This window comes from Nannocystis punicea (genome assembly GCF_026965555.1).
Taxonomy (GTDB): Bacteria; Myxococcota_A; Polyangia; order Nannocystales; family Nannocystaceae; genus Nannocystis; species Nannocystis punicea.
The window spans coordinates 6,614,877-6,845,562 of sequence record NZ_CP114040.1; the positions used below are offsets into that span (position 1 = coordinate 6,614,877).

Annotated in this window: 181 protein-coding genes, 2 tRNA genes and 1 pseudogene (2 of these 184 only partly in view); 106 read left to right on the plus strand and 78 right to left on the minus strand. The window is 72.0% G+C overall.

Annotated features, from left to right (window positions below; genetic code table 11):
• From O0S08_RS25455 to efp, 3 genes are all read right to left on the minus strand, one after another.
• Positions 1–274, minus strand: partial view of a tetratricopeptide repeat protein gene (locus O0S08_RS25455; protein ID WP_269041846.1) — the 5' portion only. It extends 800 nt beyond the left edge of the window; the window shows 274 of its 1,074 coding nt (coding positions 1–274); its start codon is at positions 272–274; the stop codon falls past the left edge of the window.
• Positions 275–616: 342 nt separating this feature from the next.
• Positions 617–1,558 (minus strand): amino acid--tRNA ligase-related protein, encoded by a 942-nt coding sequence (locus O0S08_RS25460; RefSeq protein WP_269031870.1) that lies wholly within the window; start codon positions 1,556–1,558, stop codon positions 617–619.
• A 63-nt stretch (positions 1,559–1,621) separates the two neighbouring features.
• Positions 1,622–2,182, minus strand: coding sequence for an elongation factor P (gene efp, locus O0S08_RS25465; protein ID WP_269031871.1), 561 nt, complete (start codon positions 2,180–2,182; stop codon positions 1,622–1,624).
• Positions 2,183–2,550: 368 nt separating this feature from the next.
• On the opposite strand from efp, the gene O0S08_RS25470 reads away from it, so the two are divergent.
• The 11 genes from O0S08_RS25470 (at position 2,551) to O0S08_RS25520 (ending at position 12,587) form a co-directional block, all read left to right on the plus strand.
• Complete coding sequence (locus tag O0S08_RS25470) at positions 2,551–2,967, plus strand: RrF2 family transcriptional regulator (protein ID WP_263429492.1); 417 nt, start codon at positions 2,551–2,553, stop codon at positions 2,965–2,967.
• Between the two features lie 31 nt (positions 2,968–2,998).
• Positions 2,999–3,946: a cysteine synthase A gene (gene cysK, locus O0S08_RS25475; protein ID WP_269031872.1), complete on the plus strand. Its 948-nt coding sequence runs from the start codon at positions 2,999–3,001 to the stop codon at positions 3,944–3,946.
• Positions 3,947–3,952: 6 nt separating this feature from the next.
• The gene (locus tag O0S08_RS25480) at positions 3,953–4,696 is read left to right on the plus strand and encodes a HesA/MoeB/ThiF family protein (protein ID WP_269031873.1); all 744 of its coding nucleotides are present in this window, start codon (positions 3,953–3,955) and stop codon (positions 4,694–4,696) included.
• A 31-nt stretch (positions 4,697–4,727) separates the two neighbouring features.
• Positions 4,728–5,000: a MoaD/ThiS family protein gene (locus O0S08_RS25485; RefSeq protein ID WP_269031874.1), complete on the plus strand. Its 273-nt coding sequence runs from the start codon at positions 4,728–4,730 to the stop codon at positions 4,998–5,000.
• A gap of 13 nt (positions 5,001–5,013) precedes the next feature.
• Positions 5,014–5,994, plus strand: a complete 981-nt coding sequence (locus O0S08_RS25490; protein WP_269031875.1) for a PLP-dependent cysteine synthase family protein — start codon at positions 5,014–5,016, stop codon at positions 5,992–5,994.
• A gap of 5 nt (positions 5,995–5,999) precedes the next feature.
• A complete protein-coding gene (locus O0S08_RS25495) occupies positions 6,000–6,479 on the plus strand; it encodes a M67 family metallopeptidase (RefSeq protein ID WP_269031876.1) in 480 nt (159 codons plus the stop codon).
• A gap of 121 nt (positions 6,480–6,600) precedes the next feature.
• On the plus strand, positions 6,601–7,239 hold the full coding sequence (locus O0S08_RS25500) for a YcbK family protein (protein ID WP_269031877.1): 639 nt from the start codon (positions 6,601–6,603) through the stop codon (positions 7,237–7,239).
• Entirely contained in the window at positions 7,239–8,396 is a 1,158-nt protein-coding gene (locus tag O0S08_RS25505; RefSeq protein WP_269031878.1) for a hypothetical protein, read from the plus strand. The genes O0S08_RS25500 and O0S08_RS25505 overlap by 1 nt, the downstream gene beginning before the upstream one ends.
• A gap of 52 nt (positions 8,397–8,448) precedes the next feature.
• Positions 8,449–9,663 (plus strand): vWA domain-containing protein, encoded by a 1,215-nt coding sequence (locus tag O0S08_RS25510; protein ID WP_269031879.1) that lies wholly within the window; start codon positions 8,449–8,451, stop codon positions 9,661–9,663.
• Between the two features lie 136 nt (positions 9,664–9,799).
• Positions 9,800–11,035, plus strand: a complete 1,236-nt coding sequence (locus O0S08_RS25515; RefSeq protein ID WP_269031880.1) for a vWA domain-containing protein — start codon at positions 9,800–9,802, stop codon at positions 11,033–11,035.
• Between the two features lie 190 nt (positions 11,036–11,225).
• Positions 11,226–12,587, plus strand: coding sequence for a glycoside hydrolase family 18 protein (locus O0S08_RS25520; RefSeq protein WP_269031881.1), 1,362 nt, complete (start codon positions 11,226–11,228; stop codon positions 12,585–12,587).
• A gap of 68 nt (positions 12,588–12,655) precedes the next feature.
• Here the strand turns inward: O0S08_RS25520 and O0S08_RS25525 are convergent, their stop codons facing one another.
• Genes O0S08_RS25525 through O0S08_RS25535 form a run of 3 tightly spaced genes read right to left on the minus strand, consistent with a single transcriptional unit; the run spans position 12,656 to position 15,556 of the window.
• Entirely contained in the window at positions 12,656–14,392 is a 1,737-nt protein-coding gene (locus O0S08_RS25525) for a sensor histidine kinase (protein WP_269031882.1), read from the minus strand.
• Positions 14,389–15,102 carry a response regulator gene (locus O0S08_RS25530; protein ID WP_269031883.1) on the minus strand — a complete coding sequence of 238 codons (714 nt, stop codon included), beginning with the start codon at positions 15,100–15,102 and terminating at the stop codon, positions 14,389–14,391. The genes O0S08_RS25525 and O0S08_RS25530 overlap by 4 nt, the downstream gene beginning before the upstream one ends.
• Before the next feature lie 28 nt (positions 15,103–15,130).
• Positions 15,131–15,556, minus strand: coding sequence for a CBS domain-containing protein (locus tag O0S08_RS25535; RefSeq protein WP_269031884.1), 426 nt, complete (start codon positions 15,554–15,556; stop codon positions 15,131–15,133).
• Between the two features lie 75 nt (positions 15,557–15,631).
• Between O0S08_RS25535 and O0S08_RS25540 the strand changes: the two genes are divergently transcribed.
• Positions 15,632–16,075, plus strand: coding sequence for a universal stress protein (locus O0S08_RS25540; protein ID WP_269031885.1), 444 nt, complete (start codon positions 15,632–15,634; stop codon positions 16,073–16,075).
• Between the two features lie 45 nt (positions 16,076–16,120).
• Here O0S08_RS25540 and O0S08_RS25545 read toward each other — a convergent pair whose 3' ends face one another.
• Positions 16,121–18,100 (minus strand): hypothetical protein, encoded by a 1,980-nt coding sequence (locus O0S08_RS25545; protein WP_269031886.1) that lies wholly within the window; start codon positions 18,098–18,100, stop codon positions 16,121–16,123.
• Between the two features lie 250 nt (positions 18,101–18,350).
• On the opposite strand from O0S08_RS25545, the gene O0S08_RS25550 reads away from it, so the two are divergent.
• From O0S08_RS25550 to O0S08_RS25560, 3 genes are read left to right on the plus strand one after another with little or no spacing between them, the layout of a single operon-like run.
• Positions 18,351–19,556 (plus strand): NAD(P)-dependent oxidoreductase, encoded by a 1,206-nt coding sequence (locus O0S08_RS25550; protein WP_269031887.1) that lies wholly within the window; start codon positions 18,351–18,353, stop codon positions 19,554–19,556.
• Positions 19,553–19,954 carry a sirohydrochlorin chelatase gene (locus tag O0S08_RS25555; protein WP_269031888.1) on the plus strand — a complete coding sequence of 134 codons (402 nt, stop codon included), beginning with the start codon at positions 19,553–19,555 and terminating at the stop codon, positions 19,952–19,954. The genes O0S08_RS25550 and O0S08_RS25555 overlap by 4 nt, the downstream gene beginning before the upstream one ends.
• On the plus strand, positions 19,951–20,301 hold the full coding sequence (locus O0S08_RS25560; RefSeq protein ID WP_269031889.1) for a hypothetical protein: 351 nt from the start codon (positions 19,951–19,953) through the stop codon (positions 20,299–20,301). Before O0S08_RS25555 ends, O0S08_RS25560 begins: the two co-directional genes overlap by 4 nt.
• Before the next feature lie 334 nt (positions 20,302–20,635).
• Here O0S08_RS25560 and O0S08_RS25565 read toward each other — a convergent pair whose 3' ends face one another.
• Positions 20,636–21,520 (minus strand): M90 family metallopeptidase, encoded by an 885-nt coding sequence (locus O0S08_RS25565; protein WP_269031890.1) that lies wholly within the window; start codon positions 21,518–21,520, stop codon positions 20,636–20,638.
• A gap of 133 nt (positions 21,521–21,653) precedes the next feature.
• Here O0S08_RS25565 and O0S08_RS25570 point away from each other — a divergent pair, with 133 nt between their 5' ends.
• On the plus strand, positions 21,654–23,267 hold the full coding sequence (locus O0S08_RS25570) for a rhomboid family intramembrane serine protease (RefSeq protein ID WP_269031891.1): 1,614 nt from the start codon (positions 21,654–21,656) through the stop codon (positions 23,265–23,267).
• 183 nt (positions 23,268–23,450) lie between these two features.
• On the plus strand, positions 23,451–25,910 hold the full coding sequence (locus tag O0S08_RS25575) for a serine/threonine-protein kinase (RefSeq protein ID WP_269031892.1): 2,460 nt from the start codon (positions 23,451–23,453) through the stop codon (positions 25,908–25,910).
• A 100-nt stretch (positions 25,911–26,010) separates the two neighbouring features.
• Here the strand turns inward: O0S08_RS25575 and O0S08_RS25580 are convergent, their stop codons facing one another.
• Together O0S08_RS25580 and O0S08_RS25585 are read right to left on the minus strand one after the other, a co-directional pair.
• Complete coding sequence (locus O0S08_RS25580; RefSeq protein ID WP_269031893.1) at positions 26,011–27,801, minus strand: hypothetical protein; 1,791 nt, start codon at positions 27,799–27,801, stop codon at positions 26,011–26,013.
• Positions 27,801–28,421: a PilZ domain-containing protein gene (locus O0S08_RS25585; protein WP_269031894.1), complete on the minus strand. Its 621-nt coding sequence runs from the start codon at positions 28,419–28,421 to the stop codon at positions 27,801–27,803. Before O0S08_RS25585 ends, O0S08_RS25580 begins: the two co-directional genes overlap by 1 nt.
• A 96-nt stretch (positions 28,422–28,517) precedes the next feature.
• On the opposite strand from O0S08_RS25585, the gene O0S08_RS25590 reads away from it, so the two are divergent.
• Positions 28,518–29,252: a polyprenol monophosphomannose synthase gene (locus O0S08_RS25590; RefSeq protein ID WP_269031895.1), complete on the plus strand. Its 735-nt coding sequence runs from the start codon at positions 28,518–28,520 to the stop codon at positions 29,250–29,252.
• Positions 29,253–29,313: 61 nt separating this feature from the next.
• On the plus strand, positions 29,314–30,183 hold the full coding sequence (locus O0S08_RS25595) for an aminotransferase class IV (RefSeq protein ID WP_269031896.1): 870 nt from the start codon (positions 29,314–29,316) through the stop codon (positions 30,181–30,183).
• 127 nt (positions 30,184–30,310) lie between these two features.
• Here O0S08_RS25595 and O0S08_RS25600 read toward each other — a convergent pair whose 3' ends face one another.
• Positions 30,311–30,697 carry a hypothetical protein gene (locus tag O0S08_RS25600; RefSeq protein WP_269031897.1) on the minus strand — a complete coding sequence of 129 codons (387 nt, stop codon included), beginning with the start codon at positions 30,695–30,697 and terminating at the stop codon, positions 30,311–30,313.
• 9 nt (positions 30,698–30,706) lie between these two features.
• On the opposite strand from O0S08_RS25600, the gene O0S08_RS25605 reads away from it, so the two are divergent.
• The 9 genes from O0S08_RS25605 to trpS all read left to right on the plus strand — a co-directional run bounded on the left by O0S08_RS25605 (position 30,707) and on the right by trpS (position 42,229).
• Complete coding sequence (locus O0S08_RS25605; protein WP_269031898.1) at positions 30,707–31,192, plus strand: DciA family protein; 486 nt, start codon at positions 30,707–30,709, stop codon at positions 31,190–31,192.
• A gap of 249 nt (positions 31,193–31,441) precedes the next feature.
• Complete coding sequence (locus O0S08_RS25610; protein WP_269031899.1) at positions 31,442–32,446, plus strand: hypothetical protein; 1,005 nt, start codon at positions 31,442–31,444, stop codon at positions 32,444–32,446.
• Positions 32,447–32,579: 133 nt separating this feature from the next.
• A complete protein-coding gene (locus O0S08_RS25615) occupies positions 32,580–34,301 on the plus strand; it encodes an alanine/glycine:cation symporter family protein (protein WP_269031900.1) in 1,722 nt (573 codons plus the stop codon).
• A gap of 342 nt (positions 34,302–34,643) precedes the next feature.
• Entirely contained in the window at positions 34,644–36,014 is a 1,371-nt protein-coding gene (locus O0S08_RS25620; RefSeq protein WP_269031901.1) for a TrpB-like pyridoxal phosphate-dependent enzyme, read from the plus strand.
• Between the two features lie 148 nt (positions 36,015–36,162).
• Positions 36,163–38,256 carry a GAF domain-containing sensor histidine kinase gene (locus tag O0S08_RS25625; protein ID WP_269031902.1) on the plus strand — a complete coding sequence of 698 codons (2,094 nt, stop codon included), beginning with the start codon at positions 36,163–36,165 and terminating at the stop codon, positions 38,254–38,256.
• Entirely contained in the window at positions 38,253–39,668 is a 1,416-nt protein-coding gene (locus O0S08_RS25630) for a tryptophanase (RefSeq protein WP_269031903.1), read from the plus strand. Before O0S08_RS25625 ends, O0S08_RS25630 begins: the two co-directional genes overlap by 4 nt.
• A 232-nt stretch (positions 39,669–39,900) precedes the next feature.
• A complete protein-coding gene (locus tag O0S08_RS25635; RefSeq protein WP_096332777.1) occupies positions 39,901–40,368 on the plus strand; it encodes a response regulator in 468 nt (155 codons plus the stop codon).
• Positions 40,369–40,517: 149 nt separating this feature from the next.
• The gene (locus O0S08_RS25640) at positions 40,518–40,901 is read left to right on the plus strand and encodes a hypothetical protein (RefSeq protein WP_224192050.1); all 384 of its coding nucleotides are present in this window, start codon (positions 40,518–40,520) and stop codon (positions 40,899–40,901) included.
• Between the two features lie 248 nt (positions 40,902–41,149).
• Positions 41,150–42,229, plus strand: coding sequence for a tryptophan--tRNA ligase (gene trpS / locus O0S08_RS25645; protein ID WP_269031904.1), 1,080 nt, complete (start codon positions 41,150–41,152; stop codon positions 42,227–42,229).
• A gap of 116 nt (positions 42,230–42,345) precedes the next feature.
• Here trpS and O0S08_RS25650 read toward each other — a convergent pair whose 3' ends face one another.
• A complete protein-coding gene (locus O0S08_RS25650; protein WP_269031905.1) occupies positions 42,346–42,972 on the minus strand; it encodes a hypothetical protein in 627 nt (208 codons plus the stop codon).
• A 250-nt stretch (positions 42,973–43,222) separates the two neighbouring features.
• On the opposite strand from O0S08_RS25650, the gene O0S08_RS25655 reads away from it, so the two are divergent.
• The 4 genes from O0S08_RS25655 (at position 43,223) to O0S08_RS25670 (ending at position 49,888) form a co-directional block, all read left to right on the plus strand.
• A complete protein-coding gene (locus O0S08_RS25655; protein WP_269031906.1) occupies positions 43,223–43,840 on the plus strand; it encodes a sigma-70 RNA polymerase sigma factor region 4 domain-containing protein in 618 nt (205 codons plus the stop codon).
• Between the two features lie 52 nt (positions 43,841–43,892).
• Positions 43,893–44,855: a hypothetical protein gene (locus tag O0S08_RS25660; RefSeq protein ID WP_269031907.1), complete on the plus strand. Its 963-nt coding sequence runs from the start codon at positions 43,893–43,895 to the stop codon at positions 44,853–44,855.
• A gap of 75 nt (positions 44,856–44,930) precedes the next feature.
• On the plus strand, positions 44,931–47,582 hold the full coding sequence (locus O0S08_RS25665) for a CHAT domain-containing protein (RefSeq protein WP_269031908.1): 2,652 nt from the start codon (positions 44,931–44,933) through the stop codon (positions 47,580–47,582).
• A gap of 293 nt (positions 47,583–47,875) precedes the next feature.
• Positions 47,876–49,888 carry a S8 family serine peptidase gene (locus tag O0S08_RS25670; RefSeq protein ID WP_269031909.1) on the plus strand — a complete coding sequence of 671 codons (2,013 nt, stop codon included), beginning with the start codon at positions 47,876–47,878 and terminating at the stop codon, positions 49,886–49,888.
• 252 nt (positions 49,889–50,140) lie between these two features.
• Here O0S08_RS25670 and O0S08_RS25675 read toward each other — a convergent pair whose 3' ends face one another.
• Positions 50,141–50,980, minus strand: a complete 840-nt coding sequence (locus tag O0S08_RS25675; protein WP_269031910.1) for a 4'-phosphopantetheinyl transferase family protein — start codon at positions 50,978–50,980, stop codon at positions 50,141–50,143.
• Between O0S08_RS25675 and hemH the strand changes: the two genes are divergently transcribed.
• Positions 50,979–52,064: a ferrochelatase gene (hemH, locus tag O0S08_RS25680; RefSeq protein WP_269031911.1), complete on the plus strand. Its 1,086-nt coding sequence runs from the start codon at positions 50,979–50,981 to the stop codon at positions 52,062–52,064. The genes O0S08_RS25675 and hemH overlap by 2 nt on opposite strands.
• A 79-nt stretch (positions 52,065–52,143) precedes the next feature.
• Here hemH and O0S08_RS25685 read toward each other — a convergent pair whose 3' ends face one another.
• Both O0S08_RS25685 and O0S08_RS25690 read right to left on the minus strand, forming a co-directional pair.
• Complete coding sequence (locus O0S08_RS25685; RefSeq protein WP_269031912.1) at positions 52,144–52,686, minus strand: class IV adenylate cyclase; 543 nt, start codon at positions 52,684–52,686, stop codon at positions 52,144–52,146.
• Positions 52,683–53,186: an EVE domain-containing protein gene (locus O0S08_RS25690; RefSeq protein ID WP_269031913.1), complete on the minus strand. Its 504-nt coding sequence runs from the start codon at positions 53,184–53,186 to the stop codon at positions 52,683–52,685. Before O0S08_RS25690 ends, O0S08_RS25685 begins: the two co-directional genes overlap by 4 nt.
• 165 nt (positions 53,187–53,351) lie before the next feature.
• On the opposite strand from O0S08_RS25690, the gene O0S08_RS25695 reads away from it, so the two are divergent.
• The 4 genes from O0S08_RS25695 to O0S08_RS25710 all read left to right on the plus strand — a co-directional run bounded on the left by O0S08_RS25695 (position 53,352) and on the right by O0S08_RS25710 (position 56,865).
• Positions 53,352–54,449 carry an HD domain-containing protein gene (locus tag O0S08_RS25695; RefSeq protein WP_269031914.1) on the plus strand — a complete coding sequence of 366 codons (1,098 nt, stop codon included), beginning with the start codon at positions 53,352–53,354 and terminating at the stop codon, positions 54,447–54,449.
• A 356-nt stretch (positions 54,450–54,805) separates the two neighbouring features.
• Positions 54,806–55,813 carry a DUF294 nucleotidyltransferase-like domain-containing protein gene (locus O0S08_RS25700; protein ID WP_269031915.1) on the plus strand — a complete coding sequence of 336 codons (1,008 nt, stop codon included), beginning with the start codon at positions 54,806–54,808 and terminating at the stop codon, positions 55,811–55,813.
• Between the two features lie 116 nt (positions 55,814–55,929).
• On the plus strand, positions 55,930–56,475 hold the full coding sequence (locus O0S08_RS25705) for an HAD family hydrolase (protein WP_269031916.1): 546 nt from the start codon (positions 55,930–55,932) through the stop codon (positions 56,473–56,475).
• A 39-nt stretch (positions 56,476–56,514) separates the two neighbouring features.
• On the plus strand, positions 56,515–56,865 hold the full coding sequence (locus O0S08_RS25710; RefSeq protein ID WP_269031917.1) for a hypothetical protein: 351 nt from the start codon (positions 56,515–56,517) through the stop codon (positions 56,863–56,865).
• 280 nt (positions 56,866–57,145) lie between these two features.
• Here O0S08_RS25710 and O0S08_RS25715 read toward each other — a convergent pair whose 3' ends face one another.
• Entirely contained in the window at positions 57,146–60,556 is a 3,411-nt protein-coding gene (locus O0S08_RS25715) for an amidohydrolase family protein (protein WP_443094079.1), read from the minus strand.
• A 1,047-nt stretch (positions 60,557–61,603) separates the two neighbouring features.
• Positions 61,604–62,284: pseudogene (aat, locus tag O0S08_RS51315) on the minus strand (leucyl/phenylalanyl-tRNA--protein transferase); the annotation flags it as partial.
• Between the two features lie 48 nt (positions 62,285–62,332).
• Between aat and O0S08_RS25725 the strand changes: the two are divergent.
• Positions 62,333–62,824, plus strand: a complete 492-nt coding sequence (locus tag O0S08_RS25725) for an alpha/beta fold hydrolase (protein ID WP_269031919.1) — start codon at positions 62,333–62,335, stop codon at positions 62,822–62,824.
• A 73-nt stretch (positions 62,825–62,897) separates the two neighbouring features.
• Here the strand turns inward: O0S08_RS25725 and O0S08_RS25730 are convergent, their stop codons facing one another.
• The 4 genes from O0S08_RS25730 to smc all read right to left on the minus strand — a co-directional run bounded on the left by O0S08_RS25730 (position 62,898) and on the right by smc (position 71,532).
• Entirely contained in the window at positions 62,898–64,316 is a 1,419-nt protein-coding gene (locus tag O0S08_RS25730; RefSeq protein ID WP_269031920.1) for a hypothetical protein, read from the minus strand.
• A gap of 473 nt (positions 64,317–64,789) precedes the next feature.
• Complete coding sequence (locus O0S08_RS25735; protein WP_269031921.1) at positions 64,790–66,883, minus strand: monovalent cation:proton antiporter family protein; 2,094 nt, start codon at positions 66,881–66,883, stop codon at positions 64,790–64,792.
• Positions 66,884–66,950: 67 nt separating this feature from the next.
• On the minus strand, positions 66,951–67,742 hold the full coding sequence (locus O0S08_RS25740) for an SDR family oxidoreductase (protein ID WP_269031922.1): 792 nt from the start codon (positions 67,740–67,742) through the stop codon (positions 66,951–66,953).
• Between the two features lie 157 nt (positions 67,743–67,899).
• Positions 67,900–71,532 (minus strand): chromosome segregation protein SMC, encoded by a 3,633-nt coding sequence (gene smc, locus O0S08_RS25745; protein WP_269031923.1) that lies wholly within the window; start codon positions 71,530–71,532, stop codon positions 67,900–67,902.
• A gap of 234 nt (positions 71,533–71,766) precedes the next feature.
• Between smc and ftsY the strand changes: the two genes are divergently transcribed.
• From ftsY to O0S08_RS25760, 3 genes are all read left to right on the plus strand, one after another.
• Positions 71,767–72,942, plus strand: coding sequence for a signal recognition particle-docking protein FtsY (gene ftsY, locus O0S08_RS25750; RefSeq protein WP_269031924.1), 1,176 nt, complete (start codon positions 71,767–71,769; stop codon positions 72,940–72,942).
• Positions 72,943–73,470: 528 nt separating this feature from the next.
• Complete coding sequence (locus O0S08_RS25755) at positions 73,471–74,475, plus strand: outer membrane beta-barrel domain-containing protein (protein WP_269031925.1); 1,005 nt, start codon at positions 73,471–73,473, stop codon at positions 74,473–74,475.
• 12 nt (positions 74,476–74,487) lie between these two features.
• Positions 74,488–75,468: an outer membrane beta-barrel domain-containing protein gene (locus O0S08_RS25760; RefSeq protein ID WP_269031926.1), complete on the plus strand. Its 981-nt coding sequence runs from the start codon at positions 74,488–74,490 to the stop codon at positions 75,466–75,468.
• Positions 75,469–75,773: 305 nt separating this feature from the next.
• On the opposite strand, the gene O0S08_RS25765 is transcribed toward O0S08_RS25760, so the two are convergent.
• From O0S08_RS25765 to O0S08_RS25785, 5 genes are all read right to left on the minus strand, one after another.
• The gene (locus O0S08_RS25765) at positions 75,774–76,205 is read right to left on the minus strand and encodes a hypothetical protein (protein WP_269031927.1); all 432 of its coding nucleotides are present in this window, start codon (positions 76,203–76,205) and stop codon (positions 75,774–75,776) included.
• Positions 76,206–76,383: 178 nt separating this feature from the next.
• On the minus strand, positions 76,384–81,732 hold the full coding sequence (locus O0S08_RS25770) for a sigma 54-interacting transcriptional regulator (RefSeq protein WP_269031928.1): 5,349 nt from the start codon (positions 81,730–81,732) through the stop codon (positions 76,384–76,386).
• Entirely contained in the window at positions 81,729–83,123 is a 1,395-nt protein-coding gene (locus O0S08_RS25775) for an AI-2E family transporter (RefSeq protein WP_269031929.1), read from the minus strand. Before O0S08_RS25775 ends, O0S08_RS25770 begins: the two co-directional genes overlap by 4 nt.
• Entirely contained in the window at positions 83,120–84,310 is a 1,191-nt protein-coding gene (locus tag O0S08_RS25780) for a tetratricopeptide repeat protein (protein WP_269031930.1), read from the minus strand. The genes O0S08_RS25775 and O0S08_RS25780 overlap by 4 nt, the downstream gene beginning before the upstream one ends.
• On the minus strand, positions 84,307–84,780 hold the full coding sequence (locus tag O0S08_RS25785; protein WP_269031931.1) for a hypothetical protein: 474 nt from the start codon (positions 84,778–84,780) through the stop codon (positions 84,307–84,309). The genes O0S08_RS25780 and O0S08_RS25785 overlap by 4 nt, the downstream gene beginning before the upstream one ends.
• 42 nt (positions 84,781–84,822) lie before the next feature.
• On the opposite strand from O0S08_RS25785, the gene O0S08_RS25790 reads away from it, so the two are divergent.
• Entirely contained in the window at positions 84,823–85,566 is a 744-nt protein-coding gene (locus O0S08_RS25790) for a MopE-related protein (RefSeq protein WP_269031932.1), read from the plus strand.
• A 402-nt stretch (positions 85,567–85,968) separates the two neighbouring features.
• On the opposite strand, the gene O0S08_RS25795 is transcribed toward O0S08_RS25790, so the two are convergent.
• The gene (locus O0S08_RS25795) at positions 85,969–86,682 is read right to left on the minus strand and encodes a redoxin domain-containing protein (protein WP_269031933.1); all 714 of its coding nucleotides are present in this window, start codon (positions 86,680–86,682) and stop codon (positions 85,969–85,971) included.
• 38 nt (positions 86,683–86,720) lie between these two features.
• Here O0S08_RS25795 and O0S08_RS25800 point away from each other — a divergent pair, with 38 nt between their 5' ends.
• Together O0S08_RS25800 and O0S08_RS25805 are read left to right on the plus strand one after the other, a co-directional pair.
• Positions 86,721–87,308: a prolyl hydroxylase family protein gene (locus tag O0S08_RS25800; protein WP_269031934.1), complete on the plus strand. Its 588-nt coding sequence runs from the start codon at positions 86,721–86,723 to the stop codon at positions 87,306–87,308.
• 97 nt (positions 87,309–87,405) lie between these two features.
• Entirely contained in the window at positions 87,406–87,744 is a 339-nt protein-coding gene (locus O0S08_RS25805; RefSeq protein ID WP_269031935.1) for a hypothetical protein, read from the plus strand.
• A gap of 126 nt (positions 87,745–87,870) precedes the next feature.
• On the opposite strand, the gene O0S08_RS25810 is transcribed toward O0S08_RS25805, so the two are convergent.
• From O0S08_RS25810 to accD, 3 genes are all read right to left on the minus strand, one after another.
• Entirely contained in the window at positions 87,871–88,587 is a 717-nt protein-coding gene (locus O0S08_RS25810; RefSeq protein ID WP_269031936.1) for a DNA-3-methyladenine glycosylase family protein, read from the minus strand.
• A gap of 247 nt (positions 88,588–88,834) precedes the next feature.
• Positions 88,835–90,061: a bifunctional folylpolyglutamate synthase/dihydrofolate synthase gene (locus O0S08_RS25815; RefSeq protein WP_269031937.1), complete on the minus strand. Its 1,227-nt coding sequence runs from the start codon at positions 90,059–90,061 to the stop codon at positions 88,835–88,837.
• Positions 90,062–90,067: 6 nt separating this feature from the next.
• Positions 90,068–90,961 (minus strand): acetyl-CoA carboxylase, carboxyltransferase subunit beta, encoded by an 894-nt coding sequence (accD, locus tag O0S08_RS25820; protein ID WP_269031938.1) that lies wholly within the window; start codon positions 90,959–90,961, stop codon positions 90,068–90,070.
• Between the two features lie 93 nt (positions 90,962–91,054).
• Between accD and purM the strand changes: the two genes are divergently transcribed.
• Positions 91,055–92,164, plus strand: a complete 1,110-nt coding sequence (gene purM / locus O0S08_RS25825) for a phosphoribosylformylglycinamidine cyclo-ligase (RefSeq protein WP_371879497.1) — start codon at positions 91,055–91,057, stop codon at positions 92,162–92,164.
• A 312-nt stretch (positions 92,165–92,476) separates the two neighbouring features.
• Here the strand turns inward: purM and O0S08_RS25830 are convergent, their stop codons facing one another.
• Complete coding sequence (locus O0S08_RS25830) at positions 92,477–92,815, minus strand: BolA family protein (RefSeq protein WP_269031940.1); 339 nt, start codon at positions 92,813–92,815, stop codon at positions 92,477–92,479.
• A complete protein-coding gene (locus O0S08_RS25835) occupies positions 92,812–94,917 on the minus strand; it encodes a (Fe-S)-binding protein (RefSeq protein WP_269031941.1) in 2,106 nt (701 codons plus the stop codon). Before O0S08_RS25835 ends, O0S08_RS25830 begins: the two co-directional genes overlap by 4 nt.
• A gap of 104 nt (positions 94,918–95,021) precedes the next feature.
• Here O0S08_RS25835 and O0S08_RS25840 point away from each other — a divergent pair, with 104 nt between their 5' ends.
• On the plus strand, positions 95,022–96,497 hold the full coding sequence (locus O0S08_RS25840) for a metallophosphoesterase (protein ID WP_269031942.1): 1,476 nt from the start codon (positions 95,022–95,024) through the stop codon (positions 96,495–96,497).
• A gap of 287 nt (positions 96,498–96,784) precedes the next feature.
• Here O0S08_RS25840 and ggt (O0S08_RS25845) read toward each other — a convergent pair whose 3' ends face one another.
• Positions 96,785–98,398 carry a gamma-glutamyltransferase gene (ggt, locus tag O0S08_RS25845; RefSeq protein ID WP_269031943.1) on the minus strand — a complete coding sequence of 538 codons (1,614 nt, stop codon included), beginning with the start codon at positions 98,396–98,398 and terminating at the stop codon, positions 96,785–96,787.
• Positions 98,399–98,784: 386 nt separating this feature from the next.
• Between ggt (O0S08_RS25845) and O0S08_RS25850 the strand changes: the two genes are divergently transcribed.
• The 9 genes from O0S08_RS25850 to O0S08_RS25890 all read left to right on the plus strand — a co-directional run bounded on the left by O0S08_RS25850 (position 98,785) and on the right by O0S08_RS25890 (position 108,088).
• Positions 98,785–98,855 (plus strand) — tRNA-Gln (locus O0S08_RS25850).
• Between the two features lie 21 nt (positions 98,856–98,876).
• A tRNA-Glu gene (locus O0S08_RS25855) sits at positions 98,877–98,948 on the plus strand.
• 316 nt (positions 98,949–99,264) lie between these two features.
• On the plus strand, positions 99,265–101,106 hold the full coding sequence (locus O0S08_RS25860) for a M61 family metallopeptidase (protein WP_269031944.1): 1,842 nt from the start codon (positions 99,265–99,267) through the stop codon (positions 101,104–101,106).
• The gene (locus O0S08_RS25865; protein ID WP_269031945.1) at positions 101,103–102,071 is read left to right on the plus strand and encodes an N-formylglutamate amidohydrolase; all 969 of its coding nucleotides are present in this window, start codon (positions 101,103–101,105) and stop codon (positions 102,069–102,071) included. The genes O0S08_RS25860 and O0S08_RS25865 overlap by 4 nt, the downstream gene beginning before the upstream one ends.
• Before the next feature lie 98 nt (positions 102,072–102,169).
• A complete protein-coding gene (locus tag O0S08_RS25870; protein ID WP_269031946.1) occupies positions 102,170–102,832 on the plus strand; it encodes a hypothetical protein in 663 nt (220 codons plus the stop codon).
• Positions 102,833–102,857: 25 nt separating this feature from the next.
• The gene (locus tag O0S08_RS25875) at positions 102,858–103,856 is read left to right on the plus strand and encodes a hypothetical protein (RefSeq protein ID WP_269031947.1); all 999 of its coding nucleotides are present in this window, start codon (positions 102,858–102,860) and stop codon (positions 103,854–103,856) included.
• A gap of 22 nt (positions 103,857–103,878) precedes the next feature.
• Entirely contained in the window at positions 103,879–105,462 is a 1,584-nt protein-coding gene (locus tag O0S08_RS25880; protein ID WP_269031948.1) for a B12-binding domain-containing radical SAM protein, read from the plus strand.
• An 82-nt stretch (positions 105,463–105,544) separates the two neighbouring features.
• The gene (locus tag O0S08_RS25885; RefSeq protein ID WP_269031949.1) at positions 105,545–106,987 is read left to right on the plus strand and encodes a L,D-transpeptidase; all 1,443 of its coding nucleotides are present in this window, start codon (positions 105,545–105,547) and stop codon (positions 106,985–106,987) included.
• A gap of 57 nt (positions 106,988–107,044) precedes the next feature.
• A complete protein-coding gene (locus tag O0S08_RS25890; RefSeq protein ID WP_269031950.1) occupies positions 107,045–108,088 on the plus strand; it encodes a hypothetical protein in 1,044 nt (347 codons plus the stop codon).
• Between the two features lie 90 nt (positions 108,089–108,178).
• On the opposite strand, the gene alr is transcribed toward O0S08_RS25890, so the two are convergent.
• Together alr and O0S08_RS25900 are read right to left on the minus strand one after the other, a co-directional pair.
• Positions 108,179–109,390 carry an alanine racemase gene (alr, locus tag O0S08_RS25895; RefSeq protein ID WP_269031951.1) on the minus strand — a complete coding sequence of 404 codons (1,212 nt, stop codon included), beginning with the start codon at positions 109,388–109,390 and terminating at the stop codon, positions 108,179–108,181.
• A 47-nt stretch (positions 109,391–109,437) separates the two neighbouring features.
• A complete protein-coding gene (locus tag O0S08_RS25900) occupies positions 109,438–110,118 on the minus strand; it encodes a Crp/Fnr family transcriptional regulator (protein ID WP_263429637.1) in 681 nt (226 codons plus the stop codon).
• A 274-nt stretch (positions 110,119–110,392) separates the two neighbouring features.
• On the opposite strand from O0S08_RS25900, the gene thiS reads away from it, so the two are divergent.
• The 4 genes from thiS to O0S08_RS25920 all read left to right on the plus strand — a co-directional run bounded on the left by thiS (position 110,393) and on the right by O0S08_RS25920 (position 113,344).
• Positions 110,393–110,596, plus strand: a complete 204-nt coding sequence (thiS, locus tag O0S08_RS25905) for a sulfur carrier protein ThiS (RefSeq protein WP_269031952.1) — start codon at positions 110,393–110,395, stop codon at positions 110,594–110,596.
• A gap of 1 nt (position 110,597) precedes the next feature.
• On the plus strand, positions 110,598–111,374 hold the full coding sequence (locus tag O0S08_RS25910) for a thiazole synthase (protein ID WP_269031953.1): 777 nt from the start codon (positions 110,598–110,600) through the stop codon (positions 111,372–111,374).
• Positions 111,375–111,828: 454 nt separating this feature from the next.
• The gene (locus O0S08_RS25915) at positions 111,829–112,512 is read left to right on the plus strand and encodes a thiamine phosphate synthase (protein ID WP_269031954.1); all 684 of its coding nucleotides are present in this window, start codon (positions 111,829–111,831) and stop codon (positions 112,510–112,512) included.
• Positions 112,484–113,344, plus strand: coding sequence for a S26 family signal peptidase (locus O0S08_RS25920; RefSeq protein WP_269031955.1), 861 nt, complete (start codon positions 112,484–112,486; stop codon positions 113,342–113,344). Before O0S08_RS25915 ends, O0S08_RS25920 begins: the two co-directional genes overlap by 29 nt.
• A 54-nt stretch (positions 113,345–113,398) precedes the next feature.
• Here the strand turns inward: O0S08_RS25920 and O0S08_RS25925 are convergent, their stop codons facing one another.
• A complete protein-coding gene (locus O0S08_RS25925; RefSeq protein WP_308477856.1) occupies positions 113,399–113,887 on the minus strand; it encodes a putative quinol monooxygenase in 489 nt (162 codons plus the stop codon).
• A gap of 178 nt (positions 113,888–114,065) precedes the next feature.
• Here O0S08_RS25925 and hemC point away from each other — a divergent pair, with 178 nt between their 5' ends.
• A complete protein-coding gene (gene hemC / locus O0S08_RS25930) occupies positions 114,066–115,064 on the plus strand; it encodes a hydroxymethylbilane synthase (protein WP_269031957.1) in 999 nt (332 codons plus the stop codon).
• A 257-nt stretch (positions 115,065–115,321) separates the two neighbouring features.
• On the opposite strand, the gene hemA is transcribed toward hemC, so the two are convergent.
• Genes hemA through O0S08_RS25945 form a run of 3 tightly spaced genes read right to left on the minus strand, consistent with a single transcriptional unit; the run spans position 115,322 to position 117,855 of the window.
• Positions 115,322–116,656 carry a glutamyl-tRNA reductase gene (gene hemA, locus O0S08_RS25935; protein ID WP_269031958.1) on the minus strand — a complete coding sequence of 445 codons (1,335 nt, stop codon included), beginning with the start codon at positions 116,654–116,656 and terminating at the stop codon, positions 115,322–115,324.
• Positions 116,653–117,462: a cytochrome c biogenesis protein CcsA gene (gene ccsA, locus O0S08_RS25940; protein ID WP_269031959.1), complete on the minus strand. Its 810-nt coding sequence runs from the start codon at positions 117,460–117,462 to the stop codon at positions 116,653–116,655. Before ccsA ends, hemA begins: the two co-directional genes overlap by 4 nt.
• Positions 117,463–117,468: 6 nt before the next feature.
• Positions 117,469–117,855 carry a hypothetical protein gene (locus O0S08_RS25945; protein ID WP_269031960.1) on the minus strand — a complete coding sequence of 129 codons (387 nt, stop codon included), beginning with the start codon at positions 117,853–117,855 and terminating at the stop codon, positions 117,469–117,471.
• A gap of 193 nt (positions 117,856–118,048) precedes the next feature.
• On the opposite strand from O0S08_RS25945, the gene trxA reads away from it, so the two are divergent.
• Complete coding sequence (gene trxA, locus O0S08_RS25950; protein ID WP_269031961.1) at positions 118,049–118,378, plus strand: thioredoxin; 330 nt, start codon at positions 118,049–118,051, stop codon at positions 118,376–118,378.
• A 76-nt stretch (positions 118,379–118,454) separates the two neighbouring features.
• On the opposite strand, the gene O0S08_RS25955 is transcribed toward trxA, so the two are convergent.
• Positions 118,455–119,369 (minus strand): class I SAM-dependent methyltransferase, encoded by a 915-nt coding sequence (locus O0S08_RS25955; protein WP_269031962.1) that lies wholly within the window; start codon positions 119,367–119,369, stop codon positions 118,455–118,457.
• 135 nt (positions 119,370–119,504) lie between these two features.
• Between O0S08_RS25955 and O0S08_RS25960 the strand changes: the two genes are divergently transcribed.
• The 5 genes from O0S08_RS25960 to O0S08_RS25980 all read left to right on the plus strand — a co-directional run bounded on the left by O0S08_RS25960 (position 119,505) and on the right by O0S08_RS25980 (position 124,770).
• Entirely contained in the window at positions 119,505–121,445 is a 1,941-nt protein-coding gene (locus tag O0S08_RS25960) for an aconitase family protein (RefSeq protein WP_269031963.1), read from the plus strand.
• A 191-nt stretch (positions 121,446–121,636) separates the two neighbouring features.
• Positions 121,637–123,205, plus strand: coding sequence for a 3,4-dehydroadipyl-CoA semialdehyde dehydrogenase (locus tag O0S08_RS25965; RefSeq protein WP_269031964.1), 1,569 nt, complete (start codon positions 121,637–121,639; stop codon positions 123,203–123,205).
• A 34-nt stretch (positions 123,206–123,239) separates the two neighbouring features.
• Positions 123,240–123,473: a hypothetical protein gene (locus tag O0S08_RS25970; protein WP_269031965.1), complete on the plus strand. Its 234-nt coding sequence runs from the start codon at positions 123,240–123,242 to the stop codon at positions 123,471–123,473.
• 116 nt (positions 123,474–123,589) lie between these two features.
• Positions 123,590–124,288 carry a hypothetical protein gene (locus O0S08_RS25975; RefSeq protein WP_269031966.1) on the plus strand — a complete coding sequence of 233 codons (699 nt, stop codon included), beginning with the start codon at positions 123,590–123,592 and terminating at the stop codon, positions 124,286–124,288.
• 50 nt (positions 124,289–124,338) lie between these two features.
• On the plus strand, positions 124,339–124,770 hold the full coding sequence (locus O0S08_RS25980; RefSeq protein ID WP_269031967.1) for a hypothetical protein: 432 nt from the start codon (positions 124,339–124,341) through the stop codon (positions 124,768–124,770).
• 123 nt (positions 124,771–124,893) lie between these two features.
• On the opposite strand, the gene O0S08_RS25985 is transcribed toward O0S08_RS25980, so the two are convergent.
• The 3 genes from O0S08_RS25985 to glgX all read right to left on the minus strand — a co-directional run bounded on the left by O0S08_RS25985 (position 124,894) and on the right by glgX (position 132,117).
• Positions 124,894–126,273, minus strand: a complete 1,380-nt coding sequence (locus O0S08_RS25985) for an alpha/beta hydrolase (protein WP_269031968.1) — start codon at positions 126,271–126,273, stop codon at positions 124,894–124,896.
• Positions 126,274–126,731: 458 nt separating this feature from the next.
• Positions 126,732–129,218: a 1,4-alpha-glucan branching protein GlgB gene (gene glgB, locus O0S08_RS25990; RefSeq protein WP_269031969.1), complete on the minus strand. Its 2,487-nt coding sequence runs from the start codon at positions 129,216–129,218 to the stop codon at positions 126,732–126,734.
• Positions 129,219–129,969: 751 nt separating this feature from the next.
• The gene (glgX, locus tag O0S08_RS25995) at positions 129,970–132,117 is read right to left on the minus strand and encodes a glycogen debranching protein GlgX (RefSeq protein WP_269031970.1); all 2,148 of its coding nucleotides are present in this window, start codon (positions 132,115–132,117) and stop codon (positions 129,970–129,972) included.
• A 190-nt stretch (positions 132,118–132,307) separates the two neighbouring features.
• Between glgX and malQ the strand changes: the two genes are divergently transcribed.
• From malQ to O0S08_RS26010, 3 genes are all read left to right on the plus strand, one after another.
• Positions 132,308–133,942, plus strand: coding sequence for a 4-alpha-glucanotransferase (malQ, locus tag O0S08_RS26000; RefSeq protein ID WP_269031971.1), 1,635 nt, complete (start codon positions 132,308–132,310; stop codon positions 133,940–133,942).
• 54 nt (positions 133,943–133,996) lie between these two features.
• Entirely contained in the window at positions 133,997–135,049 is a 1,053-nt protein-coding gene (locus tag O0S08_RS26005) for a DUF6263 family protein (RefSeq protein ID WP_269031972.1), read from the plus strand.
• Between the two features lie 379 nt (positions 135,050–135,428).
• Positions 135,429–136,376: a ribulose phosphate epimerase gene (locus O0S08_RS26010; RefSeq protein WP_269031973.1), complete on the plus strand. Its 948-nt coding sequence runs from the start codon at positions 135,429–135,431 to the stop codon at positions 136,374–136,376.
• Between the two features lie 73 nt (positions 136,377–136,449).
• On the opposite strand, the gene O0S08_RS26015 is transcribed toward O0S08_RS26010, so the two are convergent.
• Positions 136,450–136,884, minus strand: coding sequence for an MAPEG family protein (locus tag O0S08_RS26015; protein ID WP_269031974.1), 435 nt, complete (start codon positions 136,882–136,884; stop codon positions 136,450–136,452).
• 201 nt (positions 136,885–137,085) lie between these two features.
• On the opposite strand from O0S08_RS26015, the gene O0S08_RS26020 reads away from it, so the two are divergent.
• From O0S08_RS26020 to O0S08_RS26035, 4 genes are all read left to right on the plus strand, one after another.
• Positions 137,086–138,885 carry a bifunctional metallophosphatase/5'-nucleotidase gene (locus O0S08_RS26020; RefSeq protein ID WP_269031975.1) on the plus strand — a complete coding sequence of 600 codons (1,800 nt, stop codon included), beginning with the start codon at positions 137,086–137,088 and terminating at the stop codon, positions 138,883–138,885.
• 17 nt (positions 138,886–138,902) lie between these two features.
• Positions 138,903–139,997 (plus strand): hypothetical protein, encoded by a 1,095-nt coding sequence (locus O0S08_RS26025; RefSeq protein ID WP_269031976.1) that lies wholly within the window; start codon positions 138,903–138,905, stop codon positions 139,995–139,997.
• 301 nt (positions 139,998–140,298) lie between these two features.
• Positions 140,299–141,747 carry a single stranded DNA-binding domain-containing protein gene (locus O0S08_RS26030; protein ID WP_269031977.1) on the plus strand — a complete coding sequence of 483 codons (1,449 nt, stop codon included), beginning with the start codon at positions 140,299–140,301 and terminating at the stop codon, positions 141,745–141,747.
• A gap of 65 nt (positions 141,748–141,812) precedes the next feature.
• Complete coding sequence (locus O0S08_RS26035) at positions 141,813–143,630, plus strand: hypothetical protein (RefSeq protein WP_269031978.1); 1,818 nt, start codon at positions 141,813–141,815, stop codon at positions 143,628–143,630.
• A 65-nt stretch (positions 143,631–143,695) separates the two neighbouring features.
• On the opposite strand, the gene O0S08_RS26040 is transcribed toward O0S08_RS26035, so the two are convergent.
• From O0S08_RS26040 to O0S08_RS26065, 6 genes are all read right to left on the minus strand, one after another.
• The gene (locus tag O0S08_RS26040) at positions 143,696–145,084 is read right to left on the minus strand and encodes a serpin family protein (RefSeq protein ID WP_269031979.1); all 1,389 of its coding nucleotides are present in this window, start codon (positions 145,082–145,084) and stop codon (positions 143,696–143,698) included.
• A 425-nt stretch (positions 145,085–145,509) separates the two neighbouring features.
• Positions 145,510–146,430: an alpha/beta fold hydrolase gene (locus O0S08_RS26045; RefSeq protein ID WP_269031980.1), complete on the minus strand. Its 921-nt coding sequence runs from the start codon at positions 146,428–146,430 to the stop codon at positions 145,510–145,512.
• Positions 146,427–146,828 carry a MerR family transcriptional regulator gene (locus O0S08_RS26050; RefSeq protein WP_269031981.1) on the minus strand — a complete coding sequence of 134 codons (402 nt, stop codon included), beginning with the start codon at positions 146,826–146,828 and terminating at the stop codon, positions 146,427–146,429. Before O0S08_RS26050 ends, O0S08_RS26045 begins: the two co-directional genes overlap by 4 nt.
• Before the next feature lie 158 nt (positions 146,829–146,986).
• A complete protein-coding gene (gene ggt / locus O0S08_RS26055; RefSeq protein ID WP_269031982.1) occupies positions 146,987–148,900 on the minus strand; it encodes a gamma-glutamyltransferase in 1,914 nt (637 codons plus the stop codon).
• A gap of 461 nt (positions 148,901–149,361) precedes the next feature.
• On the minus strand, positions 149,362–150,027 hold the full coding sequence (locus O0S08_RS26060; protein ID WP_269031983.1) for a histidine phosphatase family protein: 666 nt from the start codon (positions 150,025–150,027) through the stop codon (positions 149,362–149,364).
• A gap of 87 nt (positions 150,028–150,114) precedes the next feature.
• Entirely contained in the window at positions 150,115–150,732 is a 618-nt protein-coding gene (locus O0S08_RS26065) for a hypothetical protein (RefSeq protein ID WP_269031984.1), read from the minus strand.
• Between the two features lie 273 nt (positions 150,733–151,005).
• Here O0S08_RS26065 and O0S08_RS26070 point away from each other — a divergent pair, with 273 nt between their 5' ends.
• From O0S08_RS26070 to O0S08_RS26080, 3 genes are read left to right on the plus strand one after another with little or no spacing between them, the layout of a single operon-like run.
• Positions 151,006–152,319, plus strand: a complete 1,314-nt coding sequence (locus tag O0S08_RS26070; protein ID WP_269031985.1) for a cytochrome P450 — start codon at positions 151,006–151,008, stop codon at positions 152,317–152,319.
• A 55-nt stretch (positions 152,320–152,374) separates the two neighbouring features.
• Entirely contained in the window at positions 152,375–152,938 is a 564-nt protein-coding gene (locus O0S08_RS26075) for a YbbN family protein (RefSeq protein ID WP_269031986.1), read from the plus strand.
• A gap of 54 nt (positions 152,939–152,992) precedes the next feature.
• The gene (locus O0S08_RS26080) at positions 152,993–154,294 is read left to right on the plus strand and encodes a TIGR02996 domain-containing protein (protein WP_269031987.1); all 1,302 of its coding nucleotides are present in this window, start codon (positions 152,993–152,995) and stop codon (positions 154,292–154,294) included.
• An 85-nt stretch (positions 154,295–154,379) separates the two neighbouring features.
• Here O0S08_RS26080 and O0S08_RS26085 read toward each other — a convergent pair whose 3' ends face one another.
• Positions 154,380–154,766 (minus strand): hypothetical protein, encoded by a 387-nt coding sequence (locus O0S08_RS26085; RefSeq protein WP_269031988.1) that lies wholly within the window; start codon positions 154,764–154,766, stop codon positions 154,380–154,382.
• Between the two features lie 248 nt (positions 154,767–155,014).
• Here O0S08_RS26085 and O0S08_RS26090 point away from each other — a divergent pair, with 248 nt between their 5' ends.
• The 5 genes from O0S08_RS26090 (at position 155,015) to O0S08_RS26110 (ending at position 160,974) form a co-directional block, all read left to right on the plus strand.
• On the plus strand, positions 155,015–155,740 hold the full coding sequence (locus O0S08_RS26090) for an SPOR domain-containing protein (protein WP_269031989.1): 726 nt from the start codon (positions 155,015–155,017) through the stop codon (positions 155,738–155,740).
• 539 nt (positions 155,741–156,279) lie between these two features.
• Positions 156,280–156,618, plus strand: coding sequence for a carboxypeptidase-like regulatory domain-containing protein (locus tag O0S08_RS26095; RefSeq protein WP_269031990.1), 339 nt, complete (start codon positions 156,280–156,282; stop codon positions 156,616–156,618).
• A 1,303-nt stretch (positions 156,619–157,921) separates the two neighbouring features.
• Positions 157,922–158,428: a hypothetical protein gene (locus O0S08_RS26100; RefSeq protein WP_269031991.1), complete on the plus strand. Its 507-nt coding sequence runs from the start codon at positions 157,922–157,924 to the stop codon at positions 158,426–158,428.
• Positions 158,429–158,945: 517 nt separating this feature from the next.
• A complete protein-coding gene (locus O0S08_RS26105) occupies positions 158,946–160,184 on the plus strand; it encodes an RNA polymerase sigma factor (RefSeq protein ID WP_269031992.1) in 1,239 nt (412 codons plus the stop codon).
• A gap of 46 nt (positions 160,185–160,230) precedes the next feature.
• Complete coding sequence (locus O0S08_RS26110; protein WP_269031993.1) at positions 160,231–160,974, plus strand: hypothetical protein; 744 nt, start codon at positions 160,231–160,233, stop codon at positions 160,972–160,974.
• A gap of 649 nt (positions 160,975–161,623) precedes the next feature.
• Here the strand turns inward: O0S08_RS26110 and O0S08_RS26115 are convergent.
• Entirely contained in the window at positions 161,624–162,568 is a 945-nt protein-coding gene (locus O0S08_RS26115) for a GlxA family transcriptional regulator (RefSeq protein ID WP_269031994.1), read from the minus strand.
• A 104-nt stretch (positions 162,569–162,672) separates the two neighbouring features.
• Here O0S08_RS26115 and O0S08_RS26120 point away from each other — a divergent pair, with 104 nt between their 5' ends.
• Complete coding sequence (locus O0S08_RS26120; RefSeq protein ID WP_269031995.1) at positions 162,673–162,975, plus strand: putative quinol monooxygenase; 303 nt, start codon at positions 162,673–162,675, stop codon at positions 162,973–162,975.
• A gap of 142 nt (positions 162,976–163,117) precedes the next feature.
• Here the strand turns inward: O0S08_RS26120 and O0S08_RS26125 are convergent, their stop codons facing one another.
• On the minus strand, positions 163,118–163,708 hold the full coding sequence (locus O0S08_RS26125; protein ID WP_269031996.1) for a TetR/AcrR family transcriptional regulator: 591 nt from the start codon (positions 163,706–163,708) through the stop codon (positions 163,118–163,120).
• Between the two features lie 101 nt (positions 163,709–163,809).
• Here O0S08_RS26125 and O0S08_RS26130 point away from each other — a divergent pair, with 101 nt between their 5' ends.
• Positions 163,810–164,328, plus strand: coding sequence for a hypothetical protein (locus O0S08_RS26130; RefSeq protein WP_269031997.1), 519 nt, complete (start codon positions 163,810–163,812; stop codon positions 164,326–164,328).
• A gap of 115 nt (positions 164,329–164,443) precedes the next feature.
• Here the strand turns inward: O0S08_RS26130 and O0S08_RS26135 are convergent, their stop codons facing one another.
• The 3 genes from O0S08_RS26135 to O0S08_RS26145 all read right to left on the minus strand — a co-directional run bounded on the left by O0S08_RS26135 (position 164,444) and on the right by O0S08_RS26145 (position 167,753).
• Positions 164,444–164,863, minus strand: coding sequence for a hypothetical protein (locus O0S08_RS26135; RefSeq protein ID WP_269031998.1), 420 nt, complete (start codon positions 164,861–164,863; stop codon positions 164,444–164,446).
• Positions 164,864–165,328: 465 nt separating this feature from the next.
• Entirely contained in the window at positions 165,329–166,192 is an 864-nt protein-coding gene (locus O0S08_RS26140) for a sulfurtransferase (protein ID WP_269031999.1), read from the minus strand.
• Between the two features lie 643 nt (positions 166,193–166,835).
• Positions 166,836–167,753: a PAS domain-containing protein gene (locus tag O0S08_RS26145; protein WP_269032000.1), complete on the minus strand. Its 918-nt coding sequence runs from the start codon at positions 167,751–167,753 to the stop codon at positions 166,836–166,838.
• Between the two features lie 771 nt (positions 167,754–168,524).
• Here O0S08_RS26145 and O0S08_RS26150 point away from each other — a divergent pair.
• Together O0S08_RS26150 and O0S08_RS26155 are read left to right on the plus strand one after the other, a co-directional pair.
• A complete protein-coding gene (locus O0S08_RS26150) occupies positions 168,525–168,656 on the plus strand; it encodes a hypothetical protein (RefSeq protein ID WP_269032001.1) in 132 nt (43 codons plus the stop codon).
• A 137-nt stretch (positions 168,657–168,793) separates the two neighbouring features.
• On the plus strand, positions 168,794–169,282 hold the full coding sequence (locus O0S08_RS26155) for a hypothetical protein (protein WP_269032002.1): 489 nt from the start codon (positions 168,794–168,796) through the stop codon (positions 169,280–169,282).
• A 130-nt stretch (positions 169,283–169,412) separates the two neighbouring features.
• Here O0S08_RS26155 and O0S08_RS26160 read toward each other — a convergent pair whose 3' ends face one another.
• From O0S08_RS26160 to O0S08_RS26170, 3 genes are all read right to left on the minus strand, one after another.
• Positions 169,413–170,774, minus strand: a complete 1,362-nt coding sequence (locus O0S08_RS26160) for a sigma-54-dependent transcriptional regulator (protein WP_269032003.1) — start codon at positions 170,772–170,774, stop codon at positions 169,413–169,415.
• A complete protein-coding gene (locus O0S08_RS26165; RefSeq protein WP_371879553.1) occupies positions 170,774–172,456 on the minus strand; it encodes a protoglobin domain-containing protein in 1,683 nt (560 codons plus the stop codon). Before O0S08_RS26165 ends, O0S08_RS26160 begins: the two co-directional genes overlap by 1 nt.
• A gap of 82 nt (positions 172,457–172,538) precedes the next feature.
• Positions 172,539–172,946: a response regulator gene (locus O0S08_RS26170; RefSeq protein ID WP_269032004.1), complete on the minus strand. Its 408-nt coding sequence runs from the start codon at positions 172,944–172,946 to the stop codon at positions 172,539–172,541.
• A 682-nt stretch (positions 172,947–173,628) separates the two neighbouring features.
• On the opposite strand from O0S08_RS26170, the gene O0S08_RS26175 reads away from it, so the two are divergent.
• The gene (locus O0S08_RS26175; protein ID WP_269032005.1) at positions 173,629–175,053 is read left to right on the plus strand and encodes a sigma-54-dependent transcriptional regulator; all 1,425 of its coding nucleotides are present in this window, start codon (positions 173,629–173,631) and stop codon (positions 175,051–175,053) included.
• Positions 175,054–175,259: 206 nt separating this feature from the next.
• Here the strand turns inward: O0S08_RS26175 and O0S08_RS26180 are convergent, their stop codons facing one another.
• On the minus strand, positions 175,260–175,697 hold the full coding sequence (locus tag O0S08_RS26180) for a universal stress protein (protein WP_269032006.1): 438 nt from the start codon (positions 175,695–175,697) through the stop codon (positions 175,260–175,262).
• Positions 175,698–176,735: 1,038 nt separating this feature from the next.
• On the opposite strand from O0S08_RS26180, the gene O0S08_RS26185 reads away from it, so the two are divergent.
• Positions 176,736–178,220 carry a cytochrome-c peroxidase gene (locus tag O0S08_RS26185; protein ID WP_269032007.1) on the plus strand — a complete coding sequence of 495 codons (1,485 nt, stop codon included), beginning with the start codon at positions 176,736–176,738 and terminating at the stop codon, positions 178,218–178,220.
• 389 nt (positions 178,221–178,609) lie between these two features.
• Positions 178,610–179,440: a universal stress protein gene (locus tag O0S08_RS26190; RefSeq protein WP_269032008.1), complete on the plus strand. Its 831-nt coding sequence runs from the start codon at positions 178,610–178,612 to the stop codon at positions 179,438–179,440.
• Between the two features lie 265 nt (positions 179,441–179,705).
• Here the strand turns inward: O0S08_RS26190 and O0S08_RS26195 are convergent, their stop codons facing one another.
• The 4 genes from O0S08_RS26195 to O0S08_RS26210 form a co-directional block, all read right to left on the minus strand.
• The gene (locus O0S08_RS26195; protein ID WP_269032009.1) at positions 179,706–180,611 is read right to left on the minus strand and encodes a hypothetical protein; all 906 of its coding nucleotides are present in this window, start codon (positions 180,609–180,611) and stop codon (positions 179,706–179,708) included.
• Complete coding sequence (locus tag O0S08_RS26200; RefSeq protein WP_269032010.1) at positions 180,608–182,272, minus strand: hypothetical protein; 1,665 nt, start codon at positions 182,270–182,272, stop codon at positions 180,608–180,610. Before O0S08_RS26200 ends, O0S08_RS26195 begins: the two co-directional genes overlap by 4 nt.
• A 354-nt stretch (positions 182,273–182,626) precedes the next feature.
• Positions 182,627–183,256: a hypothetical protein gene (locus tag O0S08_RS26205; RefSeq protein ID WP_269032011.1), complete on the minus strand. Its 630-nt coding sequence runs from the start codon at positions 183,254–183,256 to the stop codon at positions 182,627–182,629.
• A 158-nt stretch (positions 183,257–183,414) separates the two neighbouring features.
• Entirely contained in the window at positions 183,415–184,479 is a 1,065-nt protein-coding gene (locus O0S08_RS26210; RefSeq protein ID WP_371879554.1) for an SMP-30/gluconolactonase/LRE family protein, read from the minus strand.
• 162 nt (positions 184,480–184,641) lie between these two features.
• On the opposite strand from O0S08_RS26210, the gene O0S08_RS26215 reads away from it, so the two are divergent.
• From O0S08_RS26215 to O0S08_RS26225, 3 genes are all read left to right on the plus strand, one after another.
• A complete protein-coding gene (locus tag O0S08_RS26215; protein ID WP_269032013.1) occupies positions 184,642–185,073 on the plus strand; it encodes a YeeE/YedE family protein in 432 nt (143 codons plus the stop codon).
• Between the two features lie 97 nt (positions 185,074–185,170).
• Positions 185,171–185,587 carry a DUF6691 family protein gene (locus tag O0S08_RS26220; RefSeq protein ID WP_269032014.1) on the plus strand — a complete coding sequence of 139 codons (417 nt, stop codon included), beginning with the start codon at positions 185,171–185,173 and terminating at the stop codon, positions 185,585–185,587.
• A complete protein-coding gene (locus O0S08_RS26225) occupies positions 185,584–186,450 on the plus strand; it encodes an MBL fold metallo-hydrolase (RefSeq protein ID WP_269032015.1) in 867 nt (288 codons plus the stop codon). Before O0S08_RS26220 ends, O0S08_RS26225 begins: the two co-directional genes overlap by 4 nt.
• A gap of 142 nt (positions 186,451–186,592) precedes the next feature.
• On the opposite strand, the gene O0S08_RS26230 is transcribed toward O0S08_RS26225, so the two are convergent.
• On the minus strand, positions 186,593–187,045 hold the full coding sequence (locus tag O0S08_RS26230; protein ID WP_269032016.1) for a protein-tyrosine phosphatase family protein: 453 nt from the start codon (positions 187,043–187,045) through the stop codon (positions 186,593–186,595).
• A 98-nt stretch (positions 187,046–187,143) separates the two neighbouring features.
• Here O0S08_RS26230 and O0S08_RS26235 point away from each other — a divergent pair, with 98 nt between their 5' ends.
• Positions 187,144–187,563 carry a hypothetical protein gene (locus tag O0S08_RS26235; RefSeq protein ID WP_269032017.1) on the plus strand — a complete coding sequence of 140 codons (420 nt, stop codon included), beginning with the start codon at positions 187,144–187,146 and terminating at the stop codon, positions 187,561–187,563.
• A gap of 24 nt (positions 187,564–187,587) precedes the next feature.
• Here the strand turns inward: O0S08_RS26235 and O0S08_RS26240 are convergent, their stop codons facing one another.
• The 3 genes from O0S08_RS26240 to O0S08_RS26250 are packed head-to-tail and all read right to left on the minus strand — an operon-like array spanning position 187,588 to position 192,771.
• Positions 187,588–188,460 (minus strand): TIGR02996 domain-containing protein, encoded by an 873-nt coding sequence (locus tag O0S08_RS26240; protein WP_269032018.1) that lies wholly within the window; start codon positions 188,458–188,460, stop codon positions 187,588–187,590.
• Positions 188,461–188,497: 37 nt separating this feature from the next.
• On the minus strand, positions 188,498–189,232 hold the full coding sequence (locus O0S08_RS26245) for a metallophosphoesterase family protein (RefSeq protein WP_269032019.1): 735 nt from the start codon (positions 189,230–189,232) through the stop codon (positions 188,498–188,500).
• Positions 189,232–192,771, minus strand: coding sequence for a hypothetical protein (locus O0S08_RS26250; protein ID WP_269032020.1), 3,540 nt, complete (start codon positions 192,769–192,771; stop codon positions 189,232–189,234). Before O0S08_RS26250 ends, O0S08_RS26245 begins: the two co-directional genes overlap by 1 nt.
• A 49-nt stretch (positions 192,772–192,820) precedes the next feature.
• Here O0S08_RS26250 and O0S08_RS26255 point away from each other — a divergent pair, with 49 nt between their 5' ends.
• The 5 genes from O0S08_RS26255 to O0S08_RS26275 all read left to right on the plus strand — a co-directional run bounded on the left by O0S08_RS26255 (position 192,821) and on the right by O0S08_RS26275 (position 207,529).
• Complete coding sequence (locus O0S08_RS26255; RefSeq protein WP_269032021.1) at positions 192,821–193,468, plus strand: hypothetical protein; 648 nt, start codon at positions 192,821–192,823, stop codon at positions 193,466–193,468.
• A gap of 41 nt (positions 193,469–193,509) precedes the next feature.
• Positions 193,510–198,345 carry a tetratricopeptide repeat protein gene (locus O0S08_RS26260; protein WP_269032022.1) on the plus strand — a complete coding sequence of 1,612 codons (4,836 nt, stop codon included), beginning with the start codon at positions 193,510–193,512 and terminating at the stop codon, positions 198,343–198,345.
• On the plus strand, positions 198,342–203,342 hold the full coding sequence (locus O0S08_RS26265) for a tetratricopeptide repeat protein (RefSeq protein ID WP_269032023.1): 5,001 nt from the start codon (positions 198,342–198,344) through the stop codon (positions 203,340–203,342). Before O0S08_RS26260 ends, O0S08_RS26265 begins: the two co-directional genes overlap by 4 nt.
• 1,719 nt (positions 203,343–205,061) lie before the next feature.
• Positions 205,062–205,307, plus strand: a complete 246-nt coding sequence (locus O0S08_RS26270) for a hypothetical protein (RefSeq protein ID WP_269032024.1) — start codon at positions 205,062–205,064, stop codon at positions 205,305–205,307.
• A 326-nt stretch (positions 205,308–205,633) separates the two neighbouring features.
• The gene (locus O0S08_RS26275; protein WP_269032025.1) at positions 205,634–207,529 is read left to right on the plus strand and encodes a DUF4215 domain-containing protein; all 1,896 of its coding nucleotides are present in this window, start codon (positions 205,634–205,636) and stop codon (positions 207,527–207,529) included.
• A gap of 221 nt (positions 207,530–207,750) precedes the next feature.
• Here the strand turns inward: O0S08_RS26275 and O0S08_RS26280 are convergent, their stop codons facing one another.
• A complete protein-coding gene (locus tag O0S08_RS26280) occupies positions 207,751–207,906 on the minus strand; it encodes a hypothetical protein (RefSeq protein WP_269032026.1) in 156 nt (51 codons plus the stop codon).
• Between the two features lie 570 nt (positions 207,907–208,476).
• Here O0S08_RS26280 and O0S08_RS26285 point away from each other — a divergent pair.
• Complete coding sequence (locus O0S08_RS26285) at positions 208,477–210,057, plus strand: hypothetical protein (protein ID WP_269032027.1); 1,581 nt, start codon at positions 208,477–208,479, stop codon at positions 210,055–210,057.
• 258 nt (positions 210,058–210,315) lie between these two features.
• Here the strand turns inward: O0S08_RS26285 and O0S08_RS26290 are convergent, their stop codons facing one another.
• The 4 genes from O0S08_RS26290 to O0S08_RS26305 form a co-directional block, all read right to left on the minus strand.
• Entirely contained in the window at positions 210,316–211,161 is an 846-nt protein-coding gene (locus O0S08_RS26290) for a hypothetical protein (protein WP_269032028.1), read from the minus strand.
• Between the two features lie 115 nt (positions 211,162–211,276).
• The gene (locus O0S08_RS26295) at positions 211,277–212,644 is read right to left on the minus strand and encodes an RCC1 domain-containing protein (RefSeq protein ID WP_269041873.1); all 1,368 of its coding nucleotides are present in this window, start codon (positions 212,642–212,644) and stop codon (positions 211,277–211,279) included.
• Complete coding sequence (locus O0S08_RS26300) at positions 212,644–214,218, minus strand: thrombospondin type 3 repeat-containing protein (protein WP_269032029.1); 1,575 nt, start codon at positions 214,216–214,218, stop codon at positions 212,644–212,646. Before O0S08_RS26300 ends, O0S08_RS26295 begins: the two co-directional genes overlap by 1 nt.
• Before the next feature lie 136 nt (positions 214,219–214,354).
• Entirely contained in the window at positions 214,355–215,293 is a 939-nt protein-coding gene (locus O0S08_RS26305) for a hypothetical protein (RefSeq protein WP_269032030.1), read from the minus strand.
• Between the two features lie 21 nt (positions 215,294–215,314).
• Between O0S08_RS26305 and O0S08_RS26310 the strand changes: the two genes are divergently transcribed.
• The 7 genes from O0S08_RS26310 (at position 215,315) to O0S08_RS26340 (ending at position 223,206) form a co-directional block, all read left to right on the plus strand.
• The gene (locus O0S08_RS26310; protein ID WP_269032031.1) at positions 215,315–217,573 is read left to right on the plus strand and encodes a serine/threonine-protein kinase; all 2,259 of its coding nucleotides are present in this window, start codon (positions 215,315–215,317) and stop codon (positions 217,571–217,573) included.
• Between the two features lie 33 nt (positions 217,574–217,606).
• Complete coding sequence (locus O0S08_RS26315) at positions 217,607–218,524, plus strand: FHA domain-containing protein (protein WP_269032032.1); 918 nt, start codon at positions 217,607–217,609, stop codon at positions 218,522–218,524.
• Positions 218,525–219,331: 807 nt separating this feature from the next.
• Positions 219,332–220,129, plus strand: a complete 798-nt coding sequence (locus O0S08_RS26320; RefSeq protein WP_269032033.1) for a hypothetical protein — start codon at positions 219,332–219,334, stop codon at positions 220,127–220,129.
• A gap of 3 nt (positions 220,130–220,132) precedes the next feature.
• Positions 220,133–220,624 (plus strand): hypothetical protein, encoded by a 492-nt coding sequence (locus O0S08_RS26325; protein ID WP_269032034.1) that lies wholly within the window; start codon positions 220,133–220,135, stop codon positions 220,622–220,624.
• A gap of 161 nt (positions 220,625–220,785) precedes the next feature.
• Positions 220,786–221,055 (plus strand): hypothetical protein, encoded by a 270-nt coding sequence (locus O0S08_RS26330; RefSeq protein ID WP_269032035.1) that lies wholly within the window; start codon positions 220,786–220,788, stop codon positions 221,053–221,055.
• Positions 221,056–221,241: 186 nt separating this feature from the next.
• Positions 221,242–221,526 carry a hypothetical protein gene (locus O0S08_RS26335; RefSeq protein ID WP_269032036.1) on the plus strand — a complete coding sequence of 95 codons (285 nt, stop codon included), beginning with the start codon at positions 221,242–221,244 and terminating at the stop codon, positions 221,524–221,526.
• A gap of 162 nt (positions 221,527–221,688) precedes the next feature.
• Positions 221,689–223,206 carry a c-type cytochrome gene (locus tag O0S08_RS26340; RefSeq protein WP_269032037.1) on the plus strand — a complete coding sequence of 506 codons (1,518 nt, stop codon included), beginning with the start codon at positions 221,689–221,691 and terminating at the stop codon, positions 223,204–223,206.
• Positions 223,207–223,245: 39 nt separating this feature from the next.
• Here the strand turns inward: O0S08_RS26340 and O0S08_RS26345 are convergent, their stop codons facing one another.
• From O0S08_RS26345 to O0S08_RS26360, 4 genes are all read right to left on the minus strand, one after another.
• Complete coding sequence (locus tag O0S08_RS26345) at positions 223,246–224,742, minus strand: hypothetical protein (RefSeq protein WP_269032038.1); 1,497 nt, start codon at positions 224,740–224,742, stop codon at positions 223,246–223,248.
• Between the two features lie 98 nt (positions 224,743–224,840).
• A complete protein-coding gene (locus O0S08_RS26350) occupies positions 224,841–226,253 on the minus strand; it encodes an NHL repeat-containing protein (protein ID WP_269032039.1) in 1,413 nt (470 codons plus the stop codon).
• A 690-nt stretch (positions 226,254–226,943) separates the two neighbouring features.
• Entirely contained in the window at positions 226,944–228,362 is a 1,419-nt protein-coding gene (locus tag O0S08_RS26355; RefSeq protein WP_269032040.1) for an SBBP repeat-containing protein, read from the minus strand.
• A 385-nt stretch (positions 228,363–228,747) separates the two neighbouring features.
• On the minus strand, positions 228,748–229,341 hold the full coding sequence (locus tag O0S08_RS26360) for a hypothetical protein (RefSeq protein ID WP_269032041.1): 594 nt from the start codon (positions 229,339–229,341) through the stop codon (positions 228,748–228,750).
• An 87-nt stretch (positions 229,342–229,428) separates the two neighbouring features.
• On the opposite strand from O0S08_RS26360, the gene O0S08_RS26365 reads away from it, so the two are divergent.
• Entirely contained in the window at positions 229,429–229,800 is a 372-nt protein-coding gene (locus tag O0S08_RS26365; protein ID WP_269032042.1) for a hypothetical protein, read from the plus strand.
• Between the two features lie 102 nt (positions 229,801–229,902).
• Here the strand turns inward: O0S08_RS26365 and O0S08_RS26370 are convergent, their stop codons facing one another.
• Positions 229,903–230,686: the end of a hybrid sensor histidine kinase/response regulator gene (locus O0S08_RS26370; protein WP_269032043.1), read on the minus strand. 1,874 nt of this gene lie beyond the right edge of the window; only the last 784 of its 2,658 coding nucleotides appear in the window; its start codon lies beyond the right edge, outside the window; the stop codon is at positions 229,903–229,905.

Here is a 230,686-nt window from a genome sequence, read left to right on the forward strand (position 1 = left end):
GCGCGAGGTCGGTGTAGACCTTGCGATCGGCGAGCTGGTTCGGATCCTTGATCTTGAGGACGATGCTCTCGGCCGCGCACGCGCGGTTCCAGAACAGCGTGACCAGATCGGGCTCCAGCTTCTCGGCCTCGTTGTACTTCTCGATCGCCTCGCGATACTGACCGTTGGCGTAGAGGTTGTTTCCTTCGCGGATGAAGTCGCGCGCGGCGATCTTGGTGCAGCCGGGCGCCAGGAACAGGGCACACGCGGCAACTGCGGCGAGAATCGGACGCATGGAGAGCGCCAGTGTACAGAGATGTGAGGGGAGTTCAAGACGCCCTGCGGATCCGAGCGCGACCGCGGCGCGACCTCCGACCCTGGCGGCGGGGCCGCAAGCCCACGGCCGCCGTGCGAGACGGTTTGCACGGTCCGGCGTCCGAACCCGGTCCGATCGGGCGGGCCTCGTTCGCCCTAGTCATCCGTCCAGCGCGAGCCGCACCACTCGCCCCGCCGCGGGCCCGCGACGACGTTTTCGGCGCCGTCTCCGATCACCGGCGACGCCCTCCCCTGCCCCGACCCTCCGCGGCTCGGCCCGCGTCCCCCTGGATCGCCCGAGCCCCTTCTGCATCGGGTCTGCTCACGCACCGCCGAGGCTGAGAGAGACGTCGGCGAGGCGCGTGCGGCCGACTGCGAGGGCGATCAAGCGGTCGAGGCCGAGAGCGATCCCGGCGCACGGCGGCAGGCCGGGCAGCTCGGCCAGGAAGTCGTCGTCGATCGGCAGCGCCGGCGCCCCGTACACCCGCCGCAGCTCGTTGACCGCGGCGAACCGGCGCCGCTGCTCGTCAGCGTCGCGCAGCTCGACGTAGCCGTTGGCGATCTCCAGCCCCCCGACGTGGCACTCGGCCCGCCGCGCCAGCCACGGCTGCGCCGGGTCGGTCACCGCCAGCGCGGCGAGCGGCGCCGGGAAGTCGACCAGGTGGGTCCCTTCATGTTCTTTCAGCCATGTCTCGAAGAACATGTCCGACCAGGCAGTGAAGAACCCGGTCCACGCCAGCAGCGTCCGCGCCCACGGCTCGAGCTCGCCGGCCGGCGCCAGAGTGCGCGCGACCTCGGCGGCCAGCGCCGGCGGCAGCGCGGCGGCCAGCGAGCCGGCGTCCTCGTCGCCGCGCAGCAGGGCGCCGCAGGTCGCGGTCACCACCTCGAGGAAGCGGGCGCGCTGCCAGGTCTTCGGGACATGTCCGTTCGAACCTGTCGCAGCGAACACACGGGCGACGAGCGCCTCGACGTCGGCGAGCAGCGGCTCGAGGTCGGCGCCGAGGCGGTACCACTCGACGAGGTGAAACTCCTCGCTGTGACGCTCGCCGATCTCGGCGCGGCGGAACACGTGGGCGATCTGGAAGATCGGCCCGCTGCCGCGGACGAGCAGCCGCTTCATCGCCAGCTCGGGGCTGGTCGCGAGCAGCCCGGGCGGCGCGGCGATCGGCTCGATGAACGGCTCGACCGCGACCGCCCGCACGCGTACGGGGGTGCTGACCTCGCGCAGGCCCTGGTCGCGAAAATAGCCGCGCACGGCGGCCATCGCTGCGTCCCAGATGTGGACCCGAGTCGACCAGGGGAGTGCGCCGAGCTCGGCCGCCATCGCCTAGGTGTTGATGCGCTCGACGTAGGCGCCGGTGCGGGTGTCGATCTTGACCTTGTCGCCCTCGCGGATGAAGAGCGGCACCTGGATCTTGTGGCCGGTCTCGACGGTCGCGTTCTTGGTCGCGTTGGTCGCGGTGTCGCCCTTCACGCCCGGCTCGCACTCGGTGATCGTCATGACGATGTGGCTGGGCAGCGTCACGCCGACCGGGCGGTCGTTGTAGAAGAGGACGTCGACCGAGATCTGGTCGAGCAGGAAGGCGGAGTCGTCACTGACGATCTCCTCGGCGAGCGCGACCTGCTCGTAGCTCTCGTTGTCCATGAAGGTGTACCCGTTCTGATCCTTGAACAGGTACTGCATCTTGCGCGACTCGACGTTGGCCGGGTCGAACTTCTCGCCAGAGCGCCAGGTCCGGTCGAGGACGGCGCCGGTGATCATGTTCTTGAGCTTACACTTGTAGAGCCCTTGCCCCTTGCCCGGCTTGACGAACAAGAATTCGACGACGACGTAGGGGTGGCCGTCGAGCTGCACCTTTGCGTTCTTGCGGAGTTCGGAGACGTCCATGGGCGTGCGGGTGGGTAGTACCTCCGCGGCCTCTCTGTCAACGGCCATCGCGGCGGGGCCCGCTCGAGAGAAGTCTCGCCCGCGACCGTCGCGCGCCGCGCGCAGAATTGCGGAGGTCGCGCAGGGCGGATCCCGGTCGGGCCCCGCGGATCTCCCCGACCGGCCTGGGCGCTTTCGCTCATTTGCCCATGGGGCCAGCGCAGACCCATTCTGCGCGCGGACGCCCGCAAATTCCCCGAATTTTAAACGGTGAAAGGGTGTGCGACCGGGGTCCCTGCACCACTGTTTTCCCGCGAGAATTCGGTGACGAACGCGAGGAAGTTGTGGCAAAGTCCGGGGCCAGATTTTTCATCGAGGCTCACCGGAAAATGCAGCTTACGACCAAAGCCCGATACGGCCTGCGCGCCCTTTGCCATGTCGCTCACCGGGGATACGCCTCGGCCCACGTCATCGCGGAGCAACAGGCGATTCCCTCGCGGTATTTGGAGGAAATCATCGGCGAGCTACGCAAGGCGGGCTTCGTGGTGGGTAAGCGCGGCCCGCGCGGTGGCTACAAATTGGCCCGTCCGGCCGCCGACATCTCGATCGCCGAGGTGCTGCAGGCGCTGTCGACCCCGACCAGCAGCGGCCCCGTCACCGGCGATCCGCAGGACGAGATCACGCGGATCGTCGAGCGCTCGGTCGACGCCCGCTTCGAGGCCGCCGTCGGGCAGCTCAGCCTCGAGCAGCTGCTCGGTGAGGCGCGCGACAGCTTCCGCCGCCGCTCGACGGACTTCATCATTTGATCGCGGCGGCTTTGATCGCATCCTGACCCGCATGCCGCCGGTCTGCGTCGACGACATCCTGAGCCTCATCGGCAACACGCCGCTGGTCCGGATCCGCAAGCTCCACGCCAGTGACGCCCACGCCACCGTGTGGGGCAAGTGCGAGATGCTGAACCCGGGCGGCTCGGTCAAGGACCGCATCGCCCTGGCGATGATCGAGGCCGCCGAGGCGCGCGGACAGATCCGCCCCGGCGAGAGCGTCCTCGTCGAGCCGACCAGCGGCAACACCGGCATCGGCCTCGCGCTGGTCGCCGCGGTCAAGGGCTATCGCCTCATCCTCACCATGCCCGAGAGCATGAGCCTCGAGCGCCGCAACCTCCTCAAGGCCTACGGCGCCGAGATCGTGCTGACCCCCGAGGTCGAGTGGATGGAGGGCGCCGTGGCCCGTGCGCGTGAGCTGTGCCAAAGGCCAGGTCACGTCATGCTCCACCAGTTCGAGAACCCGGCCAACCCGGAGATGCACCGCCGGACCACCGCGCTCGAGCTCATGGCGCAGCTCGGCGATCGCCGCGTCGACGGCTTCGTCGCCGCCGTCGGCACCGGCGGCACGCTCACCGGCGTCGGCGAGGTCCTGCGCGCGCGCTGGCCCGACGTGATCGTCGTCGCCGTCGAGCCCGATCGCAGCCCGGTGCTCAGCGGCGGCACCCCGGGTCCGCACAAGATCCAGGGCATCGGCGCCGGCTTCGTCCCGCCGGTGCTCAACACCCGTGTGTTCGACCGCGTGGCGCGGATCGGCGACGAGGAGGCGTTCCGCATGAAGCAGCGGCTCGCCCGCGAGGAGGGCCTGCTCGTCGGCATCTCGGCCGGCGCGGCCATGGTCGCCGCGCTCGCGCTCGCGGCCGAGCTCGGGCCGGGCAAGGACGTCGTCACCGTCCTGTGCGACACCGGCGAGCGCTACTTCTCGCTCGACGAGCAATTCGCCGCGCCTGCGGGCGCCTGAGGCGAGATGGCCGGCAGTCGCTTCCTCGTGCTCGGCGCCGGCGGCCTCGGCTGCCCGGCCCTGCTCGGCCTCCTCGCTGGCGGGGCGCGGCGGATCGGCGTCGTCGACTGCGACGTCGTCGACGCCACCAACCTCCACCGCCAGGTCCTCTACGACCTCGGCGACGTCGGAGCGCCCAAGGTCGAGGCCGCGACCCGTCGCCTGCGCGAACGATCGCCGGGCCTCGAGATCGAGCCGATCCCCCTCCGCCTCGACGAGCGCACGCTCTCATCGCTGCTCGCGGCCCAGTCGGCCGACACAGTCGTGCTCGAGTGCAGCGATCAGCCCGACCTCAAGTTCCTCGTGCACGACCTGTGCGGCGAGCATCACCTCCCGCTCGTCGTCGGCGGCGTCCAGCGCTGGGGCGGCCAGGCGATGGCCGTGCGTCACGGCGCCGGCGCGTGCTTCCGCTGCGTCTTCGAGGGCGCGCCGCCGGCCGAACTCGCGCCGTCGTGCGCCGCCGTCGGCGTCCTCGGCGCAGCCGCCGGAGCGCTCGGGTTCTTGATGGCCCACCTCGCGGTCGCCCTCGACGCCGGGGACGACGTCGCCGGCACCTTGATCGCCCTCGACCTCCGCGAGCTCCGCCCGCAGCAGATCCGTCCGGGCAGACGCGCCGGCTGCCCGGGGTGCGATCCCCACGCACCTCGGCCGGCTCAGGGCCCGCTGGGGCCGGCGTGCTCGACCTCCGCGGCCGCGGCTTGCAGTCGCTGACACCTCTGTTCACTATACTGAACACACCGTCATGCCGAACGTCCGGATCCCCACTCCCCTGCGCAAGTACACCCAAGGCCGCGAAGAGGTCACCGTCGCGGGCGACACCGTCGGCGTCGTGCTCGACGGCCTCGAGCAGAGCTACCCGGGCATCAAGGAGCGCATCTGCGACGAGGCCGGCAAGGTGCGGCGGTTCGTCAACGTGTTCGTCGGCGAGGACGACATCCGCTTCCTCGACAACCTCGCCACCGCGGTCAAGGCCAGCGACGAGATCAGCATCGTCCCCGCGATCGCCGGCGGCTGAGCGTCCACGCCACATGCTGCCCACCGGCCGCGAACAACTCCTGACCGACCTGCGTCCGGCGCGAGCTGTCCGAACGGACAGCATCGTCGACCTCGTCGGCAACACCCCGTTGGTGCGCCTGCACCACATCGAGCGTGACGCGCCGGGCGTCGAGATCTGGGCCAAGTGCGAGTTCTGCAACCCCGCCGGCTCGGTCAAGGATCGCGCCGCCCTGCGGATCGTCCGCGACGCGCAGGCACGCGGCCTGCTGCGCCCCGGCGTGCGGCTCATCGACAGCACCAGCGGCAACACCGGCATCGCCTACGCCATGGTCGGCGCCGCGCTCGGCGTGCCGGTCACCCTGGTGATGCCGGAGAACGTCAGCGCCCCGCGCAAGCAGGTCACCACCGCGTACGGGGTCGAGATCGTCTACAGCAGCCCGATGGAGGGCAGCGACGGCGCAATCCGGCTGGCGCACGAGCTCGTCGAGCGCCACCCCGAGCGCTGGCACTACGCCGACCAGTACGGCAACCCCAACAACCCGCTGGCGCACTACCACACCACCGCGCCCGAGATCTGGCAGCAGACGGGCGGCCGCGTCACTCACTTCGTCACCGGCATCGGCACCAGCGGCACGGTCGTCGGCACCTCGCGGCGGCTGCACGAGCTCGACCCCGAGATCCGCTGCGTCGCCATCCAGCCCGACGACGCCATGCACGGCCTCGAGGGCATGAAGCACCTGCCCTCGAGCATCGTGCCGGCGATCTACGACGCCGGCGTGCTCGACGACACGATCTGGATGCCGACCGACGAGGGCTGGGACATGGCCGAGCGGCTCGCCAAGGAGGAGGGCCTGTTCGTCGGCCATTCCTCGGGCGGCAACGTCGCCGGCGCCCTGCGCGTCGCCAGGCAGCTGTCCGCCGAGGGCCGCCGCGGCGTGGTCGTCACCATCCTGTGCGACCGCGGCGACCGCTACTTCGTCCCGCTGCGCTGGGAGAAGCGCTACCTGTGGTGAAGGACATGTCCGAAACGCCAGCCTCCGAATTCGCCATCCCCGAGGCCCTGCTGGCCCGGATCTACGCCCAGTCACGGGCCGAGTTCCCGAGCGAGTGCTGCGGCTACCTCAAGGGTCGCGGCGCCGACATGCGGCTCCATCCGTGCAAGAACTTCATGGACAAGCTGCACGCGGTGGACCCCGAGACCTACCCGCGCACCTCGGCCAACGGCTACAACTTCGGCGGCCGCGAGCTGATGGAGTTCACGCGCGCGTTCGACGGCGACGATCCGCCGACGGTCATCTACCACTCGCACCCGCGGGTCGGCGCCTACTTCTCGGCCGAGGACGAGGCCGCGGCGCTGGCCGCCGGCTACCCGGTCGACTACCTGGTCGTCGACGCGCAGGAGCACGAGATCGCCGGCGCAGTGCTGTTCCGCCGCGTGCGCGACGCCGGCCCCGGGGCTTACGTCGAGGTCGCGCGCTTCCCCGGCGAGACGCGCTAGAGCCTGTCGACGGCCTGGCCAGTCGGGCGCCTTCGCGTCCCCGACGGCCGACGCGGCCGGCGTGACCCTGAACCGCCCAGGAAGGCTCGAAATGCCGCGGCCCCGGCACTAGACTGTCTGCGTGCTGGTCGCCCTCCTCGTCGCCGCCCTCGTCGGCCCTGGCCCGGCCGAGGGTCCCGTCGGCGAGCACGAGGACGACAAGAAGGCCGCCTACCTCGCGGCCAAGCGGGCCCCGCCGCCGGTTCGGCGCCAATGTTGCCCGAAGGACATGTCCGATGGCACATGTCTCATCGACCCTGCGTGCCGCGACTCGCCGCGCGCCGGCGCCCAGGCCGAGGCGCTGCTGTTCGCCCGCCACCTGCACACGCTCGAGGTCATGCCGCTGCGGGGCCCGCACCCCGAGGGCGCGCTGGCGCGGTTCTTCCGCTGCCGCTTCACCGACGAGCTGGCCAGCCACCCCGCCGAGCTGATCGCCGGCGTGATCGCGGCGGCCGACCACTTCGGCGCCGGCGAGGTCCACATCATCAGCGGCTTCCGCCACCCCAAGTTCAACCTCATGCTGACCAAGAAGGGCCGCGAGGTCGCGCGCGACAGCCAGCACGCGCGCAGCCAGGCGATCGACTTCGCCCTGGTCGGGGTCAAGGCCGACAAGCTGTACAAGTACGCGCTCAAGCGGTGGAAGGGCGGCGTCGGCTACTACCCGGTCAGCCAGTTCGTCCACCTCGACACCGGCAAGCGCCGGACCTGGAAGGGCCACTGATGACGCCCGCGCGGCGCGCCGGCGGCTTCGCGGCGGCCCTGGTCCTCGGGTCATGTTTCGAGGGACAGGCGCTGTGGGGCGAGCGCTGCGAGCTCGACGCCGACTGCGGCCCCGACCTGCCGTGCCAGGACGACGGCGTGTGCGCCCGCGAGCGCCGCTGCAGCGGCATGACGATCGACCTCGCCTCGCTGCGGCCGCAGGTGGCCTGGTTGCTCGACCACTCGAAGTCGATGCGCCGCTGCCTCGACGACCCGGAGGAGCGCGAGCGCTGCGCCCAGGCCGAGGCCCCGCCGGGGCCCTCGCGCTGGGACGGCGTGCACCAGCTCGTCCACGCCGTCGTACCCCAGCTCGCCGACCGCGTCGACTTCGCCGCCGTCGTGTTCCCGACCCCGACGCTGATCTCCGAGCAGGGCATCTGCAACCTCAACGACAACTCGCGCGTCCCGTTCGGCACCGAGGACGCCGCCGGGGTCATCCTCGCGGCTGTCCCCGAGGACACCTCGTCGCCGCCGATCGGCGAGAACCCGCTGCGCGAGGCCTGGTCGAACCTGTTCGAGCCGGACGAGGGCGGCCCCGTGCGCGCCCGCGCGATCGTCCTCGTCAGCGACAACCCGCCCAACTGCACCGCCAAGCCGCAGATCAGCTCCGACTTCGCCGAGAAGCTCGACCCCGAGGTCCTCCCGCTGGTCGAGCAGAGCTTCGCCGCCGGGACCTCCACCATCGTCGTCGGCATCAGCGTCATGGACGTGATGGCCGCGCCCGTCGCCGGCGACAGCATGATCGACGACGTCAACCCGCACGAGTACTTCAACCAGCTCGCGCTGGCCGGCGGCCTCGCGCAGGAGGGGCCCGAGCACTACCTGCACCTGCGCGACAGCAGCGCCGTGCCGCAGGTGATCGCCCGCCTGCAGGAGCTCCTGGCCCCGCTGGTCGACGAGGTCGAGGCGTGCCGGATCCGCATCGACGCCGCGCCCGACTACCCCGACCTCGTCGCGCTCGACGTCGACGGTCGCATGCACCGCGCCGACTCCGACTGCGCCGACCCGCAGGCCTGGCGCTGGCGGGACGCCACCCACCTCGCGCTCGAGCTGTGCCCTGACGCGTGTGCGCGCCTACACGCGGGCGCGATCGCCCGGCTGCGCTTCGGCTGCCCGTAGCGATCGACGCGCGCCCCGCAATTGAATGCGGCGCGGCGGGTACTGCCCGGTCATGCAGCGCTCACTCCGATCGATGGCTTGGCTTGCGCTCCTTCTTACTGCGTGTCCGGACGGCAAGGCCGACAGCGACAGCGACGCGACCTCGGAGGTCGTGACCAGCATCCTCCCGCCGACGACCGCCGACGACAGCACCAGCACCGGCGAGCCGGGCACCACGGTGGAGCCCGATCCGACCGGCACCGGCAGCTCGACCACCACCGACGACGGTCCGATCAGCTGCGACGACTTCACCCCGGCCAAGCTCGAGCCGGTGGTCCCGCGGATCGTGCTGGTGCTCGACAAGTCCGGCTCGATGCTGCTCGAGTGGGACCACGACGGCGATCCTGCCACCGAGGCGGTGTCGCGCTGGTCGAGCCTGCGCGCGGTCGTCGAGTCGATGGTCGGCGGCCTCGACAGCGTGGTCCAGTTCGGCGCGGTGCTGTTCCCGTCGCTCGAGGCGACCTCGAAGCCGACCATCGCCGCCTGCGTCGTCGATGCCGGGCCGCTGGTGCCGGTCGGGCCGCAGAGCGGCGCCGCGATCCTCGCCGCCATCCCGCCGGGGGACACCACCACGATCGCCGGCGGCACCCCGTCGACCCAGGGCATCCTGGCGGCCGTCAGCGAGCTCGACGGCCTCGAGGGCGACGACGAGCCGAAGTTCATCATCTTCATCACCGACGGCGCCGCCAACTGCGACCCGGACAACGAGGAGCTGTTCGACGACTACGACGATCGCCTGGCCCAGACCGTCGCCGACGCGCGCACCGCCGGTTACCAGACCCACGTGGTCGGCATCGACATCTCCAACGCGCTCACGCCGGTGCTGCAGGACGGCAACCCCGACGGCATCAACCCGTGGGAGAAGCTCAACGAGCTGGCGGAGATCGCCGGCACCGCGCGGGATGGCGACGAGAAGTTCTACAACGCCACCAACGAGCAGGAGCTGCAGGCCGCGCTGATGGCGATCACCGGCGACGTCGTGTCGTGCGAGATCAACCTCGGCAAGCCGGTGCCGGACAGCTTCTACATCCAGTTGGTCGAGATCGGCGAGGAGTCCGACGAGCAGGAGTACCCGGGGATGGACACCCAGGTCGGCGATTGCGACAGCGAGAGCGGCTGGCAGTACACGAGCCCGGCGCGCGACGCGATCCGCCTGTGCGGCGCGGCGTGCGAGCACTACAAGGCCACCGGGCTCATCGAGATCGAGTACGGCTGCTTCATCCCCTAGAGGTTCGGCGCCGCGCGGGTCCGGGGGCGAGCGAGGGCGCGCGGCCTCCGGACCCGCCGCGGTCGCCGTTTTGGCTTGGCTTATCGACTTTTTGCGCGGCCCCAATTGAAACCACGGCCGCGGGTACTGCCCCCGCATGCAGCGCCCTCTGTTCGTAACCGTAGCTTCCGTCGCGCTCCTGAGCGCGTGCCCCGGCGAAGACAACGACACCGCCGGAGCCAACTCGACCCTTGGCAGCACCGGCGTCGAGCTGCCTCCGGGGACCACCACGACTACCACCGGACCGGACGACCCGACCACCACGTCGCCCGCCACCAGCCTCGACGTCACCGGGACCACGACCGAGGACGGTCCGCTGGTGTGTGACGAGTTCGTGCCGATGGAGATCGAGCCGGTCATCCCGCGGGTCGTGCTCGTGCTCGACAAGTCGGGCTCGATGATCTCGGAGGAGTCGGGCTTCTGGGATCACGACGGCGATCCCAACACCCCGGACATCACCCGCTGGATGAGCCTCCACTCGGTCGTCGAGTCGATCTTCGCCAACCTCGACAACGTCATCAACTTCGGCGCAGTCCTGTTCCCGGCGCTCACCGCCACCAGCGCGTACGGCCCGGCCGCCTGCCCGGTCGACTCGCAGCCGCTGGTGCCGATCGGCCCGCAGAGCGGCGCCGCGATCCTCTCCGCCTTGCCGCCCGCCGACACCATGACGATCGCCGGCGGCACCCCGGCCGCGGCCGGCATCCAGGTCGCGCTCGACGAGCTCGCCGGCCTCCAGGACGACGAGCCCAAGTTCATCATCCTCGTCACCGACGGCGCCGCCAACTGCAAGAAGGGCACGGTGACGCCGGAGCTGTTCAACGAGTACGACGACAACCTGCCGATGGTGGTCGCGCAGGCGGCGGAGATGGGCTTCCCGACCTACGTCATCGGCATCGACATCGAGGACGTGTTCTCTCCGGTGGTGATCGACGGCAACCCCGACAACACCAACACCTACCAGAAGCTCAACGAGCTGGCCGAGCTCGGCGGCACCGCCCGACCCGGCGACGAGAAGTTCTACAACGCCCTCAACCAGACCGAGCTGCAGGACGCGCTCAACTCCATCACCCAGCAGGTCGTCTCGTGCGAGATCAAGCTCGGCGAGCCGGTCCCCAACCTGTTCTTCATCCAGAGCGTCGAGGTCGGCGCCGACGACGACCCGAACCAGCAGGTCTACGAGGGCCAGGACACTCAGGTCGCCAACTGCGACGAAGAGTCCGGCTGGAAGTACACCTCGCCCGACCGCGACGCGATCATCCTGTGCGGGGACGCCTGCGACTACTACAAGGAGACCGGCAAGGTGCAGATCGAGTACGGCTGCGAGGTCGCCTGAAGTCCGCGTGGGGGCCGGCGCCCTCGCGCGCCCCCGCGCCCGCATTAGTCCTCGATCTCCGGCCGCGGGTGCCGCCAAGATGGCAGCACCCGCCATGACGTCGCAGTCGCCCGTCCCCTGCCCCGCCCCGACGCTCCTGCTGTCCGCCGCGCTCCTCGTCGCATGTCCAGGAGGACAGGACGTTTCGACCATGTCCGAAGCGACAGGCACCACCGCGACCGCCGACGCTTCGACCGCGGCCACCGACCCCGCCACCGGGACCGAGGCGACGACCGCTCCGACCGGCGGCGCCACCGACAGCGAGACCGGCGCGCCGACGGCGAGCACGCCGACCGAGCCCGGCACCAGCGACCCGACCACCGGGACCTTCACGACCACCACCGGCCCCGATCCCGACACCACCACGAGCGACGACACCACCAGCACCACCGGCGACCCGGTCCGCGGCTCCGGGCGGATCGTCGGCTACTTCACCGCCTGGGCCGTCTACGACCGCGACTACCACGTCTCCGAGATCCCGGCCGACAAGCTCACCCACGTCAACTACGCCTTCGCCAACCTCTCGCCCGCCGGCGAGTGCGTGCTCGGCGACAGCTACGCCGACATCGAGAAGGCCTACGACGGCGACGACCCCGGCGCCCCGCTCAAGGGCAGCTTCAACCAGCTGCAGAAGCTCAAGCAGCAGCACGACCACCTGCGCACCCTCATCTCGGTCGGCGGCTACACCTGGTCGACCAACTTCGCCCCCAACTCGGCCACCGAGCAGGGCCGGGCCAAGCTCGCCGCCTCGTGCGTGAAGTTCATGCGCGACTACGGGTTCGACGGCGTCGACATCGACTGGGAGTTCCCCGCCTCGCCGCAGGAGGGCCAGAACTACAGCGCCTTGCTGGCCGCGCTGCGGGCCGAGCTCGACGCCGCCGAGGCCGAGGACGGCGCCGAGTACCTGCTGACGATCGCCGCGCCGGCGGGCCCCGGCAACCTCGCCAACCTCGACCTCCCCGGCATCGCCGCCAGCGTCGACTGGATCAACCTCATGGCCTACGACTTCGCCGGCCCGTGGATGGGGACCACCACCTTCAACGCCGCGCTCTACAGCCCGGCCGACGACCCCGATCCGAACAACGCCGGCCTCAGCGACGACGCCGCGGTCACCGCCATCCTCGCCGCCGGCGTCCCGCCCGACCAGCTGGTGCTCGGCGTGCCGTTCTACGGCCGCAGCTTCGCCGGCGCCGGCGGCGGCCAGGACGGCCTCTACTCGAACTTCAGCGGCCCCGGCCCCGGCACCTGGGAGCCCGGCATCGTCGACTACCACGACATCGCCGCCAACTACGAGCCCGAGATCGAGCGCTTCTGGCACGACGAGGCCCAGGTCCCGTGGCTGTACGACGCCGCCGACGACCTCTTCATCACCTACGACGACCCCCAGTCGATGCAGGCCAAGGCCGAGTACATCGCCGACAAGGGCCTCGGCGGCGCGATGTTCTGGGAGCTCGCCGGCGACACCCAGGACAGCGCCCTGCTCACCGTCCTGGCCGACGCCCTGCTGCCCTGAGCCACAGGTGGCCCTTCCACCATGTTCGTTCGGACAGGCCCCATGAGACCTGTCCGAACAGCCAGCCGTCAATCCGTCGCGGCCGGCAGCGTGATCCAGAACAGCGAGCCCTGCGGCTCGGCCGGCTCGACGCCGACCTGGCCCTCCATCGCCTCGGCCAGGTGCTTGACGATCGCCAGGCCCAGGCCGGTGCCGCCGACCTCGCGCGAGCGGCCCTTGTCGACCCGGTAGAACCGCTCGAACACGCGGGCGCGGTGGCGGGCCTCGATGCCGGGCCCGTTGTCCTGGACCTCGATGCGGACCATGTCGTCGCGCTTCTTCGCCCGCACCACGATCTTCCCGCCGGCCGGGGTGTACTTGACCGCGTTGTCGATCAGGTTGAGCAGCACCTGCTCGAGCGCCTGCTCGTCGGCCCAGACGGTCATGTCCTCGGGGACATCCGACGTGATCACGATGTGCTTCTCCTGGGCCAGCCGCTCGACCTCGTCGATCGTGTGGGCGACGATCGGCTCGAGCTCGATCTCGTCGGGGCTGATCTCGTAGGTCCCGGCCTCGATGCGGGAGATCTCGAGCAGGTCGGCGACCAGCGCGGCCAGGCGGTCGGCGCTGCGCAGCTGGGCGTCGAGGAAGCGGCGCGCGATCTCTGGCTTCTCGATCGCCCCGTCGAGCAGCGTCTCGGCGTTGGCGCGGATGATGCTGACCGGCGTGCGCAGCTCGTGCGACACGTTGGCGACGAAGTCGCGGCGGACCCGCTCGAGCCGGCGGATCTCGGTCACGTCGTGCATCACCACCACCGCGCCCTGCTGGTTGCGCAGCGGGCTGGCGTAGGCGAGCACCTGCCGGGGCGGCGTCGTCCGGGTCTCGAACTCGCGGCGCTCCGGCTGACCGGCGAGGGCGCGCTGCACCAATTCGTGCAAGGCGGGGATCGGGATCCGCTCGGCCAGGGTCGACCCGCCGTGCTCGATCGACAGGCTGAGCAGGCCGAGCGCCGCGCGGTTGATCAGCGTCAGCTGCTGGCCCTGGTCGACCGCGACCACGCCCTCGTCCATGCTCTCGAGCACCGCCTCGAAGCGGCTGCGCTCGGACGCCAGGATCCCGACCGTCGACTCGAGCTCGGCCGCCATGCGGTTGAGCGAGCCGATCATCCCCGGCTCGTCGGCGGTCTCGCTCGGCGTGCGCGGCTCCTCGCCGTCGACCGCCCGGCGCGCGTCCTCGACCAGAGTACGCAGCGTGCGGGCCAGGAAGTGCGACGCCAGGCCGCTCAGCACCACCGCGCCGGCGAGGCTGAGCAGGCCCGCGATCCCCAGCGCGATCCGCAGGCGACGCACCGCCGCGTCCATCTCCTCGAGCGGTCGGGCCACGCGGACCGTGCCCGTCACCGCGCCGGCCGTGAACGGCACCGCGACGTACATCATGTCGGTCCCGAGCGTCGAGCTGTAGCGGACCGCCCGGCCCTCGCCCTCCTCGACCGCGGCCACGACCTCGGGGCGGTCGCTGTGCGAGTCGACGGAGCCCAGCTCGCTCGCCGCGATCTCGGAGTCGCCGAGCACCCTGCCCGACGCGTCGATGATCGTCACCCGCGTGCCGCTGGCCACGCCGAGCTGATCGGCGACCGCGTCGGCGGGAGCGTTGTCGTACGCCAGGGCGACCCGGGCGACCCGCGCCTGGGCCAGCAGCTCGGCCTCCGCGCGGCCGTGGGCCCAATCGCGGATCTGTCCCTCGAGGTAGCCCCCGGCCACCAGCACGACCGAGAGCACCAGGAGGACCGAGACGAGGAACAGCTTGCCGCGGACGTCGAGCCTCAAGGTTCGTCGTCCTCGGTCGCGCGCAGGTCGGTCGTGAAGCGGTAGCCCACGCCGCGCAGCGTCTGCACGTAGTCGGCGATCTCGCCGAGCTTCTTGCGCAGGCGACGGACGTGCGTGTCGACGGTCCGCGTCGTCAGCCCGGGCTGCACGCCCCACACGTCGGACAGCAACGCGTCGCGGGTCTGGACCCGACCGCGGCGGGCGATCAGCGTCGTCAGCAGGCGGAACTCGAGCGCCGTCAGCGTGACCTCGCCGTCGTCGACCCACACGCGGTGGCCGTCCATGTCGACGCGCAGGCGGCCGTACGGCGTCGGCGCCAGCGGCGTCTCGGTCGGCGCCTTGCGCCGCAGCACCGCGCGGATCCGCAGCATCAGCTCGCGCAGGCTGAACGGCTTGACCACGTAGTCGTCGGCGCCGACCTCGAAGCCGACCACGCGATCGACCTCCTCGGCCTTGGCCGTCATCATGATCACGGGCATCACCCGCGTGCGCTCGCCGGCGCGGAGCTGCTGGCAGACCTGCGTCCCGGACATGTCGGGCAGCATCAAGTCGAGCAGCACGAGGTCGGGCGCCGGCTCGGTGACCGCGATCTCGAGCCCCTGGCGGCCGGTGTAAGCCGACCTGGTGCGGAAGCCCTCGCGCTCGAGCGCGTACTCGAGGGTCGCCACCAGGTCGCGTTCGTCTTCGACGATGAGAATCAGCCCGCTCATGTTCGCCCCGAACCCCGGCGCGAGCGCATCATACACTCTTGGCCTGCGGCGCGGCGGCGGGCGCCAGGACCGCGGCCAGCAGGTTCAGGGCGTCGCTGGTGGTGAAGATCCCGGCCACGCGCCCCTCGTGCATCACCACCGCCGACCCGTACTTGTGCGCGGCCATCTCTCGCACCACCTCCCCCACCGTCACGTCGGGGCCGACGCGGTAGGGGTCCTGCGTCATCGCCTCCTCGACCTTGACCGCGTCGGGGTCGACGTCCGGCAGGCTCTCGACGAGGTCGATGTCCCGCTCGCTGAGGATCCCGAACAGGTACCCGCCCTCGAGCACGGGCAGGTGGCGGATGTGGTGCTCGTGCATCCGCCGGGCCGCGTCGGACAGCGTCTGGGCGCGGCCGATGGTGATCGGGGCCGGCGTCATCACGTCGCGAACCGGGGTGGAATGGTCGACCATGGGCGGGAGGCTACGCTCTCCCGCGCGCATCGAAAAGGTGAACAACCTCGCGCGACGATCTAAAATTCGCCGCGCATGTACACCCGCATCCTCGCCGCCCTCGACGGGTCCCCGCGAACCGACCTCGTCCTCCGCCAGGCCGCGGCGCTCGCCGCAGCCCACGGCGCCGCGCTCGACCTGTGCCGCGCCGTCAACGTGCCGCTCGGCATGCCCGTCGAAGCCTGGTCGCTGACCGGTGAGGAGCTCGGCGTGCGCCTGGTGGAGCTCGCGCACCAGGACCTGCGGAGCTTGCGAGGCTCCCTCACGACCCAGCTCCCTGGCGAGATCCACGTCCGCCTCGGCCGACCCGCCCAGGTGATCTGCGACATCGCCGACGCCGTCGCCGCCGACCTCATCGTCATCGGCAGTCACGGCTTCGACACCCTCGATCGTCTGCTCGGCACCACCGCCGCGCGGGTCGTCAATCACGCCGTCTGCAGCGTCCTGGTCGTCCGTCCGCCGCGCGACGCCGCCGCCTGATCCGGTCGTCTGTCCGCCGTGACGACCAACCTCTTCGAGGATCTCTCAGGTCCCGCGCGCCGGCCGCTTGCGGGCCGAGAACCACTCCCGATAGCGCTCCATCTTCGCCTGCTGCTCGCCCGGCGCCCGGCGCGTGCAGGTCTTCGCCTCGTCGCTGCCGGCGCTCGCGCCCCAGCGGTGCTCGGGGCAGTCGTTGGGGTTGTACGCCACCTCGAGCGAGCGCGCGCGCGCCACCAGCTCGCCGAGCGCGAGCGGCCACTTCGACCCGTCGCTGCGCACGTACTCGAAGCGGAACTTCGGATCTGCGAGCAGCTTGTCGCGCGCCTCCTCGAGCCGGCGGACCACGCCCTCGAGGTCCTTCTCCGCCGCGAACACCGCCGGCTGACGGCGCACCTTGTCGGCGAAGCCGCGGACCACGTCGATCGCGATCAACAGCCGCAGGTCGCGCGCCGGCGTCGAGTACGACTCCCACGAGCCCGTCGTCTCGAACACCGCGAAGCCCTCCGGCATCGCGATCGTCGCGCCCGGGCTCTGCTTGAAGAACGCGTCGCCGTTGCCGACCGACGTCACGCGCACGCGGGCCTGCTCGAACAGCGCCGCCACCGCCTCTTCCTGGGCGAGGAACGGGTCGCGCGTGCCCGGCGACACGATGGCCTCCATGCGGTCGTAGAACGCCGGGGCCGTCAGTGAACCTTGCTCTTGGGACAGGTCGCCGTAGTCGGCGTGGGCTGCGATCTCGGCGTCGCCGAGCGGCGTCGCCCCGCCGTCGCGCACAGTGATCGGGCGGAAGTTCTTGAAGCCCGAGCCGCCGAGCAGCGGGTCCGGGTTCCACAGGAAGTTGCCCTCCCAGAACCGCTTGCGGGTGATGCTCCCGTCGGGCTGACCGTCGACCGCGTACAGCACCCCCGGCCGCCCGCCCTCGCCGGCGAACAGCTCGACCAGCACCAGGATGTGTCCGTACGGATCGGCGTAGACCGTGCCCGGTCGCAGCGACCGGCGATCGAGGCGCACCGGGTAAAGATCGCTGCGCTCGTCGCTCAACGCCACCCGCCCGTTGCCCGTGTGCACCCCCCACGCGAGAGTGCGGCGCATGAAGTGCTGCACCGCCCCGAGCTGCCCCGGCTGCGGGCCCGAGCCGCCCGGCGCCGCCAGGTTCGACGTCGCCTCGGCGCAGCGCGGCGGCTTGCCCGGGCCGCCGCGCGAGCAGCCGCGGAACGCGAACGGCAGCGCCCGCTTCCAGCTGTAGTACGCGCGCAGGAAGTACGGCGTGTCGGCGCAGTCGGGCCGCATGTGCAGCCCGCCCTGCTGCGGCGCCGCGTCCTCGCCCCACGCGTACGCGTCGTGGAGGATGTTGCGCTCCGGGTCGCGCGTCACCTGATCGAGCGCCGTGTACGCCAGGTCGACGCCCGGCTCGGCGTGGAACAGCGCCCGCACCCACGCCGAGTACAGCGCCTCCTCGCCGCTGTCCCACGCGCGCTGGCTCGGCCACACCGCCGTGCTCGCCGGTGGCGGCGCGTCACGCCCGGCCCGCTCGCGCACCTTCACCTTGAGACAGGCCTTGCCGACCCCGCCGCGGCCCGCGACGATCACCAGCTCGCCCGCCCTGTCGGGGGTCACCGTCGCCAGCGCCGCCGCCGGGGCGCCTGTCCAGAAGCGCATGTCCGAAGGAGCAGGCCCGCCCTCGACCCGCAGCGCCAGCGCCTCCTCGCCCGCCAGCGTCGCCGCCAGCACGCGCATCGGCTGCCCGACCGCCGGCCGGTGCGGCGACACCAGGATCCCGTAAGCCCGATCGTCGGCCGCCGGGCAGTCGCCCGCGTCGGCCGCGGTCGGCAACGACGGCGGCGCGGCCACGACGGCCGCCGCGACCGGCGGCGCAGGCGGCTCGGCCGGCGTCGGCGGATCCTCGGCCGCCGGCTCTGCCGGGCTCGCCGGCTCTCGCCGACCTGCGGCCGTCTCGGCCGTCGGCGTCGCTCCGCACGCCGTCAGAGAGGCGAACGCGATCCACTCGAGGCGCACGCGAAGCACCGGCGACCCATAGCGAGATCTCGCAGACACCGCCAGTGTCTTGCGCCGGCGCGGTCGTCCCGCCGCCCGCGAGACCTCGCGGACGACCCCGCCCCCGGCCGCGCCGTGCATTCGTCCTTTACTTCATGTTTTATCGATCAAATATGCATAAACACTTAAAATTGCGCGCCAACATTCGCCGCCTCGCGCGACCCGATCGAGCGCGCGAGTTCGCGACGGAGCGCGCGGCGGCGTGGTATGGATCGCCGCCATGCTGGTGCTGATCGCGGACAAGTTTCCCTCGGGTGGTCGTGAGGTCCTGGCTCGCCTCGGTGAGGTCGTCTACCGGCCGGAGCTGAGCGCCGAGCAGCTGCCTGGCGCGCTCGCCGAGACGAAGGCCGACATCCTGGTCGTCCGCTCGACGGTGGTCAGCGAGACGTCCCTCGCCGCCTCGCCGCCGCTGTCGCTGGTCGTGCGTGCCGGAGCCGGCACCAACACCATCGACACCGCGGCCGCCAGCCGGCGCGGGATCTTCGTCGCCAACTGCCCCGGCAAGAACGCGATCGCAGTGGCCGAGCTGACCATGGGTCTGATCCTCGCGCTCGACCGGCGGATCGTCGACGCCACCCTCGAGCTGCGCCACGGCAACTGGAACAAGAGCAAGTACGGCAAGGCGCGCGGCCTCAAGGGCCAGACGCTGGGCCTCATCGGCTTCGGCACGATCGCCCGTGAGGTCGCCGTCCGCGCTCGCGCCTTCGGCCTCAAGATCCTCACCTGCGCGCACCACCCGATCGCCCCCGAGGTGCTCGAGGCCCACGGCGCGGTCCAGGTCGCCGACCTCGGCGCCCTCCTCGACGCCAGCGACATCGTCAGCGTCCACGTCCCCTACTCCAAGGCCAACCATCACCTCATCGGCGCCGAGCAGCTCGCGCGCATGCGACCGGGCTCGACCCTGATCCACACATCGCGCGGCGGCGTCGTCGACGACAAGGCCGTCGCCGAGGCCGTGCGGTCCGGGCGGCTGCGGGCCGGCCTCGACGTCTTCGAGGGCGAGCCGGCCGGCGGCCAGGCCGACTTCAAGAACATCACCAGCGAAGTCGGCGACATCTACGCCACCCCGCACATCGGCGCCTCGACCGAGCAGGCCGAGGCCGCGATCAGCGACGAGGTCGTGCGGATCATCGAGAGCTTCGTCGCCCGCGGCATCGTCCACCACGCCGTCAACCTCAACGAGCGCGTCGCTCGCTACAGCCTGGTCGTCCGCCACCTCGACCGCGTCGGCGTGCTCGCCGGCATCCTCATGGCCTTGCGCGAGGAGCGGGTCAACGTCCAGGGCATGAGCAACACCATCTTCGCCGGCGGCGAGGCGGCCTGCGCCACCATCACCTTCGAGGTCGCGCCGAGCGAGGAGTGCCTGCAGCGGCTCCGCGATCACGAGGCCATCCTCGCGGTCGAGCTGCGCGCCGCCCGGTCATGAGCGCGTCCCGCCCCGCGCTGGCGCTCGCGCTCCTCGCCCACGGCAGCCCCGACCCCGACTGGCTGAGGCCGGTCGAGCAGATCGCCGAGCGCCTGCGCAACCTCGCCCCGGCGCTGGCGATCGCGATCGCCACGCTCGAGCACGGCCCCGCGCTGACCGACGTGATCGCGCGCCTCGGCGAGTCCGGCGTGCGCCGCGTCGTCGTCGTACCGGTGTTCCTGTCCGGCGGCGGGCGCCACTTGAAGCGCGACGTCCCGGAGTTGGTCGCCCGGATCCAGCGCGACCACGCGAGCCTCGAGATCGCGCTCTCGGGTGACGCGCTCGGCACCGACCCCGACGTCCTCGACGCGCTCGCGGCGGCAGCTCTGCGGCGAGTGGAGCTATCCTCCCCGGCATGAGCGCGTACGACGTCGTGTTCTCCAACCCCTCGCTCGACCCCAACCACCCGGCGCAGGGCCCCGTGTTCGTCAATGCCTCGCCGCGGGACTTCGTGGTCGTCCTGTCCGTCGAGCTGACCCGAGACCCGCAGCAGCCCGACGCCCGCGCGATCCTCCACGGCATCGACAGCAGCGAGAAGGGCCAGCAGCACGTGATCGGCTTCGCCGCCCCGGCCACCGCCTACCGCACCACCGTGGCCGTGCGCCTCGCCGCCATGGAAGACGGCAAGCCGCGCCCCCTCGCCGTCGAGGTCGCCACCCCCGGCGCCGTCTGCACCGTGCGCGTCCTGTCGGCCACGCCGCTCTGAGAATGTCCATCTGGACATGTTCTCATGAACATGTCCCGTGAGACACTATAATCCGCGCCTCGCTCCGCAGACGAGCCTCCACCGGCGCGGGCCGGCGAGCGACCCACCTCTCCCGAAGGACATCCTCCGTCCGCGCCCGCTCCTCCGCGCGACGAGCCCGACCTGTCCCGGGAGGCAGGTTGTCTCCTCCGCGCGACGAGCCGACATGTCCCGGGAGACAGCTCGTGCACCTTCGCGCGACGAGACAGACCTGTCCCGAGAGTCAGATCGTCTCTCGCCGGGAGAACGCCCGCTTCTCGCTGGCCGTGTCTCTCACTGTCCCGAAGGACAGCCTTCACCCCGACAGCGGCCGGCGCAGCGCCCCGGTGTCGGGGTCGAGGTTGAACAGCGTCGCCAGCGCCTCGTACAGGTCGGGGTCCTGCTTGCGCAGCCGCCCCGGCTGCTCGAAGAACACCTCGACCGCCACCGCGAACAGCTCCGCCGAGTTGGTGCCCGCGTAGGCGCGCAGCGGGCCGCCTTGCTTCCGGCGCACCGCCTTGAGCCGGCTGCGCACCATCGCTTCCCAGCCGGGCACGGCCGTCCAGGCGAAGCGGTCGGGCGAGCCGTCGGCCGCGCCGTCGGCCATGTCGAGCACGTGGGCCAGCTCGTGCAGCACGACGTTCTCGCCGTCGGGCTTGCGGAAGCCGAACCGGATCTGCTTGCGCGAGAACAGCACCGGCCCCTGCAGATGGACCTGCCCCGCGATCCCGTGGTGGTCGCCAGGCTCGCCGTCCTCGTTCCACTGCGTCGGATGGACCACGATGTCGCGCACGTGCGGCCACTCCCAGTCGGGTCGTCCGTGGATCAGCATCGCCGCGCCGGCGCCGATCATCACCTTGACCTCCTCCGGCACCTCCGCGCCCTGCGGCCCGTAGATCTTGTGCTCGCCGAGGAACACCGCCACGTCGCCCTCGAACCGCTTCTGCGCCGGCGGCGACAGCCGGCCGTAGAACGGCACCCGCCTGGCCAGCAGCTCGCGCCAGCTCTCGGGCACCGGCGCCAGCGCCAGCCGCTCGCGCCGCGCGATCGGTCGCAGCGCCGCCGCGCGGTAGCCGAGGCCGACCAGCGGTCCCACCACCACCATCCACCACGGCGCCACCGCCAGCACGAGCACCGACGTCACCACCGCGATCGCCGCTGCGATCGCCGATTGCAGCCGCACTGCCGCCCGCGCGAGCACGACGACCGATCTACCGCGACCCGCAGCGCTCGCCTACCCCGCCGCTCGCGCCTCCCGGCCGGCCCCAGCGCCGAAAACGACCGGGAAGCGCGCCTACCCGCCCAGGTTCGCCTCGGCTACCCTGCAGGTCCGCGTGCCGATCGACGCCCTCGCTCTCCCCATGCTGGTCGTCACCGCGATCGGCCTGTTCGGCTACGCCCTCTACTTGCGGCAGGTGGGCCTGCCGCACGCGCGCGCCGGCTGGGCGCTCATCGCCTTCATCGTCCTCGCCGCCGCGCTCGCCGGGTGGTTCGCGCCGGCCAGCCCCGGCTTCGTCGGCTTCGGCCTCTACCTCGTCCTCATCATCGCCCCGCTCTCGCTGCAGACGCAGCTGCACCGGGCGATCGGCGCCGGCGACGAGGAGCGGGCGCGGCGGCTCGCCTGGGTGCTCGCGCGGATCCACCCCACCCGGGCCGTGCGCGAGGAGCTCGCCGCCCTGCCGACCACGCTCGCCCTGCGCGCCGGCGACGAGGTCTCGCCCGCCGAGCTCGATCGCGTCTCCCAGGGCCACCCGCTGGTGCGCCGCGTCTTCGACCTGGTCCTCCTGCACAACCGCCGCGACGTCGACGCAGTGCGCGCCGCCTTCGCCGATCCGGAGGAGCGGGCCGGCCTGTTCGCCCAGGGCCTCGGCTCCATCTACGTCCAGAGCGTCGCCTGCACCGATCCCGACGGCGACGCCCTCGCCGAGGCCCTCGCGCGGGCGCTGGCCGGCGACCCCACCTTCCACCAGCCCGAGCGGTCCGCCCGCCTGATCATCCAGGCCCACGCCCTCGCCGGCGACGTCGCCCGCACCGTCGCCCTCACCGAAGGCCTCGCCATGTACCTCGCGCGCGGCGATCGCGAGCTGTGCATCGCCCTCGCCGAGTGGTGCGCCGGCCGCCCCGACGCCGCACGCCGCACCCTCGCGCGCGCGCTCGAGCAGCACGGCGACCACCGGATCGCCCGCTCCACCCTCGCCTCGCTCGACGCCATGATCGTGCGGCGACCGCCGCGGCCCTCGACCAGCCACACGCCCGCGCTCACCCACCGCCTGGCCGCCCTGCGCCGGAGCGCCCCGGCCCTGCGCGCCGTCTCGACCTTCCTCGGCCGCCACGCCGTCCGCCCGCGCCTCACCTGGGCCTGGATGGCCGTCCTGGTCGGCTTCTACGCGATCTTCGCCACCGCCGGCGATCCGTACGACCCCGATCACGCCTACGCCTGGGGCGCCTTGTTCACCGGCGACTTCGGGCCGTCCGAGGCCTGGCGTCTCGGCACGCTGACCCTGCTGCACGTCGGCGTCCTCCACCTCACCCTCAACGTCCTGATGCTGTGGCGCTTCGGCACCTTCGTCGAGGTGCTCTACGGCCGCGCCCGCCTGGCCGCCATCTACGTGCTCAGCGCCGTGCTCAGCGGCCTCGCCGTCGTCTTCCTGCGCGACCCGGCCAGCCCCTTGCTGCTGATCGGCGCCTCCGGGGCGATCATGGCGCTGGGCGGGGCCGTGATCGCCGCCCTGCTGCTGCGCCGCGACCTCCGGACCACTCCGATCGGCCGCGCCGAGCTGGTCGCCCTCGTCATCCTGTTCGGCCTCCAGGTCGTGTTCGACAGCGTCACGCCCGAGGTCAGCGGCACCGCCCACGCCGCTGGCATCGCCGCCGGCCTGCTCCTCGGCGCCCTGTTCCTGCCGCGGCGCGACCGCGCATTCTCGGACATGCTCGAACAGACAGGGTGATTCGGACATGTCCCCCGCGACATGTCCTTTCAAACACCCTTTATGCGCGCCAGCGCGCGCCGCCGTCACGGACCGCGCGCGTGACTTCGACCGCGTGAGCTTAGCCGTGCCCCTGCGAGCCCTCGGCGACGCACGAGCGGCGGGCGCCGGCCGGCCGCGGCATCGGGTAAGCTGCCGCCGTTTATGGCGACCGAAGCGGCGAGCGACAGCGAGGCCGGCTCGAGCGAGCCGGACGCCAACGCGCTCCGCTTCGGCCGCTACGTCGTCCTCAGCCGCCTCGGCGAGGGCGCGATGGGCGTCGTCTACAGCGCCTACGACGAAATCCTCGACCGCCGCGTCGCGGTCAAGCTGGTGCGGCGGCGGCTGAGCGGCGACGTCCCCGGCCGCGCCCGCCTGCTGCGCGAGGCCCAGGCGCTGGCCCAGCTGTCGCACCCCAACGTCGTCCAGGTCCACGACGTCGGCGAGTGGAACAGCCAGATCTTCATCGCCCTCGAGTTCCTCCACGGCCGCACCCTCACCGCCTGGCTCGAAGAGCAGCCGCGCACCTGGTCCGAGATCGTCGAGGTGTTCGTGCAGGCCGGGCGCGGCCTGGCGGCGGCGCACGGCGCCGGCATCATCCACCGCGACGTCAAGCCCGACAACTTCATGATCGACAGCGACGGCCGCGTCCGCGTCATGGACTTCGGCCTCGCCCTGCCGGTCGGCCTCGGCGACGACGGCGAGCCCGGCGCGACGGTGTCGCAGTCGGGCCGCGCCCTGCTGCGCATGACCGCCGCCGGCGCGCTGATCGGCACCCCGGCCTACATGGCCCCGGAGCAGTTCCTGCGCGAGCCGACCGACGCGCGCACCGATCAGTTCGGCTTCTGCACCGCCCTGTTCGAGGCGCTGTGGGGCCACCGGCCGTTCCCCGGCAACACGATCGAGGAGATCAGCCGCAACGTCCTCCTCGGCGAGCGCGCCGCGATCCCGTCGCGCACGCCGGTGCCGCTGCGGATCCAGCGGGCCGTCCTGCGCGGCCTCGAGAGCGACCCGACCCAGCGCTTCCCGTCGATGCACGAGCTGCTCGCCGAGCTGGCGCCCGCGCCCGAGCGCGGCCGTCGGCGCGTGCGCGGGGCGGTCGCCCTCGTCGGCATCGCCGCCGCCTCGTTCGCGTTCGTCCAGGCCGGCTCCGGCGGCACCTGCCGCGACGCCGCCGAGCACCTCGTCGGCGTGTGGGACGAGGCCCGCAGCGCCGCGGTCGAGCGCGCCATGCTGACCACCGGCCTCGACTTCGCCGCCGACACCGCCGCGCGCGCGCGCCAGGCCCTCGACACCCACGCCGCCGAGTGGACCGAGCTGCACGTGCGCACCTGCGAGGCCCACCGCAACGGCGAGCGCTCGAGCGCCGCGCTCGACCTGCAGATGCACTGCCTGCAGCGACGCAAGGCCGAGCTCGACGCCCTGGTCGACGTGCTCGTCGAGGGCGACCGCAACACCGTCATGAACGCCGCGCAGGCGGTCGCCGGGCTGCGCTCGGTCGCCTCGTGCGGCGACCCGAAGGCGCTGCTCGAGGAGCAGCGACGCCTCGGCCTGCCGAGCGACCCCGCCGTGGCCGCGCGCGTGCAGGTGCTGCAGCGCGACCTGGCCCAGGTCAAGGCGCTGTTCGACGCCGGCCAGCTCGAGCGCGCCATCGGCCTGGTCGAGCGCACCGTCCAGGCCGCCGAGGCCGCCGGCTACCTGCCTACCCTCGCCGAGGCCCTGTTCTGGCTCGGACGGATCCGCACCGAGACCAGCGAGCTCGAGCAGGCCGCCAACTCGCTGTGGGACGCCTACCTCACCAGCATCCGCGCCGGCCACGACGCCATCGAGCTGCGCGCCCTCGTCACCGACGTGCACGTGCAGGGTTACGGCCTCCACGACTACGCCGCCGCCGAGCGAGCGGCCGCGATCGCCGGCGCCCTGATCGCCCACCGCTCGCCCGAGCTCGGCATCGAGGCCGAGCTGCTCAACAACCTCGCCAACTCGCGCGCCGCCCAGGGCCGCCTGTCCGAGGCCGAGGCCCTGTACCGCCGCGGCATCGAGCTGCGCCAGCGCACCGAGCCCGACGCCCAGCTGCCGCTCGGCGTCACCCAGATCGGCCTCGGCGAGGCCCTGCGCTGCAGCGGTCGCGTCGAGGAGGCCGCGGCGATCCTTCACGAGGCGAGCGCCACGCTCGACCGCCACCTCGGCCAGCGCCACCCGTTCGCGTGCATGGCCCACGCCAACCTCGGCCTCGCCCACTTCGAGCTCGGCCACTTCGACGAGGCCGCCAGGCTGATCGAGCCGGCCCTGCCGCAGATCATCGCCGCCTTCGGCAACGACCGCTTCGACTACGCCGAGTACTTCGCCGCCACCGGCCTGCTGCAGCTCGACCGCGGCGCCATCACCCGGGCTCTCGGCGACCTCGAGCGCGCCCACGACCTCGCCGAGCGCTCCGACCAGCCCGTCATCCGCGCCGTCACCCACTTCGCCCTCGCCCGCGCCCTGTGGGACCACGAGCCGAACCAGCGCGAGCGCGCCCTGGCCCTCGCCCGCCAGGCCGAGCGCGACGCCGCCACAGTCCGCAACACCCGGCGCCAGCGCGAGATCTCCGTCTGGCTCACCGCCCACGCCACCGACTCGTGAGCATGTCCCCGAGGACATGTCCCATGCAGCATGTCCCTTCAAAAATGTCCTTTACGACATTTCTAAAGGGGCATGTGCTTCAGAGCATGAATGCGTACCGTCAGCGCGGCAAGAGCCCGCCGTCACGGCTCGCCAGCGCGAACGCTCGCCGCACCTGCGCCTCACCGGCCTCGCGCGCGGCGGTGCGGGTGCGCAGGCCGGCCAGGCTGTCGTCGTCGAGGCGGTCGAGCACCGCGCGCGCCAGCTGGGCCGCCAGCCCGGTCTGCGCCCGGCGGAGCAGCTCGCGGCACGCGTCGGGCCGATCGCGCAACGCCAGCACCGCCCGCCACAGCCCGCGCTGGCGCGCAGGGCCCTGGGCCCCGTCGGCCTCCTCGCACAGCGCCTCGGCCGCGGCCGCCACGGTGCCCGCGTCGCTCCAGCTCCACGCCGCGCGCACCGGCCACTCGCGCGCCCCCTGCTCCGGCGGCGGCGGCACGAGCTTGCGCGCCTCGCCGATCCGCCGCTCGAGCAGCGCCTGGAATTCGCCGAGGTCGCGCTGCGTCAGCATCGCCTGCAGCGACTCGATCACCGGCACCAGCCCGAACGGCGCCGGCTGTTCGCCCGCGAGGAACAGCGCCCGCTGCACCGCCAGCTCGACGAACCCGTGATCGACCAGGCGATCGAGCTCGTTCGGCAGCGGCAGCAGGGCCTCGGGCGTCTGCGCCACCCCGCGCGACTTCAGGCGCTCCGCCACCCCGCTGCCCTGCAGGTAGCGGCGGGCCCGCTGGCGCTCCACGGCCAGCAGCCCGTCGTCGCCGGCGTGGGCCGTGCGCTCGAGCGCCAGCATCACGCGCATCAGCTCGTCCTCGGTCGCCGCGAACAGCGGCTCGAGCCCGGCCACGCGCCGCTGCCAGTACGTCTGACAGAACGAGCGGCCGAAGTGCAGGAAGCGACCGGCCAGGAGGCGCCCGAACGGCGGCAGCGGCTGCTCCGGCGGCAGCCCCAGCTGCGCCAGCGCCTCGCGGTGCACCCGGGCCAGCAGCGCCGCCGCGCGGGTCCGCTGCTCGTGCGTCAGCCCGCTCGCGGTCTGGGCCCCGATCGCCCGCAGCACCCCGCCGAGCACCGCCTCGTCGATCGGGCTCACCACCGCAGTGACCGGATCCGGCGCCTCGGCCGGGTTCAGCGACCCGGTCGGCGGGCGATCGATCGCCGCCAGCCGGGCCAGCCCGGCCAGATCGGGCGCCGCCGCCAGCTTCGGGACCAACGCCGCCGCCTCCGCCGGGCTGGCCGCCTGCAGCAGCGCCGCGCGCAGCGCCGCCGGACTGGCCTGCACTTCCGGACATGTCCATACGAGCAGCACCGCGTCCTCGCCCGAGCCCGCGGCGGCGGCCGCGGCCAGCCCGGCGCAGTCGCCCTCCGCCCGCACCGGCGTCGGCTCCCCGGCGGCGGCGACCGACCCGGAGCCCAGGTCGGCCTTCACCCCCGGCAGCACCTCGACCGCCGGCGGCCCGCACGCGAGCGCCAGCGCCGCCGCAGCTGCCCCGAAGGACATGCCCCTTCGCACCTGCCCTTTAGGACATCCAAGAACCACCACGCACTCGCCCGCGAGGCCCCCGGCCGCCGCGCCGCCCCACTCGCTCGCCAGCGCCTCCGCGCGGCCCGAGTCTGCCGCGCCCCCGGCCTCCGCGCCGCGCCACTCGCTCGCCAGCGCCTCCGCGCGGCCCGAGTCTGCCGCGCCCCCGGCCTCCGCGCCGCGCCACCCGCCGGCAGCCGCTCGCGCCTGCAGCGAGAGCTCTCCCCCGCCCGCGCCGCCCGGGACCTGCCCCGAAGGCCAGCCCGCAGCCCGCGCGAGCGAGCGCCGCAGCCCCGAAAGAACTGTCCCGAGGGACATGTGCTCACGGACCGGTCGCATCACTGATCCACGAGCCGGCGGATGACCTCGCGGATCCGCGTCAGCCCGCCGGAGTTGCGGCGCATGAATTCGACGCCGACCCCGTCGGGGTGCTGGGTGTTGCGCACGATCGAGGTCAGCTCGAGCGGGCGGGCGCCCCCCGGGGTCGTGATCTCGATGATGATCTCCTCACCGAGCGTGAGCCCCGCGTCGGTCAGGAGCAGCGCGCCGGCCTCGGAGATCTCCGAGATCGTCGCCGACAGGAGGTCACTCGCGTCGCTGCGGCGCCAGCGGATCTCGACCAGGACCGGCTGGCGCAGGTGCCGGCGGCGGGGCGCCATGGTCGCCTTCCCGAGCGCCACCTCGCGGAGAAACTGAAGCTTGCGCCACTCGCTCCCCGCGCAGCGGAGCACCCCGCCGGCGCGCACCCGCAGGCGCGGGCGCGCCATGTGCCACTTCTTGCCGATCGCGCGGATCAGCATCTTCCCGTTCATCCCGGTGAAGAACACCTCCGCGAGCACCTCTTCGCCGGGCTCGAAGCGCTCGGTCGTGAAGACTTGCAGCGCCTGGTCGTCCCCGGCCGCGCGCAGCGCCGCCGCGAAGGCCTCTCCGGACGCGTAATGGCAGCGGATCCGTCGCACCGTGGCACCCTGGCTGGGCGGGCGACAACATAGCAGTCCGACGCGCGGCCTCGCAACCCTGCGCCGGCGCGAGGTACTCTGCGCGGGCTGCCTTCCATGAGCGTCGCCGACAGCCGCCCACGCCCGCTCGTCCTGCTCCCCACCTACAACGAGCGGGACAACGTCGAGCCGATCACCGCGGCGATCCTCGCCGCGCTGCCCGACGCGCGCGTGCTCATCATCGACGACGGCAGCCCTGACGGCACCGGTGAGCTGGCCGACGGCCTCGCCGCGGCCGACGCCCGCGTCCACGTCCTCCACCGCGCCGCGAAGGAGGGCCTCGGCCGCGCGTACCTCGCGGGCATCGACTGGGCCCTGCAGCACCCGCACGACTTCACCCACATCATCACCATGGACGCCGACTTCTCGCACGACCCGGCCTACCTGCCGGGCCTGCTCGCCGTGGTCGGCGAAGGCGGCGCCGACTTTGCGATCGGCTCGCGCTACGTGCCCGGCGGCGGCACCCGCGGATGGAGCCTCGGGCGCCGCCTGCTCTCGCGCGGCGGCGGCCTCTACGCCCGCACCGTGCTCGGCCTCGGGCTGCGCGACCCCACCGCGGGGTTCGTCTGCTACGGCCGCGCCGCCCTCGCCACCCTCGATCGCGGCGCCGTGGCCGCCAGCGGGTATGGTTTCCAGATCGAGATGAAGTACCGCCTGATGCGCGCCGGCCGACGCGCGCGCGAGCTGCCGATCGTGTTCCCCGACCGCGAGCGCGGCGCCTCGAAGATGACCCCCGCGATCGCCCTCGAGGCCGTCGGCCTGTGCCTCCGCCTCCGTCTCCGCCGGTCCTGAAGGACATGCCCCATTCACCCTGTCCCATTCACCCTGTCCCATCCGACATGTTCTGAAGCCTATGCCCGCATCCCGCGTCTACCTGTCCACCATCGGCCGCCCCCTCGACCCCGCCGAGGCGGCCGTCCCCGTACTCGACCGCGGGTTCCTGTTCGGCGACGCCGTGTTCGAGACCCTGCGGACGGCCGGGGGCCGGCCGGTCGCGTGGGCCGCCCACCTCGCCCGCCTGCGCCGCAGCGCCGCCGGCATCGGCCTCGAGCTGCCGTGGTCCGACGACGAGCTGCGCGCGTTCGTCGACCTCACCCACGGTGACACCGGCAACACCGACAGCCTCGTGCGGATCGTCGTCACCCGCGGCGTCTCGCCGCTGATGCTCGACCCGCGCCAGGCCCTCACGCCGACCCTGGCCGTGCTCGCCATCCCGCTGGCGATCCCGGACGAGGCCGGCTACGCCCGCGGCCTGCGGGCGCGGATCGTCGACGTCACCCGCGTCCCCGCCAGCGCCCTCGACCCCGCGTTCAAGACCGCCAACTACCTGCCCAACATCCAGGCGCTGCGGCAGGCGCTGGCGGCCGGCGACGACGAGGCGATCCTCATCAACCCGGTCGGCCTCGTCGCCGAGGGCGCGACCAGCAACGTGTTCGCGGTCCTCGGCGGCGTCCTCTTCACCCCGCCGATCTCCGACGGCATCCTGCCCGGCATCACCCGCGCCACCATCCTCGAGCTCGCGGCCAGCCTGGCGATCCCCGCCCAGGAGTCGTCGCTCCACCCGTTCGACGTCCGCGCCGCCGACGAGGTGTTCCTGACCTCCTCCGTGCGCGGCCCGATCGCCGTCACCACCCTCGACGGCTTCCCGGTCGCCGACGGCAAGGAGGGCCCGGTCACCAGCCGGCTCCGCCGCGCCTGCGAAGCCCTCCTCGGCACCCTCTGAGCCGCGAGGCTCAGCGCGCGGCGCGCCTGGAGGCTGTCTTTCGGGACAGCCGCCCCGGCGCGTGACGCCCCGGTCCGTTCACGCCTGCCCCTTCGAGCATGTCCATTCAGACATGCCCCTCCGAGCATTACTCTTCGGGCATGTCCTGTTCGACCTGCCCCGTGCAGCGCTCGCGGCGGATCACCCGCGGCTTGGCGGCCGGCGTCGCCGTGATCCGGGTGGTCGTGCCGCGGCGGATCCGCAGCCAGCGGCTGTCGCTCGCGCCGGTGCGGCCGTCCTCGGCGCTCACGCGGAGCGGCCCGCCGCGGCGCCGGGGCGACGCCGCGCACTCGCCGGGCACCAGGGCCGTCCCGCCGGCGCGGATCACCAGGGCCCGGTCGGGCTCGGCGAGCACGCAGATCCGCGGGGGCTCGGCCGGGCGGCAGGCCCGCGCGTCGGTCCGCTCCCAGCCGGACCGGGCCGCGCAGCCGAGCGTGAGGAGCGCCGCCGCCCACACCAGCGCGCTGTGGCACACTCGGAGGCGATGGCCCGCCGCCCTCGCCGTTCGTTCGCCCGCGGTCCCCAGCCGCTCGCCGACGCCATCTGGAAGTTGGTCAAGACCATCGTCCCCGACCACATGATCCGGCTCGTGCACGTGCGCGCCGCGTGGGAGCGGCTCAACATGCCGTGGTTGCGCGGGCGCGCCTATCCGCTCGCGGTCATGCGGGACGAGGTCATCGTCGTGGTCGAGGACAGTCAGTACCACCACGAACTGATGTACTCGCGGGACGACCTGCTCCACAAGCTCCAGCAGCTCGCCCCCGAGGCCCGCCTCGCCAGCCTGCGCTTCCGCCTCGGCGTCGTCCCCCGGCCCGGCCCGCGTCCAGCCGCGCTCCCCGCGGCCGCGTCCGGCCCGCCCCCCATGGCCAGCGAGCCCAGCCAGGCCACCAGCCGCGCCCTCGCCGACGTCGTCGACCCCGAGCTGCGCCAGGCCATCGCCGGCGCCCGCGTCCTGCTCGGTCGCGCCTGACCGGCCCCCGCGCCCGCCCTCGCGGCGACCTCCGCGTCCGACCTGCCCCGAAGGCCATCCCGCTCGCCGCCCGCCTGCCACCTGTCCCGAAGTTCCTCCCCGCGCCGCTTCGCCCGACCTGTCCCCAAGTTCATCTTCACGCGCCGCCTCGCGCCGCACCGACCTGTCCCCGAGTTCATCCCCCATCGCCCCTGTCCCCGAGCTCATCCCCCGTCGCCCGTCTCGACCTGTCCCGAAGTTCACCCCCCGATGGTCCTCGTCCGCCGCCTCACCGCCCTCGCCTGCCTCCTCGGCCTCGCCGCCTGCGGGGCCGGTGAAGCTCCGCCTGCACCCGCCCCCGCCGCCGCCGATCCGGTCGCCGGCCAGGCGGGGCCCGGGCTCGCCAGCCTGTTCGGGCGCAAAAATCCGGAGTGGCGCTTCGACTTCAAGGACCCGAAGCCCGGCCCGCGCGCGCCCGTCACCGCCGCCATGCACACCGAGGTCGGCCTGCACCGAGTGGCCGACGCCGAGGCCCTCGCCGCGCGCCTCGGCCTCACCTGCAGCGACACCTCGATCCGCGCCACCATGGAAGGCCGCCGCAAGACCGAGCGCAAGCGGATCGAGGAGGCGCGCGCGCGCGGCGAGGACGCCGTCACTGCGGCCTCGTGGCTCGATCGCAAGAGCAAGCGCGAGGCCAACCCGCAGGTCCGCTTCAGCTGCCCCAAGACCCGCAGCGAGCAGCTCACCGATCGCCCGCGCCCGTCCTCGGAGGGCCGCCTGCTGTTCGTGTTCGACAGCGCCGAGCACCCGCTGCGCCACGTCTCGTACCAGCGCACCGCCAAGGACCCCGCGCCCGCGCTCGCCGACTACAACGACGCGGTCGCCCACTACACCCGCGTCTACGGCCCGCCGACGCGCACCCCCACGCGCGAGCTGCCCGCCCCCGACGCAGGCGGCGCGATCGACATCCCCGTCGCCACCAACTTCGAGACCGAGTGGGCCTTCTCCGATCTGCTCGTGAAGGTCAGCCTGCTGCGCTACGCCAGCCTCATCACCGTCGGCGAGCGCGTCGAAGTGCCCCCGGGGATCCGCCCGGACGCCCCGCGCCTCGGCAAGCCCGCGCCCGCAGACGCCGCCGCGCCGGCCACGAGCCCGACTCCTGGAGCCCGCCCCGCTGCCCCGGCGCCCCTCGCCGCGGGCCAGTCCGCCGCCGCCAAGGCACCTCCGGCCGTCGCGCCCGCCGCCGCGGGCCAGCCCGCCGCCACGACAGGTTGAGCCCCGCCCGGGCCACGCCGCACCGCCCGCCGCGCCCGACTCCTTTAACAATAACAACGACAGGGTCGGCCCGCGGCGACGAACTCGTTGCGCCGCGCGGGCCGGGCCGCCATGATGCGGCCCTCGCTCGCTCGTGGAGACCCTGCGGATCGCCCTCAACGACTGGCTGACGGCCGTCAACGCGGTGTTGTGGCACGACAGCGTGCTCTACGCCGTGATGGCCACCGGCCTCCTGTTCACCGTGTGGAGCGGCTTCTGCCAGTACCACGCGCTCACCCACGGCGTGAAGATCGTCCGCGGCGACTACGACCAGGCCGACGCGCCGGGGGCCATCAGTCACTTTCAGGCGCTGTCGGCCGCGCTGTCGGCCACCGTCGGCCTCGGCAACATCGGCGGCGTCGCCGTCGCCATCGCGCTCGGGGGCCCGGGCGCGGTGTTCTGGATGTGGATGGTCGGCCTCGCCGGCATGGCGCTGAAGACCACCGAGGTCACCCTGTCGATGCTGTACCGGCGCACCGACAAGCCGGACGAGCCGAGCGGCGGGCCGATGTGGGTCGCCGACGACGGCCTGGCCCAGTGGAGCCCGCGGCTGCGCCCGCTCGGCCGCGTCCTCGGCGTGCTGTTCTGCATCACCCTCCTCATCAGCACGATCACCGGCGGCAACATGTTCCAGGCGTGGAACGTCGGCATCGTCACCGAGGAGAGCTTCGGCGTGCCGCAGCAGGTCGTCGGCGTCGTCCTCGCCCTGCTGGTCGGCCTCGTCATCCTCGGCGGGATCAAGCGGATCGGCGCCGTCGCCGGCCGGCTGGTCCCGGCGATGTGCTTCATCTACCTCGCCGCCGCGCTCTACGTCCTCGCCGTCCACGTCGCCGACATCCCGGCGATGCTGCGGCTGATCGTCGCCTCCGCCTTCTCGCCGGCCGAGGCGACCGGCGCGTTCGTCGGCGGCACCTCGGGCGCGGCCTTCGTGTGGGGCATGAAGCGGGCCCTGTTCTCGAGCGAGGCCGGCCAGGGCACCTCGCCGATCGCCCACTGCGCCGCCAAGACCGACGAGCCGGTGCGCGAGGGGGTGGTCGCCGGCCTCGAGCCGTTCATCGACACGATCGTCGTCTGCACCCTCACCTCGCTGGTCGTGCTGGCCAGCGGCGCGTGGTGCCGCGAGGGCGAGGCGACCTTGCCGGCCCCGCCGGCCGCGGTGCAGATCGAACCTGGCTGTTGGGACCTGTCCGATACGCCATTGCCCGAGAAACATGCGGAGGCGCTGGCGATCTCCGGCAGCGCCTGGCGGGCCGGCGACGCGGTGTTCATGCTCGCGCGGTACGGCTCGATCGATCCGGCCACCGGCGGCGACCTGCAGCGGGTCAGCGGCGTCGTCGCCGTCGGCGCGGGAGATCGCCTCTATGTCGACTGGACCCCGGTGGGCTCCCCGACCTCGCCGCTCGCCAGCGCGCCTGCGCTCGCAGGCCTCGACGTCTACAAGGACTACGTCGGCGCCGCGCTGACCAGCCACGCCTTCGATCGCGTGGCCCCCGGCCTCGGCAAGTGGCTCGTGGCGGTGGCTTCGTGGCTGTTCGCGGTGTCGACGATGATCTCGTACGCCTACTACGGCGAGCAGGGCATGGTCTACATGGCGGGACGTCGCTCGATCGTCCCGTACAAGATCGTCTATTGCCTGAGCATCCTGCTCGCCTGCGCAGGCTGGATCAGCACCGAGGCGGAGCTCGACAACATCACCTCGGTCGGCACCGGCGTGATGCTGTGGGTCAACATCCCGATCACGCTGCTGTTCGCGGGCGTGGCGATGCGGGCCTACCGCGACTACTTCGCGCGTGTACGCGCGGCACGGCGGCGGTGAGCGTCACACGTGTCCGCGGCGCGAGGCCGCCGTGACTCCGCGCATCGGCCCGCGAGGTCCGGTCGCGGCGCCGCGGCAGATCGGGTGCGGAGCGCCACGATTCACCGCACAGCGAGGCGGGCGCGCCCACGCGCATGCGCGCTGGCGCCTGCGCAGCGGCCGGCGCGCCCCGCGAATTGCGGCGCATGGCCGAAAGAACATCCCAGCAGCGGCTCCGGCCGCGACCATGGAAGTCGCCCCGAGCCGCGGCCGACGGAAAAGGCCGGGCCGTGACCGACCCGCGGGCCTTTGTCGCAGCGTCGCCTCGCGATATAAAGGGCGAGCGAGACTGGAGCGCCGCGAATGACCGAGTCCCTGACGCGTTTTGAACTCCCCCAGAGCGCAATTCCGACACGTTGGTACAACATCCAGGCCGATCTTCCGCGCCCGCTCCCCGTGGTCCTGCACCCCGGCACCAAGAGCCCGGTCACTCCCGACGACCTGGCGGTGCTGTTCCCGCCGGAGATCATCAACCAGGAAGTCTCGCGCGAGCGCTTCATCGAGATCCCGGAGGAGGTCCGTGAGATCTACAAGCTGTGGCGCCCCACCCCCCTGATGCGGGCGAGGCGCCTGGAGAAGGCGCTCGGGACGACCGCGAAGATCTACTACAAGTACGAGGGCGTCTCGCCGAGCGGCAGCCACAAGGCCAACACCGCGATCCCGCAGGCGTACTACAACAAGCAGGCCGGCGTCGTCGGCCTGACCACAGAGACAGGTGCGGGTCAGTGGGGCACGGCCCTGTCGCAGGCCTGCAACTTCTTCAACCTCGAGTGCCACGTCTTCATGGTGAAGGTCAGCTTCCACCAGAAGCCGTACCGGCGGGCGATCATCACCAGCTTCGGGGCCAACGTCACCGCCAGCCCGAGCGACAAGACCGAGTCCGGGCGGGCGATCCTCGCCCAGGATCCGGACAGCACCGGCAGCCTCGGCATCGCCATCAGCGAGGCCGTCGAGATGGCGGCCAAGAGCGGCGGCAAATACAAGTACGCGCTCGGCTCGGTGCTCAACCACGTGCTGATGCACCAGTCGATCATCGGCCAGGAGGCGATGCTGCAGCTCGACCGCGCCGGTGACAGCCCGGACATCATCGTCGGCTGCGTCGGCGGCGGCAGCAACTTCGCCGGCATCGCCGTCCCCTACCTGCGCGACAAGATCGTCCACGGCCGCAAGGTGCGGGTCGTCGCGGTCGAGCCGGCCGCCTGCCCCACCCTCACGCGGGGCGTCTACGCCTACGACTACGGCGACACCGCCGGCATGGCGCCGATGGTCAAGATGCACACGCTCGGGGCCAAGTTCATCCCGCCGCCGGTGCACGCGGGCGGCCTGCGCTACCACGGCGTCGGCAGCGTCATCAGCGAGCTGTACGACCAGAAGCTGATCGAGGCCTACTCGGTGCCGCAGCTCGAGGTCTTCAAGTCGGCGGTCACCTTCTTGCGGGCCGAGGGCATCGTCCCGGCGCCGGAGGCCGGCCACGCCGTGGCCCAGGTGATCCGCGAGGCCATCCGCGCCAAGGAAGAGGGCACCTCGCCGGTGATCTTGTTCAACCTCTGCGGCCACGGCCACTTCGACATGACGGCGTACGACGCCTACTTCCGCGGCGAGCTGACCGACTACGCCTACCCGCAGGCGGCGATCGAGGCGGCGCTGGCCGAGCTGCCGGAAGTCAACATCTGAGCGCGGTATCGTCCGCCCTGCACGTCGACGCGACGCGGTGCGGCCGCGCCGCGTCGTCGTCGCGACGTGCATGTAGGTACGGGGCGTGTTCATCCTCGTCTTGCAGATGCACGGGTGACTCTTGTTTTTGCGCGACGGTTCTCCGACCATGGTGAACACTGTGCAGGCGGACGACGCAGCCAGCACCACCACCTCGGGTGGCACGACCGGGCCCACCGGGTCCGCGGCCGATCCGTCTCCCCGGCCCGAATCGTCGAGCCCGCTGCTGCTGTGCTCGGTGGCCTTCGCCGGCTCGGTGACCGGCGCCGCGTGCCGCTCGGCCGGCGAGCTGCGACCGGTCGGGCCGCGCGAGCTCGGCACCGCCGTCGCCACGCGGAGGCCTGGTCGCGCGTGCGTCGTCCTGCTCGACGAGCACCTCCTCTGCGACGACGGCCGCGTCGAGCTGCAGCCCGTCGGTCCGACGCGGCTCATCAGCCTCCTGCCCGGCTCCGAGGTCGAGGTCCTGCAGCAACGCTTCGGCGACGCGCTCTCGGCCATCCTGTCCCCTGAGCCAGGTGCGGCCGCGCTGCTGGTCGCGATCCGCACCGCCCTGCGCGACGCCGCCGCCGACGATCGACTGCTCAGCCTCGAGGCCGAGCGCCGCCGCCTCGCCGGCGAGATCACCAAGCTCAACCGGATCGGCATCGCCCTGTCGACCGAGCGGGATCAGGAGCGGCTCCTCAACTTCATCCTCACCACCGCCCGCGACTTCACCTGCTCCGACGCCGGCTCGCTCTACATCGTCGAGAAGGACGCCAGCGGCAACCGGCGCCTGCGCTTCAACAACTCGCAGAACGACTCGCTGCCGCACCTCGAGCTGGTCAAGTTCACCATCCCGGTGTCGAAGGCCACCCTCGCCGGCTACGTCGCCGTCACCGGCGAGCCCGTCAACATCCCCGACGCCTACCTGCTCGATCCCAAGGCCGAGTACAGCTTCAACCCCGCCTTCGATCAGCGCACCGGCTACCGCACGCGCAGCATGCTCGTGCTGCCGATGAAGAACCAGGACGACCAGGTCATCGGCGTCCTCCAGCTGATCAACCGCAAGATCTCGCGCACCGCCACGCTGACGGCCGCCGACATCGACAACGTCGTGCTGCCGTACGACGACGCCGCGCTCGAGCTGACGCTGTCGCTCGCCAGCCAGACCGCGATCTCGCTGACGAACAACCAGCTCTACGAGGGCCTCAAGGACAGCCTCGTCGAGCTCAAGCAGACCCAGGCGCAGCTGGTGCAGGGCGAGAAGCTGGCCAGCCTCGGCCAGCTCACCGCCGGCGTCGCCCACGAGATCAACAACCCGCTCGCGTTCAGCCGCAACAACACGCACCTCGCCCACGAGCGCGTCCTCAAGGTCGCGCGCCGGCTCGCGGTGCAGCGCTGGCTCGAGGCCGGCGTCGGCGGCGACCCGCAGGCGCGCGTGGCCGCGGCCCGGGCGATCCTCGACAAGCTCAAGGAAGACAAGGACATCGGCCCCGACGCCAAGGACGTGATCGCCGACCTCGGCAGCATGCCCGCGCCGAAGCAGCTCGAGCTGCTCAAGATGTTCTTCAGCTACGTCAGCCAGAGCCGCGAGCAGAAGGAAGGCTCGATCGACGAGGTCCTCGCGCGCACGCAGAAGGTGCTCGAGGAGTGCTTCATCGGCCTCGATCGCATGGCGGAGATCGTGCTCGGTCTCCGCAACTTCGCCCGCCTCGACGAGGCGCAGTTCCAGAACGCCGACATCGACGAGGGGATCCGGCAGACCCTGATGATCCTCTCCAACAACGCGAGGGACAAGGGCGTCAAGTTGACGTCCGATCTCACGTTGACGCGCCCCTACGCCTGCTTCCCCGCCAAGCTCAACCAAGTGGTACTCAACCTCGTGAACAACGCCATCGACGCGACCCCGCGCGGCGGCGAAGTTCACGTGGACACGCGAGTTAACGGCGTCTGGGTCGAGATCGCGGTGAGGGACAACGGCGAGGGCATTTCGGACGCCAACATCTCGAAGATTTTCGACCCGTTCTTCACCACCAAGCCGGTCGGTAAGGGGACAGGTCTTGGCCTGTCGATCAGCTATCGGATCGTGATGGAGCACCAGGGAACGATCGCAGTGACGCGCAATGAAACGGCGGGGGTAACCTTCCTCATTCGGATCCCGACGGAGCCCAAGGACCCGGGCACGAGGACCGAAGGGGCCGCCAAGGCCGCGGAGAGCCCATGAGCAGAGCCAGACAGATCATCCCGTACAAGGCGAAGGTCGTCGAGCCGATCGCGCTGCTCCCTTATGAGGAGCGGGTCCGGCGGATCGAGGCGTGCGGGAACAACTTGTTCCGCCTCGCATCGCAAGACGTGTACATCGACCTCGTGACCGACTCCGGCACCGGAGCCCTCTCGGCGGCGCAGATGGGCCGCATGATGATCGGCGACGAGGCCTACGCCGGTTCACGCTCCTTCTTCGAGATGGAGCGGCAGATCCGCGAGACGATGGGGTACCGCTACACCATCCCGGTGCATCAGGGTCGCGCCGCCGAGCGCGTGCTCGACTTCGTGCTGATCAAGAAGCACATGATCGTGCCGGGCAACTCGCACTTCGACACGACCAAGGCGCACATCGAGTTCGCCGGCGGCCGCGCGATCGACTGCACGATCGACGCCGGCCGCAGCTCGACGGGCTACCACCCGTTCAAGGGCGACGTCGACCTGGCGAAGCTCGAGAGCGTCATCCGCGAGTACGGCCCGCGCCACGTCGCCTACATCCTGATGACGGTGACGTGCAACTCGGGCGGCGGTCAGCCAGTGTCGATGGAGAACATCCGCGAGGTGCGGCGGATCGCCGACCAGTACGGCCTCCTCGTCATCCTCGACGCCGCGCGCTTCGCCGAGAACGCGTGGTTCATCAAGCACCGCGAGCCCGGCTACGCGACCAAGACGATCCACGAGATCGTCGCGGAGATGTGCAGCTACACCGACGCGGCGATCATGAGCGCGAAGAAGGACGCGCTGGTGCCGATGGGCGGGTTCATCGCCGTGCGCGACGACCTGCTGTACGAGCGCCTCAAGGCCCCGACGATCCTGTTCGAGGGCTTCTACACCTACGGCGGCATGTCGGGCGCCGACATGGAGGCGCTCGCGCAGGGCCTGCGCGAGGTCACCGAGGAGCCGTACCTCACCTACCGCATCGGTCAGGTCAAGCGCTTCGGCGAGCTGCTCAGCGCCGCTGGCGTGCCGCTGGTCGAGCCGCTCGGCGGTCACGCGGTGTTCATCGACGCGCGGCGGTTCTTCACCAACGTCCCCGAGGACGAGTTCCCGGCGCAGCTCCTCTGCGTCGAGCTCTACAAGGAGGGCGGAGTGCGCGCGGTGGAGGTCGGCAGCGTCCTCATCGGCCGCGACCCGGACACCGGCGAGAACATCCGCCCCAACCTCGACCTGTGCCGGATCACCATTCCGCGCCGCGTCTACACCATGGAGCACCTGGAGTACGTCGCCGACGTGGTCCGCACCGTGCACGAAGAGAAGGGCCAGCGAATGCGCCATGGCCTTCGTTTCGAGGTCGAAGCCCCCGGAATTCGCCACTTTGCGTCCACTTTCCGCTACGTGCGCGGAGCGGACGGTGGTACAGGAGATTTACCGTGACCACTCACGCGCGAAAAGGCCCTAGCTGGCCTCACGGGCCGCTTCCCAGGCCCTCCGGGCTCCACGGCCTCACCGGCCCTGGCTCGCTCCACCGGCGCTCCAGCGAGCGGCTCCACGAGGCCCTTGCGAACCGGATGCACCCCTGCCACCATGCGCGAACGGAGCAGACTCTCTCTCGCATCGAGGGTTCCCCGCGCTACGACCGGTTGCCCAGCGAGAAGCGAGGTATTGCATGAGTTGGAAGGAATTCCAGAAGACCGGCACGATCGGCCAAGAGGACAAGCAGGTCCTCTCGTTGCTCATCGTCGACGACGAGCGCGGCATCCTCAACACGTTGGAGGAGAGCTTCCGCGACATGTTCAAGGTCTACACCGCCAACTCGGGCACCGAGGCGCTGCAGATCTTCCGGGCCAACGAGATTCAGTTGGTGCTCAGCGACCAGCGCATGCCGGAGATGACGGGTGTCGAGCTGTTCGGCAAGCTCAAGGAGATCAACCCGACGCCGGTGCGCATCCTGATCACCGGCTACTCCGACATTAACGTGGTAATCCGCGGCCTCAACGAGGGTTTGATGTGGCAGTACGTCACGAAGCCCTGGGACACCGAGGATCTCAAGGCGCTGCTGCGTAGGGCTGCGAAGCACTACCTCAAGGAGACGCAGCAAGACGCGCCGCCGCCGATCCGCGGGCTGAGCTTCTGAGGCGCCGGACTGGGCATTACAGCCCCGTGCGGCGCGCCGTTCGGGGCACTGGACGGATGTCCGGATCGTGCAAAAAGTGATAGATTGTCGCCCCGCGCCACGGCTACCATGACCTGGCCCCGACTGCACGGATCACGAAGGAACTCGAAATGAATCTCAAAGTCGTAAACCAACTGCTCGCTGAGGTCGAAGACGGTCTGATGGGTGGCCTGGCCGCCTCCGACGTCTTCAGCAAAACGTCCGGCATGTCGGTCGCCGGCGTTCGCAGCAGCCCCAAGGCGTGTGCGCTCTTCAACATCCTTTGTGAGCGCATCATGGAGACGATCAAGAAGTCGGGTCTGCCCGTCCCCGACTATTTGAACGAGACCATGCTCCGCCTCGGCGACGAGGGCGTCGTCATGATCGTAGTGGTCGACCTGACCGACAAGTACCGCTGGGGCATGGCAGTGGACTGCAGCAAGGCGCAGCTCGGAATCCTCGTCAGCGTGGTCCTGCCCGACATCAAGCCGCGCCTGCGGGAAGCGCTGCGCTGAGTCGACTCGCGGCCCAGGCCGCACGATCCGCGGAGCGCAGATGCGCCGCGACCGCCCGGCGGCCGCGGCGCTTCGCGTTTGGTCGCTGCCCGCCCTCACACCGCGTCCGTCGCGGCCGATCGTCGGCCTCGCACCGCGCAGGTCGCAGGTCGGCGCACACATGTCCGATCGGACAGCTGTGAGTCGTTCCGCTCTGCGCGAACGCGTCGGCTTGACACTAGCGGGATGCGCCTTGAACCTTGAACTCGATGGACGCTCGCAAACCGCGACTGCTCACTGGTGATCGCCCCACGGGGCCACTCCACCTCGGTCACCTCGTCGGCACCCTGCAGAGCCGGGTCAAGCTGCAGGACAGCCACGAGTGCTTCATCATCGTCGCCGACCTGCACTCGCTCACGACCCGTTCGCGGCGCGACGAGATTGCTCGCCTGCCGAACCACGTGCGCGACGTGGTGCTCGACATGTTGAGCGTGGGCGTCGACCCCAGCCGCTCGACGATCTACCTCCAGTCGGGCGTACCGGCGGTCTACGACATCGCCATCTTGCTGCAGATGCTCACCCCGGTGGCGCGGCTGTCGGGCCTGCAGTCGATCCAGGACATGGCCGTCAACGCCGGCCTCGGCGACGCCGACGTGCCGCTCGGCCTCCTCGGCTACCCCGTGCTCCAGGCCGCCGACATTCTCATGGCCAACGCCGAGCTCGTGCCGGTCGGGGCCGACAACGAGACCCACGTCACCCTCGCGCGCGACATCGCCGAGCACTTCAACGACGCCTACGGCAAGGTGTTCGCCGTGCCCCAGCCCACGGTCTCGGCGACCCCGTCGCTGCCCGGCGTCAACACCGTCGCCGGCGGCGCCGAGCGCAAGATGTCGAAGTCGGCCGGCAACGCGATCTGGCTCAAGGACTCGCCCGAGGAGGTCGCTCGCAAGGTCCGCACCCTGCCCGGCCCGGCCCCCGGCGAGTCGACCGGCGCGCCGCTGTTCCTGTTCGCCGAGGCCTTCCTGCGCGACGCCGACGAGCTCGCCAGCCTGCGCGCCGAGTACGACCGCGGCGGCATCGGCTTCGCCGCCGTCCAGGACCGCGTCATCGAGGCGCTCGAGAAGATCCTCGTGCCGATCCGCGAGCGTCGGGCCGAGTTCGCGGCCGACAAGCACCGCACCGAGGAGATCATCGTCGACGGCACCATCACCGCCCGCAAGGTCGCCTACGAGACCCTCGGCAAGGTCCGCGACGCCATGGGCCTCGAGAACCTGTGGTCGGGCCTCGTGCACGCCACCCAGTCGCGCGCCGAGGAGCGCAAGAAGCCCTTCTACCACCAGAAGAGCTGAAGCCTCGCCGCCCGCCGAACGACCGCTCCGGCCGCGCGCCGGGGCGGTCGTCTCGCGAGCGCGCGCGGCGACGTGTTACATGTCCTAAAGGACAGATCACTCGTCGCTCGTTCGCCTCACAGCCCCGGGCGGTCCATGCGGAGCTTGTACTTGTAGTTGTTGAGGCCATACGTCTTGCGCTCGAGGTGCACCGACACGACCTTGCCGGCGGCCGCGGCCACGGTGCGCTCGAACACTCGCTGGTAGTCGGCCTTGCCGAACGTGAAGTCGTGGACCTTCTCGTACTTCCCGCTGGCGTCGATGGTGCAGATCGTCACCGTCACGTCGCTCTTCGCGTCGCCGCCCTCGCCGTCGAGCACGATCTTCACGTTGTCGACCAGGCTCGGGCCCTGGGTCAGGAACACCCGCTCGGCCTTCAGGTCGCCGTCGAGCGTCTCGCCGGCCGGCAGCGCCCGCGGCCCGATCTTCCACTTCCCGTTCTTGAACGTCTCGTTCGCCTTCGCCTCGGCCCTGCGGACCGCCGTCTCGACGTCGTCGAGCTTCTTCTTGATCTCCTCGGCGCTGAGGTTGCCCAGCTGGGCCCCGACCTCCGCCGCGAAGCGCTTGATCTCCTCGCCGAACTTCTGCCACAGCTCCGCGGCGATCTGGGTGTCCGACTTGCAATCGCCGGCGCGGGCCACGGCGGGCGCGGCGAGCGTGAGGGCGGTGACGATCGCGGGGACGCACGAGCGGGACTTCTTCATGACGCAGTTCTCCTCCGGGCCGCCGGCCCGTTCGGGCCGGACGACCTGCTTCTGATGTGAAATACGGCCGTTCCGGGCGGCGCACGTCGCCGGCCGTCGGCTCGCCGGTCCTTAGGCGACGCCGCCTCGCGATCCGACGTTGCCCTCGCGAAAATTTGTCCGCTCGCGTCTGCGCGCCCGTCTGCGCCTGCACATGTCGCTTCGAGCAGGTGCGCGGCGTCGCAGCGAAGCTGCTACCATCCGGCGGTCCGTGACCCCCGCCGAGGTCCACCACGCGCTCGACGGTGATCGCACCGCCCTCGCGGCGCTCGTCCGCGAGCTGCACCCGGTGATCAAGGTCGAGGTCGGCGTCGCGCTGGTGCGGCGGGCGCTGCCGCAGCGCCGCGACCCGCGGCAGGACGTCGACGACTTCGCCCAGGACGTGCTCCTCTACCTCCTGGCCGATCGCGGGCGGCTCCTGCGGCTGTGGGATCCTGCGCGCGGCCGGTCGTTGCCGAGCTTCGTGCGTCTGATCGCCCGCCAGCGGGTCGCGCGGATCCTCCAGGGCCACCGCGGCAACCCGTGGAGCGACGAGCCCACCGACCTCGAGGACCTCGACCCGGTCGTCTCCGCCGGCGGCCGCGACGAGCGCGTGCTCGAGTCGCGGGAGGAGCTGCGGGCCCTGCTCGAACGCCTGCGGGCCCACCTCACCGAGCGCGGCCTGTCGCTGTTCCAGGCCATCTACGTCGAGCAGCGGCCCATCGCCGACGTCGCCCGCGAGCACGGCATGACCCGCGAGGCCGTCGACGCCTGGAACACCCGCACCCGCAACCTCGCCCGCCGCCTCGCCGCCGAGCCCGCCGCGGCCGCCAAGGATCCGCGCCCATGAGCTCGCGTCCGATCGCCCCCCGTGCTTGTCTATGGTCGAGGAGGGCCCACACGTGACCGAACCGCTCGATCCGCTGCTGCGCGCCCTCGGCGAGCTCGAGCGCGACCTCGACCGCCGCCACCCCGGCGAGTGGGAGGACGCGCTCGCCGGCCGCCGCGACCCCGCCGACGTCGCCGCCGCCCGCGCCGCGCTCGACCCGGCCGACGAGCACGCTGCCTTTACGGACATGTTCTCGAAGCCAGCCTCGGAGGCCGACCTCGAGGCGCTGCTCGACCGCGCCGCCGCGGTCCTCGCCGGACCGGCCGACGACATGTCCCAAGGGACAGCCACCGCTCTCCCCGCGCTATCCGGCGATATGTCCCCGGGGACAGCCCGTCCCACGAGCGCCGACCTCGCCCGCGAGCCCGGCGCGGACGTGGCAGCCTCGCAACCCCGCGCTCCAGGATCAGGTGTCGCTCCCGCCGAGGCCTCCGCACCAGGGCCCGTCACCGTCCTCCCGCTCGCCGGTCGCCGCCGGGCGATCACCCTCGCCGGCATCGTCCTCGCCGTCGCCGCCGCCGCCCTGCTGTGGCGCTTCACGGCCGGCGTCCCGCAAGCTCCGCTCACCGGCTACACCGTCACCGTCCGCAACCAGACCCTGCAGGAGCTCCGCGGCGACGAGCCATCGGCCGACCTCGCCCGCTACCGCCCCGACTCCGAGATCGACTGGGTCCTCAGCCCGGAGCAAACCACCGCCGCCGCCGTCGACCTGCGGGTCCTCGCTCGCGCCCCCGACGGCCGCACCCAGCTGTTCGCGCCCCCGTTCACCCGCTCGGCCGCCGGCGCCCTGCGGATCCGCGGCCGCCTGGACGCCGCCCTCCCGCTCGCCCCCGGCCGCTGGCGCCTCTCTCTCCTCGTCTCCCCCGCCGGCCAGGCCCCGCGCACCGCCGACGACGTCGCCCCCGCAGTGTCCGCCGGCCACGCCGTCGAGGTCGCTCCCCCGCTCGAGCTCGAGATCGTCCCCGTCGACCCGTAACCGGTCTGAAGCAACATGTCCCTTCGGGCAGCCACGCTCGTCTTCGCCGCTCTGTGCGCGTGTGGCCCATCGGACATGTCCTATGCACCAGGCGCTCCGCCGCCGACGCCCGCCGCCACCGTCACGGCCGCCGCCGCGCCGGAGGTCATCCCCCTGAACTGCGACGAGTTCACCGCCGGCCGCACCTGCGGCCTGCGCGGCGACTCGACTCTGGAGCTGTGGATCGCCGCTCCGCCGGCCGAAGCCCCACGCGTCGAGCTCGACGGCGTCCCGCTCGTCGCCGCCTGGACGGCCGCCGGCGACGGCAGCAAGACCGAGTTGCGGCCGACCCCCGGCCTCCTCGGCCTGCACCCGCCGGACGCGAGCTGGCGCTGGGAGCTGCGGATCACCGCGGCCGAGGCCGTGCCGCGCGAACTCGCCGAGATCGAGAATCGGTCGACGATCGCCGACATCGACGAAGCGTTGCTCGACCTCCTGCAACTACTCCCTGCCCTCGGGGGGGCCGCGCGAGCCGAGGCGCTCGCCTTGCAAGGCGACATCGAGTTCCGCCGCGGCGACATCTCGGCAGCCCTCGAGAGCTACGAGCTCGCATTCGACGCCTCCGTCGCCGCCCACCTCCTCGGCCGTGCCAGCGACATCGCGGCGACGGCCGTGTTCGCCTGCGCGGCCCTGGTTCACGACCTGCCAGGGGCCCGTCGCTGGCTCTCCCGTCATCTCACCCTCGTGGCCGACCTGCCCAAGGCCGAGCTGCGCCACGACTACTACGGTGGCCTCGTCGCCGAGCGGCTGGGCGATGCCGGGACGGCGCTCCGTCTGTTCCGTCGCCACGCCCAGCGGGTTCGCACGGTCGGACTCACGCACGAGCTCGCCGCCACGCTATCGGCGACCGGGGTCTTGCTCGCGCGGCTCGGGGACGCGACGGGTGCCGACACCGCGTTCACAGAGGCGCTGTCGCTCGGGGACGCCATTGACCGAGACGAGCGCGTCGTCATTCTTCACAACGCAGCATGGACGTCGCTCGAGGCTCGGCTCCGCGGTCGCAATGCGCCGGATCCCGAGCCGCGCTTCGCCGAGGTCGCAGCCGCCTTCGCCGAGGATGGTCCGTTTCCTGACCGCTTTCAGGCCACCGACGCCCTGATGAACCTCACCTACGCCGCCGTTCTACGCGGCGACGTCGCAGCGGCCGAGGCTTCTCTCACACGCGCGGACGCTCCAGGCCGGCGCCTCGATCGTTGGCGGCTCTACCTCTCCGCGCGCATCGATCTCCTGGCCGGGCGTCACGCCCAGGCCGGTCGCCGCTTCGACCAGCTCGCCGTGCGGGCCCGCGACGAGTCCGATCGCGGCCTCGAATGGAGCGCGCAGGTCGGCGCCGCCGAGGCGCTGATCGCCCAACGACGCTTGACCGAGGCGCTCGAGCGCTACCGTCTCGCCGACGCACTTCACCGCAGCGACGTCGGCCGACTCGCCGTGGACGCCGGGCGCGAGCGCTTCTCCGCCGAGCGCGATCAAGCCGCGCAGCGGCTCGTCGCCCTGCTCCTCGACCTCGGGCGGCCGGACGAGGCCTTCTGCGCCGCGCGTCGGGCTCGCGCCCACGCCTTCACCGATCTCGCCGCCGTGCAGCGTGACCCCGCGGCCCTCGCCGCCTACCGCGACGACCGCGCCGCCCTCGACGTCGCCTTCGAGAGCTCGTGGGAGCTGCCTCGGCGAGAAGGCGAGGCCGAGCGCGAACGAATTCGCCAGCGGCGGCGGGACCTGGACGCACGCCTCGACGCCGCGCTGCGCGACGATCGCACTCACAAGCTCCAGGATTCACCAAATGGACATGTTCATACAGACATGTCTCATGAGACATCATGCAGCGCCTTGCGACCGGTCGCCGGGGGAGAGCTGCTGCTCGTCTACTACCCGTTGGGCCGTGACCACGTCGGCTTCGCCCGCGACGCCGACCAACTCGTGTTCACCCGGATCGACGGCGACCTCCCGGCCGATCTCGAGCTCCGCGCCGAGCGCCTCCTCGGAGCCTTCGACACCGCCATCGAGCGGGCCGAGCGGATCGCCGTCGCCGCGTCAGGACCGCTCGCCGCCGAGGCCTTCCACGCCCTCTCGTGGCGTGGAGCGCCTCTCGTCGCCGCACGTCCTGTCGCGTTCACGCTCGATCTCCCGCGCGCCGCACGTCCCTCCCGGCCGCTCGCCCGCGTGGCCCAGCTCGTACCGCCCAGCAACCTCGCGCACGCCGAGGAAGAAGCCGGGGCGGCCGCTGACGTCTTTCGCGGTCACGGCGTCGGCGTCGACCGGCTCCGCGGCGACGAACCCGATCTCACGCGGCGCCTCGCCGGCGTCGACCTCCTTCATTTCGTCGGCCACGCGCGCGGCGACGGCTGGAGCGGCGCGCTCGACCTCGGCGGCGATCGCAGCTTCAGCGTCGGCGATCTCCTCGCTTCCTCTGCGCCTGCGGTCGCCGTCCTCAGCGGGTGCGAGACGGGCCTGCTCGACCCTCGAGCACACGGGGGCGGCATGAGCCTCGCGCACGCGTTGCTGCTCGCCGGCGCCGACGTCGTCATCGCCGCCGACGCGCGAGTCGCCGACGACCTCGCCTCCGCCCTGATCCCCGCGACACTCACCGCGATCGCCGACGGCGTCGCTCCCGTCGCCGCCTTGCGCGCCGCTCAGGACCGACTCCGCGGCACGCGTGAAGACTGGTCGCGCTTCCGCGCTTACGTCCCCTGAGCGCGAACACGGGCGCGTGGGACCGAGGACGCCCGATGTATACGGAGGCGTCGATGCCCAGTCCGTCGCGTCTCGCCTCCCTCGCCATGACCCTGGCCGCGTGCGGGCGCAGCCCCGCCCCTCCTGCGACCGGCTCCGATCCCGCGACCCGACCGAATGGTCTCCTCGCGCAGGTCCCAAAGGACAGCCCCGGCGATCCTGCCGCCGCGAAGTCGACTGTCTCTGAGGACATCCGTGCAGCTCCCACCCCGTCCGGCTCGGCGCCGGTCGCCGGTGAACCTGCCTCTCCGAGCATGTCTCTTCAGCCATCTCGTGCCGGCGCCGCCCCGTCCCTCCTCGGCACGGTCAAGCCCACGCGGACCGTCTGGCGCCGGCACGTCGCGCTCGTCGACAAGACCCCCGCCGCCCCTTGCCCTGCGGCCTCCGATCCGCGCTGGAAGGCCGAGCCGCTGTTCCGCAGCGGCGAGACCGCGACCTTGCTGGGACCCAAGGGCGTCCTCCCCGCCCCGCTCGAGCGCTTCTGCGTCTACGCCTGGGCCGACAACGCCGGCCCCATCGCCGGCCCGGCGTTCGCCCCGGCGGACAAGGTCGTCCGCGTCGATCCCGATCGCGAAGTCGTCATCCCGCAGGGCGCGTATCTCGGCGCCGATCCCACCATCCGCGCCACGCTCAACGACGCCTTCCTCCGCGCCATGGGAGCACGTCCGGCCGGCGCCGCGGGCCCCTCCGTGCACAACGGCATCGAGGGCCCTGCGCGGGTCGCCGTCATCGACACCCTGGGCTTCGCCGAGGCCGCGCTCACGTACACGGGAGCAGCCGGGCATCAACGCCACGGCGTCGCCATGGCCGAGGTCGTCGGCGCCCTGCGTTGCCCCAACGACGAGGCCGGCTGCCGCGGCCAGCAGTTCCACGCCCAGGCGTTCCCGTACACCTCCGCCTCGCCGTTCCCGACGGCCAGCGGCGGCCCGCTCGGCAGCCTCGGCAGCCTCGCCCACGCGCTCGGCGAGGCCGTCGTGCGCAGGCAGAAGTCGGACATGCGGACCTCGCCGCTGGTCCTGAACCTCAGCCTCGGCTGGGATCCCCGCTACGGCGGCGAGCTGACCTCCGCGGGCCAGGAGGCCGCGCACACCGACCTCCTCGTCACCCCGAGCGCCGCCGTCGAGGCCACGGTTCAGGCTGTCCATACGGCCATGGTCTATGCGACATGTCTCGAGGCGCTCCCGATCGCCGCCGCCGGCAACAACCCCGGCGCCGCCTGCGAGCAGCAGGGTCTCGTGGCGCCTGCCAGCTGGGAGCGCTATCCCGCCCCGGACCGCTCGCGCTGTGAGGCGCTGTTCGGCACGCTCCCGGCCTGGCGCCCCGGCGATCCCGCGGTCGCCGTCGGCTCGAGGTCGCTCGTCTACGGCGCCGGTGGGATCGATCCGGACGGCCGCGCCATCCCGATCGCTCGCCCCGGCGGCACTCCCCCACGCGTCTTGCCGGCCTTCCAGGCGGTCGTCGGCGCGGGCGGTCGCCAGACCGAGCCGCTCACCGGCACCTCGATCGCCGCCGCCGCACTCTCGGCCCTCGCTGTCCAGGTCTGGTCGCACCACCGCGTCCTCGGCCCGCATCAGGTCATCGCCCTCCTCGATGCCAGCGGCCAGCCGACCGCGCAAACCGTCGACCTCGGGATGCAAAAGTCGCGGGCGACACGGCTCTGGGCCCACGGCGTCTTCGAGCACATGTGCGCGCTCCGCTACGCGGGCGCGACCTGCCCAAACCCGTACGAGCCCCCGACCGCACCGGCCCAGACCCAGGACGCGACGCCGGTCACGCTCCCCGTGGCCATGCCGCGAGCCCTCGCGTGCACCGCCGAGACCGTCCGCTGCGGCCGCGGAGACGTCGTGCGCACGCGCTGCGACGTCCAGGCCGCGACCTCGCCTCAACTCGCACCAGGCGCCGAACCCTGGCTGCGTCCCCAACCGGACACGCCTCTGTGTCCTGCGTGCCCGATCCGCCGCGGCAAGCTCAAGCTGTCGCTCAACCCCGATTACACGGGCGGTGCCGTCACCCTCGTCGATCCCGTCCTCGAGTTCAGGCGGCCGAACGGCGGGTATCTCGCCAGCCGGCTGGTCCAGGTCACCGTCAGCAGCGCCGGCGCGGAGGTCGACCTCACGCGCTACACCGTCGATCTCGGCGCTGGCCCGGTCACTCTCGCCTCCGTCCTCACGACCGAGGCGATCACCAGCGGGACCCTCGCCTTCAACGTCGCGGACGCCGCCGGGGGCACCGCCGCGCTCGTCAGCGCGATCGCGGTCTATCCCTGAACTTGCGTACGCGCGGTCGCGCCGCTCGACGATCCGAACATGTCTCTTCAGACATGCGACCGTGAGACGGCCTCTGAACGTTCGCCTGGGCCGCGCCTGCCCCGCCCCAAACATGTCTCTTCAGACATACGATCTGACAGAGGCGCGCCTCCGCTCTGCGCCTCGCCGCGTGTCACCGCGTCCTCCCGCCGCCTGTTCGCCCAGCCCATGGGATATGTCCTGAGAGACAGGCTACTTCCCAGGCTCGCTCGCCTAGCCGAGCCGGCCCGGACCGGCCGGTCCGACCCATCGATAGCGCACCTTCACCGGCGCGCGCTCGGGCAAGCGAGCCGCCAGCGCCAGGCGGTGGCGCGGCGTCGGATCGTCGAGAAAAAATTCCCACCCCGCGCGCGGGTCGCCGAGCGACGCGTCGATCGCCAGGTCGATCGCCGCGCGCCCGCGCGACAGGTCGTACGCGAACGCGTCGAGCGGGATCGCCAGGCCCATCCCGCGCGCCTTGATGTACGCCTCCTTGAGCGTCCACAGGTCGAAGAAGCGGGCCCGTCGCTCGTACTCCGGCAGCGCCATCAGCCCCGCGACCTCCGACGGCGCGAAGAAGTGGTCGGCCACCTCCTCGGGTCGCGCGCGCCGGTCCGCGTCCTCGACGTCGACCCCGATCTCGCCGGCGCGGGTCACCGCCAGCGCCGCCAGCCCGTCGGTGTGCGACAGGTTGAACTCGAGCTCGCCTGCCTCGATCAGCGCCGGTCGCCCGTACTGATTGGCGACGAAGCGCAGCTCGGTCGCTGCGATCCCGGTGTAGCTCGCCAGGATCTGCCGGACCAGCACCCGCGCGACCGCGAACTGCCGGCGGTTGCGCTCGAAGACGAAGCGATCCTGGCGCGCCTGCTCCTCCGCGTTGAGCAGCCCGCGCGCGGCCGCCAGCCAGCCGGCGTCGACCTGCGTCTCGGCCGCGCACAGCCACACGTGGACCTCGCCGGGCGCCAGGCTCTGCCGCTCCGTCACCCCTGCAACGTGGCTCGCGCGCCGGGCCCGCGTCAAGCCGGCCGTGCAGTTGCGGCCCCTGGCGAACCGCGCCACGATGCGCCCGCGCATGCGCCCCGAACCGAAGCTCGGCGTCCTCCTCATCAACCTCGGCACGCCCGACGCCCCGCGCGTCCCCGAGGTGCGCCGCTACCTGCGCGAGTTCCTGTCCGACCCGCGCGTCCTCGACATCGGCGCAGTCGGGCGGTGGTTGCTGCTCAACCTCGTCATCCTCCCCTTCCGGCCGGCGCGCTCGGCGGCCGCCTACCGCACCGTCTGGGGCCCGGACGGCTCGCCCCTCCTGCACCACTCGCGCCGGCTCACCGAGGCCCTGCGGGTCGCCATGCCTGACGTCGACGTCGAGCTCGCCATGCGTTACGGCGAGCCCTCGCTGCAGCGCGGCCTCGACGCTCTGCGCGCGCGCGGCTGCGACCGGATCGTCGCCGTCCCGCTGTACCCGCAGTACGCCGCCAGCTCCACCGGCTCGACCGTCGAGGCCCTCTACCGCGCCGCCGGCGAGCCGTGGAACACCCCCTTCCTCACCATCGTCCCGCCGTTCTACGACCACCCCGCCTTCATCGACGCCCTCGCGCGGGTCGGCGCACCTGTCCTCGAGGACTTCCGGCCCGACCACGTCCTCTTCAGCTTCCACGGCCTGCCCGAGCGGCAGGTCAAGAAGAGCGACCCGAGCGGCGCGCACTGCCTGGCCCGCCCCGACTGCTGCGACAGCATCGGCGTCAACAACCGCAACTGCTACCGCGCCCACTGCGTCGCCACCGCCACGGCCCTGCGCGACCGCCTCGGCCTCGCCCGCGACACCACCAGCATCGGCTTTCAGTCGCGCCTCGGCCGCACCCCGTGGATCCGCCCGTTCACCGACGTCGAGCTCGTCGAGCTGGCGCGCCGCGGCGTCCGCCGCCTGGCCGTGTTCTGCCCGGCGTTCGTCGCCGACTGCCTCGAGACCCTCGAGGAGATCGGCATCCGCGCCGCCGAGTCGTTCAAGGCCGCCGGCGGCGAGGACCTGCGCCTGGTCCCCTGCCTCAACGATCACCCGGTGTGGGTCGCCGCGCTCGCCACCATCATCCGCGAGTCCGCCCCGCACCCGCGCGCCCTGCCTGTCCTCACGGACAGGCCCGCCCCGCCGCTGTCCGCCTGAACTCGCCCTCAGGACATGCCTCCCGGGACATGCTCCCGAGGACATGCCCCGAAGGACAGGCTCCTTCAGCCAGGCCTCGTCACAGCTCGAGCAGGTCGGCGTAGGCCACCGGCACGACGCTGGCGTCGGCCAGGCCGAGCGCGGCCTGCAGGGCCGCCACCCGCGCGTGGGCCTCGGCGTCGGTCTCGCCGGGGAACATGACCGCCTCGAACTCGACGAACGCCCCCAGCCCCTCGACCTCGTCGAGGTGGATCCGGACGTTGTGCCACATCCACAGCTCGCGCCGCTTCGCCACCACCCCGCGGACCCCGAGGGCCGCCGCCAGCGCCGCGATCAGGGCCGCGGGCTCGATCACCGGCACCACGTGGTAGCGGCTCTCGCGCGCCCCGCCCGCGTCGGAGCGCTCGTACGGGATCAGCTCCGCGCCCGACCTGTCCTCCGCGTCCTGTCCCTCACGCCATGTCCGTTCGCGCAGCTTCAGGCGGCCGGTGCGGGCGTGGAAGAACGTGTCGCGCTGGTGCTCGACGCGGACGAAGCGGGCCCCGTGGCGCTCGGCGGCCGCGCGCGCCGCGGCGAGGTCGGGGCAGCGCGCCTTGAGCTCGATGTTGCGAGCCGCGCTCACGCGGTCACCGCCTCGGCCGGCTGGCGGCCCGCCATCTGCAACACCCGCTCGAAGTGGCGCGGCTCGACCGCCTGGACGCTGAGCCGCTGACCCTTCTGGACCACCAGCATGCTCTTCAGCGCCTTCTCGGCCTTGAGCGCGTGCAGCGTCACCATCGCCGGCCACTTCTCGACGAACTCGACGTCGACGAGGATCCACCGCGGCGCCTCGCGCGTCGACTTGGCGTCGTAGTACTCGCTCTTCTCGTCGAACTGCGTCGCGTCGGGGTACGGCTCGCTGCACACGCGAGCGAGCCCGACCGCGCCGGCGGGCTCGACGCTCGAGTGGTAGAAGATCACCAGGTCGCCGATCTTCATGTCGTCGCGCATCGAGTTGCGGGCGGTGTAGTTGCGCACGCCCTCCCAGGCGGTCTTGCCGAGGCGCTGCAGATCGTCGATCGAGAACACGTCCGGCTCGCTCTTCATGAGCCAATAGCGGATCTTCGCGGACTTCTTCGTCATGCGTCCCAGGATGGATTCGCAGAGCGCGCGCCGGTTTGCAAGCGGCCGCGACACGAGCCCGGCGCGGTCGGCCGGGCCCGTCACGAACCCTCACCGCGAGCTGCGTGCGCCTCCCCTGTTCCCCCCCTTGGCAGCACCGCGGGCCTGTGCCAGCGTCCGTGGGCCGTGCCTCCCCCCCCGGCCCTCGTCCGCCTGCTCGGCGCCCCGCTGCTCGACTCGCCGTGGGTGCAGCGCCTCGGTCGGGTCAGCTTCCTCGGCACCCTCGACTGGCACCCGCGCAGCCACGACCCCGCGACCCGCCTCGATCACTCGCTCGGCGTCGCCGCCCTCGGCCACCGCTTCGGCGCCGCCCTCGACCTCGCGCGCGGCGACCTGCGCCACTTCGTCGCCGCCTGCCTGCTGCACGACATCGGCCACTTCCCGCTGTCGCACGCGGCCGAGCCGGGCTTCGAGCGCGCCCTCGGGGTGGCCCACCACGGCGTGAGCGAGTGGATCGTCCTCGGCAACGGCGCGATCCCGGAGGCGCTGTCGCTGCGCCCCGTGCTGCAGAGCATCGACCTCGACCCCGAGCGGGTGTGGGCGATCATCGGCGGCGCGAGCGACGGCCTCGCCCTCGACCTCTCGGCCCTCCTGCTCGCGCCGATCAACCTCGACACCCTCGACGGCATCGTCCGCACCGCCCGCACCTTCGGCCGCGCCGGCGTGCGGCTGCCGCGGGACGTGTTCGTCCGCCGCGGCCGCGAGCTGCTCATCGACCCCGACGCCCTCCCCGTCATCGACCGCTTCTGGGCCCTCAAGGACCGGATCTACAGCGAGGTCATCAACCTCCCGTCGAACATCGTGTGCGAGGCCGAGCTGTCGCGCGCGGTCGCCGACGCGTTCGACCGGCGGGTGTTCGCCCGCTTCGCCGAGTTCGACGACGCCGCCCTGCGCGGCCTCGCCGACGCGACCGCCCGCCGCAGCGGCCTGTCCGAAGGGCAAGACGACCGCTTCCAGAGCACCCGCGTCCCCCCGGCCGGCGGCGACGACGTGGTCCCGCGCGTGCACAAGCGCTACTTCGTCGACCCCTCCGTCGCCCCCGGCCCGCACGGCCTGCCGCGCCCGCAGTGGTCGCGCCGCTACCGCCACAGCCGTCAGCTCGCGTTCGTCAGCCCGCGCCACGCGGCCGCCCAGCTGTCGCTGCCGATCGCGGTCGACGACCATGTCCACGAGGACATGGCCCGATGGACGGTCATGCCCGGCGCCGAGGGCCCGGAGATCTGACATGCCTCGCGCCGGCGCCCAGACATTCCTGTCCACAAGGACATGTCTCGCTGGACAGCCCTTGCGCGCGCCGAGTTCCCGGCGCTCCGGCCCGCCCCGCGCCGCCGCCGCGACACTCCTGTCCTCAAGAACATGTTCTGATCGACAGTATTTCGGCGCCCCGACTCACCTGTCCTCAAGAACATGTTCTGATCGACAGCCATGCCGCGCGCCGAGCCGCCGGAGCTCCGACTCCCCTCGCAGCGGCGCTCGGACGCTCCTGTCCATGGGGACATGTCCTGCGGAACAGCCGATGCGCAGCGCTCCGGACCCCGCGCGTCGCTGCGGCCGACGCCCCCGCGCCAGGAGGCCCTGAAATGCGCGGCCCGGTCGACTATTCGCCGCTGTTGACCGAGCTCGGACTCACCGGAGCCGACGCGCCCCACGTCCTCGCGGCGGCAGCCGGCTCGCACGCGCGGCTCGCCGAGCTGCGGCGTGCCCTCGCCGACGCCGTCCCGGCCGGCTGCGCCGCCTTCGCGCTCGGCTCGCTGGGCCGCCACGAGTCGAGCGTCCTCAGCGACCTCGACCTGGCCGTCGTCTACCGCCGCGGCACGCTCGATCCCGCCGACGCCCACCGCGCGCGCGAGGCGGTCGCCGCCGTCCTGCGCGCGCGCGGCCTCGACGTCGCCGACAAGACCTTCCACAGCGCCGTCGCCCTCGACGATCTGCTCGGCGACATCGGCGGCCGCGATGACTGCAACGACCACCTCACCTACCGCGCCCTCCTGCTGACCGAGGGCGCCTGGCTGGCCAACGCCGCCGACGCGGCCGCCATCGTCGAGCAGGTGTTCGGCGCCTACACCGCCGGCGCGATCACCCGCGGCCGCTACCTCACCTCGCTGAGCAACGACCTCCACCGTTACTACCGCACGATCTGCGTCGACTACCGGTTCAAGGTCGAGAACGCCGGCAAGCACTGGGCCATCCGCTACTTCAAGCTCCGTCACTCGCGCAAGCTGTGGCACCTCGCCAACCTCGCGGTGTTCTGCCGCGCCGCGCTGCTGCCCGACGAGGCCCGCGACGGCTGGCTCGCCGAGCACCTGCCCCGGCCGCCGCTCCTGCGCGTCGCCGACGCGCTGCGCCCGCTCGGCGGCCTCCCCCTGTGCGCCGGCCTCGTCACCGCCTACGACGCCTTCCTCGCCGCCCTCGCCGACGCCGACACCCGCCGCGCCCTCGACCTCCTCGCCTACGACGCGCGCGAAGACTCGCCCGTGTTCCGCCGCCTGCGCGCCGGCGCCGAGCGCTTCGACGAGGCCGCCACCGCCGTCGTCGGCCACCTGTGGCAGCGCTCCCCCGATCACCTCGTCCGCTACGGCCTGCTCTGAAGGTCAGGTCCCGAAGACCATGTCCGAACAGGCACCCGAGCCAGCAGAGGTCCGAAGCACGCGCTACCCGACCCCGCGCCATGGCCTGCACCTCGTGACAGGTCTTCTTCAAAAAAATGTCTGAACCCACACCTTCGCCCGACTTGCCGCTCGTCGCCTTCGACCTGATCGGCGTGCTCGCCGAGCCGTCGTGGCGGGAGATCGATCGCGCCCCCGACCGCGAGCGCTGGCATCGGCTGCGGGTCGGCGCGATCGAGGAGGAGGCCTTCTGGGACCCCGCCTCCGCCGCCGCCTACCGCGCCTGCCTGCGTCTGCGGAGCGACCGCCTCGCCCTCGTCTCGCGCCTGCGCGCGCGCGGCCACCGGATCGCCCTCGCCACCAACTTTGCCCGCGCCTGGCTCGCAGTCATCCGGGAGCGGCTCGGCGGGTCCGGTCTCGTCGATCACTGGCTGTGCAGCGCCGAGCTCGGCGTCGCCAAGCCCGATCCGGGGTTCTGGGCCCACCTCCGCGCCCTCGCCCCCGCCGTCGTCGTCGTCGACGATCAGACCGCCAACATCGCGGCCGCGCGTGCGGCTGGTCTCACGGCCGTGTGGGCCCTCCCGGGCGCCGACCTCGAGGCGCGGCTCCTGGCCGCCATCGGGGCCGGCGGCCCGCAGGCCTGACCATTGACGACACCCCCGCCCCCGTCGATCCTCCCCCCCATGCACCGCTCGCCCGGCTGGCTCTGCACCCTCATCGGCCTCTCCCTCGGCGCCTTGCTGAGCGTCACCTGCGGCCCCCCGGGCCCGCCCGGAGGTGACTGCCGCTTCGATCCGCACTGCCCCGGCGGCGTCGGTGCCTACTGCGACGACGACGACGAGTGCGGCTCCGGCTACTGCTGCGACAGCAAAGAGTGCGACGGCGGCATGTGTACCTACGAGTGCGACGCCGACCCCGAGTGCCCGCCCGGCCTCCTGTGCGAGCACGGCCGCTGCTTCTACGGCTGCAACACCGCCGCCGACTGCGCCCCCGGCCAGAAGTGCAAGCACCGCGGCGTGTGCGAGTGGGATTGATCCTCAGGGACATGTCCTGAGGGGCATCCACTCCTGACCGTGAGGACATATCCTCGCGGTCCCGCGAAGCCGCTGGAGGGGACGTCCCGGTCGGGGGCGCGCGCTTGAGCCCCGCTCCTCGCCGGGAGCGAGGTCGACGACATGTCTACAGGAACATGTCCTCCCGACCAGCCGCCTCGTGCCCGCCGGCGCCCCCGCCTTTCACAGCGGTAAGTCGAGTTCACGGGGCTCGCCGTGGTCGCTACGCACCTGTCCTCCCGGCCAGGCACCTCCGCGCCTCTCACGGCTCGCCGTGGTCGCAGCGCGCGTGCTTCGGCGGCGTCGCCGTGCTCGCCTGGCCCTCCGCGGCCAGCCAGTAGAGCGGCTGCGGCACATATCCGAGCCCGCCGAGCTCGCGCATCGTCGTCGCCTCGAACACGCGGCCGCCGACGACCACGTGCGTCACCGAGTCGGTGTTGCGGATCTCCACCAGCGGGTCCTTGGCCAGCACGGCCAGGTCGGCCAGCTTGCCGGGCTCGATCGAGCCGAGGTCGGCGTCGAGGCCGAGGTAGCGGGCGCCGTTGAGAGTCCCCGCGCGCAGCGCCTCGTGCGGCGTCATCCCGCCCTGGGCCAGCATCCACACCTCCCAGTGGGCCGCCAGGCCCTCGCGCTGGCCGTGCGCGCCGAGGTTCACGCCGACCCCGGCGTCGAGCAGCTTCTTGGCCGTCTGGGCCGCGCGCACGTGGTTCCAGTCGCCCTCCGACGCAGTCACCCGCCGGTAGGCCGAACCGGCGAACGCGTGCTGCGGCACGAAGCGGGTCAGCGCCGCGTTCTTCCACACGTCGGTCGTCGCGTACCAATAGTTCTCGCCGCCGAGCCCGCCGTACGCGACCCCGAGCGTCGGCGTGTAGCCGACCTTGGTGCCGCCCCACAGCTGCAGCGCGTCGGCGTACAGCGTCGCCACCGGCACCGCGTGCTCGACTCCCGTGTGGCCGTCGGCCACCATCGTCATGTTGTGGTGGTAGAGCGCGCCGCCCTCGGGCACCACCATCATCTCGAGCTCGCGCGCCGCGGCGAGCACTTGCTGCCGCTGCTCGCGGCGCGGCTGGTTGTAGCTCTTGACCGAGAACGCCCCGACCGCCTTCATCCGCCGCAGGTGCGAGCGGGCGTCGTCGAGCGAGTCGATCTGCGCCTTGAACGGCGCCAGCGCCCCGTAGAGGATCGTCCCGGTCGAGTAGATCCGCGGCGCCGCGATCAGGCCCGCCTTCTGCAGCTCGCTCGCGGCGAAGATCGTCGCGGTGTCGTTGCTCGGGTCGTGCAGCGTCGTCACCCCGAACGACAGCGCCGACAGGTGGTGCCAGTTCTGCTCCGGCACGATGCCCTGCTCGCCGGCCGACCCGTGCGCGTGCACGTCGACGAGCCCCGGGATCACCGTCGCGCCCTTGAGGTCGATCGTGCGCGCGCCGGCCGGGATCGCCACCTGTCCTTCGGGACCGACGGCCTGGATCCGGTCGTCCTGGATCACGATCGTCGCCCGCTCGATCACCTCCTCGCCCTTCATCGTGATCGCCCTGGCCCCGACCAGCGCCACCGCCCCCTTGGGCCGCGCGGTCGCCTGCGTGAACCCGATCTCGATCCCCGGCGCGTCCGGCAGCGGCCCCTCCGGCGGCTTGGCCGCTTCAGGCCCGGAGGGCCGTGAAGCATCTTCGCGCAGGAACGCGAACACCTCGTCGAGCGCGCGCGTGTACAGCTGCGGCCCCAGCGACCAGTGCAGGCGCTTGCTGTCGCCCGACCAGTGCAGCTCGTTGCCCGCGTCCTTCGACACCTTGATCGACGGCACCGCCTCCATCTTCGGCGCCAGGTCGACCGCGCGCCCGGTCGCCGGGAACGGCGCCACGTGGGCCTGGAAGCCCTCCTGCCAGGCGATCCACTGCCCGTCCGGCGACACCTCGAACGCGGTCGCCTGCTCGCTGCTCGCGTGGTGATACGGCTCGGTGCCGTCGAGCGCCACGCTCCACAGCTGGACCTTGTCGTCCTTGTCGAGCGCGTAGAACAGGCGGTCGCTGGCCGCCCCGAAGTGCGGCTGCTCGCCCTCGCGGACGATCCGCTTCGGCGTCCCCCCGCGCAGCGGCACCGCGTAGAGCCCCAGCTCCGCCGACCACGCCGGCGAGCGCGTCCACCCGCCCGCGACCTTGCGGTACACCACCGTCTGCCCGTCGGGCGACACCGCCGGCTCGACGTAGTGCCCCGGCTCGGTCGTCAGCACCCGGCTCTTGCCGCCCTTCGCCGGCATCACGCGGACGCTGCCGAAGCCCTGGTCGTCCCACGTCGCGTAGACGATCGACTTGCCGTCGCGGGTGAACGTCGGGTAGAGCTCGACGTGTTCGTTCTGGGCCGTCAGCCGCTTGGGCTGTCCGTTGGGCAATGTCCTCACGTACAGCTTGCCGAGCGCCTGGTAGACCACCGACTTGCCGTCGGGGCTGACAGTCGGCCAGCGCAGCATCTTCACCGCGAACTCCGGCGGGGCCACCTTGACCGGGTAACGGATCGCCGGCTGGATCTTGCGCGTCGTCTTCACGTGGAAGGCGATGTCGCTGACCCTGCCGTCGGCGACGTCGACGCGGTGCAGCTTGCCGGCGCTCCAGTAGACGATCGCGCGGTCGTCGGGCGTGAACGCGAACGCCGGGTAGACCCCGTGGATCGCCCACGTCTCCTGGTTGTCGCGCTCGAGCCCGCGGACCAGCAGGCGCTCCTGCCCGCTCGTCACGTCGCGCACGTACAGCGCCGTCGAGCCGGGGTGCTGCGGCGTCGCCCCGACGCGGCGGATGAACGCCAGCGACTTGCCGTCGTGCGACGGCGTCGGCCGGGCCGCACCACCTGTCCCTCCGACCAGGTCCTCGATGCGCCCGGTCGCCCGCTCGAGCCGGCGGACGGTGTAGATGCCGGCGTACGGGTCCTTGTTGTACTCGAAGTACGGCCCCGGCGTGGTGTCCTGGCTGAAGTACACGTACTTGCCGTCGGGCGAGAAGGCCGGCTCGTTGACGTCCTTCTGGTCGTTGGGCTTCTCGGTCATCGCCAGGCCCTTGCCGCCCGACACGTGGTACAGCCAGATCTCGCCGGCGCCGAGGCTGCGGTGCTTGGTGAAGTGCTTGCGCACCGCGATGAAGTTGCCGTCGGGCGACCAGACCGGCGAGTTGACCAGCCGGAAGTCCTCCTTCGTCACCTGCCGCGCCTCGCCGCCGCCGCGGGGGATCACCCACACGTTGTCGCCGCCGCCGCGATCGCTGGTGAAGGCGATCCACTTGCCGTCGGGGCTGTAGCGCGGCTGCATGTCCCACGACATGCCCGAGGTCAGCGACCGCGCCTCGCCGCCCGCGATCGGCAGCGCGTACAGGTCCCCGAGCAGGTCGAACACGATCTCGGTCCCGTCAGGGCTGACGTCGAGGCTCATCCACGTGCCCTCGGTGACGTCGATCGCGACCTCGGCCTCCTCGCCCGGGGGGTCGTTCACGTCCCACTTCGGCGCCTCCTCCTTGCCGTCGGCCCCGACCTTGCCCGGGGTCGGCGGCGCCGGCGGCGGCCCGCCCGGTTGATGCGCCACCGGCGGCGTGGGAGCCGCCGACTTGGGCGTGCAGCCCGAACCGGCGAGGGAAGCCGCGAGGGCCGGAGAGAGAGCAGTTGCGAGGAGCCGAACGACGCGCGAGCGCTGCATGCGAGAGGGCGCGGATGATACCTCGCGCGCCCCCGTGCGTCACGCCCGGCGCAGCCGACGGCTCCGTGACCGCACGCGGTGATTCACGTCCGCCGCCCGCCTCGCCGGCGGCCCAGCGCTCCGCCTTCACCCTCCCCGCCGCCAGCCCGGGAGCCTTCCGGCCCGCACGACCGCCCGCGACGGCGACGCCTGTCCCACGAGACACGTCACGACCGCACTCGGCCAGTGGCGCTCACCAGCTCACCTGTCTCTCGGGCCATCTCACTCGCCACCTCGGCGCTCACCTGTCTCCTGTGCCCGCTCAGGCGCCGCCCCGGCGCTCGCCCGCTCGCCTGTCTCTCGGGCCATCTCACTCGCCGGCTCGGTGCTCACCGTCTCTTGTGCCCCCTCAGGCGCCGCCTCGGCGCTCGCCGTCTCACCTGTCTCTCGGACCATCTCATTCGCCGACTCGGCGCTCACCGTCGCTTGTGCCCCCTCAGGCGCCACCCCGGCGCTCGCCGTCTCACCTGTCTCTCGGGCCATCTCACTCGCCGGCCCGGCGCTCACCGTCTCTTGTGCCCCCTCAGGCGCCACCTCGGCGCTCGCCGTCTCGCCTGTCTCTCGGGCCATCTCATTCGCCGCTGCGGCGCTCGCCGTCTCACCTGTCTCTCGGGCCATCTCATTCGCCGCTGCGGCGCCCGCCGTCTCACCTGTCTCTCGGGCCATCTCACTCGCCGCTGCAGCGCTCGCCGCCTCAACTGTCTCTCGGGCCATCTCCTGCGCCGGTGCCGACTCGGCGCTCGCAGGCTCACCTGCATCCTGGGTCACCTCACTTCGCGCCCGGGCGGCTCTCTCTCGCGCCATGTCCTTCGTCTCGACCCCTCCGACGTGCGCCGCAGTCGAGCCCGCCCCGCCAGTCGGGCCGGCGGCACGCCGCTTGCGGCGGCCGCCGCCGCCCTCGTCCCGCCGCCGCCCCTCTCCACCTGTCTCTCGGGACATCCGCCACATCACCGGCGGCGGCGCCTTGCGCGGCGGCGGTCCCCCATCGGCCCGGCCGGCCAGGTCTTCGTCGAGCGTCCACACCCCGACCCGCCACGGCCGCTCCACCCCTGCCGTCAGCCGGCGCATGAACTCTGCTCGCTCGATCGGCGTCGCCCCGAAGCGCCGCAGGTGGGCCGTCTCGACCTGGCAATCGATCAGCGAGAACTCCCAGCGCCGCAGCTGCTCCGCCAGGGCCACGAACGCGATCTTCGACGCGTCGTCGGCGCGGGCGAACATGCTCTCGCCGCAGAACACCGACCCCAGCGCCAGCCCGTACAGCCCGCCGACCAGGCGGTCGCCGTCCCAGGCCTCGACGCTGTGCACCAGCCCGCGACGGTGCAGATCGGCGAACGCGGCCCGGATCGCCGGCGTGATCCACGTGCGGTCCTGGCCCGGGCGCGGCGTCTCGGCGCACGCGGCGATGACTGCCTCGAAGGACAGGTCGAGCGAGATCCGGTAGGGCCGGCGGCGGATCGCCTTGGCCAGCGAGCGCGGCACCGCGATCTCGCCCGGCACCAGCACCGCCCGCGGCGCCGGGGACCACCACAGCAGCGGCTCGTCCTCGCTGTTCCACGGGAAGATCCCGTGCGCGTACGCCAGCAGCACCCGCTCGGGCCGCAGGTCGCCGCCGAGCGCGAGCAGGCCGTCCGGCTCGGCCTGGCCCGGATCGGGGAACACCAGCTCGTCCGTCAGCGCGAACACCGGCATGGTCATGGCCTACCACGGCGGAGGGCCCGCCGCGTATCCTGTCGCCGCATGAAGGTCGTCTTCTGCCACGGTCTCGAGGGCAGCCCGCAGGGGCGCAAAGCTCAAGCGCTGCGGGCCGCCGGGCTCGACCTCGTGGCGCCCGACTTCACCGGCATGAACCTCGCCGCGCGGGTCGCCGCCCTCATGCCCGAGCTCGCCGCGCACGACGGCTGCGTCCTGGTCGGCTCGAGCTACGGCGGCCTGACCGCGCTGTGCGGCGCGATCCTCCACCACCGCGCCGGCGGTCGCGTCCGCGGCCTGGTCCTCGCCGCGCCGGCGCTGATCCTGAGCGAGCCGCCCGCCGACGCCCTCGACCTCGCCCCGCCGTGCCCCACCGTCGTCATCCACGGCCGCGACGACGAGCTCATCCCGGTCGCCGCGATCGAGTCCTGGGCCGCCGCCCACCCGGGCGTCCGCCTCGAGGTCGTCGACGACGCCCACGTCCTGGCCGGCTCGCTCGCCCGGATCGTCGCCGCCGCCGCCGAGTTCGCGCGCGCCTGAGGCGCTCTTTGGGACATGTCACTTAGGACATATCCTATCCAACATGCCCTCGCGGGCATGTCTTCACGGCCACCTACTGCCTCGCCTGCGCGGCGGGCACGCCCGGGGCCGCCTCGTCGCGCTTGGCCTGGGGCGACCACTGCAGCGTCAGGAGCATGACGAAGAATCCGACGACGTAGGCGACGATCACCGGCCAGCCCTCCTTCAGGTAGCGCAGCGTGTGGCGCGCCTCCGGGAAGTCCTTCGAGATGGCGACGCCGGCCGAGGAGCCGAACCAGATCATCGACCCGCCGAACCCCACGCTGAACGCCACGATCCCCCAGTCGTAGCCGCTCTGCTCGAGCGCCAGCTTCGTCAGCGGGATGTTGTCGAACACCGACGACACGAAGCCGAGCCCGAACGCGGTCTGCCACGACGCCGGCGGGAGCGCCCGCACCGGCATCAGCGAGGCGCACCACACCAGCGACAACAGGAACAGCGCGCCCTTGGCCGCGCCGGGCAGCTCGCCCCAGGCCGGCCGACGCAGCAGCGCGCCGAGCAGGATCGCCGCCCACACCCCGTACCACGGGCCGCCGGCGAAGAAGCCCGCCCACGGGCCCGTGAACAGGAAGTTGGCGCCGATCGCCCCGGCCAGGATCAGCACCACGATCATCAGCTGGACGCGATCGATCGCCCGGGTCTGGCCGATCTTGGGCGCGATCGCCTGCACCCGCGTCTGCTGCAGCGCGCCGAGCAGGCCGCAGATCAGGAGCGCGACGGCGCTGGCGACGATGGCCCGCAGGACCGCGAGCGGCGACACCCCGTCGAGCCACATCATCGTCGTCGTCGTGTCGCCGAGCACGCTCCACGCCCCGCCCGCGTTGCTCGCGGCCACCAGCGCCGCGACGTAGGCGACGGTGACGCGGTCGCGGAAGGCCGAGCGGGCCATCACGCCGCCGATCATCGCCGCGGCGATGTTGTCGAGGAACGACGAGATGACCCACACCAGCGCGAGGAGGGTGAACGCGCCGAGCAGCGGGCGTCGGGGCAGCAGGCGCGACAGGTTGTCGGGCACGCCCGAGTGCTCGAAGTACTTGGCGAGCAGCGCGAAGCCGAGGAGGAGGCCGCCGAGGTTCAGCAGCGTGTGCTCGCCCTCGTGCAACAGGTGGCCCCACAGGCCGGGATGTGTCTGCTCGGCCGGCCACTCGAACCCCGGGGCGAGCGCCGCCGTGTAGAGCGTGATGACGAGCGCCCCGCCGAGGGCGACCTGCAGCGTGTGGCCGTGAAAGAGGGCCACGCCGAGGAGCACGAGCACGAACAGCACGAACGCGAACGGCACCGCGCCGAGCACGACGATCCCGTCGGCCGCTCGCGCCCCGAGCGCGCCGAGCACTCCGACCGCGACGACCGCGACTGCGAACACATAGGCCTTGGCCTGCCCCGCCGGTTCGGGGACGTCGGGGTCGCGAGCGTCCTCGCGGGTCTCGATGTTCGGCTGGCGGACCTCGCCCATGGTCGGCTCCTCGTCGCGTCGCGGACGACTCGACCCCGGAGTTAGGCGCCACATCGGCCTCGCTGGCAAACCTCGCTGGCGCGCGTGCTGTCCGGGGCGGCGTCCGCCTCGCGCCGCGGCGAGCGAGCTCGTGCGAGCGCGCCGGCCGCGGCTGGGCGGCGGGGCCGCGGCGCTCGGTACGGATCGACCGCGCCGGGCTCAGCTGCGGGTCCATCGCGCAGCGACGAACACCGAGATCGCCGAGCTCATCGCTCTCGCTCGTCGGCGATCCACGGCCATCCGAGGCGCATCCTCGCGACGATCTCGCTCGAGCTCCGCCCCTCGCTCCCGATAACTCGTCGACGCTCCACGACCCATCCTTGGCGACGCTCGCGCTCGAACTTCGCCCCTCGCTCCCGATCGTCGGCGAACCTCGACGCGAGACGGCGCATCCTTGCGACGGTCACGAGCCACGACCCTGGCGGCGACGCGGTTCACTCGCCGATGACGATGCCGCGCTGCAGTAGCGTTGTGGCGCGTTCGATCGCCTCGTGGCCGCCGGCCAGAGTCAGCGTGTCGCCGACTTGCAGCCGCTCGTTGGCCTCGGGGAGCACCACGCCCGCGGAAGCGCGGTTGATCGACAGCACCGACGCGCCCGTGCGTGCGCGCAGGTTGAGCTCGGCCAGCGTCTGCCCGATCGCCGGGCTGCTCGCCGCCAGGGTCACCGGCGTCATGTCGGGGAAGCCGGGCAGCATCGGCGCCACATCGACCAGCGATTGATGCGCGGCCGGCCCGCTGCCGCCGCCCTGGCCCTGGCGGGACAGCACCTCGACGATCAGCTCGGTGCCCGCGCGCACGTGGCCGTCGAGGTTGCCGATGCTGCGCCACACGTTGTAGCCGAGCGCCGCGACCACCAGGGCGAACACCGCGAAGCCCGAGCTGAGCGGCAGGAACGGCTGCAGCACGGCCACCAGCGGCAGGCCGATCACCAGCGACAGCGCCAGCTCGATCGCCACGGTGAACGCGCGCCGAGGCGCCGAGCCGAGGTCGAGCTTGCCGTCGTCGCGGGTCGGCAAGACCACCGCCGCCAGCGCGCGGGCCAGCGCCGCCGCCCGCCGCAGCACGCCGACGAACAGCACGCCCGCGAGCGTCAGCGTCGCGCCGACGTACATGATCTCGATCACCGTCGGGGACAGGTGCGTCGCCTGGAACATCGCGTCGACCACCTGCCAGTGGACCAGGCTCGAGCCGGCGAGCAGCGCCACCAGCAGGGTCGCGTCGACGGCCAGCATCAGCAGCGGCCCGCGGACGCGGCGGCCCACCGCCGCGCTGCGGGGGGCCGAGCGCAGCTGCTCGATCCACCCGTCGTAGAAGGTGACGAACGTCTGCAGGCGATCGGGCAGCCAGCGGTCGACCGCCTCGGCGCCGCGCTCGGAGCGACGGACCATCACCGGGGTGGTGAGCGCGGTGAGGATCGCGACCGCCACCATGATCGGCAGGATGAACTCCGGGATCGCGCCCGTCTGCAAGCCGAGGCCGGCGATGATGAACGAGAACTCGCCGATCTGGGCCAGGCTCATCCCGGCGCGGACCGAGCGCCGGAGCCCGTTGCCGGCCAGGAACGAGCCGAGCGACACCCCGAGGAATTTTCCGCCGAGCACCACCAGCGTCAGCACCACCACCGGCAACCAGTGATGGGCCACGATCACCGGGTCGATCGTCATGCCGATCGAGATGAAGAACACCGCGGCGAACAGGTCGCGCAGCGGCTGGATCACGTGCTCGACCTTCGGCCCCTCGCCCGACTCCGACACCAGCATGCCGGCGAGGAACGCCCCGAGCGCGACCGAGTAGCCCGAGGCCGAGGCGAACGCCGCCATGCCGAAGCACACCGCGATGCCGGCGATCAGCGTCGTCTCGGCCCGGCCGATCCGCACCACCCCGCGGATGAAGCGCGGCACCACCAGGAGCCCCGCGGCCAGCAGCGCCAGCAGGAACGCCAGCAGCTTGCCGACCGTCAGGGCGAAGTCGAGCGGCGACAGACCTGTCCCCGAGGCCAGGCCGGTGAGGATCGCCAGCAGCAGGATGGCGATCATGTCCTCGAACACCAGCACCGCGAACACGACCTCGACGAAGCCGCCGCGCAGGCGCTGCTCCTCGAACGCCTTGGCCACCAGCATCGTCGACGAGATGCCGAGGCACGCGCCGACGAACAGGCTCGCGGTCGAGTCCCAGCCGAAGATCCGCCCGACCATGTAGCCGAGCGAGATCATCAGCCCGACCTCGATCACCGCCGTCAGCGCCGCCGGCAGCCCGATCTTCACGATCTTGCGCAGGCTGAACTCGATGCCGATGCTGAACATCAGCAGGATCACGCCGAACTCGGACAGCGAGTGGGCCAGGTGCACGCTGCCCTCGCCGCCGATGATGATGCCCGGCACGTGCGGGCCGAGGATCATGCCCGCGACCAGGTAGCCGAGCACCGGCGGCTGATGCAGCCGCTGCGACAGCAAGCTGGTCACGGCCGCGGTCCCGAGGATCGCGCCGACCTCTTGCACGTAGTGAGCCGCGCTCGCGCTCGCGCTCATGCGAGCCGACACGATAACGCAAAACCACCGGCCCGCGAGCGGCAGACTGCTGCTCGCCCGCGCCCGCTCACTCGCCGAGCGTCATCAGGCCCATCCCGGTGAGCCAGCTTCCGCCGTCGATCACCAGCGTCGCCCCGGTCGTGTAGGCGCTGGCGGGCGAGGCCAGGAACACCGCTGCGTCGGCGATCTCGCGCGGCTGGCCGAAGCGTCGCAGCGGAATCGCCCGCTCCGCCTTCGTGCGCAGGTCGGGCGGCAAGAGGCGGGTCATGCCCTCGGTGCCGTCGATCGGCCCCGGCGCGATCACGTTGACGCGGATCCCCGCCGGCCCCCACTCGACCGCCAGAGTGCGGGTGAGCGCGTCGATCCCAGCCTTCGCGCTGGCCGCGTGGACCTGCAGCGGCGTGCCGCCGTAGTGCAGCGTCGCCGAGATGTTGAGGATCGACCCGCCGGCGCGCGACAGCAGCGGCAGGGCCGCCTTGCAGGCGTTGAACGTGCCCTTGAGGTCGATGTCGACCACCGTGCCGAAGCCGTTCGGCGACAGGCTCGCGGCCGGGCACAGGAAGTTGCCGGCCGCCGAATTGACCAGGACGTCGAGCCGGCCCCACCGCGCGTCGATCGCCTGCATCAGCGCCTCGACCTGCTCGGGCTTGCGCACGTCCGTCGCCACCGCCAGCGCCTCGCCGCCCGCCGCCGCGATCGCCTCGACCGTCGCCTCGAGCTTGGCCTGCGTCCGCCCGCACACCGCCACCCGGGCCCCGTGCTCGGCCAGAGTCACCGCGATCGAGGCCCCGATCCCCGAGCCCCCGCCGGTGACGAGGGCGACCAGTCCCTGCAGTGCGTCCGCGCGAAAGATACTCATGCCGCGACGATGCCCGGTTTCCGCCCCGCGCGGCACGCCCGCCGTCGTGAGCCCGGCCACGCGGCGCCCGGCTGGATGCCCCGGTGGGCATGTTCCAATCGACATGTTCGATCCGACATGCCCTCTCGGACATGCCCGCACGGACACCCGCCGTCCTTCAGGCGACCGCCATCTCGACCGCGCGCTTGATGTTGACGCTGACGAGCTTGGACACCCCGCGGGTCTCCATCGTCACCCCGTACAGGCGGTCGGCGATCTCCATCGTCCGCTTGTTGTGGGTGATGATGATGAACTGGGTGTTCTGCGCCATCTCCTGGACCATCGCGCCGAAGCGGCCGACGTTGGCCTCGTCGAGCGGCGCGTCGACCTCGTCGAGGAGGCAGAACGGGCTCGGCTTGATGAGGAAGATGGCGAAGATCAGGCTGACCGCGGTGAGCGCCTTCTCGCCGCCGGACAGCAGCTCGAGGTTGCGGACCTGCTTGCCGGGCGGCTGGGCCTGGATCTCGACGCCGGTGCCGAGCAGGTCGCTGGCGTCGGTCAGCTTGAGCAGGGCCTGGCCGCCGTTGAACAGGCGCGGGAACACCAGCTGGAACCGCTCGTTGATCTCGCGGAACGTCTCGAGGAACCGCTCGCGCGTGGTCTTGTTGATCTTGTCGATCGCCTCCTGCAGCTGGGCGATCGCCGACTCGAGGTCGCGCTTCTGCGTCGACAGGTACTCGCAGCGGCTCGAGACCTCCTCGAACTCCTCGATGGCCGTCAGGTTGACCTCGCCCATGCGCGCCAGCACGCGCTTGAGCTCCTGCTGACGGGCCGCCGAGTCGGGCCCGGCCAGCGGGCGGTCGTGGAAGTCGCACAGCGACAGCTCGAGCTCGGCGTCGAAGCGCTCGCGGATGTCGGCGCTCAGGTGCTGCGCCTCCATGCGCTGCTCCTTGAGCACGCTCTCGACCTCGGCCAGGCGCTCGCGCTGCTCGTCGAGCCCGTTGCGCAGCTTGCGGACCGAGAGGTCGAGCTCGTCGGTGGCCAGGCGGACCGCGTCGTGGGCCTCGCGCGCGGCCTGCAGGGTCGCGGTGGCCGTGCGGTGGGCCTCGAGCTGCTGCTCGCGCTCGGCCTCGGCGGCCTGCAGCGCCTCCTCGAGCGCCGCGATCTTCGCCTCGCCCTCGACCTGCGCCTGGCCGAGCCGCTGCAGGCGCTCGTCCTCGGCGGCGACCTGGCGCGACAGGCGGGCCTCGGCGGCCGTCAGCGCCCCGAGCTGCTGCTGGAAGCGCGCCAGCGCCACCTTGGCCTCGGTCAGCATCTCCGAGACCTGCGCCTGCTGCTCGCGCAGCATCTCGATGCGCGCCTCGGCGTCGACGATCATCTGCTGCAGCCCCGGCAGCTCCTCGCGCACCTGCGCCAGCTCCTCCGTCAGGCGCGCGCGCTCCTCCTCGCGGCCGCCGAGCGACGCCTGCAGCTTGTTGCGCTCGCGCGTCAGCTGCTCGGTGCGCTGGCCCAGCTGCTGGATCTCCCGCTGCAGCCGGCTGACCTCCTGCACCCGCGACAGCCGGACCTTCTCCGACTCGAGCAGCTCCGCCTCGCTCATCTCGCGCTCGGCCTCGAGCTGCGTCTGGCGCTCGACCAGCACCTGGACCTGCTCGTACGCGGCCGCGACCTCGGCGTCGCGCGCGGTCACCTGCTCGTGCAGCTCGCGGATCTCTCGCTTCTGCTGCAGCAGCGCCGAGTCGAGCCCCTGGGCCGAGCCGCCGATCACCACGCCCGACGGCTCGACGCGGTCGCCGGCCAGCGTCACCAGCGGCGCGGTCGCGCCGGCCTGCCACAGCTCGAGCGCCTGCGGCAGGTCGTCGATCACCACGGTGTCGCCGAGCAGCGCCCGCGCCAGCGGCCGCAGCTCGGCCGGGACCTCGATCGCGTCCACCAAGCGGCCCACCACGCCTGGCCGTTCGAGCATGTCCTCGAGGCCAGGGCCGTAGGAACCGGTCTCATCGGACATGCCCTCGGCGCCATGCTCGGAGCGGCGCGGCCGGCACTCGCGCGGCAGGAACGAGGTGCGGCCCTCCTGCTTGGCCTTGAGCAGGGCGACCGCGGCGACGCTGGCGCGCACGCCGTCGACGACCACGCCCTGCAGGCGGTCGCCGAGCACCGCCGACAGCGCCGCCTCGAACTTTGCGGGCGCGGCGAGGTGGTCGGCGAGGATGCCGAGGATCGTCCCCCCGGCCTCGGCGCCGATCGCGTCGCGGTTCTGGATCACCGTCTGCACGCCGCTGGCGCAGCCGCGGTAGCGCTTCTGGATCTCCTCGAGCGACTGCACGCGCGACTGCACGCGCTGCAGCTGCGCACGGGCGCCGTCGTGGGTCTGCTCCGCGGCCTTGATCTGGCCCTTGAGCGCCTGCTTCTCGCGGTCGCCGGCGCTGCGGCGGTCCTGCAGCCCCGCCACCCGCTCGGCCGCGGCCTCACGGGCGGCCTCCGCGACCTCGAGGTCGGCGCGGTCGCGCTCGACCTGGATCCCCAGCAGCTCGGTCTCCTGCGTCAGGGCGGAGATCCGCTGCTCGAGGTCGGACAGGCCCTCGGCGCGGGCCTGCAGCTGCGCCGACGCCGTCGCCTCGCGCTGCTGCAGACGGCCGAGCTGCGAGCGCCCGCGCTCGAACTCCGACACCTCGCCGCGCAGCCGCGCCGCCAGGCCGTCGTGCTCCTCTTGCAGGCGCGCCGCGACCTCGGCGTGGCCCTCGTCGGCGCCGGCGCGCAGCTCGCCGAGCTGGGCCGTGACCTGCTCGAGCTCGCCGCGCAGCGCCGTCAGCGAGCGCTCCGCCGCGGCCGCTTCGGCCCGCGCCTGCGTGACCGCCTGGCGCGCCCCTTCCTGCTCGCGCCGGCGGAACTGGCCCTCGCTCTCGGCCAGCTTGATGCGGTTGTCGAGGTCGAACACCGTCGTCTGGGCGGTCCGCAGCTCCTGCTCGCGCTGCAGCAGCTCGGTCCGCTGGGCCTCGCCGCGCGCGTCGGCGGCCGCCAGGTTGGCCCGCATGTCGTCGACCTGCACGCCGAGCTCGCCGCGCCGGACCTCGAGCACGCGCCGCGTCGCCTCGAGCTCGAGGAAGCGGTGGCTGGCGATCCACAGGTCGAGGTCGCGCAGCTCGGCCCGGTACCGCTTGTAGCGCTCGGCCTTCTGCGCCTGCCGCCGCAGGTTGCCGACCCGCGCCTCGAGCTCGGACAGCACGTCGGACACGCGCAGCAGGTTCTGCTGCGTCTGCTCGATCTTCTTCTCCGCGGCCTGCTTCTGCGCCTTGAAGCGGGTGATGCCGGCGGCCTCGTCGATGATGTAGCGGCGCTCCTCGGCCTTGGAGCTGACGATTCGGCCGACCTGGCCCTGCTCGATGATCGAGTAGCCGCGGGTGCCGGCGCCGGTGCCGGCCATCAGCTCCTGGATGTCGCGCAGGCGGCACGGCACCTTGTTGATGAGGTACTCGCTGGTGCCGTCGCGGAACAGCCGGCGCGTCACCGCGATCTCGGCGAAGTTGAGGTAGGCCGCCGGGACCTGCCCGTTGTTCTGGAAGGTGAGCGTCACCTCGGCCGCGTTGCCGGGGCCGCGCGTCGAGCAACCGGCGAAGATCACGTCGGCCATGCCCTGACCGCGCAGGTGCTTGGCCCGCTGCTCGCCGAGGCACCAGCGCATCGCGTCGACGACGTTCGACTTGCCGCAGCCGTTGGGCCCGAGGATCGCCGTCACGTGGTCGTCCACGTGGATGACCTCGCGGTCGGCGAAGGACTTGAACCCGTTGACCTCGATCTTCTTGATTCGCATCGATCGGCGCGCGCAAAAAAACGCTGGCGTCCGCGAGATAGCACCACCCGCTCCCCCGGAAAAGCCCGCCGTGACGATCTCCCCGCGGCGATCTCCTGGCACGGGTGACGCGGGCCGCCCCGACCCTCCGGCGCCCGCGGCCCGCGCCCCGGAGATCTCGCAGATCTCGCAGAGCTACGCCCGAACCCTTCAGGATCGGCGCCGGCTGTGCTACCGCTGCAGTGGCCGTCGCCGATGACCTCGACCGAGATCTACCTGCTCCTCGCCATCCTCGGCGCACTCCTCGTCACCGGCGGCGTCGTCTACGCGCGCCGTCGCGCCCTCCCGCCGGGGAAGACGCCGCCCGAGCTGCCCGCGCCCGAAGCTTCGCCGTCCGACAAGGCCCTCGCGCCCGGACGCCGCGCCGAGGTCCCGGTCCGTCCGCTCACCCCGGAAGAGCTCGCCCGCGCCGCCGAACAGGAGCGCTACGTCGCCGGCCTCGCGCGCACCCGCGGCGGCTTCGTCGCCAAGCTCGCGCGCCTGTTCCGCGGGCGCCCGCGCGTCAGCGCCGAGCTGCGCGACGAGGTCGAGAGCGTCCTCTTCACCGCCGACATCGGCGCCAAGGCGGCGCAGAAGCTGCTCGAGCAGGTCACCGACCTTCTCGACAACAGCGAGGTCGCCGACGCCGACAAGGTGTGGGCCGTCATCCGCACTGCGGCGCGGCAGATCCTGGCCGTCCCGGCCGCCCCGCTCGACTACAGCCCGAACCCGCCGCCGTACGTGCTCCTGATGATCGGCGTCAACGGCGTCGGCAAGACGACCACGCTCGGCAAGCTGGCCGCCTTCCACAAGGCCGCCGGGCGCCGCGTCCTGCTCGTCGCGGGCGACACCTTCCGCGCCGCTGCCGGCGAGCAGCTCGAGATCTGGGCCCGCCGCGTCGGCTGCGAGATCCACCTCGGCAAGGAGGGCGCCGATCCCTCGAGCGTCATCCACGACGGCATCGCCCGCGGCGCCCGCGAGGGCTTCGACGTCGTCCTCTGCGACACCGCCGGCCGGCTCCACACCAAGAAGGAGCTGATGGACGAGTTGCAGAAGATCCGCCGCTCGTGCGCCAAGGCCCTCGCGCGCGCCCGCGGCGTCGGCGAGGCCGAGATCCGCGGGCCGCACGACACCTTCCTCGTGCTCGACGCCACCATCGGCCAGAACGCGCTCGCCCAGGCGGTCCTGTTCAAGGAGACGATGGATTTCACCGGCCTCGTCCTCACCAAGCTCGACGGCACGGCCAAGGGCGGCGTGGTGCTCGGCGTGTGCGACGAGCTGCGGGTGCCGGTCCGCTTCATCGGCATCGGCGAGAAGGTCGACGACCTGCGGCCGTTCGACGCCGACGCCTTCGTCGAGGCCATGTTCGGCGACCCGGACCAGGCGACGTAGGCGGCGAAGAAGAAGCAGCGACTGGCACTTTCTACGATTCTGTGCCGTGTTTGAAATTGCGCCTCGTGGGGTCGTGACGGGTCCCTGGACCCCGGGCGCGGAGATCGTCTTCCGCAATCTCGCGGGCCAGCCAGCGGGTGCGCGTCGGGGCCTCACCTGCGAATTTGGCGGCCCTGGGGCCTACGCACCGCCCTGTGTGCCTTTGCTCCAAACAGCGCCCGACATCAAACAGCGCTTGTCCTGTTGTGACCTAGTGGTTGGCTGTGATACCGTCCGACACCCCTAAACCGGTGTCTATGGCTTCGGTTGTCGGGTGCCCTCTGGGCCTGATGATTTTCTACCCCAGCTCTGCGATTCTGATTCCAACGGCCCTCCGGCCTGCTGCTTCCCGGCCCTCCGGGCCCGAGTCTGATTCCCGGCCCTCCCGGCCACTTGAATTCCTGCCTCCCCCGGCCCTGCAGGGCCTCTCCACAGGCCCCTGGGCCTGACCTCCGAGATACCCACGTGCCAGTCGACCTTGAGGTGAGCATGCGACGTTCTTTGACCGGCTCGGCTGTTCTCCTGGCAGCCTGGGCCTTCACTGCTCCTGGAACCGCCGCCGCGGCCGTCGCGGCACCCGCCCCCGCTGCTGCGCCCGCTCCGGCGGCTCCGGCCGACGACGACACCATCGTCCTCGACGAGGCCGAGAGCGAGACCCCGGCCAAGCCCGCGGGCGACGCGAAGGCCGGCGGCGAGGCCGGCGCTTCGACCGACCTGTTCGGCGACGAGAACAAGGGCAAGGCGGCGGCCGCCACGGGCGAGGCCGGCAAGGTCAGCGCGACCTCCGAAGCCGACCAGTTGAAGCAGGACAAGGCGTTCATCACCGTGGTGCAGCGCCAGCGCTTCCTGAAGAAGAAGCGCTTCGAGCTGCAGCCGCAGATCGGCATCACGGTCAACGACCCGTTCGTCCGCCACTACACCGTCGGCGCCGAGCTCAACTACTGGATCACCAACCGCATGGCGGTCGGTATCACGGGCACGGCCTTCTTCGGCAACAAGACCTCGCGGTACACCAACATCCGCTTCCAGGAGAGCGTGTTGCTGACCGCGAACAAGACGCTGTGGCAGGCCAGCGTCAACTTCCTGTACAACCCGTTCTACGGCAAGATCGCGGTGTTCAACCGCGCTTTGATGCACTGGGAGTCGTACATCCAGGTCGGCGGCGGCGCGATCCAGACGCAGGTGATTCCGCGCTACGAGGCCATCCACGAGCCGTTCCGCCACATCACCGGCCAGGGCAACTTCGCCATCGGCGCCCGCTTCTACGGCCCGCGCGTCGACTGGCTCTCGGTGAACTTCGGCGTCCGCACCTGGATCTACCAGGACAAGCTCGAGCCGACGGAGCGCGGCCCTGGCCCGAACCAGCTCGACAGCCTCGACTCCGCCGACGCGGCGAAGGACGCCGCGGTCAAGAAGCTCGCCTTCAATGTGGTCTTCTTCCTGGGGCTCAGCTTCTACTTCCCCACCACCTTCCAGTACACCACCCGCCGCTAAGAGCACCTCGACATGCACAGGATTCGATCGCTCACTGTTCTGGCGGCATCCCTGGTCGCCATCACGCTGCTTCCCGACACCGCGCAGGCCAAGCGGAAGAGCCCGCTCGAGGGCAAGCCGGTGGTCGTCCGCAAGCTCGAGCTGCGCAAGCTTCGCTTCGGCATCACGCCGTTCGTCGGCATGAGCCTGTCGCAGACCTTCGTCCACAAGGGCTACGTCGGCGGCAAGCTCCACTTCGACTTCACGGACTGGATCGGCATCCAGGCGAAGTTCGCGTACGGCGTGATCAACCGCGACGCCAAGCTGCTCAAGGCGCTCAACGACGAGGCCGGCGGTCTCCCGCGCGGCATCCCGCCGAACACGGCGGAGAACCCGTCGGTCGCGCCGGTCCGTACCCTGGCCGACTTCAACAGCCCCGCGCCGCTGCTCCACGACTTCCAGTCGGGCCTCACCCGCAACAACTGGCTCGCCAGCTTCGACGTGGTGTTCAAGCCCTTCAGCGGCAAGCTGGGCCTGTTCTCGGGCATCTTCACCGAGTACGACATGTACCTGTTCGCCGGCCTCGGCCTGGCCAACTTCGGGCGCCACTACCCGAACGCCAAGTCGACCACCGAGCTGCTCAACCTGCCCAACAACTCGGCGGACGTGGCCAACTACTGCCGTCCCGCGGCCGGCGCCGACCCGAACCGCGAGTGTTACCTGCACCCGGTCAAGGCCGACACGGGCATCAAGGTCGGTCCGAGCTTCGGCGGCGGCGTCAACATCTTCCTCGCCGACTTCGCCTCGCTCAACCTCGATGTCCACGACATCATGACCTACAACAACGCGGCCGGCCTCAACGCGACCACCACCGACGTGCCGCCGAAGGTCGACAAGCAGGACGCCAACTGGAACCACAACGTGATGTTCTCCCTCGGCGTCACGTTCTACTTCCCGCCCAAGGCCAAGCGCTCCGAGCTCAAGATCGGCGGCAAGCCGGTCAAGACCAAGTAAGCCGCGCTCGCGCTCGAATCCCCACAGGGCCCGTCAGCACCGCTGGCGGGCCTTCGCGCTTTCGGAGCGCCCGTGCTCTCGCCTGTCCTCGCGGCCAGCTCGTCGGCCAAGGCCAGGAAAGCCGTCTTCACCTCGCCGGGTCCGAGGGCGCGGATGGGCCCTCGTTCTCTCGGAGCTCTCGCCTGTCCTTCCGGCCAGCTCGCCGGTCGAGGCGGAGGAGGCAGCTCTGTCACTCGAGCGCCCCCGCGCCGCCTGTAACTCGGTCCAGCTCCAGCCGCCGGCCTCGCGCGCTGCCGGCTCGCCGCTCAGCACTCGTCGATCTGCTCCATCGTCACCACCGTCTTGTCGTCCTCGTCGATGTCGGCGACGTAGAACCGGTGCTGGCTCACCTGTCCTTTGGGACCTGGCTCTTCGAACCACACCTCGAGGCAGTTGTCGGTGAGGTCGAGCTTGACCGCGTCGAACCCGAACTCGCCGTACTGGTCGGCGTAGACGAAGAAGCCGCGCGCGCCCGACCGGTCGTACATGAACACCCGCGTGTCGGCCGTCGGCTCCTCGGCGTCGAGGTTGCCCTGGATGTCCACGTACTGCACAGGAGCCGCCTTGAGGCTCGGCGGAGGCACCGGCACCGAGATCCCGAACTGCCCGGTGAACGGCCGGTCGGTGCGCGTGGGCAGGTGCGTGTTGCAGGCGCTCAGGACGACGAGGGCGGCGACGAGGATGGCGCGGAAGATCATGGGAGGCTCCGAGCGGCTGCGACGCACGGCGAGCACCGCGGGTCTGCGACCACGGTCTCATTTTGCAAAACTTACACCAACCCGCCAAGTGCGAGATCGCTGGACAATGCACGAGCGCATCGCAACGCCGATGGCCGCAGGGCCGTGAATCGCCAACCGCGTTGGCAGGCGCGACGGCTCAGTCCTCGTCCTCGCCCCCGCTCTCGAGCCGGCGCAATTTCTTCTGCAGCCCGAACCGCGACAGCCCCAGCAGCGTCGCCGCGCGGGTCTGATTGCCGCCCGCCAGCTGCAGCGCGCGGTCGATGAGCTCGCGCTCGAGCCGCTCGACGCGCGGCCGCAGGCGCAGGTCGTCCGGCGCCGGCGCCCCGCTCGCCGGGGCCTCGCGGATCGCCGGCGACAGCTCGTCCGGCTCGACGCGGGCCTCGCACAGCGCGACCCACCGCTGCACCTCGTTCTCGAGCTCGCGGATGTTGCCCGGCCACGCGTAGCGAGCGAGCGCCCGGATCGACGCGGCGCTGACGGTGAGCCGGCGCCCGCGGTCGTACTTGCCCAAGAAGTGCTCGATGAGCAGCGGCAGGTCCTCCGTGCGCGCGCGCAGCGGCGGCAGCTCGACCTTCACCACCCGCACCCGGTACAGCAGGTCCTTGCGGAACTGCCCGGACGCGACCATCGCGTCGAGGTCGCGGTTGCTGGCCGCGATCACGCGCACGTCGATCTTGCGCACCGCGGTGTCGCCGACCCGCCGGACCTCGCTCTCCTGCAGCACGCGCAGCAGCTTGGTCTGCATCGCCGGGCTCATCTCGCCGATCTCGTCGAGGAACAGCGTGCCGCCGTCGGCCGCCTCGAACAGCCCCGGCGTGGCCCGCTGCGCCCCGGTGAACGCGCCCTTGGCGTGGCCGAACAGCACGCTCTCGAGCAGCGTCTCGGGGATCGCCCCGCAGTTCTCGGCCACGAACGGCCGGGTCCGCCGCGGCCCGCCGTCGTGGATGGCCCGCGCCACCAATTCCTTGCCGGTCCCGCTCTCGCCGTAGATGACGACCGGCACGTCGCTGTCGGCCAGGCGGTCGACCAGGCGAAACACCGCCTGGATCGAACCTGTCCCTCCGACCATGCCGCGATAGCCCCGTCGCTCCGGCGTGCGAGCCGCCTCGCGCAGGCCCCGGACCTCGAGCTCGCGCTCCTCGAGCAGCGCCGCCAGCTCTCGCCCGCGCTCGGCCAGGGCCGCCACCGCCCCGCGGTGCGCGATGGCCAGCGCCGCCAGCTCGGCGTACTCCTCCAGCCGCGCCAGATCGGCCTCGCCCCAGGCCCCGCGGCGCAGCCGGTGGTCGACGTAGAGCGCCCCGAGCAGCGCCCCGCGGTGCACCAGCGGCACCGCCAGCACGCTGCGCAGGTTGAGGTGGCTGATCGAGCGCGACTGGCCGAAGCGGTCGTCGGTGATCGCGTCGACGCTGAGGATCGGCGTGCCCTCGGCGATCACACGGTCGAGCACCGAGCGAGAGAACGTCCCGCCGGGGCCGCCCGCCAGCTCGCGCGCGACCAGAGTCGGCGCCGTCGCCTCGCCGCCGCGCGCAGGCGGCGAGGGCAACACCGCGATCGCCCCGCGCTCCGCGTCGCACAGCTCCATCGCCGCGTCGACCACCTGCGCCAGCAGGCGCCCGAGGTCGTCCTCGCGGACCAACCGCCGGTACATCCGCAGCAGGTGGCCCGCGTCGCCGCCCCGCCGCCCCGCTTCCGCCGGCGGAGCCTCGCCGGCCGGCTCACCTGCACTTTCGGGCAGGTCGCTCACGAGCGCCGCGACGGCCGCGCGATCGCCCGACTCTGCGAGCAGGGCCGCGCGGGCGCTGGGCTTGTCGAGGTCGGGGATCTTGCTCATCAATGCCTCCCAGGTGTGCGCGGCGCGGCGGGCGAGCGCGGGCCTCCGCGGGTCGCTCGGGCTCAGGATAGCGTGAAGGACCTGCTCGTAGTGCCAGGCGAGCTCGAGGCGCCCGCGGGCCGCGAGATCGGCGGCGCGCGGCAGATCGGCCAGCGGACGGCACGCGCGGGCGACCTCGCCGGGCACCCCGCCGGCCGCGGCCACGAGCACGCGCTCGAGCGCCGCCGCGACCTCCAGCTCCTCGTCACCTTCGGCGAGCCCGCGCTCGGCCGCCGCCAGCAGCTCGACCGCCCGCGCCGACTGACCGCCACGCCGGGCCGCCGCGGCCGCCCGCAGCCACGCCTCGCAGGCGTCGCGGGTCGCCCCTGCCCGCTGCAATGCCTCGGCTGCCGCCGCGAACGCGTGCGCCACCGCGGCGTCGCTGCCCTGCCCGCGCAGCCGCTCGCCCCACACCAGCTCGGCCTGGACCCGCTCGAGCCGCGCCTGCGCCAGCGACCCCGACGTCTCGCTCAGCGTCTGCGCCAGCAGCACGTGCAGCCGCACCGCCTCGGCCTGCGCGCCGGCCCGGACCAGCAGCTGCACGAGGTTCTCGGCCAGCTCCGGCAGCGCTTGCACGCGTCCGAGCGCGAGGTAGCCCCGCAGCGCCTGACGCCCGTGCTCGAGCCCCCGGCCGAGCTCGCCGCTGACGATCGCCAGCGCCGCCAGGTTGGCCGCCAGCAGCGTGCGCCCGATCGCCTCGCCCGCCCGCTCGAAGCCCGCCGCCGCCCGCTCGTACGCCGTCTCCGCCAGCCCGAGCTGCCCGCGCAGGTGCGCCAGGTTGCCGCGGACCTGATCGATGCGCGCCTGCAGCCCCGGATAACCGGCGTCGGCTCCGAGCCGCGCCTCGGCGCGACCCAGCCACTCCTCCGCCCGCCCCTCGGCCCCGCCGTAGATCGCCGCCAGCGCCGCCCACAGCCACGCCTCGGCCGCCCCGGGCCCGCTCGCCGCCAGCGCCGCGCCGAGCATGTCCTCCGGTTCATGCTCGTTTGAACATGTCCCTTCGGACATCCCGTTCGTCCCCGACCTGCCGCCCGCCAGCGCGCCCGCCTCGTCCATCTCACGCAGGTCTTGCTCGATCGAACCTGCCCCTTTAGACATACCGAGCGCCGCCGACCTGCCGCTCGCCTGGGAGCCCGCCTCGCCGCTCTCGCGGGGGTCTCGCTCGCTCGTACCTGGCCCCTCGAGCACGCCGCTCGTCCCGACGGCGCCGCTCGCCGGCGTCCCGCCGCTCGCCCGCGAGGCCGGCCCGGCGCTCGCGCTCGTCACACCTGTCTCTCCGACCAGCCGATCGACCCCCGCCCCCTCACCCGGCCCATCTGTCTCTTCCGCCAGCTCCTCGGCCTGTCCTATCGGACCTGTCTCTCGCGCCACCTCCGAGCTCGCCAGCCGCTGGACCTCCACGACCGCCTCGCTCGCGCGCCCCAGATCGGTCAAGGCGCGCCAGCGCAGCCCGAGGGCAGTGCCGCGCAGGTCGCCCGGCAGGGCCGGCTCGGCGAGCAGCGCGTCGAGCCGCGTCAGCGCCTCGCCGGCGCGTCCCGTCTGCTCCAGCGCTCGCGCGGCCACCAGCGCGCAGCGCGGACCGCCCTTCTCTGCCAGCGCCAGCGCTCGTCCCGCCTGTCCCGCGCGCAGCAGGGCGGCCGCCAGCTTCGCCCGCGACGCGTCGGGCAGCCCGGAGTCGATCCGCTCGAGCAAGCGCGGCAACGCCGGATCTCGCTCCCACGCGCCCCCGGCCTCCGGGCAGTCCGCCAGCCACCGACTCACCGCCGCCGGCGAATCGGCGTCGACCGCCAGGGCCAGCGTCACGCGTGTCCCTGAGGACATGTTCTCTTCGCCATGTCCTTCGCGCCCTGCAGCCTCCTCGAGCTCGGCCAGCCGCTCGCGCGCCAGCTCGCGGACCCGCGGGCCGAACGCCCGGCGCGCCGCGGCCAGGGCCCAGGCCAGCGGCACCCCGCCGGGCGCGAACAGGTGGGCCGCCTGCAGCCCCGCCCCGGTGGCCATCGCCGCCTCGCGGCCCTCGGCGGTCCACGCCGCCTCGAGCACCAGCCGGGCGCGTCCGGCGTCGAGGGCAGCGCGGCCGGTCGCCGACGCCGCGGCGATCCCCTCCGGCGTGGGCCTGGCGAGCGACGCCCGCGCGCTCGCCTCGATCGCCTCGATCGTCGCCCCCGGCCAGCCGCCCGTGGCCGCCCGCAGCGCCGCAGCCCAGGCCTCGCGCTCCTCCGGCGGATCGAGCACCGGCTGCAGCGCCTGCAGCAGCTCGCCCTCGGTCCACGGCCGCAGCTCCAGCACCGCCAGGGGCGCCTCCCCGCGCACGGCCGCCTCCGCCCCCGCGCGGGCCAGCGCCGCGCCCACGGCCGGCGACACCGGCACGATCAGCGTGGTCCGGGCCATCGCCGCCGCCGCCGCCAGCACCGCCGCCCTGCGCCTTGCGACATGTTCTTCGTTACCGGTCTCTTCGGCCAGGTCACCCGGCCACGGCGGCGCCTCCGGCAGCCCGAACACCGCCTCTTCGGCGCCGGCGATCCAGGCCTCGATCCACCCCGCGGCCGGGACCTGCAGCGCCGCGCCGAGCCGCTCCGCCGGGCACAGCCGCGCCGGCGGCCCGTCCGCCTGGGCCTGCAGGGTGCCGACCAGCTCCTCGACCACGCGGCCCCGGCCCGAGCCCGGCGGCCCGGCCACCGCGACCAGGCGGGCCCGCGGCGCCGGCAGCAGCAGCGCCAGCGCCGGCGCCAGCGACGTGCCCGCGTACGGCCAGCGGGCCGGCAGCCACCACGTCGGACCTGGCTCCGGGGACATGCTCTCGGGGCCATGTCCCGCGCGACATGTCAACAGCAGCGCCTGCAAACGCGCCAGCACCAGCCGCAGGTCGATCAGGCGGCGCGTCCCGTCGAGCGCCAGCAGGCGGCGCAGCAGCGCCGGCAGCTCCTCGGGCAGCGCCGCGCCGGCCGCCAGCTCGGCCAGCCGGGCCTCGACCGCTCGCTCGCCGCGGCGCAGCGCGTCGACCAGCCCCTCCGGGCGGGCCCACGGCGGCGCCCCGAACAGGCGGAAGCACAGCAGACAGCCGAGCGCGAACACGTCGGCCGCCGGCCCGCCGCCGCCGGCCAGGGCCTCGGGCGCGAGGAAACCGGGCGTCCCGCAGCCGAGGCAGCCGACCTGCCCGAAGTCGGTGAGCACCACCCCGCCGTCGCCGGCGAGCACGTTGCCGGGGCTGACGTCGCCGTGGTGGGTGCCGGCCTCGTGGATCGCCCGCAGCGCGTGGGCCACCGCGATCGCCTCACCCAGCGCCTCCGCCGGCCCCACCGGCCCCGGCTGCAGCGGCGCGCCGTCGATCCACCCGGTCACCAACCACGCGCCGCCACCTGTCTCATGGAGCAGCTCGAGCGCCGCCGGCAGGTGCGGCGAGCTGACGCGGCGCAGCACGCGGAACGCCTGCCGCACCTGCCCTGCGCGCTCCGGCGGCACCCGCTTGAGGGCGACCCGACGGCCGCCCGCGTCGGCGTCGAGCGCCGACCACGTCCCGCCCTCGGCGCCCTCGCCGAGCCGCGTGACCGCGACGAACCGAGGCGGGAGGCCGAAGGCGAGGTCGCGCTCCGCACCGCCCACGGCGCCCTCCGTCACGGCCCTGTAAAGCGGTCCGACGCGTCGCTGTCGGCCGCGAAGCTGCCCGAGTCGGCCGACACCCGCGACGCCTCGACCGACGTCGTCACCGACTGCATCGCCGGCACCACGTCGCCCGACGTGCTCGGGCCGTGGTGGTAGCGCGAGCGGCGGAACGCGAACAGGAACAGCGTCTGCAGCATGCTCGCCACCGGCGCCGCCAGCAGCGCCCCGGTCAGCCCGTACACGTGCTCACCGGCCAGCAGCGCGAAGATCACGACCACCGGGTGCATGTGCGCCGCGTCGCCGATGATCTTCGGGTTGAACACGTTGGCCTCGAGCAGGTGGATGCCGGCGATCCACGCCAGCATCAGCAGCGGCGGCCCGAACGCCAGGCCCGCCTCGTTCGACACCAGCGCGACCAGCAAGATCGGGATCGACGAGATGATGGTGCCGAAGATCGGCACCAGGCTGAACGCCGCCGCCACCACCGCCAGCAGGAAGCTGTACTTGATGTCGAAGATGACGAGGCCGATGTAGGTCAGCACGCCGTTGACCAGGCAGATCAGCAGCTGGCCGCGGATGACCCCGGCGAGGCCGACGTCGAGCAGGCCCATGATCTCGTCGTAGGTGCGGCGGTACTGGATCGGCACCACCGCGCGCACGAAGCCCATCACCCGCTGCGGGTTGACGAGGATGAAGGCCGCGAGCATCAGCGTGATGGTGAAGTTGGTCAGGAACGTGGTCACCCCGCTGACCAGGCTGCGGAGGAACCCGGCGATCTGGCCGGTGTACTCGGTGCCCTTCGACATCACCAGCTTGCGCAGCGTGTCGGTCAGCTTCTTCTCTTCGCTCGAGCTCGGGGCCGCGATCATGTAGCGGCCGTCGCCGCCGTCGGAGACGTGGAGGCGCGCGCCCTCGAGGCTGATCGACCACGAGCCGTCGTGGTTGGGCCTGGCCAGCAGCTCCGACTTCTGCGGCGGTTCGGGGGGCGCGGTCGCCAGCGCCGCCTCGTCGAGCTGGTGGAGCGTGCCGAGCGAGCCGTCGACCCACCGCGACGCCTGCGGCAGCACGTTCTGGTCGAGGTACTCGATCGCCGCCGGCGCCGTGTCGCGCAGGCGCGAGAAGTCCGCCACCAGCGCCGGCAGGAACAGCGTCAGGAAGGCCGTCATCAGCCCGAACAGCGACAGGTAGACGAGGATGACCGAAAGGACACGTCCGAGCCGGACCTGCATCCGGTTGATCACCGGCGCCATCAGGTACGCCAACGCGAACGCGAACACGAACGGGACCATCACCTCGCGGAAGAGGATGGCGAGCACCACCGGGAACAGCAGGAAGCCCCACAGCCGGAGGAACTGGCCGATCGACGCGAGGAACTCGCGCCGGCGCGACGGCGTCGGTTCGGTCATGCGCGGCTCCTGCCGTGATCGTCACTGCGGCGCGGGCTCAGGTCTTCGACCGCGACCGCGCTGTCCCAGGCCCCGCAGCTGCAGCGGAAGCCGAACCTGGCCATCGGCGCGGCGCACTGCCGGCACACGAGCGTGGGGGGCATGATGTCTTTCATCGCGGCGTCGCGGACCGTGGCGTCGGGGGCCGACTCGCGCGGCCCCTGAGCGAGGCGCAAGCGTATCAGGCCGAGCGCCGCCGCGGGGGAGCGCGACGCGATCCGGGCGAGCGCCGCGACCGCCTGCTCCGGGTCGCGCCGGGCCACCCGCTCGGCCAGCGCCACCACGAGGCTGCCGGCGTTCGCCGTGCGCAAGCTCGCCTGCATGCGCTCGAGCAGTTCCTCCTGCGCGCCCTCCTCGATCGCCCACGACCACGCCTCGGCCGTCAGCGCGTGCGCGCCCGCGGGCGCCAACTCCCAGGCCCGCTGCCAGGCCTCCAGCGCCTCTTCTCGGGCCCCCGCGGCCGCCTCGACGCGGGCCCGCGCGGTCCACACGTGACCGCTGTCGGGCGCCAGCTCGAGCGCGCGCTCGACCAGCTTGCGCGCCTTGAAGGGATCGCCCTCGTGTAGGGCCGCCAGCGCCTGACCGGCGACAGCGTGGCCGCGACCGATCCGCGATTGCCTCCGCCGCCGCGCCGGCGCCAGCTTCTCGTGGCGCTCCCAGGCCGCCGCCGCCCGCTCCCACGCGCCGGCCTGCTCGAGCGCCCGGGCCAGCGACTCGAGCGTCGCTACCGATCGCGGCGCCAGGCTGATCGCTCGCGTCAGCGCCCCGACGGCCGCCTGCTCGTTGCCCTGAGCCAGCAGATCGCGCCCGAGCCCGACCAGGCCGGCGACCCGCAGCTCGGGCGCCAGCTCGGCCGACGCCAGGACCGTGCGGTGCAGCGCCTTGGCCCGCTCGACGCGACCGCGCCGGCGATCGAGCGCGGCCAGGGCGAGGAACACGCTGGCGTCGTTCGGCTCGACCTCGGCGATCCGCTCGAGCTCCTCGGCCACGTTCTCGACGTCGCCCTCGGCGAGCTCATGGACGACATGACCCCGGCGGGCCAGCCGCTCGAGCGCCTCGCGTCGCGGTGCCAGCCGCCACCACGCCAGGGCAGCCCCGATTCCGCCGCCCGCGAGCGCCGCGGCCACGATCGCCAGCACCTCGCTCACCCGACGTCTCCTTCGCGTCGCGGCTGCGAACCCGACCACGCCCGCGTCGCCGCCATGCTCTGGGCCGATGCGCCGAGCATCACGGGCCGGCGCGTGTCGCTGAGGTGGGCTTCGCGGGCCAGCAATTCGTCCTCGTCCTCCTGTCGCAGAGGCAAGGTGCGGAGCTCCAACACCTCGCGCTCGAGCTCGCGGGTGCGCCGTTGCGCGATCGCCGCAGCACGGATCCGGAACGGCGCCCGGATGGCCGCGACGGCCAGCAGCACCGCCGTGGCGACCCATCCGGCCAGCAGCGCGGCCGTGTGGACCTCGAAGCGGCGGCGGACGAGCGACGGAGAAAGATCGGCGGCCGGCAGGTAGAGCGCCACCTCGACCCATCCGGTGTTCGCTCCCAGCGTGACGATCGTCCACACGAGGCCCAGCGCGAGCAGGATGAGGCTGACCAGGAGGTAGACTTTGCCCAGCAGGGACACTTTGATGCGGCGGATGATAACAGGCGGTGTATAGTCCCGGCCATGGGAAACCCCGCCGCGTCCTTTTTCGCCTTCGGCACAGGGATCCTCCGCCGCGGATGCCTCGCCGGGCTAGCGATCGGCGCATTCGTCGGCGCCTGCGCCAATACCGACCAGAACCTCGAGCGGCAGCGGCTCCTCGAGGAGCTCAACTCGGCCGGCAGCAAGCCCGCGCAGTGCAAGCCGAAGATCCTCGAGTCCTGCTACGACGGCCCGCAGGGCACCTCGGGCCGCGGCCTCTGCAAGGACGGCACGCGCACCTGCAGCGACGACGCGACCTGGGGCGCGTGCTCCGGCCAGGTGACCCCGGTCAAGGAGCTCTGCAACCGCAAGGACGACGACTGCGACGGCATCGTCGACAACGACTTCGAGCGCGAGGGGGCCACCTGCACGATCGGCAAGGGCGAGTGCAAGAGCTCGGGCGTATGGAAGTGCAACGCCGACGGCAAGGGCGCCACGTGTGACGCCCCGCAGCCCGCGGTCAAAGCCGAGGTGTGCGACGGCCTCGACAACGACTGCGACGACAAGATCGACGAGGACGTCCCGGGCACCGGCGTCGCCTGCCAGACGGGCAAGGTCGGCGTGTGCGCCCCGGGCGTGATGCAGTGCCTCGGCGGCCGGATCCAGTGCGTGGCCAACGTCCAGCCGAGCCAGGAGATCTGCAACAACCTCGACGACGACTGCAACAACGTCGTCGACGACCGCTGCCTCACCGCCGAAGAGGCCGCCAAGCTCAAGAACAAGTAAGCCGCCTCCACGGCCCAGTCGCGGCGCGGCGCCCTCCTCGGGCCCGCGCCGTTCTTGCGTGTGCTTAGGACATGTCCTCTTAGACATGTCCTCTCGATCATACGGATTCTACCTCGACCTAGCGATCGCGCGACCTGTCCCCAAGAGCAGCCGAGCGTCGCTCCCTTCTCGCTCGCACCGGCCCCGACGGGCTCGACGCCCCATCTCTTGTTCCCGCGGAACCTGCCGCGACCTGTCCTAAAGAACAGGCTCGCAACCACCGCCTCGTGCAGACCTCCCGCGGCCTCGATGCCTCCGCCGACGACCTCACGAGTGGTCTCCGCAAACGGCCGAGGGCCCGCACCGCGCCTCGCGGTACAGGCCCTCCCCGGCTCGATGCTCTCGCCCCAGAACGGGCAGGGTTCACTTCGCGTACTTGACCGTGCAGCCCCACGCGCGCGTGTCGGCCTGCTCGACCGGCTTGCTGCCGAGCACCGCGGCCAGCGCGTCCTCGAACAGGGCCACGCGGGCGCCGCCCTCGGGCTCGTTCATCGGCGCGTTGTCGAGGCCGCCGCGGTAGACGAGCGCGCCCTGGGCGTCGACGATGTACATGTGGGGCGTGTTGGTGGCCCCGTAGGCGTGGCCGACCGCGCCTGTCTCGTCGAGCAGGATCGGGTGGGCCATCGACCAGTTCTTGGCCGCCGCCTGGTTGGCCTCCGCGCCGTGGCCCTGCTTGCCCGGCGCCCCGGAGTTGATCGCCAGCCAGGTGACGGTCGGCGTCGCAGTCGTCGTCTTCGTGGCGAGGTCCTTGAGCGGACCGGCGTCGTGCGCCGCCTTGACGAACGGGCACTCGGGGTTGAACCACTCGAGCACCACAGTCTTGCCGCGCAGGTCGGACAGCTTGATCGTCTTGCCGTCGGCGGTCGGCAGCGTGAAGTCGGGCGCGGGCTTGCCGATCGCCGCGACCGCCGCCGGATCGGCGAGAGGATTCGCCGGCGGCGCCGGTGTAGGTGTGGCCGCCTTTGCATCACCGTCGGCGGGCGGCGTCTTGGTCGGCGTTCCGGCGGCGGCGGGCGGCTTGGCGCCGTCACAGGCGGTCAGAGCGAGGGCGAGGGCGAGCAAGGTTCGCGGGGTCACGGCAGGCTCCTGGGTGCGCTTTTGCGTATCCTGGGCCGGTGTACCACCGATCGCTGGACCTGTCACACCCGCCGGTATGGACCGTCGACGACGTGCTCACGGCCAGCGAGTGCGTCGCGCTGATCGATCACATCGAGTCGCTCGGTCCGGTGCGCGCCCCGGTCACCATGCTGCGCGCCCCGGTGCTCCGCCCCGTGCTGCGGGACAACAAGCGCGTCATCCTCGACGACCCCGAGCTCGCGGCCCTGCTGTTCGAGCGCGCCCGGCCCGCGGTGCCGCCGCGGATCGGCCCGATGACCGTCCTCGGCCTCAGCGAACGCCTCCACTGCTACCGCTACGACCCCGGCGAGCGCTTCGCCCCGCACTTCGACGGCGCCTGCGTCCGCGCCGACGACGAGTACAGCCTGCTGACCTTCATGATCTACCTCAACGACGACTTCACCGGCGGCGAGACCCACTTCCTGCACCTCGAGCAGTCCGTCGTCCCGCGCACCGGCCTCGGCGTGTTGTTTCAGCACCGCCTCCTGCACGAGGCCCGCGCCGTCGCCAGCGGCCGCAAGTACGTGGTGCGCAGCGACATCCTCTACAAGGGACCCCGCGCGCCCCGCGATCGATCGTCCCTGTAGTCTTTCGCGGCGTTCGCCTCGACGTCACGGATCGTGGCCGTTCGCGGCTCGCGCCGGTGCGGCGGCGCACGTCGTCCGGCCGTGCTAGTTTCCCGCCATGAGCACTGCCGACGAGGATCTCCCGATCGTCAGCCGGATCGTCATCGAGGTCCGCTCCGACGGCAAGCGCACGGTCGCGCGCGGCGCCGCGGAAGATCCCTCCGGCAAGGTCGGCCTCGAGGTTCGCGCCGACAGCCCCGTCGAGCTGGTCACCGCGCTGGTCAAGCTGCTCATGCAAGCACCTGCCCTTGCGACCACGTCCTTTCGTACAGGTCGCAAGCGCCAGGTCCAAACGGACAGCCTCCCCGGCGCCCCGCCCCCTCGCGCGCTCGGGCCCGCCGGTCGCGCCCGCGACCTCGCCGCCCGCGTCCGCCGTCGCCTCGGCCTCGGCGACTGAGCAGACACCCCGCAGCGTGCTCCACGGGGCGAGCACCTCACCTGCGTCGAGCTCGTGCCGCGACGCGACGTATCGTCACAGCCTGCTCCGCGCGCTGGCTGCGGAGCGAGCAAGCGTCGGCGCCGACTATGTCTGCGTGTCGAGCGAGCGCCAGAAGTACCAGGCCGCTGCGCTGCGGTACGGCGAGAACGGCGCCCCGAGCCCGTCGAGCTCGCGCTGGGTCGGCGACTCGGCCAGCCCGAAGGTCTGCGCGTAGCCCTTGCGGACCGCGAAGTCGCCGACCGGCCACACGTCGGGGCGGCCGAGGCGGAAGATCAGCATCATCTCGACCGTCCAGCGGCCGATCCCGCGGACCTGCGTCAGGCGATCGACGATCGTCGCGTCGTCCATCCGCGACAGCGCGCGCAACGTCGGGACCACGCCGTCGAGTGTCTTTTGGGCCAGGTCCTTCAGGGCCGCCTGCTTCCCCGCCGACAGCCCGGCCGCGCGCAGCCGCTCCGCCGGCAAGGCCAGCAGCGCCGCCGGCTCGGGGAACTGGCCGCCCTCGCCGAGCTGACACGCGCGCCCGTAGATCGTCGACGCCGCCGCGCCCGCGAGCTGCTGGAACACGATCGATCGCGCCAGCGCCCCGTAGGGGCTCGCCCCGGCGTCGCGCCGCAGCGTGATCGGCCCCAGCCGATCGATCAACTTCTTCATCGCCTTGTGGCTGCGCCGCAAGTGAGCCGCCGCGGCTTCCGTGTCGTAGGGGAGCGGTCGCGTCTGCGCCATCGTCGCCTCGTCGGCCCCGACGCCTCGCGCCCGGGCCCTCACGATCTTGTACGCGTAATCCCCCGCGCGATCCATGCCCGTGCAGGCAGCCTCGCCTCTCACCTCGGCGCACCCGCGTCTGACGAGCCGGCCCGGCTTCGCGGCGGAGGACGACCGCATGGAGGCTCCCTCCCGGGGTCGCCGGGAAACCGAGCCCTCGAGCTCGACGCGGCGACCGTGTTCAGGTCGAAGACGCGACCCTGCATGGCCTCTCGCGTGACGAGGCACCTCTCCCCGGCCATCGAAGTATCACCTGTCCCGAGGGACAGCCAGGCCGCACACCTCAGCGCCGGCTCAGCGGGTCGGTGAGGGGCAGCTCGTCGGCGACCTCGCCGAGCACTTGCTCGCGCAGCTGCCCCACCAGGATGTGCGAGCCGCACACCACCAGCTCGCCGCCGGCGGCCAGGTGTTCACGCCACGCCGCGTGGAGCACCGGCCCGACCCCCTCGGTGAACAGCCGCGTGTCGTCCGCCTGCAGCGACGCCAGGTCGTAGCCGCCGGGCCCCGGCGCCACCAGCCAGATCGGCGACCTCACCCGCCGCAGCTGCGCCAGCATGCCCGGGGCGTCCTTGTCGGCCAGACAGCCGAACACGATCGCTCGCCGCGGATGCGGCTGTCCTTCGAGCCAGGTCACGAGCGCCGCGACCCCGTGCGGGTTGTGCCCTGCGTCGAACACGACCGTCCCGCCGCCGCTCGCCACGCGCTCGCACCGGCCCGGCCAGCGCACCCCGTCGAGGTCGCTCGCAGTCACCGCGGGATCGATCACTCGCGCCCCGGCCAGCGCCAGCGCGCCGTTGATCCGCTGATGCTCGCCCGGCAGCCCCTCCGGCGCGCGCGCCAGCGACTCGACGAACTCCAGCGGCACCCCGTGCTCGGCCGCCGCCGCCCGCAGCACCGCCGCCGCCGCCGCCTGCTGCGGCGCCGACCACACCGGCGCTCCGTCGCGCATCACCGCCGCCTTCTCGCCCGCGATCGCCTCGATCGTGTCGCCGAGGTACGCCTGGTGATCGAGGTCGATCGGCGTCATCAGCGTCACCGTCGCCGGCACCACTCCGGTCGCGTCGAGCCGCCCGCCCAGACCTGTCTCCAAGACCATGACCTCGACGCCAGCCTCGCCGAACGCCAGCAGCGCCGCCGCGGTCAGCACCTCGAAGAACGTCAGCGGACGCGGCAGCCCCGGACCCTCGAGCCGCAGCACCCGATCGACCAGCAGCTCCATCGCCGAGTCGGCCAGCGGCACCCCGTCGAGCCGGATCCGCTCGCCCACCCGGTGCAGGTGCGGACTCGTGTAAAGGCCGACCCGCCGGCCGCGTCGACGCAGCGCGTGCGCCACCATCGCCGACGTCGAGCCCTTGCCGTTGGTGCCGACCACGTGGATCACCGGCACTCCCACGCCCGGCTCGCCGAGCGCCGTGTAGGCCGCCCGCACCGCCTCGAGCCCGCGGATCACCCCCAACGAACGCCTGGCGAACAGCGCCAGCTGCCAGGCCGGGGGTGTCTTCATGGACATGTCCGATCAGCCAGCAGGCGCCGCCGGCAGCGCCGCCACCGCCTTGGCCGGCGCCCCCGCCAGCAGGCGCAGCATCAGGCCCAGCTGCTCGCGCAGCTCGAGGCGACCGACGATGCGGTCGAGCATGCCGTGCTCGAGCAGGAACTCGGCCCGCTGGAAGCCCGGGGGCAGCTCCTGGCCGATCGTCTGCTGGACCACGCGCGGCCCGGCGAACCCGACCAGGGCCCGCGGCTCGGCGAGGATCACGTCGCCGAGCATGGCGAAGCTGGCCGCCACGCCGCCGGTGGTGGGGTGCAGGCAGACCGAGACGTACGGGATCCCCGCGGCGCGCAGGCGGCCGCGAGCGGCCGACGTCTTGGCCATCTGCATGAGCGACAGGATGCCCTCCTGCATGCGGGCGCCGCCGGACGCGCTGAAGATCACGGCCGGGATCTTGCGCTCGAGCGCCCGCTCGAACACCCGGGTGACCTTCTCGCCGACCACCGAGCCCATCGAGCCGCCCATGTACTCGAACACGAAGAAGCCGGCGCTGACGTCGAGGCCGTCGATGGTGCCGAAGCCGGCGGTGAACGCGTCGGTGGGGCCGACGCTGCGGTCGGCCTTGGCCACGCGGTCGCTGTAGGCCGCCTGGTCGCGGAAGCCGAGCGGATCTCCCGACCGCAGCTCGAGGTCCAGCGGCTGCCAGGAGTCGCGGTCGAGCATCGCCGCGATCCGCTCCTTCGTCGGCATCACGTGGTGGTGCCCGCACACCGGGCAGACGCGGAGGTTCTGCACGAACTCCGCTGTGTACGTGATCTCACCGCACGCGTCGCACTTGGTCCACAAGCCGCGCGGGACGGACACCTTGTTGCTCTCGCTCGTCTGCTCGAGCGGCTGCTTTTTGCGTCGCCACCACGCCATACGAATCGGGCTCCCTTTGCCGGGGCGAATCATCGCCGCGACCCGCCGCCTTTTCAAGGCCGTTGCCGCGAGGCTCGCGCCTTGGTACGCGTCATGCCCGTGCAGGATCGCAAGGACCCTCTCACTTACAAGGGCGCGGGCGTCGACATCAGCGCAGGCAACGAGGCCGTGCGGCGGATCAAGCGCCTCGTGGCCGGGACGCGGCGGCCCGAGCAGATCGGCGACATCGGCGGCTTCGCCGGGCTCATGGGCTTGCCGGTGGGCGTCGGCGACCCCGTGCTGGTGGCCTGCACCGACGGCGTGGGCACGAAGCTGCTCGTGGCGATCGCGCTCGATCGCCACGACACCGTCGGCGTCGATCTCGTGGCGATGAACGTCAACGACCTCCTCGTCACCGGCGCGAGCACGCTCTTCGTGCTCGACTACATCGCCTGCGACCGGGTCGTGCCCGAGCGCATCGAGGCCCTCGTCAGCGGCATCGTCGACGGCTGCAAGCAGGCGCGCTGCGCCCTGCTCGGCGGCGAGACGGCCGAGCTGCCCGGCCTCTACGCCCGCGATCACTACGACCTCGCCGCCTTCGCGGTCGGCGTGGTCGACCGCAGCAAGATGCTCGGGCCCACGCGCGTGAAGGGCGGCGACGTCGTCCTCGGCCTGCGCTCGAGCGGCCTCCACAGCAACGGCTACAGCCTCGCGCGCAAGGCCCTGCTCGACCCCGCCTACGCCGGCCTGTCGTTCGCCGATCCCCTGCCCGGCGATCCCGCCGGCCGCAGCGTCGGCGAGGCGATGCTCACGCCGACGAGGATCTACGAGCCCGCGTTCGCGGCCCTCCGCGGGCTCGAGCACGCCCCCCTGCACGGCGCCGCGCACATCACCGGCGGCGGCCTGCTCGAGAACCCCGCGCGCGCGCTCGGCGAGGATCTCGCGCTCGAGCTCGATCTCTCGCCCGTCGAGCTCCCGCCGGTGCTCGCCGCGATCGCCGCCCAGGGCGTCGGCGTGCGCGAGCTGCTGCGCACCTTCAACTGCGGCGTCGGCATGCTGCTGTACGTCGACCCTGCGCACGTCGACGTCGTCCGCGGCGCGCTCGCTGCGCTCGATGAAGAGCCCTACACGCTCGGCCGCGTGGTCGCCCGCCCCGCCGCCGACGCCCCGCAGGTGCGCCTGTCGGGCGCGACCTGGATGGGCGGCGCCGTCGAGGTCGAGTAATCGGCTGTCTCGCGGGACAGATGATTCTGTCCCCCGAGACAGGCAAAACATCCTCCGCAGAAGCTGTCACTCGGGACATATGCGCCGAGTGACCGAAGCGCGACGGAGGCCGAACCGGCGACAGCAGGACGATCGAGCACCTCGTGTTGCTCGCGCGCCGAGGTCGGACGCGCCACGAAGCCACGAAGCGGTCCCCGGTCGGCACGAACGTCCCCTCGTTGCCACCCTCTTCACGTAGCACCGGCCGCGGCGGCGAGCCGTGCGCAGCGAAGAACGACCTGCCCCCAGAGACAGATACAGCGGGGTTTCGGCTCAGCCGGCCTTGCTGCCGCCGAGGCACGGCGGACTCTTGGCAGCCTGGCCGCCGCGGGCCTCCCACTGCTCGGGCGTCAGCGCCTCGATCGCCAGCGCGTGCAGCCCCGAGCGCAGCTCCTCGGCCGCGGCCGCGTTCACCTCGCGGTGGCGAGCGACCAGCGACTTGCCGGCGAAGCCCGAGCTGACGACCACCACCCGGAAGTGGCTCTCAGCGCCCTTCGGCACCGCGTGCATGTGGCTCTCGTCGCGCACCTCGAGGTGCTCGGGCGCGAACGCGGCCGTCAGCGCCTCGCTCAGGGCGCGCGCTCGCCTGCCCGAAGGGACAGCCTCGCTCACGCGCTCGCCTCCGGCCGCGGCGCCTCGGCGGGCAGCTGCTGGGCGACGACCACCGCGAGGTCCATGACCTGGATCGACTCGTCCTTGCCGAGCGACTTGAGGCCGTCGGACAGCATCGTGTGGCAGAACGGGCAGCCGACGGCGACCGCGTTGGCGCCGCCCTCGGCGACCTCCTTGGCGCGGTTGATGTTGACGCGCTTGCTCGGCTCCTCCTCGACCCACATGCGGCCGCCGCCGGCGCCGCAGCAGAACCCGTGCTCGCGGTTGCGGCCGAGCTCCTGGACCTTGCCCTTGCCGCGGGTCGCGTGCTCGAGGATCTCGCGCGGCGCGTCGTAGACCCCGTTCCAGCGCCCGAGGTAGCACGAGTCGTGGTACGTGAACGTCAGCTCGCTGGCGTTGCTCAGCTTGAGCTTGCCCGCCTGCAGCAGGTGGGTGATGAGCTGGCTGTGGTGGATGACCTCGTAGTTGCCGCCGAACTGCGGGTACTCGTTCTTGATCGTGTGGAAGCAGTGCGGGCACGAGGCGATCACCTTGGTGACCTTGGCCTCGTTCAGCGTGTCGACGTTCTCCTGCGCCAGCGTCTGGAACGCCATCTCGGCGCCGAGGCGGCGCAGGGTGTCGCCGGTGCACTTCTCGCGCTTGCCGAGCACCGCGAACTTCACGTTGGCGGCCTGCAGCACCTTGACCAGCGCGCGCGTGGTCTTCTTGGCGTTGTCGTCGTAGGCGCCGGCGCAGCCGACGAACAGCAGGTACTCGGCGTCGGGCACGTCGTCGATGAGCGGGACCTCGAGGCCCTCGGCCCACTTCATGCGGTCGTCCTGCGGCAGGCTCCACGGGTTGCCCGCGCCCTCGATGTTGCCGAGCACGCGCGTGACCTCGCCGGGCGTGCGGCCCGACTCGTCGTTCAGCACGATGTGCTGGCGCATCTGCAGGATCTTCAGCGGGTGCTCGATGAACACCGGGCACACCTCCTGGCACGCCCCGCAGGTCGTGCAGGCCCACAGCGTGGCGTCCTTGACCCGCCCGCCGACCAGCGGCGGCAGCGCCCCGAGGTCGGCCTTGATCTTGTCGATGATCGACTTGTTCGGCCCCTCCGGCGCGTCGTCCTTCAGCGAGCCGCCGGCCTTCTGCAGCTTGACCAGCAGCTTGCCGCGCTCCTTCATCTCGTCCTTGAGGTCGTGGATGAGGTGCATCGGCGAGAGCGGCTTCTCGGTCGCGAACGCCGGGCAGTACATCGTGCAGCGGGCGCACTCGGTGCACGAGTAGTTGTCGAGCAGGCTCTTCCAGGTGAAGTCCTCGACCTTGCCCACGCCCCAGTTGTCGAACAGCGGCTCGGCGTTGGGGTCGGTCGGCTCGCCGTCGAACAGCTTGGCCTTCGGCATCGCCCCGCGCTGGCCCTGGCGGCGCAGCAGGATGTTCGGCGCCGACGTCAGCACGTGGATGTGCTTCGAGAACGGCAGGTAGTTGAGGAAGGCCAGGACGATGCCCATGTGGACCCACCAGCACACCTCCGCCGCGATGTGGGCGACGTGCGGGTCCATGCCCGCGAACAGCCCGCTGATCGCCGCGGACACCGGGGCCCCGCCGGCGTAGTGCCCGACGGCCGCGATCTCGAACGCGTGGTGGCCGAAGTGGCTGATGCACAGGAGGGCGATCGCCGACAGGATCAGCATCGCGTCGAGGCTCAGCGGCACGAACGGCGGGCGGATGAAGCGGCGCGTGATCGCGTACGCCAGCGCGGCGATGACGATCACGTTGGCGACGTCGACCACGGCCATGGTGCCGAGGTACACGGCGTCGGGCATCACCAGCGAGAGGTTGAGGCCGGGCCCGAACAGGCCGGTGAGGCCCATGTCGACGGTGGCGATCGTGAGGATGAGGAAGCCCCAGTAGATGGGCAGGTGGTGCCAGCTCCGCTTCTCCTCGACGACCTTGCCCTGACCGAAGAAGAAGGCCATCAGGCTGGCGATCCGCTGGCCCCAGGTCTCTTTGAGATCCGACGGACGGCCGAGCGCGACGGTGCGGATCAGCGCCGACACGTTGTAGGTGAAAAGGCCGAGTGCGAACGCGACGGCGGCGGCGAAGGCGATCTGCTTGAGCATGGCAGGGCGGGCTTTGGGCAAGCACGCTATACCACAGGGCAAAGGCCAGCGTTCGCCTCTGGGCGCGAGACCGCGCCGCGCCGAAATCTCCCGCTTTTTCCGTGATGGTCCCGTCCGATCAGCGCCCCGACCGCGAGCTCTCTCCGGGCCCCCGCACCGGCGCGCCCGACCTGCTCCTCATCAGCGACCTCCACCTCGGCTCCCACCTCAAGCCGCGCATGCGCGGCGAATACGTCCACCTCGCCGTCGACATCGACCGCGGCCTGCCCCGCTTCCTCGACCACTACGCCCGCGGACCGGGCCGCTGGCAGCTCGTCATCAACGGCGACTTCATCGACTTCTGGAACATCGAGGTCGGCCAGGAGAAGCGCCTCGTGGGCGAGGCCCTCGCGGTCCATCGCCTGCACGCGGTGCTCGACGCCTACCCGGGCGTCGAGGACGCGCTGGTCCGCTTCCTCGCGGCGGGCCACAACATCGTGTTCGTGGTCGGCAACCACGACGCCGAATTCCTGTACCCCGGCGTCCGCCGCGCCCTCACCGAACGCCTCTACGCCGGCCTGGGCGAGGCCTCCCTCACGATCACGCACACCGGCAGCCCGCGCCTCGACCAGGTCGCGCGGGTGCGATTCGTCCCGTGGTTCCTGTGCGAGGCCGGCGGGGTGTGGATCGAGCACGGACACGTGTTCGACGCCGCCTGTCACACGGGACAGATGCTGGCGCCGACGCGCGGCGGCCGCCTGGTCCAGTCGCTGGCGGAGGTGGCGACGCGCAGCTTCACCAACGCGATGCCGGAGATCGACTACGACGCGGCCGACAAATTCATCACCCCGTGGGACTACGTCCGCTGGGCCTGGGCCCGCGGCCTGCGCTTCATCCTCTACGCCATCACCCTGTACTTCCGCATGGCCTTCCGCCTGTTGGCGCTGTGGGCCCGCACCGGCCGGGTCGACCGCGCCGGCCAGGCGATGCACGCCGCCCGCCTCGAGCGGATCGCCGCCACCGCCGGCCTGCAGATGAGCACCCTGACCGCGCTGCAATCGATGGCCCCGCCCCCCGCCTCGGCCACCGTCGCCGGCGTCCTCCGGATCACCGCCCTCGACGCGATCCTCAGCGTCCTCGCCTGCCTCGGGATCGGCGTCGGCCTCGCCGCCGCGCTCGGCGCCCCCACCCTCGCCGGCCTCGTCGCCGGCGCCCTGCTCGGCTGGCTGTCGATCCGCCGCCTCCGCAAGCGCCGTCGCCCGCGCGCGGTCGCCGACGACATGGCCCGCGTCGCCTGCGACGTCGGCCGCGCCACCGGCGTCCCGCTGGTGCTCATGGGTCACAGCCACTACGGCGTGATCGCCCGCAACGACGAAGTCGTCTACGCCAACAGCGGCTGCTTCCTCGACGGCTCCCACCTGGTGGTCCGCCGCGACCGCGCCACCGGCCGCCTCGCCGAGGTCGAGCTCCGCGCCTGGCGCAACGACGCCGTCGCCGTCCTCGACGCCGCCCGCCTGCCCCCGGCCCCCTCCGCGCGCCCCAGCGACGAGGTCGTGGCCGATCGCTCGCTCTCGGACATGCCCGTCACGACAGGCGCTTGAGGCCTGCCCCCGGCCCCTCCGCGCGCCCCAGCGACGAGCTCGTGGCCGATCGCTCGCTCTCGGACATGCCCATCACGACAGGTGCTTGAGGGCATGTCTTTAAAAACATGCCCTGAGAGACATCACCGGGTGCCCGCTCGCGTCCGCGGACGCGAGCTCCCCTCACGGTCCGAAAGAGCGCGCCTGACACCGCCGCAGGAGCAGCGCTCACTCGCCGGGACCACGAGTGCGCTCGGGAGTCCTGTCTCTCGAGACACCTCGCGCTCCCGCACCGCCAGCCGCGCTCGTCAGTACGCGACCGCCGCGCCGCCGTCGCGGGCGATGTCGGCGACCGCGCGGTAGCCCTGCGTCTTGGGATCGACCTCGATCGAGTTGGCGTGGCCGATCGACGGCCACTCTGCGATCGTGTGTCCCTTCGCCTTGAGCCCCTCGATCGTCGCCGGATCGAGCGTCGGCTCGGTGACGATCCGGTCGGGCATCCACTGGTGGTGGACCCGCGGCGCCTTCACGGCCTGGTCGATGGTCGCCCCGTAGTCGATCAGCGCGCGCACGATCTGGGTCACCGTCGTCGAGATGGTCGACCCCCCGGGCGTGCCGACCACAGCGCGCAGCTTGCCGTCCTTGACCAGGATCGTCGGGCTCATGCTCGACAGCATGCGCTTGCCCGGCTCGATCTTGTTCTGCTCGCCCTGGACCAGCCCGAACGTGTTGGGCGACCCCGGCTTGACCGAGAAGTCGTCCATCTCGTTGTTGAGCAGCACCCCCGTGCCCGGCACGACCACCTTGGCGCCGAAGCCGGTGTTGAGCGTGTAGGTGTTGGCGACCGCGTTGCCCAGCACGTCGACCACCGAGTAGTGGGTCGTCTGCATCGACGTCTTGGTCCCGATCCCGGCGGCGATCTTCGACGACGGGGTCGCCTTGTTCGGGTCGATGTCCGCCAGCCGCGCCTGCAGATAGGTCGGGTCGGTCAGCTGCTCGAGCGGGATCTTGACGAACGCCGGATCGCCGAGCAGGAAGTTGCGATCGGCGTAGGTGCGCCGCGCCGACTCGACGTACAGGTGCAGCTCGTCGACGCTGAGCCACGGCTTCTCGTAGATCTTGAGGATCTCCCGCGCGGCCAGCAGCTGCCGCAGGACCACCCCGCCTCCCGAGGGCGGCGGCATCGTGATCACCTCGTGGTCGCGGTACTTGAAGGTGATCGGCGTGCGGGCGATCGCGCGGTACGACTTGAGGTCCTCGGCGGTCCAGATCCCTCCGAGCGCCTTGACCTCGCGCGCCAGCTTCTCGGCCAGCGGCCCCTCGTAGAACGCCCGCGGCCCCTGCTCCGCGATCGTCTCGAGCGTGCGCGCCAGGTCGGGCTGCTTCCACACGTCGCCGACCACGAAGGGCTCGCCCGTCGGCCGACGGTAGATCGCCGCCGCGTCCTTGTAGTTCAGCTTCAGCATTCGCTCGCTGCCGGTGGTGAGATCTTCGGCGTGGAAGCTGTCGAGCTCGTGGCCGTCGCGCGCCAGCGCCACCGCCGGCAGCACGAGATCTCGCCACGGCAGGCTGCCGAATTGTTCGTGTGCCAGCGCCAGCCCCGCGACGGTGCCCGGGATCCCGGCCGCCTTCGGGCCTTCGACGCTCTCGCGCGTGGGGTTCCCCTTGGCGTCGAGGAACATGTTCGGCGTCGCCGCCGCCGGCGCCACCTCGCGGTAGTCGATCGCCGCGGTGCGCCCGTCGGCCATGCGGATGACCATGAACCCCCCGCCGCCGAGGTTGCCGGCGCTCGGATGCGTCACCGCCAGCGCCAGGCCGACCGCGACTGCCGCGTCGACCGCGTTGCCGCCCTTCTTCAGGATCGCCACGCCGACCTCGCTGGCGTTGCGCTCGGCCGAGGTGACGGCCCCATGAATCCCCACCGCCGTCGCGGGATCGCTCGCGTCCTTGGCAGGAAGCGATCTCCCGCTCGCCGGTCCATGATCGATCGATTCTTGCGCATTCGGCGCAGTCGACGGCCCGGGAGCCGGGTTCGCCGCGGGAGCGGCGGGCTTGCACGCCAGAGCCCCCGCGATGAGCCAGAGCACCAGAGGCAGGGGCGTGGACGATTTCGGGGCGACGGACATGGCGGGAACCTTACATGGCCTCCCTCGGACTGTCGCGCCATTCGCACGCTCGCGACGGGCCGAATTCGTGCTTGACACCTGCCGGGGCTTGGAGCATCCTCCCCCCACCTCGGACGCGCCCCAGGGGCGGCCCAAACCGACTCGGTTCGAGCCACCAACACCCCTCGGCGCCTCGCCCTTCTTCGGGGATCGTCTAATGGTAGGACTGCGGTTTCTGGTACCGCCTATCGGGGTTCGAATCCCTGTCCCCGAACTACCACGTCCGAGAGTTTCTGGCCCTGTAGTCTAGCGGTTAGGACGTTGGCCTCTCACGCCGAAAGCTCGGGTTCAAGTCCCGACAGGGTCACTCCATGAAAGCCCTCAGCACCCGCTGAGGGCTTTCCTCTTTTGGTCGCCGAAATGGCCGCCGCGCTCCCGCGGCTCCAAAAAACGACGCCGCAGCGACTGCTCGCTGCGGCGTGATGGGTCACACGTTGAGGTCGGAGGACCAGCGGGCCGGCGATTGACCCACCCGAGCACCGGAGGCGGTGCTCGGGGGCGCGCGGGTCGACACGTCGGCCGTGTTCCTTGGAACCCGCTTCGCGACGATTTTCCGGGCGGGACGAACGGCGACTCGGGCGCGAAAAATTCGTCGGCCCGGACCACCTTGCTATCCTGCGAGCGTGGATCTCGTCGCCTACCGCGTCACGTTTCCGCAGCCGGGGGCGCACCTCATCCATGTCCGCCTGGAGCTGACAGCGACCGGGGAGATCTGTCAGCTCTGGATGCCGGCCTGGAGCCCGGGCTCGTACGTGCTCCGCGAGTACGCGCGCAACATCCGCACGCTCGCCGCGAGCGTCGCCGACAGCCCACGAGAGATCCGCAAGATCTCCAAGGATCGCTTCGAGCTTGCCGCTCGCCCGGGCGAGCGGGTGGTCGTCGACTACACCGTCTACGCCCACGACCTCAGCGTCCGCACCGCCCACCACGACGCCAGCCACGCCTACCTCCACCCCCCGCAGGTGTTCCTGGTCCCCGAGGGCCACGCGGGGCCGTTCCGGGTCGCCGTCGAGCTATTGCCCGGCTGGTCGGCGATCAGCCTCGCCGCCGACCCCGCCGCGCAGGAGCGTCGCAGCCCGGGCCACTTCGAGGTCGATCTCCCCGACCTCGACGCCCTCTTCGACACCCCGATCGAGGCCGGCAATCTCTCCGTCACCAACCTCCCCGCGCCGTGTGAGCACGTGCGCCTGGCCGTGTGGGGCGAGCCGATCCCCGAGTTCGTGCTCCCGCGCCTCGCCCACGTCGTCGACCAGGTCGAGCGCTTCTGGCCCGCGCGCCCCTACGACCACTACACCTTCCTCGTACATGCCGCCGTCGGCGCGCGCGGCGGGCTCGAGCACCTGGCGGGCAGCGTCCTCGGCGTCGAGCCCGAGTCATGGGCGCCGGCTGCGCGACGTGTCCAGGCCGGCAACCTCGACCGCGACGACGACAGCGAGACCGGCGTCTACGACCTCCTCGAGCTCGCCAGCCACGAGCTGTTCCACGCGTGGAACGTCAAGCGCCTGCGTCCCCGCGCCCTCGGTCCGTTCGACTACGGCCGCGAGAACTACACCCGCGAGCTGTGGATCGCCGAGGGCTTCACCAGCTACTACGACGGTCTTCTGGTCCTGCGCAGCGGCGAGATCAGCGTCAAGGCGCACCTGCAGCGCCTCGCCGAGTCGGTTGCTCGTCTGCGCGACACGCCGGGCCGCCTCGTGCAGTCGCTTGAGGAGTCGAGCTTCGACGCGTGGGTCAAGCTCTACCGCCCCCAGGACGACAGTCCCAACGCGTCGGTCAGCTACTACCTCAAGGGCAGCCTCGTCGCGCTGCTCCTCGACCTCTGGCTCCGCGAGCTGCGTCCCACCGGCAGCGGCCTCGACGGTGTGCTTGCCGAGCTCTGGCGGCGCGGCCCCGACGGCCGTGATACTCGCGGCCCTGGCACCACAAATACGTATTCCTATCCAGGATTTACAGTCGAGGATCTCGAGGCAATTCTAGGTGAGCAAAGCGGCCTGGGGGAGGTTCCCGGCGTCATCCGCGCACTCTGGGCGAAACCCACCGACCTGGACTTTGCCCCGCTCGCGCAGCTCGGCCTTCGCCTGTCCGAAAAGCCAGTTCAGCCCGGCCTCATCGACCCTGGCTTCACGCTCCAGGATCGAGGCGGCGCTGCGTGGGTCGAATTCGTGCGCACCGACTCGCCCGCCGAGCGCGCCGGTCTGGCTTCGGGCGACGAGCTGCTGGCTGCGCGTCGCCTCGACGGCAACTGGCTGCGCCTCCGTTCCGCCCGGGCCGCTCGCGTCTGGGATCACCTGCAACCGGGCGCGCCCGCCGAGCTGTTGATCAGTCGGCGCGAGCGCGTGCTGACGCTCCCGATCGCTTTCGCCGCCGCGCGCGGGGCTCCGCAAATCGAGCGCATCGAGGACGCCGACCCGGCCGCCCGCGCGCGCTTCGAAGCCTGGTCCGGCCGGCGCTGGAGCGATCCGTGATCGAACCCGCGCTCGAGCAGCTCACCGCCGAAGACGTCGGCCACCCGCCGGGGACGCCGTTGCCGTTCCGGTTCATCCCGGCCGAGCACATCACCCCGCTCGTCGTCAGCCTCCCGCACGTCGGCCTCGCCTGGCCCGCAGACGCCCCGCGAGCGCGCCCCGCCGTGGAGTTCGCCCGCAACGCCGATTACGAGGTGCACCTGCTCTACAGCCGCGCCGCAGCCCTCGGCGCCGCCGTCGTGCGGGCCGAGTACAGCCGGCTCCTCGTCGATCTCAACCGCGCGCCCGACGACGTGAGCCCCGAGATCGTCCCCGATCATCCTGCGCCGCGCCCCGATCGCCGCGGCTGGTGCGGCCCGCAGGCCAAGAACCGCGGCGTCGTGTGGGGCAACGCCGTCGGCAACATCCCCATCCTCGATCGCCCGCTGTCGTACGCCGAGTTCGCGCAGCGCCTCAGCCGCTACTACCTCCCCTACCACCGCGCGCTCGCGGTGTTGCTCGCGCGCCGGCGGGCCCGCTTCGGCCACGCGATCCTGCTCGACGCTCACAGCATGCCGAGCAGCGTGCCCGGCGATCTGATCCTCGGCACGTACGAGGGCGGCGCCTGCAGCCCGGCGTTGCAGCAGCGGGCGCTCGCAGCGCTGCGCGCGTCTGCGGACGGTCGGCCGCCGCTCTCCGTGCGCCTGAACGACCCGTACCGCGGCGGCGAACTCGTGCGCTCGTTCGGCAGACCGGAGGCCGGGCAGCACGCGTTGCAGCTCGAGGTGAATCGCGCGCTCTACATGGACGAGGCGAGATCCGCGGTGTGGCCGGAGCTCGCCGCGTTCGCGTCGACCGCCGGAGCGCCGATCCGACCCAGCCGCCCGCGTTTGGCCGCGCTGATCGACCGTGTGGAATCCCTCGTCTGCGCACTGGCGAGCGCGCAGACCGGCCTTGGCCTCACCCGCGAAAGCGCCGCGCGATGAGCAACTCGGCCGATGCACTTCTGCAAACCCTTGTATCGCTCCTGCCCGAGAGGCTAACATCGACCAACCGCTCTCGGCTCCGTTGAAGGAGAGGCACCGTGGCTGCACCAAAGAAGACCACATCCGGCAACGCCGATGCGTTTGACGACCTGCTCGGCCAGCTCGTCGACGAGCTTGCAATGACTCCGACCATGGTGCCGGAGCCCGAGCCTCCGCCACCGCCCCCACCGGCGCAGCCGCCCCCGCAGCCCGAGACTTTCGCTGCGCCCGTGCAGGAGGCGCCGCCGCCCCAGAAGCCGATCCTGGCGATCGCGCTGGGAGGCGGTCTTGCCGTCGCCGGTATCGCGGTCGCGCTGGCGATGATCTTGAAGCCCGATCCGCCGCCGCCGCCTGCGCCTACGCCCGCGAAGGTCGAGACCAAGGAGCCCACGCCTCCGGTCCAGCCGCCGCCGGTGGCCGCGCCGAATCAGCCGGGTCAGCCCTTGCCCGGCCAGCCGAACGTCCCGGGTCAGCCGCTGCCCGGCCAGCCGAACGTCCCGGGCCAGCCCGGCGTCGTCACGCCTGGCCAGCCTGTCGATCCCAACGCGCCTGCGCAGCCCGGCGTCGCCACGCCCGGCCAGCCCGATCCCAACGCTGCAACCACGCCCGACGGGAAGAAGACCGTCAAGAAGGTCAAGAAGCCCAGCGGCGGCGGTGGTGGCGGTGGCGCCAAGAAGACCGAGCCCAAGAAGAAGAGCGAAGTCGCCGATCCCTTCGGCTGAGCTACCCGAGAGAAACGACCCGCCCATGTCGATCCTGCGCGCCTCGCTGTCCGCCCTCCTCTGCACCACTCTCGCGCTGCCCACCTCCGTCGCCTGGGCTGGCCCCCCGCCCCCGCCCCCGCCGGGCGGCAACGGGGTCCAACCCGAGGCGCCGCCCGATCCGAGCACGCTCTCCCAGGAAGAGCGGCTCACCTGGGCCAAGAGGCTGTTCGGCGAGGCCAAGGCCGCGCACGACCGCGAGGACTACTACAACTCGGTCATCCGGTTCGAGCAGGCCTACAACTTCGCGCCCGACAAGCACATCTTCGCCTTCAACATCGGCCAGGACGCGTGGGAGCTGAAGGACTGCGCCCGCGTCAAGCAGTACCTCGAGCTGTTCCTCGTCAAGGAGCAGAACAACGCCGACCTGCGCAAGAAGGCGCAGGAGCTGCTGCAGAAGTCCGAGAACAACCCCGAGTGTGTCACCGGCGGTCCGGCGGCCACCACCACCACCACGACCAACAACAACAACAACACCTCGTCGCGTCCCGCGACCGACGAGGAGGACCCGCTGCTGCAGAAGCGCAAGAACGGCAGCAGCAGCAGCAGCGCTGAAGAGGACGACGCGCCGAAGAAGCGCGGCGTATCGGGCCTCTTCATCGGCGGCATCGTGCTCGCCGTGCTCGGCGTGGGAGCAGTGGGCGGCGGCATCGGCACCCTCGTCGGCGCCAAGAACAAGGCCAGCGGCATCGAAGACGCCGCTGGGCCCGGCAGCGTCATCACGACCTTCCCGCAGGGTCAGTACACCGGCGACGTCGACGACGACTTCAACTCGCTGAAGACCCTCAACCTCGTCACGCCGATCCTCATCGCGGCGGGCGGCGCGCTGCTCGTCGGCGGCATCGCCATGATCGCCATCGATCGCAGCAACAAGAAGAAGGGCAAGGGCTTCTACGCCGGCAAGAAGCGGCTCGAGGTCACCGGCCTCGGCGCGGCGCCCCTGCCCGGCGGCGGCGCGGCCGGCTCCTTCGCGCTGCGCTTCTAGTCGGCGCGGCTAGACTTCACGCATGGCCGTGAGCGACGAGCGGGCCCTGCTGCGGGCCCGACTGGACCGTGAGATCGGGACTCTGGGCGTGGGGCGACCTTCCGAGGTCGCCTTCGCCTATCCGAGCCCCTATCGCGCCGGCATGTCGAGCCTCGGCTTCCAGACGCTCTACCGTCTGCTGCACGAGCTGGGGATCGGCGCGCACCGGGCCTTCCTGCCCGACGTGTGGGAACCGATGGCGCTCCCGTGGCCGCAGCCGCGACGGCCGATCCTCACCTACGAGGGCGAGCGTCCGCTGTCGTCCTACCGCGTCGTCGCCATCTCCGTCGCCTACGAGCTCGAGCTCGCCGGCCTCGTGCGCCTGCTCGAAGGGGCAGGTATTCCGCTGCTTGCCGCCGAGCGCCGCGAGCACGATCCGATCCTCGTCGTCGGCGGTCCCCTCACCTTCTCGAACCCCAGCAGCCTGCTCCCCTTCGCCGATCTGTTGATCGCCGGCGAGGCCGAGGACGTCCTGCCGGACGCGATCGAACGGCTGCTCTCGCATCGGCGGCGCGAGCCTGCGATCGCCGCCGCGGCCGAGCTCCCGCACACGATCGTCGGCGAGCTCGCGCCCGGTCTATGGCACGACCTGCCGGAGCCCGCGCGCGCCAGCAAGGAGCGCGTCCCGGCCTACTCGGCGATCCTCACGCCCGACACCGAGCTCGCCGACATGTTCCTCGTCGAGCCCGAGCGCGGCTGCTCGCGCCAGTGTGCCTTCTGCGTCATGCGGATCCAGCCCGGGGGCGGCATGCGCCTCGTCGAGATCGACCGCGTCCTCGACCTCGTGCCCGAGCAGGCGCGCAAGGTCGGCCTGGTCGGCGCCGCAGTCACCGATCACCCCGACCTCGAGCCGCTGGTCGCCAGCCTCGTCGAGTCTGGCCGATCGGTCAGCATCTCCAGCCTCCGCGCCGATCGCCTCACCCCGACCTTCCTGCGCGACATGCAGCGCAGCGGTCACCGCACGATCACTGTCGCCTCCGACGGCATCAGCGAGCGCATGCGCCTCCTGCTCGATCGCAAGATCAAGGAGGAGCACCTGCTACGCGCCGCCAAGCTCGTGCACGAGCACGGGTTCCATCGCCTCAAGGTCTACGAGATGATCGGCGCGCCCGGCGAGACCGACGCCGATGTCGACGAGCTCATCCGCTTCGCGCGCGAGCTGGCCGGCATCGGTCGCCTCGCGCTGACGTTCTCGACCTTCGTCGCCAAGCGCAACACGCCGCTCGACGGCCAGGCCTTCATGGGCGTCAAGGCGGCCGAGGAGCGGCTGCGACGGATCCGCAGCGGCCTCGGCGGCAAGGTCGAGATCCGGCCGCAGTCACCGCGCTGGGCCCACATCGAATACTTCCTGGCCCAGCGCGGGCCTGACGCCGGCCACGCCGCGATCCAGGCCGTGCGGGCCGGCGCGCGCTACGCCGACTGGATCCGTGCCTTCGAGGACACGCCCACCGTCGCTCGCCCGCTCAAGTTCGGCGACGAGGCCGCGTGGGCCAGGCGGCGCGGCAAGGCGGCGGAGCGGCGCAGCAAGTTCCCGCTGCCTGTCCTCGGCGCCAGCTCCGGCTCGTGAGCCGGTGCGCTGGAATACTCGCGCCCCTCTCGCGCGTGGACGACTTTGCGGCCCGCGCGCGCGGCCGTGGTAGCGTCTCGCCGTGCAGCTCCTCGTCGCCTGGACCGTCCTCCGCACCTTCGCCGCGCTCGGCCGTCTCGAGCCCGTGGACGAGGCGCGCGAGGGCATCAAGGTCGACGCGGCGCCCGCCGCGATCGTCGAGACCCACTGGATCGAGACCGGCATTCGCACCCGGCCGTGGGCGCCGAGCAAGCGGATCGCCACCATGTCCAAAGGGACACGTCTGCTCGTGCGCGGCCAGGTCGCCAGCCGCGACAACAACGGCTGCAAGGGCAAGCCGTGGTACGCCGTCTATCCGTTCGGCTACGTCTGCTCCGAGCACGTCAAGCCCGCGCGCGAGCAGCCTGCGGTCGGCCACGCCCTCGCCGATCGCCTGCGCGGCGATCGTCGCCTGCCCTACGACTACACCAAGGTCCGCGAGGAGGGCGCCCTCATGTACCGGGGCGTCGACGGCGTGCGCTCCGGCGTCGCCGCGCGCAGCCTCAGCGAGGGCATGAACCTCGCCGTCGCGCGCACCCTCGAGGTCGACGGCGGCGCCTACGTCGAGACCGTCGACGGTCAACTCGTCAGCAAGTCGGCCGTCGGCTGGCTCGGTCAGGGCTCGGCGTGGCACGGCGTCCTCGTCGACAGCGCCGCCGCCATCGGCCCCGCCTTCGCCTGGTCGTCGCGCGACAAGGCGCCCGTGCTCGCCGAGCCCGACGTCAAGGCCGCGCAGGTCGGCACCCTCGCCCTGCGGGAGCGGGTCGACCTGCTCGAAGAGACAGGTGAAGCCGCCCCCGATCGCTGGTGGAAGATCGGCGAGGGTCGCTACGTCCAGGCCAAGAACCTCAACGAGGTCGTCTTCACCGCGATCCCCGAGGGCGCCCTGCGCGACAACCGACAGGCCAGCGGCGACGATCAGTGGATCGACGTCGACCTCGGCGAGCAGGTCCTGGTCGCCTACCGCGGCGAGCGGCCGGTGTATGTCACCCTCGTCAGCTCGGGCAAGGGTTCGCCGACGCCGAAGGGCAACTACCCGATCTGGGCCAAGGTCGCGAGCATGACCATGGCCAACCAGGACTACGAGGACAACCCGTACATGGTCGAACATGTCCCTTGGGTCATGCTCTTCCAGGGCCACAACGCGCTCCACGGCGCCTACTGGCACGACCAGTTCGGCAAGCGGCGCAGCCACGGCTGCGTCAACCTCGCCCCGCTCGACGCCCGGTGGTTGTTCGAGTGGGTCACCCCGGCGCTACCGGCCGGTTGGACCGGCTATTTGCCCGCCGATCTCGAGCGCAGCGTCGTCGTCCACGTCCGCGACTCGAGCCTCCCGCCCGACCAGGCCTTCTTGCAGGAGCGGCCGATCGGCCCGCCCGACCCCGAGGAGGAGAAGCGCAAGCAGGAGGAGGCCGACGAGCGCCGGGCCGAGGCGGCCGCCGCTGCGCCCGCGGATGCCGTCCCTGCTGCGGCTGCGGCTGGCTGACCCGGTCGGATCGGCGCCGGTTGACCGTGCGACGCGCGCCCGCGTATGTTCGCGGCCATGGTTCGCGCCCCTCGCTGGCTCCTCGCGCTCCTCCTCTGTGCCGCTCCGACGCTGCCCGGGTGCAAGACCGGGCCTGGCCTCACCAAGGTCGAGGCGCCGGCCGAGGGCATCACGCTGCGCTACGACCTCACCCCGGGCCAGGTGTACCAGGGCAGCGTGCGGCGCAGCGCCACCATCCGCGCCGCCAGCAGCGCCACCAGCACCTCGCAGAGCTTCAGCTTCGACCTCACCCTCACCGTGCGCGGCCCTGACGAGACCCGGGGCGGCACCGCCGTCACCGCCCGCTTCAGCGCCGTGCAGGTCAAGTGGAGCCTTCCGCCGAGCTTCCCGCTCAGCGTCGCCGAGTTCAACCGCACCGCCAGCCAGCAGCTGCAGGGCCTCGAGGTCGACTTCAACGTCGACGACACCGGCAAGATCCTCCACATGCCCGAGCTCCCGGACGACCTCTCGGCCGAGCTCCGCGTCGTCCTGCAGCAGGCTCTGGACGCCCTCGAGACCGCCTTCCTCAGCGTCCCCGCGCAGGCGCTCAAGGCCGGCGACACCTGGAAGGACGACAAGAAGCGCGGGCGCAAGGGCAAGCTGGGCCGCTACTCCGAGGGCACCGTCACCAGCAAGGTCGACGGCTTCTACCAGACGGGCGAGCCGCCGATCACCGTCACGCGCCTGATCACCGACACCGACGAGACCGAGATCACCACCACCTCGAGCGGCAGCCACGAGGTCAAGAAGCAGTCGACGATCACCGCCCTGTTCGCCACCGAGCAGCGCTACCTCTACAGCTACGTCAACGAGGAGCAGATCTTCGACGCCGGCAACACCAACACCTTCGCCAAGACCGAGGTGAACTGGGCCAAGCCGGTCAGCCAGACCGGCGCCGGCGCGGCGCCCAAGGTGCAGGACATCAGCGACCCCTGCCACCCCGACTACGTCGGCTCCGAGGAGTGCGGGGCCGAGGCCGCCCCGCCCGCGCCCGCCGGCGGCGAGCCCCCGGCCAGCAGCCAGCCGCCGACCACCTCCGCGCCGCCGCCCTCGGGCAACTGAGCGCGTCTGTCACGAGGAACATGCTCGCAAGGGCATGTCCCTTCGTTTTTGCCCGATCGGACATGCCCCGAGCGACATGTCCCGAAGCACCTATCCGCGCCGCGGCACCCGCTTGGAGATCCCGCAGCAGATCTCGTACGGGATCACGTCGGCCCAGCGGGCCAGCTCGTAGACGTCGATGCGGTCGCGGCCCTGCGCGCCGAGCAGCGTCACGCGCTCGCCCTCGCGGGCGTCGGGCAGGTCGGTCACGTCGATCATCGACACGTCCATGGTGATGTTGCCGACCACGCGGCAGCGGTGCCCGCGGACCAGCACCTGGGCCTGGCCGCTCATGCGCCGCGGGTAGCCGTCGGCGTAGCCGACCGGCACGATGCCGAGCCGCGACGGCCGCGACAGCTCCATGCGGTGCCCGTACGACACCCGCGCACCGGCCGGGAGCTCGCGGATCCCGAGGATCCGCGAGTGCACGCTCATCGCCATCTTCAGGCCCGGCAGCTCGACCTCGCGGCTCGACGCGGCGCCGTAGATCGCCACGCCCGGGCGCACCATGTCGAAGTGCGCGTGCGGCAGGCGGACCAGCCCCGCGCTGTTGCACACGTGGCGGATCGGCGGGTGGAAGCCGCGGCTGGCCAGCACCGCCAGGCTGTCGCGGAACGACTCGAGCTGGCGCGGGCTCGTCGCGTCGTCGGGCTCGTCGGCGCAGGCGAAGTGGGTCATCACCCCCTCGAGGCGCACGTGCTGCCCGTCCTCGCCTTCGAGCCAGTCGAGGAACTCCGGCAGCTGCCCCGGCAGCGCGCCGAGGCGCGACATGCCGGTGTCGATCTTCAGATGGATCGGCAGCGGCGGCGCCCCGCTGCGGCGGACCGCGGCGCTGAGCAGCTGCAGGTGCTCGCGCGCCCACACCACTGGCGTCAGCGAGCGGTGCACGATCACGTCTTCGGAGCCCGGATGGACCCCGCCGAGCACCAGCAGCGGCGCGCGGATCTCGGCCTGGCGCAGCTCGACGCCCTCTTCGACGAGGCTGACCGCGCAGCCCCACGCGCCGGCGTCGACGAACGTGCGGGCGGCCTCGATCGCTCCGTGGCCGTAGCCGTCGGCCTTGACCACCGCGAGCACGCGGCAGCGCGCACCGACGGCGGCCTGCACGGTGCGCAGGTTGTGGACCATCGCCCCGGCGTCGACATACGCATAAGTCGGCCGGACTTCGACGATCGGAGCTTGCCTGCGGTCGGCGACCCGACGTTCAGGCCCGGAATAAGGCACGGGCCCGAAGTTAGCACGAGGAGTCGGGGAACGTGGCATCGGACGCGTCCCCCAACGCGTCCGGCCCCGCCGACATTCCGCGGCTCTCAGGTCGTCTCGTTGACGAGGCTGTCGTTGAGGATCATGCGCCGGCCGCTGCCGCTGACGAGGCCGTTGCGGGCCATCGCGCTGAGCGTGCGGGACACGGTCTCGCGACAGGAGCCGACCATGCGGGCGAGCTCCGACTGCGTCGGCACCGGCGCCAGGATCCAGCCGGCGCTGGCCGGGTTGCGGCGGCCTTGACGGCGGGCCAGGCGGGCGAGCGTGCGGCGCAGCCGCTGCTCCACGTCACACAGCGCCAGGCCGCTGGCCACGGCCTCGACCTCGCGGAGCTTCTCGTACTGCAGCCGCATCAAGCGGACCACGGTCTCGGGCTCGCGCCGGAGGTGCTCGCTGAGCGCCTCGCCGGGGATCCGGAGCATCTCGCTCTGCACCGCGGCGACGGCGGTGGTCGACATCACCATCCCGGGCATCGCGCAGTTCTCGCCGAACACTTCGCCGGGCCCGAGGCTCGACAGGATGAGGTCACGGTTGCCGTCGACGGCCCGGACCAGGTTGATGCGCCCGCGGAGCACGATATAAAGGCCGTCAGCGGGCTGTCCGTCGTGGCAGAGGATGCTGGCGGGCGTCTTTCGGACTCGCACCGCAGTGCGCCCCAGCACCTCCAGTTCGGCGGGGCGGGCGGCGGTGAAGGGCTCGACGCAGGACAGGATATCCTGGGCTTCCATGCGCTCCAGGGGGATGCTAGGGCGGCGGGATTCCGACTCAACGTGCATGCTTGTGGGGGTGAGCACAAAGCGGGCCAAACGCCGGCACGGCGCGTCAAACGCCTAACTCGTTGATTTTCCAGCCGTCTTCCAAAAATACGGCGATCATCGCGCCCCTGGAGACCTGTTGCACGATCGCCACAGGTGAGTGAATTGGGCAACGCTGTGATCCATGTCGTGCCGGCGCACATGGCGCCAGCTCGTCCTACCACCAGTTCGTTGTACCTTTCCGCCCGTGCCGACCCTCGTGCTCAACGGCGAGCCCCACCCCATCGCGCCCGGGACCACGGTCGCGGCGCTGGTCGCTTCGCTGGGTCTGGACCCGCGGCAGGTAGCGGTCGAACGCAACCGAGAGATCGTGCCACGGGCCACCTACGAACAGACCGAGCTGGTCGACGGTGATCGGCTCGAGGTGGTCACCTTCGTCGGCGGAGGCTGAAGTGAGCGACACACACGACACCTGGACCCTCGCCGGTCGCACCCTGACCTCGCGGCTCATCATCGGCACCGGCAAGTACAAGGACGCCGAGGAGACGCGCGCCTCCCTGGCCGCCAGCGGCGCCGAGATCGTGACCGTCGCCCTGCGGCGCGTCGACCTCAAGGCCAAGGACAACCTCCTGTCGTGGATCGACCGCAGCCGCTACACGCTGCTGCCGAACACGGCCGGCTGCTACACCGCCGACGAGGCCGTCCGCACGCTCCGGCTGGCGCGCGAGCTCGGCATCGCCGACCTCGTCAAGCTCGAGGTCATCGGCGACCCGCGCACGCTCCTGCCCGACAACGAGGAGACCTTGAAGGCCGCCAAGATCCTCCTCGACGAGGGCTTCGTCGTCCTTCCTTACTGCACCGACGACCCGATCGTGTGCCGCAAGCTCGAGGCGATGGGCTGCGCCGCAGTGATGCCGCTCGCGGCGCCGATCGGCAGCGGCCTCGGGATCCGCAACCCGCACAACATCCGCCTCATCGTCGAGCAGGCCAAGATCCCGGTCGTCGTCGACGCCGGCGTCGGCACCGCCAGCGACGCTGCGATCGCCATGGAGCTCGGCTGCACCGCCGTGCTCATGAACACCGCCGTCGCTCACGCCCAGGTGCCCGTGCTCATGGCCGAGGCCATGCGCGACGGCATCATCGCCGGTCGCAAGGCCTACCGCGCCGGCCGCATGCCCGCGCGCGTGATCGGCAGCGCCTCGAGCCCCACCACCGGCATGATCGAGTGAGCCGCCGGCGCGAGGACGCGAGCCACACGAGCCACCGGTGAGTCCGCCGGCACGACTGCCGGCACACGCTCCGCCACGCCGACCGCGGTCCGGCCCGTCGCTCCCACGCCGACTGGCATCGAGGCCGAACCCTCTCGCCGCCCACGCCTGCTCACTCGAGACGGCGGTGGTTCGTCCGTCGCCGACGCGACGCTCCCATGGCGTGAACGGCCGCACCTCGGCCTCGCCGCTCGCGCATCCGTCTCACCGGCCTCGAGCGCTCTGCACCCGCGCACCCGCGCCTCGCCGGCCTCGAGCGCTCTTCCCCCGTGCACCCGCGCCTCGCCGGTCTCGAGCGCTCTTCCCCCGGGCATCCGTCTCACCGGCCTCGAGCGCTCTGCACCCGCGCACCCGCGCCTCGCCGGCCTCGAGGCTCCTCTTCCCCGCGCGCCGTCGCACACTTCCTCGCGCTCTCGTGACCCCGCCCTTCCACCTGCTCGCCATCACCCCGCCGACCGGCCCCGTCGATCCCGAGCTCGTCGCGCGCTGGCGCGTCGGCGCCGGCGAGCGAGCTCTCGCCGTCCTGCTGCGCGAGCCCGGGGCGGCGCCGGAGGCCCTGCTCGACCCGGCCGGCCGCCTGGCGCCGCTGGTCCGCCGCTGCCGCGATCGCGCGATTCCGCTCCTGCTTGCCGTCGATCCGGGCCTCGCAGTGCGCGCCGCCGCGCTGCCGGGCATCGACGGCCTTCACCTGCGCGGCGACCCCTCGCTCGCCTGCCTCGCCGAGCTGCGCGCGCGTCTCCCTGGCCTGCTCGGGCGGGCCGTCCACGGCGAGCCGCAGCCCGGCCATCATCTCGTCGACTACACCCTCGTCGCCCCGATCTTCGCGCCGACGACGGCCCAGCCCGGCGCCCCGCTCGGCAGCAAGCGCCCGATCGGCCTCGCCGGTCTGCGCGCCTGGACCGCGGATCCGGCCGCCTGCGTCGTCGCCCTCGGCGGCGTCGGCCCCGGCACCGCCGGCGACTGCCTGGTCGCCGGCGCGCGGGCCCTCGCCGGGATCGGCGTCTTCTTTGGTCCGCTCGAACGGGTCGAGCAAGATGTCGCCGCGCTGAGCGAGCAGCTCCGCGTCGCGCATGTTCTTTCGCCGCGAGCCAGAACCTGACGACTACCCCGCGCCGCCGGACCGCACCTGGCCGACGCGGCTCGCCTGGTGCGTCCTCGTCGGCGGCGCCGCGCTGCTGGTCCTCCGCTGCAGCCTCGCCACCGTCGTCGAGATCCACGGCGACGGCATGGCGCCCAACCTCCGCAGCGGCGATCACGTCCTGTTCGTCCGCGGCACCTGGGGCCTCGATCGCGGCGACCTCGTCGTCTACGACCCCACGCCGCCGCCCCCGCCGCCCGAGCCGCCGCCCGTGCAGGAGCTCCCCGGCGACAAGCCTGTCCCCGAGGCTCGCCCGCGCGTGCCCGGCAGCCGCGATCGCCTGCGCAACACCGCCGTCGTCGACGCCAAGGAGCTCGGCCTCGACGACGAGTGGGAGAAAGTCCAGCGGCGCAGCGGCGTCGCCGGCAAGCTCCCGCCGCGCAGCCTTCGGGTCGCGCGGATCCTCGCCCTCCCCGGCGACAGCGTCACCTTCGGCGACCCGCGCGGCGCCCTCGGCCTGGCGATCAACGGCGAACCGCTCGCGCACAAGCCCGGCGACGGCCCGGGCGAGGCCGGCGCGCGCCCCACCTCCTTCGAGATCATCGGCGATCGCCGCTATCAAGTGTTCGCCAGCACCGCCGGCCCCGACGCCTGGCGCGGCATCGGCATCCCCGCCGACGGCGGCCCCTACGAGATGCCCGCCGACGGCTATCTGCTCGTCGCCGACAACCGTGACGAGGGCGCCTGCTGCGACTCGCGGGCGATCGGCTGGGTCGAGACCGACCAGATCCGCGGCGAGATCGTCCTCCGCCTCGGCGGCGCCCCCGAAGACCCGCCGGCCGACAAGCGCTGAAGGACATGCCCCGAAGGACATGCCTTCATGGGCATGTCCTCGATGACATGTCTGTTACGTCCTGTCCTCTTCGCCCTCGCCGCCCAGCGTCAGGTCGGACACCTCCTCATGGAACGCCGGCGGGCGCGACCGTTCGGCCGTCGCGCGCATCGCCTGCACGTGCGCGAGGAGCTCCGGGTCCTGCGGGCTCCTCGCCTGGGAGGCCTCCCACGCCGCCCGGCTGGCCCAGCGGGCGATCCCGACGAACACGAGCGACTCCTCGGCGCTGCGGACCAGCAGGCTCCCGCGAGCCCCCGACACGTGTGTCCGCATCCACCGCGTGATCCCGCGCCACGCCGTCGCGAACGCCTCTTCCTGGCCCGGCTTCACCTTCCCTCTGTACATCACGCGGATCGACGTCGGCCTCCGTGCGACCTGCACCTCGGGACAGCCGCTCCGCGCAGCCGGTCTGCAGGTCGTCGCACCGGAGCAGCTTGCACGCGCAGCGGGCCAGCACCGAGCGATCATCCGCGCTCGGGTTCCCGACCGGTCCATGCTCTTCATCCAACCGCGGGGTTGCGGCCCGCCCCGATCGCCGGCGCCGGACCGGCCCGACCCGGCCGATGACGTCACGCTCTCCACGCCGAGCTCGCCCCGGCGCCCCTACCGCCCGGCCCCGGGAGGCCGCCAATTCCTCGCAGTGGCGCGTCCACGAGCGCAGGCGCTATGATTCGCGTCCGGCATGACCGCCTCGACCAAGCCCGACCTCGATCGTCCGCTGCGGATCGGAACTCGCGCCTCCGAGCTGGCGCTCTGGCAAGCGCACCACATCCGCGACCGGTTGCGCGCCGTGTGGGGCGACGGGCTGGTCGTCGAGCTCGTCCACATCACCACCGAGGGCGACCGCATCCAGGACCGCCCGCTCAACCAGATCGGCGGCAAGGGCCTGTTCGTCAACGCCATCGAGGAGCGGCTCGCCGCCGGCGACGTCGACCTCGCCGTCCACAGCATGAAGGACCTGCCCGGGCGCCTGCACCCCGGCCTCGCCATCGTCTGCACCCCCCCGCGGGAGGACGCGCGCGACGCCCTGGTCCTCGGCGCCGCCCTGCGCTCCGCTCTCTGTCCCGAAGGACATGCTCCGAGCGACCTGTCCATTCAGTCCTTGCCCGCCGGCGCCACTCTCGGCACCACCAGCCTGCGCCGCGGCGCCCTCGCCCTGCGCCTGAACCCCGGCCTGCAGATCCGCCCGCTGCGCGGCAACGTGCCGACGCGCCTGCGCAAGCTCGACGCCGGCGACTACGACGCCATCCTGCTCGCCACCGCCGGCCTCGTCCGCCTCGGCCTGGCCGACCGAATCGACGCGCGCCTCGATCCCGAGCAGTTCTGTCCCGCCGCGTGTCAGGGGATCCTCGCGCTCGAGAGCCGCGCCGACGACGACCGCGTGCGCGCCCTCGTGGCCCCCCTCGACGACGCCCAGGCCGCCACGGTCGCCGCGGCCGAGCGGGCCTTCCTCGCCCGGCTCGACGGCGGCTGCCAGGTCCCCATGGGCTGCCACGCCGAGCTGCGCGACGACCTCCTGCACGTCCGCGGCGTCATCACCGACCCCGGCGGCCGCCCCTGCTTCACCGCCACCCGCGTCGGCCCCCCGGCGAGCGCGGCCGAGCTCGGCACCGCCGTCGCCGAGCTCCTGCTCCGCCTCGGCGCCGACGCCGTGCTCGCCGCCCTCGCGCACAAGACCTGAAGCACATGCTCGAGAGGGCATGTCGTAGAACACATGCCCTTTAGGGCATGCCCTACACGCCATGCTCCACCGCAGCGCCGTATCGCTGCGCTCGCGCGGAGCGTTGAACGACATGCACGAGAGGCCCTGCCCGGCGAGCCGGCGAAGTTCGACGCCACGATGAGCGCACCACGAGCGGCTTTGCGGTTGCGAGCCCCGCCCGACGCGGCCGCCGCCTTGGCGAACGCACGTCCACGCGTCGTTCGTCCCGGGCGAAACTACTCGCGCACGAGCTCGGGCTTCACCAGCCCGGCTGCCGCCTCGGCGGCCGCCGTCGCCGACGGCACCTCGAGCCCGAACAGCTGCTGCACCGCGCCGGCCAGGTCGGCCTCGGCGCCCTCGCCCACGGCGGCCTGACGCAGCGCAGTCATCGGCTTGTGCAGCAGCTTCTGCACGATGCCGTTGGCGAGCGCCTCGACGGCTTTCTGCTGCTCCGGCGCCAGGCCTTGCAGCTTGCCGCGGACGCGGCCCAGCTCGGCCTCGGCGATGGCGCGCGCGTGCTGCTGCAGCGCCTGCACGATCGGCCCGATCGAGCGGGCCCGCTGCCAGGCCACGAACTCGGCGACCTCCTCCTCCACCAGCGACCCGGCCCGGTCCGCCTCGGCCGCGCGGGCGCGCATGTTGTCGTGGACGATGCCCTGCAGGTCGTCGATGTTGTAGAGGAACACCTGCTCGAGGCGGGCCACCTCCGGCTCGACGTCGCGGGGCACCGCGATGTCGACGAAGAAGATCGGCTTGCCGCGGCGGACCTTCATCACCGGTCGCAGCAGCGCGCGGTCGATCACCGGCCGCTGCGCGCCCGTGCTGGTCACCACGATGTCGGCGCGGCGGAGCTCGGCGTCGAGGCTGTCCCACGGCGCGAAGCGGGCCGACAGCTCGTCGGCCAGGGCGCGGCCGCGGGGCTCGCTGCGGTTGACCACCGCGATCTCGGCCACGCCGGCGGCCTTGAGGTGGACCCCGGCCTGCGACGCCATCTCGCCGGCGCCGACCAGCAGCGCGCCGCTGCCGGTGAGCTCGCCGAAGATCGAGCGCGCCAGGTCGACCGCCACCGAGGGCACGCTCGCCGCCCCACGAGCGACCTCGGTCTCGCTGCGGACCCGCTTGGCCGCGCGGAAGGCCGTGCCGAGGCAGCGGTCGAGCACCCCGCCGACGGTGCCCTCGCGCTGCGCCAACTCGAACGCGTCCTTCACCTGGCCGAGGATCTGCGGCTCGCCGACGACCATGCTCTCGAGGCTGGCCGCCACGCGACAGATGTGACTCGCCGCCGCCCGGTCGCCGCGGACGAACGTGTGCGCCACCAGCTCGGCCAGCGGCACCGCGCGCGTGTCGGCGAGCGCCTGCAGCACGCGCTCGCCGGCGCGGGCCCAGTGAGGCGCGACCGCGTAGACCTCGACGCGGTTGCAGGTCGACACGATCATCACCTCGCCGAGGCCGGCGCGCTCGCGCAGGGCCGACAGCGCGGCCGCGATGTCACCTGTCCCGAAGGCCAGGCGCTCGCGGAGCTCGACCGGCGCCGTCTTGTGGTTGAGGCCGACCGCCACGAGCTCCGTCATGCGCGCACCCCGTACCATACGAGCACGAGCAGCGTGCACGCGAACGCGGCGAGGGTGAGCAGCGCCGACTTGCGGCCGCGCACCCCGAGGGCCGCGCGCATCACCAGGATCGCCGCGCTGCACAGCCACGCCGCCGCGGCCATCACGACCTCGATCCAGCGCCCGCCGATCGCCGCCACCCCGCCCGACTTCACCGTCCACAGCACCCCGGTGACGATCGTCAGCGTCAGCACCGGCACGACCAGCATGACAGCATGGTAGTGCAGGCGCTCGAGGCCGGTCAGCGACAGGCCACCCGGCTGCGGCTTCCAGCGTTTCAGCCGCAGTCGCCGGTCCATCGTCAAGTAGAGCGCGGCGATGCCCGCCGCGATCGTGAAGCCGCCGAGACCCGCCGTCGCCAGGCCGATGTGCGCCTTGGCGAGCGCGCTGGTGGGCGCGGGCAACGGGTCGTGCACGCTCGCGGCGCCGAACATCACGCCGACCGACAGGCCGAGCAGGCCGACCGGCGCCACGATCGCGCCGAGCGTCGCCGCCCTGCGGATCCGTCCGACCACGAGGCCGCCGATCACCGCGATAAGCGCGCCGAAGCTGGTCGCCAGGAACACCGAGCCGAACGGATGCTCGCCTGCCACGCACTGCGCGCCGATGCATGCGACGTGCAGCGCCGCCGCGATCGCCAGCAAAATCCCCGCGCGCGCCTCGCGGTGCAGCGCGTCCGCGCGCGCCTCGCTCGCGGGAGGGTCGAGCGCGTACGCGAAGATCGCGGCCCCGTAGGCGAGCGAGGCGAGGATGAACAGGACGAGCATGCGACGCTAGTTGTCGGACGACGTGCCGAGGACCTCGATCTGTTGCATGAGTCGGCCCCACGTCGGCCCGTCGAGGCGGACCTCGGCGCCGCGCGCGTCGACCACTGTGGCGATGAAGCCGGGCTTCACGGTGTACGCGTAGTCTCCCATCACGACCGAGCTCTCGTAATGGTCGGCGCCCATCTGCGCCAGCTCTTGCGACGTCTTCACGCGGCCGACGACGTCATGAGGATCGGCCTCCCCGCCGTCGATGCGTTCGAACCACACCGCGGGGTTGATGAAGAGATCGACCGACGGCGGACCTGACACGCGGAGGAGGTCCTGCTCGAGGGACACGCCCCCGGTCGAGAGCCAGGTGTCGACGAGGGTCTGAGCGACGAAGATCCGCGGCATGCCCGGCCAGGGTAGCCGCGCGCGTGCGGCCTCACAACCCTTGCGCCGCCGCGGGCCCGGCACCATGCTCTGGCCGGCGCGGACGCCCGGAGCGCCGCGCGCCGCCGCCGCGAGCGGCCCGACTCACTGCAAGCCCGTCCAAGCCTGACTGCTTCACGGCCCTCTGGCCTGCACCTCACCAGCCCCAACCACCATGGCATCCGACAAGATCACCCACACCACGGACCAAACTTTCAAGAACGACGTCCTCGACTCGCAGACCCCGGTCCTGGTCGACTTCTGGGCCACTTGGTGCGGTCCTTGCCGCGCGATCGCGCCCCACCTCGACGCCCTCGCCGACGAGCTCGGCCCGCAGATCAAGATCGTCAAGCTCGACGTCGATCGCAACCAGAACACCGCCGTCGAGTACGGCGTCACCAACATCCCCACCCTGCTGCTGTTCAAGGACGGCAAGCTGGCCAACCGCATGGTCGGCGGCGGCTCGCGCGGCAAGATCGCCGAGTTCATCAAGACCGTCGTCTGAACCGGCGCTCCGCCAGGGCAGCACAAAAGGACAGGTCCTTCGGGACCTGTCCTTTTGTTTTAGTCGCCTGCGGGCGCTACGGCTTGACGAACTTGAGCGTCATGCGGTCGCTCTCGCCGATGGCCGCGTACTTGTCGCGGTCCTTGTCGCCGAGCTCGAACGACGGCGGCAGGGTCCACACGCCCTTCTCGTAGTCCTTGGTGTCCTTCGGGTTGGCGTTGATCTCCGAGCGGGCCTGCAGCTTGAAGCCGAACGACTCGATGCGGGACACCACCCAGTCCTCGGGCAGGTAGCCGGTCTCGGCGATCTTCTTCGGGTCGTCGACCGGCTGCGGCTTGGCGCGGTGGGCCTCGACGCCGAGCACGCCGCCGGGCTTGAGCGCCTTGAAGGCCGCGCCGTAGATCGCGCCGTCGATGCCGTCCTCGACCCACCCGTGGGTGTTGCGGAACGTGACCACCAGGTCGACCGAGTTCTCGGGCGCGAGCACCAGCGCCGACGGGTCGGTCACCGTCACCACCTCGACCTTGTCGTAGACCTCGGGCGCGCCGGCCAGCTTGTCCTTGAACTTGTTGCCGTTGCGGGTCTGGTAGGCGTCGGGCGGGCCGCTGGTGTCGAAGTTGGTGACGATGAGCTTGCCGCTGTCGCGCAGCGTCGGCGCCAGGATCTCGGTGAACCAGCCGCCGCCGCCCGGCCACAGCTCGACCACCGTCTGGTCCTTCTTGAGGCCGAAGAACAGCAGCGTCTCGAGCGGGTGGCGGTACTGGTCGCGGGCGCGGTTCTCGGCCGAGCGCTGCGGGCCGGCGATCGCCGCCTTGAGCGCCTCCGCGGTCGCGGGATCGGCGTCGCGGGCGGCTGCGGCTGCGGGATCTTCGCCGCCGGGAGCCGGGGTCTCCGCCGGCGTCGTGGCCGGCTTGGCGGCGCAACCTGGGAGGACGAGCGTCGTGACCAGGACGGTCGACGAGAGGGAGCGAAGGGCCGTGCGCAAGAACATGCGCCGCGAACATACTCCACCGCACTGGGCCGGCCATCCGGCGGACCACCGGTGAGCTGAGCCACGTCACCCCGCCCCGCACGTCCCCGTCTTTGCCTTTCGAAGCCTGCGCACGGGTGTTAAACCGAACATCGCATGAAGCTTCGCGGCAGGATCCTCTGGCTCACCGACGACCCGCAGGGCATCACCCAGCAGCTGACGGGCACGGATCTCGACGCCCGCGCAGACGCCGCCCCGCCGCTGCACTACGGCGTCAACACCGACCTGATGATCAGCGGCGCCGCCTGCACCCTCGGCTACACCGGCGACATCCTCGGCCCCTACTTCCTCGAGAACTTCAAGGAGCAGGTCCAAAAGGACAGCGTCAAGGACGGCGGCTTCCAGGTCGTCGTCGGCGGCGACGCCTACGGCTCCGGCTCGAGCCGCGAGGTCGCGGTGGTCGCCCACCAGGGCGCCGGCATCGAGCTGGTGGTGGCCCGCAGCTTCCAGCGGATCTTCCAGGAGAACATGGTCTACAGCGGCCTGCCGTTCACCACCGACTTCGGGGTGATCGGCCGCCTGCAGGCCGGCGAGGACGTCGACCTCGGCGACCTCGCGGCCGAGCTGCCGCCGTTCTTCCGCGCCGTCGTGCAAAACGGTGGCCTGCTGCGCTACGGCACCCGCCTGCTCGCCGGCGAGATCGAGCCCGAGTACCGCACCGACGCGCCGGCACGCCCGCTCAACTGCGTCGAGAAGATCATCGCCGCGCGCACCTGGACCGGCGGCGACCGCTTCGGCATCGCCGCGGTGGGGCCCGGCGACCAGGTGCTGTGCGAGGTCGGCTTCCGCGGCGTGCACGAGTACACCGGCGGCATGGTGATGTCGCTCTACGAGCAGGAGTGGGGCAACACGCCGGTCAAGAACCCCGAGCTCGCGGCCGCCTTCGAGGACCACTTCGTCCTCATCGATCAGCCGACCGTCCCGCTGCGGGTCAAGAAGCAGCGGCTCGACTCGGCCCGGCAGCTGCGCGACGAGATGGTCAGCGCCAGCCTCAAGAACGGCATCCGGATCCACGGGCCCGGCCAGAAGTACGACGCAGGCGTGTGCCACCGCATCGTCGTCGAGCAGTACGGCAACCCGGGCACCATCATCATCCTCACCGACTCGCACACCCCGACCGCCGGCGTGCTCAACGCCTTCGCGTTCGGCGTCGGCTCGACCGCCATGGCCTTCGCGCTGCGCACCGGCCTGATCCCGGTCACGGTGCCGAAGACGGTGCGGATCTGGGTCACCGGCGACGCCCGCGGCGTCGTCTCGCCGAAGGACCTCATCCTCCACATCATCGGCGACCCGTACTTCCGCGAGGAGCAGTGGCGCACCTCCGCCACCGACACCTGCGTGATCCAGATCGGCGGCCCCGGCCTCGATCAGTGGAACGTCGACGAGCTCAGCGTCCTCACCAACATGACCGTCGAGGGCGGCCTCATGACCGGCGTCGTCGAGCCGTGCGCGCCCGTGCGAGAGTTCCTGCGCGCCCGCCGTCCCGGCGTCGACACCGACGCCATGTTCGTCGAGCCCGACGAAGGCGCCGAGTACGTGCGCACCATCGCCATCGACCTCGCCGACGTCCCGCTGACCGTCGCCACCCCCGGCGACTCGCGCAACCGCGCCGCTCTGGCCGACGTCGTCGACGTCCCGATCCACAACGTCGTCATCGCCTCGTGCACCGGCGGCTCGCTCGCCGACCTGCGCGCCGCTGCCGACGTCCTGCGCGGCCGCACGCTCGCGCCGAAGGTCCGCGTCACCGTCACGCCCTCGAGCGCCGAGGTCAGCGCCTCCGCCGAGCGCGAGGGCCTGCTCGGCCTGTTCCGCGAGCTGGGGGCCGTGGTCACCGCGCCCGGCTGCGGCTCGTGCATCGGCAACGGCCCGGGGATCCCGCTCGAGGGCGAGACCACCGCGAGCACGACCAACCGCAACTTCGATCGCCGCATGGGCGCTCCGGGTCCGGTCTACCTCGTGTCGCCGGCCGTCGCGGCGGCCTCGGCCGTCACCGGTCACCTCACGGATCCGCGAAGCCTGGAGCGCGCGCAGGCCTGATCGCCCGCGCCGGCCGCGGCCCTCCGCGCGAGCGAGCGACGGAGCGTGCGTCACACCTGCGTGCACGCCACGTCGCAGCGGCGTGATCGGACGCGGACCCGTGCAGCCTCACTCGCGCGCGCAGGCGTGATCGAACGCGCCGGCCGCCGGCTTGTCGGTGGGGCGCCGCTCGGCGTACCGTTTGCGCCTCTATGCGCGTGATCGAGAGCTTCCTGAACGGCGCCTGGCAGTCCGCGGACGGTCCCAGGACCCCGCTCGTCAACCCCGCGACCGAAGAGGTCCTGGCCGAAGCAGCCTCGGCGCGCGGCCTCGGCGACGCCGTCCGCCACGCCCGCGAGGTCGGTGGACCTGCCCTTCGGGCCATGTCCTTTCGGCAACGCGGCGCCCTCCTGCAGGCCATCGCCAAGCTCCTGCACGCGCACCGCGAGGAGCTGCTCGACCTGGCCGTCGTCAGCGGCGGCAACACCCGCGGCGACGCCAAGTTCGACGTCGACGGCGGCCTCGGCGTCCTCGCCGCCTACGCCGAGCTGGCCGAGAGCCTGCCGGACTCCCCGTGGCTGGTCGAGGGCGAGCCGGCGGTGGTCGTGCGGACCAGCAAGGTCCGCGTGCAGCACCTGCTGCAGCCGCGCCACGGCGTCGCGGTCCACATCAACGCCTTCAACTTCCCGGCCTGGGGCATGCTCGGCAAGGCCGCGGTCGCCTGGCTCGCCGGCATGCCGGTGCTCTCGAAGCCGGCCACCAGCACCAGCCTGCTCGCCCACCGGATCGCCGAGCTCGTCCTCGGCGCGGGCATCCTCCCGCCCGGCGCCTTCCAGCTGCTGATCGGCTCGGTCGGCGACCTCCTCAACCACCTCGGCCCGCAGGACGTCGTCGCCTTCACCGGCTCGGCCGACACCGGCGCCAAGATCCGCGGCCACCTCACCGTCCTCACCCACGGCGTGCGCGTCAACGTCGAGGCCGACAGCCTCAACTCGGTCGTCCTCGGGCCCGACGTGCAGGAGGGCAGCGAGCTGTGGGACCTGGTCGTCCGCGACGCGGTCACCGAGCTGACCCAAAAGACAGGTCAGAAGTGCACCGCCACCCGCCGGATCCTCGTGCCCGAGGCCGCCCTCCCCGCCCTGCGCGACGCGCTCGAGGGGCGCCTCGGCGAGCGGGCCGCGCAGACCGGCAACCCGCTGAGCAAGAACGTCAAGATGGGCCCGCTGTCGACCGCGCAGCAGCTCGCCGACGCCCGGGCCGGCGTCGCCGCCCTGCGCGAGCGCGCCCGCGTCGTCCGCGGTGACCCGCAGCGCGGCGAGTTCGTCGACGTCCCCGCCGGCAAGGGCTTCTTCCTCGAGCCGATCCTGCTCGAGGCCGACGCCGCCGCCGTGCTCGAACGCAGCGCCGTGTTCCACCGCGTCGAGGTGTTCGCGCCGGTCGCCACCCTCCTCCCGTACGACGGCAGCGTCGCCCAGGCCGCCGCCATCGTCGGCTTCGGCGGGGGCAGCCTGGTGACCACCGTCTACAGCGACGACCGCGAGTACGTCGGTCGCGCCGTCGCCGAGCTCGGCCCGCAGCTCGGCCGCCTCGTGCTCTCCGACGAGAAGGGCGCCGGCGGCTCCTTCAGCCCCGGCGGCGTGTTCCCGCAGGCGCAGCACGGCGGCCCCGGCCGCGCGGGCGGCGGCGCCGAGCTCGGCGGGCGCCTCGGCCTCGAGCTCTACATGCAGCGCACCGCCGTGCAGGGCGGCGCGAGCCAGCTCGCGCGCCTGTTCGGCGGCTGACGCCCGCCCGCCTGCGCGCTATCCTCGAGCACGCATGCCGATCCTGATCGCGCTGGTCGTGCTCGTCGCGGTCCTCGGGGGCGTCGCCTACGCCGGCTTCGCCCGCTTCCTCGAGCACCGCGAGCGCATGGCCGCGCTCGAGGCCCAGCGCCCGCGCGTGATCCTGGCCCTCCCGCCCGGGGACAGCCGCGACACCGATCAGCTGACCGAGGAGATCCTCGCCGCCTGCCGCCAGAAGGGCGTCGACGTCGACCTCGACCTCCGCTGATCGGGCCGTTAGGCTCCAGAGGACATGTCCGTAAAGCTGTGTCGGTATGAACATGTCCAGGAGGACATGCTCGTTCGGACATACCCGGATCGACGCCCGTCTGCTAGGCTCGGGGCATGAAGAGCTTAACGAATCATCCCTGGTACGGCCTGCTGCTCCTGCTCTGCGCGGCGTGCACTCCCGGCAACGCGGAGACCACGGCCGACCCCACGACCACGGCCGACCCCACGACCACGACCACGGCCGACCCCACGACCACGACCACGGCCGAGACCACGGCCGAGACCACGACCAACCCCACGACCACGGCCGAGACCACGGCACCGACGTCGACCGGCGAAGCGTGTCCGATCGACGAACCGGCGAGCGATTGTTGCTGCTTCGCCCACTCCTCCGGCTGCGAAACGCCGACCGAGGTGCTGTGCGAAGCGACCGTCGCCTGCGACGACATCCTCGTCGCACACGACGGCGACATCGCGGTCGTGGAGAACCCCGCGGCGCTGGAGTGCGCGCTGACGGCCCTGCGCGACCGGACGCCGGGGCAGCTCCGGGTGATCTACCACTGGGGCATGCCGGAGCTCATGAACGAATGGACCTTCCTCTACGTGCAAGCAGACGGCACCGCGTTCGAGAACCGCGGCGCCGCCCTCGATGACTTCTACGCCGACGACCTGGTCCACCGCTCGCTGCAGCCGGCGGAGGTCTTCGAGCAGTGCCTGCAGGAGTCCGACCCGGCGGCCCGGCTGGATTGCGTCGAGAAGGCGGGGTCCGGCGAGCCGCTCGCGACTTGCCTGTCGATGTGTGGGATCTTCTGAGCCGTCCCAGAGATCGAGCCCAGCCGACCGTCCCCGGATAGACTCGCCGGGTGCGGACCCTCTTCCGATGGTGCTCGCTGGCAGCGCTCTTGCTGTGCGTGGCCGGCACCTCGCTCGCGGCTTGCCCGGGCGCGCCGGCGAATCGTTTCTCCCGACCCGAACGCGAGTGGCAAGGCATGCTGCCCGATCCCACCACGGTCTGGCCATGCATGCCGGATGGCACGTGCTCGATGGCCCGGGCGTGCATCGACGGCCGATGCCTGCCCTGCGCGCACGACAAGGAGTGCCGCGCCGTCGAGCGCTGCGTGTTCGCGCACTGCGTGCTCAGCGACCGCATCGAATGTCGTTCGCGCCGCGACTGCGACGATCCGGAGGCGCTCTGTCTGTTGTCCGGATACACGCCCCTCGATCCGCGAAGCAACCGGGACATGCACGCGTACTGCCGATCGCCCCGCGGGGGCACCCGGGAATTCGCGGAGTGAGCGGCGCCTCGACCCGCTCGAGCCGCCGAAGAGCTCCTCGGCAAAGCCGCGCAGCGACGGCATCGAACCGAACGCCACCGCCCGGCTGGCGCCTTCGCTCGCGCGATTCACAGCGCGAAGAGTTCAGAGTCCGGCGAAGATCTGCATCGGCACCCCGACGCGCGCCGCCCACTCGAGCTCGTTGTGCATCGCCCCCGGCGCGTGCACGTAGAACAGGTCGACCTCGGGCGCGTAGCCGATCGACTGCAGGATCGCGTGGAGCTGCGCGTTCTCGCAGTAGTTGTCGAACGAGTCCGGCGCGTCGTCCTCGATCCCGTCCTGGTCGGCGTCGACGCACGAACCCTCGCCGCCGCTGTCGATGTAGATCGTGAAGTCGCGCTTCCCCGCGGCCTGGTAGGTCTCGAGGATCGTCTCGTTGTGCAGCTCGAGCGAGCCCCAGCCGACCGTGCCCGACATGCTGATGGCCATGTCGTAGCGGTCGGGGTACAGGTCCGCGATCACCAGGCTGATGAGCCCGCCGAGCGACGAGCCCATCGTCCCCACCACCTCGGCCGGCCCGTACGCCGCCTCCATGCGCGGGCGGATCACCGAGTCGACCAGGGCCGCGTACACCGCCCCCTCGCCGCCGACCGGCTGCCCGTCGAGCTCGTCGGGCACCTGCGTGTACTCGTCCATGCGCGCCGGCGTGTTCGTGATCCCGACGATGAGCATGCCCGGGGGCGCGCTCGTATTGAGCTGCCAGCCGCCGAAGAAGGCGCTCGGGTCGAACAGGTTCTGCCCGTCGTGCACGTACAGCACGTGGGTGAAGGCCTCGTCCTGCGGCACCAGCACCTCGAGGTCGCGCGGCGCCAGCCCGAGGTCCGCGTCTTCGATCGCGTACCAGCGCTCGAGGTGCGCCGCGCTCGCGCGCACCAGCGAGTACACCCCGAAGTCGTCGTAGCCGTGGCGCCGGCCGTACGGATCTGCGATCCACTGGGCCGAGTCCGGCTCATTGAATTTATATAAAGAGCCGTCGGGCGCGGCGATGTCCGCCTCGATCCACCACAGCGGCCCCGCCTGGCTCATCGGCGCCGGCGCCCAGTCGTTGTGGTCGCCGGCCAGAGCCCACGCGCCCTGTCCGCAGAGACAGGCGAACAGGAAGCCGCCCGAGGCGGCAGCCACCGGGAAACCGCCGCGATCGGCGATCGTGCGCATCGCCTCCTCCGCGTCGACCTCGCCGGCGATCGCCTTGCGCAACAGCGCCTCGTCCTCGGGCAGCTCGGGCCCGCCGGTGGTCGTCGCGTCGGTGCTCGCCTCGGTCTCCGCCGTCGTCTCGCCGGACGTCGTGGTCTCCGCGCCCGTCTCGCCGGTCGTCGGCGTCGACTCGCTGGTCGTGAAGCTCTCGCCGAACGACGTCGACGGCTTTGCCGTCGTCATCGCGTCGCTGTCGGACTCCGCGCCCTTGTCGGGCTGGCAGGCGAGGACGAACGCGACGAGCGAGAGGCTGCGGGGCGCGGCGCGCATGCCCGCGACAATACACGACAACCGCGTCCGGCGTGCGACTCAAGACCGGGCCCTAACACCGTTCCTCGCGCGGATCGGCGCGTGTTCGACCAGGCCCGCGCCTCACATGTCCCGAAAGCCAGCCGTTCCCGCCGGCTCGCCCGGCCTCCTGAGCTGCTGCACCCCCAGCACGGCGGCGCCCGGCTACGCACCTGTCCATGAGGGCATCTTCGGCACCTCTCTAACATGTCCCATCGGACATGCTCCGTGGTTCTGTCTGAAAGGACAGGTACGCGTGCGCCCTCAGCGACCTCGCGTGCAGGTCGCTGAAGGAGTCCCGGCGGCGGAAGTCGGCACGTCCCTGCGGACAGAGCACGGCTCGATTCGCCCGCGACCGCACTTCTCGAGCAGAACTGTCGCGCTTCGCGGACGCCGGCACATTTTTGGCGACTTGCGAGCGGCCTTCGCGGCCGCCCGTCTCAGCTGGCCGCCGCGTCCTTGCGGGCCGCCTCGGCTTCGGCCGCCAGCGCCTCGCGCAGCTCGAGCGCCGCCGCGTCGTAGGCTCTGACCTCCGGCCCGCGATAGACCAGCGCAGTGAGCGGCGGCAGGTCCAGCGTGGCCGCGCACGGCAGCGCGCCGCCGGCCGAGTGGTCGGCGATCAGGCGGTCCGGCCCCGCGTGCCCCGACCCGCCGAACTGCGCCTCGTCGGACGACAGCATGCGCGTCCACTCGCCGGGCGCCTCGAACGGGATCGTGTAGTTCGTCCACGTCATCGGTGTGAAGTTGAGGATCACCAGCATCACCGCCCCTTGGCGCGGGCGGCGGAGGAACGCCAGGGTGCTGCGCTTGTAGTCGTCGACGACCGCCCAGCGGAAGCCGAGCGGATCGTGATCGAGCTCGTACAGCGCCGGCTCGGCGCGCAGCAGGTGGCCGAGGCGACCGACCCACCGCATCAGCCCCGCGTGGTCGGCGTCGGCGAGCAGCCCCCAGTCGAGCTGGCCGTCGTGGTTCCACTCGCGCACCTGGGCGAACTCGTCGCCCATGAACAGCAGCTTCTTGCCGGGCAGCCCGAACATGTACGTGTAGAGCAGGCGCAGGTTGGCCAGCCGGGCCGACGCCCCGCCCGTCCCGCCGGGGGACATCTTGCGGACCAGCGAGCCCTTCCCGTGCACCACCTCGTCGTGGGACAGCGGCAGCATGAAGCGCTCGGAGTAGGCGTACATCATGCGGAACGTGACGTCGCGGTGGTGCTGCGAGCGCGTCACCGGGTCGCGCCCGAAGTAGCGCAGCGTGTCGTGCATCCAGCCCATGTCCCACTTGAAGTCGAACCCGAGCCCGCCGTCCTCGACCTTGTGCGACACCCCGGGCCAGGCCGTCGACTCCTCGGCGATCACGATCGCCCCCGGCACCTCGCGGTGGATCGCCTGGTTGAGCGCGCGCAGGAACTCGATCGACTCGAGGTTCTCGCGCCCGCCGAGGTGGTTCGGCAGCCACTGGCCCTCCTTGCGCGAGTAGTCGAGGTACAGCATCGACGCCACCGCGTCGACGCGCAGGCCGTCGACGTGGAACGCCTGCAGCCACATCAGCGCCGAGCTGAGCAGGAAGCTGCGGACCTCGTGGCGCGCGAGGTTGAAGATCATCGTGTTCCAGTCCGGGTGGACCCCGCGGCGCGGATCGGCGTGCTCGTACAGGTGCGTGCCGTCGAAGTGGACCAGCCCGTGCCCGTCGTTGGGGAAGTGGGCCGGCACCCAGTCGAGGATCACGCCGATGTTCGCCTGGTGGAGCGCGTCGATCAGCGCCATCAGCTCCTGCGGCTCGCCGTAGCGGCGCGTCGGCGCGAAGTAGCCGGTCGCCTGGTAGCCCCACGAGCCGTAGAACGGGTGCTCCGTCAGCGGCATCAGCTCGACGTGGGTGAAGCCGAGCGCGCGCACGTGGGCGATCAGCTTCGGCGCGACTGCCTTGTAGGACAGGTGCTCCCCGCCCGGCCCGCGCAGCCACGAGCCCAGGTGCACCTCGTAGATCGCCATCGGCGCCGTCGGCCCCTGCCGCTCGGCCCGCCGCGCCAGCCAGGTCGCGTCGCCCCACTCGTACGCGTGGTCCCACACCACCGACGCGGTCGCCGGCGGCGACTCGCTCATCAGCGCGTGCGGGTCGGCCTTGTCGACCACCGCCCCGTTGGCGCCGACGATCCGGAGCTTGTACAGCATCCCGCGCCGGGCCGCCGGCACGAAGCCGGTCCACACGCCCCCGCGCGTCGCCTGCAGCGGGTCGCGGGCGGGGTCCCACGCGTTCCACTCGCCGATCACGCTGATCGACCGCGCGTTCGGAGCCCACACCGCGAAGTGGGCCCCCTCGCCGCCCGCGACCAGGCGCGCCCCCATGCACTCCCACAGGCGCAGGTGCGTGCCCTCGGCCAGCAAGTGAAAGTCGAGGTCGCCGAGCGGGCTCGGCGGCTCCACGGAAACAGCTGTCTCTTGCGACATGTTTTCTGAACCATGCCCCTCGAAACCGGGTCGATCGGCCATGTCCTGAAGCTCCGGAGCGCGGGGCTCGCTCACATCGAGGTCGGGCTGGCGGGTCGCGGGTACTTCTGAGACGACCTCCGAACTCGCCGCGCTCACAGGCACCTCCGACTTCGCCGCCGCCTCGCGGTCCACCTTCGCCTCGCCCGCGGGCGCCGCCGACTTCGCCGCTGCCTCGAGGTCGACCTTCGCCCCGCTCCCGCGCGCCTCCGTCTTCGCCGCCTCGCCAGCCATCTTCGCCTCGCCCGCGACCGACTTCGCAGGCGCCTCGAGGTCCGCCTTCTCGCGCGCCTCGGACTTCACCAGCGCCTCGAGTTCGGCCTTCGCCTCGCTCTCCGGCGCTTCCGACTTCGCAGCCGCCTCGAGGTCCACCTTCGCCTCGCTCTCCGGGGCCGCCGCCTCGAGGTCCACCTTCTCGCTCGCCTCACTCGTCGGCAGCGTCACCTCTCCCGTACTCGTCGGCAGCGCCTCGGCGGGCGCCTCGGTCTGCGTCCGCCTCGCACCGCTCGCGCCGGCCTCGTCTGCGCCGCGCTCCGCGGCTTCGCGCTCGCGGGCGGTCGCCGCATCGTCGGTCGCGGGCGTCGCCCCGCGACCTTCGGGTGTGCCGGTCTCCTTGCGGCGACTCGGGGTTTCGCGCGAGGGTTTGCGCGGCGCGGAGCGTTCGGTTTTGCGGGAGCGAGACATCCTGGCCGGCGGCTTTTACCGAGGAACGTGCGCCGTGCAAACCGCCCGCGGCAGCGTGGCTCGGCCGCAGCGCGTGACCTTGCCGGGACGCGTCCACGTGGGTCTCCGCGCCCCCGTGCGTGCGTCGGCTCGCATCCTCGCGTGACCCGACCGCGACGTCCGACCTGCGCGGCGCGGCCTGCACCTCCCCCGTCCGCGACGTCCGACTCGCGTCCGCAGCGAGCGCGTGCGGCCGAGGTCGGCGTGTTGTTCGTCGTCCGTGTCGCCGACCCGTCACGACCGCGTCGACCCGCGCGGCTCGCCTCGCCGAAGCTCGCTAACCCGCGTTCGCCGCGTCGCTCGACGCAGCTCGCGGGCCACGTTCGCGTCGTACGGCCGCGTCGACGCGCAGGTCGGCGCGACGCAGCGGACCGCGTTCGCCTCACCGTGTCACGGCCGCGTCGGCTCGCCTGCGCGGCTCGCCTGCGCGGCTCGCGACAGCTGACCCGCGTTCCGTCGCCGAACGGCCGAGTCAGCTCGCGCTGCCTGGCTCGCCCTGCTCGCGCACCAGCATCAGCACCGCCATCGCCGACGGCGGCAGCTCGTGGCTCTCCGCCGACGCAGGCAGGATCTCCTCGTCCGCAGTCGGCGACGCAGTGTCGACCAGCCGCTGCCAGCGGCCGAGCTCCCGGCACGGCAGCGCGAAGTGGACCGGCACCTCGTCGGCGTTGAGCAGCACCAGCAGCGTCGCGTCGTGGACCGGCTCGCCGCGGGCGTCGCGGATCCCCGTCGCATCGCCGCCGAGCAGCAGCGCCAGCGCGCGGGTCGACGGCGACACCCAGTCGGAGTGGCCCATCCCCCGGCCGTCGGGGCGCAGCCACGAGATGTCGCGCAGGTTGCTGTGCGGGGCGCTCGCGCCGGAGAAGAACCGCGACCGGCGCAGCACCGCGAAGCGCGAGCGCAGGGCCAGCGCCCGGCGGGTGAACGCCAGCAGCGCCTGTCCTTCGGGACCTGTCTCCCAGGACAGCCACGACGTCGGGTTGTCCTGGCAGTAGGCGTTGTTGTTGCCGCGCTGGGTGCGGCCGAACTCGTCGCCCGCGCCGAGCATCGGCACCCCCTGCGAGACCGCGAGCGTCGTCAGGAAGTTGCGGATCGTGCGGGCGCGGATCCCCGCCAGCCGCGGGTCCTCGCTCGGCCCCTCGATGCCCCAGTTGCTGCTGTGCTCGTGGTTGTTGCCGTCGCGGTTGTCTTCGCCGTTGGCGTGGTTGTGCTTGACGCTGTACGCCGTCAGGTCGGCCAGAGTGAAGCCGTCGTGGCAGGCCACGTAGTTGACGCTCGCCGTCGGCCCGCGATCGGTCGCCGAGAACAGGTCCGACGAGCCGGTCAGGCGGTAGCCCAGCTCGCCCGCGAGGCCGAGGTCGCCGCGCCAGTAGCGGCGCACTGCGTCGCGGTAGCGGCCGTTCCACTCGGCCCACGGGTGCGGCGAGCCGCCGAGCTGATAGCCGTGCGGCCCCACGTCCCACGGCTCCGCGATCAGCTTCAGCTTCGACAGCAGCGGGTCCTGGCCGATCGCGGCCAGGAACGGGCTGTGACGGTCGACGTCGGCCCCGCGGCGCGACAGCGCCGGCGCCAGGTCGAAGCGGAACCCGTCGACGTGCATGTGCTCGGCCCAGTAGCGCAGGCTGTCGAGCACCAGCTTCAGCGTCTGCGCGTGGCGCAGGTTGAGCGTGTTGCCGCAGCCGGTGAAGTCGGCGTAGTAGCGCGGCGCCGCGGCGTCGAGCAGGTAGTAGGCGCGGTTGTCGATCCCGCGCAGCGACAGCGTCGGCCCGAGGTGCCCGCCCTCGCAGGTGTGGTTGAACACCACGTCGAGGATCACCTCGATCCCGGCCGCGTGCAGCGCCTTGACCATCGCCTTGAACTCGGCGATCTGCCCGCCCGGCCGCGGATCGGCGGCGTAGCGGGCCGCCGGCGCGAAGAACCCGAGAGTGCTGTAGCCCCAGTAGTTCACGAGGCCGCGGCGGCGCACCTCCGGCTCGTCGAAGATCTCGTGGACCGGCAGCAGCTCGACCGCGGTCACCCCGAGCGACTTCAGGTGCTCGACGATCGGCGGCGACGCCAGCCCGGCGTACGTCCCGCGCAGGTTGGGCGGCACCTGCGGGTGCAGCCGCGACATCCCCTTCACGTGCAGCTCGTAGACCAGCGTGTCGGTCCACGGCGTCGCCGGCCGGCGGTCGTCGCCCCAGTCGAACGCGTCGCTCGCCACCACCCCCTTGGGCGCGTCGGCGGCGTTGTCTTCGCGGTCGAACGCGAAGTCGCCGGCCGGGTCGCCGAGGCGGTAGGCGAACAGCTCGGTCGCGTTGCCGCTGCAGGCCACCGCGCGCGCGTACGGGTCGAGCATCAGCTTGTGCGGGTTGTGGCGCAGCCCCGCGTTCGGCTCGTACGGGCCGTCGACGCGGTAGCCGTACAGCTGCCCCGGGCGCAGCCCCGGCACGTAGCCGTGGAAGATCCGACCTGTCCGTTCGGGCAGCTCGAGCGTCTCGCGCGGAGGTCGGTGCGGCGCGTCGAACAGGCACAGGAACACGCGCGTCGCGGTCTCGGAGAACAGGGCGAAATTCACGCCGTCGTCGTCGGCGTTCGCCCCGAGCGGGTCCGGTCGGCCGGGCCAGATCACGGAGGACACGACTCGAACGCTACAACACGAGCCCGCGCGCGCGGGCGACCGACGTGCACTCGCGCGGCCGGCGAGATCGGCGCCGATTCATCGTTCGCCCCGGCCGATTTGCGCAGGTTCCGCTGTTGGGGCTTCGCAGCGTCGGCGCGGCCTGCTACTTGGATCGTGGCGCTCGGCCTCGCTCGGGCGCATCGCCGCCATGAGCCAAATCCCCACCTCCTCGCCCGCCGGCCGCGTCGCCGGCGTCACCGTCCCGCTGTTCTCGCTGCGCTCCGAGCAGTCGTGGGGGATCGGCGAGATCGGCGATCTGCCCGCCTTCGCGGCCTTCATCGCCAAGGCCGGGATCTCCCTGATCCAGGTCCTCCCGCTGAACGAGATCTCCATCGGCAACACCTCGCCGTACGCGGCCCTGTCGGCCTTCGGCATCGATCCGATGTTCATCTCGCTCGCCCCGGTGGTCGACCTGCAGCACCTGAGCACCCGTGACGTCCTCGGCAGCAGCGGCGTGGCCGCGCTCGCGGCCGCGAAGAAGCGCGCCACCATCGACTACGACGCCGTCCGCGAGCTCAAGCGCAAGGCCCTGCTCGCGGGCATGAAGCGCTTCGTCGAGCACGAGCTCGCCGCCGGCACCGTCAAGTCGGCGCGGGCGCGCGCCTTCATCGAGTTCTGCGACGCCCAGCGCCACTGGTTGCCCGACTACGCGCTCTACCGCGCGATCAAGGACGCCCACCGCGGCGCCGCCTGGTGGCAGTGGCCGGACCCGCTGCGCGAGCGCGACCGCGCGGCCCTGCGCGCCGCCCAGGCCCGCCACGCCGAGGCCGTCCTTTATTACGAGTACGTGCAGTGGCTCGCGCACGCGCAGTGGGCCGCCGCGCGCCACGAGCTCGGCAAGCTCGGCGTCGAGCTCATGGGCGACCTGCCCTTCATGGTCGACCGCGACAGCGCCGACGTCTGGGTCCACCGCGGCGAGTTCCGCATGGACATGTCGGTCGGCGTCCCGGCCGACCAGTTCGACGAGGACGGCCAGGACTGGGGCCTGCCGCCGTATCACTGGCGGATCATGGCCGCCGGCGATCCCGACTTCGCCTGGCTGCGACGGCGCGCGGCCTACAGCGCCACCCTCTACGACCGCTTCCGCATCGATCACCTGGTCGGCTTCTACCGCACGTACATGCGGCCCTACGAGCGGCGGCGGGACGAGCGGGGCAAGCTCGTCCCCGGGACCTTCGACCCGCCGACCGAGCCGGAGCAGCTCGTCCACGGCGAGAAGGTCGTCGGCGCAGTCATGGCCAGCGCCGGCGAGCGCGGCGCCAGGCTCATCGCCGAGGATCTCGGCTCGATCCCCGCCTACGTCGGCCCCTCGCTGCAGAAGCTGGGCGCCCCCGGCTACAAGGTCCTGATCTGGGAGAAGGACGGCGACGCCTTCCGCGATCCTGCCGCGTACCCTGCCCTCTCCGTCGCCACCTTCGGCACCCACGACACCGCCCCCGTCGCGGTGTGGTGGGACGAGCTGCCCGAGGCCGAGCGGGCCGAGGTCCGCAAGCTACCTGGCCTGAAGGACATGCCCGAGCTCGGCAAGGAGTTCACCCCGGCCGTCCACGCCGCCCTGCTCCACCTCATCCTCGCCGCCGGCAGCGACCTCGTCCTGCTCCTCTTGCAGGACCTGCTCGGCGTGCGCGACCGGATCAACAAGCCCGCCACTCTGGGCGACCACAACTGGACCTGGCGTCTGCCGAGCCCGCTGGAGAAGCTGCGCAGCGACCCGCAAGTCACCGCCGCGCTGGCGCGGGTGCGGGCCGCAGTGGTCGCCAGCGGTCGCCGTCTCCCGCCCTGATCGGCCCGCGGCGGCGGCACCGTCGACAGGCGCGCTGTGGTAGCCTCGCGGCGCATGTCGCTCCGCCCCCGTCTCCGCGCCCTCTGTGTCCCGCTCGCAGCCGTAGCGCTGCACCTCTTCGGCTGCCAGCCGGTCGACAGCAAAACCGACGCCAAGCCGGCCGCCAAGACCGAGGCCGCGCCGACCAAGACCGAGACCCCGCCGCCCGCGCCCGCCGTCGCAGCGCCCGACGTCAAGCCGGCCGTCGCGCCCGACGCCGCCGCCACCGTCGGCCAGGGCTCCGTCGTCACCCTGATCGAAGCCGGCGCCGAGCCGCGCGAGCCGCTGCGGCTCAAGCTCACCGCCGGGCAGGAGCAGGCCATGATCATGACCATGCGGATGGGCATGGCCATGCAGATCGGCCCCAACGCGATGCCGAAGACCGACATCCCGCCGATGCAGATGACCATGAACCTCAAGGTCACCGAGATCACCGGCGAGGGCGACATCCGCAGCGAGTTCAGCCTCGAAAAGATCGAGGTCCTGCCCGACCCGAAGGTCCCTGCGGCCATGGTCGATCAGCTCAAGACCGTGCTCGGCACCATGAACAAGATGTCGGGCACCTCGCTCATCACGCCGCGCGGGATCGTCAAGTCGGCCGACTTCAACATGCCGGCGGACGTGAACCCGCAGATCAAGCAGACCATCGACAGCATGCGGCAGCAGATCAACCAGATGTCGGTGCCCTTCCCCGAGGAGGCGCTCGGCGTCGGCGCCAAGTGGACCGTCACCCAGCAGCTCGACCAGCAGGGCATGAAGCTCGACCAGGTCGCCACCTGGGAGCTCAAGGGCCGCGACGGCACCGTCGTCCAGCTCGCCAGCACGATCGTGCAGACCGCCGCCCCGCAGAACATCGCCGCCCCCGGCATGCCCGCGGGCGCCAAGGTCAGCCTCGACCGCCTCGACTCGAGCGGCGCCGGCACGACCCAGGTCGACCTCGCCCGGGTCGCCCCGATCAAGGGCGACATGAACCTCAAGTCCTCGATCGCCATGACCACCGACGCCAACGGCGTGAAGATGCCGATGACCATGGACATGGACCTCAACCTGCAGATCAGCGGCAACTAGCCCCGCTGCCTGCGTCGGGCCGGCGAGCGGCGCCCCTTCGCGGGCGCCGTTTTCATTGGGTCCGTTGCGCGCTTTCGTCCCGCGCAAAGGACGCTGGTCCGGTGCACCTCACAGCCGGTTCACCTAAACAAACAATCGACAACGTTAAGCTTAAATTCCTTGCGTAGGTTTCGGAGGTCTTATAAGACTTGTTGCAAGGATTAACTGTTTTGCAGCTTTATCACCTGGTCACCTCGCTCGCGGACGCCTGCATTTGCGCAGGCACGCGGCGGCGAGCAGGCGGCTGCCGGCGGGAGATCCAGAAGACATGTCGCAACGTGCATGTCCATAAGGACATGTGCTTGCTCAACCCGATCTACCGACGCGAGGAAGGTGCGAGATGAAGCGAGTATGGACGACCCTTACGGCCGCTCTGGTGTTGATGGCGTGCGAGAGCGAAAAGCCCCCGCAGAACCCGACCGGGACCGTCGACGACACCACCACGGCGGACCCCAGCGAGAGCGGCAGCGAGACCAGCAACAGCGAGACCGCAGACCCGCCGCCGCAGACGACCGAGAGCTCGCCCACCAGCGAGGACACGACCGAGGACACCGACACCACCGGCGACACCACCTGCAGCTTCATCGCCTGCGACACCAGCGGCGGGAACGAACCACCGCCCCAGTGCGACAACTGGGCCCAGGACTGCCCCGACGGCGAGAAATGTGCCGCCTTCGCCAACGACGGCGGGACCTCGTGGAACAGCCTCAAGTGCGTCCCGGTCGAGGAGAACGGCGGCGCCCCGGGTGACCCGTGCACCGTCGAGGGCAACGGCGTCAGCGGCGTCGACTCGTGCGCCTTCGGCTCGATGTGCTGGAACGTCGACCCGGACTCGGGCCAGGGCACCTGCGTCGGCCTGTGCACCGGCTCGCCCGAGGCCGCCGACTGCGCCGACTCCATGACCACCTGCGTGATCGCCAACGAGGGCGTGCTCAACCTGTGCCTGCCGCAGTGCGACCCGCTGCTGCAGAACTGCATGGGCAACGATCTGTGCCTGCCGAACCCCGACGACGAGGGCTTCGTCTGCGTCCTCGACGCCTCCGGCGACACCGGCGTCGCCTTCGACCCGTGCGAGTACGCCAACGCCTGCGACAAGGGCCTGGTGTGCCAGGACCCCGGCTTCGCCAGCGAGTGCGACCCCTCGGCGCTCGGCTGCTGCCTGCCCTACTGCGACGTCACCGAGCCCGACTGCCCCGGCGCCGGCCAGGATTGCATCCAGTGGTACGAGCCCGGCACCGCCCCGCCCGGCCTCGAGAACGTCGGCCTGTGCGGCATCCCGATGGGTTGATCGAGTAGGTTGATCGCTTCGCTTGAACTTACCGCGGGGACATGTTCGTAAGGACATGTCCCCGCGGTCCGCTTCACACCGCCGCCGCCGCGCCGAGGGTCCGCGCGACCAGGGCGCCCATCCACACCAGGCAGGCGATCTGCGCCGCGAACGCGGTGAAGCGCAGGTTGACCGCCGCGCGGGTCCCCGAGGCGACGTGGACGACCGTCTGCACCACCCGCGCCGCCAGGTAGGTGATCGCCAGCGCGTCCATGCGTGAGGAGCCGGCGTGGACCACCGCCCCGGTCAGCACCACCGCCGCGAACAGCGGCAGGTTCTCCACGCAGTTGAGGTGGGCCCGCATGGTCCGGCGGTAGCGGTCGGAGCCGTGGGGCACGTCGGCCGGGAAACCGGCTTCGGGCGCGGTCCCCATGGCGACGGCGAGTACGCGCGGTGTCACGATCCCCAGGACGGCGACGAGGAGGGTCCACGCCCCGAAACCGAGCAAGCAGAGCAGCGGTGTGTGCATTCTGCCAGCATATCGTCTCCTGGCTGTGACCTGGAGCGACGCGCGCGGGCACCGCCTGGAGCGTCGAACAGGCGGACCGAGCAGCGTTCGGCCCGCGGGGGCCCACGGCGACGGCGCCGGCGGCCATGACCTGCGCCACGAACGACGCGGCGCCGGCCGGATTGCGCGAACGCGCGGGGCCTGTTACCTCTCGCCGGGACCGTGCCTGCCTCGCGTCCATCGATCGCCCTCGGCCTAGTCGCGAGCCTGTCGCTCGGCTCGTGTCTCTACGACTCCAACTCGCCCGACCTCACCGGTCAGGACGTCCGCCTCACGATCCTTCACACCTCGGACGTGCACTCGCGGATCTTGCCGTACGACCACGATCCTCTTTACACCGAGCAGCAGCTCGGTCTCGCGGAGGGTCGCGGGCCGTACGGCGGCGTCGCCAAGATGGCCCACATCGTCAAGCGGGAGCGCGAGCACGCGGCTCGCTCGCTCTGGCTCGACTCGGGCGACCTGTTCCAGGGCGCCCCGATCTTCAACATCTTCCGCGGCGAGGCCGAGGTGCGGGCGATGTCGATGGCCGGCCTCGACGCCATGGCGCTCGGCAACCACGAGTTCGACCACGGCCCCGAGAACGTGCTCGAGCAGTTCTCGAGCTTCGGCGACTTCGACCTGCTGGCCGCCAACTACGAGTTCGAGGACGACGCCAAGCCGTTCGCCAAGCAGTTCGACATCATCGTCAAGCCGTTCGTCGTCTACAACGTCGACGGCCTCAAGCTCGGCATCATCGGCATGGGCAACCTGAGCTCGATGAACAGCCTCGAGGACGGCACCAACAACCTGGGGGTCCTGCCCAAGGAGACCCTGCAGACCGTCCAGTTCTACACCAACTTCCTGCGCGAGTCGGTCGACCTGGTGGTCCTGCTCGACCACCTCGGCCTGACCGAGGACGAGGTCCTGGCGCGCAACATCTGTGGCCTCGACCTGATCCTCGGCGGCCACCACCACATCGCCCTCAGCCCGCCCAAGCTGATCGACTACAACCCCGACGCCAAGTACATCTCGGCCCAGCCCGACATGGACGCCGAGGTCATCACCGTCGACAGCGAGGGCGAGGAGGAGGACCCGGAGGTCGGCGGCGAGCCCAACGGCACCGACCCGCCGCGCGGGATCGGCGAGTGCAAGCCGGAGAACCGGCGCCAGACCCTGCTGGCCCACCCGAACGCCTTCTCCAAGTTCGTCGCGCGCCTCGACCTCGTCGTCCGCGACAAGCGCATCATCTCGCACAAGTTCAAGCTGTTCCCGATCGACACCACCGTCCCCGAGGACCCCGAGACCCGCGAGGTCCTGCAGGAGTACCTCAACGAGATGCAGCAGACGCTGCTGCTCGACCGCGTGATCACCACCGCGACCGAGCCCCTGCGGCGGTTCGGCAACACCGGCGGCGACAGCATGCTCGGCAACCTGGTCGCCGAGGCGATGCAGTACCGCCGCTACATCGAGACCGAGTTCTGCGTCACCAATTCGCTCGGCATCCGCACCGACATCCTCGCCGGCCCGATCACGTACGAGCAGATGTACAACGTGATGCCGTTCGAGAACACGATCACGACGATGACCCTGAGCGGCATCGAGGTCCAGGAGCTGCTCGACTTCGCCACGCGCTCGAGCGCCGAGCGCGGCTGCAACTCGCAGATCCAGGTCTCGGGCATCAGCTTCACGATGAACTGTCGCAACGGCAAGGCCGAGGACATCCACGTCAACGGCGAGCCGCTCGAGCGCGCCCGCGCCTACGACATGTGCACCAACGATTACATGGCGTGGGGCGGCAGCGGCTTCCGCATGCTCAAGCGCAACACCACCAAGGTCAACACGGGCATCCCGATCCGCGAGGCGATGATCCAGTACATGCGGGACATCCCGCAGCTGCCCGCCTGCTACGACACGAACACCCCGCTCGACCTGTGCAAGTCCGGGTACGCAGTGCCCGACGGCCGGATCGTCACCAAGTACTAGGAACGAGGCTGACCGTCATGACTCCGAAGCACCCCGTCGCCGCGCTCGCGCTGCTCTTCGCCGGCGGCCTCGCCTGCGTCCAGGAGATCGACAAGAGCTCCGGCAAGGTCGCGCCGCTCAGCTTCAAGGTCGAGATCGAGGGCGAGGCCGGCAGCGAGGAGAACCCGCTGACCTACAGCAGCACCGGTCGGCAGTTCGTCCTCGACATCCGCGCCGTCGATGACGCCGGCGAGACGGCCACCTGGTTCTCGGGACAGGTCCAGCTCGACGTCGCCCCGCGCGGGCGCCTCGCGCCCAACCAGGCCAGCACAGTCACCCTGCAGGACGGCCAGGCGATCGGCGTCCCGGTCGAGATCGTGCGGGCCCACGGCGCCACCAACATCTGGGTCGAGGACCGCGGCAGCGACGAGGCCCCCGGCAGCTACGCCACCGGCCTGTCGCCGACCATCCACATCGCCCACCCCACCCTGCGCGAGATCAACGAGACCGACATCCCGGCCAGCTCGCCGCTCGACGGCGACTTCGTCAAGGTCAACGCCGAAGGCCGCACTCTGGTGGTCACCGGCATCGCCGTCGACGGCTTCTACCTGACCGACCTCACCGACATGACGGCCGGCTTCAACGCCATCTTCGCCCACACGCACTCGCGGCCGAAGGGCGTCGAGCAGGGCTCGGTGATCGAGGAGATCATCGGCACAGTCACCGAGTTCTACGGCTTTACCGAGCTCGGCTTCCCGACCTATCGCGTCGGCGGCAAGCTGGAGAACCTGGTGCCGGTGGAAATCACCGGCGATCTCGTCGACGACGATCAGGCGATGGAGAAGCTGGAGAGCCGCCTCGTCGAGGTGCGAGACGTCACGGTGTGTCCGCTGGGTGACGGCTTCGCTACGTTCGGCCAGTGGGTGGTGCTCGTCGACCCTGCCGGCAACTGCAACAACGGCCAGGGCGGCGTCAACGTCGTCAGCGCCCTCAGCGCGACCGGCTTCGACCCGGCCGACCACGTCGGCGGCAAGCTGCACATCGTCGGCGACCTGCGCTTTCACGCCGCTGCGCGACCGAACTGGCTGCTCTACACGCGCGGCGACGACGACATCCAGATCACGACGAAGTAGCCGCGCTGCGCTCCTTCGCGTGTCTCTGCGGCGCCGCGGCGCGGCCGCTTCGGGGACGCGTGGGGCGCCGACGTCGGTGCGTCGACGCCTGTTTGTCGACCGTGTCACAGCGTTCGCTGGGGGATCGCCTCACAGGCCGGTCCAGGAATCAGTCTTCGCTTGCTGCGATCACGAGCGCCCGGCTTGACATCGCGCATGGCCGCAAAGTAAGTGTCCGGGCGCACGGAACGCCCCTCTGGCGGCACGCGCCGCGAATCACTGCACGGCCTCTCGAGGCCACGAGATGCGAAGGAGCTGGATCATGCGTCGACTCGTCCCCTGCACCGCGCTGTGTTTGCTCGCCTGCAACGCGTTCAACAACACGACGAACACCGCCGGCGACGACGCGACCGCCACCGAGGGCACCGCCGGCACCACCGACAACCCGCCGACGACCAGCAACGAGCCGACCGACGGCGGCGGCCTGCAGGACACGACCATCTACGACCTGCAGCAGGACAAGGTCACCCCGAACAAGCTCGTGCGCGTCAAGGACGTGGTCGTCGTCTCGCCGACGAAGTTCAGCGGCAGCGGGGCCGGCAGCGTGTTCATTCAGGAGCTCGACGGCGGCGAGTACTCGGGCATCCAGCTCTACATCTACCCTGACACCGCGACCGAGCTGATGGCTCAGGGCAAGGTGCCGAAGCCGGGCGACAAGCTCACCGTGGTCGGCGAGTACGTCGAGTACAAGGCGATGGACGACACCGGCACCGAGACGTTCAGCGAGATCAACATCTCGCTGCCGGACGACATCATGATCACCGGCACCGCCGACGCCCCGACCCCGCCGGTCGTCTCGCCGCCCGACATCGCCAACGGCGGCGCGCTGACCGAGGTGTGGGAGAGCGTCCCGGTCACCGTCGAGAACGTCGACGTCACCAACCCGGACCTCGGCTTCGGCGAGTACGAGGTCACCGGCGGCCTGCACGTCGACGACATGTTCTTCCTGCCCGAGGGCGGGCCCAAGCCGCCGATGGGCACGACGCTGACGCTCACCGGCCCGCTGATCTACAACTTCGGCAACTTCAAGCTGGTCCCGCGCAGCTGCGACGACTACGTCGGCTTCGAGTGCATGGGCGGCAACACGACCGACACCGACACCGAGACCACCGGCCCGATGGGCGCGGTCACCATCTTCGACATCCAGCAGGGCGCGGTCCCCGAGGGCAACTTCGTCACCGTCGAGAACGTGGTCGTCACCAGCCCGCTGAACTTCAAGGGCGACGGCTTCTTCGTCCAGGACCCGGCCGGCGGCGAGTACTCGGGCATCTACGTCTACATCAACCAGAACCCCGACATGCTCGCGGTCCAGCCCGGCGACGTCGTCACCATCAACGGGCTCTACACCGAGTTCTACGACATGTCCCAGATCACCGCCGGCCAGGCCGGCGACGTGGTCGTCACCGGCACCGACGCCGTGCCCTCGCCGCTCGTCGTCTCGCCCGCCGACATCGCCACCGGCGGCGCGATGACCGAGAACTACGAGTCGGTCCTCGTCAGCGTCGAGAACGTCACCGTCGCCGCCGAGGCCAACATGTTCGGCGAGTGGACCATCGACGACGGCCTCCTGCTCGACGACCTGTTCTTCGCCACCGCCGACTGGCCCAAGCCGGCCGTGGGCGACACCTTCACCTCGATCACCGGCCCGCTGGTGTACAGCTTCGAGAACTTCAAGCTCGCCCCCCGCACGGCCGAAGACCTGGCCCAGTAACCAGGCCGCCCCCCCCCGCCGAAGCCCGCAGCCCTGGCCCCGTAGCCGAGAGCGACCACGTCCCCATGCAGTGGCCCCTTCCCGCCGCCGTCCTCGCCATCGCCTGGCTCGCGCCCGGCCTCGCCCTCGCGCTCCAGCCCAGCTCCGGTGACTCCGGTCCACCGCCGGGCTCGAGCCAGCCGCCGGCCCCCGCGACCCAGACGCCCGCGCCGCCGGCCCCGTCGGCCGCGCCGCCGCCCGCGGAGCTGGAGGCCGGCAGTCCCGAAGGACCTGTCCCTCCGGTCAGCACCCAGGCCGTCGACGTCGACGCCCTGCAGCGCGAGCTCCGGGCCCTGCGCACGCGGGTCGACCGCGCCGAGCAGCGCCTCGCCGCGCAGGAGCAGCGCCGCAACACCGACGACCTGCGGGCGATGCCGTCGACCGGCTTCAACCAGTGGACCGCCGGCAACGCGATGGCGACGCGCCTGACGTTCGCCATCTCCGACGACAACCTGCTCGCCGGCGCGAAGGACCGCTCGCCCGCGGCCGGCTTCAAGCTGGCGGCCGACCGCCTGTTCTACGACGCCATCGAGCAGGAGAAGCGCGGCTTCGAGACCGAGACGCAGTTGGTCGTCTACAAGCGCATGCCGACGTTCTTCAAGCGGATGGACGCGGAGGCCGCGTTCGTCACCGAGATCGAGCAGTGGCACGACGGCAAGACGTTCCAGAACTACACGCAGCTCAGCGACGACGGCTCGTACGGCAAGCTCAACTTCTACACCAAGCGCAACGACTACACCGGCGATAACGTCTCGCTGACGATGTTCCCGGTCGACTCGCAGCGCTTCCTGCTCGGCTACACGTACGCGGTGACGTGGGGCGGCGAGCGCATGTTCCCCAACAACACCGGCCAGACCCCGGGCTTCCGCCTGCGCTACGACTGGAACGTCGGCAGCGGCAAGGACAGCTACGTGTTCCTCGGCGCCAAGTCGGCGCGCCTGCTCAACGAGAAGCTCAACGAGCCCCAGACCTACTACTCGGCGCTGGCCGGCTTCGGCATCGGCTTCACCCCCTGGCTCGCCTGGGAGGTCAACGGCGGCTACTACCAGTCGGGCGCGTTCCCGATGTTCTCGCCGAACTCGAAGATCGGCGGCAAGACGGTCCAGACATTCGGCGGCTCGACCCGCCTCACCGCCCACTGGGGCGTCCCGATCGGCACCTCGATCGACTTCCAGCTGTTCCGCTACAGCCCCGACGCCAGCTTCCTGCTGACGCAGAACCAGATCTACGACAACCGGATCGCCGGCTCGGCCGCTGTCGAGTTCACCACGGTCGGCCAGACGCTGCAGAAGTTCGAGGAGCCCGACACGACCCGGATCCAGCCGGCCAAGGCGGCCGCGTTCCTCGGCAAGCTGCGGATCAAGAAGCTGCGCCTGTTCGCCAACGCCATCTACCGGGACCTGGCCTTCGTGGTCCTGTCGATCCCCGGCGTGTTCCCCTACCAGACGTTCCCCAAGGAGGCGCAGGTCTCTCCGGAGCTGTGGGGCTCGGTCGGCTTCGACTACTACTTCGAGCGCTCGAAGCTGACGCCCGGCGCAGTGCTGGCCTACAAGTCGCCGGCGTCGATCAAGGTCGGCGACACGACCAACGTCTACCGCGAGTACTGGGACCAGGAGGTCCTCCCCGCCGGCGAGAACCCGTTCGACATCCTGTCGGGCAAGCTGACGCTCAAGTGGGACATCGCGCCGTTCTTCGTGGTGGTGTCCGAGCTCCGCTACACGCTCGACAACAACCGCACGAAGTTCGTCAAGGCGAGCAACGAGTCGGGCCGGATCCGCGTGTTCGAGGACCCGAACGTGACCAACCGCCTCGGCTTCTTCCTGCTCGCGCAGGCGCGCTGGTAAGCAAGAGGCTCTCGCCGTCCCGGGCCGCGCGGACCTCGTCCGCGCGGCCCTCGTCGTCTGGGTCGTCAGGGCGCGCTCGGGTCGAGCACGCGGCCGAACCAGAGCAGCGTGTCGGTGCCGCGGTCGCGGATCGCGAACAGGAACGGTCGGTCGGCGGTGAAGCTCTGGTCCGCGCCGATGCCTCCTTCGGTGTCGTAGAGCACGATCGCGGTGGCGGCGGCGGCCTCGACGCCCTTCTCGTCCACGCCGAGGAAGGTGCTGTGATACACGTCGGCGATCGCCATCTGGATGCTCGAGAGGCCCGAGAAGTCGCCGCCGCCGAGCTCGAAGGACTTCGTCATCCCGAGCGCCTGCAGGGCCTTCTTGAGCCCGAAGGCGCTCTCGAACGTGAAGCGGGGGACGCCGAGCTCGAGGGGCTGCAGGCTCAGGCCGGCGAGCACCTCGCCCAGCCCGGCGCCGTCGAGGCCCGCGACGTACGCGTCGAACGTGCCCGCCTCGGGCAAGATGAAGACCATCGACAGCTCGCTGCCCCGCAGCGGCAGCTCCGCCGCCTCGACGCCCGCCCCCTTGAAGTAGGAGGTCGTGTCGAACACGCCGTGCATCATCGCCACCTCGACCTCGCTGGCGTCCTTGCGCGTGAACTTCGCGCCCTCCTGCACGTACTCGAAGGGCCGTTCCCAGGGCGCCTTGAGGTAGAGCGCGTTGACGAGGACACCGGTGACCGTGGAGAAGATCGACTTCGGCGGCAAGAGCTCGTCGATCCGGTCGGCGGTCTCGCCTGCGACCCACTTGTTGATCGCCTTGCGCGAGCCCTCGGGATCGTCGCGGAAGTCGAGCGCGTGCATGTCGCTCCCGTAGTGAACTGCGAGCACGTCGAGGAAGGGCAGCTCCCACTCGACATCCAGGCGCCCGAACACCTGATTGACGAGCCTGAGCTGGACCGAGTCGTCGCCCTCGACCTCGCCGGACGTCGGCAGCTCGCGCGCCGCGAACTCGAGGTCGATGTGGTTGAACGCGTTGTGCAGGCGCGGCTTGTCGAGCGTGAAGTGGAGCGCGTCGGCGATCTCCGCCTCGCTGACGGTGCGCGCGCCCTCGTGGAGCATGCCGAACGCGACCCGGAGGCTCGTCGGCGAGATGGCGCGGTTGTCCTCGCCGGCCGGCAGGGCCTTGAAGAGCTCCACGGCGAAGTCCCGCTCTTCGGCCGCCAGCGTGGCGAGCTCCTCGGCGGTCGCGTCCGGCGCGAGGTTCCGCGGCTTGTCCGAGCCGACAGCCTCGCCCGGCGGCGGATTCACCCCCCCAGGAGTGCCATCCGTGGTGCTCGAAGTCGGGTCGTCGGTGGTGCCCTCGGTCTCACTCGCGCCCTCGCCAGGGCTCGTCCCGGTGCAGGCGACCGCGCTCAGAAGCAGAGCCAGAGTGGGCAGGGCGAAGATACGGTTCCGTGTGATGGCCGGCATGAGGTTCTGAGAGGTCGCAGGGGCAAGACATATGCCAACCGAAAGAGCGGGCCGCCCCGAGGCTCGCTCGGCTCCCCGTGACACCAAGGCCATGTGACCGTGACACGGAGGTCATGGCCGCGTTCCTCGCGGCGCCGCGAATGCCGCTGGATGCGCGACGGAGGCCCAGACGAACTCGACCGCGCTCGTCCGGCGGCGCATCGACGAGCGACGCCGGCCAATGTGGTGGGGCCGACGCGGCGTCGACCGTGAGGCAGAGGCGACGTTCGCAGCGCGACATCCCATGTCCCAAGGGACACATCATGATGTCCCTTGAGACATCCCGCCGGGCCGACACGGGAGCCACCGGCGGCCGAGGGTGCGCCTGCGCGCCCGCATGCGCTGCGACCCCCACTCGACCCGCCGCAGGTCGCAGCGACGCGCCCTCACGCCAGCTCGTGCAATAGCGCCGTCAGGGCCTCGGGCGCCGAGGCGAACGGCGAGTGGCTGGTCTTGAGGGTCTTGCGGTCGAAGCGGTTGTCGGGCGTCCAGGCGTCGGCCTCGCGGATCATGAGGTCCTGCAGGGCGAGCGGCAGGGCGCGATCCTCGGTGAGACGGATGAAGGTCCGCGGCAAGCGACCCCAGCGCTCCTTCGTCGCGCCGACCTCGGTGGTCCAGTAGCCGAGCGGCAGGTCGGGCGTCAGCGCGAGGGCGAAGGCGAGGAACTCCTCTGCCGGGACGTCGTGGTAGAAGGCGGCGCGCAGGGTGTCGCGGTACTTGGCGTCGCCGCGCGGGTCGATGCGGACGACGCCGGTGTGCGCCGGATCGCCGAGCATCAGGCCGTCGAAGTGCGCCTGCCTGGCCTCGGGCAGGTCGCCGTAGGCGCTCGAGCGACCGCGCCGCACGGGGCAGTACGCGCTGAGGTAGACGAGACGACCGACGAGCTCCGGCGCGCGCTCCCCCACCCGCGTGATCACAGTGCCGCCCATGCTGTGGCCGACGAGGATCGGCCGCGATTCGCCCTGCAGCTCACGCAGGGCGGCGATCACGACATCGACGCCGTCGTCGAGGCGGATGTCCTTCTGCGGCGAGACCTCGGCGGCGAGGGCCGCCTTGTCGCCGGTCAGGTACGCGCGCGGGAACCGGGCCGAGAGGCCGTGGCCCGGCAGGTCGATCGCCACCACGCGATGGCCCCTGGCGCTGAGCAGCCGGACGACGCGCGTCCAGTGCAGCGCGCTGTGCCAGGCGCCGTGGATCAGCAGGTACGTGCGCGAGGGTTTGGCCGCCGCGTGGGCCTCGCCGGGGGCGAGGAACGCCGCCGCGCCGGCGGCGAGTCCGAGGTTCTGCAACAACTGTCGACGTCTCATGGTCCGGTCGCCTCCTGGGTGCGACTCGCGGCCCTCGCGGCCTCGGCGCTCTGCTGCGCCGCAGCCTTGAGGGTCGCGAGCAGGCGATCACGACGCTCCTCCAGCTCCGCGATCAGCAGCTCGATCTCCGCCAGCTTGTCGCGGTGCGCCTGCAGGGCGACGGGACAGAGCACGGCGGCGCCGCCGGTGAACATGCAGGCCGGAAAGGTCGCGATCTCTTCGAGCGAGAAGCCGAGACGGATCATGCGCACGACGTGCTTCACCTCGGCCACCGCCTCGTCGCCGAAGTCGCGATAGCCATTGAGGAGACGACCGGCGCTGAGCAGCCCGGCCTTCTCGTAATGGCGGATCGCACGGGCGCTGACCCCGGTGCGCGTCGCAAGCTCTCCGATCTTCATCGACTCCTCCCGGACGGCACCCTAAACCTTGACGTCAGTGTCAAGGTCAAGCGGAAACCGCCGGGGAGCATCACGGCCTCGCAGGCGCTCGCGCGCGAGCGACGTCGAGGCCGCAGGGGCGCGACAGCGGCCGCGCCCCTGCGAGCTAGCGAGCCTGCTCAGTGCAGGTCGAGCCCGCTCACGCCGCCGATCCGTCGCGAGTCGGCAGCGCCGTACTGCTGACCTCCGGCCGGATAGGTGACGATCGCCTGCACCGCGCCGATCGAGCTCACCGAGTCGAAGTCGTAGCCCATGTTCTGCAGGCTCGTCCGCACCGAGCTGGAGAAGCCCGACTCGATCTCGGTGTCGGCCGAGCTGCTCCCGCTGTCGATCGACAGCCGCGGGCGCTGCACCGCCTGCGAGAGGGTCAGATTGTGGTCGATGAGGTTCAGCGTCACCTGCAGCAGGGCGTTGAGGATGCCGGTGCCGCCCGGCGAGCCGTAGGCCGCGATCAGCTCGTCGCCGAGGAACACCATCATCGGCATGATGGTCGTCCGCGGGCTCTTGCCGCCCTTGACGTCGTTGGCCGCGGGGTTGGCCGCGGTGCCCTGGGGGTCGTCGTTGAAGTTGAGCAGCTGGTTGTTCAGCATGAAGCCGCGGCCGCGGACCATCAGCCCCGGGCCCCAGGCGTCGCTGATCGTGCTGGTGACGCTGACGACGTTGCCGGCCTTGTCGATGATGGTGTAGTGCGTGGTGTCGACGCCCTCGGGCTCCGGGCCCTTGCTCGTGGTCGGCTTCTTCTGTGCGATCGGCCCCGCGGGGACGTTCGGCGGACTGCCGGCCGAGAAGCTCGAGCGCCGCTGGCCGGGGGTGATCAGGTTGGCGCGCGACTGCACGTAGCTGGGCGCCAGGAGGCCGCCGATCGGCACGGGGTAGAAGTCGGGATCGCCGAGCCACCTGCCGCGGTCGGCGAACGCGGCGCGCATCACCTCCTGCATGACGTTGAGGGTCCGGAGCTCGCCGAACTCGTAGTCACCGGCGCCGATCGAGAAGTTCCAGCGCGCCTCGAGGCTCTCGAGCATTTCGAGCATCTGCAGCAGGAAGACCCCGGACGACGGCGGCGGCGCGGTGACGATGGTGTGGCCGTGGTAGCTGCCGACCAGGGGGGCGTGGGCGAAGTCGGGGTTGGCGTCGTCCGGATCGAACACGCCGAGCTTGTAGTTGGCGAGGTCGGCGCAGGTCATGCGACCGCGACCGCCGGAGTTGCTGCTGCGGGTCGCGGTCTGCGTCTCGACGATCGCCGACGCGATCCCCGAGGCGTCCGAGCAGTTGTAGAACGCGGGGGCGCCCCGCGCGGCGATCGCCTGCAGGGTCGTCGCCAGCCTGGGCTGCCTCAGCAAGGTGCCGGTCGAGAGGCTGTTGCCGTTGGGCCGGAACACGCCGCGCGCCTCGGCGTAGTAGCCCTTGTTGAGCGAGTTGGTGGAGGTCTCCAGCCGCAGCTTCGACGACCCGGTCTCGCCGGCCAGCCGCGAGCTGATGTTGAAGCCGTTGGTGGCCGCCGCGATCGCTGGCGCGAGCACGTCCTTTGGCTTCATGGTGCCGTACTCTTCCAGCGCGTGGAGCATGCCCTTCACGGTGCCGGGCACGCCGACGGCGTAACCACTCGTCTGCTTGACGTCGGACGAGTGCGAGGTGTCGTACATCCCGATCGGGGCGTTGGCCGGCGCGACGTCGCGGAAGTCGATCACGATGGTGTCTTCGGGCGGCGCGTCCGCGAAGTGGATCAGCATGAACCCGCCGCCGCCCATGCCCGAGGACTGCGGCTCGACGACGTTGAGCATGAACTGCACCGCGACGGCCGCATCGACGGCGTTGCCGCCCTTGGCGAGGATGTCGCGCCCGGCCGTGGCGGCCAGCGGCTCGGTGGTGGTGACGACGCCGCCGTGGAACGACTCTACAGGCCCGGTCTGGTTCGGCGTGGTGGGTAGCCGGGGGTCGGCCAGGGCCCGAAATTCCAGCTCGTCGTCCGCGACGGCGGTGAGCTCGTCCGCCTCGATACACGCGCCCTGGGTGACGAGTGCGGCGGCGAGCAACGCCCGTACGCCGGGTGAAAACTTGCCTCGATCTTGTTTCGACATCCGAAGCTCCTCTCCAGTCGCGGAGCTCCGGACGTACGATCGTCCGCGAGCTCCGCGTCGTTCGAGAAAGCTAGCGCGTGATGATCGGCGCGTTCGCAGGCTGTGTGACGGGCGACTCGACGTCGCGGGCGAGTCGTTCGTCTTCGCCGCGGCCTTGTCGATCGCGACACACGATCGCAGTGATCCAGGATCACGATCGCGGCGGGGCCCGGCCGCGAGCTCGTGATCCCGGCGGCACGGTCCCACTCTTCTCGCGGATGTCCGCGATGTGGTCGCGACTGCGGCCACGGAGCGCCCGCAGGTCCCCGCGGCGCAGGCCCGTCACCGGGCCGCGCGGGCTCGCTGCTCGATGGGGCATGTCCATCGGGTCATGCTCGATCGAGCATGCCCTGATGGACATGTCTCTTCGCGCGCCATCACGGTCGGTCCCACCACTTCGACAGCTTGGCGCCCGGGCGCCCGGGGTTGGCGGCGTAGTGCGAGACGTCGTTGTAGAGCATCAGGCGGGCGCGCACGACGTCCTTGAACTCGAGGATGTTGAGGCACGCGGGGGCCTGGTCGAGGCGGTCGCGGTAGCCGCGGGCGTCGATGCCGAGGAGGCTCGACAGGACCAGGCGGATGGTCGCCTTGTGCGAGACGATCGCGACGGTCTGGCCGGCGTGCTGCAGGACGATCCGGCGGACGACGGGCAGCGCGCGGGCCATCACCTCCAGGCCCGGCTCGCCGCCCTGGGGCGCGAAGGTGTACGGGTCCTCCTCCCACGCGCCGTACTCCTCGGGGAAGCGCGCCTCGACCTCCGCGCGCGTGAGGCCCTCCCAGCGGCCGTGGTCGATCTCCCGCAGGCCCGGGTCGGCGATCGGCGCGCTGCGACAGGCGGTGGACACGATCGTCGCAGTCTCGTACGCGCGCCGCAGCGGGCTCGCGTACACGGCCGCGAGCTCTTGATCGGCGAGCCGCTCGGCGAGGCACTGCGCCTGACGCCGGCCCTCGTCGGACAGCTCGACGTCGGTCGAGCCGGCGAAGCGGTCCTCGGCGGACAGCACGGTGGCGCCGTGGCGGATGAGCAGGACTCGGGTGGACATGCACCCGAGGGTTGCCGGTTCCACGCGAAGTGCAAGCGCCCCGGAGACTCGGAGCCGACGACCCGCGGTCGTCAGCCCCTGCAGCCCTCAGAGGTCGATGCCGCCGTCGAACTCCTGCAACACGGGCTCCTTCTCCGGCTCCGGCTTCGCCTTCGGCGCCCTGGTCGGCGCCTTGGGCCGGGCGGCCGGCGGAGGCGTGATCGCGGGCTTCTCGCCGCGCTCGATCCGCGGCTCCGGGGCCAGTTCGCCATCCATCACCTGCTCCGGGGTCGGAGGCTCGAGCGCCTGGGGCACGTTGACGCCTCCGGCGATCGAGCGCATCACGACCTCCTCCTCGGTCGCCAGCTTGTCGGCGCCCTTCACCGGCCCGTGCGGCGTGCAGGCGCTGAGGGCCGCGGCCACCCCGGCCGCGGCGGCCGCCTCCGGCAGCCAGCGCCGGAGCAGGCGGGCCGCCGGGACCAGCGCGGACGGGCGAGCGCGCGGTGAATCGGCGTACTGCAGCTCCCCCTGGGCGTCGCGCCGGAGCGACACGCACACCGAGCGGCCGCGATTGGCGGCCAGGAACGCCTCGGCCTCGGCGCGCGGCCAATTGGCGAGGACGTGGACGTCTTTCTGACAGTGATCGCAGAAGAATTGGCGGCCGCTGCGGTCGGCGTCGAGGTCGATGGGGCAAGGCCGGGAGATCTTCAGGGTGCGCGTGTCCATCGTCGCCGCCCGAAACGCCGCCCCCAGGACCGCGGCTTACACCCCCGTCGGGCGCCCGCAAGTGCGGAGCGGACCGCCTGCCCCCTGCTCGGCCCCGCGCGGCCGGCCGAGAGCACCCGCGGGCCGCGGAACGTCCATGACTCAATGGACATGTCCGATAAGACATACCAACCATTCTCGCCGTCGACGATGCCACGGCCGCGAGCGAGCGCCGGACGAACGGCGCGATCTCGTGCCATTGGCAGGCGCGCCGGCATCCACGACACTCCCGCCATGCCGTCGCTGCCCCCTGGACCGCGCTCGACCTTGCTGACCAGCTTCGCGGTGATGCGCGAGCCGCTCGGCGCGATGACGCGGGCCCGCGACCAATTCGGCGACCCGTTCACGCTGCCGCTGGCCCACGGCAAGCTGGTCCTGACCGCCGACCCGCGGCTGGCCCGCGAGATCTTCGCCATCCAGGACGTCGAGCTGTTCGACACCTTCGGCAGCACCACCCTGGTCCCGCTGTTCGGCCAGCACTCGCTGCTGCTGATGGCCGGCGAGCCGCACCGGCGCGAGCGCAAGCTGCTGCTGCCGCCGTTCCACGGCGAGCGCATGCGGGCGTTCAGCGAGACGATGGCCGAGGCGGCGCGGCGGGCTATCGCCGCAGTCGCGCCGGACCAGGAGTTCCTCGCGCTCGACCTGGGGCTGCGGATCTCGCTCGACGTCATCGTCCGTGCGGTCTACGGCGTCGAGGAGGGCGCGCTGGTGGAGCGTCACACGCAGGCGATCGTCGCCATGCTCGACGCGGCGCTGCCGATCTTCAACGCCGCCGAGATCTTCCAGCGGGCGCCGTTCGGGCTCGGGCCGTGGGCGAGGTTCCTGCGCCGCTCGGACGACGTCGACCGCCTGCTCTACGAGCAGATCGATCGCGTGCGGGACCGGGCCGGCGAGCGCGACGACATCCTGTCGATGATGCTGAGCGCGCGCTACGAGGACGGCTCGCGGATGACGGATCGGGACATCCGCGACGAGCTGCGCACCCTGCTGATCGCCGGCCACGAGACCACCGCGACGACCTTCGCCAGCGCGCTGGAGGAGCTGCACCGCCCCGAGAACGCCCACGTCCTCGCGCGCGTGCACGACGAGCTCGCGCAGGCTCCAGACGCCCCCGAGGAGCTGGCCAGGTTGCCGTACCTCGGCGCGGTGATCGACGAGACGCTGCGCCTGCATCCGGTCGTCGAGATGGTGCTCCGGCGGCTGCGACGGCCGTGGCGCCTCGGCGACTACGAGCTGCCCGCGGGCACCGCGGTCGGCGTCGCCCTGCCGCTCGTGCACCAGCGCGCCGATCTCTACCCCGACCCGACGCGCTTCCACCCGCAGCGCATGCTCGATCGCAAGCCGGGCGCGTCCGAGTTCGTCCCGTTCGGCGGCGGCATCCGGCGCTGCCTGGGCGCCGCGCTGTCGCTCCACGAGCTGCGGATCGCGCTGGCCGTGACGCTGCGGGCGGCCACCCTGGACCTGCGCGAACCGGGGCCGGTGCCCATCGTCCGCCGCCGCGTCACCCTCGGGCCGCAGACCGGCGTTCGCATGCGACGGGTGGAATGACGTTCGTGCGCGACGGCCTGGGCTCGGCGCGCTGGTTTGCTATCTTCCGCCCGTCATGTCCGCGGACCTCCCTCGCACCCTCGCCGTCGCCGCCGTGCTCGCCGCCTCGGGCTGTCGCTCCACCGGAACGACCCCCCCATCCTCGCCCTCGCCGTCCCAGGACCAGGCGCCGCCGGTGCTGGTCGGTCCGCTCGAGCGCGCCACGGTCGAGCGCGATGTCCCCGGCTGGATCAGCGACGCGGAGATCGATCGCGAGGCCGCGGCGAAGCTGGCGAGCGTGCCGCCCGGCGCCGAGGTGACGGTGATCCTGGGCACCTGGTGCGGCGACTCGCGCCGCGAGGTCCCGCGCCTGTGGCGAGCCCTCGACGCGGCCGGCGCGGCCCTGCCGTTCACCGTGAAGTACGTCGGCGTCGACCGGCAGAAGACCGCGCCCGAGCTCGACAAGGCGGCGCTGGACCTGCGCTACGTCCCGACCGTGATCGTCGTGCGCGACGGTCGCGAGGTCGGCCGGATCGTCGAGAGCGCGCCGGACGGCATCGAGCGCGAGCTGCTCGCGCTGCTCGACGGCAGCAAGACCGGGCTCGTCACCGGCCGCACCGACCTCGGCCCGTCTCCGTGACGCGGTCCTCGCCGCCGGCGATCGCGTCGCCGTGCTGGCGTATCCTCGGCGGCGATGCCTGCGTCCGAGAGCACCGCCGAGCGCGAGTTCGTCGCCCGGATCGCCGCGACCCCGGAGGACGACGCCCCGCGGCTCGCCTACGCCGACTGGCTCGCCAGGCGCGGCGACCCGCGCGGCGAATTCATCCGCCTCCAGTGCTCGTACGCGCGAGCCACACTGGCCCAGGCCGACGTCTGGCAGCGCGCGGAAGAGCTGCGACGGCAACACGAGGCCGCGTGGGTCGGCGAGCTCTGCGAGCTCCTCGGCGCAGCCGGCCAGGCCAACTACCAGCCGTACACCTTCCGCCGCGGGTTCGTGGACGAGCTCCACGTCCCCGCCGACGTGTTCGCCGCTTCCGCCGATCGGCTGCTCGCCCTGGCGCCGCTGCTGCGCGCCGTCAGCATCAACCCCCCGTTGCGCGGCGGCAAGCTCGACGCCGCGCTCGGCCGGGCGCTGGCGGCTCGCCCCGAGCTCGCGGCCCTGCGGAAGATCAACCTGTTTCACCGGCAGCTCGACGACGAGACGTTCACCGGCCTCCTCCGCTCGCCGCACCTCACGGGCCCGCTCGCGCTCGACCTCGGGGCCAACAAGCTCGGGCCGGCGTCCGTCGCCGCCCTGCTGGCCGCGCCGTTCACCGCCGAGTACGAGGCGATCGATCTGTGGAAGAACGACATCGGCGACGAGGGAGCCGCGCTGATCGCCGCCTCGCCGCCGCCGCGGCTGCGCCACCTGCGATTGAGCCACAATCGCATCGGCCCCCGCGGCGCCCTCGCGCTGGCCGGCTCGCCCCGCCTCGGCGCCCTCGAAGCGCTCGACCTGGCCCACGACCCGATCGGCGACGACGGAGCCTGCGCCCTCGTCGGCAGCGCCGCGCTGCCCGCCCTCCGCAGCCTGCAGCTCTACGAGGTGGGGCTGAGCGCCGCGGGCGTGTCGCGGCTGGCCGCCGAGCCCCTCCTCGCGCGGATCGAGGTCCTCAACCTCGGCGGCAACGCGCTCGGCGATCGCGGCCTGGCGACCCTCGCCGCCTCGCCGCACACGCGCGGGCTCGTCCACCTCGACCTCGAGGGCTCGGAGATCGGCGACGCCGGCGCCCAGGCGCTCGCCCAGGCCCACGACCTCGAGCGACTGGCGACCCTCGAGCTCCGCTACAACCGGATCGGCGACGCCGGCGCCCTCGCGCTCGCGGCCTCGACCCGCCTGCCCCGCGTGCAGGAGCTCGACCTCGCCTACAACGACATCGACCGCCAGGACGAGCTCCTCGCCCGCTTCCCCGACGCCAACCTCGTCGGCCAGGGCCTGCGCGAGGAAGTGCGCTAGTCTTTTGGGGCATGCCCTCGGGGACATGCTCAATGGGTCATGCCCTCGAGGACATGCCCGATCCACCCGCCGAATCGACCGCGAGCTACCCCGTCGTCGCGTCGGTGGTCGCGGTCGAGTCGGTGCCGGTCGTCGGCGCAGTCGTGCCCGTCGCGTCCGTGCCCGTCGCGTCCGTGCCCGTCGCGTCCGTGCCCGTCGCGTCCGTGGTCGTCGCGTCGCTCGTCGGATCCGTCGCTTCGGTGGTCGTCGCGTCCGTCAGAGAGCCGTCGGACTCGGTGTCGGGCACGCCGTACTCCGGCTGGGGAGTGCCACAGGCCGCCATGGCGAGGGCCGCTGCCAGCGCGACCAGCGGGCCCGTGCGCTCGGCTCGAGCTCGCGCCACGCCGCAATGGGGGCAGACGGGCTCGGCGACGCGCAGCAGTTCAGCGCACCCGGTGCAAGGGAGCAGGTGAGTCTCGGGCAGCAACGCCATGGGCCATGCTTCGCCTGCACCGCGTGGCCTGTCAACACGACGCCCGTGGCCCGCGCGACGGACATCAGGGTTCGCGCGACTCGAGGCACCTGAACCCTCGGGTCTCGAACCCCCGACAGCGGGCGCCCGGTCCGTGAGCATGCCCACTACCGTCGACGCGTCGGCACGCCCAGGCCCGTGAGCGAGGGCCCGCCAGGCGGTAGAAGAAACACTGACAGCTCCGCGTCCCCCGGACGATGCCACCTCCGATGCGCCTCGGCGTCCAGCTCGTCTGCGTCTTGATGGTGCTCGGGTGGCCCGCGTGGGCGGCCGCCGACAGTTATCACTGGAGCGGCCGGATCGGCCGGTTGGAAGTGTCGAGCCACGTGTCGGGGTTCGCCGAAGGGGCCGGAGTCGGCGGGTGGACACCGCGAGAAGTCCGGCAATTCGTCACCTGGGCGCGCCCCCTGAGCGATAGCCTGCCGACGGGGGTCTCGGTCGAGATCGAGGCGAGCGAAGACGAGGGCGTCGTCGTCGTGGTCAAGCGTTGCCCCCGCGGCCTGAGAAAGTGCCAGCGACCCAGCGTACGCACGTACCGCGCGCCCATCGAGGGCCCCTGGATCGAGCCGAGCGAACCCGAGGGCCTGGTGGGCTTCGTCGAGAAGTTGGTCGGGACGCGCCGTCGACCGCGAGCCGAGGAGCGCGGACCGATCTACACGATCCAGGTGCTGGCGACTCCGGACGAGAACCTCGCGGAGGCGCGCGCCGAGCTGCTACGCGAGCGCCTGCCCGCCGTGCCGGCCACCATGTACACGTCGACGTGCGCCCCCTGCGACGTCCGCGAGGCGAAGCTCGTCCCGGAGCACGGGCCCGACGGCGAGCGACACCTCGTCCTCCTCGGCAACTTCGCCACCACCGCCGACGCCACGCGAGCCCTCAAGGCGCTGCGCGCCGCCGGCGTGTCGGACGGCTTCGTCCGGGAGCTGCCGCAGTGAACGGGCCGCGTCCTCCGAGGCCGATGCGACGCCCCGACGCGATCTGTCCTCAAGGACAGCCGCACGCGGGGCGCGACGAAGCGGGCCGTGAGCCGACCGATCCCGTGCGTGTCGGACGGGTTCGTCCGCCAGCAGCCCCCGTGAACGAGCGGCGTCCTCCGAGGCCGGCGCGCCCCCTCGACGCGACCTGTCCTCAAGGACATCTGCACGCGCGGCGCGACGAGGCGCACATCGATCCGACCGATCGCGTGCGAGCGAGGACACGACGCGCATCGTCGCTCGAGCTCGCGCTGCTCTCGCTCGCGCTGTGGAGCTGTCGCCCGCCCGCGACGGACGTGCCCGCGCCCCCGGCCCCCTCGGCCGAGCAGCCCACTTCACGAGCGAGCGACGGCCCCCTCGACGCGAGCCTGCACGCGCCGCGTCCCCCCGAACCGCCGCAAGAAATGGAACGGCCTCGGGCCGACGCGGCCGGCGACGCGCCTGAGCAGCCGCCGCTCGCTCCCAAGGGCAGCGACGGACCGAAGCGGACATGGAAGGTCGTGGGCCGGCTCGAGACGTACCGCGACGGGAAGCTCGCGAACACCGAGCTCTCGCTCTGCACGGAACCCGACTACAAATATCAATGCCCTCCGGGCGCACGCGTTCGCACCACGCGAAGCGCGGCTGACGGCACCTTCCGGTTCGTCGACGTTCCTGCGGGCGAGTTCTGGATCACCTTGCACCTGCCGGACTCGCACTGCGGAGGCATCTTCGCGCCCACGAGGAACGATTTCTCTCCGGCGCGCCACTGCCAGCCCGACGCCGCCGGACCCTGCGACATCGGCGTCCTGTTCGACTGCGTGCCGGACGAGCTGCCGCCGGGCTCGCCCGTCCGGTGAACGTCACCGGCAGCGATCGCCGAGCACGCGCTCGATCCGCGGGTCGACATCCTCGAGCGGGAGTCCTCGGGGAAGCGATCGCGGCCAATGCCTTCGCTACATCCGCACGCTCGCCGCGCTCTCACGCCCATCCTGAAGGTCCATGGGCGGCGCAGAACGGGGCGCGTACAATGAGCGCGTGGTCGTGGCGCTCGCAGGCCTGCTCGTCGCGCTCGCGTCGCCTCCCACCGCGCCGCGGGTCGAGCTGCACTGGCGGGCGCCGGCATCCTGTCCCGACGCCGGCGCCGTTCACCAGCGCCTGCGCGAGCTGGTGCCCGTCCTTCCCCCCGGGCCGGTCGTGCGCGTCGACGCCGAGGTGGCGAGGCGGGCCGGGACCGGCTGGCGCTTGCGGCTGGCGCTGCGCGGGTCCCAGCTCGACGACCGGCGAGCGATCGATGCCCGCGACTGCCGCAGCCTGGCGGACGTGACGGCCCTGCTGGTCGCCCTCGCAGTCGCGCCGGAGGAGGTCGCCTCGCGGGTGACGGCCCGCGAAGCGACGCCGAAACCCCGGCCCACGGACGCATCGACGCGCGCCGACGCCCCTCCCACCGGGACCGCCGGGCAGCCAGCGGTGCCCGCCGCGACGCCCGGGACGGCCGCTCCGGCGAGCGCCTCGGTACCTCCCGCGGGCATGCCCGGGCAGGCCGCCATCCCGGCAGGCGCCTCGGTAGCTCCTGCGGGTACGACAGGGCAATCCGCCGTCCCGACGGGCGCCTCGGTACCTCCCGCGGACACGCCCAGGCAGCCGAGCCGCTCGACGGGAGCCCCGGTCCCTCCTGCCGGCACGGCGGGGCAGCCGAGCCTGCCTGCCACCGCCGCTCCGCCCGGGCAAACGGCCCCTCGCACGGACGCCTCGGAGCGCGCCATCGCTCCTCCCGCGGGCGCGCCCACGCAGCCTCTCCTTCCCGCAGACACGTCGACGCGCGCCGCCGCCCCTCCCGCGGGCATCCCGGGCCAACCCGCCGTCCCGCCGGCCGCCCCTGCGCGCGCCGACGCGCCTCCGGGCGACCCTCGCACCGCCTCCCCGCCCTCCGCCTCGCGCGATTTCGCCCCTCCCGCAGCCAATCCGGAGCAGCCCGTCGCCCGGGCAGACCCCTCCACGCCCGTCCCCGCGCGCGCGAGCGCCCCCGAGGACCACGGACAGACGCTCCGAGTCGACGGCTCACCGGCGCCTGGCGTCACCTCGCCCGTCGACGACCCCGCGTTCGCCCCCGAGCCGCCCGCCCCGGCGCCCCTGGCCGGCCCGTCGCGGCCCCGCCAGCCCGTGCGAGGCGCCCTCCGGCTCGCGTTCGGCGGCGAGATCGGCGGCATCCCGGCCTTCAGCCCGGCGGCGGGCCTCGGCGTCGGCCTCTTCCGCGGCGCCTGGCGGGTCGAGCTCACCGGCACCTACGCCGCGCGGAGCCTCGCCTATCCGGAGCCGGCGGCGATCGGCGCCCGCATGCTGGTCGCCGCCGGGGCAGTGCGCGGGTGCGGCGTCCCGCGCTGGCGCCGGCTCGAATTTCCGGTGTGCGCCGGCCTCGAGCTCGGCCTCGTGCGCGCAGTCGCCCGCGGCGTCGCCGACCCGCGGCCGGCCGGCGACCTGTGGATCGCCGCCCAGCTGAGCCCCGGCCTCGCCTGGGTCCCCACGCGCTTCCTCGCCCTCACCCTCGCCCTCGACGTCCTGGTCGCCCTGCGGCGCCCCGGCTTCCACGTCGCCGGGCTCGGCGAGCTCGCACGCGCCGAGCCGGTCGGCCTGCGGCCCATGCTCGGGCTCGAAGCCCGCTTTCCCTGAGAAAAGGCCGCGGCATGCGGGCACCCAGGAGCACCAGAGAGCTGCTGGACCTCGCCCTCCTTCCCCGAGCTCTCCCAGGACCGCTTCGGGCTCGAAGCTCGCTTTTCATGAGAAAAGACCCCGGCATGCGGGCACCCGGGGAGCACCCAGAGGCCTCCTTCCCCGAGCTCTCCCAGGGCCGCTTCGGGCTCGAAGCTCGCTTTTCATGAGAAAAGACCCCGGCATGCGGGCACCCGGGGAGCACCCAGAGGCCTCCTTCCCCGAGCTCTCCCACGACCTCTTCGAGCTCGAAGCCCCCTGAGAAAGGCCCCGGCACCATGAGCCGCTCGACCTCGCCTCCTTCCCCGAGCTCTCCCACGACCTCTTCGAGCTCGAAGCCCCCTTTCCCTGAGAAAGGCCCCGGCACCGTGAGCCGCTCGACCTCGCCCTCCTGTCTCCGAGCTCTCCCACGACCTCTTCGAGCTCGAAGCCCGATTTCCGTGACGGAGGCCCCGGCACGCGGGCACCCAGGAGCACCGTGAGCGGCTCGACCTCGCCCTCCTTCCCCGAGCTCTACCAGGACCACTTCGAGTACGCCTGGGCCTGCCTGCGCCGCCTCGGCGTCCCGCCGGCCGCCCAGGAGGACGCGCTGCAGGACCTCTTCCTCGTCGTCCACCGCCGCCTGCCCGAGTTCGCCGGGCGCTCCAGCCTCAAGACCTGGATCTTCGGCGTCGCCCGCCGCGTCGCCGCCCGCCACCGCCGGACCGAGGCGCGGCGGAACCGCCGGCACGCGCGGCTCGCCGCCGTCTCTGCCGCCGAGCCCGTCGCCGCCGACGACGACGAGCTCGCGCGACGCGAGGCCAGGCGCCGGCTCGCGGAGTTCCTCGACGGCCTCGACGACGACCGGCGCGCCGTGTTCGTGCTGCATTTGTATGAAGAGATGTCGGCGCCGGAGATTGCGCAGACCCTCGGCGTGAATGTCAACACCGTGTATTCGCGGATCCGCCTGGTGCGCGAGCAGTTCGATCGCACCTTCGCCGCCGCCGCCCCGGCCGCCTCGCGCGTCGCCAGGACCCCCGAGCACCCGCCCCGCGGCGCCCAGGCGCGCGTCTGGGCCGCGCTGCTCCTCGTCCTCGGCAGCGGCACCGCGGCCGCGGCCCCGGGCGGCGCGCTCGCTTCGGCCGCCGCCGCGGTCGGGCACCAGGCCGTCGCGTGGGGCATCGGCCTCGTCGCCGCCGCCGGCCTCGTGGTCGTCGCTGCCGCGCCTGCGCCCCGCTCCGACCCGCCGCCGGTGATCGCAGCGAGCACCGAGCCCGCAGCGAGCACCGAGCCCGCAACGACCCCGGCGCCCGCAGTCACCGGCGAGGCAGTCGCGCTCGCCCCTGCGCCGCCCACAGTCCCCGTCGATCCCGCGTCGCCGCGCAAGCGCGAGCCCGCGAGCGAGCCCCCGCGCACGACCAGCGTCGATCGACTCGCCGTCGAGGCCGAGCTCATCGCCGCGGTGCGGGCCGCGATCGAGGCCGGGCGCACCGACGAGGCGCTCGCCGGCTTGCGCCGGCACCAGCGCGAATTCCCGACCGGCGTGCTTCAGCGCGAGCGGCTCGGCCTGCGGGCGAGCGCCCTGTGCCGGTCCGACCGCGCCCGCGAGGGCCGGAGCGAGGCCGAGGCCTTCCTGCGCGCGCACCCCGACAGCGCGCTCGCGGCCCGCGTGCGCCTCGACTGCGACCTCCCCGCGGAGCCGAGCCCGCGCGCGGGAGAAAATTCGTCGACCCCGTGACGGGCGCCCGATCACCCGGGCACTCAGGGCCAGACGAGCGTCCACCATGCACTTCCGACCCCTTCTCTTTCCTTGCATCCTCACCGCCGCCCTCCTCCAGGCCTGCTTCCCCGACTCGAAGAACATCGGCGAAACCGCCACGACCGACGGCGATCCGACCCATGGCACCGAGGCGAGCACGCACTCGGCCGGCACCGACGATCCGCTCCCGAGCACCTCGGTCGGCACGGAGGGCACCACCTCCACCACCGCCGACGTGACCGCCGCCGAGAGCGTCTCCACCACCTCCGAGCAGTCCGCCGGCGAGAGCGTCAGCACCACCTCCGAGCAGAGCACCGAGGGCACCACCTCCACCACCGCCGACGAATCCGCCAGTCACTCCACCACCTCGGAGGGGACCACCGGCCCCGACCCGCAGTTCGAGCGCTTCTTCCTGAAGCAGGTCTCGGGCCTGTGCCCGCCGGACTCGGACTGCGACGGCTTCGTCGAGCTGCTGTCGACGCGGACCTTGCGGGTCGAGAAGATGGGCGACCTCGGCAACCCGGTGACCGAGATCCAGGTCGACGAGGACGACTACGCCGCTGCGGTGGCGGTGTTCGCCGATCCGGCGCTGGTCGAAGTGCTCGACAGCCCCGAGCCCCTGTGCGTCCCGCCGACCGACATCTTCGAGCAGATGGAGCTCGAGCTCGACGGGACCCTGCACGACGCGACCACGACGACGTGCCCCCAGCCGCCGCTGCAAGCCGCGCGCGACGCGGCCGAGGCGCTGCGCCTGAAGTACGTCCCGTGAGCGCGCCGATCCGTGCGCCAGCACTCGGCTCTCGCGGCGAACGGCCGTCGCGCCCGCGACGGCCGTCCAGGCGCAGAATGGTCGCGGACCTGGGCCAGCCGGGCGCCACACTGCGCCCCGCGGCGCTTCGCAGAACGACGGGCCCCATTCCGGCTCCTCGGCGGCCTGTATCGACATTCTTCGATGGCGAGCGCGATGGTCTGATGCCGCGAGCCACGGTCATCTTCTCCGCTCCATGGGTGCGCCACCGAATGCGCCGCGCCCCTTGGCCGTGCTCCGCCTCCCTGCGCCGAGTGCAGCGGCGCCGAGATGGAGCCGACGCCCATCGCAGCGAGCTCGCCATCCCGAGCGCCAAGATCGCCCGCACACAGCCGCGCCAGCAGCACCCCGATCAAGCCCATCGCAGCGAGCTCGCCAGTCGGTCGTCATCCCGAGCGCCGAGATCGCCCGCACACAGCCGCGCCAGCAGCACCCCGATCAAGCCCATCGCAGCGAGCTCGCCAGCTCGTCGTCATCCCGAGCGCCGAGATCGCACCCACACAGCCGCGCCAGCAGCACCCCGATCAAGCCCATCGCAGCGAGCTCGCCAGTCGGTCGTCGTCCCGAGCGCCGAGATCGCCCGCACACAGCCGCGCCAGCAGCACCCCGATCAAGCCCGCCGCAGCTCTCGCACGCCGCGACCGGTGCGTCGCCGCAGCAGCGTGCGCAGGGTGGTCGCCTCGGCGTAGCCGACCTCGTCCGCGATCGCGTCGAGTGACGCGTCGGTGGTCTGCAACCGGTGCACCGCGTGGGCCACCCGCAGGTCCTGCACGAACGACAGGGGGGACTTGCCGAGCACCGCGCGCACGCGTCGCTCGAGCGTCCGCTCGGCAGCGCCGACGGCCCGGGCCGCGGCGCTCATCGTGAAGCCGGCGAGGTGGCGCCGGGCCCAGTCCTCGAAGCGAGCCACCAGCGGGTCGGCGTGGGCCAGGTGGTCGGGCATCACGTAGGGCGCCTGCGACGGACGCGCGTCGTACAGCAGGTGATTGGCCACGGTGCGCGCGAGGGCCGGGCTGCGGCGGCGGACCAGCCACAGCGCGAGGTCGAGGTGCGCCAGCGCCGAGCCGGCGGTGACGATGTTGTCGGACTCGACGACCATCTGCGCGTCGTCCAGATCGACCGCAGGGAAGCGCGCGCGGAAGAACGGCGCCAGCCACCAGGTCGTGGTCGCGCGCCGGCCCGCGAGCAGACCGGCGTCGCCGAGCACGAACGTCGCCGTACACGCCGCAGTCACGCGCGCGCCGGCGGCCGACGCCGCCTGCAACCTCGCCGTCGCCTCGACCACGTCGCGCCGCGCCAGCGCCCGCTCGAGCGCGTCCGGCGTCTTGGCCCCGAGCGCCGGCACGATCACGACGTCGGGCCGCGGCCGCGGCCGCGCGACCACCGGCACCGCGAAGCCGAGGTGCGTCCGGACCCGCCGCCGCATCCCCACCACCGCCACGCGCGCCCGCTGCTCCGGCGCGCCGGCCAGCGCGTTGGCGGTGTCGAGGGTGTCGAGCACGAGGGCGAGCCCGGCGTCGAACACCCCGTCGAGGACCAGCACGTGGACATGCATGGCGGAAACGATACCATCCTTGTCGGTTCCGCCAATAGCGAACGCCGGCCCCGGTCGCTACGTTGTCACCCGTGACCTGGTGTCACGCACAAAGGAGAGCGCACATGGTGAAGGTCGGACTGTTGGCTCGTATCGTCGCGAAACCCGGCAAGGAAGAGGAGGTCGCCGCATTCCTCGCGGGCGCGCTGCCGCTCGCCGAGCGCGAGCAGGCGACCACGGTATGGTTTGCGATCCGCCTCGGCTCGCACGAATTCGGCATCTTCGACGCGTTCGCCGACGAGGCCGGCCGACGCGCGCACCTCGAGGGCGCGATCGCGGCGGCGCTGATGGCCCGCGCGCCCGAGCTGCTCGCCGAGCCGCCGCGCATCGACACGGTCGAGGTGCTCGCGGCCAAGCTGCACGGCTGAACGACCGCAGTGAGGCGGCGGCAGCGTCGGTGTGGCGACTCCGGCGCGTGCGAGGCGAGTCGTCACATACGCGGCCTCGCGGCGCCAGCAATCGCAACACCGAGGGCGCCGGCCGTCGGTGCCGCGACTCCGGCGAGACGACTCATCCCAATCCGCGGCCGCGCGGCAGCTCGCGCAGGACCGAGAGAGTCAGCCGACAATACAGCGACTCGAGCTCGTCGGAGCCGAGTCGTCGCCGCGCCGTCGGCTCCGACAGCAACAGCTCCACGAGCGCGCCGGCGAGGTATCGCGTGGTCACCTCGCGCAGCGGCCCGGCCGGCGCGAGCGGGGCGACCTCGTCGTCGAGCAGCTCGCACACCACGCGGGTCAGCCGCTCGCGGATGATCTGTCCCCCGCGCCCGCTGGTCAACGCGCGCAAGCGGCGGCGAGTCGCCGCCCAGAAACCCTCGCGGACGTGCTCGATCAGCGGCCGCACGAACCCGAGCCGACGCGGCGCAGCCGCCCGCGCCGCGGCCCGGAGCTCGCCCTGCAGCTCGTCGAAGCCGCTGAGCAGCAGCTCCTCCTTGTCCGCGAAGTGCGTGTAGAAGGTCGAGCGCCCGACCTTCGCCCGCTCGCAGATGTCGCTCACCCGCAGCGCCTCCCACCCCCGCTCGCTCATCAGCGCGAGCAACGAGGCGCGCAGGGCCAGGCGGGTCCGCTTCGTCCGCGCGTCGGTCGAGCCGGCCCGCGTCACCTGCCCGCCCTCCCGGCCTGCTGGACAGTCGCCCCGCGGTGTCCAGGAACCGCGGCCCCGCGCCATGGCCAATCACCGCAGCGGATGCCCACAATGAGGCCATGTCGATGCGTCACTCGCCGTCTCCCGCGAGCGAGGCCGGGGCCCGCCTCGCCCGCCCGGCCTACGCGGTCCTCGTGCTCACCAGCGTCCATCACGTGTACGGCGCCCTTCTCTATCAGACCCCGTGGCGGTACCACGCGGTGCTCGTCAGCCTGATCGCGGCCGCGCTGATGGCCGCCGGCCTGGCGCTCGCGCGCGCCCGACCAGGGGGAGCGATGGGCCGGCTCGGCTGGTGGCTGTTCGTCGTCACGACCGTGGCGATCCCGCTGGTCATGATCGGCGCGTTCGAGGGGGTTTACAACCACGTGTTCAAGAACCTGGCCTACTTCGGCGGGGCCTCCCCGGGGACGCTGGCGCGGCTGTTCCCGCCGCCGACCTACGAGCTCCCCGACGATCTGGTGTTCGAGCTGACGGGGATCCTTCAGGTCGCACCGGCGGCGCTGGTGACGTGGCGCCTGGTCGAAGTGCTGCGCGCGCCGCGAGCCGCGAGGTCCCCGGTCGTCGCCGTCGGGACATGAGACCGCGAGGTGCTCGCCCCGCGACATCCTCGTCCTCACCGACGTCGCAGCCGCGCGACCTCGACGTCCTCCTGTCCCATGAGACAGGTCTGCCGCGCGTGAGGCAGGCGCGTGCCTACTTGCCCGCCTGTCCGCGAGGCCGTGTCGATTGGGGCCGCGAGCAGATGTCGTCTCGCCCCGGCCTCCCGTCCGGCCCGAGCGAGCACGCCAGGGCCCAATCGTCGGTGCACTCGAGGATGTATTCCCGGCCCCAGGGATCGACCGCCCAGCGCCGCGCCAACCCGACCGCGAGCAGTTGCAGGCCGCCGTTGGGGCAGCGGCCCTGCGTCGCGCGATACTCCGCGGCGAGGTGCGCGATCTCGAAGACGTGGGCCTCCGCGCGCATGGGATGATGCGAATCTTCCTCACAATACGTGGTCATGCTCAGCCAGCCGACCAACATCGCGGCCAGGCATCCGCGCAGCCCCCATCGCTTCGAGCGGCGTCGCATCGCGCGGTCGAGGGCGTCAAATTGGTGCGAATCCGAGGAGCTCATCGCCGGAACGCCAAGCACGCCGCGTGCCACGCGACATCCCACAAGAATCACCCGCCTCGCCCGCGCCCCCTGTCCCCCGCGCGCCAAACGGAGCTCAGCCCGCCGCCAGGCGTGACACTCTGGCACGGGCCAGGCGCCGTCACGAGCGGCCAGGAGGCAAAGCGCCGGCGACGGCCGCGAAGCCGACGTTCGCGCACCGACGAGCAGCCGCGCCCTCGCCCCCGGATCCCCTGGCCCGCCAGGCGACCCGCCGCCCCCGAACGGCTCCTCGTGAATGCCAGCATGACCTGTCAAACATGTCCAATCGGACACGAACGCTCTCACTCCGTCAGCAATGAAGTCACGGCCGAACGAACATGTCCTTTCGGACAAAGTTATTTCATGGCCAGCAACGCAAGCGTCCCCCTCTCGGGACACGCCAGTCCGATCGCCGTCGCAGGCAGGCGACCCCGCCTCTTGGATCGATCACAGCTCCTTCGGCAGGTCCGGCCGCGCGCCCCACTCGTTCCAGGACCCGTCGTACACGCGGACGTCGGAGTGGCCCAGCGTCCGCAGCACCAGCCAGATCACGCTCGCGCGCATCCCGGAGGCGCAGTACACCGCGACAGTCGGGGTCGACAGCGCCCGGGCGTACAGCTCGCGCAGCTTCTCCTCCGGCAACAGCCGGCCGTCGCTCGCGCGCGCGTCTTGCCACGGCACGTGCTGCGCCCCCGGGATCCGGCCGGCCGCCCACTCCTCGTCGCCGCGGACGTCGAGGAGCAGCACCGCCGGATCGGCCAAATGCGCCTGTACCCACGCGGCGTCGACGCGCAGCTCCGGCACCTCCGCGCCCAGCGGCGCCTCTCCGCCGACCGGCACGCCCGGCTCCACGCTCTGCGGCCCGCCCGCGGCCACCCACGCCGCCCAGCCGCCGTCGAGCAGGCGCAGCTTTTCCGGCGCATGGCCGAACGACTGCAACGTCCACAACAACCGCGCCGCCGGCGGACCCGCCTCGGCGTCGATGGCGAGGATTGCGTCGCCGACGTCGATCCCGGCCGCCGCGAGCGCAGCCGCGAGTCGCGGACGCGGCGCGAGCTGCCCCGGCACGCCCTCGACCTCGGCGCGCAGCGCCCCGATGTCGAGGTTCACGGCCCCGGGCGCGTGGCCCGTGCGATACTCCGCCGGCGGCCGGAGATCGACCAGCACGTGCGTCGCGTCGGCGACCATGCCCCGGGCCTCGTCCACCTGCGCGAAGGTATCGGGCCCCGCCTCGACCCGCTCGGCCGCGCCCGATTGCGCGCCGACGCAGCTCACGAGCGGGACGACGAGGACGAGCGTGAAGGGCCGCATACGCTCAGTCTGCCACCTTTGCCCCGGCCTGTCCGCGCCCGTCGCCCCGCCTCTGCCTCACGCTCGAGCCCGCCGACCAGGCCGCTGACGGCGCAACCCTCGCAGCCGCGCGCCGGACCACGAGAACATGTCCCGAAGACCATGCTCTAAAAACCATACGCCCGGCCACCGACTCGTGGAGCGAGCCCAGCGCGCAGGCTCGCTACAGGTAAACTCCGCGGCCGCGGGATCTTTCTTGCGGAACTTCTCCTCCGCGTAATCCGCACCGAGGGGGACCCTGATCCTCGTGCGAAGCGGCAGGCCGGCGTTGCGCGGTCACGTCAATCCGCGGACGGAAGGCGGCCGGATCTCGCGGCGCCACTGCGATGTCGCACGGGAGCGCGAACGGACCTCGTCGACGGTGAGCGCGTCGATGGTCCGGTGATTCAGCCCGGTCGCAGTACGGTGATTTTCGTTCGTCGACCGCGACCGCGGAAGGATTCGCCGGACCTGGCTCATGAGCCATCTGGAAGGCCGCCGCGGAGTCCGGCCGCCGCGGCTCCCCGCTGGTGCACATGGGTTCGCGCCGCGCCGACCTCGGGCGCTCGGCCGGCACGACGCGCGCCACCGCAGACGCTCGCGCCGGCGGCGACCCCGGCGCCGCTCACGACCGCAGGGCCAGCTCCAGCGCGTCCTGCAGCGTCGCCACCGTCGTCAGCGTCTGCGCTTCGAGGCCGAGCTTCACGATCAGCGTCGCCACCATCGGCGAGATCCCCGACAGCACGCAGCGGCAGCCCAGCAGCCCCACCGCGCGGCTGGTTCGCAGCAGTGATTCGACGGTGGCCGTGTCGATCTCGAGGAGGCCTGTCAGATCGAGGATCGCGGTGCGGGCCCCGGTGCGCGAGATCGCCGACAGCAGGTCCTCGGTCACGCGCGCGGCGCGGTCGCCGTACAGGCCGCCGAGCACCGGCACTGCGAGCACCCCGCGCCCGACCTGCAGGATCGGGCTGCTGATGCGCTCGATCACCTGCTCCTGCGCGCGCAGCCGCGACATCTGCTCCACCTGGTCGGTGATGTCCATGATGTAGCCGAAGTAGTGCGTGATCTCGCCACGGTCGTCGCGCAAGATCACCGTGTAATCGGCGATCCACAGCGCGCGGCCGTCGGCGTGCAGCAGGCGATACGGCTGGTGCACGAACCACGAGGCCCCGGCCTTGCTGTTGCTCGTCACCTCCTCGAACACGCGCGGGAGGTCCGCCTCGTGGATGAGCGACGCGTACGACCTCCGACCGCTGGCGATCTCCTCGAGCGGGTAGCCGGTCAACGTGGCCACGTTGGGAGACACGTACTCGATCGGCCAGCCCTCGCGGTTCTGCCAGCGGAACACCACCACCGGTCCGACTGCGAACAGGAGGCGCTCCTGCAAGCGAGCGTCGGAGGCGCGGATCAGGCGGTTGACCTCGCGCTCGAGCTCCCCGAGCGCGTCGTCGCCGGGCGCGCCGATCGGCTCCGGGATGCCGGCGTCGGCGATGCTCCGCACGCGCCGGACGATCTGCTGGATCCGCGACTCTACATCGGACATTCAGCCGACACTAAACGAGGTTTACCCCGAGGAACAAGTCTCCCGAACGCGCCCCCGCGACCGCCGACTGCGCGGCTCCTCGCATGGAACGATACGAAGGTGGGAGAAGCTGGTACCGACAATCCTCGCACCGTTCGGAGACCGCGGCGGCGCGACCGCCGGCGGCGCGCGCACCGGTCGAGTCCGGTGACGCCGCCGACGCCTCCACGAAGATCCTGAGACACGGACGACGCTCGTGGCGACCGCCGTCTCCCGTCGCGGACGCCGCCGCAGACCTCGGCAACGGGGCGAAACGCCGGGCTGATATTGAACGCGAGTCAGCTCGTGATTGCTCCATGGCCTCCGGGACAGACGGAAGACGAGCGAGTCCTCTCGCCGCCATTGCATGGAGGAGAGAACGACCTGGTTCGGACCTCGTCCTCGATTGCTCGCACTGGCGGCTCGCTGCATTCACGCAGAATCACCAGACGCGGAGCACGGAGGTGGCCACGCGTGAAGGTTCACAGCGGACATTCGGGACCGTCGTCTCGCGCGGTCGAGGTCGCCGGCGAAGTCGTCGCACCGCGGCTCGTCGCGGCCATGACGCTGACTGCGGCGGAGCTCGCCGGAGGCTCGCTGCCGTAACGTCACTCGCGCCGGGGCTTGTTCGCACGAACTGCGGCAGGGCGCAAACGAATCGCCGTCTGGCGCCGTCGAGGCCGCCGGAGCGCCGGAGCGATTCGACGTGCCAATGGTACGAGCCTTGCTACTTCGTTCGACGAGGAGCATCGAATGACCACCATCATCGCCTTCGCCTTCCCCGGATTTTTGCCCAACATGCTCGGTTGGTTGTGCGGCGCCCTCGCCATCGTCGGGGTGTTCCTGTTCAATCGCAGCCGCCTGCGGGACCATTCGCACGAGTGACGCAGTCGAGGTGGCGGGGGCTCGGGGAGGCCGCACGCAACGACTGCGCCGCGGCGCAAGGCCTTCGCCTCCGCGAGCGGGCCCGGCGAGAATGCCAGCGAGAACCGCTGGCACGTGGCTTGCTGACCATGGGGCCCATGCACGTCGCCCACCGCTGTCTGTTCACCACGCTCCTCCTCGTCGCCGGCTGCGACGCCCCGCCGCCCGCGCCGCGCGTCGAGGTCCACGACGCCAACCCGAGCGGCGACCGCAAGGGTCTGTCCGAGTGCCTCGACGAGTGCAGCGCGCAGCGGCTCAGCGCCACCGACGCGGCGACCTGTCGCAACAATTGCGAGACGGCCTTCAAGGTCGCGCCCACGGCCGGCGGCGAGCCGGCGCTCGACGCGGCGGTGAAGTGCCTCGATCGCTGCCACCGGCAATCCCCGGGCGACCCGGCCTGCGTCGACGAATGCAAGCAGTCGGCGAGCTCGGTCGAGGCGGCCTTCCCCGGCGCGGTCGACCGCCTCGGGTCCTGCGTCGATGCCTGCCACGCCGACCGCAGCCTGAACGACACCGACCGCTGGACCTGCCTGAACAATTGCTCGCAGACGGCGAAGATCGCCGACAAGCCGGCCGCAGCGCAGTGACTCTCGCGACGGCGCGCTCGCGCTCTCCCACCACGGCCACGGTCTCGCTGCACTCTGCACAATGCCCGCCCGGCGCTCGAGCGGTGGACGCGAAAACCCGGCGAACGCTCCGCGCAGGCCCTGCGGCGATTCAGCGCCGCCCGTAGGCGTGCAGGCGGTACTGGATGGTGCGCACGCTGATGTCGAGGATCTCGGCCGCGCGGGCGGTCGAGCCGCCGACGGCGTCGAGCGTGGAGAGGATCGCGTGGCGCTCGATCTCCGCCAGCGTCGCGCCGGGGATCCGGACCCCGCCCTGCACGTCGGGCGCCTGCTCGAACGGCAGGTGATCGGCGTCGATGAGGTCGGCGTCGCACAGCACCACCGCGCGCTCGATCGCGTTCTCGAGCTCGCGGACGTTGCCGGGCCAGGTGTGGCGGGCGATCTTCCCCTGCGCGCGCTCCGTGAAGCCGCGGATCGACGCGTGGTTCTCGGCGACGAAGCGCTGCAGGAAGTGCTCGGCCAGCAGCAGCGAGTCGCGCCCGCGCAGGCGCAGCGGCGGGAGCTCGATGTGGACCACGTTGAGGCGGTAGAACAGGTCCTCGCGGAAGCGGCCCTCACGGACCTCCTTGGCGAGGTCGCGGTTGGTGGCGGCGACGACCCGGACGTCGACCTTGATCGACTCGCCGCCGCCGACGCGCTCGAAGGTCCGCTCCTGCAGCACGCGGAGCAGCTTGACCTGCAGCGTCGGCGAGATTTCGCCGATCTCGTCGAGGAACAGGGTGCCCTTGTCGGCCTGTTCGAAGCGGCCGATCCGCTGGCGGTCGGCGCCGGTGAACGAGCCCTTCTCGTGGCCGAACAATTCGCTCTCGAGCAAGGATTCGGCCAGGGCCGCGCAGTGCAGGGCGACGAACGGCTGCTTGACGCGCGGGCCGAGGGCATGGATCGCGCGCGCCAGCTCGCCCTTGCCGGTCCCGCTCTCGCCCGTGAGCAGCACCGTCGCCCGCGCGCCGGCCACCTGCTTGGCCGTGCGATAGACCTGCTGCATCGCCGGGCTGGTGCCCAGGAGCCCCTGCAGGCCGCTGCCGTCGCGCTCGCGCAGCTGCCTCCGCAGGTTCTCGGCCTCGCTCCGCAGCGCCCGCCGCTCCATCGCCCGCCGGATCGCCAGCACCAGCGCGTCGATCTCGACCGGCTTGGTCTGGTAGTCGTCGGCGCCGGCCTGCATCGCCGCGACCGCCGACGCGACCTCGCCGAAGGCAGTCACGACGATCACCGGGACGTCGCGGTCCTGCTCGCGCAGGCGCTTCAGCAGCTCCATGCCGTCCATCTTCGGCATGCGCAGATCGGTCACCACCACGTCGGGCGCGAACTCGGCGGCGGTGCGCAGCGCCGCGGCTCCGTCGGCGTCGATGCGCACGTCGAAGCCCTCGTGGCGCAGGAGCTTCTCCAGCCCCTGGCGCGCGCTCGGCTCGTCGTCGACGACGATGATTCGCGGCTTCCTCGGTTCCTGCGCCATTACGTGGCCTCCACGCGCGACCGGTTCGCGCTGTCGGGCGGGCCGTCGAGCGGCAGCACGATGCGGAAGATGGTGCATCCGCGCTTGCTGTCGACGTCGAGGGTGCCGCCGTGGTCGGTGACGATGCGGTACGAGATCGACAGGCCGAGGCCGGTGCCCTGCGGCTTGGTCGAGAAGAACGCGTCGAAGATCGGGGCGTCCGCGGGGATCCCCGGGCCGTTGTCCTCGATCTCGAACGACACCGTCTGCGGCTGCCGCCGCGCGCGCAGGACCACCCGGCCGGCCCCGGCCTCGCCGGCGACCGCCTCGATCGCGTTCTGCGTCAGGTTGAGCAGCACCTGCTCGAGCTTGGCCCCGTCGGCCTCGATCTCGATCGGCTGCGGCGGCACGTCGAGCGCCACCTCCACGCCGTGCGGGTGCGCCTGGGCGGCGACCATCTGCGCGACCCGATCGAGCAGCGTCTGCACCGACACGCGCTTGACCAGCAGCGGCTTCGGCCGCGCGAACGCCAGGAACTCGGTGACGAGGCTGCCGAGGCGCTTGATCTCGTCGGCCACCACGCCGACGGTCTCGATCAGCTCGGGGTGCGCGCCCGACTTCTTGAGCGAGCGATCGAGGTACGTGACGTGGAGCTGCGCCCCGTTGAGCGGGTTGCGGATCTCGTGGGCCAGGCCGGCCGCGAGCGTGCCGATCGCCGCCAGCTTCTCTTGCTGCTTGGTGCGAGCCAGCAGCGCCTTCTCGTCGGTGGTGTCGCGGCCGATGGCGAACACGCACACGTCGTCGCCGCTCGACGGCGCGTGCGTCAGCTGCCACAGCACGCTGCGGCGCTGGCCGGCGCGGGTGCTGACCGCCGTCTCGATCGCCCGGCTCACCACCTCGCGCTCGCTCGCCGCGCCCTGCGCCGACGCGAAGCCGCGCAAGATCTGGCGCAGCGCGGCGCCCTCCCCGATCTCGTCGATCGCCAGGCAATCGAGCAAGGAGCGGCCGATCACCTCGTCGCGCGCGAAGCCGGTGGTCCGCTCCGCCTCTTGATTGAACAGCAAGATCGAGCCCTGCGCGTCGAGGCCGACGATGATCACGTGCGCCAGCTCGACCGCGTTGACGTAGCGGTGCTCCGTCCGCGCCAGCGAGGCGCCCAGCGCCTGGCGCTCGAGGCGCTCGACCTGCTGGATGCGGGCGACGAAGTTGTCGCGGTAGCTCTCGAGCATGATCGCCAGCTCGAGGTCGAGCAGGCGCGAGATGGCGTCCATGACCGCGAGGCCGGACGGGCCGGCGGCCTCGGCGATCCGCAGCAGCGACGAGCGGATGAGCGCCATCGCCGTGAACATGTACCGCTGCGGCAGCCCGACCTTGACGTGCACGCGGCCGATCTGCGCCGTGTCCTCGAAGTAGGCCTCGTCGTAGCGGCCGCCGAACAGCCGCTCCATCCACAGCACCAGCGACCGCTGCAGCCGCGCGATCTGGGCCTCGCCGGTGAACACCGCGTGCGCCTCGTCGTGCTGGCGGATCCGGTCGTAGAACTCCTGCGCGATGCGGGCGAAGTGCGGCGCCGCGACGTCACGGAAGGATCGCAGGAGCGCCGCGTCCTCCGCCGCGAACGCGACGTAGCGCTTCAGCTCCTCGAATCGGGTCTCGGCGGCAGGAGGGTCCCGGACTGGAAGACCGTGGTTCGGCAGGGGAATCCGTCGCTCTCGCTCTGTTCGCGTGAAAATTACCATCTCGACCTGCGCGGCAACAAGGCCCGGAATTCCCGCCGATTCGGCCTCACGTGACCGCCTCCAGCAGCCGCAGCAGCCCGGAGTAATCGATCGGCTTGGTGACGATCCGACAGCCCGGAGCGGCGCCGAGCGCGAGGCGCTCCGCGACCTGCGGGTGGGCCGTCACGAGCACGAGGCGCAGCGTCGGGTGACGCGCGTGGATCCGCCGCAGCGTCTCGACCTCGCCCGCGCGCGCCGGCGACACGTCCATCACCAGGATGTCCGGCTGCGGGCCGCGCTCGACGCGGGCCTCGGCGGCCGCGGCGTCGGCCGCGACCTCGACGACGAAGCCGTCGACCCGCAGCAACTTGACCAGGACGGTGGCCGTCTTCGGCGCGCCGTCGACGACGAGGATCGACACCGGTCGTCCGGTCACCGCGGCCTGCACGGGCGGATGGATTGCGCATGGGGTCATGGTCGTGAGGGCTGGACGAGGAGAATGCGGGCGAGCTCCGGGAGCATCGAGCAAGCGTCGTGCCATCGTTCGTCGAGCCGCCATCCCAGCCCGCGGCGGCTCGTCGCCACCGCGAGCGCGAGCGCCTTGCGCCCGCGTGCAAGACCTGCACGTCGCGCTTCGCCGCCGCGTTCATCGATCGGTGCGGGGAGCCTGGCGACGAAGCTCTCGTGAGGTCAGATGCGGCGCCCCTCGACGCGGCTCACGATATCCGCCCGGCGCCGCAGTCGCACGCGCAGTTCCTGCACGCGAATGCACCGAGTGCACGCACCCCTCGACGGCGAGCCCGCGCCGCCGGCCTCGGTTCATGCGCGCCCTGGGAGATTGCCCCTCGCGCTGCGCCGCGGTCGCTGCGGTCCCCTCATTCACGGGAAGATCCTTCTTGGTCCCGTGATCAATCGCCGGGTGATCACCCCAATGGTGTCCCTTCGCACCACGCGGTCGCTCACCCTCGCGCGGCGCAACGTCGGTTCGGAGCGCCGCGCAAGGCGTGCACCTCGACGCAATCGCTGCACCTCGCCCCCGCGCGAACCTTGCGGGCTCACCGGCCCCCGACCTGGCACGGAGGTTGCTGAAGCACCGGGCAACGAAGCCTCGCAGTCGGCCGTCGCGCCGCGATGAACCTGCCTCTCAGGACAGATCCATGCCCAACCCAAGCCCCGCCGCCCCCCGGATCCTCATCGTCGACGACGAGCCGAGCGCCCGCTCGGCGCTGTCCGCCCTGCTGCGAGAGGAGGGGTACGAGGTCCAGTGCGCCGCCGACGGCTACAAGGCGCTCGGGCGCGCCGACGAGTGGCGGCCCGACATCGTCCTCACCGACGTCAAGATGCCCGCGCTCGGCGGCATCGAGCTGCTCGCCCGCCTGCGCGAGCGGCTGCCCGAGGTCGCGGTCGTCATCATGTCCGGCTTCGGCTCGGTCGAGGGCGCCGTCGAGGCCATGCAGCTCGGCGCCGACGACTACCTCAGCAAGCCGCTGAACTTCGAGCAGGTGCTGCTCACGCTCCAGCGCATCGTCGCCGGCCGGGCCATCTCGAGCGGGATCAAGGACGCGCGTCCCAGCGCCGCGACCGCCGAGGCCACCGCCGACCTCGTCGGCCAGAGCCGGGTCCATCGCGAGCTCGTCGAGCTTGCGGAGCAGGTCGCCGCGGCGCCGGTCTCGCTGCTCGTCACCGGCGAGCGAGGCAGCGGCAAGCAGCACCTCGCCCGCCTGATCCACCAGCTCAGCGGGCGCCCGGGCCGGCTCGTGCGCGTGTCCTGCAGCACCGCCGACGAGGCCTCCCTGAGCGACGAGCTGTTCGGCTCCGAGGGTCGCGTGCTCGCGGCCCACCGCGGCACCCTCCTGCTCACCGACATCGACGCGCTGCCGCCCGCGCTGCAGGCCCGCCTGCTGGGCCTGCTGCAGGAGCGCTGCGTGACGCGGCTCGGCGGCGCCCGCCTCGAGATCGACGTCCGCGTCCTCGCCACCAGCCGCGACCTCGCCTCCGCGGTCGCCGGCGGCCGGTTTCGCCCCGAGCTGGCCGAGCGCCTCGCGGTCGTCAGCCTCCGCGTCCCGGCCCTGCGCGAGCGCCGGGACGACATCCCGCTGCTGGCCACCCACTTCGTGCAACGTCACGCGCGCAAGCTCGGCAAGTCGATCACCGGCTGCGCCGAGCGGGTGCTGCAGATCCTGTTCGGCCTCGACTGGCCCGGCAACACCCGCCAGCTCGAGCAATGCATCGAGCGGGCCGTGATCCTCGCGCGCGGCCGCGAGATCGAGCCGAGAGACCTGCCGCGCGAGTTCACTGCCGCCGCGGCCGAACATCGCGGCGCGCCCGTGATCCCCGGCGCCAGCCTGTGGGACATCGAGCGCTACGCGATCTTGCAGACCCTCGAGCACACCGGCGGCAGCACCAGCAAGGCCGCCCGGATCCTCGGCATCTCGGCGCGCAAGATCCAGTACCGGCTCAACGAATACGGCCGCGCCAGGCAGGACCTCGCCCCTGCGCGCCCCGAGCGACCGGCCGACGCGGCCCGACCGCAGCGCGCCGAGGCCGACGACGATCGCCGGGGAGCCGGCGTCAACGCGTGATCCGTCGACGCGCCCCGCGGCGAGCGAACGACCCTCACGCCGCAATGCCGAAGTCGCGCGCCGCGGGGTCCGCTCGGCCGCTCGAGCGCGGGTGATTCGCTCACGCGCTCCGCGGCGAGCGGACGACCCTCACGCCGCAATGCGCGTGGTCGGCGGCGCGTGCGATGTGGGTGCCGACCCGCCGCTCGAGCGGACGTGTGATTCGCTCACGCGCTCCGCGGCGGGCGGACGACCATCACGCTGCAATGCGCGTGGTTGACGACGCGCGCCGCGGTGGTGCCGATCAGTCGATCGAGCGCGTCGAAGCCGTGGCTGCCGATCACGATCAGGTCGACCTCGAGCTCGTCCGCCAGCTCGCAGATCACTTGCGCCGGCCGCCCGATCTGCACGCGATTCTCGCCGACGATCGGCGGTGACAGGCGCCCGCGCAGCGCCGCCAGGTCGCTCTGGCCGTCCTCCAGGAGCTTCTCGGTCAGCTCGCCGCCGGACAGCGCCCAGGCTTCCAGAGGGACACCGACCGGCACGTTGACGGCCCGACACAGGTGGAGGATCGCGCCGTGCATGCGGGCGAGCTGCTCGGCGTGGCTGAACACGAGCTCGGTGCGGGGAGATCCATCGAGGGCTGCGAGGATGCGCTTGTACATGCCGGGCAAACCATGCCCCCTCCGGCCCGGCTCGGCAGCCCCGGAGCGCGCGAAATTCCTGCCGCCCGCCGCGTGGCGAGGCCCCGCACACCTGAGCTCGCCCGAGCCGGGCGCGTCGCCGAAGTCACCGCCGCCGCGAGCATCGTCCGCGCCGCGAGCCTGGCGCGCGCGGTCACGACGTGCACGCGGCCGCGGAGGTCCTCCGCGATTGCTCCCGACTCTCGCCCACCGATTCGGCGCTGCGGCGCGGTGTGCATGATTCGTATGTCGACAGCACCGCGAGGGGCGCTCGGCTTCGGTCGCGGCCCACAAGCAGGGACGCGCCCGTGTGCCAGCGACGTCAATGTGTGGAGTTCTCCGCGGCGACGACGGCGAGGCAACGGAACACAGACGAGCACCCGTGTGCCAGCGACGTCAATGTGTGGAGTTCTCCGCAGCGGCGACGACGAGTCGTTCCAGGCCGTCCTCGACCGCGGAGAGGGGACGCGGCTCGACGGCGACATTCAGGGGTGAAGGCCTACAGGGCCCGCGCCCCGCCGCACCGCGCGGGAGCTCGGGCGTCGGCCCGCCGCCCCCCGCGCCAGGATGGCCGCGGAATGACGGGTGGGCGGCGAAAGCCGCCAGGCGTCCGCCGGCGGTCCGCCACCGGCCTGCACGCGACCGTACGCGGCGAGGCAAAGTGGCACGAGCCGCTCACCGCTGTGACGCACGAATCATCGGACGGGCGCCGATTCACGGACCGGAGGCCCGGCGGGGCCCGCTGCGAACGCGTGGACCCGCGGACGCCACGGCTGCGGCGCACAACGCCTGCGACCGTCGGGATCGCCGTTGAAGGGACCTGCCGGCCTGGTGCTGCGCCGGCGAGGTTTCGTAGGACCCGGGAACGGCTGTCCGGGTGACCGCCCGCACCGCCGCTGCTTGCTCGGCGGATGGACCGCTCGCATCGTCGGTGAGTCCGGACCCCGGACCGAGGATTGTACGGAGATAGTTCACTGCATGTCCACTCATATCCACGCGATAGTGATCGGGTCGCTCCTCGTGAGCCCGATCGCAGGGCTCCTGCAATGTGACAGCGTCGAGCCGAACCTCGAGCCGAACCTCGCCGCCGGCGCGGCCCAGGCCGTCCTCGCGGACGCCGCGACGGACGACCCGGAGGGCGACGAGCCCGAGGATCTGCCGCTCGAGCTGCTGTTCGACGAAGAGGTCCCCACCGGCCGCTCCTACGGGCCGCTGGAGAGCCTGCAGCAGCTCGGCAAGTTCGTCTTCTTCGACGAGCTCTCTGTCCCGAACGACAAACAGGGCTGCGTCAGCTGTCACGATCCTGCGGCCGGCTGGACCTTGAAGGACGCCAAGGTCAACCAGCTCCAGGTCGCGGCGCCGGGCGCGGCCCTGGGCGCGGTGGGCTCGATCAAGCCGCCGAGCAACGCCTACGCGCGCAACATGCCGCTCCAGCTGGAGTGCCCGCCGTTCCTCCTGCCCTGCGGCGGCGTCTTCTGGGACGGCCGCGCCGAGGGCAGCGACGCGCCGCGCGTCGCCGGGGCGACGGCCCACGTCGGCGTCGAGGTATTCAAGGGCAAGGCCTCCCTGCAGGACCTCTTCGCCCAGTTCCTGGGCCCGGTGGCCGATCAAGCGCTGCAGCCGTTCCCGAACCCGGTCGAGCAGAACATCAGCGAGCAGCAGGTCTGCCAGCACGTCGCGGCCGCCCCCTACTATTCGCTGTACACGCTGGCCTGGGGCGAGAAGATCGACTGCAGCGCGGCCGGCTTCATGCTCAGCTTCAAGCGGATCGCGGTGGCGCTGGCGGCCTGGCAAGCCTCGGGCGAGGTCAACTCGTTCAGCTCGAAGCGAGACCTCGCACTGGCCGCCGACATCGGCGCGGAGGGGGCGGGCGTGGCGTTCCCGCTCAACGGCCTGACGGCCAAGGAGAACCTCGGACACGAGCTGTTCTACGGCAAGGCCGGCTGCGCGCTCTGTCACAGCAACACGCCGGTCTTCGTGATCGAAGATCCCAACAAGGCCGGCCTCGATCCGGGCGAGCTCTACACCGACGCCGCCTATCACAACATCGGCGTGCCGCGCAATCCCGCCATCCCGGGCCCGCTCGGCAGCCCCGGCATCGGCGCCCGTTCGGGGCTGCCCAACCAGCTCGGGATGCACAAGACCCCGACGCTGCGCAACGTCGACAAGCGGCCGACCACGAGCTTCGTCAAGGCCTACACCCACAACGGCTGGTTCAAGAGCCTCGAGAGCCTCGTCCACTTCTACAACACCTCGGACGTGAGCAGCAACGGAGCCACCGCCGCCAAGTTCGGGATCACCCGCTGCGACCCGAAGAAGGACTGGACCGAAGCGGCGGCGCGGGCGGCCAACTGCTGGCCCGCCCCGGAGGAGACGGGCACGCTCGCCATCGGCTTCCTGATCGGCGACCTCGACCTGACCGTCGCGGAAGAGGCCGCGATCGTCGCCTACCTCAAGACGCTGACCGACACCAAGACGGTCAAGCCGCCGCAGCTGCTGCAGTGACGGCCTCGCCGGCGTGGCGGCGCTCGATCGCGTGAAACCTCGGCACGACGACCGGCGCCGCATCGCCGGCGTCACGGCGCGTCCGCCTCGGGAGGTACGCGTCGTCGGCACCCTCGTCGCCCCGTCCTGCCGCTCGCCTGCGACATGGCCTTGAGGACAGCATGGCGATATCCTCGACACCGTCCGTCGCTCGGTGACTGTGCACAATCGGAGAGCGCCCGCAGAGGCCCTCGCAGCGCCTGACGCAGCGCCTGCGTGCCGCGTGCACCGTTTGCACGCGGCGGCCCGCCGCGAGCGGCAGGTCGGGCGAAATCACCAACGATTCTCTCGCCCACGACCGAGGTGCGCCGGTTGCAATCTGGCGTCCGACGACAGGAGCACGGATTCGTATGTCGACAGCACTGCGATGGGTCCTCGGCCTCGATCTCGGCGCGCGCTCTCGCGGGGCGCTGGCGTTCGCCCGCTGGCTGCGCGAGGCCGGTGAATCGGTGACGAGCGTCCACGTGCTCGAGACGTGGATGCGCGGCTATCTCCGCAGCGACAACTACGAGCAGTTCCAGGCCGTCCTCGCCCGCGCCGCCGCCGAGATGGGGCCGGGCGACGTCCAGGTGATGGAGGCCGACCGGGCCGAGGTCGGCCTCGCCCGCGCCGCCGAGGGCGCCGCGGGCCTCGTCATCGGCCGCGCCGCCCCGGGCGAGGGCACGTCGCTGCTGCGCCTCGGCGCGACGGCGCGGCGGGTCTTGCGAGGATTGCCGGCCCCGGTGATCGTGGTGCCGCCGGACTGGGTCGCCGCCGGTGCGGGCCCGGTGCTCGTCGCCACCGACCTCGAGGAGACCAGCGCCGGCGCCGTCGAGTTCGCGCAGCAGTTCGCCGCCCGCCACCGCCGGCCGCTCGAGCTCGTGCACGTCGGCGAGGCGCACTACAACGACTTCATCGACGAGCTCGAACCACGCTGGCTCGCGGCCCGAGAGATCTACCGCGCCGACGTCGTCGACCGCGTCCACGAATGGGCGCTCGAGCGCGACCTGTCCGGCACCCGCCACGTCGTCTACGGCGAGCCCGCGCAGCAGATCGCCGCCCTCGCCCGGGCCCGCGACGCGGCGCTCGTGGTCGTCGGCTCGCGGCGCCTGGGCACCGTCGCCCGGGCGTTCCTCAGCAGCACCGCCTCGGCGCTGGCGAGCTCCGCCGCCTGTCCGGTCGCGGTGGTGCCGTCGCGCTGAGCCCCTGCCGCTGCACCTCACGATCTCGCTCGAAGCCTCGATCCTGGCCCCGCAGGCCCCGTCCGTGGAATCGGTCCTCGCCGCCTCCCATCATTCGTCCCCGAGCGCGATCCGACTCTCGCGGCCAGCGAATGACTGGACCCATAGGTGTCCTTCAAGACATGTGACGGCATCGCCGCATCTGGTGATTGGGCGACATTGGCGGGTTCTCCAGCGGATCCATGAGACAGGTCTGAAAATCCTCACCACCGCGAATGGATCGTCTTCACCGCCGGGGGGCGCCGAACCGCAGCGCCCGCACAGCCTCGATGTCGGCCGTTCGCCCGGGGAACCGCGCCGCCAGACGGTCGAGCGCGGCGCGGACCAGGCCCTCGCGCTCGAGCGTCGTCGCCGCCGCGAACGCCAGCTGTCGCTGCGACGCGCCGGCGCCCGGCAGCCCCTGGTCGAGGCGAGCCTCGCCGATGAATGCCATGAACATCCGCAGCTCCGGCTCGTTGAAGAGAGTGTTCAGCAATTTGAACAGCGGGTACACCGAGGTCGACCCCGCGGATCCGCGAGGCGCCGACTCAAGCCCGACGGCCAGGCTCGGCGCTGCCCGCTCCGCGCGGTTGAGCCGAAGCAGCATTGCGTTGATCTCATCGACGATCCCCGGCACCCGCTCGCCGTCGAGGTCGTGCTCGAGATACCCCTGCAGCGCGCTCAGCAGCAGCAGCCCGCGGCCCTGGCAGTCGACCAGCGTCGCATACGCCTCGGTCAGCGGCTCCACGCCCCCCGCGACGTGAAGCCCGAACGACACGAGCCCGGCGATCGAGGCGACGGCGACCGCGGCGTGGGTCGCCGGCCCGTTCTCCGCCGCGAGCATCGGGAACACGGCGACCATCGTCAGCACGGTGCTCCCGGAGGCGACCCTCGAGCTGACGCGCAGTCGCGCGAGCCGGCCCTGCACCCGCGCGAGGGCTGGCTCGCAGCGCCCGAGGAGGGTCTGCAGCGTCACCGTGGCCACGTGTGCACGGGCCCGTAGCTGATCGTCCGCCGCGGGCCCGGCCAGCATGCCCGGCTCGAGGTACGGCGCGAGCTCGCTGTGGACCACGCGCAGCGCGTCGAGCACCCCGTCCCCATGACGCGCCAGGAACCCGACCATCTCGTCGATGTCCGGCGTCTCTCCGCTCATGTCTCCTCGTCTCCCGCCCGGGCCCGCCAATACGAGAAGACGCCGACCAGCCCGGAGAGCGCGAGGAGCCCCCACCCGTAACCCCAGCCCGAAGACGTCACGGGCGCAGTCGCGGCGCGTTCCGACGCGGCCGGGGACATGGAAGGCTCACTGGGCCCTGAGGTCGGCGTGGGACCCATCGTCGGGTCGGGCCTCGCCGCGGGACCCTCTCCAGAGCTGCCGGTCCTCGGCGCCGCGGCCACGGTGACGACGGCGCCCGTCGACACGATGACCACGCCACCGGCCATCACGCGCCCCCGAGCACCCTGCTGCCGCAGCTGGAACTCCGCTCGCCGGCGGGCGGTGTTGAATGTCGCCGAGCTGACCACGAGCTTGGTGTCGTCGCCGGTGAGGCCGTGGAGCAGCGAAGCGAGCTCACGCCGACCCCGCTGGAGCTCCTCCACCAGCCGACCCGCGACGGTCAACGCGTTGAACGGCGCCGACGCCCCGGTCGCCCGCGTAAATTTGGCCGAGCTACATCCGAGCACGATGAGCGTGACGTCGTGCGCCGCCGCGCTGGCCTCGAGCTCGGCGACGGGCAGCTCGACCGACTTGCCCTTGACGCGCAGCTTGAACGCCCCGTGCTCCATGTGCCCCAGCAGGACCAGGAATTTTCCGCGTTGCTGGGCCATCGCATCGCCGACCGCCTCGACGTCAAAGCGCTCGGGCGTCCGGAGTCGAACCGCCCCTTCCTCGAGCACGCGGAGCGTGTCCGTGTTGTTGAGCAGCGGCATCACTGCGATATCGTCCGGGTCGACTTCGATCTTCATCAACTCGTCGAGCCGCCCGGTCTCGAACAGCTCGTCGAGGCGAAAGTACAGCCCGGGCAGGCGCTCGAGCGCCAGCCTGCCCCGCGTCCACCCGTCCTTCGTCCCCTCGCCGACATCGATGCAGCGGTAGCGACCCCCGTCTCGGCCGAGCACCGTCAGCTGCTGCCCGGCCGCCATGCGCTGCGCGCTGGGCGGCAGGCCGGCGAGCGTGGTCTCGTCGATCAGCAGATCCGACGAACCGCCCGCTCGCTCCGCCATCACCTCGGCGACATCGCCGAGCGGCACGTCGACGGGGACACGCGCGACCGCCAGACCCTCGCCCTCGCTGCCGACGGCCCGCGTCATCACCCACATCTCGCCCCCGTCGACGCCGACGAAGGCCTGTCCAGCCTGCGCGCCCACGCTCAGCGTGTCAAAACCATGCGACGCCAGCGAGGCCTGCGAGCTCGTCAGCTCGGCGCCGCTGGAAGTCTTCCATTCCGACCCACCGCTCCCGCGAGAGCCGCCGCGAGAGCCGCCGCGGGCCCCGCCGCGGACCCGCGGCATCCGAACCCGCCCACACCGGGCCTCGCCGTTTTGCGCCTGCGACACCGACTCGGGCACCTCGCCGCTCCGCGCCTCCGCCCGCCCGGGCTCCGCCAGGAGGCCTCCCGCCGCCAACGCCAGACACGCGGCTGCCCGCCAGAAAAACTTCTGTCCTGTCCCGCACCGTCCCACGCGTGAACTCATTGCGTGGTTGTGTAGACCTCGATGCGAACCGTGCCGGCCCGTGAACGATACCCCCGTGAGCGGACGCACCAGCTCCCCGACTTCCAGAACTTTGTACATTGTCCGCATGAGGACTCGGCGCAATCAGAGGACCCGGTCCGCGAGTGTGCGACACACTCTATTTTCAGCGCCCGCGCCCCACCCTGACCTGCCGGCAACGCTTGCCAGGCCGAGGCGGCTCGAAGCTCTTGCGCGCAGCTGGAGGAGTCGTCCCGGCCCTGGAACGGCCCGAGAGCTCGGCCGTCGTGTCGACATTGTCGACGGCTTGATCGTCGAGCGCCAATCGCAGGGAATGCTCGAAGTCAGCGTGACGCTCGGGAACGCCGATCATCGATGAAGCACTTGGGCCTACGGACCCAATGCTCGCACGACGCGGCACGGAGCACACGTGTCGAGCTCGCCGCCCGCACCCCTGCACACCCGCGACTTCGCCCGCCCTCAGAAGCGCACGCCGATGAACGCCCGCACGCGAAACAGCAGCCACGGCGCCGGCACCGACGCGTCGATCGCCGGCTCCACGCCGAGGAGCAGGCGACGCTGCGCACCGAGGGCGGCCTGGAGGCCCGCGCCGACCTCGGCCAGGAACATCGGCCGGAGGTTCGCGTCCGGCGTCCCCGCCAGCAGGTCGACGCCCACGCGCGCGAGCCCGTAGCCGAACAGGCGCTCGCTGCTCGCGCCGATCCGCAGCTCCGGGCCGAAGCGGACGAAGTTGAGCGTCGTCGCGGCCCCGCCGGCGGCGGGGTTGCTCGAGTGGACCCACAGGAGGTGCTCGAAGAAGCCGCCGAACGCGACCGCCAGGCGCTTGCGCAGCGTCCAGTAGCGCCCCGCGCCGAGCCCCCAGCCCCACACGCGGAAGTCGGGCGCCCGCACGTCGAAGCCGAACAGCGCCGGCGAGACGTGCAGGTAGGTCCCGGTCGCGCGCAGGCCCCGCTCCTTGTGCAGGAACGGGTCGACGAGCGTGCCCACCGACGACACGCCGTCGCGGGCCACGGCCGGAGCGCTCCCCAGCGCCGCGCACAGCCACGCCGCGGCGGGCAGCAGGGCGAGCGGGCGGCGTGGCGGAGTCACCCGCCTAGCTTGTCATGGGTCGCCCCGGCCCGCCCGACCTGGCCGCCCGGCCGCCGCGACGCAGGACATGTCTCTGCGGACACGTACCACAAATCCGACTGTCTCTTCGGACAGGTCCTTCAGGCCATGACCTGATCATCATGGCTCGAAGGACAGCCTCAAAGCGGCACCTTCGAGATCCGGTCGCGATGCAGGTGGCCGAGGTAGAGCGCCCCGTCGCGCTCGTGCACGCTCGTCACCTGGTGGACCGCCGCGCCGGACGGGTCGTGCAGGCTCTGCAGCACCTTCCCGTCCTCGTCGATCTCGATCGCCAGCCCGTACGGCGCCGGCTTCGGCCACAGCGCGCGCGGCAGGTTGGCGACCATCTTCTTGAGCAGCGGCCGCGGGGCCAGGAAGTCGCCGGCCGCGTTGCGCACCGTGAACATCGCGATCCAGAACGTCCCGCGGCCGCTCTGGGACACCCCATCGGGGAAGCCGGGGAGGCCCTCGATCAGCACCTCGGTGGTGCCGGCCTTGGGGCCCTTGAGCCAGTGGCGGGAGATCCGGTAGCGGTAGGTCTCGTTGACCGCCACGTACGACTCGTCGCGGCTCAGGGCCACGCCGTTGGCGAAGTACAGGTCCTTGGCCAGCACCGTCGACGTCTTGGTCTGCGGGTCGTACTTGATCAGGCGCCCGTGCGGCCGGCCCTCGAGCAGGTCGAGCATGTGGTCGCCGAAGCCGAACTTGTCGCTCGCGTCGGTGAAGTAGATCGTCCCGTCGGTCGCGACCGCCACGTCGTCGGTGAAGCCGAGCCGCACCCCGTCGACCGCGTCGGCCAGCGTCGACACCTGGCCCTCCGGGCTGATCGACAGCAGGCCCTTCTTCGCGTCGGCGACGATGAGCTCGCCCGACGGCGCGAAGTCGAGGCCCAGCGGCCTGCCGCCGGTGTTGGCGAACACCTCGAGCACCTCGCCGTTCAGCCGCAGCACCTCGCCCGCGTTGGTCCCCCCGTACACCCGGCCCTGCGCGTCGGTCTCCACGTCCTCGGGCCCGTCGATCTTCCCCACCGCCAGCAGCGTCGCCCCAGCCAGGCGCTCGTTCGGCGCCAGCGGGCCCGTCATCTCCGGCACCGGCGGCGGCTCCCACGCCGCCGGGTCGATCGGCGCCGGCGCCACCGCCAGGTACCCCGCGAACAGTCCGAGCCCCAGGACCAGCAACAACACCAGGCGCAGCAGCAACTTCATGGAGTCGGTCATCGTAGGCCATCTTCGCCGCCCCCGCGACGCGCGTCGGCGCACGCCGCCCGCAGGTGCGACATCTGCGTCGGCGCGCCCGCATCGCGTACGCTCGAGCCGAGGCCCGCTCGGGCCCGCCTTCGGGGCGCGAGACGGCGCCCGGCGTGACGCATGGCCACCTCCCCCCTGCTCTTCGCCCTCCTCGGCGGCCTCTTGATCGGCGCCGCCTCGCTCTGGCTGCTCGTCGCCGCCGGCCGGATCGCCGGAGTCAGCGGCATCGTCGGCGGCGCGCTCCGGCCCCGCGCGGGCGATCTCGCGTGGCGGCTCGCCTTCGTCCTCGGCCTGGTCGCCGGCGGAGCTGTCCTTCGGGTCCTGTCCCCCGAGACATTGCCCAAGAGCCTGCCGCACTCGGGGCCCGTCATCGCCCTCGCCGGCCTGCTCGTCGGCTTCGGCGCCCGCCTCGGCGGCGGCTGCACCTCGGGCCACGGCGTGTGCGGCCTCGGCCGCCGGTCGCCGCGCTCCCTGGCCGCCGTCCTCACCTTCATGATCACCGCCTTCGTCACGGTCTGGCTCGCCCGCCACGTCCTCGGAGGTGCCGCGTGATCGTCCCGCCCCGCCCCTCGCGGTCACCTCCTTCGTGGTTACTCGTGCTCGCAGCGCTCGCGCCCCCCACCGCTCACCGCTTCGCCGGAGGTGCCGCGTGATCGTCCTCGTCGCCCTGCTCTCGGGCCTCGTGTTCGCGCTCGGCCTCGGCCTCGCCGGCATGACGCGACCCGACAACGTCCTCGCCTTCCTCGACCTCGCGGGCGCCTGGGACCCCGCGCTGATGCTCGTCCTCGCCGGAGCCAGCGGCCTCTACATGCTGGTCGCGCCGGCCGTCCTCCAGCGCCACCGGCCGCTGCTGGCCCCGCGCTTCCACGTGACGATGCGGCGCGACATCGACGCCAAGCTCCTCCTCGGCGCCGCCCTGTTCGGCGTCGGCTGGGGCCTCGTCGGCCTGTGCCCGGGGCCGGCGCTGGTCGGCCTCGCGGGCGGCGGCGGCGACCTCGTCCTGTTCGTCGCCGCCATGCTCGCCGGCATGTTCCTGTTCACCCGCGTGGAGGCCCCTTCGCCATGAAAGTCGAGCACTTCTACGACGCGCGCACCAACACCCTGTCGTACCTCGTCTACGACGAGCACACGCGCGACGCCCTCGTCATCGACCCCGTCCTCGACTACGAGCCCGTCGGCTCGAAGGTGTGGGAGGAGTCGGTCGCCGCGATCGCGGCCCGGATCCGCGTGCTCGACCTGCGCCCCGGGATGCTGCTCGAGACGCACGCGCACGCCGACCACCTGTCGGGCTCGCAGGCGCTGAAGCGGCTCTTCCCCGGCGTCCCGCTGGCGATCGGCGCCGCCATCACCGAGGTCCAGTCCGTCTTCCGCGACATCTACGACCTCGGCCCCGACTTCCCCGTCGACGGGCGCCAGTTCGACCGCCTGCTCCGCGACGGCGAGCGCTTCGCCGTCGGCGCCCTCCACGTCGAGGCGATCGCCACGCCCGGCCACACCCCCGCCTGCATGAGCTACCGGATCGGCGACGCGGTGTTCGTCGGCGACGCCATGTTCATGCCCGACTACGGCGCCGGCCGCTGCGACTTCCCGGCCGGCAGCGCCCGCGCCCTGTGGCGCTCGATCACCCAGCGCCTGTATGTCCTCCCGGACAGCACGCGCATGTTCGTGTGCCACGACTACCAGCCCGGCGGCCGCCCGCTCGCCTGGCAGACCACCGTCGGCGAGCAGAAGGCCGACAACGTCCAGCTCCCGGCCGGCCGCGACGAGGACGACTTCGTCGCCTTCCGCACCGCCCGCGACGCCACCCTCGAGGCGCCCAAGCTGCTCTACCCCAGCGTCCAGGTCAACATCGACGGCGGCCGCCTGCCGCGCCCGGCCCCCAACGGCCGCAGCTACCTGAAGATCCCGCTCAACCCCCGCGGCGAGTGATCGAGCCTGCCCGTTCAGACAGGTTCATTCGGGCATGTCTCGACCGCGTCCAGAGCATGCCTGTCCGAACATGTCCAAATAGACATTCATGTCTCGCATGATTTTATGGACATGTCCGCATCGACATGTCCGAACGCTCACCTCACTCGGCCGCGGCGAACTGCTCGCCCCACGCCAGCCGCGGCTCGGTCGCGGCCTGGGCCGTCGCCTCGCGCAGCTCGGCCAGGCGGGTCAACGCCTCCGCCCGCGAGTGGCCGAGGAAGCGCAGGAACGCGTGCGCGACCATCCCCGTGCGGTGCAGCCCGGCCGAGCAGTGGATGTAGACCTTCGCGCCGGACGTCAGCAGCCCCCGCAGCTCGGCGAAGCAGGCCCGCACCTCCGCGCTGCGCTCGGGCCCCGGCGGCTCGGCCGACGCCAGCGGCAACCGCAGCTGCACCCCGCCGGCGGGGACGCCCGCCTCGTGGTCGGCGAGCAGGCTCAGCACGTGCGTGCATCCGGTCTCGGCCAGCGCCTGCCGCAGGTCGCGTCCCGGCTTGTGACCGATTGCGAGGTGGCCGCCGGCGAGGGGCCGCCATGTCAGGCGATAGCTACCCATGGGTCCTGCGAGCTTAGCAACCCTCGCGCCGCCCCGCTCTGCGATCGCCGGCGCGGGCCTGCGCGCCATCGCCCCGCCGCCTCGCCTACCATGCCGACATGAAGCGCCGCGCCTCCTCGCTCGCCCTGCTCGTCGTGCTCGCCGCCGGCTGTTCGGTCAACTCGATGCTGAACCAGATGGAGAACGAGAACGACAAGACCATCGACCTCGTGTGCGACTGCACCAACGTGTTCCCCGACCGTGCCGCCTGCGAGGCGCAGTTCGCCTCCTTCCTCAGCCCGTTCGACCGCGACTGCCTCGAGGACGCGCTGGCGGCCGACAAGAAGGCCTCCAAGGAGAGCCTCGAGTGCATCGTCGACCAGCAGAAGGAGTACAACGATTGCCTCGCGGACATGCTCGACTGCAACGACCCCAACTCGTACCAGGGCTGCCAGGACATCATCCAGACCAACGAGTGCCCGCAGTTCCCGGCCGAGGTGCAGACCGAGCTCAAGGCCTGCGGCAAGAACGACGACTGAACGGCGCCGACCGGCGAACCGACGTCAGCCCGGGTCGTCGGCCAGCCGCACCCGCGAGCCCCAGCGCGCCCGGGCCGCCGTTTGCAGCTCCGGCGTCAGCTCGTTGCCGAACAGCCACAGCTCGCGCAGGTTCGGCCAGTCCGCCGCGTCGATGAACGCGCTCCAGCCGGCGGCGCTCGGCCGGCCGTCGCAGTACGACAGGTCGATCCACTCGAGCCGCGACAGGTGACCCTGCGCCAGCGCGACGAGGCCCGCGTCACCGACCATGCAGCCGCGCAGCGCGAGCTCGGTGAGGCCCGTCAGGCCGGGAGCGTTCGCCAGCGCCGCCACACCGCGGTCGCCGATCGCGTTGAAGCTCAGGTCGAGGTGGAACAGCCGCGCGGTGTGAGGCGAGGCCGCCAGCGCCGCGGCCTCGTCGTCGCCGAGCAGCGCCTCGTCGCCGTCCAGCGCGTAGCGGCCGCGGATCCCGAGCATCGTCACCCACTCGAGCTGCGGGCACTCCGTGAGCGCCTGCCACTCGCCCGGCGCGAGGTCGGCCGACCAATCGGAGATGTCGATGAAGCGGACCAGCCGCGAGCACGCCAGCGCCTCCGCGTGGGCCAGGAACTTGCGCACCGAGGTGTCGACGCCCAAAAGCCCGCGCCACCACGTGTGGCCGTCGATCGCCGGCCGCAGCGGCGCGAGCCACTCCTCCTCGTGCGCCGCCAGCAGCGCCGCCTCGCGCGCGGCCAGCTCTGCCCGGGCGTCCGCCGCGAGCGCGCCGGTCAGCGCGACCCGGACGCGGACGAGCTCGGCCAGCGGATCGGCCTGTCCCTCGAGCCATGTCGCATGGGCCAGCAGCGGCGCGACGTCGTTCGGCGCGTCGCGGACCGCCCGCAGGAGCCCCCGAAGCTGCATGGGCCGATCTCGTCCCCCGGGAGCGCGCCGCGACGCGTCAGACCCCGGCGAACAGGCGCGCGCCGAAGCTGTCGGACAGGCGGGCGTCGTTGAAGATCTTCCGCGCCGCCGCGCCGACATCGTACTCGACGCGCTTGAACTCGAACTTGCCGCGGCCCGAGTCGTAGATCGTGTAGCTCGCGCGTGGGTCGTGGTCGCGGGGCTGGCCGACCGAGCCGACCGAGACGATGTAGCGGAACTCGGGGTGGATCTCGAATTCCTTCGTCACCACCTCGTACACGCGCTCGCGGCCGATGGCGAACGCCTTGCACAGGTGCGAGTGGCCGATGAAGGTGATCTGGCCGAGGCTGTCCCAGATCGGGATGCAGGTCGCGGCCTGCTCGACGCTGAAGATGTACTCGAACTCCTCGAGGTCGACCGGCGAGCCGTGGCAGAAGTGGGTCGCGCCGTCGCGTTCGAAGTAGTTGAGCTTGCGCAGCCAGTTCATGTTCTCGGCGGTCAGCTGGCGGGAGTGCCAGTCGAGCGCCTCGCGGGCCGCGTCGTAGTAGTAGCTGTAGTCCATGCGGCCGGCGACGGCCGCGTCGTGGTTGCCGAGGATCGTGTACCGGGTGACGCGCTTGACGATGTCGCAGCAGTCGTTGGGCTGGGCGCCGTAGCCGACGGTGTCGCCGAGGCACACGAGCGCGTCGATCTTCTCGCGTTCGAACGCGCGGAGGACCGCCTCGAGGGCGTCCAGGTTGGCGTGGACATCACTGAAGATCCCGTAGCGCATCAGTCCCCGACTTCCACTTCGACTTCGTCGATCTCGTCGTCCTCGGCGGCGTCGAGCTCCGGCGCGATCGCATCCGACGCCAGACGAGAGAAACGGCGTGCCGCCTCGGCCTCGTCGCCATCGACCTCGTCCCGCACGGCGCCCAGTGTAGCAAGCGCTCGCCTGGCCGCGGAGGATACCGACGGATCGCCGACCTCCAGCAAATTCTCCACCGCCACCCGGCCCGGCCCGCCCGGGCCCGCGCCCTCCGCCTTGATGAGCTCCGCCAGCGCGCGGGCGACCCGCGCCCCCACCACCTCTTTGCGGCCGGTCGGGGCGCTCCGGAGCAGGTTGCACAGCGGCCCCACCACCCGGGGCCCGAGGTTGCCGAGCGCGCGGGCCGCATCGACCCACCCGCCCGTGGGCTCGTCGCCGAGCATCGTCACCAGCGGGCCCTCGGCTTTGCGTTCGCCGAGGTGGCCGAGGAGGATGGCCGCCGCCTGGCGCACATGTCGCTGGGGGGCGCGGAGGCACGCCAGCAGCTCCGGCCCGACCCGCGAACCGAGCTCCGCCAGGGTCGGCAGGAGACTGGCGACGTCCGCTTCGGACAGCTCCGGCAAGCTGCCGATCACGGCCCGGACCTCGCCATCCGCCGGCGAGCCGCGCAGGCGGGCCGTCAGCTCGCGCAGGCGGGCCTGCGACCGCGCCTCCTGCACCGGCGACGTCTCCCGCACCTCCGCCGCGGCCTTGATCTGCGGCTGGCTGGCGCGGCGCCCGGTCGAGACCTTGCCGAGCCCGAGCGCCTTGGACAGCTCCGGCGGAGGGGTCAAATTCTTGTGCTGGCAGAGGTCGAGGATCCCGCGCCAGGCGGCCTCGGCCTGTTCGGCGTCGAGATCCTCGCCGCGGGCGATCGACGCGGTACGCGCCGCGATCAGCTTCTGCACGAAGGTCCCCACGTCGCGCGCCTGGTCGGAGCCGAGCCAGCGGCGCCAGAAGCGGGCCGGGGCCGGCAGCCCGAATTCGATCGCCGCCCCGAGCACCGTCGAGCGGATCTTCTCGTACGTCTCGACGCTCAGCCCGTCGACCTCGAGCAGCCGCGCCAGGTTGTCCTTGCGCGATCCCTGGTCGAGCCGCTCGAGCGCCGTCCAGGCCGCCCCCGCCGAGTCGCGGCAGCTCTCGGCCAGCGCCTCGGTGATCGGCGTGCGCGCCGGCTCGAGCCGCTGGGCCGCGTTGCGCCCCGACAGCAGCTCGCGGGCCGTGCGGTAGGCGTCGGGCGGGAACTCGCCGGTGCCGAGCTGGGCCTGGGCGCTCTCGAGGCAGGCCGCCGCGTTGCGTTGCAGCTCCGGCGCCACCAGCTCGCGGTGGTGCCCGGGCAGCGCCAGGCGGATCTTGAACTCGCGGGTCAGCTGCTTGAAGAGGTCGAGCGTGACCGGCTCGCCGACGTCGACCACCGCGTCGATCACCAGCGCCTCGCCGCCGGCGTCGGCCACCACGCGCACCCCGACCAGCGGATAGCCGAGCCCGCGCAGGTGGATCGGCCGCACCTTCAGCGGCACCGTCGCCCACACCCGGGCCGTCGCCTCGTTGACGTTCGCCGTCACCTGCACCATCCCGCCGTCGCGGCCGAGGTTGGCCAGCGCGGCCCGCTGCACGTCGCTGCCGAGGCGCGCCGGCAGAGGCGCCGGCGTGCGCGCCGGGCGACCGGTGCGCGGCGCCTCCTCTTCACGCCGCCAGCCGGGGCCGCTGTCGGCCGGGCCCTCGAACACCGGGCGCTTGGGCCAGGTGCCCGTCACCGCCGCCTCGTTGACCTGGCGGCCGTCGGACCCCTCGAGCTGTCGCCGCGCGGCCGCGTCGGCCGCTTCGACCTGGCGCCGCGACCACGCCCCGCTGCTTTCGGCCGGGCTCGCCTCGGGCGTCGGGCCCGGCAGCACCGCCGCGGGCTTCGGGGTCTCCGGCGCGCCCGGCGTCAACGCTCGGGCCACCGCCGCCCGCAGGGCCGACCGCTCCGGGTCGAGCTCGGCCTCGGCCCCCGGCCGCCGCCCGCTCCCGTCCTCCCGACGACCTGGCCCTGCGGACAGGCCCCCCGCGTCCTGGCGGATCGCGCCGGTCCCGTCGAGCACCGCCGCCGGCCGCCGCGTGGACGGCCCGTCCTCTCCGGGGCCCGCCCGCCGGCCGTCGCTCGCCGCGGCCCCGTCGCCTGTCCGCCGCTCGGCCTCGGCGCGTCGACCTGCCCCGGAGGACATGGCCGAAGCGTCCTGTCCGTTCGAGCCTGTCCCTTCGAACGCCACCGCCGGTCGCCGCCCGGACTCCGCCGGACCGTCGGCGCCCGCGCGCCGCGGCCCCGCGTCCGCGCGCGCGCCGTCGACCGGCGCCTCCGCGCCGGCCCGGCGACCTGCCCCTGGGGACAGGGCCGAAGCCTCCTGTCCGTTCGAACCTGTCCCTTCGAGCACCGCGCCCGGCCGCCGCGCCGCCCCGTCGCCCGCCCGGCCCGCGCCGTCCTGGCCGTTCGCGCCTGCCCCTTCGGTCCGCCGCCCGGCCTGGCCGCTGGCCTCGAACGACCGCCGCGCCGCCGACACCAGGCTGCTGGGCTCCTCGAGGCCGACGTCCTCGGCCGAGCGCCCGCGCCGGCGGCCCGGGAACGTGTCCTGCAGGGCAGACTCGCTGCGGCCGGCCCGCCCGGCGCGGCCCGCCTCGGCCTCGCTCGGCCCGGAGCCCTCGCGCCGCCGGCCCTCGACCGCCTCGCTCGGCCCCGAGCTCTCGCGCCGCCGCCCGTCGATCGCCTCGACCGGCCCCGACCCCTCGCGCCGCCGCGGCGCCGGCGTGTCGCTCGGCCCGGAGCTCTCGCGCCGCCGCGCCGCCCCCGACGCCCCCGACCCCTCGCGTCGCCGCGCCTCGACCACGTCGGCGCCCGGCCGCCGGCCCTCGGCGTTCCTGGCCGCCAGGACATGTCCCTTGGGCCCTGGCTCTTCGGCCCTGGCGCTTGGGACATGCCCCTTCGGCCCTGTCTCTTCAGCCCTGGCCGCTGGGACATGCCCCTTCGGCCCTGTCTCCTCGACCTTGACCGCCGGCGCCGGCTCGTCGGCGCCGCGGGGCTCGCTGGCCCGCACGCCGGAGTCCTGGGCCCGCGAGCCGAGCGCCGGGCCCGGCCACGGCGACAGCTCGGGCGCCGCCTCGCCGGCCTCCTCGGCCCACGGCGGCGGCACCGGCACGAACGCGACGGCCGGCTGCAGCAGCCACGGCGTGGCCGAGTCGGGCCGGGCCTGCAGCGCCGCGAGGTGGGCCTGCAGCGCCGCGATCAGATCTCCGCGGCGATCGGCGCTCAGCACCAGAGTCGCGGCGCCACGGTCCGGATCCACCTCGAGCCACGCGCCGCCGCCGGTCGCCGGGCGCCGGCAGCGCGAACACGCGCCCACGAGGGGTCCGCTGGCCCGCAGCGTCGCCACCAGCTCGGGTCGCGCCTGACGATCGAGCCAGCGCCACCTTCGGGCCGCCACCAGCGAGCCGCACGGGCACGCATAGAGGGCCTCCTCGGACCAGCTCCAGTCGCCTTGATTCGACACGCGCGCGACCATAGCGTCGGCGCGCGGACGGTGTAAAGCTGCCGCGCCGATGACGGACACGCCCACCACCCCACCGGACGCGACCCCCCGGACCTCCGGCCCCGACGCCGCCGCGCTCGACGCCGCCGTGGGCGATCTCGACCGACAGCTGCACGAGCAGGTCAAGCGCGCCCTCGGCGTCGAGCTCGACGGCTCGGTCACCTCGCTCGCCTTCCTCGATCACTACCTCGGCCTCGCCCGCAGCGAGACGCGCGCGCCGATCCTCGAGCTCCTGGCCGCGTCGGCCGGGGCCTACTTCGGCGAGCTGGTGCGGCGCGAGTTCGGCGGCACGTGGGTCGGGCGCGCCGACGACCCGCGAGGGTATCGCCTGCTGCTCGGCGCCGCGTACCTCCACTTCACGCCGGTGGCGCTCGCGCTGGCCGCGATCCTCGGCCGCGAGCCGGACGACGAGGACGTCGACTGCGGCCTCCACCTCGACATCCGGAGCGGCTCCGAGCCCGACGGGGCCAGCGACGCCGCTTTCATCGAGGAGCGGCTGATGGCCGTCCCGCCGGTCCCCGAGGATCAATTCTACACCCTGACCACCCGCTTCGAGACGATCGCCCTCATCGTCGATCTCCTGGCGCAGCGGCGGGCGCAGAGCGGGTCTGAGCCCTACACCTACACGCTCGACGATTATTCCCACGCCCTGTCCTAGGTATTCCGGCCGCGCGCCCCGGTGTAGACTGCGCCCGAGCGATGCCCGAAACCGCCGAGATGCCCCTGCTCGAGATGTTGCAGGTGCTGTCGCGGACACCGACGAGTGAGCCGCAACTCCGGGCCGTGGTCGCCGTCACGTGTGCGCGTTGGTGTGTCGTGCGCGGCGAGGACGGCGAGGCCCAACGCCTGCTCGCCCACGCCTTGGAGCTGGTGCCGGACCTGCGGCCGGCGATGCGCCTCCTCTACCGGATCTTTCTCCGGCGCGGCGACATCCGCAACTCCGTTCGCTACCTCGACCTCGAGATCCGCGCCACTCGCCACCCGCGCGAGGCGGCCGCGCTCTACCGCGAGCGGGGTCAGCTGGTCGAGACCCACTTCAAGGATCGCGCCGCCGCTTTGCAGTGTTACCAGGCGGCCCTGCGCGCCACGCCGAAGGACCTGGCGGTGCTGCGCTCGGTCGAGGCCGTCACCCTCGTGCAGGGCAACCTCATGGCGCTGGTCGCCAACCTCGAGGCGCAGCTCGAGGTCCTGCACGACCCGCGGGCCGTCGCCGCCGTCGCGCGCGACCTCGCCGTGCTCGAGACCCGCCAGGGCGGCGACCTCAACCTCGCCGCCGCGCTGCTGATCGCCGCCGGCGAGGAGCAGCCCGGCAACCTCCTTCTTATTCAAGACCTGTTCCGCGTCGCCGAGGCCGCGGGCAACGCCGAGTTGATGCTGCGCGCGCTCGAGGCCGAGGCCGACGCCCGTCCGCCGGAGCAGCGCGCCGGCCCGCTGGCCCGCGCCAGCCTGGTCCTGCGCGAGGTTCGCGAGCGCGCCGGCGCCGTCTCGCTGCTGCACGCGGCCGCCAAGCTGCAGCCCGACAACTTCAGCCTGTGGCGCAACCTCGAGGAGCTGGCGATGGCGACCGCCCGCTACGACGTCGCCGTCGAGGCCTGCGCCGGCCAGCTCAAGGCCATCGGCGGCTCCGACCCCGGCGCCGAGGCCGAGCTGTTCTACCGCCTCGGCAAGCTGGCGATGATCCGCCTCGACCGCGTGAGCGAGGGCCTCGGCGCCATGCGCCGCGCGCTCAAGCTGTTCCCCGGCCACACCCCGGCGCTCGAGGACGCCGGCCGCTACCTGATCGCCAACGAGTCGTGGCACCAGCTGCTCGAGCTGCTCAAGCTCCAGGTCGCGACCGCGGAGGCCGCCGGCCTCAGCCCCGAGGAGCGCGCCCAGGCCCAGCTGCGCGCCGGCCAGGTGCTCGAGGAGAACCTCAAGGAGCTCGAGGGCGCCCGCCAGCTCTACGAGGAGGCCGTCGGCTCCTCGCCGACCTACCGCCCCGCGCTCGACCGCCTCGAGCGGGTGCTCCTCCAGCTCGGCCGCTTCGACGGCCTGCGCGAGCTGTACAACGGCGAGCTGCAGCGCGGCGTCGGCGGTCCGCGGCGGATCTTCCTGCTGTCGATCCTCGCCCGCCTGCACGAGCGCCAGGGCGATCCGTCGGCCGCGATCAAGTGCCTCGTCGCCCTGCTCAAGGAGTTCCCGGAGCACCTGCCGTCGCTGCAACAGCTGGCGCGCCTGCTCGCCCGGGCCGGCCGCGCCCGCGAGCTGCTGCAGGTCACCGAGCAGGAGATCAAGCTGACCATCAGCCCGCTGCGGCGCGCCAAGCTGCTGTTCCGCAGCGCCGAGCTGGCGCTGCAGATGGGCGACACGGGCCACGCCGAGGCCAGCCTGCAGGAGTCGCTCGAGGAGGTCCCCGACCACCCGCCGACGCTCGCGCTGCTCGAGCGGATCCTCCGCGACCGCGGCGACGACGTCGGCATCATCGACCTGCTGCGCCGCCGCCTGCAGCGCGCCGTCGATCCGGCGCAGCGGCTGTCGCTGCACCTCGAGATCCTCCACCGCCTGCTCGCGCTCGGCGAGCTGCCGCAGGCGCTCGACGAGGTCGACCTGGTCCTTCAGACCTGGCCCGACCACCTCTCGCTGCTGCACACCGGCGAGCGGCTGGCCGCCGCGCTCGGGCGCACCGAGGCGCTGCTCGGCTACCTCGCGCGGCACTTCGACCTGTCGCGCGGCCAGCGGGCCCGGGCCCTGCTCATCTACCGCGCCGCTCTGGTGCGGGCCAGCGATCCCGCCGGGATCTGGGCCGACCCCGGTCAGGCCCAGGAGGCCACCGGCGAGCTGCGCCGCGCCCTCGCCCAGTGGCCGAGCCTCGGCGGCGGCTGGACCACCTTGCTCGAGCACTGCGCCGCCAACGGCGACGCCGCCGAGCTGCGAGCGGCCGCCCGCGGCGCTCTGGCCCACGAGCGCGGCCTCGGAAACCGCCAGGCCGCGGCCCTGCTGCTGGCCGAGATGTCCGACTCGCCCGCGCTCGGCGTGCAGTACCTCGAGGCCGCCGCCGACGCCCGCCCGCGCGACCTCAACACCCAGCTCCGGCTCGCCCGCGCCGCCCGCTTCAGCCGCCGCCCGGACCTCGTGCGCGCCGGCATGACGGCCGCGCTCGCGATCACCGCCGACGAGTCGGCCGACCTGACCTTCACGCACAGCCTGCGCTACCGGGCCGCCCGCGCCGCCGAGTCGGCCGGCGACCTCGACGCCGCCGACGCCGGCTACACCGAGATCGTGGCCAAGGACTCGCGCTACGAGCCGGCCCGCCGCGGCCAGGCCCGGATCGTCGCCCGCCGCAACCTCGCCCCCACGCGCCGCGCCGCCGCCGAGCTCAACACCGCCGCCGCCGGCGAGAAGGACTACGTCGAGCGAGCCGCCCTGCTGTGCGGCAGCGCCGATCTGTACCTCCGCGCCGGCGACCTCGACGAGGCCCTGTCGCGCCTCAACGCCGCCCTCGTCACCTGGCCCAAGTACCTGCCGGCCCTGCACGCCAAGGCCTGCTTGATGGAGCAGTGCGGCGCCGCGGCCGACCTCGTCGTCGCCGCCGATCTGCTGGCCCAGCTCGCCCTCCTCGTCGGCGATCCGGCCCACCAGCACGCCCTGTGCGTGCGCGCCGGCCTGCTGGCGGTGCGGGCCCGCGATCCGTCGCGGGCCTGGCGGGCCCTGGCGCGCGCCCTCGAGATCGAGCCCGCCTCCGATCCGGCCTTCTCCGCGCTGTGGCGGACCCGCGAGCAGCACGGCCGCGAGGGCGCGGTGCCGCTGGTCGGCCCGCTCACCCGCCGCTTCGACGCCCTCACCGCCGCCCGCACCCTCACCCCCGAGGCCGCCCGCGCGATCGGCCGGGTCGTCGAGGTCAGCGACGGCAACGGCGCCGCCGCGGTCCTGCTCGAGCGGGCCGTCGGCTCGTTCCCCGAGCACGTCGCCCTGCGCGTCGACCTCGCCCGCCTCTACGCCCGCGCCGGCCGCGGCGCCGAGGCTGTCGGCCAGCTGCAGGAGGCCCTGCGCCGCGAGACCTCGCCCGAGCTGCGGGCGGTGCTCGAGTTCCTGCTGGCCGACGCGCACGAGCGCAACGGGGCCCCGGACGCCGCCTTCGAGCACTACCTGGCCGCCAGCCGCGGCGGCTTCCAGTCGTTCGTCGCCTTGCGGGCCGCCGACCGGATCGCCTCCGCGATCGGCACCGTCGATCAGCGGGTCGAGGTGCTCCAGCGCCTGCTCGAGCTCGGCGACGCCGACGAGCGCGTGCGCAGCCTGCGGGCCCTCGCCGACATCGATCGCCGCGTCCGCGGCCGCCCCGAGGAGGCCGCCGGCCTGCTCCGCGAGCTGCTGCGCCTGCGCCCGGCCAACACCGACGTCATCCTCGAGCTGCACGCCCTGCTCATCGAGCTCGGCCGCGCCGACGAGGCCCGCGTCGCCCTGCAGGCCGGCATCGCCGCCCAGCGGGCCCTCCTGCGCGACCGCGGCCTGACGCGGCCGCCGAAGCTCGGCGCCCGCCCCGAGGCCGAGCTCGTCGACGCCGACCCGATCGTCGGCCTCCTGCGCCTGTTCGACGCCGCCGAGGAGTCGGGCGGCGTCTACGTGTGCGCCGCGGTGCTCGAGACCGTCGACCCCGACCTCGTCCCGGTCAGCCGGCGCTGCGAGGTCCTGCAGCCGGCGCCGTGGCCATTGCCGACCGCGCCGGACAAGCCGCAGCCGTTCTTCACCATCGACGACCCCGCCTGCGCCGCCGCCGTGCACCTCTTGCAAGCTGGCGTCAAGTACATGTCCGGAATACCAGGTGCACCGCCGCCGCCGGTCAACCTGGCGCAGCGCCACAGCTTGCCGGCCGCTAGCTCGGTCGCCGTCGTCACCCGCGCTCTGGCCCGCACCCTCGGCGTCGGCGATCCGCTGCTGTTCCTCAACCCGAGCGACGACAACGGCGTGGTCGCCCACGTCGGCACCGCGCCGGTGCTGCTCATCGGCCGCAAGATCAACAGCGCTCCGTTCGCCCCCGCCTCGCGCGAGGCCATCGGCCGGGCCCTGTTCCGCCTGTCGACCGGCGGCGACCACCTCCACCACGGCATGGACGACGTCGGCGTCATGGCGGTCCTGCACGGCCTCGCCAGCTGCGCCGGCGTCGAGCTCGACGACATTCACCCGCGCGACGAGAGCGTCTCCGACACGATCATCGAGGGCCTCGCCGGCGCCGGCGTGGCGGTCGACTTCGGCGACGACGCCGAGGTCCTGGCGCGCAACCTCCAGCAGTTCTCGCAGCCTGTCCTTCGGGACACCTTGCGTCAGGGCGAGGACCGGGCCGGCGCGATCGCCTGCGGCGATCCGCGCGTGCCGCTGCGCCGCCTCTCTGCCAAGCCCGCCGGGTCCGGCGCGGCCGCGGCCCCCAGCCTCGCTGCCCCGCGCGCCGCGGCCCTGGTCGCCTACCTCGTGTCCGAGGAGCACCTCGCCCTGCGTCGCGCCCTCGGCTACAACGTCGAGCTCGAGCTCGAGCTGAGCGACGTCGAGGAGCTCCCCGCATGACCGCTCCGCGCAAGCCCCTCCCTCTCGACGAGTGCGGCCGCCCGCTCGACCTGGGCGCCGCCCCGGCCGAGCGCGTCACCGGCAGCGGCCCGCCGCCGTCGCTGCTCGACCTGCCCGACGCCTTCTGGCCGCTCGACCTGCCGCTGGCCGCCGGCGCCCTGGCCCTGCCGGCGGTCGACTGGTGGCTGCTCTCCGACGTCCTGGCCGCCGAGGCCGCGCGCGAGCAGAGCCCCGACCTGCGCGCCGCCCTGACCGGAGAGACAGGTCGAGTCCAGCGCGAGCGCCTCGGCCTGGTCGAGGGCGACGAGGCGCTCGCGGCCGGCAGCGCCGCCGTGCAGCAGGTCGCCCAGGCGGTGCAGGCCGTCCGGGCCGACCTCGCGGCCGAGCTGACCGAGCTGTTCCACGAGGCCAGCGACGAGAGCCAGCCGGCGGCCGCCCGCGCCGCCGCGTGGATCGAGCACGGCCAGCGGATCGAGGACGCCACCGGCGACGTCGGCCGCGCCTACGCCAGCTACCAGGCCGCGCTGGTGGCCGTGCCCGACCAGCCGATCGCCGTCGCCCTCGCGGTCGACGCCGCGATCCTGCTCAAGCGCCACAGCGACGCCCAGCGGCTGCTCTCGGGCAACGTCCGCAAGATCGACCTCGCCACCCTGCGCGCCGCCCGGCGCCTCGACCTCGCCCACGTCACCGACGACCCGCGCCAGCGCCGGAGCTACCTCGAGCTCGCGCACACCGACGACCCGACCAACGCCACCGCCCTGCGCCGCCTGATCCGCACGATCCGCCACGACGGCGGCGGCACCCCCTCCGCGCTGTCGGAGCTGTACCGCCGCCTCGCCGGCCTCGCCGAGGATCCGATCACGGCCGCCACCGCCTTGCAGCTCGCGGTCGTCGTCCTCGGCAGCGAGCCCGTGCCCGCGCCGCTGCTCGCCGACGTGCGCGCCTGGCTCGATCGCAACGCCGACGAGTCGGCCGCCCAGGGCCTGCTCGACGCCCTCGCCTACGCCCTCGCCGGCCAGGCGCTCGCGCGCCAGAACGGCAGCGAGCCCGACCCTGACTACCTCGAGATCCTGGCCCGCCTCGCCCCGCTGCTCGACGACACCCGCGAGCAGGCGATCGTGCGCGAGCAGATCGCCCGCATGCGCTGGCTCGCCACCCCGCTGGCCGCCCGCCAGAGCGCCATGAGCGACGACGGCACGTCGCGGCGCCTGCAGGAGAGCGGCGACGACGAGTCCGAGCCCGACGCGCTCACCGACGACGAGGCCGCGGCTTACCGCCTGCTCGTCGTCGACCTCCGGTTCGTGCGCACCCACCTGCCCGAGCAGCGATGGGTCTGGCAGGCGCTGGCCGACATCCTGCGGGCCACCGGCGACATCCCGGCCCTCGTCTCGCACCTCACCGAGTGGGCCCAGCACCAGCCGCACGGCGCCGAGCGGGCCGCCATCCTCGTGCGCCTCGGCTTCGTCCACGAGGTGCTCGAGCGCAACCTCCCGCGCGCCGCCGAGGTCTACGAGCTCGCCGTCGCCGAGGACCCGCGCAGCGCCCACTGCCTGCGCGCGCTCGGCAGCGTCTACGAGAAGATGCGGCGCTGGGCCCAGGCCGCGGCCACCTTGCAGCGGCAGGCGCGGGAGTCCTCCGAGGGCAGCGAGCGGCTCGCCGCGCTGCGCCGGATCGCCGCCATCGCCGAGAACGAGCTCCACGACGTCGACCTCGCGATCGCCACCTTGCAGGAGATCGCCCAGCTCGATCAGGACGACGTGCTCGCGCTCTACCAGCTCGCCGGCCTGTGCCGCACCCACAACCGCACGCCGGTGCTGATCGGCACCCTGCAGCTGCTCGTCGATCGCCTCGAGGAGAACACCGCCCGCACCGCGATCCTCGTCGAGCTCGGCGAGGCCCAGGAGTTCCACCTCAAGCAGCGGGTCACCGCGCGCGAGGCCTACGAGCGGGCGCTGGCGCTGACGCCCGGCTACACCCCGGCGCTGCGGGCTCTGGCCCGACTCTACCGCGACAGCGGCGACCTCGACGACCTCTTGCGCCTGCACGAGCCCGAGCTCGACCCGACCAGCGATCCCGCCGTGCTCGCGCTCAAGGCCGGCCGGATCTGCTTCGAGGAGGTCGGCGACATGGACCGGGCGATCGACTACCTCACCCGCGCCTACCGCCTGAACCCCGACCTCGTGCCGGCGCGCGAGGCCCTGCTGCAGCTGCTCTCGGCCAACGGCCGGATCCGCGAGGCCTACGACCTCCTGCGCGCCCAGGACCTGCCGCACAGCCCCGCGCTGCTGGCCGACTACCACTACCGCCTCGGCCTGCTCGCCGAGACCCTCGCGCGCAAGGACGCCAAGCCCGAGTCCGACACCGCCTTCGTCGACGAGGATCGGGCCCTGCAGCACTACCGGGCCGCGCTCGCCGTCCAGCCGCTGCACGGCCTCGCCAGCGAGCGGGCGCGCCGGCTGCTGGTCGCCAACCGCGACATCGCCAACCTCGTCCGCCTGCTCGAGGATCAGAGCCAGCACCTGAGCGGCCCGGCCAGGGCCGGCGTGCTGGTCCACCTCGCGCGCCTGCACCTCGCCGAGCGCAACCTCGACGAGGCCCGGCGCACCTACGAGGAGGCGATCGAGCACACGCCCGACGACGCCATCCTCCTGCGCGAGTACAAGAACCTGCTGCGCAAGGTCGGCGACACCGAGTCGTTGCCCAACCAACGGCTCCGGCTCGCGCGCGTCAGCGAGGACACCCACTACAAGGCCACCTTGCTGGTCGAGTCGGCCGAGGTCCTGCTGCGCAGCGCCGCCCCGGAGGACCGGGAGTTCGCCGCCAACGCGATCCTCGGCGCCTTGCGCGAGGACCCCGGCAACCCGTACGCGGTGCGCCTGCTCGAGGGCCTGCTGTCCGACCCGAACAACCCGCTGGCCATGACCGACGCCGTCGGCGCCCGCGCGGTGCGGGCCCAGAGCGACGGCGAGCGGGCCATCTTCTACCTCGAGAGCGCCGAGCTGCTCGAACAGGCGGGCGCCGTCAACGAGGCCCAGCGGGCCTACCGCGCCGCGCTGCGGGCCATGCCCTCGCTGGCGCCGGCCGAGCTCGGCCTCCAGCGCGTCTCCTCGGGCGCCGCGCGCGAGTCGGCCGCGCCCAAGACCAAGGCGGTCAGCGTCCACACCCTCATGGCCGAGGCGCGTGACGCCGCGGTGCGGGCCGGCAACTCCGGCAAGCCGGCCGACGCCGAGGTCGCGCTCGGCCTGCTCGGCCAGATCCTGGGCCGCGACCCGCACTACCGCGACGCCATCGGCCTCGCCCGCGCCCTCGCCAGCCAGCTGCCCGAGCCCAAGCCCGCGCTCGACCTCCTGCGCACCGTGTTCGGCCGGATCAGCGACGCCGGCCTGCGCTACGAGCTCGGCGTCTACCTCGGCGAGCAGAGCACCCGCGACGAAGACGCGCTGGCCTACTTCACCGTCGCCGCCCAGGCCCGGCCCGACGGCAAGCAGGCCCTCCGCGGCCTCGTGCGCTGCTACCAGCAGCTCGGCAAGGAGGCCGAGTCGGCGCGCGTCATGGAGCAGCTGCTCGCGCTCTACGACCCCGCCGATCCCTCGGCCGTCGACCTGCGCCTGATCCTCGCCGGCTACCTCGCGCGCGCCCCCGAGACCCTCGCCCGCGCGCTCGACCACGGCCGGATCGTCCTCGCCTCGCGCGGCGACGACCCGCGGGCGATCACCCTCATGGCCGGCCTGCTCGAACGGACAGGTCAGCCCGCCGAGGCCGCCGAGCTGCTCGATCGCCTGTGCGCCCGCGAGCGCGACCCCGACCGCCTCCACGAGCTCTACTTCCGCCGCGCCAGCTTGCTGGCCGAAGTGCCAGGTCGCGAGGCCCAGGCGCTGGCCGCCGTCGAGCGGGCCGCCGAGCTCGGCCCCGGCAACCGCACCACGATCCTCCTGCTCACGCGCTTGCTCGAGCGGCTCGGCCAGACCGAGCGCGTCTCCACCTTCCTCGAGCCGATCCGCCTCGCCATGCTCGGCGGCATCGGCCGCGGCGCGCTCAACCCGAGCGACATCCGCCTGCTCGCCGAGGTCGCCAACCGGCCCAACCCGGGGCTGGCCCAGATGGCGCGGCTCCTCGTCCACGCGCTCGAGCCCGGCGAGTCGACCATGTTGCCCGACGGCTTCATGCGCCCCGCCTCGGCCCAGGGCCTGCAGGCCGCCTTCGCCACGCCTGCGCTCCGACAGCTCCTGTTCGCGCCGGGCGAGCTGCCCGACATCAACGACCTGCTGACCTGCGTCGAGACGGCGATGGACCGGATGTTCCCCGAGTTCACCGGCCTCAACAGCGACGAGACCGTGCCGGTGCCGCCGAACGTCGACAGCGGCGCGATCCGGACCCACCTGCAGCAGTGGTGTCGCCTGCTCGGCATCGAGGACATGGCGATGCGCGCCACCTCGATCAACAACACCGTCGCCGTCCTCGACGAGGGCGAGGAGCCGACCCTGCGGCTGGGCGTCAACTTGTGGCTGCGCGGCGACCCGATCAGCTGGCGCGGCCTCGGGGCGCTGGCGCTGGCGCGCCGGGCTCTCGGCGGCGGCCGCGTCCGTTCGCTGGTCCCGGTCGAGCTCGACCTGATGATCGCCGCCAGCTTCGAGGTCACGAAGGTCTTCAACGCCATCACCGCCGACCCCGACGCCCGCCGCCTGCGCGACGTGGCCAACAACCTCGGCAAGAACCTGCCCCGCCGCCAGCGGCGCCCGCTCCTGCGCGTCTGCCAGGCCCTCTCGAGCCACCACTTCGAGCCGGCCGCCACCGCCCGCGCGACCCTCACCACCGACCTGCGCATGGCCCTGCTGCTGTCTGGCGACGTCGCCGGCTGCCTGTCCGCGGCCTGCCTCCTCGACGGCTTCGCCAACGGCAACATCAAGCAGCGCATCGTCCTCAGCCGCAACGCCCAGGACCTGTGCGTCTGGATGCTGAGCGACGCCTACCTGGCCCTCCGCAAGGCCGTCGCCTGATCTGGCCAGGTGCGCGGGGACATGTCCGCACGGGCATGTCCCCTCGAGCATGTCTTCCTGGACATCCCCGTCAGAACAGCGTGAGAGCCGCCATCGGCTCCGCGCGACGTTCGAGTGGATCCCGGATCGCCGCAACGAGCGTCGCACGGCGCGAGCGGGTCCCGGATCGATGCGCGGCGAGGGTCGCGGGGCCGGTGTCCGGGGCGCCCGCGTCGCGTGTCCGGCGAGACAGATCATCACGGCGCTTGCGGTGAACTCGGAAGCCCTCTTGTAGCGAGGTAACCTTCGGCTCCGCCGAGATCCGGGACCCGCTCACGCCTGAACCTCAAGCGCGGTGTGCGGCGCGCCGGAGAACGCCACATGTCCGGCGGGACAGATCATTCCGATCCAGCAGGTGGATCGTCGAGGATGCGGATCTCGTGGACCGGCGAAATGCACGGCGAATGCACATAGTTCTCGCGTCCGGGCGGGGGTGCCGAGAAATGGGGGGCCCCACGGATTTGCCCTCACAGCACGCGCGCGTCTGCAACGAGGGCCGCGTCTCGGGGTACCACAGGCTCTCGATCGGCACCCAGCCCACGCCATCGCGAAAAGTAGCGAGCCGCCCAGGATCCCGCAGGGCGGATGCCGATCTCGCTGCCTGGTCGACGCCGGGTGGGGCCGTAGCGAGATCGGTCCCTTCGGGTCCTGGGAGTGTCCGTTACAGGCTCCACCTCGAAGCACCTCCCCGTGACGACGAGCGGAGCCCCTGTCTTTGGGGACAGGTCGCCCGGTGTTCCTCGCCGCCCAATCGGAAACCTGCTCGCGCGTCGCGCTCCATGTCCAATCAATAGGCCAGAGCTCCACCTCGCCGCTAGCGAACGCACGCGCCCGAAGCGGGTGGTCTTCCCTGTCTCATGGGACAGGCCATCTCTCCACCTCGCCGAGCGGCCACGCTCGTCGGACAGGCCATCTCTCCACCTCGCCGAGCGGCCACGCTCGTCGTTCAGGCGCGAGCGGGTCCCGGATCTCGGCGGAGCCGACCGTCACCGCCACAAGAGAGCTCCCGGAGGACGGGGGCCGGGACGCCCTGGCACCGAGTTTGCGCAGGACGAGGCAATTGCCGCCTCGAAGCCCACCAGCCGTCACGACGTCCGAGCAACTGTCTGAGGGGACAGGGCGTCCCGGACACCGGCCCCGCGACCCTCGCCGCGCATCGATCCGGGACCCGCTCGCGCCGTGCGACGCTCGCCGCCCATCGATCCACCCGCGACGCTCGTGCGACGCCCGCACATCGATCCAGCCGCGAGCTCCGTGCAACGCCCCCCACATCGATCCACCCGCCATGCTCGTGCGACGCCCGCCGCGCATCGATCCACCCCGCGACGCTCGTGCGACGCCCGCCGCACATCGATCCACTCGCGAGCCCCGTGCGACCACGCGATCGCGACCGCCGTCCCGCGATCCATCGCCCGCGACTCCATGCGACCTCGTGCCTCGATCCACCAGCCCGAGCGATCCTCTCCGTCGATCCATCTCGCGCACCCATCAGTCGCCACGGGCCTCCGCGAGCATCGATCCACCCGCGCTCTCCTCGCATCGCGGCGCCAGCGGTCGCTCGTTCGGCCGCGTTCGAAGACCTTCGCGGCCATGAGCTCCCGTCCCTGAGCCGAGACTGGGCCCGGGAACGCCCCTCCGGGCGCGTTCGCGCCGCGGCGGCGGACCGGCTACCATCCCCGCGTGACTCGCCTCTACAACAAGCAGACCGGCGCCCTGATCGGACCTATCACCGACGACCAGCTGCGCGACCTCATCGATCTCCTCGTCGAGGAGAGCGCCGACGACCGCGACTACTACATCGACCGCGACACCCTCGATTACCTCGAAGAGAACCAGGTCGACGCCGACCTCCTCGCCCTCCTGCGCAAGCATGTCCCCGAGGAGGGAGAGGGCATCGACATCGAGTGGCGCGACGAGACCGCCTGATCGCCTCGCAGCTGCCGCTTCGTCTGCGGCATCCTCCGGCGCCGGGCCGCCGGCCCGGGGTGTCTTGCCGACCCACGCGCCGCCCGCCGCTCCTCCTGGCGCCTCGCGTCGTCGGCGCCCGTCCGCTGTCCGGCCTGTGACCTCTTCGTCGGGCGCGCCTCACCTTCCTCGCGGACATGACGGCCGCGTAACCGTGCGCTCACGGACGCGCCGGGAGGAGCCCGCGTCTGCGGCCCGCGGGTGGGCCTTCGCCGCACCCGTGCGTGGTGGAGCGCGCAGGAGCTGCGAGTTGCCGGTCTTCGCGGGACTCTCGTACCCTGGCGAGCATGCTCGCTTACAGCTTCGCTTGTCGCTCGCTGGGTCTCGTCGTGCTCCTCTCCGCCGTCGCCTGCGGTCGCACCGACACGGCCGTCACCACCGACAGTGGCACCGGCACCACCGACACTGACGGCACCACCACGATGGGCAGCACCACTGGCCCCGAGCTGACCACCACCATCCCGACCAGTTCGACCGGCACCATCGGCGGCACCGACACCGGCACCACCCTCGACCCGACCACTGGACCGGGCACCGACACCGCGATCACGAGCAGCACCACCGACGGCACCTCGACCTCGACATCCACCACCACCACCACCACCACCACCGGCGACACTGACAGCACCACCGGTCCTGCGCCCGTCTGCGGCGACGGTCAGGTCGATCCCGGCGAGGAGTGTGACGACGGCGACCTCGTCGATCTCAACGCCTGCTCCAACGCCTGCGTCGCCGCCGAGTGCGGCGACAACATCGTGCAGGAGCTCATCGGCGAGGAGTGCGACGACGGCAACGACGTCGAGGACGACGGCTGTTCGACTGGTTGTCGGCTCCCGGTCTGCGGCGACGGCTTCGTCCAGGTGCCCGAGGAGTGTGACGACGCCAACGAGGACGACGGCGACGAGTGCACCAACGCCTGCACCGTCGCGGTGTGCGGCGACGGCGTCGTGCAGGTCGGCGTCGAGGCCTGCGACGACGGCAACGACCTCGACACCGACGACTGCCTCGTCGGCTGCATCCTGGCCGAGTGCGGCGACGGCATCGTCCACCAGCTGCTCGAGGCCTGCGACGACGGCAACGACATCAACGACGACGCCTGCACCAACGAGTGCGCCCTCGCCACCTGCGGCGACGGCATCTTGCAGATGGACGAGGAGTGCGACGACGGCAACGGCGACGACACCGACGCCTGCACCACCCTGTGCAAGCTCGCCGTGTGCGGCGACGGCTTCGTCCTCGCCGGCACCGAGGTCTGTGACGACGCCGGCAACAGCGCCACCTGCGACAGCGACTGCACTCCCGCCGAGTGCGGCGACGCCCACCCCAACGCTGCCAGCGGCGAGGCCTGCGACGACGGCGGCGACAGCCCCACCTGCGACAGCGACTGCACCCTCGCCGTCTGCGGCGACAAGACCGTCAACGGCGCCGCCGGCGAGACCTGCGACGGCGGCACCGAGACCGCCACCTGCGACGACGACTGCACCGCCGTCGTCTGCGGCGACGAGGTCCTCAACGAGAGCGCCGGCGAGATCTGCGATCACGGCGGTCAGACCGCCACCTGCGACCTCGACTGCACCTTCGCCGCCTGCAACGACGGCGTCATCAACAGCGCCGCCGGCGAGAACTGCGAGGACGGCAACCTCGCCGAGGGTGACGGTTGCAGCTCGAAGTGCAAGGCGCACAAGGTCGTGTTCGCCACCAGCCAGGGCTTCGACGGCAACCTCGGCGGCCTCGCCGGCGCCGACATGAAGTGCCAGGCCGCCGCCCAGGCCGCCGGCCTCCCCGGCACCTACCTCGCCTGGCTGAGCGACGACACCGGCACCCCGCTGAGCCGCTTCACCAAGTCGACGCTCCCCTACGCCCGCCGCGACGGCGTCCTCGTCGCCAACAACTGGAACGACCTCATCGACGGCAGCCACGCCGCGCCGATCAACCTCTCCGAGCTCAAGACCCCGCCCGGCTCCGACGCCAACGTCTGCAGCGGCGTCTCCCAGCTCACGTTCACCAACACGATCGTCGACGGCACCATGTTCACCAACTTCACCGATTGCCAGAACTGGACCAGCAACGCCGCCGGCATCACCGGCGGCGGCCAGTGGACCAAGGCCGACGGCCTGTGGACGCAATTCGTCTGCCAGCAATCGTGCACGTGGAAGAAGCCGATCTACTGTTTCATGCAGTAGGATTCGAATTTCGCCGACCCGTCGATCGCGCTCGTAGTTCCCGCGACATGAGAGCCCGTGAGTCCCAGGACTCGCGGGCTTCGACCCGTCCCGCGCCCGACCGCGACAGTGCATGACGCTCGCGCGCCTGGAAATGTCGTGAGTCGATGGGATGAATCCCGCGTCGGCCGCGGCACACAACCATTCCGCGACGATTCATGGCGCGAGCGCGGGCGGCACGTTCAGACGCCGAGAGGCGTCAGCGTCCAGGGCGAGTTCTGCGGCGACGACAGCCGTTCGCGCAGCTCCTCCGCGATCGCTTCGACCGTGCTCGTCGGCAGGTCGCCCTCCACGGTCATCTGCAGCGCATCCGTCCCGTACACGAAGCGGACGACCACCCCGTCGACGACGACCCGGCCCTGCTCTTAGCAAATAAACTCGCCGGGACGTCGACCGCGCGGCGGGCCCGTGCAGACCTCCACCGCCTCCCGGCGCGCGGCGGCGATTCACGGCACGATCGCGGGGGTGTGTGTTTTCGGTCGGGGCGACGCGTCGCCGCTCCCTGCAGGCCGCGTGAGGTCGTGCGCGGCCTTCCGGCCTCGCACCTCGGGACCGGTTGCGACGACGTGCACTGCCATCATTGACGGAAGCGGGCAGAATCATCGTCCTGCTCGGCGTTCGCGTCGGCGCTGCGGCCCGCGAGGGGACGCGCGCTCACGACGTCGGCGCCTGGGCGCGGATCGCCGATTTCGCCGCTGCTGCGCGCCGTGCTCGAACCGCACGGCTTTCCGCGGACCTCCGATTCCCCGACCTGTGCGCGCGAGGATTCTCCGATACGTCCCGGGTAGCTCGGGCCGGCCAGTACGTCGATTCGTCGCGATGCGCGATAATGCACAGATGACAATACGGCCGCGCACGCCTCGCCGGGGCCGGTTGATCTCGTCGGCGTCCGGTGCTGAAATCGTGCAATGCAGCGCGACATCGGCGAGCTCTGGCGAGAGTACCGCGGCGATCCGCTCCGCCTGGATCTGCTGCGACGAGCCGAGGCCGAGGTCGTGGCAGGCATGGCGGCCGGCGGCGACGCGGAGCCGGTCGGGCGACTGCTGCGACGGCTGCGCGAGGTGTTGGTGCTCGGCCACCTGCGCCGCGCGCTGCAGGGCCCGCCGCTCGGCGACGACGGCGCCGGTCCGGGCCGCGCTCAGGCAGCGTTCGCCGACGTATTGCGGGCATGGGCCGAGCGGCTCCCCGAGTCGGAGCGACAGGGCCTGCTCCTGCGAGCGGCGCCGTGCTTCGCCGACCTGTCGGCCGCGAGGTCCGAGACGCCCGACCACACGCCTCGCAAGGACGAGCCGTGGGACGGCGAGCGCAGCCTCTACGAGGCGTTCGAGCTGCGCGATCGCGACACGCGCTGGACGGCCCTCAAGCGGCTGGCCGGGCACGACGACGAGAAGCTGCGCGACCTCTACCGCCGCGTGCAGGGGACCGAGTTCGCGCTGCCCGACGAGATCCTCAGCTTCCCGCTCCCGGCCCTCGATCGCGAATTGTGGAGCGAGCGGATCCGGGCCGAAGAGATCCGCAGCGGGCGCCTGCCGGGCGAATTGTTGCTGCACTACGCGAAGCTGCTCGACGAGCACGAGCGCAGCGCGGTGGTCGACCGCGGGCTGGATGCGATCGAGGCGGCTCACCCGCCGCTGCCGCTGGAGACGTTCTACGGCCACGCGTCCGTGCTCGATCCAGGGCAGGTCCGGCGCGCCGTCGCGTGGATCTTGCGGCAGGACGACCCGCGCGAGGATCGGCTCGAGCTGGTGGGCGAGCTCGCCGGGCGGCTGATCGAGCTCGGCCATTGTGGGGAGGCCGTCGCCATGATCCACGGCATCGACGACGGCCAGGCCGGCGCCCGCGAGCTCGGCCGCATGTTCGCCCTGTCGGCGGCCCGGGGCGAGAGCGCGATCGGTCCGGTGGACGCGGCGCTCACGACGGACCCGAAGCGCCTCGTCTACGTGCAAGCGTTCGCGCGCGAGCTCGGCGGCTCCGAGGTGATCGTGCGGCCCGACGTCGCCGGCGAATTGCTGGCACGCATCGGCACGCTCGGCGACGAGGACTGCCGCGCTGCGGCGCTCGCGGCCGTGATCGGGGCGCTCCCGCCCGGTGTGTCGCTGATGCCGTGGCTCGCGGCGATCGACACCAACACGCAGGGCGCGGCGCGGCGGCGCGGCTCGCTCGTCCTGCTCAAGTCCGCGAACCTCGACGGGCCGCAGGCCGCGGCGCGCGTGCGCGAGGTCGTGGCCGAGCTCCTGGTCGATTCGTCGCTCGCGGCCGAGGAGCTCGAGGCGGCGTGCCTGGCCTCGCGCTGCCTGCCGGCCGACGAGCGCGCGCCCCTCTGGTCGCGCTGGCTGACCCGCCACCTCGACGAGTCCCAGGACGTGCTCGCGTCGCTCTCGAGCCCGCTCGGGGCCGTGTTCGCCGCCACGCTGACGGAGCTGGGCGGCGAGGCGGCGCTGGTCCAGAGCTGCGACGTCCTGCTCGACGTCGCCATGACGCTCGCGTGATTCGCCGGCCGCGGCGAATCACCCCAGTCCCCTGCCGGCGGATTCAGGCATTGTGGGGACTCGACCGTGCAAAGAGTACTGTGAGCATCGGGCGTGTCGCCAGCGCCGCATCGATGCGCCGCTCACGGCGCGTCTCATGCGTGTCGAGCACCCACGACGCCGCAGCGCTCGACCCTCCCCGCGGCGTCGCCGGTGCGATGGGACAGCTCTCGACGTCGGCTGCCGCCATTCCTGGCGCGCGAGACCCAGGGGTCGCGCTCACAGGCCGAACGCACGGAGCGCCGCGGCCTTGAGCGCGTGCGTGCGGTCGCTGTCGAACACACCGACCGTCTCCCCGAGCTCGACCTCGTCCGCGCAGTCCGGATCGAGCTCGCGCAGCTCCGCGCGATCGATCTCCGTCGCCGGGTCCGCCACCACCTCGACGACGCGCCTGTTCACGCACACGCTGAAGTCCACGAGGTCGAAGTTCGGTGCGGGCGCGTGCGCGCTCGGGTCGACGACGATCGCCTGCTTCTCCTCCTCGGTGAGGAGCGAGAGCGCGGCCCACTCGAGCGCCCGATACCGGTCGAGCACCCTCGGGCTCCGGAGTCGCGCGCGCACCGCCGCCTTGTACGCCCCGACCGAGCCGAGCGCGGCCTTCTCGGCGAGCGCGGCGAGGAACGCGTCGACGTAGGGCGCAAAGCTCCTGACCTCGGCCTCGAACGGGGCGTCATGCCCGGGCTGGCGCGGCGCGAGCAAGGCGAGCACGGGAGAGAGGGCGGGGCACGCGAACGCGAGGTCGTTCAATTCGCGGAGCCAGCCCCCGCGCGCCGCCTCGTCGCCGGCCCCGAGCACGCCCTCCAGCGCCGCCGCGAGCGCGCGCGGCTCGATCTGCGCGAGCACCTCGGCGGCGCGGTCGATCGCCGCGTCGCCGCCGGTGACTCGGAACCAATTCGCCAGCGCAGTCACGATCGGCACGACGTGGGGCACGAGCTGCTCGGACGGAACGCGGGCGAGCGTGCGAGCAGCGTCCAACGCGAGCCACGAGAGCTCCGCATCGAACGCGGGTCGGCCCAGAGCGCGCACAAACTGATCGACGATCTCCGAGGTGCTCTCCGCAGTCATGGCGCTCCTCGATCATGGTAGCAGGGCGCGCGGCGGTCCTGCTTGGAGGCCGGGGTCTCGGGACGGAGGAAGCGCGTCGTCGCGGGCCTCGCATCAAGCGGGATGGAACGTGCGGTCAGAACAGCACGCGCCCCGCGACCGCCGGCGTCGTCGTCGGCGGCTCGGCCCGCGCGAACCCGAGGCCGAGCTGCCCCGACTCGTTGGCGCCCCAGCAGCGGAGCGACCCGTCGGTGAGCCGCGCGCACGTCGTGTCGCCGCCGTTCGCCGCCAGCAGATCGGCCTCGCCGCCGAGGTCGACCGGCGCCGGCGGGAACGTCAGCGGGTCGACCCCGACGTCCGCGGTCTTCCCGTCGCCGAGCTGCCCCGCCGCGCCCGCGCCCCAGCAGCGCACAGTACCGTCGCCGTGACGCGTGCACGTATGATTCGCCCCCGCGACCACCTGGACGACCCCCTCCACGCCGCTCGCCGGCGGCGGCATCTCGCCGGGTTCGTCGCCGACGTCGCCCGCACGCGCCTGTCCGAGCTGCCCCGCGTCGTTGGCTCCCCAGCAGCGCAGCGACGCATCGGCCAGCAACGCGCACGTGTGGTGGCCCCCGGCCGCCAGCTGGACCGCCGGGCCGCCGAGCGCGACCGCCGGGGTCGGCAGGTCGCTTGGCGCGTCGCCGCGGCGGAGCGTGTCGCCGTAGCCGAGCTCCCCGCGCGAGCTGCTGCCCCAGCAGTGGACCGTGCCGGCCTGCACGCGGGCGCAGGTGTGACTGACCCCGGCGACCACCTCGACGACGCCTGCGAGCGCGACCGCCGGCGGCGGCAGTTCGCCCGCCTCGTCGCCGAGCGCCTCGGTGCTGCCGATCCCGAGCTGGCCGAGCAGGTTCCAACCCCAGCAGCGCAGCTGCCCGCCGGCGACGACCGCACACACGTGCCCGTGCCCCGCCGAGAGCTGCTCCGCCGGCCCGCCGAGCGCGAGCGAGGTGACCGGCAGCGCCCCGGGCTCGTCGCCCACGTCGCGCGTGTCGCCCCGCCCGAGCTGCCCCCACATGTTGCCGCCCCAGCAGCGCACGTCACCGTCGACCAGCCGCGCGCAGGTAAAATCGTCGCTGCAAATCACCTGCGCCGCCTCGCCGCCGATCGCCACGTCGGACGCCGGCAGCTCCGCCGCCTCATCCCCGATCGTCGCCGCGTCGCCGCTGCCGAGCCGCCCCGCCGCGCCCGAGCCCCAGCAGCGCACTGCCCCGTCGGCAAACACCACGCAAGTGTGCGAGCGAGCCGCGCACATGTCCGCGACGATCGTCTCGCGCGAGCAGTCCGCCGCGCACGCGTCGTGGTCGAGCGCGTCGCCGTCGTCGCACGCCTCGCCCTCCCCGACCTCGCCGTCGCCGCAGCCCGGCGGGCCGGTCCCTGGGATGGCCTCCCACCACACCGGGCACGCCGCGCCCGCCGTCACGACGACCGCGAGCGCGACCCCGGTGCCCCACCGCCCCGCCATCACCACTCGAGGCACTCGAGCGCGGTCTTGCCGACGCACGGGCCGTTGTCGGCGTCGAGGCACAGGCCGAGGTTCGCCAGCGCCGGCGACGGCGCCTCGCCCGGGCCGTAGTACGGGACGCACGTGTTCCCGAATTTACACACCGTCTCGCCGATGGTGCACCACTCGGCGATGCACTTGAACTCGTCGCACTGGCAGCCCGAATGGTAGCACTCGGGGTCCGACCGGATCGCGCCCGCCTTCATGCACGGAAGATCGTCGCAGTAGCACTGCTCGTAGGGCCCGCACCCGCCGAAGCTCGGATTGCACTGGAACGCGTCGTCCTTGGGCACGCACACCATCTCCGATTTCCCGTTGTCGCTGACACAGCCGCCGACCCGCGGGTCGCAGCACACGTCGCTGGGGTTCGCGCCGACATCCTTCGAGTTCGGGCAGAAGTCGCACGCGTTGCCGAGGCCGTCCTCGTCGATGTCGCTGAGCGGATCGAACTGCGACGGCGCCTGCGGCGGGTCCGCGTTGGCGACCGCGGGGCAGTTGTCGCAGCCGTCGTCGTAGCCGTCGCCGTCCATGTCGACCCCGCTGTTCGGGCACGCGTCGCACGCGTCGCCGCGGTCGTCGCCGTCGGCGTTGACCTGATCGAGGTTGGCCACCAGCGGGCAGTTGTCCTCGCTGTTGGCCAGCCCGTCGTGGTCCTGATCGAGGATCCGCGTGAAGTCCGGCGGCGCCCCGGGCAGGCCCAGGCTCGCCATGTAGCTCGCCAGCGCCGCCCGCACCGGCTTCGCCGCCAGCGCCGTCTCGCCCGCCTCGAGTCGGCCCCGCAGCACCTCGTCGTCGAGCGTGCCGTCGCCCGCGAGGTCCGCCGCCAGCTGGTTGAGCAGCGTCTGCACCCCTGCGTCGGCGGCCTCCGGATCGGCCAGATAGGCCGCCTGCATGACGACCGCGCTGACCGCGAACAAATACGCGTTGTCGTCGGTGTCCGGCCCGAGCACGCTCGCCTCCGCAGCCGCCCCGGCGAGCGCGAACCCCGGCTTGCCGATCCCCAGCGCCGCCACGACCTCCGCGTCGGCCAGCGCCAGCGCGTCCTCGACGGTCACCTGCTCGGCGATCAGCATCCGCGCCCGCTGCTCGCTGAGGTGGCTCAGCACGTGGATGTTGACCGTCGTCGCGTCGTCGCTGACCCGGTGGAGCGCGCGCAGGGTCAGCGGCGCCATCGACGGCCCGCCGCGGATCTCGTCGTAGTGGTACCCGTTCGCCAGCAGCGCCACCGGGCCCAGGGGCACCCCTTCGACCGAGAATTCGCCGATGTCGTTGTTCGTCGGCACCTCGAATTGCTGGCCCGTGGGCTGCCCGGTGTTCGTCAGCGGCGACACCGAGATCGACGCCCCGAGCACGAACGGCCCCTTCTGCGCCACGCCGTGCAGCGTCAGCGGCGCGCCCCCGCCCGTCGGCTCCGGGTCGGACGCGCTCGTCGTGTCGGACCCGCTCGTCGTCTTCGCCGACGTGTCGTCGCCGAGCCCCGCGTTCGTCGAACACGCGGCCATCATCAGGATCGCCCCCCACAGTCCAGTTCGCATGCCGTCGACGATAGCAGCGCGCCGCCGGCTGTCACTTTCACAGGCTTTCAGGCCCGGAGCGCCGTGAAGACCTTTCAGGCCCGGAGCGCCGTGAAGACCTTTCACGCGCGGTCCCATCGTCGGCTCGCTCGCTCGCTCAAAAATTGATCGAGACGCCGGCACGCGGTCCGCTCCACGAAGCAGTGACGCGCGCGCGTCGGGCATGGCGGACGCGCAACCCGGCGAACAACGCAGTCGCCGCCAGCGCGACGCCGAGAGTGACGCCGCTCGCGACGAACAGCCGCCGCGCCGATCGCAAGTCGTCGCATCCGCCGCCCGACGGCATCGCCTCGCAGAGGTCGACGCCGACCGCAGCATCGGCCGCGTCGGGCCCGGACAGCGCCGCCGCGTGGGCCCTGCGCCCGAGCTGGTCGCCGGCCACGAGCCCTGCGATCGCCAGCCCCGCGACCGCTGCCGACACGCCGAGCCCCGCGTCGAGCCCGATCGGTCGCCGCAGCGGCGGCACCGACATCGGCAGGGCCCGCAGCGGCGCCGACGTCGATTCGCTGCGCGGCTCCGTCGGCCTCGCAACCCGCGGCACCTCCGGCTCCGGCGGCGCGGGCAGTCCGGCGAGCAGCGGCTCCAGCTCCGCGCGTCGCTGCCGCGCGGCCGCGGCCGACCGCGACGCGCCGGCGTTCACCGCCTCGAGGTCCGCGAGAAACTCGTCGAGCAATTCGACGCACGCGGTCAGCATCGCCCGCGATGCCTCGCCCGTCAGGTTCGTGGCCAGGACGCAGCCCTCCGTCCCGTAGTGCACGATCTGCTCGCCCGCCGCGGAGTACCAGTCCGCCGCGGCCCCCTCCTTGCCGGTCGCGTAGGCCTCGCGCGCGAACATCAGCGCCCGGGCGTAGGCGGCGGCCGCCAGCCGCGGCTCGTTCGCCTGCCTCGCCTCGCGCGCGTCGCCGAGGCAGTTGCCGAGGTTCGCGTCGGCGTCGGCGTCGGCTCGCTCGTTCGCACACGTCCCGGTCGTCCGCGTCGGGGTCACCGGCGAGGCCGCGATCGACGCGGCGAGGACCAGACGTGAGCACGCGAGCACCGGCGTATCGTACCATGCGGCGTGGTCGAGGCAGACTACACGGGCGTCCTCCTCGACGGGCGCTACCGCGTCCAGGCGCGGCTCGGTCAGGGCGGCATGGGCACCGTGTACGTCGCCGAGCACGTCGGCCTCGCCCAGCCGCGGGCGATCAAGTTCCTGCGGGCCGACATCGCCCGCAAGCCCGGCGCGATCCAGCGGTTCCTGCAGGAGGCCCGCGTCCTCTCGGCGATGCGCCACGACAACCTGGTCGGCGTGATCGACATGGGCGAGCACGCCGGCTCCGCCTACTACGTCATGGAGCTGCTCACGGGCGAGGACCTGCGTCGGCGCCTGCGCCGCCTCGGCGGCCTCGGCTGGCCGCAGACGCGGGCGATCGCCCTGCAGGTGTGCGCGGCGCTGCGGCTGACCCACGCCCGCGGCGTCGTCCACCGCGATCTCAAGCCCGAGAACTGCTTCTGCGTCGACGCGGCCGACGGCGCCGTCCACATCAAGCTGCTCGACTTCGGGGTCGCCAAGGTCCCGCGCGAGGCCGGCGGCGCCTCGCAGCTGACCGGCGCCGGCGAGCTGCTCGGCACGATCGGCTACATGGCCCCCGAACAGCTCGAGGGCCAGGGCGACCGCCGCGCCGACATCTACTCGCTCGGCGCCCTGATGTTCGAGATGCTCGCCGGCCGCCCGCTCCACACCGGCAACGCGTACGAGATCCTCGCCCGCATGCTGCTCGCCCCGGCGCCTGCCCTCGCCGGCGTGTGTGCGGTCGATCCGGCGATCGACCGACTCATCGCCACCGCGGTCGCCCGGGACCCCGACCAGCGCTTCGCGTCGATGGACGCGTTCGCCGCGGCGATCGCCGAGATCCCCGTCACCGCCGAGCCGCAGGCGTTCGAGCGCCCCCTCACCGCGCTCGCGCGGCCCGAGGGCGAGACGACAGCCGGCGGCACACCTGTCCCCGCGGACATGCCCGTCACCGCCGCACCTGGCCGCCCTGAGGACATGCCCGTCACCGCCGTACCTGGCCTCGAGGACACGCTATTGGCGAGCCCACGCCGCCCGGCGCCCGCCCGCGGTGTCCATGTCCCCGCAGACAGCTCCGCCGCCCGCGACACGCCTGCCCCCGCGGAAGCCCGCGTCCCTGGCCCGCCTGTCCGCGAGGACAGCTCCCCCACCACTCCTGCACCTGTCCGCGCGGACAGCTCCGCCGTCACCCACGTACCAGTCCGCCCGGACATCTCGCCCGCGCTCCCCACACCTGTCCGCGAGGACAGATCTTCCACCACCCTCCCACCTGTCCGCGAGGACAGCTCCTCCGCCCCCCGTGCATCTGTCCGCGAGGACAGCTCCTCCGCCCCCCGCGCACCTGTCCGCGAGGACAGATCTTCCACCACCCTCCCACCTGTCCGCGCGGACATCTCGCCCGCGCTCCCCACACCTGTCCGCGAGGACAGATCTTCCACCACCCGCGCACCTGTCCGCGGGGGCAGCTCCTCCGCGCCCCCCGCACCTGTCCGCGAGGGAAGCTCCTCCGCCCTCCCCGTACCTGTCCACACGGACAGCTCTCCCCCGACCCGCGCCTCCGACACACCTGTCCCTACGGACAGCTCCCCCGCTCCGTCGCGCTCGCGCCTCGCTCGCGGGCTCGCCGCCGCCCTGCTCGCCGCCGTGATCGCCTGGCAGGTCTGGCCTGTCGACGAGGCGTCCACCCCACCGGCCCCGGCGCCGTCACCCCCTGCCACCGCCGCGACCGGACCTGTCCCTGCGGCCAGCCCCTTCGCAGACACACCTGTCCCTGCGGCCAGCCCCGACCCCTCGCCCGTCTCACCTGTCCCTGCGGCCAGCCCCGACCCCCCGCCCACGCCACCTGTCCCCGATGCCAGCCCCGGCGCCCCGCCCGTCGCACCTGTCTCTGCGGCCAGCCCCGCCGCCTCCGCTCCTGCGCCCGCGGCCTCGCGCCCTGCGCCCGTCAAGCCTCCACGCGACGTCATCAAACCCTCGCCACCCGCTCGCCCGCTCACCCGCGAGGCGCTCCGCGGTCGTCTCGAGCGCGAGCTCGCGTCCTGCGGCTCGCCGTACGTCGCCGAGGAGATCGCCGTCCGCGTCACCCCGGGCGAGGCCGGCAAGCTCGCGGGACTCGCCGCGCTCGCCGACGGTCGACTCGCCCCCGGCACCGTCGACTGCCTCGAGCGGGAGCTCGCGCGAGTCCTCGCCGGGCTCGCCGAGGGCGTCGACGCCGCGCGGGCCTTCGACGTGTCCCTGACGCTCCCCCGGCGCGGCGGGGGTTGATCGCCGCGAACGAGGCCGTGTACTGGTAGGCGAATGGCGGCGCTCCTCGGACCCGACGCCCGGCGGCTCGGCGCCCTCCCGGCCCGATGCGTCGTCGGTCGCTCGCAGGCCTGCGACCTCGTGCTCGACGGCCGCGACGTCTCGCGTGAGCACGCCGCCGTCCACTGGACCGGCGCCGTGTGGGAGCTGCAGGACCTCGGCAGCCGCAACGGCACCTACCTCGACGGTCGCCGGCTCGTCGCGCGGGAGTGCCGGCCGCTCGCGCGCGGCGCGGAGATCCGCTTCGGCGAGACCCTCGGCCCGTGGCAGCTCGTCGACGACGCTCCGCCGCGGCCGATGGCCGTCAACCTCGTCGACGGCCGGGTCGTCCTCGTCGATGTCGACGAGCTCGCCCTGCCCGACGCCGACGAGCCTGCCCTGTGGCTGCGCCGGTCGGACGCGGGCGTGTGGTTCGCCGAGCCCGCCGGCGGCCCGGCCACCCGCGTCGAGGACCGCGCCGTCCTGACCGCCGGCAGCGAGCCGTGGCGCGTGCACCTCACCGAGGGCGTCGCCGCGACCTGGCAGGCCGCGAGCGAACCCGACGCCCCGCCCGTGCACTTGCAGTTCCGCGTCAGCGCCGACGAGGAGCACGTCGAGCTCGCCGCCCGCGTCGGCGAGCGGCGGATCGACCTCAAGGCGCGGGCGCATCACTATCCGCTGCTCGTGCTCGCGCGGGCCCGCCTGGCCGACCGCGCCGCCGGCGTCCCCGAGGGCGAGCAGGGCTGGCTGCAGCAAGACCGCCTGCTGCAGATGCTCAAGGTCGACGCCGGCTACCTCCACCTGAGCATCCACCGGATCCGCCTGCAGTTCACCCAGGCCGGCGTGCCGGACCCCGCGCGGGTGGTCGAGCGCCGCCTCGGCGCCGGCCTCCTCCGCCTCGGCCTCGCGCACGTGACGATCGATCCGCTGTGACCGCTCATTCTCCGCGCGGTCGGCCGCGTCGACCCGGCCCGTGGCGTACGCGTTTCCCCCCGACGAGCCCGACCGCCAGTGGCGCTGGACGAGCCTGGACGACGCGGGTTCGGTCGAGCGCCGGTCCCCGCGCGCGCCGGCGCGAGGGTCGTCGACAGTGCAGTGAATCGCGACGGCGAACGCAAGGCTCGCCGAATCCAGCGTGTAGTTCGCGTTATTCGATCGATCGGGCATACACTCGCCTGAGCACGCGCTTGCGATCGCGTCGACGAGCGTCAAGGTCACGCCGACCGAACACGAATGCGATGATTTCTCCAGCGACGAAATGGTAAGAGTTCGAGACGTATGGCCTGACGTCCCGGGGCTCTCCCGAATTTCCTCCGATTTCTCCCGGATTGCAGCCATTCTCGATCTCTTGTGCCCAGCCAGCGGCTTTGATCGCTCGCCTTTTCGCGCTTCCGTATGCGCGAAGTGCTACCCCCTCAATTAGGCCGAAATCCGAGGGAGGGGGACCACGTGATCCGCGATTCGAATGCAGTCGCCGGCGCCCATGGGGCCCCTCCCCCCCTCCGCGGCTCACCGGTCAAGCAGTCAAAATCTTCTTGCTCTCCGGTGTGGCGTCGATCTAATGTGTCCTCACATGCGGTCTGTCTTCGTGTGAAGTCGTCGACGCATATGGACAGCCGGTCTCGACGGGTGCGCGTCGGGTCTTGCTTCGATCAACAGGTGCGCAATGAACATCAGGATGGCTGTCCGCGGGCACCGACCTCTCGGACAGACTCCTGGCGCTGAAGTAAAGGATGGGGAATGCGGACCGATATCAAGGTTGTGTCAGGGCTCGCAGCAGGCGCGGTGGTCGTCGCATTCGCCGTGTGCACCCCCTCGCAGCGGCCGACCCCGAGCAAGCTCGTTCCGGCCGATTCGGCGGCCGCGAACGCGCAAGGGGCGAGGACCTCGGGCGCGGGGCTCGGGCTCGGCGTGAGCGCGCAGCCGTACGATCCGGCCAACATTCATCCGTTGGATTGGCCGCCGAACGCCGATGCGCGGCTCAGGGAGACGGCCGCGGCGGGCGTCGACCTCATCGCGGAATTCGACGGCGGCAAAGCGCAATGGTCCGACACGCTGCTGAGCGTGAACAGCCCCAACTTCCAGCGCCTCGAGCGGAAGCAGTGCGCTGCGGACGTCGGGGAGGCCAGCATCGGGGAGTGCGCGCTCAATATCAAGATGGCGGTCCGACGCACGGGGCCGAAAGCGGGCGAGATCGCGTTCGCTCAGGCCGAGCTCGAGCACTCCGAGCACCCCGGCTGCGAGCAGTTCAGCGCCTGCCTGATGGAACATCGAGTCGGCGCGACGATCCCCTTGCCCGCCGGTGACGAGGACCTGCTGGGAATGTCGCAGAGGCTCGTCATGCAGCGTCCGAACTCGGCCTCGAAGGACCCGGCCGCGCTGCAGGCCTCGGTCGACACCCTGGCGGAGGATCTGGCGCGCGCGCGAGAGATGGGTCTGCACGAGAGCGACGACCCGAAGGTGTTGTATGCGTTCAGGATGCAGGAGGAGGCGATGAAATTCCTCATCGAGCGGCAAAAAGAAGGTTCCGGAGGTTGAGCGATGCGTGGAAGTATCAAGATCGCGCTGATGCTCGTGCTCGGCGTCGCGAGCGGGATCGGCGTCAGGCGCCTGCTCTCGCCGTATTTCTGGCTACCGTCGGACCAGGTCTGGGTCCTCGTCAACGAGGGGTGCCCGGCGTCGAAGCTGGCATTCAGCGAGCTGAGCGTCGACGAGACGCTTCGCGGGCGCTTGCTCGTCGTGCCGACCGAGGATGACTCGAACGCGTTCGGTCGAGAGGTGTGCCACGCGGCCCTCGACCAATTGCGGGCCGACGCCGCGGTTTTGCGGCTCGTTCCGGACTCTTTCGCTTGCAAGTGGCTGGCGGACGACGCGCGGACGCTGAAGGCCACGCTCGAGCAACAATACTCCCCCGTCTTCACGCTCGGTGAGCAGATCATCCCGATGGGCGGGGAGCCCGCAGCGCTTCTCGAGCGGGGCCTGGAGATGCGCCCGACCGCCGATTCATTCGGGATCAAGGTGCGGAGCGGCTAGCGAACGACGGGTCGAACGGCCCCCTCGAGAGTCGTGTCTGGACGCGTGATGCTGTGCCGTGGCGGTGGTGTTCGCGCGTGGCCTGTACACATTGGCAGGCGCCTGAATTTCCCTCCGTGAGGAGGGCGACAGAAGACAAACCCAACAGAGGAGTTCGAACAATGAAACTGTCTACATTTCTGTGCGGCGCCGTGTTTCTCGCGGGCGCCATGCTCGGTGTCTCCAGCGTGAATGCGGCGCCCGACCTGCAAGACGCGGTGGAACCGCAGGAGGAAGCGCTGTGCTGCTGGGAGAATCTCGCGATCCACGTATGCTACGTCACCGCGGGGATGTGCAATTGCAGCAATTGCGGCATCTCGGACACGGATGGCGTCGCGGCGGAGGAGGTCGACTTGACGGTCAAGCCGCTTCGGCTTCCTTTCGGCATCTGACGCGGCAGTCCGCGTCGTCCGTCCCGCTCACGGCGGGACGGTCGTGGCGCTGCGGTCCGCGCTCTCAAGGACGGTCTTGATGGGCCCGTGGCGTTCGCGCGTGGGCCTGAATACAAGGCCAGGCCCCCGTCGATTTCCCTCCGTGAGGAGGGCGACAATAGACAAACCCAACAGAGGAGTTCGGACATGAAACTGTCTACATTGCTGTGCGGCGCCGTGTTTCTCGCGGGCGCCATGATCGGTGTCTCCAGCGTGAATGCGGCGCCGAGGGCCCAGAGTGACCTTTCGGGCGGGAGGGAAACGCAGGAGGACGAGCCGTGCTGCATCATGCTGCTCACGACCCACCATTGCATCGTCGGTGATATCTGCGGTTGCAACTGCAGCATCTCGGGCACGAGTGGCGCCGTGGCGGAAGAGGAAGAGGAAGAGGTCGCCCTGGTCAAGCCGCTTCGGCTTCCCTTCGGCATCTGACGCGGTAGGCCGCGTCGTCCGTCCCGCTCACGGCGGGACGGCCCGTCCGTGAGGTGAGCGGACCCCTGCACGCCGCCGGCCTGACCTCTGTGATCGCGCCGACGGCCCCCTGAGCGGATATCCGCGGTCGCGCGGGCCCGGCGAGATCGGATACGATGCGGTATGCGTCCAGCCGCCGCCCTCGCCGTCCTCATGCTGTCGTCTGCCTGCGCGAGCGATTCCTCGACGGCGAGCGAGCAAGGCGGCACGTCCGAGGCGGGCACGTCCGAGACGGGCACGAGCGGCGGCGAGCCCACGGGCGGCGATGACCCCGAGGACCTGACTTGCAAGGGTGGTCCCTGGGAGCGCGGCAAGCCGATCGCCATGCCCGAGTTGCCGGCCGGCGATCCGGCGGCGGGCTACACTGCGCTGCTGACTGAGGATTACGTCAGCTGCGGGATCCCCTGGGACCTGTTCGGCTTCGCCGAGGGTGTCCTCGGCGTCGAGGAGCCGCTGCCCGGTCGCGCCGGCAAGAACGCCGAGGTCGGCCATGCCTGGAACGTGGTCAGCCTCTCGGACGGCAGCGAGCTGGTCGTATCCAACTGTCTGCAGTGCCACGCGGGCTACTTCAACGGCGAGCTGATCGTCGGCCTCGGCAAGGCCTCGGCCGACTTCACGACCTCGCTCAGCGAGTTCGCCGAGCCGCTGCCGGACCTCCCCGAGACCAGCGAGGCCAACGCGTCCTTCAACAAGTTCAAGGCCCGCGCCGCGGCGCTCGGACCCTATTCGACGATGATGACGATCGGCGCCAACCCGGCGGTCATGTTCGCGATCGTCCTGCTCTCGCACCGCGATCCGGTCACGCTCGCGTGGAGCGACGAGCCGCTGTACCCGCTCTCCACCGAGTTGGTCATCCCGGCCGATCCGCCGCCGTGGTGGCGGGTCGGCAAGAAGGCCAGCAACTTCGCCAACGGGATGTCGCGCCGCGACCATCGCGGGACCATGGTCCTGGCCTCGTCGCTGTGCACCGACAGCGTGGACGAGGCCGGCCCCGTGGTCGACTACTTCGCCGACATCCAGGCCTATCTCGCCTCGATCGAAGCGCCGAGCTACCCCTTCGCCATCGACGAGGCGCTCGCGGCCGACGGCGCGGAGATCTTCGAGTGCAATTGCGCCGGCTGCCACGGCACCTACGCCGTCGACGACGCGGCGGAGAGCTTCCCCAACCTGCTCATCCCCCTCGACGTGATCGGCACCGATCCGTCGTTCGCCACGCTCTCGGCCGAGGGCGGCTTTTATCACCACCTGCGAGAGTGGTTCAACGAGTCGTTCTACGGGATGTTCTCGGAGGTCGTGACCGACGACCCGACCCCCGGCTACACCGCGCCGCCGCTCGACGGCGTCTGGGCGACCGCGCCGTACTTCCATAACGGCTCGGTACCCAGCATCGCGCTGGTGCTCGACAGCGCGGCGCGGCCGACCACCTGGCGGCGACTCGACTACGACAGCACGAACTTCGACGAGGCCGCGCTCGGCTGGCCGTGGGAGCCGGCGACGGCCTGGGCCGACGCGCCCGCGAGCGAGCGCAAGTTCATCTACGACACCTCCCTGTTCGGCTACGGCAACGGCGGCCACACCTTCGGCGATCACCTCGACGACGGCGAGCGCCGGGCCCTGCTCGAGTACCTGAAGACGCTCTGACCATTCGCCTCGAATGAGCGGCGCGGTCGTGTCTGTCGGTCACCGTCGAGGTCCGCGTGGCGGTGACGACGTCTCGGTGAGATCCACCAGGCCCCAGGCGGCGCCTGCGTCGGGGGCCGCGGTTCGCCAGGCGCTGCGAATCACCTCACCGCGGTCGGTCACCGTGATGCCCCGGCCGGGGGTGTCGACTGGACGGAGGGTCCGCGCGTCGAGCACGGCCAGCGCGACCGGAGCGCCGCGCTCCTGCTCCCACGCGATGAACCACAACAACCCGTGCCCCCGAGCGAGCAGCGATGCCCCGGAGACCTCCACGCCTCCGAGCGGCGCCCCGGAGCTGCGGTCGATCGCCAGGTAGGTCGAGGTTCGGTCGACGTGTCCCTCGAGCAGGAGCGCCTCCTCCGACGCGCTCCAGTGGCGGTAGGAGCTCGGATCGACGGACGGATCTTGCGACCAGGAGACGCGCCCGGCCTCGATGTCGAGCAGGGCAGCCCCGACCGCGGGAGACTCGCTCAGCAGCGGCAGCCACTTGCCGAGCGCGAACGTACCCGCCTGAGCGCCGGACACCCGAAGGCGCGGCCGCAATCCGCTGTCGCCGGGCTCGAGGATCGTCCAGGTCGAGGGCTCCAGGAGGCCGAGCTTCTCGACGACGAGCCACAACCGATCGCCGCTCCGGTGGCAGTCTGCGAGTCGACCCGCCGGCGGCCACGCGACCTCGGAGATCGAAGGGCGCGGCGCGGCGCGCTCGCTGTCCCAGACGGCGACCGCGCCGTCCGGAGTCGCGGCGACGAGCCAGCCGTCGGCCTCGCACACGCCGTCGTGCATGACGCTCCAGACGCTCGCGCCGGTGGCCGCATGGAGCACCTCGAGCTGCTCGGGGGACTCGTCGCTCGTGAGCGGCCGGGTGTCGCCCACGCGCACGCGCACGTGGTCGCCCGGGAGCGGGACCAGGTTGGTCTGGCCCGGCCGCTCGATGTGCCACAGCTCGGCGCCGCTGTCGGCGTCGAACGCGGTGATCCACGTGCTTCGGATGTCGGTCAGGGGGACGAAGAGCCGCCCGTCGCGCGCGCTGGGACGCAAGGGTCGCAGCTCGTCGCGCCGCGCGATCAGCCGCGCCGGCACCTCGGAGATCGAGCTCCGCGACGAACCATCGGCGAGCGCGCGGATCTGGATGTCGCGGCCCCAGACGATCACCCGCTCGCCGTCGACCGCGAACACGTCCGACCAGTCGGTCCGCACGGGGCCCGGCAGCGGCTGCACCCACCGCGGCGCAGCCTCGCGGTCGACCCGGGTCAGCGAGACCGCGTCGCCGTCGGCGATCGCCAGCAGCGCCTCGTCGCGGTCGACCACGGCGACCCGGAGGACCGCGGGCAGCTCGCGGCGAACGCCCTCTTCGCTCGTGACGGTGCCCGTGGTCGTCGGCGACGCTCCCGCCCCCGGGCGCCGACCGTCAGTGCAGCTCACTGTCGCAATGAGCAGCCCGACGACGAAGGCGCGCGCCCGCCGAGTCACGACGGCTCGGCGGTCGTCCGCAGGCATGGTCGAAGCACCTTACCACGGCGCCGCGGCGACCGCCCGCGCTGCCGCTGCGCGCGAGCGGTTCGAAGCGCCCCCTCCAGCACGCGCGTGCGCGCGCGTCACATCGGCCACATCTCGAAGTATTCGAGGAAGACGTCGACGCCGCCGCCGTGCGAGGTGTCGGCCGCACCGGTGGTGGCGATGCCGCTGAGCGACCACGTATGGCCGACCACCGCCACGTGGCCGGTCGACCTGCCCACGATGGAATCGGCCGAATCTTCGTCCGGGCCGCCGATGTACTGGCCGTACCAGGGCGTGCCCCCGGAGGTGGTGGTCAGCACCATCATGCCGTCCAAAGTGCCGCCGTTGTAGGTCGTGTCGAGGGAGCCGGCGGTGGCGATGCCCGACGTAGACGCGGTCCAGCCGCTCAGGAACACGTCGGTGCCTTGCACCGAGATGCTGTCGAGGCCGTCTTCGTCCGAGCCGCCGTAGTACGAGCCCCACGAGCGCGAGCCTGCGGACGTGAACTTGGCGAAGAAGCCGTCGGAAAGGCCGTTGGGGGTGGTGTCGAAGGCGCCCGTCCCCCCGGCGATGACGTTGCCGGTGTTCCCCGAGCGCGTGTTGCCAGCGATGTAGACGTTGTCCGACGAATCCACCGCGACGGACAGGAGCGTCTCCAGGGCTGTCCCGCCGTAGTAGGTGCCCCACAGCCAGGTGCCGGAGGACGACAGCTTGGCGACGAAGCCGTCGCGGTCCCCGCTGTACGCGCTGTCCCAGCCGGAGTTGGCGATGCCGTTGGTGGCGTACGTCGTGCCGCCGACGATTACGTTGCCGGACGAGTCGACCGCACAGGAGATCCCCGCCGTCGGCCCGACGGTGCCCCCGTAGTAGGTCGCCCAGGAGAGCGCCCCGGAGCTCGTGAACTTGGCGATGAAGGCGTCGGTGGTGGAGCTGAGGGAGCCGTGGTGCGACGCGCTGTGGGCGATCCCGCTCGACGACTCGGTATAACCGGTGGCGAACACGCTGCCGTCGCTGCCGACGCACACGGCCTCGATCTCGTCCTCTCCGGGGCCGCCGAAGTAGGTGGCCCAGATCGGCGTCCCGGCGTTGCTGAACTTCACCAGCAGCCCGTCGCGGCCGCCGCCGAGGCTCGATTGATGGACCGGACCCGAGCCGGCCAGGGCGACCCCGCTCGCGGACTCGGTGAACCCGCCGGCGTAGATCTGGTCGCTGCTGTTGAGGGCGACCGTCGCCAACCCGTCCAGCCCTGCTCCGCCGTAATAGGTGCCCCAGTTCAAGGCGCCGGTGGTGGCGTACTGGGCGACGAATCCGTCCACGGTGCCTCCCAGAACGGTGTCGAAGCCGCCGACCTTGGCGATGTCGGCGGTCGAGCCGGTCGTTCCCACGACCACGATCTGTAAATTACTGTCGAAGTCCACGTCCGGGTCCGCGTCGCCCCCCGTGCCGCCCTTGTAGGTGCCGAACTGGTGCGTCGGCGCGGCGTACACCGTGACCGGTGCCACTGCCAGCACGGCCACGCAAGAAGCGAACAACGAGCTCTGATGCCAATTTCCCCACAAAACCATTTGGAACCCTCCCCAAGGCCGTGATCCGCGAATGCTCCGATCACAGCGCGGCGTAAACGTGTCAGGGCGCAGAACGGATGTCAAGCAGTCGCAGTCTATTTAAAAAAACACGCGCATGGATCTCATCGGATGATACGCTCGAACTACAGGCCGATCGCGCTCGGCTCGGCCCCGTGGCTGGTGCGCGCCGGCGCGTGCAGCTTCGGCCCCGCCACCGCCGTTCCAGCATTCCGCGTCGCGACTCGCCAGGGCGAATGCGCACAGCGGTCGTCGTCCGCACTGATAGGAGGTAGGGATGGCATCACAGGCGCCTTGTGCCCAGTCCCGCCACGGCGGCGTCGCGCACGCTCGGACATTCCACTCACGCGAAAAAGCGGGCGCGGCGCATGACGAGCGACAGGCTCCCCGCCGGCGCGAAGCGCCGCCGAGGAGCAGGAGAGCGCCGCGAGCCGGTGCGTGGTCTGAACGGGAGGCTTCGACGAGGGGCTGCACCGCCGGGCGGACGGGCAGCTGACGACGCTCACCCGACGCAATTCCTCGCTGCCGTTCGAGGTCGTCTACGCCGCCAGCGAATCGCTGGACGGCCGCAGCCTATGGGTCGGGACCGCGACCACCTCGAGCACGCGCATACGGGCGTCACATCGGCCACATCTCGAAGTGCTGGAGGAAGACGTCGATGGCGCCGCCGAACGAGGTGTCGGCCGCGCCCGTGGTGGCGATGCCGCTGGTCGAGTCCGTCTCTCCGACCACCACCACTTCGCCGGTCGACAAGCCCACGATGTTATCGGCCGAATCATCGCCCGGCCCGCCGATGTACTGGCCATACCAGGGCGTGCCCCCGGAGGTGCTGGTCAGCACCATCATGGCGTCCAAGAAGCCGCCGTTGTAGGTCGTGTCGAGGGAGCCGGCGGTGGCGATGCCCGACGTGGAGTTGGTCCAGCCGGTCAGGAACACGTCCGTGCCTTGCACCGAGATGCCGTCGAAGCCGTCGCCGCCGGAGCCGCCGTAGTACGAGCCCCACGAGCGCGTGCCCGCGGACGTGAACTTGGCGAAGAAGGCGTCGGTACCGCCGTTGGGCGTGGTGTCGAAGGCGCCCGTCCCCCCGGCGATGACGTTGCCGGTGTTCCCGGAGTTCGTGTTGCCGACGATGTAGATGTTGTCCGACGAATCCACCGCGACGGACAGGAGGGTCTCGAGGCCCGTCCCGCCGTAGTAGGTGCCCCACAACCAGGTGCCGGAGGACGACAGCTTGGCGACGAAACCGTCGCGGCCCCCGCTGTACGCGCTGTCCCAGCCGGAGTTGGCGATGCCGTTGCTGGCGAAGGTCGTGCCGACGACGATCACGTTGCCGGACGAGTCGACCGCACAGGCGAATCCCCCCGTCTCCCCGTCGGTGCCCCCGTAGTAGGTCGCCCAGGAGAGCGTCCCGGAGCTCGTGAACTTGGCGATGAAGGCGTCGATGCTGGAGCTGAGGGAGCCGTGATGCGACGCGCTATGGGCGATCCCGCTCGACGACTGGGTATAACCGGTGACGAACACGCTGCCGTCGCTGCCGACGCACACGCCCTCGATCTGGTCCTCCCCGGCGCCGCCGAAGTAGGTGCCCCAGAGCGGCGTCCCGGCGTTGCTGAACTTCACCAGCAGCCCGTCGGCGTCGCCGCCCAGGCTCATTTGATGGACCGGACCCGCGCCGGCCAGGGCAACCCCGCTCGCGGACTCGGTGAACCCGCCGGCGTAGATCTGGTCGCTGCTGTTGTGGGCGATCGCCACGAACCCGTCCAGCCCTGCCCCGCCGTAATAGGTGCCCCAGTTCAAGCCACCGGCGGTGTCGTACTGAACGACGAATCCGTCCTGGGCGCCTCCCAGAACGGTGTCGAAGCCGCCGGACTTGGCGATGTCGGCGGACGAGAAGGTCGTCCCCGCGACCGCGATCTGTAAATTACTGTCGAAGTCCACGTCCGGGTCCACGTCGACCTCCGTGCCACCCTTGTAGGTGCCGAATTGGAGCGTCGGCGCGGCGTACACCGTGACCGGCGCCACTGCCAGCACGGCCACGCAAGAAGCGAACAACGAGGTCTGATGCCAATTTCCCCACACAACCATTTGGAATCCTCCCCAAGGCCGCGAGCCACGAATGCTCCGACCACAGCGCGGCGTAAAAGTGTCAGGGCGCAGATCGGATGTCAAGCAGTCGCAGTCTATTTAAAGAACACGCGCCTGGATTTCATCGGATGCCACGCCCAAACTACAGGTCGATTGCGCTCGGCTCGGCCCCGTGGCTGGTGCGCGCCGGCGCGTGCAGCTTCGGCCGCGTCACCGCCGTCTCCAGCATTCCGCGTCGCGGCTCGCCGGGGCGAATGCGCACAGTCGTCGTCGTCCGCACTGATAGGAGGTCGTGATGGCATCACAGGCGCCTTGTGGCCAGTCCCAGGCGGTCCCGTCACAGCGTCGTCGCGCACGGTCGGGACAGTCCACTCACGCGTGACATCCGGGCACGCCGCATGACCGTCGATAGGCCACCCGCCGCCGCGGAGAGCCGCCGCGGAGCAGGAGAGCGCACCTGAGAATCGTGACACACCGTGAAATCAGCCCGTCGTCGTTGGCCTCCTGTGTTGGCGACGGCCGCCTGCGGCGGCACCGAATCCGGCACCGGTGAATCCACGATCCGGGGGACCACGACCAATCCGGCCACGGAGCCGTCGACCTCCGCGACGACGACCCACCGATCTGCCGCTCCCACGCCGACCACCGAATCATCGATCAGCACCACGAGCACGGAATCGTCGACCCGCACGTCGACCGCGGATCCGTCGACCCGCAGCACCACCACCGGCACCTCGACCGACGCGTCGACCCGTTCATCGCCGGGTACCTCGACTGGATCGACCAGGGCGCGCCCTGGTTGCGGACGAACTTCGGGATCATCGCCGCGCCGCCAGCACGGCGAGCGCGCGCGAACGCCTCGGCCGTGCACCCGGATTCGCGCGTCGCCGACGTCGAGCGGCTCGGGAAGGCGGACGCTCTGGGTCGGCACCGACGGTGGAGGCGTCGCCCGCGCGCGGCACCCGCGGGACGACCTCGCGCTGTTGCGCGCGCCGTCGAGACTGGTAGCATCCCCGGCATGCCTAGACTTACCCTTGTCCTCGCCGTTCTCGGGGCCTTTGCCGGGTGTTACGCCGACGTGGACGCGTTCTCCGCCCGCATGGCCGAGATTCAATGCAAGCAGATCCAGACGTGTCGTCGGGCACAGTTCGACGAGCAGTACGAGGACCTCGACCACTGCGCCGAAAAATTCATGGACTTGCCGCTCGAACCCAGCTGCTACGAAAGCGAGGCCGGGAGCGCGTGCGTCCGCGCGTACCGTCGCCACCGTCACGATTGCCAGCTCGAGAGCTGGCTCCACCTGGAGGAGTGCGAGGCCGTGGCGCGCTGCTATTTGTTCGCGAGCGAGGGCGAGGTGCGGACGCCCGACGTGCTCCGCAGCGACGATTGACGGGCGCGCGCCTCGAGGTCCTCACAATGCGTTCGGCGACGATGGGCGCGCTCCCGGATTCACGCGCGTACTCCCGCGGTGAATCGTGGGCGTCCACTCGCCTCAGACCGCGCTCGCACGCGACTCCGGCAGCTCCGCGAGCAGGGCCTCGAGCACCTCCGGCGCGGCGGGTTTGACGATGTGGCGATCGAAGCCGGCCTCGCGGGCGCGGGCCTTGTCCTCCTCCTGGCCCCAGCCGGTGAGCGCGACCAGGACCGGCTTCTCGCCCCACGGCTCCGCGCGCAGCCGGCGGGCCGTCTCGTAGCCGTTCATGGTCGGCATGCCGATGTCGAGGAACACCAGCTCGGGGCTGAACTCGGCGGCCAGGCGCAGCCCCTCGAACCCGTCGTGGGCCACGCGCGTGTCGCAGCCCATCAATGCGAGGAAGTCGGCCAGGCTGAGCGCGGCGTCGCGGTTGTCGTCGACGACCAGCACGCGGTGACCGGCGACCTGCACCGCCTCACAGGCCAGCGCCGGCGGCTGTGCGGGCAGCGGGCTCGAGGGGACGATCGGCAGGCGGACCGTGAACTCGCTGCCCAGGTCGAGGCCGTCGCTCCTGGCCTCGACCGTGCCGCCGTGCATCTCCACCAGCTGTTTGACCAGCGACAGGCCGATGCCCAGCCCGCCTTGCGATCGCTCGTAGGCGTCGGTGACCTGCGCGAACAGGTCGAACACGCGCGGCAGCATCTCCGGCTCGATGCCGATGCCGTCGTCCTTGACGCGGACCACGACCTCGCCGGATCGCCGCTCGACCGTCAGCCGGATGTGACCGCCGGGCGGCGTGAACTTGGCGGCGTTGCCGAGCAGGTTGGCGAACACCTGCGCCAGGCGGACCACGTCGGCCTCG

Coding starts and splice junctions, on each gene's coding strand:
- cysK (WP_269031872.1), top strand. CDS start 2,999: ATGCCGCCGGTCTGCGTCGACGACATCCTGAGCCTCATCGGCAACACG.
- O0S08_RS25740 (WP_269031922.1), bottom strand. CDS start 67,742: ATGAGTATCTTTCGCGCGGACGCACTGCAGGGACTGGTCGCCCTCGTC.
- O0S08_RS25965 (WP_269031964.1), top strand. CDS start 121,637: ATGCGCGTGATCGAGAGCTTCCTGAACGGCGCCTGGCAGTCCGCGGAC.
- O0S08_RS26240 (WP_269032018.1), bottom strand. CDS start 188,460: ATGCAGCTTCGGGGGCTCCTGCGGGCGGTCCGCGACGCGCCGAACGAC.
- O0S08_RS25575 (WP_269031892.1), top strand. CDS start 23,451: ATGGCGACCGAAGCGGCGAGCGACAGCGAGGCCGGCTCGAGCGAGCCG.
- O0S08_RS26175 (WP_269032005.1), top strand. CDS start 173,629: ATGCCCAACCCAAGCCCCGCCGCCCCCCGGATCCTCATCGTCGACGAC.
- O0S08_RS26155 (WP_269032002.1), top strand. CDS start 168,794: ATGCACGTCGCCCACCGCTGTCTGTTCACCACGCTCCTCCTCGTCGCC.
- O0S08_RS25490 (WP_269031875.1), top strand. CDS start 5,014: ATGCTGCCCACCGGCCGCGAACAACTCCTGACCGACCTGCGTCCGGCG.
- O0S08_RS25550 (WP_269031887.1), top strand. CDS start 18,351: ATGCTGGTGCTGATCGCGGACAAGTTTCCCTCGGGTGGTCGTGAGGTC.
- O0S08_RS26300 (WP_269032029.1), bottom strand. CDS start 214,218: ATGCGAACTGGACTGTGGGGGGCGATCCTGATGATGGCCGCGTGTTCG.
- O0S08_RS25790 (WP_269031932.1), top strand. CDS start 84,823: ATGGGAAACCCCGCCGCGTCCTTTTTCGCCTTCGGCACAGGGATCCTC.
- O0S08_RS25495 (WP_269031876.1), top strand. CDS start 6,000: ATGTCCGAAACGCCAGCCTCCGAATTCGCCATCCCCGAGGCCCTGCTG.
- O0S08_RS26230 (WP_269032016.1), bottom strand. CDS start 187,045: ATGGGTAGCTATCGCCTGACATGGCGGCCCCTCGCCGGCGGCCACCTC.
- O0S08_RS25875 (WP_269031947.1), top strand. CDS start 102,858: ATGTCGATCCTGCGCGCCTCGCTGTCCGCCCTCCTCTGCACCACTCTC.
- accD (WP_269031938.1), bottom strand. CDS start 90,961: ATGGCGTGGTGGCGACGCAAAAAGCAGCCGCTCGAGCAGACGAGCGAG.
- O0S08_RS26065 (WP_269031984.1), bottom strand. CDS start 150,732: ATGGACACGCGCACCCTGAAGATCTCCCGGCCTTGCCCCATCGACCTC.
- O0S08_RS25760 (WP_269031926.1), top strand. CDS start 74,488: ATGCACAGGATTCGATCGCTCACTGTTCTGGCGGCATCCCTGGTCGCC.
- O0S08_RS25625 (WP_269031902.1), top strand. CDS start 36,163: ATGGTGAACACTGTGCAGGCGGACGACGCAGCCAGCACCACCACCTCG.
- O0S08_RS26110 (WP_269031993.1), top strand. CDS start 160,231: ATGCACTTCCGACCCCTTCTCTTTCCTTGCATCCTCACCGCCGCCCTC.
- O0S08_RS26215 (WP_269032013.1), top strand. CDS start 184,642: ATGGCCACCTCCCCCCTGCTCTTCGCCCTCCTCGGCGGCCTCTTGATC.
- O0S08_RS26015 (WP_269031974.1), bottom strand. CDS start 136,884: ATGCACACACCGCTGCTCTGCTTGCTCGGTTTCGGGGCGTGGACCCTC.
- O0S08_RS25485 (WP_269031874.1), top strand. CDS start 4,728: ATGCCGAACGTCCGGATCCCCACTCCCCTGCGCAAGTACACCCAAGGC.
- O0S08_RS25705 (WP_269031916.1), top strand. CDS start 55,930: ATGTCTGAACCCACACCTTCGCCCGACTTGCCGCTCGTCGCCTTCGAC.
- O0S08_RS25640 (WP_224192050.1), top strand. CDS start 40,518: ATGAATCTCAAAGTCGTAAACCAACTGCTCGCTGAGGTCGAAGACGGT.
- O0S08_RS26190 (WP_269032008.1), top strand. CDS start 178,610: ATGTCGACAGCACTGCGATGGGTCCTCGGCCTCGATCTCGGCGCGCGC.
- O0S08_RS25920 (WP_269031955.1), top strand. CDS start 112,484: ATGTTCTTTCGCCGCGAGCCAGAACCTGACGACTACCCCGCGCCGCCG.
- O0S08_RS26255 (WP_269032021.1), top strand. CDS start 192,821: ATGACGGACACGCCCACCACCCCACCGGACGCGACCCCCCGGACCTCC.
- O0S08_RS25595 (WP_269031896.1), top strand. CDS start 29,314: ATGCCCGCATCCCGCGTCTACCTGTCCACCATCGGCCGCCCCCTCGAC.
- O0S08_RS26005 (WP_269031972.1), top strand. CDS start 133,997: ATGTCGCTCCGCCCCCGTCTCCGCGCCCTCTGTGTCCCGCTCGCAGCC.
- O0S08_RS25555 (WP_269031888.1), top strand. CDS start 19,553: ATGAGCGCGTCCCGCCCCGCGCTGGCGCTCGCGCTCCTCGCCCACGGC.
- hemH (WP_269031911.1), top strand. CDS start 50,979: ATGCGCCCCGAACCGAAGCTCGGCGTCCTCCTCATCAACCTCGGCACG.
- O0S08_RS25925 (WP_308477856.1), bottom strand. CDS start 113,887: ATGAAGAGCATGGACCGGTCGGGAACCCGAGCGCGGATGATCGCTCGG.
- alr (WP_269031951.1), bottom strand. CDS start 109,390: ATGCCACGTTCCCCGACTCCTCGTGCTAACTTCGGGCCCGTGCCTTAT.
- O0S08_RS25710 (WP_269031917.1), top strand. CDS start 56,515: ATGCACCGCTCGCCCGGCTGGCTCTGCACCCTCATCGGCCTCTCCCTC.
- malQ (WP_269031971.1), top strand. CDS start 132,308: ATGAGCCAAATCCCCACCTCCTCGCCCGCCGGCCGCGTCGCCGGCGTC.
- O0S08_RS25755 (WP_269031925.1), top strand. CDS start 73,471: ATGCGACGTTCTTTGACCGGCTCGGCTGTTCTCCTGGCAGCCTGGGCC.
- O0S08_RS25605 (WP_269031898.1), top strand. CDS start 30,707: ATGGCCCGCCGCCCTCGCCGTTCGTTCGCCCGCGGTCCCCAGCCGCTC.
- O0S08_RS25765 (WP_269031927.1), bottom strand. CDS start 76,205: ATGATCTTCCGCGCCATCCTCGTCGCCGCCCTCGTCGTCCTGAGCGCC.
- O0S08_RS25470 (WP_263429492.1), top strand. CDS start 2,551: ATGCAGCTTACGACCAAAGCCCGATACGGCCTGCGCGCCCTTTGCCAT.
- O0S08_RS26025 (WP_269031976.1), top strand. CDS start 138,903: ATGACTCCGAAGCACCCCGTCGCCGCGCTCGCGCTGCTCTTCGCCGGC.
- O0S08_RS26160 (WP_269032003.1), bottom strand. CDS start 170,774: ATGGCGCAGGAACCGAGGAAGCCGCGAATCATCGTCGTCGACGACGAG.
- O0S08_RS26150 (WP_269032001.1), top strand. CDS start 168,525: ATGACCACCATCATCGCCTTCGCCTTCCCCGGATTTTTGCCCAACATG.
- O0S08_RS25520 (WP_269031881.1), top strand. CDS start 11,226: ATGTCCGAAGCGACAGGCACCACCGCGACCGCCGACGCTTCGACCGCG.
- O0S08_RS25675 (WP_269031910.1), bottom strand. CDS start 50,980: ATGCGCGGGCGCATCGTGGCGCGGTTCGCCAGGGGCCGCAACTGCACG.
- O0S08_RS26330 (WP_269032035.1), top strand. CDS start 220,786: ATGAAACTGTCTACATTTCTGTGCGGCGCCGTGTTTCTCGCGGGCGCC.
- O0S08_RS26345 (WP_269032038.1), bottom strand. CDS start 224,742: ATGCCTGCGGACGACCGCCGAGCCGTCGTGACTCGGCGGGCGCGCGCC.
- O0S08_RS26170 (WP_269032004.1), bottom strand. CDS start 172,946: ATGACCCCATGCGCAATCCATCCGCCCGTGCAGGCCGCGGTGACCGGA.
- O0S08_RS25880 (WP_269031948.1), top strand. CDS start 103,879: ATGGCCGTGAGCGACGAGCGGGCCCTGCTGCGGGCCCGACTGGACCGT.
- O0S08_RS26265 (WP_269032023.1), top strand. CDS start 198,342: ATGACCGCTCCGCGCAAGCCCCTCCCTCTCGACGAGTGCGGCCGCCCG.
- O0S08_RS25690 (WP_269031913.1), bottom strand. CDS start 53,186: ATGACGAAGAAGTCCGCGAAGATCCGCTATTGGCTCATGAAGAGCGAG.
- O0S08_RS25700 (WP_269031915.1), top strand. CDS start 54,806: ATGCGCGGCCCGGTCGACTATTCGCCGCTGTTGACCGAGCTCGGACTC.
- O0S08_RS26245 (WP_269032019.1), bottom strand. CDS start 189,232: ATGCGCTACGGGATCTTCAGTGATGTCCACGCCAACCTGGACGCCCTC.
- O0S08_RS25505 (WP_269031878.1), top strand. CDS start 7,239: ATGACGCCCGCGCGGCGCGCCGGCGGCTTCGCGGCGGCCCTGGTCCTC.
- O0S08_RS25900 (WP_263429637.1), bottom strand. CDS start 110,118: ATGGAAGCCCAGGATATCCTGTCCTGCGTCGAGCCCTTCACCGCCGCC.
- O0S08_RS26070 (WP_269031985.1), top strand. CDS start 151,006: ATGCCGTCGCTGCCCCCTGGACCGCGCTCGACCTTGCTGACCAGCTTC.
- O0S08_RS26075 (WP_269031986.1), top strand. CDS start 152,375: ATGTCCGCGGACCTCCCTCGCACCCTCGCCGTCGCCGCCGTGCTCGCC.
- O0S08_RS26145 (WP_269032000.1), bottom strand. CDS start 167,753: ATGTCCGATGTAGAGTCGCGGATCCAGCAGATCGTCCGGCGCGTGCGG.
- O0S08_RS25955 (WP_269031962.1), bottom strand. CDS start 119,369: ATGTTCTTGCGCACGGCCCTTCGCTCCCTCTCGTCGACCGTCCTGGTC.
- O0S08_RS26120 (WP_269031995.1), top strand. CDS start 162,673: ATGGTGAAGGTCGGACTGTTGGCTCGTATCGTCGCGAAACCCGGCAAG.
- O0S08_RS25725 (WP_269031919.1), top strand. CDS start 62,333: ATGAAGGTCGTCTTCTGCCACGGTCTCGAGGGCAGCCCGCAGGGGCGC.
- O0S08_RS26080 (WP_269031987.1), top strand. CDS start 152,993: ATGCCTGCGTCCGAGAGCACCGCCGAGCGCGAGTTCGTCGCCCGGATC.
- O0S08_RS26115 (WP_269031994.1), bottom strand. CDS start 162,568: ATGCATGTCCACGTGCTGGTCCTCGACGGGGTGTTCGACGCCGGGCTC.
- O0S08_RS26135 (WP_269031998.1), bottom strand. CDS start 164,863: ATGAGCTCCTCGGATTCGCACCAATTTGACGCCCTCGACCGCGCGATG.
- O0S08_RS26010 (WP_269031973.1), top strand. CDS start 135,429: ATGAAGCGAGTATGGACGACCCTTACGGCCGCTCTGGTGTTGATGGCG.
- O0S08_RS25960 (WP_269031963.1), top strand. CDS start 119,505: ATGAAGCTTCGCGGCAGGATCCTCTGGCTCACCGACGACCCGCAGGGC.
- O0S08_RS26040 (WP_269031979.1), bottom strand. CDS start 145,084: ATGCCGGCCATCACACGGAACCGTATCTTCGCCCTGCCCACTCTGGCT.
- O0S08_RS26045 (WP_269031980.1), bottom strand. CDS start 146,430: ATGAGACGTCGACAGTTGTTGCAGAACCTCGGACTCGCCGCCGGCGCG.
- O0S08_RS26315 (WP_269032032.1), top strand. CDS start 217,607: ATGGCGGCGCTCCTCGGACCCGACGCCCGGCGGCTCGGCGCCCTCCCG.
- O0S08_RS26365 (WP_269032042.1), top strand. CDS start 229,429: ATGCCTAGACTTACCCTTGTCCTCGCCGTTCTCGGGGCCTTTGCCGGG.
- smc (WP_269031923.1), bottom strand. CDS start 71,532: ATGCGAATCAAGAAGATCGAGGTCAACGGGTTCAAGTCCTTCGCCGAC.
- O0S08_RS26275 (WP_269032025.1), top strand. CDS start 205,634: ATGCTCGCTTACAGCTTCGCTTGTCGCTCGCTGGGTCTCGTCGTGCTC.
- O0S08_RS26030 (WP_269031977.1), top strand. CDS start 140,299: ATGCGTCGACTCGTCCCCTGCACCGCGCTGTGTTTGCTCGCCTGCAAC.
- O0S08_RS26325 (WP_269032034.1), top strand. CDS start 220,133: ATGCGTGGAAGTATCAAGATCGCGCTGATGCTCGTGCTCGGCGTCGCG.
- O0S08_RS26085 (WP_269031988.1), bottom strand. CDS start 154,766: ATGGCGTTGCTGCCCGAGACTCACCTGCTCCCTTGCACCGGGTGCGCT.
- O0S08_RS25610 (WP_269031899.1), top strand. CDS start 31,442: ATGGTCCTCGTCCGCCGCCTCACCGCCCTCGCCTGCCTCCTCGGCCTC.
- O0S08_RS25480 (WP_269031873.1), top strand. CDS start 3,953: ATGGCCGGCAGTCGCTTCCTCGTGCTCGGCGCCGGCGGCCTCGGCTGC.
- O0S08_RS25985 (WP_269031968.1), bottom strand. CDS start 126,273: ATGCGCGCCGCGCCCCGCAGCCTCTCGCTCGTCGCGTTCGTCCTCGCC.
- O0S08_RS25890 (WP_269031950.1), top strand. CDS start 107,045: ATGGTTCGCGCCCCTCGCTGGCTCCTCGCGCTCCTCCTCTGTGCCGCT.
- O0S08_RS25530 (WP_269031883.1), bottom strand. CDS start 15,102: ATGAGCGGGCTGATTCTCATCGTCGAAGACGAACGCGACCTGGTGGCG.
- O0S08_RS25540 (WP_269031885.1), top strand. CDS start 15,632: ATGTACACCCGCATCCTCGCCGCCCTCGACGGGTCCCCGCGAACCGAC.
- O0S08_RS26050 (WP_269031981.1), bottom strand. CDS start 146,828: ATGAAGATCGGAGAGCTTGCGACGCGCACCGGGGTCAGCGCCCGTGCG.
- O0S08_RS25560 (WP_269031889.1), top strand. CDS start 19,951: ATGAGCGCGTACGACGTCGTGTTCTCCAACCCCTCGCTCGACCCCAAC.
- O0S08_RS25635 (WP_096332777.1), top strand. CDS start 39,901: ATGAGTTGGAAGGAATTCCAGAAGACCGGCACGATCGGCCAAGAGGAC.
- O0S08_RS25715 (WP_443094079.1), bottom strand. CDS start 60,556: ATGCAGCGCTCGCGCGTCGTTCGGCTCCTCGCAACTGCTCTCTCTCCG.
- O0S08_RS25805 (WP_269031935.1), top strand. CDS start 87,406: ATGAGCACTGCCGACGAGGATCTCCCGATCGTCAGCCGGATCGTCATC.
- O0S08_RS26235 (WP_269032017.1), top strand. CDS start 187,144: ATGAAGCGCCGCGCCTCCTCGCTCGCCCTGCTCGTCGTGCTCGCCGCC.
- O0S08_RS25810 (WP_269031936.1), bottom strand. CDS start 88,587: ATGGATCGCGCGGGGGATTACGCGTACAAGATCGTGAGGGCCCGGGCG.
- O0S08_RS26090 (WP_269031989.1), top strand. CDS start 155,015: ATGCGCCTCGGCGTCCAGCTCGTCTGCGTCTTGATGGTGCTCGGGTGG.
- O0S08_RS25535 (WP_269031884.1), bottom strand. CDS start 15,556: ATGGTCGACCATTCCACCCCGGTTCGCGACGTGATGACGCCGGCCCCG.
- O0S08_RS26335 (WP_269032036.1), top strand. CDS start 221,242: ATGAAACTGTCTACATTGCTGTGCGGCGCCGTGTTTCTCGCGGGCGCC.
- O0S08_RS26260 (WP_269032022.1), top strand. CDS start 193,510: ATGCCCGAAACCGCCGAGATGCCCCTGCTCGAGATGTTGCAGGTGCTG.
- O0S08_RS26290 (WP_269032028.1), bottom strand. CDS start 211,161: ATGACTGCGGAGAGCACCTCGGAGATCGTCGATCAGTTTGTGCGCGCT.
- O0S08_RS25815 (WP_269031937.1), bottom strand. CDS start 90,061: ATGTCCATGAAGACACCCCCGGCCTGGCAGCTGGCGCTGTTCGCCAGG.
- O0S08_RS25510 (WP_269031879.1), top strand. CDS start 8,449: ATGCAGCGCTCACTCCGATCGATGGCTTGGCTTGCGCTCCTTCTTACT.
- O0S08_RS25840 (WP_269031942.1), top strand. CDS start 95,022: ATGGTCCCGTCCGATCAGCGCCCCGACCGCGAGCTCTCTCCGGGCCCC.
- O0S08_RS25735 (WP_269031921.1), bottom strand. CDS start 66,883: ATGAGCGCGAGCGCGAGCGCGGCTCACTACGTGCAAGAGGTCGGCGCG.
- O0S08_RS25970 (WP_269031965.1), top strand. CDS start 123,240: ATGCCGATCCTGATCGCGCTGGTCGTGCTCGTCGCGGTCCTCGGGGGC.
- O0S08_RS25515 (WP_269031880.1), top strand. CDS start 9,800: ATGCAGCGCCCTCTGTTCGTAACCGTAGCTTCCGTCGCGCTCCTGAGC.
- O0S08_RS25945 (WP_269031960.1), bottom strand. CDS start 117,855: ATGCCGCGGATCTTCGTCGCTCAGACCCTCGTCGACACCTGGCTCTCG.
- O0S08_RS25620 (WP_269031901.1), top strand. CDS start 34,644: ATGACCGAGTCCCTGACGCGTTTTGAACTCCCCCAGAGCGCAATTCCG.
- O0S08_RS25590 (WP_269031895.1), top strand. CDS start 28,518: ATGAGCGTCGCCGACAGCCGCCCACGCCCGCTCGTCCTGCTCCCCACC.
- O0S08_RS26210 (WP_371879554.1), bottom strand. CDS start 184,479: ATGAAGTTGCTGCTGCGCCTGGTGTTGTTGCTGGTCCTGGGGCTCGGA.
- O0S08_RS26295 (WP_269041873.1), bottom strand. CDS start 212,644: ATGGCGGGGCGGTGGGGCACCGGGGTCGCGCTCGCGGTCGTCGTGACG.
- O0S08_RS26195 (WP_269032009.1), bottom strand. CDS start 180,611: ATGAGCGGAGAGACGCCGGACATCGACGAGATGGTCGGGTTCCTGGCG.
- O0S08_RS25630 (WP_269031903.1), top strand. CDS start 38,253: ATGAGCAGAGCCAGACAGATCATCCCGTACAAGGCGAAGGTCGTCGAG.
- efp (WP_269031871.1), bottom strand. CDS start 2,182: ATGGACGTCTCCGAACTCCGCAAGAACGCAAAGGTGCAGCTCGACGGC.
- O0S08_RS26225 (WP_269032015.1), top strand. CDS start 185,584: ATGAAAGTCGAGCACTTCTACGACGCGCGCACCAACACCCTGTCGTAC.
- O0S08_RS26060 (WP_269031983.1), bottom strand. CDS start 150,027: ATGTCCACCCGAGTCCTGCTCATCCGCCACGGCGCCACCGTGCTGTCC.
- O0S08_RS25730 (WP_269031920.1), bottom strand. CDS start 64,316: ATGGGCGAGGTCCGCCAGCCGAACATCGAGACCCGCGAGGACGCTCGC.
- O0S08_RS25775 (WP_269031929.1), bottom strand. CDS start 83,123: ATGACCGAACCGACGCCGTCGCGCCGGCGCGAGTTCCTCGCGTCGATC.
- O0S08_RS25670 (WP_269031909.1), top strand. CDS start 47,876: ATGTCTCTTCAGCCATCTCGTGCCGGCGCCGCCCCGTCCCTCCTCGGC.
- trpS (WP_269031904.1), top strand. CDS start 41,150: ATGGACGCTCGCAAACCGCGACTGCTCACTGGTGATCGCCCCACGGGG.
- O0S08_RS26320 (WP_269032033.1), top strand. CDS start 219,332: ATGCGGACCGATATCAAGGTTGTGTCAGGGCTCGCAGCAGGCGCGGTG.
- trxA (WP_269031961.1), top strand. CDS start 118,049: ATGGCATCCGACAAGATCACCCACACCACGGACCAAACTTTCAAGAAC.
- O0S08_RS26130 (WP_269031997.1), top strand. CDS start 163,810: ATGTCGATGCGTCACTCGCCGTCTCCCGCGAGCGAGGCCGGGGCCCGC.
- O0S08_RS26340 (WP_269032037.1), top strand. CDS start 221,689: ATGCGTCCAGCCGCCGCCCTCGCCGTCCTCATGCTGTCGTCTGCCTGC.
- O0S08_RS26180 (WP_269032006.1), bottom strand. CDS start 175,697: ATGTACAAGCGCATCCTCGCAGCCCTCGATGGATCTCCCCGCACCGAG.
- purM (WP_371879497.1), top strand. CDS start 91,055: ATGCCCGTGCAGGATCGCAAGGACCCTCTCACTTACAAGGGCGCGGGC.
- O0S08_RS26285 (WP_269032027.1), top strand. CDS start 208,477: ATGCAGCGCGACATCGGCGAGCTCTGGCGAGAGTACCGCGGCGATCCG.
- O0S08_RS25975 (WP_269031966.1), top strand. CDS start 123,590: ATGAAGAGCTTAACGAATCATCCCTGGTACGGCCTGCTGCTCCTGCTC.
- hemC (WP_269031957.1), top strand. CDS start 114,066: ATGACCGCCTCGACCAAGCCCGACCTCGATCGTCCGCTGCGGATCGGA.
- O0S08_RS25835 (WP_269031941.1), bottom strand. CDS start 94,917: ATGCTCAAGCAGATCGCCTTCGCCGCCGCCGTCGCGTTCGCACTCGGC.
- O0S08_RS25580 (WP_269031893.1), bottom strand. CDS start 27,801: ATGCGACCGGTCCGTGAGCACATGTCCCTCGGGACAGTTCTTTCGGGG.
- ccsA (WP_269031959.1), bottom strand. CDS start 117,462: ATGCTCGTCCTGTTCATCCTCGCCTCGCTCGCCTACGGGGCCGCGATC.
- O0S08_RS25460 (WP_269031870.1), bottom strand. CDS start 1,558: ATGGCCGCCGTGCGCGGCTATTTTCGCGACCAGGGCCTGCGCGAGGTC.
- O0S08_RS26035 (WP_269031978.1), top strand. CDS start 141,813: ATGCAGTGGCCCCTTCCCGCCGCCGTCCTCGCCATCGCCTGGCTCGCG.
- O0S08_RS25665 (WP_269031908.1), top strand. CDS start 44,931: ATGTCCTATGCACCAGGCGCTCCGCCGCCGACGCCCGCCGCCACCGTC.
- hemA (WP_269031958.1), bottom strand. CDS start 116,656: ATGACGGAGCTCGTGGCGGTCGGCCTCAACCACAAGACGGCGCCGGTC.
- O0S08_RS26140 (WP_269031999.1), bottom strand. CDS start 166,192: ATGCGGCCCTTCACGCTCGTCCTCGTCGTCCCGCTCGTGAGCTGCGTC.
- ftsY (WP_269031924.1), top strand. CDS start 71,767: ATGACCTCGACCGAGATCTACCTGCTCCTCGCCATCCTCGGCGCACTC.
- O0S08_RS25650 (WP_269031905.1), bottom strand. CDS start 42,972: ATGAAGAAGTCCCGCTCGTGCGTCCCCGCGATCGTCACCGCCCTCACG.